This window comes from Streptomyces sp. NPDC044984 (assembly GCF_040646935.1).
Taxonomy (GTDB): Bacteria; Actinomycetota; Actinomycetes; order Streptomycetales; family Streptomycetaceae; genus Streptomyces.
The window spans coordinates 1-185222 of record NZ_JBEZBE010000017.1; the positions used below are offsets into that span (position 1 = coordinate 1).

Sequence of the window (185222 nt, forward strand, 5' to 3'; positions counted from 1 at the left end):
GCGATCCCCGCGGTCACACAGAAGTCGCTGACTGCCACCCTGCGCAGACTGGAGCGCAACGGCATCATCGAGCGCGAGGTCGTGAGCTCCAGGCCTGTCGCGGTGGAGTACCGGGTCGCTCCGCTGGGGAAGACCATGCGCCCTCCAGTCGATGTCCTCCTGGACTGGGTACGGACGTACATGCCCCAGATCGAAAAGGCACGGGAGTCCTTCGACGCCAGGTGAGATGCGGAGCGGGAAGGTCGCCCGCGCTTCGCGACGCGCTTCGGCCGTCACCGGCAGCGCGAGGCCCTTCGGACACCGGGCCCGTCATCAGCTCTTCGGACCTGTGACGGTCACGGCCTCACCGGCAGTCGAAGTCCCAGCCTGTTGCCGCTCCGGCTACCTGACCCGCGCCCGGAAGAGCCCTCCGGCCGTCGTCCTGGAGGAACCCTGAGGGCGCTGTCAGGCCGGCGACGGTTCGGAGGCGGGAGCCGGTTCGGCGCGTTTCGGCTGATGGCCCGGATCACTTGGTTACCGGGGGTCGAGAACCGCCGGCTTCAAGGAGACCGGTGAGCGGCAGGAGGCCCAGCCGACCTGCGTCGTCGCTGACAGGAAGGGCCCCGGTGCCGGGTTGCTCACGGCAGACGGCTTCTGGCAGGTCCGGGCTCGGGCTCCCGGACGTGGCGGAACGCGAGAGTGAGGCCGTATGCCACGTCCCCGGCGGCCGAAGCCAGGTTCACCGCGGTCGCCATACTGCCTTCATGCTCATGTTCCTCGCCGTGCTCGGCTCTGTCCTGTCGGTCGGCTCGGCCACTTGGGCCGTTGAGCGTTCCTTGCGCCGCACGCGCCGACAGACCGGATACGGGCGGTACGCACCGTGGATTCATCCGCGAGGTCGGCTCGCCGCACCGCTGAACTGGGTGGCCGACAGTCGACTGCTGCGGAGGGTTTGTGAGCGCATCCCATCAATGGTCTTCGTCAGCGACGTCACCGACGTCGTCTACGTCAACTACGTGGTCGACGCCCACCGCATCGCACCCCTGGTGCCGCCCGGCCTGGAACTGCAGCGCATCGGCGAGGGCGGTGACCAGGCGATGCTGACCTTCCTGAGTTACCGCCACGGACATCTGGGGCCGGCGCTGCTCGGCCGGTGGCGGCGGCTTCTGCCCTCGCCGCTGCAGAGCAACTGGCGGATCTACGTGCGCCACCGCCGCACAGGCTCCCTGGGCGTCTACTTCCTCAGTACCGCTGTCGACCGCACATTGCACGCCCTCGGCGCCCGCATGGTTGCCGAGGCACTACCCATGCACGTTTTTGAACGGGCTTCGATACTCGTGTCGGAGGACGATCACATCGAGCTCCTCCTGGCTCCAGGGCGCGGTACCGCCCCGGACGCCGAAGCCCACCTCGTTCCGCTGCCCGAGTGGCCGACGGACGGGCCCTGGCGCTGTGCTTTTCCCGACTACGGGCAGATGCTCGCCTACTGCGTGCCTCAAGACCGTGCGCTCTCGGTTCAACCATGGCGTGGACAGGTGACCCGGCAGGAGATCTCTCTCGGTATCCCACTCAAGTCCTGCACAGCTCTTTCCGGGACGGTTGTGTCCGCGGCAGCCAGTGCCGTGATCGGAAATGCCGAACCGTTCGCTTTCCTGGTACCGCGCGTGAGGTTTCGCTTCGAGAGCGAAGAACGCGACCCGATCTGAGGCGGAACACGATTTCGCCGTCCGCGAGCCGGTGTGCCGCTCGTGCCGGTCTTCCGACGGGGTGGAACCGGTGGAAACCGAGCGAGAAGCCGCAGCCGCGAAGGCTTGATCACAGCGTTGTCGGTGGGCGCCTCTATTGTCTCCTCCATGACGCGATCATCGCGGGCCGTCGCCTACGCGCGTTCCTCCGCACTCGAAGCCTCGGCGGACGGAAGCCTCTTGGGACTGGAGACCTCCCGAGGCGCGACACCCTCCGGCTTCCAGGACCATCCCCGGTTCTTCTCGGGTTTCCTCACCAGTCCGCGGGCAGCCGCCGCCGGCCTGCTCTCGGTGGCCGACGTCGCCGCCGCCCGCTACTACCGGCCTCAGCCGTCGGCTTGGCTGGACCCGGTGGTGACCGGCAACGGCGACCGGCTCCGCTTCGAGTCGTTCTCCGGCTGCTGCGGTGTCTACGCACGGCTCGACGTGCTGGCGGGCGGCCTCGACGGAGGAGAGATCGGACAGGGCACCACCAACATCGACGTCAACCACCCGTTGCGCGAGGCCCTCACGCGCGTCGGTCCGCGCGACCCGGTCCATCTGCGGGTAGGGCCGGACGAGTTGACGGTGACCACACTGGACGGTGCGGTGGTGGAGAAGAAGGTGCCCCTGCCCGACCGGTGGCTGCGCGGCTTCGCCGAGGCGCAGGCGATCGCTTCCGGGTTCGACCTGCGTGCCGAACTGCCCGCCGCCGAGGCAGTCCGGTTCCTGCGGTCTTTGCCCCGCGGCGATGGAAGGGGACCGCGCGGCCCGGCCTGGTTCGTGCCGGTCGGGCAAGGGCTTCGGCCCACGACGCGTCCGGTTCCCGGAGCGGTGTGCCTGCCCGGCCCGGAGCGGCTGACCGCGTTTCAGCGGGTGCTGCGGCACGCCACCGCGCTGCGCGTCTACGGTCCCGTGGGGGACGACCGGGCGGCCACCGCGAGTGCCTGGGAAGCGGTTCTGCCCGGGATGCGCCTGACGCTCACTCTCTCTCCGGACGTCTCACGTGGTTTCTCCGGCGAGGGCGGCGTACTGGAGGCGCTGGCCGATGACGAGACCGTCCAGGACGCGGAGCTGGTGGCCGTACTGCTGGCGTGGGAGCCGCGGATCGACGTGAGTGATCTGGCCGCGACCTGCGGACTGACCACCGCGCGGGTCCGGTCGGCGCTGGTGCGCCTGGCCACCTCCGGCCGGGTGGGCTACGACACGGCCGAAGCCGCCTATTTCCACCGGGAGTTGCCCTACGACTCAGGTCTCGTCGAGCGTCACAACCCGAGGCTGCGGCATGCCCGTGCCCTGCTGTCGGCCAGTGCTGTGACGCTGGACGGCGCACTGGGCACCGTCACCACCGAGGACGGCCATACCCACCGGGTGTGCGAGGACGCCGGCGTCCTGAGGTGCAGTTGCCTGTGGTGGGCGAAATACCGAGGCGGGCGCGGCCCCTGCAAGCACGCGCTGGCGGTACGGATGGCACGACGGGAGAGAAGCAGTTGAGCAAGCTGATCGAAGCGGTGCGCGGCGGGCGGGCCGACGATGTGGTGACGATCGTGAACGGCATGACAGCGGCCGAGCGGCGCGGGGAGCTGCCTGCGCTGAAGGCGTTGTGCAAGGAGTTCCGCGACGCCCGGATGACGGCGCAGCTCCGGGCCGCCTCCCCTGCGCTGCTGGTGGCGGGCGTCGCCTGCCAGAGCGGCGCTGCGGCCGTCGCGTCCTGGCTGACCGCTTCCGACTGGGAGTGCGTGTGGGTGGCGGAGAAGAGACTCGTCCCCATGCTGGAGGAACGCCCCGCCGAGTGGCTGGCGGAACTGGCGCACCGGATCACCGACCGCAGACCCTCCACGGACATCCGGTATCACCTCCTCGAAGCGATCGTGCAAGCGGCCCGATGCCGGATGCCGGTGACCGACGCCTCCGTGCACGCATGGATACGCGACATCTACGGCAACGGCTGGAACACCGACTCGATCGCCGAGCGGCTGAGACAGTCGCCGCACCTCACGTCCATGGTGGCCGGCCTCTTCACGGCGGGGGGTACCGGCCAGGCGCTGAACAGCGGCCACTCCAACAAGGACAATCCCTGGCTTCTCGCTCTCGCGCGGCTCACCGCAGAAGGCACGCTCGACCGCGCCACCGTGCTGGAGGGATGTCTGGGACGGCTGTTGCGCGGCGGAACAGCGGTGGACCAGCGTGTGTTCCACCGGCTGCTGCTCGACCTCGAGCTGACCGCCGAGGAACACGCCGGGCACACCGCCGACTGGCTGGCCCTGGCCGCCGACGCGCTCCAGCCCGTCGCCGTCCACGCCCAGTCCGTCCTCGCCGATCTCGCCCTGGCCGGTGTTCTGCCGACGCATGACCTGGCCGACATGACGCGGGCGGTGCTCGTCCGGCCGGAGAAGAACCTGGTCCGGGCCCAGCTGAAACTGCTGGACAAGGTGGTGGCCCGGGACACCGCCACGGCCGACGAGCTGCTTCCGGCCGCGGCCCACGCCTTCGCCCACGAGGACACCGAGGCCCAGGAACGGGCTCTGAAGCTGATCGAGCGGTACGGGACGAAGCTGACCGACGCCACCTCGCGTGAGGCTGTCCTCGCCTCTGCCGTGCCCATCGCCCCCGGCCTGAGCGCCCGAGTGATCAAAGCCGTGGGCGCCGGACCGGAAGAAACCCCGCAGGCGGCCTACGAGGACACGCTGCCGCCCGTTCCCTCCCCGGTCCGACTCGCGCCGCCGCCCACCTCAGTGGTCGAGACCGCCGAGGAGACCGGCGCGCTGCTGGCCTCCACCGGCTTCCTGCCGGTCGCCGACTTCGAGCGGACCCTGGACGGACTGGTGCGCTGGGCCCACGATGACCGAGCAGCACTGCTGGAGGCGCTGCAGCCGGTAGTGGCGACGCGATGGTGGTCCCGCACCTACCGCGCGCCTCTCCCCGACGACTCGGTCGTCACCGGCTTCGCCCACTCCCCACTCGACTTCACCGCGCAGCTCGCCCTCGACCTGGTCCTCACCAGCCTCCACCAGCGGGTCGCGCCGGCCACCACGCAGGCGCAGGTCGACAGCGGCGGCGCGAACGCCGGCTGCCTCCCGGACGGCCCCTGTCGGGCTCGCTTCTGGGAGATCGCCCACCGGTTGCTCAGCGATCCGCAACCCTTCCTGCTGTCGACGCCGACCTGGGACAACGGGCTGCTGGAGCCGGGAGAGCTGACCGACCGGCTGGAGACGTACCAGCGGCTCGGCGCCCGCGTCGGAGAGTGCGACTTCGCACAGGCCCTGCTTCGGGTGCGCACCACGGACCCGGTGGCCGCCGAGACCGCCGCCGCGCGGGCCGCAGCGCTGGGCACGCCCGAGGGGCAGCAGCTCGCCGACTGGCTGCGGACCGGTGGCCTCACCGTCACGGGCCTGCACCGCACGGTGCAGAACGAGACGACACCGATCGTCTGGTCCGGCGAGATCATCGCCTTCCAGGACCTCCCACACGCCTTCCGTGAGCTGGGCAGTCCGGCTGTCGGCGCCCACTACCGGTGCCACTGCGGCGCCGCCGCGGCCATCCAGCAGACCCACTGGCCCGCCCTGCTGCCCGAACACCCGGAGCTCATAGCCCTGCGGCTGATACAGCACGTCCTGCACTGCGCCCAGTACGAGGAGAAGGATCCGGACGTCTGCTCGGTCCTGCCACTGCTCGCGCTGTCACCCGGCGTGAGTGGACCCGCGATGTCCCTGGTGGTGGCCGGCGGGCTCGGCGTCCAGCGGCAGGAAGACAGACTGGCCGCCGTCGACGCGCTGCTGCTGCTGGCGGCACAGGAGAAGCTGGACTCCAGTGCGCTCGCCGCCGACCTCGGCGCACTGATGCTCATCGGAGTCGTCACTCCGAGCCGCCTGGCGGACTCCCTGGGGACGGCCGCGTCCACCGGCGCGTACCGCACCGTCTGGACCGTGCTGCGTGACGCGCTGCCCCCGCTCCTGTCCAAGAACCTGTCCCCCGCCGAGTCCCGAGGTCTCGGCGAACTGCTCACCGTGGCCGCCGAGTGCGCCGAACGCACCGGAGCCCGAGGCGAGATGTCCGGACTCGACCCGGTGGCCGACCGGCGGGGCACCTCCCGGCTGGTGAGCCAGGCCCGTCGGCTGCGCGCGGCGCTCGCCGGAACATAGCCCCGAAGAGGTGGACGTGACACCACCGCGTGTGGTGTCACGTCCACCTCCGACCGGAGCTGGCGAGATCCAGCCCCTGCGCAACTGGCTCCATGAGCCGAGCTTCTGCGGCGTACTCATCTCCCGCGCGGACACCGACCACATACTCGTGACGGCCTGCCTCCGTCGGGCGCGGCAGATCGCCCGCGACAGCCAGACCTTCTGAAGGCGCACGCTGCCCGGTCATGGGTTCGGACCTCCCGCACAAGTTCCGCTCTACCGGCACGTGGACGACGACGTCCCGGACGGCGAGCACCTTCCGCCGCGGCCGACTGCCCTCACCGACGCGGCACACGCGCGCAGGGAGCCACGCCCTCCAGTGCGCAACGCCCCGGTTCCGGCCCGGTCCGAGCAGGCCGGACGACGTGGGGGGGCAGGGCACGCGCGTGCCCTGCCCCCCCACGTCGTCGAACGTCAGGAAACGGGGACCCAGGCCGACAGGCACTTGGCCATAGCCGGTACATCGATGGTGTCCTGCACGGCTCCCTCGACGAACGGGCCGGCGATGGAGACGGGCGGCGGGACGGTACTGGCGCTGACGCCGTCGAGCCGCAGGAAGACGCGCATGGCGAGCCGGGCGGTGCGCTCGTTGCCGTCGGTCAGCGCGTGATTGCGGGCGACGGAGTGCAGCAGTGCCGCCGCCTTCTCGTGCGGCGTGGGGATACGGCTCGGCTCCGGACACGTTGGTCCGGGGCCGCTCGACCGCCACTGAAACCCGGCTGACTGTTCATCGGCATCGACGTCGCCGCTGTCGTCCTGAACCGGCCGCACCTGACAACCCGCGGCGCACCACTGCTGTGCGCGGGCACGCCCTACCCCCACCGCGCCGCTGAGTTCGCCGTTGTCATCGCGACAGGAAGGGTGGCTGCCCGACCCCGTAGAGAGTCGCCAGGTCGACCAGGAGCAGATCGTCGCGGCCGGCCGCGGACTCGATCAGGTCCGGGTGGAAGCCGTGCAGGGAGAACAGGGCCAGGGTGGTGCCCGCGGTGTCGTACCCCTGGCCGGCGAGCAGGGTGCGGATGCGCTCCAGGCGTTGCAGGTCGCCGGTGCCGCGGCGGGCGGCGGTGGCCTTGGCCTCGCCGAGGAGGGCGATCCGGGCGCGGGGGGCCTGCGGGCGTTCGCCCAGGGCCAGGGCGATGACGTCCACCTCGTGCTTGGTGCGGGCCACGGGGTCCGCCACTTCGGTGGTGCCGACCGGTCCTGGCAGGCCGCCGGGGAGGAGGGTGCGGGCGTAGCGGCGGGTGAAGGTGCGGGCGAGGTCCTCGAAGTGGGGGCCGAGGATCTTGGAGTTGAAGGTCGGCGCGGCGGCCTGCCACGCCTCCTCGGCGAAGCCCTGCTCGACGGTGGCCGCCTGCGGCAGGGTGATCAGCTGGTTGAAGCGGATGACGGGGTCGGCCAGGGTGATGACGGGGTGGCGGGGACGCAGGATGTCCTGCTCGCGCTGGATGTAGCCGGGGGACTCCAGGACGTCGAGCGGGTGGGTGACTGCGTTGCGCTGTCGTTCCAGTGCCGCGCCGATCCTGGTGGGGGTGGTGGCGCCCTGGGCGATCGCCGTGAGGATGTCGTAGTAGAGGGTGTGCTGGGTGATCCGCGGATCCTCACGCAGCAGATACTCCGTCTCCATGCGCGAGTACACCGCCCGCCCCGGGTCCAGGAGCGTCCGCGTCAGCCAGGAGACGAGGCCGTCGTTCGGGTGCGGGCGGGCCGCCACGGGGCGGTATCCGGGAGCGCCACCGAGGACGGCGTGCACCTGCAGGGCGGTCAGCGGGTCGTCGATCTGCCAGAACTCGCGTGCCGCCCGGTAGTCGAAGGCCCCCAGTCTCAGATCGATCACCGCACGGCCGCGCAACGGTTCCGTCCCCGACAGCAGTTCGTGCATGACGCTCATCGCGGACCCGCACAGGATCACCCGCGCTCCGGGGCCGGCCCCGGAGCCCCGCTGGCGCTCGTCGTAGAGCTGCTGCAGCAGGCCCGGAATTTCGGGAGAGTGCTGGAGGAGATACGGCGATTCGTCGATCACCAGCAGCGGAGTCCGCGAACGCGCGGTGACGTCGAGGGCGTTGGACAGGACCTCGCGCCAGTCGGTCAACCGCAGCGTGCCGGGCCGCAGACCCGCGTGGACCGCGATGGCGTCGCTGAACCTCTGGATCGCCGGCAGTCGCCCTTCCTCCCGCACCGCGGTGACGTACAGACCCCCGACCCGCTCCGACAGCGCCTGTAGAAGATACGACTTCCCGTGCCGCCTACGCCCCGACACGATCCCCAGACGCATCGCCGGATCCGGGTCCGTGACGAACTCGGTCAGCAGACCCCACTCACGATCACGGTCGACCACGTCCCCGGGCTTGGCGAGCACGCTCTCGTCCACCGGAACTCCCCACCAGCCCGGATCGACCACGACATGTCTAAGTCCCCTTAGACAGAATCCGTCCAGCTTGACTTTGCTGTGCCCGACAGCAGAGATCACTGGCGGTGATCGTCGCAGAGCTGTGTCAGCGGCTCCCGACAATGCGGCCACGGGGCATCGCACCACACTGTTCCCGCGGGTCTCGCTGACGGGAGTCGAGCGTCATATGAGCGTCAAGAATCCCGACGGCCGGGCGTCGCGCGGCCGCTCCTACCCGTCACTCCAGCACAAACCCACAGGTGAGAGGGGCCCGAAGGGCTCGACCTGCTGGATGTCGCGAAACAGGTCGAGGCCCACCGCCGCTCCTGCTGAACCGCAGGTCAGGCGCCCTTGTCAGCAGGCTCCAGAATCGCCACGCACTCCACGTGGTGCGTCATCGGGAACAGGTCGAACACCCGCAGCGTCCGCACCCGGTACCCCCCGTCCCGGAAGTACGCCAGGTCCCGTGCCAGCGCCGCCGGGTCGCAGGCCACGTACGCGATCCGGCGGGCGCCCAGGGACGACAGGTGTTCCACCGTCTTCCGGCCCGCGCCGGCGCGCGGCGGGTCGAGGACGACCAGGTCGACCTCCGTGATGCCCGTGCGGGGCAGGACCGACTCGACCTTGCCCTGTTCGATGCGCACCCGGGGGAAGTCCGCGAGGTTGTGGCGGGCGTCCTCCACCGCGCGCTTGCCGGACTCGATGCCGAGGACCGCGCCCGACTCGCCGACCCGGTCGGCCAGCGCGCCCGCGAACAGGCCGACGCCGCAGTACAGGTCGAGGGCCATGTCGCCCTTGCGGGGCAGCAGGCCCTGCATGACGGCGGTGACGAGGGTGTCGGCGGCCTTCGGGTGGACCTGCCAGAAGCCGCCGCCGGCGACGCGGTGGGTGCGGCCGTCGGCGCGTTCGCGGACGAAGGGGCGGCCGTGGACGCGGTGGAGCTGGCCGGAGCGCTCGTCGATGCGCATGACCGAGACCGGGCGGTCGAGTTCGACCAGGGGGAGGCGGGCGCCGGGCTTGGGGGTGAGGACGACCTGGCGGTCCTGGGAGCCCGTCGCGGCGATCGCCTCGACGGAGTCCATGCCCGTCCAGTCCCGCTTCTCGATGCCCAGCTCGCTGACGCCCTCGGCGGCGATCATGCAGTGGTCGATCGGCTCGACCTCGTGCGAGCGGTGCCGGCGCAGTCCCGCGCGGCCGTCGGCGGTGACGGCGTACTGCACGCGCGTGCGCCACGCCGGGACCTGGCCCGCGGGGACCTTGTCGCCCTCGGCCGGCATCACCGTGCCGTCCCAGCCGGCCTCCTCGGGGGTGAGCCCGGCGAGGCGCTGGAGCTGCTCGGCGACGACCTCGCCCTTCAGGCGCCGCTGGGCGCCCGGCTTGGCGTGCTGCCAGTCGCAGCCGCCGCAGCGGCCGGGACCGGCGAAGGGGCAGGGGGCGTCGATCCGGTCCTTGGAGGCGTCCAGCACCCGCACCGCGTCCGCGCGGAGGAAGCGGGCCCCCTCCTCGCCCTCCGTGACCTGCGCGACGACCCGCTCACCGGGCAGCGCGTGCCGGACGAAGAGGACCTGGCCCTCGGACGTACGGGCGATGCAGTGGCCGCCGTGGGCGACGGGGCCAACCTCGACCTCGTACTCCTCCCCCACCAGTGATTTCCTCGGTTCTGCCTGCATGGCGGGGTGACTCCACAACATCGAGAGCGGACGGGCCCGTCAGGGCCCGGGACGACAGCCCACCAGTCTACGTGTGCGTGGAGGAGTCCTTCGCCCGCTCCGCCGGACCGCGGCGCACCGAGCCGGGCGCGATCCAGTCCTGCCGCTTCCGGGCCCGCCTCTTGGCCGCCTCGGAGGATTCCAGCTGGTACGGCACCGAGGTCACCATCACGCCCGGTGTGAACAGCAGCCGGCCCTTGAGCCGCAGCGCGCTCTGGTTGTGCAGCAGGTGCTCGTACCAGTGACCGACCACGTACTCGGGGATGATCACGGAGACCACGTCGCGCGGGGACTCCTTGCGCAGGCTCTTGACGTAGTCGATGACCGGCCGCGTGACCTCCCGGTACGGCGAGTCGAGCACCTTCAGGGGTACGTCGATGCCGCGCCGTTCCCACTCCGCGCGCAGTGCCTTGGTGTCGTCCGGGTCCACGTTGACGCTGAGCGCCTCCAGGCTGTCGGAGCGCATCAGCTTGGCGTAGGCGAGTGCGCGCAGCGTGGGGCGGTGGATCTTGGAGATCAGGACGACCGAGTGGACGCGGGAGGGCCGCACCATGTCGTCGGCGGGGGTCTCCGGGGCGGCGATCTCCTCGGCGACGCGGTCGTAGTGCCGGCGGATCGCCGTCATCGTCGCGTAGAAGATGCACATGCCGAGCAGCGCGACCCAGGCGCCGTGGGTGAACTTGGTGACGAGGACGACGACCAGGACCAGGCCGGTGAAGAAGGCGCCGAAGGTGTTGATGGCCCGGGAGCGGATCATGCGGCGGCGCCTGGCCTGGTCCTTCTCGGTGGCCAGCAGCCGGTTCCAGTGGCGGACCATGCCGGTCTGGCTGAGCGTGAAGGACACGAACACGCCGACGATGTAGAGCTGGATCAGCCGCGTGGAGTCGGCGCCGTAGACCCACACCAGCAGGGCGGCCGCGCCCGCGAGCAGCACGATGCCGTTGGAGAAGGCGAGGCGGTCGCCGCGGGTGTGCAGCTGACGGGGGAGGTAGCGGTCCTGGGCGAGGATCGAGCCGAGCAGCGGGAAGCCGTTGTAGGCGGTGTTCGCGGCGAGGAACAGCACCAGCGCGGTGGCGGCGGCGAGGATCATGAACAGGATGCTGCCGTGGCCGAAGACGGCCTCGGCGACCTGGGAGATCACCGGGTCCTGGACGTAGTCCGCGCCGAGCGGGGCGCCGTCGTGGATCAGGTCCTTGGCGGGGTTCTCGGCCATGCGGACGTCGGTGGCGGCGGCCAGCGCGATGATGCCGCAGAACATGGTGACGGCGAGCAGGCCCATCATGGCGAGCGTGGTCGCGGCGTTGCGCGACTTGGGCTTGCGGAAGGCCGGTACGCCGTTGGAGATCGCCTCGACGCCGGTGAGCGCGGCGCAGCCGGAGGAGAAGGCGCGCAGGAGGAGGAAGACCAGGGCGAAGCCGGCGAGGCCGGGGTGTTCGGGTTTGATCTCGAAGTCCGCGGTCGGCGCCCGCATGTCATCGCCGAGCACGACCCCGCGGAACGCCCCCCAGGCGATCATGGTGAAGACGCCCGCGACGAAGACGTAGGTGGGGATCGCGAAGAGGGTGCCCGACTCCTTCACGCCGCGCAGGTTCATCAGCGTCAGCAGCACGATCACGCCGATCGCGCAGGCCACCTTGTGCTCGACGACGAACGGGACCGCCGAGCCCAGGTTCTCGATCCCGGAGGAGATCGACACGGCGACGGTGAGGACGTAGTCGACGAGCAGGGCGCTGGCGACGGTCAGCCCGGCCTTGGGGCCGAGGTTGGTGGTGGCCACCTCGTAGTCGCCGCCGCCGCTGGGGTAGGCGTGCACGTTCTGCCGGTAGGAGGCGACCACGGTGAACATCAGCACGACGACCGCGACGGCGATCCAGGGGCTGAAGTGGTACGCCGACAGGCCCGCGATCGACAGGACCAGCAGCACCTCGCCGGGGGCGTACGCCACGGAGGAGAGCGGGTCGGAGGCGAAGACGGGGAGTGCGACGCGCTTCGGCAGGAGCGTCTCGCCCAGCCGGTCACTGCGCAGTGCGCGCCCGATCAGAATCCGTTTGGGCACGTCGGTCAATTTGGACACAGCAGTGGATCGTAAGCCTTCGGACCAGGGGTGGCCCAACCACCACCCCACATCCATACGGCATCCATACGCCTCTGCCCTCCGGGTGAAATCACCGGGTGACCGGACCGCTGATTCGGCAGGTCGGGGCAGTTCTATGCCTATATGACCGAACGTCGTCGCCTCTGTGACCGAGCGTCGTCGCCTCTGTGACCGAGCGTCGTCCGCCGCCCCGGCCGCTTCCCGTCCGTTGCCGCTCCGTTGCCGCTCCGTGGAGGTTCCATGCACCCGATCCCAGAACTGATCGGCGCCGCGGCCGCCCTCGTCGGCCTCGGGATCCTCACGCTGGCGAGCGTGCGCAGCATCACGCGCCGCTGACCGTCCCGGGGACCGGCTCGGGGACCGTCCCGGAGGCCGGCTCGGCGGCTCCGGCGAGCAGGGCCTCCGGTCCGATGGCGGCCACCCGCGTCGACGGCACCGTGCAGGCGTACGCCCCCGCCACCGCCCCGAGCCGGGCGCAGCGGAGGGCGTCCTCGCCGCCGAGCCAGCCGTGCAGGAAGGCGGCCGCGAAGGCGTCGCCGGCCCCGTTGGAGTCGACGACCGGTGCCGGGGGCCCGGCCGCGGGAACACGGGTCAGTTCGTCGTCGGCCAGCAGGTGAGCGCCCTCGGCGCCCGCGGTGGCGACGACGATCCGGGCCCGGCCCCGCGCGGCGATCCGGCGCATGACGGGCTCCGGGTCGGTCAGGGCGGCGGCGGAGAGGAAGACGAGGTCCGCGGCGAGGGCGAAGGGCTCGTGGTAGGGGTTGACGCCGTCCCAGTCGTGCAGGTCGGTCGAGATCGTCACGCCCGACTCGCGCAGCAGCGGCAGGGCGCCGGCGCACGGCTGGGTGATGACGACGTGGGCGTGCCGGCTGACGGCGGCCAGCTCGCGCACCGTCTCCTCGGGCAGCCGGTCCGTCTCGGACCAGCGGGTCGCGTCGTACAGGGAGAGCCTCCGGCCGTCGGGGCCGACCAGGTTGACGGCGCGCTTGGTGCCGCACGACTGCGGTACGGCGGTGAGCCCGATGCCGTGGTCCCGGTGCAGGGCGCGGACGAGGTCGCCCTCGTGGTCGTCGCCGATCAGGTCGAGGTGGTGGGTGCGCAGGCCGAGGGCGCTGGTGCCGAGGGCGACGAAATCGCCGCTCTGCCCCGCGCGGGTGACGATGCCCGGCCGGATCATGTGGCTGTCGGCGAGCGGTACGGGCAGCTCGGGCACGTGCACGATCGTGTCCACACCCGCGCCGCCCAGGACGAGGACGTCGATCTCGGTGGTCATGGCCGGCTCTCTCCTTGCCCCGGGTCTCGGTCGTGCCCGGGCGGTGCGGATACGTTGGACCCGGCACACGAACGCGGCGGCCGGGCCCCGGAGGGCGTCGGGACCGCGATCCCCCGGCATGATGTTGCCTGGCGGCCCGCACGCAGGCCGCGATGTTTGCCTGGCGAGCCGAAAGAGAGACATGAGCACGAAGGTCATGAAGGTCGAACGGCCTGCAGGAAGCGCGGTGTGACGCGATGCATATTGTCATCATGGGCTGCGGAAGGGTGGGTTCCGCCCTGGCCCAGAACCTGGAGGAACAGGGGCACACGGTCGCCGTGATCGACCAGGACCCCACCGCCTTCCGCCGGCTGGGCTCCTCGTTCGGCGGCCGCCGGGTCACCGGCGTCGGTTTCGACCAGGACACGCTGCGCGAGGCGGGCATCGAGGACGCGGGCGCCTTCGCCGCCGTCTCCAGCGGTGACAACTCCAACATCATCGCCGCGCGGGTGGCCCGGGAGATGTTCGGCATCGAGAACGTCGCCGCCCGCATCTACGACCCGCGCCGCGCGGAGGTCTACCAGCGCCTGGGCATCCCCACCGTGGCGACCGTGCGCTGGACGGCCGACCAGATGCTGCGCCGGCTGCTCCCCTCGGGTGCCGAGCCGCTGTGGCGCGACCCCACCGGTGGGGTCCAGCTCGCCGAGGTGCACACCTCCACGGCCTGGGTGGGACACAGGATCAGCAGGCTGCAGGACGAGACCGGCGTGCGGGTGGCCTTCCTGACCCGGCTCGGCGAGGCGATGCTGCCCAGCTCGCAGACGGTGCTGCAGGAGGGGGACCTGGTGCACGTGATGATGCGCACCGATGAGATCGACCGGGTCGAGGCGGCGTTCGCCAAGGGTCCCGAACAGGAGGGCGGTCACTGATGAGGGTCGCCATCGCCGGAGCCGGCGCCGTCGGCCGCTCGATCGCGGGCGAGCTGCTGGAGAACGGCCACGAGGTCCTGCTGATCGACAAGGCGCCGACCGCCATCTCGGTCGAGCGCGTGCCGCAGGCGGAGTGGCTGCTCGCCGACGCCTGCGAAATCACCTCCCTGGACGAGGCGGCGCTCCAGCGCTGCAACGTCGTCATCGCCGCGACCGGCGACGACAAGGTCAACCTGGTCGTCTCGCTGCTCGCCAAGACCGAGTACGGCGTTCCGCGCGTCGTCGCCCGGGTGAACAACCCGAAGAACGAGTGGCTCTTCAACGAGTCCTGGGGCGTGGACGTCGCCGTCTCCACCCCGCGCCTGATGTCGGCCCTGGTGGAGGAGGCGGTGAGCGTGGGCGACCTGGTCCGGCTGCTGCGCTTCAGCCACGGCGACGCCAACCTGGTCGAGCTGACCCTGCCGGAGGAGTCGGCGCTGGCCGGCACGCAGGTCGGGGACGTCGCGTGGCCGCAGGACACCTCGCTGGTCACCATCATCCGCGGCACGCGCGTCCTGACGCCGACCCGGGAGGACTCCCTGGAGGCCGGCGACGAACTCCTCTTCGTGGCCGCCCAGGCGCGTGAGGAGCAGTTGGAGGACCTGCTCTCGGTCCGCAGGGAGCCGTAGAAGCCGTAGAAGCCGTAAAAGAGGGGGCGTCCGGAGTTCTCCGGGCGCCCCCTCTTCCGTACGGACTAGGACTCGCGGCGGTGACGGCCGGCCGTCGTCGTCCCGTCGTTCTCCTGCGCGGCGGCGGCCTTGCGCTCCTCTTCCGCGCGCTCCTCCGCCTCCATCTCGGCGAACACGTCGATGGGCGGCGGCGCCTTCGCCAGGAACACCCAGGTCAGGTACACGGCCAGCAGGAACGGCGGAATCTTCAGCGCGACCAGCACCCAGCCCAGCTGCGTGGTGTCCGCCCACCAGTACAGCGGGAAGAGAATCGCGCTCTTGCCGAGCAGGATCAGCCCCCAGGCCCAACTGGCCTTGGTGTACGCCTTCTTCCGGCCGGGGTTCCGGGTGCGCCAGGAGAGGTTCTCCTTGAAGACGGGGCCCAGCATCAGACCGATCAGCGGGACGCCCGCCATCGCCGTGACGATGTACGCCAGGGCCAGGCCCAGCGTGTACAGCATGCCCGGCAGGTAGAAGTCCTTGGCGTTGCCGGTCATCATCGCGAAGACCACGCCGAAGGCGACGCCGAAGACGCCGCTGAAGGCGTGCTTGACGGTGTCCTTCATCGCCAGCCGGACCACGACCATCACCAGCGCCACGGCGAGCGCCGCGATCGCCGACATGTGCAGGTCCTTGTTGACCGTGTAGATGCTGACGAAGAGCAGCCCGGGGAGCACCGTCTCGACCATGCCCCGCACCCCGCCGAACGCCTCGAAGAGGGCGGCTTCGGTCACCGCCCGGGCGTCGTCCGCGGATGTGTCTTCGGTCGTCGGCTTGTCGAGTGACGTCACCGGCTACTCCCGTCCGAGGGGTCTCAGTTCGTATTTCGGATTGAACAGCACCCGGCGGCCCCGGCTCATCGAGATCCGGCCCGATGCGATCAGCCTGCGCCCCGGTTCTATGCCCACGATGGAGCGCCTGCCGAGCCACACCACGTCGAGCGCGGCGGAGCCGTCGAACAGTTCGGCCTCCAGGGCCGGAACCCCGGCGCGCGGCCTCAGCGTGACCGTGCGCAAGGTACCAGTAACCGTGACGATCTGCCGGTCGCGGCAGTCGCCTATCCGCGTGCAGCCGGCCGTCTCGGCGTCCTCACGCAGCTCCTCGGACTCCAGGTCCTCCTGAGACGAGGAGAGCCGGTCGAGCATGCGCCGGAACCGGCCTGCCGGCTTCTCCGGTCGAGGAACAGCACTCATGCTTGAAGCGTACCGGGGTGCACTGACGGTTACGTACCCCCTGCCGCCCCGGGCCGAACGGCCCGCCCCGCGACACTCCGCGCGGGGGCGCCCCTGACCTTCACTTCTCGAAGCGGTAGCCCATGCCCGGCTCGGTGATGAGGTGCTTCGGATGTGACGGATCCGCCTCCAGCTTCCGCCGCAGCTGCGCCATGTACACGCGCAGGTAGTTCGTCTCCGTCCCGTACGACGGCCCCCACACCTCCCGCAGCAGCTGCTTCTGCGCCACCAGCCGGCCGCCGCCGCGCACCAGCACCTCCAGCAGGTGCCATTCGGTGGGGGTCAGCCGTATGTCCTTGCCGCCGCGGTTGACCTTCTTCGCGGCCAGGTCGACGGTGAAGGCGGCGGTCTCCACCACCGTGTCGCCCCCGTCGCCGGCGGGCTCCGCGCGGCGTACGGCGGCCCGCAGCCGGGCCAGCAGTTCGTCCATGCCGAAGGGCTTGGTGACGTAGTCGTCGGCCCCCGCGTCCAGTGCCTGGACCTTCTCGTCGGAGGCGTGCCGGGCGGACAGCACCAGGATCGGCACCCGGGTCCAGCCGCGCAGCCCCCTGATCACCTCGACGCCGTCCATGTCGGGCAGGCCGAGGTCGAGGACGACGACGTCGGGATGGCGGGCGGCGGCCGTACGGAGGGCGCCGGCGCCGTCGTGGGCGGAGTCGACCTCGTACGAGCGTGCCCTGAGGTTGATCACGAGGGCGCGCACGATCGCCGGGTCGTCGTCGACCACCAGCACACGGGTCATGAGGGCTGCCTTTCGGGTTCTGCGGCCGTCGCGGCCCGCGGGTTCTCCGGGTGCGCCGCGGCGGCGCACAGGGTGAGCGTCATGGTGAGGCCGCCGCCGGGGGTGTCCTCGGCGTTCAGGGTGCCGCCCATGGCCTCGGCGAAGCCCCGGGCGACCGCCAGTCCGAGGCCGACACCGGCTCCGCGCGGGGCGTCACCGTGCCGCTGGAAGGGCTCGAAGATGTGGCCCTTGGCCTCGTCGGGGACGCCGGGGCCGCGGTCCACCACCCGCACCTCGATCCGGTCGGCGAGGGCGCTGGCGGCGACCAGGACGGGCAGGCCGGGGGGACTGTACTTGACGGCGTTCTCGATCACGTTGGCCAGCGCCCGCTCCAGCAGCCCCGGGTCCACGGCGACCATGGGCAGGGCCTCGGGGACGTCCAGGGTCACGCTGCCCTCGGGCACCCCGCCGAGCGCCATCGGCACCACCTCGTCCAGGTCGATCCCGCGGATCAGGGGGGTGACCGTGCCGGTGTGCAGCCGGGACATGTCCAGCAGGTTGCCCACCAGGTGGTCCAGGCGGTCGGCGCCGTCCTCGATGCCCTCCAGCAGCTCGGCCCGGTCCTCGGGGGACCACTCGACGTCCTCGGAGCGCAGCGAGGAGACGGCGGCCTTGATCCCGGCCAGCGGGGTGCGCAGGTCGTGGCTGACGGCGGCCAGCAGCGCGGTGCGGATGCGGTTGCCCTCGGCGAGGGCGAGGGCCCGGTCGGCCTGCTCGCGCAGCCGGCGGCGGTCCAGGACGACGGCGGCCTGCGCGGCGAAGGCGGCCAGCACCCTGCGGTCCTCGGCGGGCGGCACCCGGCCGGTCAGCGCCAGCGCCATGTGGTCGCCGACCGGCACCTCCACGTCCGCGTCCTCGGGCCGTTCGACCGGGCGTCCGCGCCCCGCCCGCCCCGCGCAGGTCCACGGCTCGACGTCGCCCGCGCGTTCGAGGAGGGCGGCGGACTCCATGCCGAAGGTCTCCCGGACCCGCTCCAGCAGGTCCTCCAGGCCGGTCTCCCCGCGCAGCACGTTGCCGGCGAGGAACGAGAGGATCTCCGATTCGGCGCGCAGCCGGGCCGCCTGGTGGGTGCGCCGGGCCGCGAGGTCGACCACGGACGCCACCGCCGCGCCGACCGCGACGAAGATCACGATGGCGACGATGTTCTTCGGGTCGGAGACGGTCCAGGTGTGCAGGGGCGGGGTGTAGAAGTAGTTCAGCAGCAGCGAGCCGACCGCCGCGGAGGCCAGCGCCGGCCAGAGCCCGCCGAGCAGGGCCGCCGCCACCGTCAGGGCCAGGAACAATAGCATGTCGTTGGCGAGTCCCAGGTCGACCGCGCTGAGCAGCAGCGCCACCGCCGCCGGGCCGGCCACCCCGACCGCCCAGCCCCAGGCCAGCCGGGAGCGCCCGAGCCGGGCGCCCCGGGCTCCGGGCAGCCCGCGGCCCTTGGCGACCTCCTCGTGGGTGACGATGTGCACGTCCAGGTCGGGTCCCGAGTCCCGGGCGACGGTCGCGCCGACACCGGGTCCCAGGACGTACTGCCAGGCCGGGCGGCGCGAGGAGCCGAGCACGATCTGGGTGGCGTTGGCCCCGCGCGCGAAGGCGAGCAGGGCGGCCGGTATGTCGTCGCCGACGACGTGGTGGAAGGTGCCGCCGAGGTCCTCCACCAGGGTGCGCTGTTCGACCAGCTCCCCGGGGGAGGCCGCGGTGAGCCCGTCGCTGCGGGAGATGTAGACGGCGAGCAGCTCGCCGCCGGCGCCCTTCTCCGCCAGCCGCGCGGCCCGCCGGAGCAGGGTGCGGCCCTCGGGACCGCCGGTCAGGCCGACGACGATCCGTTCGCGGGAGCCCCATATCGCCGAGACCTCGTGCTCGCTGCGGTAGCGCTGGAGGTGGGCGTCGACCCGGTCGGCCACCCACAGCAGCGCCAGCTCCCTGAGCGCGGTGAGGTTGCCGGGGCGGAAGTAGTTGGACAGGGCGGCGTCGACCTTGTCCGGCTGGTAAATGTTGCCGTGCGCCATGCGGCGGCGCAGCGCCTCGGGCGTCATGTCGACCAGCTCGATCTGGTCCGCCCGCCGCACCACCTCGTCGGGTACCGTCTCCCGCTCCCGTACGCCGGTGATCGACTCCACGACGTCGCCCAGCGACTCCAGGTGCTGGATGTTCACCGTGGAGAGGACGTCGATCCCGGCGGCGAGCAGCTCCTCCACGTCCTGCCAGCGCTTGGCGTTGCGCGAGCCGGGGGCGTTGGTGTGGGCGAGTTCGTCGACGAGGGCCACCCGGGGGCGGCGGGCGAGGACCGCGTCGAGGTCCATCTCGGTCAGGACGGCCCCGCGGTGCTCGACGTCCCGGGGCGGGATCCGCTCCAGTCCGTGCAGCAGCTCCTCGGTGCGGGGCCTGCCGTACGGCTCGACGTGGGCCACCACGCAGTCGGTGCCGCGACCGGCACGGCGGTGGGCCTCGGAGAGCATCGCGTACGTCTTGCCGACGCCCGGTGCCGCACCGAGGTGGATCCGAAGGCTGCCACGTCCCATGACCTCATTGTCTTCCCCCGTGACGCCCGGCCGGACGCGGGGCCCCGGCGGGGGTCAGTGCTCGGTGATCCCGCCGTCGCTCAACTCCAGGACGCGGTCGGCGAGGCCGAGGAGGGTGGTGTCGTGGGTGGCGACGAGCGCGGTGACGTGCTCGCTGCGGACGACCGCGCGCAGCAGCTCCATCACGGCGTGCCCGGTCTCCGCGTCCAGCTGGCCGGTGGGCTCGTCGGCGATGAGGAGGGAGGGGCTGTTGGCGAGGGCGCGGGCGATGGCGACGCGCTGCTGCTGGCCGCCGGAGAGTTCGCCGGGCCGCTGGGCGGCGTGGTCGGCGAGGCCGACGAGGGACAGCAGCAGGTCGACGCGCTCCTCGCGCTCGCGCGGGTCGGCGCGGCGCAGCCGCAGCGGGACGCCGACGTTCTCGGCGGCGGTGAGGACGGGGATGAGTCCGAAGGACTGGAAGACGAAGCCGACGTGGTCCCGGCGCAGGGCGAGCAGCCCGTTCTCGTCGAGGCCGGCGAGGTCGCGGCCGCCGACGGCGACCCGTCCCCGGTCAGGGGTGTCGAGGCCGCCGACGATGTTCAGGAGCGTGGTCTTCCCGGACCCGGAGCGGCCCTTGAGGGCGACCAGTTCACCGCGCGGCACGTCGAAGGAGACACCGCGCAGCGCGTGGACGGCGGCGGCTCCGGTGCCGTACGACTTGTGCACGTCCTCGACGCGCACCATGGTCGCGGTGACCGCCTGACCCATCCGACCGCCCTCCCCCGTGGACCGGGCGCCAGTATCCCCGCTGGGCGCCCGGTCGATCAACAGCCGGACCGACTCGTCCCCCACGCCCACGAGCACGCAACCACCACGAGTACCGCCGCAACCGCGGACAGCCGCCGCGACCGCGGGCAGTCGTGCCTCCCCCGGTGCCTGAAGGGCCTGGGAGGTACCCCCAGGGCGATGGGGGCGCCTCCCCGGCCGTTCGGGCACTGGGGGAGGCACCCCGCAAGCGCCGGGCAACGCGGCCCGCCCCCGGTCGGCGTCAACGCCCGACGCCCCGGTCCGCCCCGCCCCGCACCGCACACCGGCTCGCGCACGTGAAAAGGGCCGCACCCCGCCCGGGATGCGGCCCTTCGACCCGTCGGAGACCCGGCTAGCGGACCTCGGTGATCTCCGGTCCGCGCTGGAGCTGGCCCATGCCGCCGGCGAAGCGGGAGCCCCCCTCCTCCTGCTGCACGTTCTCGGGGACCATCTGCGCGTCGTTCGGCAGCTTCAGGACGATCGGGTCGCGCGGGGCCATCGGGCCCTCGCCGCGCACCACGACCGTGTCCCGGAAGATCTGCTCGAGGAGCCCGGCGGCCCCCGGCTGCACCGCGCCCTGGCCCGAGATCACCCCGCGCAGGAACCAGCGGGGACCGTCCACACCGACGAACCGCACGACCTGGAAGCCACCGGTGCCGTCCGGCAGCTGCACCGGCACCTGGGCCCGCAGCTCCCAGCCCAGCGGGCCCTCGACCTCGTCGATGATGCCGCCCTGCTGGGTGATGCCGGCCGCAATCTCCTCGCGCACCTCGCCCCAGATGCCCTCCCGCTTGGGCGCGGCGAAGGCCTGCAGCTGGATGGCGCTGTCCCGCAGCACGACGGTGGCCGCGACGATCGCGTCGCCCGCGACCTCCACCCGCAGCTCCATGCCGTCGACACCGGGCACGAAAAGGCCGCCCAGATCGACCCGGCCCTCGCCGGGCGCGCTGATCTCGGTGCTGTCCCAGGGCCCGTCGGGCCGCGGCGCCGGCTCGAGCCTCAGCCGCTCGGCCTCCTCGCCCGCCTCAGCGTCGACACCGTCGACGACCTGCTCGGCCTCGCCGGCCGCACCGTCGGCGGCATCCTTCTTCTTGCGACGTCCGAACACGTCACTGTCCTTCCCGGTCGGATACGACCGAAGCGTATCGATTCCCACCCGCTGTGCCGCCGACGGCGGCCTGACCGCTTGTGCCGTTCTCGCCCTCCACCGAGGCGTGCCCGCCGGTGGACCCGAAGCCCCCCTCGGCCCGCGCCGAGCCGGGAAGCTCCGCCACCGGTACGAAGCGGACCCTCTCGACCTGCTGGACGACCAGTTGGGCAATCCGGTCGAAGCGCTCGAACCGCACGGTCTCGCGCGGGTCGAGATTCACCACGATCACCTTGATCTCCCCACGGTACCCGGCATCAACCGTCCCCGGGGCATTCACCAGGGCGACGCCGCAACGGGCGGCGAGACCGGATCGCGGGTGCACGAAGGCCGCGTACCCGTCGGGCAGCGCCACAGACACCCCCGTGGGCAGTACCGCCCGCTCGCCGGGAGCCAGTTCGCGGGCCTCGGTGGTCCGCAGATCGGCCCCCGCGTCCCCCGGGTGCTCGTACTCCGGAAGCGGTACGTCGGGGTCGACACGCCTGATCAGTACCTCGAGCGCGCCGGAGCGGGGCCCGCTCACGGGTTCACCTCGAAGGCGCGGACGCGGCGGACCTGGTCGGGGTCCTCCATCGCGGCCCGGATCTCCTCCTGACGGCCGTGGTCGACGAAGTGGTCGACCTTGACCTCGATGAACAGGGCGTCGGCGCGGACCGCGACCGGCCCGTCGGGGCCGCCGACGCGTCCGGTGGCGGTGCAGTAGATCTTCCGTCCGGCCACCGCCGTCACCTCGGCCCGGAGGTGCAGCACGGTGCCGACCGGCACGGGCCGGACGAAGTCGGTCTCCAGCCTGCCGGTCACCGCGATCGTGCGCAGCAGCCAGTTGAGCGAGCCGAGCGTCTCGTCCAGGGCGGTGGCGAGCACCCCGCCGTGCGCGAGTCCCGGGGCGCCCTGGTGGACGGGCCGCACGGTGAACTCGGCGGTGATCGACACGCCTTCGCCGGCGCGGGCCTCGAGGTGCAGCCCGTGGGGCTGTTCTCCGCCACAGCCGAAACACTGTCCGTAGTGCGCGCCCAGGAGCTCGCCGGGTGCGGGGGCGTCCGGATGGCGCACGGGGGGCACGGCGTCGGCCGGAGGCTGAAGAGCTGCGGAAGTACCACTCACAGCCGCAGACCTTACCCGCGCGCGGGTCCCGGCCCGACACCGTGCCAAGCTTGGATTCATGCAGCTCTCCGCCACCCCGTACGAAGAACGTCTCACCGCACCCCGCTCCTGGTGGCTGATCTCCTTCCTGGTGGGGGTCTCCCTGGCGCTGATCCTGCTGCCGTTCGGCACGCTGCCGATGCTCGGCGGCCTGGCCGGCGGCACCGCCGCGGCGGCCGTCGTGGCCAGTTCGTACGGCTCGGTGCGCATCCGGGTGGTGGGCGGCCACCTGATCGCGGGCGAGGCGAAGATCCCGGTGTCGGCGCTGGGCGAGGCGGAGGTCCTGGACGCCGACGAGGCCCGGGCCTGGCGCTCCCACAAGGCCGACCCGCGCTGTTTCATGCTGCTGCGGGCGTACATCCCGGGCGCGCTGCGCGTGGACGTCACGGACCCGGCGGACCCGACTCCCTACGTCTTCCTGTCGACACGCGAGCCGGAGCGGCTGGCGCGGGCGCTGCGGGCGGCGAAGGACGCGGCGGACGCCGCCTAGCGGCGGTACGGGCGGCACGCGGGTGGGATGCCGCCCGGAGGACTCACGGGGCCCGGTGCCCGTCGTCCTTCCCCCGGTGGCCGCCGAGCTCCTTGAGGGCGTCCTCGGGGAGGGCGTCCTCGGGACGCTCCAGTGCGGGGAGGGCCGGCAGCGCGTCCCAGGGCACCTGGATCCCGCGCAGGTCGTCCCGGATGCGTGCGGCGAGCTTCCTGGTGTCCCTGCGGTTCATGGCGGCGCCCACGGCGGCCCCCACCAGGAACGGCATCAGGTTCGGCAGGTTGCGGACCGTGCGCTTCATGATCCGCTGGCGCAGTTCGCGCTTCATGCGGCTGTTCAGCGCCGCGCTCACGGTCGAGGGCTTGGTCGCCTCGATCCCGCGCTCCTCCGACCAGGAGTTGAGGTACACGGTGCTGCGCTGGGCGAGGGTGCCGGCCGGCCGTACGCCGTAGACCTCGTGGAGTTCGGCGATCAGCTTGAGCTCGATCGCGGCGACGCCGGTGATCTCGGCGGCCAGCTCCGCCGGCATCGCGGGCGGTACGGGCATCATGGCCGCCGCGCCGACTCCGGCCCCGACCGTCGCCGTGGCCTTCGCGGCGCCCGCCACGAGCCTGTCCGCGAGCTCCTCGGGGCCGAGGCCGGGGAACTGCCGGCGCAGCGTCCCGAGGTCGCGCACGGGCACCCGCGGGGCGATCTCGATGATCCGGTCCGCGAGGTGCCCCAGTCCCGCGCGGGCGCGGGCACCGCCCTTGCGGGCGCCTTCCAGGGCCTTCTCGCGGATCACGGCGACCCGCCGGTGCGCCACGGGCGCGGTGACCTCCAGGGGTGCCGGGAGGTCACTCCGGCCGGCTGCCGCTTCGAGCGAGGCCGCCCCGGTACCGGTTGAGCCCCGCTCTTGGTCACGCGTGTCGTGCTGCGGGCCCTCCTGGGGCCCCGGGTCCGCTCCCCTGGCGAAGAAGCGGCGCTTCCGCGGAGGGGTCGAGCCAGTCACGGCCGACCCCGCCTCAGTCGCAGTCGCGGCAGATCGGCTGGCCGTTCTTCTCGCGGGCCAGCTGGCTGCGGTGGTGGACCAGGAAGCAGCTCATGCAGGTGAACTCGTCCTGCTGCTTGGGCAGGACCCGGACGGCCAGCTCCTCGTTCGAGAGGTCCGCTCCGGGCAGTTCCAGGCCCTCGGCGGCCTCGAACTCGTCGACGTCCACGGCCGAGGCCGACTTGTCGTTCCGCCGGGCCTTCAGCTCTTCGAGGCTGTCCGAGTCGACGTCGTCGTCGGTCTTGCGTGGAGTGTCGTAGTCGGTTGCCATAGTCGCTCTCCCCCTCTGGGTGTATGCGGTGTCTCCAGCGCACGTAACGCGTGAGAGGCCGGACTTGTGCCCGACCTGAGGCGGAGATTTTGCCTCACATCAAGGTCTGTTACTCAATCGACACCCAACCGGACCCCTCATGAGTGATCGGGTTGGATGGCGATGGGGACCGTACACGGTCCGAATACCGCACTTCAAAGGCGCCTCACCGTGTACTTCCCGTGATCAGGCCCCCTGAAAACCGGGACTTTCCCGACTTTCGCGGGGATACATGATCACGGAGAGTGGACATTCGAGGAATCGCTCCTGTGATCGATCACACACGGGATTACCGGAGAGGCGCCCCGAAAATTCCGCTCAAAGCGAACACCCCGTCGTGTCGGGGGCATCATCTCAGATCGGCAGGGTGACACGCATCACGAGCCCGCCCCCCTCACGCGGTTGTGCGTAGATGTGCCCACCGTGTGCCCGGGCCACCGACCGCACGATGGACAGACCGAGTCCGACGCCCTTGTCGCTGCCCGTGCGCTCGGTGCGCAGCCGCCGGAACGGCTCGAAGAGGTTGTCGATCTCGTACGCGGGTACCACCGGCCCCGTGTTCGACACCACCAGGACCGCCTGTCCGTGCTCCACCTCGGTGGTGACCTCGACCCAGCCCTCCTCGGGCACGTTGTACCGCACGGCGTTCTGCACCAGGTTCAGCGCGATCCGCTCCAGCAGCACACCGTTGCCCTGGACCACCGCGGGCCGGCGCGCGCCGCGGATCTCCACGCCCTTGGCCTCCGCCTCGCCGTGCACCTGGTCGATCGCCTGGGTGGCGACCTCGGCGAGGTCCACGGGTTTGCGCTCGACGATCTGGTTGTCGCTGCGGGCGAGCAGCAGCAGGCCCTCCACGAGCTGTTCACTGCGCTCGTTGGTGGACAGCAGCGTCCTGCCCAGCTGCTGGAGCTCCACCGGGGCGTGGGGATCGGAGAGGTGCACCTCCAGCAGGGTGCGGTTGATCGCCAGCGGGGTGCGCAGCTCGTGCGAGGCGTTGCCCACGAAGCGCTGCTGGGCGGTGAACGCCCGCTGGAGCCGCTCCAGCATGTCGTCGAAGGTGTCGGCCAGCTCCTTCAGCTCGTCGTCCGGGCCGTCCAGCTCGATCCGGCGGGACAGGTCCGAGCCGGCCACCGCGCGGGCGGTGCGGGTGATCCGGCCCAGCGGCGACAGGACCCGGCCGGCCATGGCGTAGCCGAAGGCGAAGGCGATGACGGCGAGGCCCAGCAGGGCCAGCAGGGAGCGGCTGAGCAGGTTGTCCAGGGCCACCTGGCGCTGGTGGTCGATGCACTCGCTGATCCGGGCGTTGAACTCGGACAGCTCCAGGTTGCCGTTGGTGATGCCCGGGCAGTCGTTGCTGGAGACCCTCAGGCCGTCGAAGTCGACGATCTTGAACAGGGGCTGGCTGCCGGTGCGCAGGGCCTGGGCGGCGAGCAGGTAGATGATCGACAGCAGCAGGATGCCGGCGATCAGGAACATGCCGCCGTACAGCAGCGTGAGCCGTATGCGGATGGTGGGACGCAGCCACGGCAGAGGAGTGGCCGAGCGGGGGTCCCAGGTGGGCTTGGGGGGCGCCGTGGGGGGCGCGGGTGTGGCGGCCATCGGTCATCAGATCCGGTATCCGGAGCCGGGCACGGTCACGATGACCGGCGGCTCCCCCAGTTTGCGGCGCAGGGTCATCACGGTCACCCGCACCACGTTGGTGAACGGGTCCGTGTTCTCGTCCCAGGCCTTCTCCAGCAGCTGCTCCGCGGAGACGACCGCGCCCTCGCTGCGCATGAGCACCTCCAGGACGGCGAACTCCTTCGGCGCGAGCTGCACCTCCTTGCCGTCGCGGAAGACCTCGCGGCGGTTGGGGTCGAGCTTGATCCCGGCACGCTCCAGAACGGGCGGCAGCGGCACGCTCGTACGCCGCCCGAGGGCGCGCACGCGCGCGATGAGCTCGCTGAACGCGAAGGGCTTGGGCAGGTAGTCGTCGGCGCCGATCTCCAGGCCCTCGACCCGGTCGCTGACGTCGCCGGACGCCGTGAGCATCAGCACGCGCGTGGGCATGCCGAGCTCGACGATCCTGCGGCAGACGTCGTCGCCGTGCACGAGCGGGAGGTCGCGGTCGAGGACGACCACGTCGTAGTCGTTGACGCCGATGCGCTCCAGGGCGGCCGCACCGTCGTACACGACGTCGACGGCCATGGCCTCCCGGCGCAGTCCGGTGGCCACCGCATCGGCGAGCAGCTGCTCGTCCTCGACGACGAGTACGCGCACGTCGCTTGTCCTTCCTGATGTCCCGCCCTTGGTCGGACAGCGCCTCAGGGCGCACTCGGGCAGGGGTACGGGTGGGTGTGTTGACCTCCATCCTGCCCTTTTCGGCCATAAGTCGGCTGTAAGGCGGGGAGGGGGCGGGGAAGGCGGGTGCGGGACCGGGGAACATCCGGGCGAACGGGGCGGGAATACGAGAATTTCTCGCGCGGTTAGGTTTCCTCGGAAGAGAGCTTGGGGAGGACGGGTCTTACATCCCACGATCACGCTCTGCACGTACCGCACCACCATGCGGTGCGCAGCAGTCCGCTTCCGCAGAGCGGGCGTGGATGTCCGGCACCGCCGCCGCCCGGCCGAGCGGCGCTGGGCATCCGCCTCGGACGTGATCGTCCCTTCCGAACGGCACACCCCCGTGCCACCGACCCACCGACCCAGGACGAGGGGGCGCAGCATGGACGCATTCACCGCAGGACTTCTGCAGCGCATAAAGGCGACCGAGTCCGATCTGTCGCGGGCCCGCGACGACGGCGACGACTTCCTCGTCGACGTGGAACAGGGCGAACTCGACGACCTGCGCCGCCTCGCCGCCGAACACGGCGTGGAGGTCGGCGCGTACAGCGTCTGACCGGCTCGCACCACACTCGCACCACGACGGGCCCCGGCGAATCCAGCGCCGGGGCCCGTTCGTGTCCGTGTGCCTCAGTCGTGCCAGGCGCCGTGGTCCTCCAGCAGCCGCTGGAGGGGCTCGAAGACGCCCGGGGTCGCGGCGACCGTGAGGTCCCAGGACGGGCGGTCTCCGGGGCGGCCACCGGTCCGCGCGCCCGCCTCGCGGGCGATCAGGTCACCGGCGGCCAGGTCCCAGGGGTGCAGCCCGCGCTCGTAGTAGCCGTCGAGGCGCCCCGCGGCGAGGTCGCACAGGTCGATCGCGGCCGAGCCGCCGCGCCGGATGTCCCGCAGCAGGGGGATCAGCCGCCGCGCCACGTCGGCCTGGTGGGTGCGGACCTCGGTGACGTAGTTGAAGCCGGTCGACACCAGGGCCTGGTCCAGGGGCGGCGAGGGACGGCAGGTCAGCCGCCGTTCGCCCGTCCAGGCGCCGGTGGCCCAGGCGCCGCCGCCGCGCACCGCGTGGTACGCCTCACCGCGCATGGGGGCCGCTACCGCCCCGGCCACGGTCTCGCCGTCCTGCTCGGCGGCGATGGAGACGGCCCAGGTGGGCAGGCCGTACAGGTAGTTGACCGTGCCGTCGAGCGGGTCGATCACCCAGCGGACGCCGCTGCTGCCCTCGGTGGAGGCGCCCTCCTCGCCGAGGAAGCCGTCCTCCGGGCGGCGCTCGGCGATCAGCGTGGTGATCAGCTTCTCGGCCGCGATGTCCATCTCGGTGACGACGTCGATCGGGCTGGACTTGGTCGCGGCGACCGCGAGGTCGGCCGGTCGGCCGTCCCGCAGCAGCTCGCCCGCGCGGCGGGCCGCCTCCCGGGCGAGCTGAAGCAGTTCCACGTGCAGGGGGTCGGTCACGGCGCTCCTCATGCGTAGGGGCTGTCGGCGCCCGCGGCGGCGGGGCGCGGGGCGCGGGCCGGGCAGCAGCCCACCGGGCAGAGGTCGTGGCTCGCGCCGAGCGCGCCCAGGGCGCACGGCGCGACGTCCTGCCCGCGTTCGGCGGCGGCGCGTTCCACGATCAGCTCACGGATCGCGGCGGCGAACCGCGGGTCGGCGCCGACGGTCGCCGAACGGCGCACCGGAAGGCCCAGCTCCCCCGCCTTGGCCGTGGCCTCGGTGTCGAGGTCGTAGAGGACCTCCATGTGGTCGGAGACGAAGCCGATGGGGGCCATGACCACGGCCGGGACCCCGGCCGCGTGCCGCTCCTCGAGGTGGTCGCAGATGTCGGGCTCCAGCCAGGGGATGTGCGGGGCGCCGGAGCGGGACTGGTAGACGAGCTGCCAGGGGTGGTCGACGCCGGTGCGCTCGCGGACGGCGTCGGCGATCAGCCGGGCCACGTCCAGGTGCTGCCGGACGTACGCGCCGCCGTCGCCGTGCTCCTCCACCGGGCCGGAGGTGTCGGCGGCGGAGGTGGGGATCGAGTGGGTGCAGAAGGCGATGTGCGCGCCGTCCCGGACCTCCTCGGGCAGGTCGGCGAGCGACCGCACGACCCCGTCGATCATGGGCTCGACGAAGCCGGGGTGGTTGAAGTAGTGCCGCAGCTTGTCGATCTTCGGCAGCTCCAGCCCCTCCTGCTCCAGGGTCGCGAGCGCGTCGGCGAGGTTCTCGCGGTACTGGCGGCAGCCCGAGTACGAGGCGTAGGCGCTGGTGGCCAGGACGAGGATGCGGCGGCGGCCGTCGCGGACCATCTCGCGCAGGGTGTCGGTGAGGTAGGGCGCCCAGTTGCGGTTGCCCCAGTAGACCGGCAGGTCCAGGCCGTGGTCGGCGAAGTCCCCCCGCAGCGCGTCCAGCAGGGCGCGGTTCTGGTCGTTGATGGGGCTGACCCCGCCGAAGAGGAAGTAGTGCTGCCCGACTTCCTTCAGGCGTTCCTTGGGGATGCCTCGCCCGCGCGTCACGTTCTCCAGGAACGGGACCACGTCGTCCGGGCCTTCGGGACCACCGAAAGAGAGCAGGAGCAGGGCGTCGTAAGGGCTGGGATCACGCACGTCAGGCATGTCTCGATCCTGCCACCCGGCGCTGACAGCCGGGACGGGGCGGGGGGTGTCACCGGCTGTGACGTGGGATTCCCGGGTGCATTAGGGTGACCTAACCCGTAAGCTGTATCAATTGCGGTCGCACCTTACTGAGACCTTCGGAGAACCCGTGCCCAGCCCGTACCGCGCCCTGTTCGCCGCACCCGGCAGCAGGGCCTTCTCCGCCGCGGGGTTCCTCGGCCGGATGCCGCTGTCCATGATGGGCATCGGCGTGGTGACGATGATCTCCCAGCTCACCGGGCGGTACGGACTGGCCGGCGCGCTGTCGGCGACCATCGCGCTGGCCGCCGCCGTGGCGGGCCCGCAGGTCTCGCGTCTGGTGGACCAGTACGGGCAGCGGCGGGTGCTGCGCCCCGCGACGCTGGTCTCGCTCACCGCGGCGGCGGTGCTGCTGTTCGCGGCGCACTACGGCTGGCCGGACTGGGTGCTGTTCGTCGCGTGCGTCGGCATCGGCTGCGTCCCGAGCGTCGGGTCGATGGTCCGGGCCCGCTGGGCCGCCCTGTACCGGGGCACGCCGAAACTGCACACCGCGTACTCGTTCGAGTCCGTGGTGGACGAGATGTGCTTCATCTTCGGGCCGATCATCTCCATCGGGCTGTCCACGGCCTGGTTCCCGGAGGCCGGCCCGCTGCTCGCGGCCTGCTTCCTGGCGGCCGGCGTCTTCTGGCTGACCGCGCAGCGCGCCACCGAGCCCGAGCCGCACCCGCGCGAGCACAAGGGCGGCGGCACGGCGCTGCGCGCCCCGGGTCTCCAGGTGCTGGTCGCGACGTTCGTGGCGACGGGGACGATCTTCGGTGCCGTGGACGTGGTCACCGTGGCGTTCGCCGAGGAGGAGGGGCACAAGGCCGCCGCGAGCGTGGTGCTCGCCGTGTACGCGCTGGGCTCCTGCGTGGCGGGCGTCGTGTTCGGGCTGCTGCACTTCGCGGGGGCGCCGGAACGCCGTTGGCTGCTGGGCGTGTGCGGCATGGCCGTGAGTATGATCCCACTCCTACTGGTCGGGAACCTGTCGTTTCTGGCCGTGGCGCTGTTCGTTGCGGGTCTGTCCATCGCTCCGACGATGATCACGACGATGTCCCTCATCGAAGAGCACGTACCACGCACGCAGCTCACCGAGGGCATGACCTGGGTGAGCACCGGGCTCGCGGTCGGGATCGCGCTCGGCTCCTCCGCGGCCGGCTGGGTGATCGACGCGGCCGGGGCGCGTGCCGGGTACGGGGTTCCGGCGGTGGCCGGCGCCGTCGCGGTCGCGGTCGGTTTCCTCGGGTACCGCCGGCTCAAGCGGCCGGCCCCGGGTCGGGGAGGCTCCGTTGGGCAGCACAGCGAGCACGAGGAACGGCACATGGCGTAACTGGGGCGGCAACGTCTCCGTCCGTCCCGCGCGGGAGGCCGCGCCCGCCTCCGTCGACGAGCTGGCCGCCGCCGTGCGCCGGGCCGCCGAGGACGGCATGCCGGTGAAGGCGGTCGGCACCGGCCACTCCTTCACCTCCATAGCCGCCACCGACGGCCTGCTGGTCCGCCCCCATCTGCTGACCGGCATACGTCACGTCGACCGCGCGGCCGGCACGGTCACGGTGGAGGCCGGCACCCCGCTCAGGAGGCTGAACGTGGCCCTCGCGCGGGAGGGGCTGTCGCTGGCCAACATGGGCGACATCATGGAGCAGACGGCCGCCGGGGCCACCAGTACGGGCACCCACGGCACGGGCCGCGACTCGGCCTCCCTCGCCGCCCAGATCCGGGGCCTGGAGCTGGTCACCGCCGACGGTTCGGTGCTCACCTGCTCCGAGGAGGAGAACCCGGACGTCTTCACCGCCGCCCGGATCGGGCTCGGCGCCCTCGGCGTCGTCACCGCGATCACCTTCGCGGTGGAGCCGGTCTTCCTGCTCACGGCCCGCGAGGAACCGATGCCGTTCGACCAGGTCTGCGCCGAGTTCGACCAGTTGCACGCCGAGAACGAGCACTTCGAGTTCTACTGGTTCCCGCACACCGGCAACACCAACATCAAGCGCAACAACCGCAGCGCGGGCCCGGAGCGGCCGGTGCCGCGGCTCAGGGGCTGGTTCGAGGACGAGTTCCTCTCCAACGGGGTGTTCCAGGCGGCCAACTGGGTCGGCCGCGCGGTGCCCGCGACCGTTCCGGCCATCGCGCGGATCTCCAGCAGGGCGCTCTCCGCGCGGACGTACACCGACATCCCGTACAAGGTGTTCACCTCGCCGCGCCGGGTGCGCTTCGTGGAGATGGAGTACGCCGTTCCGCGCGAGGCCCTGGTGGAGACGCTGCGGGAGCTGAAGGCGATGGTCGACCGCTCGCCGCTGCGGGTCAGCTTCCCCGTCGAGGTGCGCACCGCGCCGGCCGACGACATCACGCTGTCCACCGCGTCCGGCCGGGACAGCGCCTACATCGCCGTCCACATGTTCAAGGGCACCCCCCATCAGGGGTATTTCACCGCGGCCGAGCGCATCTTCACCGCCCACGAGGGGCGGCCCCACTGGGGGAAGATCCACACGCGGGACGCGGAACACCTCTCCCGGGTGTATCCGCGCTTCGGGGAGTTCACGGCGCTCCGGGACCGGCTCGACCCGGAACGCCGGTTCCGGAACGACTACTTGCGGAGGGTCCTGGGGTCGTAGAGGATTCGTTGCGCGGCGTGCCAATCCACGCACGTGGCCCAAATGGAGTACTGTTGCGAGCCCTGGGTCCGGTCTCCCGTCGGGGTGCCCGCGACCTTGAGGACCGCCGGGAGGGGGCTAGTTGCACAAGGTGACGCGGTTGGTCACTTAGCGTTGCGAATAGGTAACCGTGCCATAACGGCGATCCAGGGCCCGCGCCCGACACGCCGGGCAAATAGGCAAGGTTGTGGCAGGCTGCACCCGGGCAGGCCACACTCGACTAGCGGAAGCAGCGACGCACGTGACGTCGGCAGGCACCACCCGGGAGGTCCCCATGCCCGAACTGCGTGTCGTGGCCGTCTCGAATGACGGCACACGGCTTGTGCTGAAGGCTGCGGACAGCACGGAGTACACGCTTCCGATCGACGAACGGCTCCGCGCCGCCGTGCGCGGCGACCGTCCCCGCCTCGGCCAGATCGAGATCGAGGTGGAGAGCCATCTCCGCCCCCGTGACATCCAGGCGCGTATAAGGGCCGGCGCGACCGCGGAAGAGGTCGCCCAGATGGCCGGCATCCCCGTGGACCGCGTACGCCGCTTCGAGGGCCCCGTCCTCGCCGAGCGCGCGTTCATGGCCGAGCGCGCCCGCAAGACCCCGGTCCGCCGCCCCGGCGAGAACTCCGGTCCCCCGCTCGGTGAGGCGGTGCAGGAGCGGCTGCTGCTGCGCGGCGTGGAGAAGGACACCGTCCAGTGGGACTCCTGGCGCCGCGACGACGGCACCTGGGAGGTGCTGCTGGTCTACCGGGTCGCCGGCGAGCCGCACTCGGCGAGCTGGACCTACGACCCGCCCCGGCGGCTCGTCCAGGCCGTCGACGACGAGGCGCGCTCGCTGATCGGCGAGTCCGACGACCTCGCCGCGCCCGAGCCCAGCTTCCCGTTCGTGCCGCGCATCGCCCGGCTGCCGCGGGACCGCCCGCTCGACCGTCCCGGCGACCGCGAGCGGCCGAGCCTGCCCGCGCAGGCGTCCGAGCCCGACGAGGAGTCCCTGACCGCCACGGCGTCGGGTGAACGGGACTCGCTGACCAGCCTGCTGGAGGCGGTGCCGAGCTTCCGGGGCGACCTGGTGGTGCCGGAGCGCGCGCCCGAGACCGCTCCCGAGGAGCCGGACCCCGAGCCCGAGGCGGAGGAGCCGCCGGCCCCCGCGGCCTCGGCCGGGTCCGCCTACGCGGACGTCCTCATGCCGCGTTCCGTCGGCAGCCACCGGGACCGGCTCATCGGCTCGACCGATCGTCAGGCCGAGGCGGACGGTGTCCGTCCGGGCCGCCGCGCGGCGGTGCCGAGCTGGGACGAGATCGTGTTCGGGACCCGCCGGAAGAAACAGGAGTAGCCCGTTCGGGCGGTCCGCGCCTGCGGCCGGTTGACGTGAACGTGATGCGAGGGGCGCCCGCCGTACGGCGGGCGCCCCTTCGTGCACTTCTGACGCATTCATACGTTTCTGGGACGTGTTCACACATTTCCAGGACGTGTTCGTACGTTTCCGAACGGTCTACTGCGGGTCCGGACCCACCGCGACCGGCCGCTCGGGGTCGGACGACCACTCCGACCAGGAACCGACGTACAGCGCCGCCGGGATGCCCGCGACCGCCAGCGCCAGCACCTCGTGCGCGCCGGAGACGCCCGAGCCGCAGTACACGCCGACCGGTGACCCCCGCGACACGCCCAGTTCCTCGAAGCGGGCGCCCAGTTCGTCCGCGGGCAGGAAACGGCCGTCGGCGCCGACGTTCTCCGTCGTGGGCGCCGAGACCGCACCGGGGATGTGCCCGCCCACCCGGTCGATCGGCTCCACCTCACCGCGGTACCGCTCCCCCGCGCGGGCGTCCAGCAGCACCCCCGAACGCGCCAGCGCCGCCGCACCGTCGGCGTCGAGCAGCCCGGCCGCCCCCGGCACCGGTACGAAGTCCCCCTCGGCCGGCCGCGGCACCGACGTCTCCAACGGCCCCTCCCAGGACGGCAACCCGCCGTCGAGGACCCGCACGTCCGGGTGACCCGTCCAGCGCAGCAGCCACCACGCGCGGGCGGCACCCCAGCCCAGGCCCCCGTCGTACACGACCACCGGCGTCCCGGACGACACGCCCGCCCGCCGCATCGCGGCGCCGAACACCGCGAGGTCCGGCAGCGGATGGCGTCCGTGACCGCCCGGCGCGGACGCCAGCTCCTCGTCGAGGTCGACGAAGACGGCGCCGGGAAGGTGCCCGGCCTCGTACGCGGCCCGCCCGTCGAACGGCGGCTCACCGGCCGCCGTGGCCACGCTGAGCTGCCAGCGGACGTCGAGCAGCACCGGCGGGTTGGCGCCCGCCGACGCGCTCGCGAGTTCGGATGCGGAGATGATGGCGTTCATGGCCACCATCCTCGCGCACGGGGTGGCCGAGCCGCCCCCGTCCGGCTACTCTGCTCGGCCGGACGACCCCGATCACAAGGCGTACCGGATCGGGCACATGCTGTACAACCGATCGACTCCCGTCGGCAAGCGCGCCGAAGGGGACGAGGACCCGCGCATCGGGCATCCTCCGGGAACGGGGCCCGCGCGGGAGCGTGCACCGGAACGGACCGCGGCCGGTGCCCCGATCGGCACGAGGATCACCCGCAGGCAGACCGCACGCGATGCGACCCCGCCGGGTCGAGGAGAGCACGGCCACCGCGCGGCGGCCGAGAAGAGAGTGACGATGACCGACGCACGGGGGAACGCCCGCCCGAACGGCGGGGCGCCCGCCCGGCACACACCCGGCACACCCTGCTGGGTGAGCCTGATGGTGCACGGCCTGGAGGCGACCGAGGAGTTCTACGGGACGTTGTTCGGCTGGGAGTTCCGCCCCGGCCCCCGGCAACTCGGCCCGTACGTGCGTGCCCTGCTCGACGGGCGTGAGGTGGCCGGCATCGGCGTGCTGCCGCCGGACCGTGATCTGCCGGTCGCCTGGACGCCCTACTTCGCCTCGGACGACGTGGACCTGACGGCGGACGTGGTGCGGTCGTGCGGCGGCACCATCGGGGTGGGCCCGCTGGACGCCGCCGGCTCCGGCCGGCTGGTGATCGGCTCCGACCCCTGCGGTGCCGTCTTCGGCGTCTGGCAGGCGGCCGCGAGCCCGGGCACCGCCGTGACCGGTGTGCCCGGCACGCCCGCCTGGCACGAACTGACGACCTTCGAGTCGGCCCGTACCGCCAAGTTCTACGAGACCGTGTTCGGTTACGACGAGGAGCCGGGGATCCCCGCCGACCCCGGCCGCGTCACCCTGTGCCTGGACGGCCGCCCCGTGGCCGGCGTCCACGGCGTGGGCGGCGCCCTCCCCCGGGACCGGGGCCCGCACTGGACGACGTACTTCACGGTGGCCGACGCCGACGACGCGGCGGACCGGGTCCTCCGCCTGGGCGGCCAGGTCCTCGAACCGCCCCGCGACGGCGACCACGGCCGCGTCGCCGCGGTGGCGGACCCGGAGGGGGCGCGGTTCGCGCTGCTGCGGGGCCCGCGCTGACGCGCGGGCCCCTGTCCGCCGGCGGCTGCTTCCGCGCGGCCTACCTGACGACGCGCGCGGCTTACTTGACGACGTACAGCGTCTTCGGCCAGCCGTAGCGCTTGGCCTTGGCGAAGAGGTCCTTGATGTCGGCCGGCTTCAGCTTGATGCAGCCGTTGGAGTAGTAGTCGCGCGTGCCGTCCCAGCGCTCGGACTCGATGGTGCCCTGCTTGCCGTTGGGCTTCATCTCGCTGTGCACGAACAGTTCCGTGCGCTTGGTGCCCTTGCTGCACTTCTTGTCGGACAGCTTGATGACGTAGCCGTTGATGACGCCGTCGAAGTTCGTGCGGTGGAACTCGATCTTGTACTTGCCGTTCTTCGTGTTGGTCCCGGGCAGCCACCCCTTGTTGGTGGCGCACTCGTTCTGGCTGCCGTTGCCGGAGCCGGCGCGGTACTTGGCGACGACCTTGTCCTTGGCGTCGGCGACGCTCTTCATCAGGTAGAGCTTGGAGTTGATCGGGTTGGACGTGTTCTTCTTGAAGTACAGGTAGTAGCTGCTCCCCGCCGCGTGGGCGTCCGGGGCGGTCGCGGTCGTGGTGACGGCCAGACCGCCGACCAGGGCGGTGGTGAGGGCGAGCGGGGCGATCCGGGTGCGCAGACGGTGCGTGGACACGGGACGGCTTCTTCTGTCGTGAACGGGTTCGGTGGCGGCGCCGCGTCCGGTCCACCCCCGTGGGGTCGGAACGCGGCGGCAGTACCGGAGTCTTGGCGGGCGGATCTTGTCCGGCAAGGACTTGAGGTGTCCGGGACAGGGAGAAGACTGTCCGGCCTGGTCAACGGCCTGCCCTGACAGTGCAGTTGAGCTGTCCGATCCGCGCCGGACAAGAGTTGCCTACCGTGACGGGGGTGATGAGAATGACGGCATGGTGGTCTCGGAGGGCGTGGATCCCGCGGATGCGCGGACGGCACGCGAGTACGTCGCTCTGCTGCGGGAGCTCAAGGAGCGCAGCGGACTGACCTACCGTCAACTGGAGCAACGGGCCGCCGAGCGCGACGAGGTGCTGGCGCGCAGCACCCTGGCCGACGTCCTGCGGCGGGACGCGCTGCCGCGCGCGGAGGTGGTCGCGGCGCTGGTCCGGGCGTGCGGCGCCGAGCGGGACGTGGTGGAGTGGCTGGCGGCCAGGGAGCGGCTGGCGGCCGGGGAGGTCCCTGAGGCCGAGGGGACGGAACAGGGACCGGAATCCCCGGGCCGGCCGCCGGAGGCGGCGGGCACCGGTCGCGGCAGGACCGCCCTGACCGCCACGATCGCCTCCCTCGGCACGGTCGCGCTGCTCGCCGTCGGCGCGACGGTGCTGTTCGAGCAGGACGACGGGAAACCCGCCGGCGGTGCGGCGCACGGGGAGGCGACCACGAACCCGGCGGTCGCCCCCGGCCCGGCCGCCGGCTTCTCACGCGTCCGCCCGGCGCGCGCACCCGAGCTGTGCCTGACCGACGGGGACGTCCGCGGGGACGGCACCGACGAGTCCAAGCTGGTCGCGGTGGAGCGGCCCTGCGCGGAGGCCGTTCCGCCGCGCGTGTACCTCCAGCGGGCGGACGACGGCCTGTACCAGATCCAGTTCCACCACCCGGTGCACGGCCCCGGCTGCCTCACCGTCCTGGGCGACGGAGCGTTCAAGGGCACGCTCGAACCCTGGACCGACTGCCGGGCGGGTGGCGACTCCCAGTGGTTCCGCATCGAGCGGGCCGACGGCACGGACGGGTGGCGGCTGCGGTCGGCGCGGGACGGCGCGCTGTGCGTGGGCGTCCGCGGGGGTGCCGGGGAGGTGGGCGCGGCGACCGTGATGGAGCGCTGCGCGGAACGGGGCGGGGACGACCAGGTGTTCCTGATCGGGCGGGAGTGACGGGGACCCGGTTGCCCCCTCGGCCCGCCCCGGGGTGTCAGCGGTGGTCGGCGGTGGCGAAGTCGGGCAGTTCGGTGGAGAGCAGCTCGGCGGCGGCACCGTCGAGGAGCCGGGCCGTCTCCGTGGAGCGGGGAAGCATGGTCTCCTCGTAGGCGCGGACGGCTTCGCCGACGGTGTCGTGGCGGGCGAGGGCGAGGGCGAGTTCGCAGGCGTCCAGCAGGGCGAGGTTGACGCCGACGCCGAGCGGGGGCATCAGGTGGGCGGCGTCGCCGAGCAGGGTCACCGTGGGGTCGTGCTCCCAGGTGTGCGGGACGGGAAGGGCGTGGATCGGGCGGTCGACGTAGGGGCCGTCGTTGTCGGTGATCAGCCGACGCAGGCGGGGTGACCAGTCGCGGTAGCGCTCCAGGAGGTGGGCGCGGATGCCGTCGGTGTCCTGGAGGGAGAGGCCGCTTGCGGTGATCCAGTCGGCCGGGACGCGCTGGATGAGGTAGACGCGGATGTGGTCGCCGCCGTTGCGCTGGGCGAACAGGCCGCGGTCGCCGTCGGCCGCGGCGGCGCTGCCCTGGCCGACGAGTTCGGCGATGTCGGGGTGCCTGGTGGTGACGTCGTGGAACCAGGCCTCCAGGAAGCTCACGCCGCTGTACTGAGGGGTGGCCGGGGAGACGGCCCGGCGGACCTTGGACCAGGCACCGTCGGCGCCGATGACGAGGTCGGCCTCGACGGTGGTGCCGTCGGTGAAGTGCAGTTGCCGGGGGCCTTCGGCGGGGCCGCCGACGGAGCGCAGGGTGTGGTTCCAGCGCACGGTGCCGGGCCGGAGCGAGCCGAGCAGCAGGTCGCGCAGCCGGCCGCGGTCGATCTCCGGCTTGAACCGCTCGTCCGGCTCGGGGACGTGGTGGAAGAGGACCGTGCCGGCCGGGTCCAGCTGGCGCATCTCCTGCCCCTCGGGGCGGGCCAGCCGGAAGAACTCCTCCAGGAGACCGGCTTCGCGCAGGGCGATCTGTCCGTCGTCGGCGTGCAGGTCGAGGGTGCCGCCCTGGTCACGGGCGTCGGGGCCGGCGTCACGATCGTGGACGGTGACGGCGATGCCGTGCCGCTGGAGGATGCGGGCGCAGGTCAGGCCACCGGGACCGGCGCCGATGACGGCGATGCGGGGTGCGGGAGTGGTGTTCATGGTGTGTTCCGTTCGTTCGGTGCGGTCCCACAGAGGGAAGAGCGGCCGGGCAGTGCCTCGCCGCCGCCCCAGAAAAACACACCGACTCAATAAGTGCAACAACTCAACCTTTGAAGTGAGTCAACCGAAGAGATAGGGTGTCGGTATGCCCAGAACGACGACCGACACCGCGACAGGCCCCTCCCCCGCGCCGATGGGGCGCCGCGAACGCAAGAAGGCCGCCACCCGCCGGGCCATCGCCGACGCCGCACTGCGCTTGTTCCTGGAGCACGGGTACGACGCGGTCGGCATCCGCGAGATCGCGGACGCCGCCGACGTGTCCACCACCACCCTGTTCAAGCACTTCCCGGTCAAGGAGGCCCTCGTCTTCGACGAGGACGCCGACCAGGAGACCCACCTGCTCGCGGCCGTCCGCGAACGCCCCGAGGGCCGGTCGATCCCCGCCGCACTGCGGGAACACGCCCTGACCACCCGGCTGGTCTCCGCCGACGGCGACGCCCGCTTCACCGCCTTCGCCGACCTGGTGGCCGGCACCCCCGCACTGCGCGACTACGCCCAGAAGATGTGGCTGCGCCACACCACCGCGCTCGCCCGGGTCATCGCCGAGGAGAGCGGCCTCCCCGCGGACGACCCCGCCTGCACCGCCCTGGCCCACTTCGCCCTCGAAGCCCCTCGTGCGGCCTACTCCCATGACACCCCCCGCGAGGTCGTCGACCGGGCCTTCGACCTCCTGGAACAGGGCTGGGGCGCGCTCGCCCGGAGCGAGGCGTGAGCGAACGCGTCGCGGCGCGACGGCCCGCGATCCGGGCGACCGAGGCAGGCCACGTCCTCATCGACTGAGGCCGGGCATTGCCCTGCCGGCCGTTCGGACCGGTCGGCACTGTCACCCTCAGCCCGTCCCCAGGGCCGTACCGGCTTCGCCGCCCTCCCAGCCGTCAGTGGTGCGCCAGATGACCTCTACCGTGAAGACGTCACGGATGGAGCCGGCGGACCACGGCTCGGCAGGCGGTTCGGAGAGGACGAGATAGAGACGGTCGGCCTTGCTCGGCAGGGCGTGGTCGACTTCCAGAAGACGGGCCGCCCCCGCACGGAGGTCGGAGTGGGACGTCCGGCCGGCGCCGAGGACCTCGTAGAGGTTCAGGCCCGTGCCGGTGACGCAACTGACGTCGACGACCGCGGAGTTCTCGGGCTGTCGGTCCGCGCGCAGGAGCGCCGCCATCAGTTCGAACCGCACGGCTTCGTGCGTCTTGCAGGTGCGGTCGGCGGCGACGGCCGCTTCCAGGTGCTGGAGCAGAGCCGTGGCCGGATCCGCTGTCTGCGAGGTGGTGGTCATGGTGCCGGGCTCCTTCGGCGCGTCCTGCCGGGGCTGCTCGTACGGTTCGGAGGGTTCAGAGGTGTCAGTGGGGCTCTGAGGCTGAGGCTGAGGGTCCGCTTCCTCGGCCGAGGCGGCAAGCCGCTGCCCCAGGACCTCCCGCGCTGTGGACAGGGCCTCCGACCAGCCGCTCTCCGCCAACTCCGACCGGAACACCTCGGGCGTGAACGTGCCCGACTTCAGCGCGTGGTTGGTGCTCACGCTGAGGTTCAGCAGCCGGTTCAAACCCGGCTTGTCGGGGGAACCGAGGACACGCCACACGTCCAGCCAGTCAGGCTGGTTGAGTTTGAGGCAGCGGTTGGCCATGCCCTTGAGCTCCGAGAGGCGGGAGCGGACGTCAGCCGGGACCTCACCCGTCGTCAGTCCGTCGACGACCGCCACCGCGTCGAGGTAGCGCTCCAGCATGGTGGACGAGACGGGCCGACGGCCGAAGTCGTCCGCCGTAAGGAACGTGGCGTTCCCGGAGTGGCGCAGGACCCATGTGTCCAGTTCCGTTCCTACGGCGGGCGGCACAGCACCGTTTCGTACGGCCAGGAAGAGCGGGCGGTCCACGGTGGCATCGACGGGTTCGGCCCGGTACATGCCTCCGCTGAGGGAGACCACCCGTACGCGCAGGTCGGTTCCGACGCGCAGCGTCTCCTCCCCTTCCGTCTCTGTGCCGCGGCGGGGTCCGGTCTCGGCCGGCCGGTGGTCGTCGGCACCCGTCAGCGCCGACGGCAGAGGAGCGGAATGCATGATCGTCAGGCTCTGGGTGCTCCGGGTCAGGGCGATGTAGAGCAGGCGCAGACCGACCGGGTCCCGGCCGGCGACGGCGGACGGTTCGACGACGAGGACGTGGTCGAACTCCATGCCCTTGGCCTGCGAGGCGGGGAGTACGGAGACGGCTCCGCGTTCCTCGGCGGAGATGCCGTCCGTCTCGGCCAGCATGTGTTCGATCTCGGTGGCCCACGCGGAGTCGTCGGGGACGATGACCGCCACGGAACGCAGGCTGCGGCCGTCAGTGGTACCGGTCAGGCGGCGGACATGCGTCAGCGTCTCGGCGATGAGCGTGTCCGGACCGGTTTCCACCACACGGACGGCGTCGGCTCCGGCGTCGCGCACGGCTCGGGGGTAGGGCAGCGCGGGCGCGATCGCACGGGCGAGCGGGGCGGCGAAGTCCATGATCTCGGCCGGCACGCGGTAGCTCGTGTTCAACTCGGCCAGCGTGCAGTCCCCGTGGTCGGACAGGAGCGTGCCCAGACGGTCCCAGTCGTCGTAGGCGTGGGGGCCGGTGGCCTGGGCCAGGTCGCCGAGCACGGTCATGGAACCGTTGACCGCGAGGCGGCGGCGCAGCGAACGGGCCTGCATGGGTGTCAGGTCCTGGGCCTCGTCGATGATGACGTGCCCGTAGTGACGCGGGGTCTCACCGGTGATGAGGTGGCGGAGTTCCTCGAGGCAGACCCGGTCGTCCAGCGTCCACGGTTCCTCGTCGGCCCTGGCCGCGCGGGGGCGGTGCAGGGCCCCCTGCTCGGCCTCGTCGAAGACGCCCTCGGCACAGGTCCGGAGCAGTGGGGGCGAGTCGTAGAGGGTACGGAGGGCTTCCGCCGGGCCCGGGGAGGGCCAGACGCGTTCGACGAGGCGCTCGACCCGCCGGTTGCGCTCCAGGTCACGGCGGATCGTACGGTCGCGGCTGCGGCGGGGGGCGACGGCGACGAGTTCGCGCAGCAGGAGGTCGACGAGCAGGCCGCGGAACCGGTCGCGGCGCTCACGGTAGGACCCGCCGCCCCGCTGCACGGCCTCCAGGGCGGTGAGGATCTCCGAGCGGGCCACCCGCAGGGTCGTGCCGCCCACGGTGACGACGAACGCGGGTTCGTCCCCCTCGTAGGAGGGCGCTGTGACGAGGTCGTCCAGGGCCGCCGGACGGTACTCGCCCTCGACGCGCCTCCGCAGCACGGTGGCCATGCGCTCGTCCGACTTCACCAGCCGGGTACGGGTGCTGTCGGTGCCCCGGACGTCGCCGTCCCACAGGCGGGACAACTGCACGGCGTTGACGTCACGGGTGCCGAGGGTGGGCAGGACCTGGCCGACGTAGTCGAGGAACCGCTGGTGGGGGCCGATGACCAGGATGTCCCGCGCCTTGAAGTGGTCGTTGTTCACCAGCCAGGTCACACGGTGCAGGCCGACCGCGGACTTTCCGGTTCCCGGACCGCCCTGGACGACCAGGATCTCGGAGGGGGTCCCGGTGACGAGGGCCATCTGGTCGCGCCGGATGGTCTCGACGATGTCCCGCATGCGTCCGCTGCGCGAGCGCTGCAGGTCGCGCAGGAGGAAGTCGTCGGGCTGCTGGGGCTTGCGGCGCTGGATGCGGGCGATGTCGCCGGGGGTGGGGGCCGGGCGTCCCGGGGTGTCCCGTCCGGCTTCCTCGCCCCGGGCGGCCGGCCGTCGGGGGGCCGACGGCTGCTCTGCCGTCTCCGGTGCGGTGCGCGGCCGGGGAACGACACCGGTCGGAGCGGGCGCGACAGGGGCGGCGGCCGGGGCGATGTCGTCGGCGTAGTCCTCGACGACCCGCTGGGAGCAGATGAGGCGTCGTCGCAGCACCACCTCCCCCGGCGATTCCGGTGACGCGTCGAACCACTTCTTCGCGAGGCCGTTGGTCCAGTCCACCACCACCTGGTTGTGGTCGTCGTCCCAGACGACTCGGCGCCCGATGTACCAGGTGGTGGTGCCTTCGGCCGGGTCACTGGCGTCGACGCGGCCGATGACCAGGCTCTCGCCGCCGAGCCCTCCGTAGGCCTCGGCCTGTTTCTCGGCCTCCTGCCGGTTGGCGATGCCGTCCTTGCCGGTGGCCGACGCCCTGGCTACGGAATCGCCGCCCAGCCGGGCCAGCCGGGCTTCGTAGCAGTCGTAGGCGAAGTCCACCTTCGTCTGTTCGAAGGCGATGACGTCCGCGTGGACGTGCGCGTGCGCGGGCACGCTCATGGTTTCCTCCCTCACGGTCCCTGGACCGCCTCGGACGCATCGCGCCCGATCCCCTTCACAGGACTATCACGTCGTACGAAGTGCCAGCAGGTCAGGCCCGGTGGTCACCGTTCCCGTGGTACGCGCGTCCGTTCAGCACGTCGGCGCGTCCGCGGGGAGCGGTATCCCGCCGCCCTTCTGCTGCGGGAACTCCACGGCCGTTCCGGACGTGGTGAGTTCCGTGACGAGGGCTCCGACGGCTGCCCGCCAGGTGTGCACCTGGGCGTGGGTCGGGCCGAGTTCGTCGTGGTGGTACTTGCAGGCCGCGCTGAGCCGGTTCCAGAGGGCATGGGCGCGGCGGGCCTGGGCGGGACCGGCGTAGTGGTGGAGGCAGAGCAGTTTCGCGCGCATGCTGCGGAGTCCGCCGAGTCCGGTCTCCTCGGCCGCGAGGGCCGCGTCGACGGCTGCTTCCAGGGCGATGCGGAGGGCGTAGGCCGCGCCGCGGTCGCGGCCCGCCGGGGTCAGCGGGCCGTCGCCGTCCAGGTCCTCGGTGAGGAGGTCGTCGGCGGTCGCGAGGAGGGCGGTGACGGTGTCGGTGCCGGTGCGGGTGGCGGGCATCAGGCGTTCACCTCCGGGGTGCGGATGCGGGCGGCGAGGGCCTCGACCCTCCGGACGAAGGCGACCGGGTCCTGCGGGAGGAAGCCGCCGGGGTGGGCGCCCTGCTGGCACTGGTGGATGAGGGTCGTGCACTCGTTGCCGTAGAGGGCGCGGAGGCGGTCGCGGACCTCCTCGTCGGGGTGGACGAGGCCGTCGTCGAAGAGGGCGAGGGACGCGAGGGGGACGAGCCGTTCGGTCGCGTCGATGGCGTACTGGAGGCGGTCGGCGGGGAGGCCGGTGCGGTTCCGGCGGAGCCAGGCCGCCTCGACGATCGCCGTCGCCAGGGCCTCGCGACACAGGGACGGCAGGACGTGGCGCAGGGCCGTCTCGGAGCAGTTCTCGGTCCGGGCGAGGGCCATGGCGTTGTCGACGGCCTCCTTGACCGGGTCGGTGTCGCAGGTGACGTGCACCTTGGACTTCTCGCCGCGCTCCACCCTGAGCACGGTCACGGGCAGGCCCTGGCTGCGGAAGGCGTGCGGGAGGCGGGTGTCGTGGGTGAAGACGACGACCTGCCGGTCACGGCCGAGTTCGTCGAGCACCTGGGCCAGGCCGTCGACCTTCGCCGGGTCCATGGACTGCACGGGGTCGTCGATGACGACGAAGCCGAAGGGGCTGTCGGCCGTGGCGGTACGGGGCAGGAACAGGGAGAGGGCGAGCGAGTGCAGTTCACCCTGGCTCATGACGCCGAGGGCGGAGGCCTCGGTGTCGTCGACGGTGACGTCCATGACCAGCTTGCGGACGGTCGCCTTCTCGCTGCCGTGCAGGCCGACGTGGGTCAGGTCGACGCTGCTCTGTTGGCGCAGCTTCTCCCAGATCCGCTGAGTGTGGCCGGCGAAGGCGTCGACGCGCAGGTCGCGGATCTCGGTCGTGAGCTTCTTGATCCAGTTGAGGGCGGCACTGACCTCCGTCCGGCGGGGCTTGGCGGTCTCGGCTTCCCGGGAGAGGTTCATCCACTCGGCGAGGAGGCCGACGACGGCGTGCCAGCGTTCGTCCATGGCCGCCAGTTCCTCGCGCGCCGCCCCGGCCACGATCGCGCACGCGTCCGTCAGCGTCACCGCCGCCTTCAGCGCGCGCTCGGCGAGTTCGACGGGGTCGGTGATCCGCCGGCAGTCGCTCCAGGCCTGCCACGGTTCGGCGAGCGCGGCCGGGATCTCCCGGGGCGGGACGACCAGGTCGTGCAGGGCGCGGGTCGCGGTCCGCAGGCGGGCCTCGGCCTCGCGTACGGCCTCGGCCTCGCGCAGGAGGGCGGCGATCTGCGCCTCGGCGCGCGCGGCCCACTCCCGGTCCAGGGCCTGTTCCGTGCCGCAGACCGGGCAGGCCGTGTCGTCGGCGTGGCGGTCGCTGTGGCCGAGGGCCGCCCGGAGCAGTTCGGCCCTGCTGTGGGCGTCGGCGGCCGCGGTGCCCTTTAGGTCGTCGACGGCGGCGACGGCGTTCCGCAGCGCGTCAACGGCGGCGCCGACCCGGTGCAGGTCGGGGCTCTCGGTCTCGGCGGCGGCCTCCAGCCGTGCCTCCCGCAGCCGGCCCTCGTCGGCCGTGGGCGCGCCGGCGATCAGGGCGTCGAGCACGGCGTGGTCGGGTCCGCCCTTCTCCTCCATCGCCACCAGCGCCTTGAGCGCCCGGTCGTCGTGCCCGGCCTCCTCCAGGGCCGCGTGCAGGAGCGGCTTCCTGTCCTTCGCGGCGCTGACGACGGCGTCGAGTTCCTTCTTCGCGGCCGTCAGCCGCCGCGCGGCGGCGTTGAGGGCGTCGAGGCCGAGGATCGCGGCGATGTTGTCGTACATCTCGGACGGCTTGCCGTTGATCAGGTTGTCCAGGTCGGCGTAGGACAGGAAGGGGCGGTGGGCGCGGGTCGCCCGCTCCCAGCCGGTCTGCTCCAGCGGCACGGTGCCGTGTCCCGGCCGCCTGAGCACGGCCTCGGAGTCGGTGAAGGCGTCACCGGTCCAGGAGCGGGTGAGGGTGCTCGGCGACGGGTCGCCCTCGACGGTCAACTTGGCCTCGACGACGGTCCGTTCGCCCTGGTGCAGGTTGCGCCAGCGGACGGCGTGGCTGGGGTGCTGGCCTGCGCAGTGGGCGTTGGTGCCGGTGAACAGGGTCTCGATCGCCTCGGCGAGGCTCGACTTGCCGGAGCCGTTGCGTCCGACGACGAGGGTGACGCCGGGCTTGGGCTTCAGCTTGAGCAGTGCCTTGGAACCGACGCCGCGGAAGCCGGTGACCGCGATGTTCCCCAGGTAGACGGGGCCCGCGGAGGGCCGGGGGCTGCCTTCGGTGTTCTCTGAGTCGCCGAACGCCTCGCGGACGAGGGCCTTCGCCGGGGCGGACAGCTTGCGGTCGCCGGCCAGGCGGGCCTCGACGAGTTCGGGCAGGGGCAGGGCGTTGTCGGGGGTCCGGTCCGTCGCGTCGTCCATGGTGTCTCCCGTGATTTCCGTACTGAGGTGGAAAGGGGCGAGCACCGACAGGCACCGGGGGCGGCCGAACCGTTGGGGTACCTGTCGACGGACGGAACCGTAGGCACAGGCGGGAGCAGTGTGGCCTCTCCTTTCTGATAACGGTGGTTATCAAGGCAGTTGATGACCGCAGAGTGATCATTCGAGGCGGGGAGGGTGCCGGTTCGCCCGCCTCGATGATCAGTTGCTTCGCCCTCTCGCCTCACCAATCCGCCTGTCCAACCCGGCGTCCGGCGCGGCCTGCTCGCGCACACCGGGGTCACAGCCGTTCCACTCCCGCAGAGCGGCGCGTACCTGCTCGTACTCCGCCCAGACGGTCTTGCCCGGACCGTCCGGGCGCGGGTGCCAGTCCCAGCGGGTCGCGAGCTGCGAGACGAGGAGCAGTCCGCGGCCGGTCTCGTCGGTGCCGTCGGCCTCCTCCGGAGCGGTGGGGCGGTGGGGGTGGCGTTCGGTGCGGGTGTCGGTGACCTCGACGCGTACGGTGCGGCCGTCGGGGGTGGCGTGGAGGTGGAGGTGGAAGTCCCGGCCGGGGACGTGGCCGTGGCTCACGGCGTTCGCGGTGAGCTCGGCGACGATCAGCACGATCGCGTCGTGCGGGTCGGTGCCGTACGGGATGCCCCACGCGTCCAGCCGGACGGCCGCGAGACGACGGGCGAGACGGGCGCCGCGCGGTGTGGAGGTGAAGCGCATCTCGAAGGCGGGGCCCGGTGGCGAGGGTGCCTTCAAGGAGGTGTGGGGAGTGGCGGGTTGGGTGGTGTCGGTGGGATTGATGGGTTTCGTCGTCAAGCCCCTCACGCTCCCGTCGGTCGCGTAGCGTGACCAGTGGTGACGCAGCGACAGGGGACGGCTGTACCCGTGTTGTACGCGCGTGTCGGAGCTGCGCGCCGTGACGGCGTCCCTTGCGGGGGCGTTGAGCGAGAGAAGGCGGTGGTGGACATGGCGGAGCGCGCGGGTGCGGAGGCCGGGGCCGAGGCGGTTCCCGGGGAGCGTGAGAACGGCGACGGCGGCGGTGCGAGTGCGGCGGTCGTGAGTCTCGGGGACGGGTGGGAGAGCGACGACGGTGCCGGGCGGCGGCCGGAGGACGAGGCCGGGCGGGGTGTCGTGGTCGCGTTCGGGCAGACCATGAAGACGCTGCGGGTGCGGGAAGGGCTGGAGCGCGAGGAGTTCGGTCGGCGGCTCGGGTACTCGGCGTCCACCATCGCGTCGTTCGAGCAGGGGCGGAGGATTCCGACGCCGAGGACGATCGAGCGGGCGGACGAGGTGCTGGGGGCGGGCGGGTTGCTGTGCCTGTGGAAGGAGCAGGTGGAGCGGGCTCAGTATCCGGTCCGATTCCGGGGGATGGCAGGGCTGGAGAAGGAGTGCATCGAGCTGTTGATGTACGACGCGCTCATCGTCAACGGCCTTCTCCAGACCGAGGACTATATGCGGGCGCTGCTTGGCATGCGGCGTCCGCCCCTGACGCAGGAAACCATCGATCAACGGGTAACCGCTCGGCTGGCCAGGCAGGACATCTTCGACCGGCAACCCGCTCCGCTACTGGGCTTCGTCATGACTGAGGCAGTGCTGCGGCAGCGCTACGGCGGCGCAGGCGTACTACGCGGCCAGTTGGAGCACCTCCTTCTGCTGGGGCAGAAGCGAAACGTCGAGATCCAGGTCATGCCACTCAACTGCGAAGAGAACGCAGGCGTGAACGGGCCGTTCACAGTCGTGACTCGGAAGGACGGCAAGAAATTCGTCTACTCCGAGGCCCACGCCACCAGCACACTCGAAGCGGACACGGAACACACGGTTCTCGCCGCCGCACGCTATGGGATCATCCGATCACAGGCCCTCAGACCGCGAGAGTCTGCGCAGTTCATCGAGAGGTTGCTGGGAGAGCTATGAACACCGCCGAGTCCACACTCATCTGGTTCAAGAGCAGCTACAGCGACACCGAAGGCGGCCAGTGCGTAGAGGTCGCTCCCGCCTCGGCAGTTGTGCACGTCCGGGACTCGAAGGCTAAGGCCGGCCCCATGCTCACGGTCTCGCGGGAGGCGTGGGCGGGTTTCGTCGGGCTGGCCTCGTCGGAGCAGCGCGTCTGACGCTCGTACAGTCGTGAGGGCCCTGCCGACCTGGATCTCGGTCGGCAGGGCCCTCGACACCTACTGGGTACCAAGCCAGCTTTCGAACAACATGAGGTGCTCGCCTACGGCTCCCAGCGAAGAAGGACTCTTCTCGTACTGCTCCGAGAGCGCCACTTCATAGACCTTGTACGCCGGTTCCGCCTCCTTGCCGGCAGCGTCCATGGCCGCGAGCGCCTTGAGCGCTTCCTGGATGTTCCCGTTCTCGGTGCTGGTCACGAGCTCAGGGCAGAGTTCCTCGGCGATGTACTCGCACAGTTTCATGAGATGCCGCCCCGCGCGGGTCGCCCGGTCCTGGACGGCCTCCGTGCGCGCTTCGTGAAGGGCGTCCTCCAGGTCGGCCTCGTCACCTTCGTCGCACCAGATCTGCCGGAGTGACGCCTCTCGTTCCTCAAGTTCCTTCTGGGAGTCACGCAGCAGTTCTTCCCGGGTGAGGATGGGGTGCGCCGCCTCTTCGGCAGGCAACTCGGGCAACGACTCGATCGCCGCCGGATCCGGGGGCGTGTCGCCGTCTCGGAGTGCTCGGAGCAGGAGGACCTGGCGAAGTACGGGCAGTAGCCGGTCGGCGTCGGTGGCCCCGCGGATCTCGTACGCCACGCGCTCCACAGCCGAGTAGTCACAGTCCGCGATGTACCCGTCCAGCTCCCAGCTGAGCTCGGAGAGGGCGGAAGAGACGTGCCGGATCTCGTCGAGCTGCTCCTCGCAGGCGTCCCACACGCTGTTGGCGATGCGGTGCGCCTCCTCCGCCTCACGCACCTGCCGCTCCAGCTTGGCAACCAGCTCGGATAACTCACTCACAGTAACCCCCTGGGTTGAGACGGTTCGTTGGACCACGTCAGTCGTTCGGCACACCGTTCACGGACCACTCGTTGGCGAAGTGCTCCATCTGGCGGAGGACCAGGTCGATGGCGTCCTTCTGCTGGTCCGGCGGGTAGTTGTTGCGGGCCAGGAGGCGCTTGATGGTGCTGCGCAGGCGGGCGCGGACGGACTCGCGGGCGATCCAGTCGGGCTTGAGCTGGCGGCGGACCTCGGCGACCAGTTCGCGGGCGATGCCCGCCAGGACCTCGTCGCCCATGAGCGAGCGGGCCGTGCCGTGGTCGGCGACGGCGTCGTAGAAGGCGAGTTCGCGCCAGTTCAGGGGCGGGTCGAACTTCTCGCCCCGGTTGGCGTCGGCCATGACGTCCTTGGCCATCTCCACCAGCTTGGCGATGAGTTCGGCGCTGGTGTACTGCTGGCGCATGTAGCGCACCATCAGATCCTGGAGGCGTTCGGAGAACGTGGTCTGCCGGACGATGTTGTGCCGGGTGACCTCGCGCATCTTCCGCTCGACGAGCCGCCGCAGCGCCTCGGCCGCCAGGTGCGGGGTGTCGCTCTGCTGGAGCTGGGCGACGAGCGCGTCGGTGAGGTGGGTGAGGTCGGCGGTCTCCAGTCCGGCCTCGGCGAAGAGGTCCGTCACTCCGCCCGTCTCCACGACGGACGACGTGAGCTGGGAGAGGTACAGCTCGACGTCGCGGGCCACGGGGAGGCCGCGTGCCTCGCGCTCCATGGCGTCCAGCTTGGCCATGTAGGCGCGGACCTCGACGAAGAACTGGATGTGCCGCTTCCAGGCCGGCGTGTCCGCGAACCGCTCCCCCACCTCCTTCGAGCTGCCCGCCAGCGCCCAGAAGCGCTCCAGCCGGTAGGCGTGGTCGCGGAAGCGGCGGCCCAGGGTCTGGCGCGGGTCGTCGAGCAGGTCGGGGTCGTTGCCCTTGGTGCGGGGGTCGCGCAGGTGGTTGGCGGTCTTCAGGGCCGCGTCGACGAAGGCGCGAGGGCCGGGGCGGTCGAGCAGGGGTTCCCACGCGAAGCCGCGGAGGATGCCGGTGAGGATGTCGTACTCGTTGCGCAGCTCGTCCAGTGCGCGCTCGACGTCCTGGCCGAGGGTGCGGTCGCGCTGGTCGGCCTCGGTGTACTCGGCGATGGCCCGCTGGAGGTTCTCCGTCAGCGGGGCGTAGCCGACGAGGAGGCCGTCCTCCTTGCCGCGGAAGCGGCGGTTGACGCGGGCCAGGGCCTGCATCAGGTTGGCGCCCTTGAGCGGCCGGTCCAGGTACATGGTGTGGATCGGCGGGGCGTCGAAGCCGGTCAGCAGCATGTTGTTGACGATGAGCAGTTCCAGCTCGTCGTCGGGGTCCTTGGCCCGGTTGATGACCGTCTTGCGGCGGCTGTCGGTCAGGGCGTGGGCGAGCAGGGCGTCCGAGTCCTTGCGGGAGTTCGAGGAGAAGACGATCTTCATCGTGCCCTTCTCGAACTCGTCGCTGTGCCACTCGGGGCGCAGTTCGCGCAGTGCGTCGTAGACGCGGACGCAGATCTCGCGGGTCGCGCACACCACCATCGCCTTGCCGGGCGCCCCGCCCGACTCGGAGGCGCCGACGAACGGCTTCATCCGCTCCCGGCGGGCCTCCCAGTGCTCCACCAGGTCGGCCGCGAGGTCGCGTATGCGGGCCGGTGCGCCGTACATGGCGTTCATCGTCGCCACGGCCTGTTCGACGCGGCGGCGCTCGGTGTCGTCGAGGCCGTCGGTGATCCGGTCGGCCTCCTCGTCGATGGTGGTCGGGTCGACGTCGCGGTCCAGGACGAGCTGGATCACGCGGCTCTCGTGGTAGACCTTCACGGTCGCGCCGTCGTCGGCGGCCCGCTTGAGGTCGTAGACGTCGATGTAGTCGCCGAACACCTCGCGGGTGTTGCGGTCGGCCTCCGAGATCGGGGTGCCGGTGAAGGCGAGCAGCGTGGCGTGCGGGAGCGCGTCGCGCAGGTGGCGGGCGAGGCCGTTGAGGTCGTCGTAGTGGCTGCGGTGGGCCTCGTCGACGATCACGACGATGTTCCGGCGGTCGGAGAGCATCGGGTGGTCGGTGCCCGACTCCCGCTCCTCCTTGGTCTTGCCGAACTTCTGGAGCGTGGTGAAGAGGATCCCTCCCGTCCTCTTCGCCGCGAGCTCCTCCCGGAGTTCGGCGCGGGTGACGACCTGCTTCGGCGTCTCCGGGAGGATCTCGCTCTCCTGGAACGTCGAGTAGAGCTGGTCGTCGAGGTCCGTGCGGTCGGTGACGACCACGACGGTGGGGTTCAGCAGGGCCGGGTCCCGCATCACCATGGTCGTGGTGAGGACCATCTCCTCCGACTTGCCGGAGCCCTGGGTGTGCCAGACGACGCCGGCTTTGCCGTCGCTCGCCGAGGCCGTGCGGACGGCGTCGGCGGCGCGGGTGACCGCGTGGTATTGGTGCGGCTTCGCGATGCGCTTCATCCGCTTGGACGGGACGAAGTTGATGAAGGACTGGATCAGTTCGAGGAAGCGGGACTGGGTGAACAGGCCGTGCAGCGCCAGGTTCTGCCCCGACTCCGAGAACCCGTCGGCGGTCAGCGGGTCGACGCGGGCGCCGAACTCGTCCGTGTTCCAGGGGGCGAAGTGCTCGTACGGCGTGAACGGGGTGCCGTACTTCGCGGTGATGCCGTCGGAGAGCAGGACGACCGCGTTGTAGCGGAAGGCGGTCGGGAACTCCTGCACGTACCGCGCCACCTGGGCGTGGGCCGTCTGGAGCGTCGCGTCCTCGTCGCCGGCGCGCTTCAGCTCGATGGCGGCGAGGGGCAGGCCGTTGACGTAGAGGATGACGTCGAAGCGGCGGTTCCTGTCGCCGTCGATCACGGTGACCTGGTTGAGAGCGCGGTAGGTGTTGGCGTCCGGGTCGGCCAGGTCGAGGAGGCGGATGGTGGGGTTGTGCTCGGCGCCGTGGGAGTCGGTGTAGGTGACGGACCGGATGCCGGTGGTGAGGTGGCGGTGGGCGGCCCGGTTCTCCTCGTAGGTGTCCTGGGAGCCGGGGGTGGCGGCGGTCGCCACGGCCTCGCGGACGGCGTCCGGGGGGAGGTCCGGGTTCAGCCGCTCGATCGCCTCCTGGAGGTCCGGGTAGAGGATCAGGTCGTCCCAGGACTTCCGGTGGTCGGAACCGGGCGCGAACGCGTTACCGGAGGCCGGCTGCCAGGCCAACTCGGCCAGCTCGTCGAGGGCGAGCAGCTCCCAGTCGGCTTCGGTGGGGCGGCGGTGGGTTCTGTCGGCGGGCTCGTTTCCGCCGTGGGGCGCTGCTGTCATGTGGCGTCCTCGACAATCTTCTCGGCGTCCTTGACGCGGATGCGGCCGGACATGAGTTGGGGGAGGAGGGTGTCGCGGAGGGCGGCGAGGGCGTGATTTTCTTTGGCGGCGTGGGCAGCAGCAGCATGGAGTGGCCCGACCTTCTGGGAAAACGCCGCCACCTCCGTCGCGTGTGGCAATCGGATTCGCATGGCCTTGAAGTTCTTCCGGCTGAGCTCCAGGAAGGTGGAGCCGTTGGACAGACTGACCATCTCGTCCACGCGGGAACGCATCTCGTGCAAGAGCCACCAGCGCATCTCGTCGGTCGGAGGCAGCACCACAATGAACCCCTGGTTCACGGCAGCAGGTACCTGCGGCAGTGCGAAAGCGCCGATAGTAGCGCGCGAAGTCATAAAGATCGATTGCGCGGGGTAGAGCTGGGACGCACAATTTTCGAGACCAATCTCCGTGATCTTTCGGCTCGTCTCGAAGAGATACGGGGACGCAAGGGCCGTCACGTCAGAGGGTGTAGTCCAACAAACGTCCCCGCCCCAGTACTCGTCCACCTTCGTGCTCGGAGTTCCCCCGCCAACGACCGTAGCGACAGAGCCGAAGGTTTCCTCACCGAACTGAAGACCATTAACCGCCCGGAGGAACTGCGTATCAGCCAGGCCGATAGCAGTAGCCGCGATGCGCTCGTTGACGGCGATCTTGTCATCCAGCACACCGAGCACTGTGGCGATCCTAGCCTGTTCCCGAAGAGGCGGAATGCGGCATTCTACGTCTTCGATACGCCCCGGAGATGTGTGGAGAATCTTAGTTCCCGACGCTGTACTGAAGAGCTGGCGGTTGACCTCAGCAGTCAAGAATAGGTAGTAGGCAAATCTCTTGTGAAGGCGGTCTGCGACAACCTCGACGCGACCGATTCGCTGATTATGCAGATATGTCATCCCATCATTCGGGATGATTCCAGGAATGCCAAGAATTTCCCCTCCCGATGTCTGACAGGTCATGACAACCAAAAGATCACCCGGCGTGAGATTAAACTCTTTGGGGTACTCTCCGCGAAATTCACGCACACGCGTGGACTCAAAACGAAACCCACCCGTATAGTTGAAGTTTCCAATGCTGACGACAATGGGGCGACCACTCAGATCGTCGGTCATTCCATCACCAGAGAAGGCGAAGCCGTGGTGCACCTTCAAGACATCGCCGAGTTTGATGCTCACCCATTCACGCACTGAGGCTCCCAAGTTGCTCACGCACCGTCTTCTCCAGCTCCGCCGACTTGTCGAACAGCTCGTACAACTCCTCCGTCAGCTTGATGATCCGCTCGGCGACAGCCTCCGCGTCCTCCTCCTCCGCCTCGACCGCTCCCACATACCGCCCCGGCGTCAGCACGTACCCGTGCTCCCGGACCTTCTCCAGGTCCGCCGAATAGCAGAAGCCCGGTACGTCCTCGTAGGTCAGCCCTGACTCACGCGCTGACTTCGTACCGCGCCACGCGTGGTAGGTGTCGGCGATCTTCTTGAGGTCGACATCCGAGAAGACTCGCTCCGTGCGATCGACCATCTCACCCATCGCGCGGGCGTCGATGAAGAGGATCTCTCCCCGCCGGTCGTCCAACCGCCGTACACCCTGCGGGGACTTGTCCCTGGACAGGAACCACAGGCAGGCCGGGATCTGGGTCGTGCGGAAGAGCTGCGAGGGCAGCGCCACCATGCACGCCACCAGGTCGGCCTCGATCAGGGCCTGCCTGATCTCGCCCTCTCCGCTGGACTGCGAGCTCATCGAGCCGTTGGCCAGGACGATGCCAGCCGTGCCCTTCTCCCCCAGCTTGGAGATCATGTGCTGAAGCCACGCATAGTTGGCGTTGTTCTTCGGCGGAACCCCGTACTTCCACCTCGGGTCCGTCTCGTCCCTCGCCCAGTCCTTGATGTTGAAGGGCGGGTTGGCCATGACGAAGTCGGCTTTGAGGTCCGGGTGCTTGTCGTCGGCGAAGGTGTCGCCCCAGCGGGAGGCGAGGTTGCCGTCGATGCCGTGGATGGCGAGGTTCATCTTGGCCAGGCGCCAGGTGCGCTCGTTGAGCTCCTGGCCGTAGACGGAGATGTCGGTCTTGTGGCCGCGTCCCCGGTGCGCCTCGATGAACTTGGCGGCCTGCACGAACATGCCGCCCGAGCCGCACGCCGGGTCGTACACCCGCCCCTCGTACGGCTCCAGGATCTCCACGATCAGTCGGACGACGGAGCTCGGCGTGTAGAACTCGCCGCCCCGCTTACCCTCCGCCCGCGCGAAGTTGCCGAGGAAGTACTCGTACACCTCACCCAGCAGATCCTGCGCCGGCTTGTCCCCACTGCCACCGAAGCGGGCGTCGCTGATGAGGTCGACGAGTTCAGCAAGGCGCTTCTGATCGACGCGGTCCTGGTTGAAGATCTTGGGGAGGACACCGGTGAGGGAAGCGTTCTCCCGCATGATGGCGTCCATCGCCTCGTCCAGGAGCTTGCCGACGCCCTGGGCCTTGGCGTTCGCGGCGATCCAGGACCAGCGGGCGGTCTCCGGGACCCAGAAGACGTGCGCGCCGGTGTACTCGTCGCGGTCCTCCAGGAAGTCGCCGATCTGGTCTTCGGAGATGCCGTCCTCGGCGAGTTCCTTGGCCAGCTCGGTGCGGCGCTCCTCGAAGGCGTCCGACACGTACTTCAGGAAGATCAGGCCGAGCACGAACTCCTTGTACTGGGCGGCGTCGATGGAGCCGCGGAGCTTGTCGGCCGCCTTCCAGAGGATGTCCTGGATCTCCTTGGCGGTGGAGGCGCTGAACAGCTCCGCCTGATCGGCGGGCTTTCCTTTACTTGCAGCCATCGGGTGGGCCGTCTCCTTCAGTGGGCATCGGTTTGCGGGAGTGCCTGGATGGTGAGCGTGCCGTCGGTCATGCCGGCCGCCATCACGCGGGTCAGGTCGTCGAGCGCGGCCGTCTGCTCGCGCAGTAACGCCGCCCGGCTCTCGATCTCGGCGAGGACGGCCTCGTACAGGTCGGCCTCGGCGCTGCTCAGGTCGGGGACGACCAGGTCCTCGATGCGGCGGGAGGCGCGCACCGCGCCGCTGGTGCGGGCGTGCTCCCCCGCCGCCGCCCGTAGCAGCGCCGCCAGCACCCGGGGCCGTACCGGAGGATCAGCGTCGGGATGCACGCGCAGGATGCGGGCCGGCGCCGCGACCAGCGAGACGCCTTCCACGTCGACGTACACGCCGAAGTGCGGGTGGGCGGTGACGACCAGGTCCCCGGGTTCGGTGAACTGGGCGTGCTCGTACGCCGTGAGCAGGATGCCCCGGTCCATGCGACGGCCGCCGATGCGGGCGGTGCCGAGGATTTCCTCGGGGGTGAGGACCGTGTAGTGGCCCTCGGGGGTGAGGTGTTCGGGGGCGAAGCGGTGGCCGGGGCGGCGGCGCAGGCGACGGGCGCGCAGGAGGCGGCCGACGGACGTACGGCGTACCGGCTGGTTCTCGGGACGCAGTTCCGCCTGGGCGTGCAGCCGGAGTTCACCGGCACGCGAACGTTCGTGGAGCTCCCCCAGGCGACGCTCCAGGTCCGCGATGACCGCCGGGCGTTCCACCACCGTCCGCAGGTGTCGGGACGCGGGCGTGCGGTGCTGCGGGGTGAACGCGGCGCCGGGGCTGCCGTCCAGGTCGGTGCCGTGGACGATGGCGGCGTGGCGCGGTTCGTGGCGCGGGTCGGGGGTCCAGCCGGAAGCGCGCCAGATGGCGAGGTCCTCGGCGAGGGCCTCGAGGACCGGCTCGGTGAGCGGCCGGGCGGAGTAGTCGGCGAGGAGGACGCGGCCGGTGCGCTGCTCCTCGGGGACGCGGGCGAGGATCCAGACCGCCGTGCGGTAGCCGGGGCGGTAGGCGTAGGCGCCGTCGGGGAGGCTGATCGCCGCCTTGAGTAAACCGGGCTTCAGGAAGGAGCGGCGCAGGCGGTCGGCGTCGCCGTGCCGGGCGAGGGGGCCGGTGAGGACGTCGGCGGGACCGAGGACGACGGCGGTGGCTCCGGTGTCGAGGTAGTCGGTGAGGGCGGCCACCTGGTCCAGGACCGCCTTCGCGTCGCGGGTCTCGGCGGCCTCGTAGGGCAGGGCGCAGACGAGGAGGTGCGGGGAGCCCCACTCGTCCTCTTCGGCGGTCAGTTCCTCGCCCTCGACGACGTCGAGCCGGAACTCGTACACCCCGCGCACCAGCATCCGCCGGCGGACCAGGCGCACGCGGGCCGGGTCGGGGTCGGCGGCGAGGTAGACGTGGCCGGAGTCCTCGGCGGCGCGGTCGTGCAGGGCGGCCGGAAGGTCACCGGAGCAGGCGTGCGGGACGGCGATCACCGCGCCCTCGTCGAGGGTGTCGATCCCGGAGAACGCGGCGAGGGCGCGGACCACGGCCGGGGTGGGCCCGTCGGCGGCCGGGTCGTGGGAGCCGAGGCGGTGGCGGGCCTGGAGGATCCAGTCGAAGGCCTCGGCGGGGTTGTAGGCGGCGTCGATCAGTTCGTCGGCGAGGTGGGCGAGGGCCGGGCCGGTGCGGTCGGGGTCGGGCAGGGCCCGCAGTTCGGAGAGGAGGAAGCGGTCGTCGGGGTCGAGGTCGGCGGCCCGTTCCAGGAGCGTGTGCCAGGGGCGGCCGTCGGCGACGGGGGCGTCGAGCTGCTGGTGCAGGCAGACCAGGGAGGTCAGCGCGCCGAGCAGGACGGACGCGGGCAGGGCCGGGGTGCGCCAGGCGGCCAGGGTGTGCAGGGCGAGCTCGGCGCGGAGCCGGCGGGGTTCGGTGTTGCCGCGGCCGGTGGAGGCGAGCCAGTCGACGACGGCGCGGGCGTCGAACAGGGGGCGTCCGTCCTCGTGGGCGACGGGCGCGGGGAAGTCGGGGTGGCGGCGGGCCCAGGTGGTGGGGACCGGGCGCTTGACCTGGGCGAGGGCGGCGATCTCGGCGTAGGTGATCCGCCAGGCCGGGGTTTCGGGCAGTATGGCGGAGGGCGTCCGCGCGGTCGTGTGCGTCGTCATCGGACGTGTCCCCCCTCTCCCCCGGGTCACCGAGGCCGGCTTCCTCGCCTCGTGGTCCACCCCTCTTCGGTGGGCGGACGTCAGCAATCTACAGCGAGGCCGGAACTCGGAGGGAAATCCATCTGATAATACGGGTTATCAATGATCTTCTCACCGCACCACCGGAACGGCGGGCACCTTGTGATCAGCAAGCGCCACGACGCCGAACCGGAGGACCACCGCGATGAGCCACCCGCCCTCGACCCCGCCCAGCACCCCGGGGCCCGCCGACTCCGGGAACGCACCGAGCTGGGGCGCCGTACCGCCGATGCCGGTCCCGCCGGCCGGTGCCGGGCAGCCTCCGGCGGGCATGCCGACGGGGTCGAAGCCGTCGCGCCGCAAGGCCTGGCTGACCCACGGCGCGACCGCGCTCGTCGCCCTCGTGATCGGCGCCGGCATCGGCGGCGACGGGGAGTCCGGCGGCAAGGACGACTCCGCCGCTCCCGCCCCGGCCGTCACCGTCACCGAGACCGCGGCCGCGGCCGCGCCCGCCGAGGCCGCCGAACCGGAGCCGGCCGCCACGGTCACCGAGAAGGTCACCGTCACGCCGAAGCCCGCCAAGAAGCCCGGAGCGGCCACCACGGTCGAGGGCGACGGCCAGTACCTCGTCGGCGACGACATGCAGGCCGGCACCTACAAGACCGCCGGGCCCGAGAAGGGCAGCATCATCGAGAACTGCTACTGGGCGCGCACCAAGGACGCCTCCGGGGAGTTCGGGGCGATCATCGCCAACGACAACCTCCAGGGCCAGGGCCGGGTGACGGTCAACAAGGGCGAGTACTTCGAGACCAACGGCTGCCAGGAGTGGACCAAGGTCGGCTGACCGGCCGCCGCACACGCCGCCGCGCTCGTGGGGGGACGCGGCGGACGCGGGGCGGGCGGCCCGCCGAGAACGGACCGCCCGCCCCTCCCTCCCCCTCCGCCACCCGCCCGACGTGAACAGGAAGGGTCCGCCGATGGGCCGCCGTTCCCCGCTCGCCCACGCACCCCGTCCCACCTTCAAGGGCCGTCCGCACGTGCACTTCGACGGCACGGTCAAGGCCGTCGCCCGGACGCCGATCGTCCTCGCCACGGACGCCTCCGTCACCGGTGACAAGGTCGGCACCGGCTACCTCGCCACCACCGGCGAGACCGGACTGCGCGCCCACGCCTACCCGCAGTACCTCACCACACCCCGTTTCCGTGTCGTCGTCACCGAACTCCGAGCCGTGTACTGGGGACTGCGGCGGATCTTCGCCGCGCACCCCGGACGGCCGGTCGAGGTGCGCGTCGACAACCTCGACGCCCTGGACCTCCTGCACGAGTGGCAGCGCGGCGGCTACCGGATGCCGGACGGCTACGAGACCCGGCTGCGTTCGCAGGGCCGCACGCCCAGCCTCGTCAAGCTGCAGATGTACGCCGAGTACACGCCCAATCTGACCTTCGTCCACGAGAAGGCCCACGCCGGCAACCCGCTCAACGAGGCCGCCGACTCCCTGGCCAAGCTCGGCCTGCGCTCCGTGCGCGGCCGGGTCCCGGCGGCCGAGATACCCCGGCTGGTCCCGCTCTGGGCGAGCGGGGCGCTGGCCGAGTACCGGCGGGGCCGGGGCTGAGCCCCCGTATCCGCTCGCCGCGCCCTCCTCCCGTCACACCTTCCCTCACACCTCCGCGCCCTCGTGCCGAAAGGAAGTCCCGCGATGTCCTCCCCCGAGCAGCAGCCGCACACCCCTCCCCCGGCCGAGGCCCCCGAAACGGACCGGGCCGCAGCCGAGGAACCGGCCCCCGCGCCCACCGAGCCGCTCCCCGCCCCGCCCGACCACCCGCCGGCCGCGTCCGCCTCCCACTGGTCGCGGCTGTCCCGCGGCGCCGTCCTCGCGATCGGCGCCGGTCTGGGGGCCGCCGTGGTGGGCGCCTGCTGGGCGGGGATGTCACTGGCCGGTGGCAGCGAGACCGACGCGACCGCAGCCGGTGCGTCCGCTTCACCCTCCGCGAACGCTGAGCTGACCGAGGACGTGAAGGGGCCTTTCAGCACCGACGGGACGCTCACCGTCGCCGGGATCGGCGCGGGTCTGGACCCCGAGGAGCTGTGCTCCGGGACGGGTGGCTACTCCGACATCGACTTCGGCGCCCAGGTCAACGTCACCGACGCCGCCGGAACCCTCGTCGCCGTGGGGAGCCTCGGCTTCGGCGAGAAGACGGAGCTGGGCTGCGAGTTCCCCTTCACGGTCGACGACATCACGCCGGGCTCGAAGTTCTACACGGTCGAGGTCTCCCACCGCGGCGGTCTCACCCAGACCGAGGACGAACTGCGCACGGGCGGCCTCGCGTTCACCCTCGGCGACTGAACGGCCAACCGGCTCGGGACGACTGTTCCGCATCTTTCCCGCGCATCCCCACCTTTCAGAACTTGCCACTGAACGATGTACTTCACCCATGTGTCAGCTGGTAGGACACAGCGGGCCCAGCGATCACAGGCGAAAGGGAACCTCAATGAGCACGCACGCCGACCCACTCGTCGACGGCGCACCCCCGATGAGCGAGTACGAGAGGCAGGTGTGGGACGCGCTCAACGAGCACTGGCAGCGCCGCAACGACCGCCGTGGGCTGCCGAACTGGGCGAGCACCGCGCTCAGTCGCACCGGTGAGGTCGCGGGGAACGCCGCGAGACGGGCCAAGGACGCCGTGCCGGACGCGGTCGCGGAACCGATCCGTCGCGCGGGCGACGCGGTCGCCGACACGGCCCTGCGGCCGGCGCTCGCAGGCGCGGCGGCGTTGCTCGAGCTGGTCAACGACAAGGCCATGGATCTCAACGACCCGAAGAGCGTCGAGGAGCTCGCCCGCAAGCAGGGCCTCGACATCGACAGTTTCACCGAACTGCGGCAGCAGGACCTCAAGGTCTGCGACCGGCTGCTGACCCGCAACACCCTCAAGTGGCGGACCACCGGAGCGGTCGAAGGCGGCGCCATGGGTCTGCTGGCCATGGTCCCCGTCGCCGGTACCCTCACCGCGCTGACGGCGGACATCCTGGTCGTCCAGGTCCTGAGCACGTCGATAGCGGCGCGCATCGCGTACTCCTACGGCTACGACGCCAAGGACCCCAAGGAGCAGGAGTTCATCCAGCACCTGGTACAGCGGTCCTTCATGGCACAGGCGGCCAAAGCCAAGCCGCTGCGTGACACCGCACGGGCGGCGAGCGCGGTCAAGGGACGCGTGAACTGGTCGCAGAAGCTCCGCAACGACCACCGTCTCCTGGCAGCTCTCGAGAAGTTGATGAAGCAGCTGGGTCCGGCCGGCTCCAGGGTGCCCGTCAAGAACGTCGCCAAGGTCGTGCCGGTCGTGGGTGTCCTCATCGGTGCCGGCATGAACTCCGCGGTCCTCGGCAGAGTGGCCACCGAGGCCCAGCGGTACTGCCAGACCCGGTTCCTGTGCGACAAGTACGGACTACCGCTGCCGGCCGCGCTGGCGGCCGGCTGGGACGACGACCCTCAGGCCGACGCCACGTAAGTGAGCCGCGGTCGCCGTTACCCGGGGGAGCCGGCAGGGACCCGTACCGTCTCCACCCAGCCCGGGGGCTGCGGCGCGCCGTCGCCGATCAGGGCCGCGATCAGGCGGCAGGACGGGACCTCGTCCGGCCAGGGGGTGAGTCCGTCGGTGAGGACGATGACGATCGAGGGGCGGTCGCGGGCCGCGAGGGCGGCGTCGATGCCGACGCGCATGTCCGTGCCGCCCCCGCCGCCGAGGGTGACCTGCTCGGTGGCCGTCACCCGGGACACGGCGTGCACGTCGGCGTCGCAGGCGAGGACGGTGACGCGGTTGCCGCGCACGCCGACCTCGCGCAGCACGCCCGTGACCTCGCCCAGGGCGGCGGCGAGTTCCGCGTCGCCCATCGAGCCCGAGGTGTCGACGACGACGGCCACCCGGGGCAGCGGGCGGCGCAGGCTGGGCAGGACGACGCCGCGCAGCGCCGGGGTGCGGCGCGACGGGCGGCGGTAGGTGTAGTCGACGGCCCCGGCGGCCCACGCGGCGGCTTCCCGGACCGCGCCGGAGAGCGCCTGCCGCCAGTCCACCGTGGGTTCCAGGAGCTCCTCGGCCCAGCGCTGCCAGCCCTCGGGCAGGGTGCCGCGGGAACGGTGGTGGGCGCGCATCGCCTCGGCGGTGAGCCGGCGCAGCGCCTGGGCCTCGACGTCACCGAGCGCGGCGGGGCCGGCGGATCCGGGGAGGTCCCAGGGCGCGGGGCGGCCGTGGGCGCCCGATCCGCAGTCGTGTTCCCGTACGTGCTCGGGTAGTTGCGGCAGGTACGCCTCGAACAGCTGCCCCTCGGGCAGGCCGAAGAGGCGGGGCTCGACGCGTCCGGCCGGCAGGCGCAGGCCGTCGGTGAGGAGGTCGTCGTTGATCTCGCAGTCCTGGGCGACGTTGACGCGGTACCGGTCGCGCTGGTCGGCGGCGGGGAGCCGGCCGGCGCGGCCGTGGTGGTCGCGCAGCAGGTGCGCCACCTCGTGGATCCAGACGCCCGCGAGTTCCTCCACGGGGGTCGCGTCGACGAAGGCGGGTGACACGTAGCAGCGCCAGTGGCGGTCCACGCCCATCGTCGGCACGTCGGGGCTCGGCACGACGGTGAGGGCGTACAGGGCCGACGCCAGGTAGGGGCGGTCGTTCGCCGCGCGGTAGCGGGCGGCGAGCAGTTTGGTGGTGTCCAGGCGGCTGCGGGGGTCCGTCATGCCCGTGGGCCTCAACGGCTGCCGGGCAGGGCCCCGGACATCCGCAGCAGGTCCAGGAACCCGTCGATGCCGGGGGGTACGGGCCAGTCGAGCCGGCGCATCGACGCGAGGTCGGTGGCGGCCCGGGCGGCCACGTCCGGCACGCCCGCGTCCACGGCCTTGGCCAGGACCGCCCAGCCGGCCTCCCATCGGGGCCGGGTGAGGTCGCTCTGGATGGCGGCGACGACCGCGATGAGGAAGGCCAGTTGGCGGTCGCCGCGCTCGGGCAGGGCGAACGCGTCGGGGTCGGCGAGGACCCGCTCGGGGTCGGGCAGGTCGAGGTGTTCCAGGTACGACAGCAGTTCGATGCCCGCGCCGTCCCCGACGGCGCCGGTGAGCGCGGCGGCCGTCGCCTCGCGGCCGGCGCCGGTCGCGTACCCCGTGGCGAGCAGCCGCAGCGCCATCTCCCAGGTGCGCGGGGACGGCCAGGAGCGGCCCCGGCTCTCGGCGTCGGCGGGGATGTGGTGGACCAGGCCGGGGCGGGCCGTGAGGAAACCGGAGACGGCGCCGCGGGCCCGCGCGACGGCGCCGGGCACCTTGGCCGGATCGACCGCGGGAACGGCCACCTCCGGCCAGGTGCCGGCCATGCCGCGGGCGACCGTGGCCGGGTCGTGGGTCCAGTCGAGGTGGACGAAGCGGTTGGCGAGCGGCGGGCTGAGGTGCCAGCCGTCGGCGGCGCTGGAGGGCGGGTTGGCGGCGGCGACGATGCGCACCGCGTCGGGCAGGACGAGGCTGCCGACCCGGCGTTCGAGGACGACCCGCAGCAGCGCCGCCTGCACGGCCGGGGGCGCGGAGGACAGTTCGTCGAAGAAGAGTAGGCCCTGTCCGGCGCGGGTGAGCCGGACCGCCCAGTCGGGCGGGGCCATCGGCACGCCGGTGGCGGCCGGGTCGTCGCCGACGATCGGCAGTCCCGCGAAGTCCGACGGCTCGTGCACGCTGGCGATGACCGTCTCCAGCGGGAGGCCGAGTCCGGCGGCGAGCTGTTCCAGGCCGGCGGACTTGCCGATGCCCGGCTCGCCCCACAGCAGGACCGGCTGGTTGGCCGTCACGGCCAGGGCGAGCGCCTCCAGTTGCGGGTTGGCGGCGGGTTCGGTGCGGTGCGTGCGCAGCCTGGCGACGAGGTCGTCGGCGGCGGCCAGCGGGGCCGGTCCGGTGCGGGGGGCGGGGTCGGTGCTCAAAACGGCGGTTCCTTGCTGTACGCGTCGAGTCCGGGTCCGGGTCCGTCGGGCTCGGGCTCGACAGGCTCGTGGTCGTCCGCTTCCTCCTCCTCGTTGCGGTCCATGTACTCGTCCCACCAGTCGGCCCCGAGGCCCGGGTGTTCCTCCTGGACGCGCTTCCGGAGGAAGGCCAGGTCGGAACGCTTGTAGCGGCGGACGACCTGGGCCAGCGACAGCTCCATCTGGTCCTCCACGTCGATCCGGGCGCCGACGGCGAGGAGTGCCTCCACGAGGGCCCTGGAACCGCCGTCGTTGACCGCCACGAACAGCGGTGTGCGGTCCCGCTGGTCCCGGGCCTCCAGGTCGAGCCCCGCCGCGAGCAGCCGGGGCAGGAGCGGCTCGTGGTCGAGGAGGTGCAGTACGTGGAGCAGCGAGCGTCCGGAGGCGTCGCGGGCCCGGGGGTCCACGCCCGCGTCCAGGAGTTCGAGCACGCCGTGGGTGTCGCCGTGCTGGGCGCGCAGGAACAGGTCCTGGCGCTGGGCGCGCAGTGCCTTCGGCAGCCGGCCGTCGCCGGACGCCCAGGTCTGCTCGACGGCGAAACACCCGGCGACGGCGCCGCCGAACGCGCGCAGGGCCCGCTCGCGCTGCTGCTCCTCGTCGCTGTGCGGCATGCGGAGCAGACCGCCCGGACGGAAGCCCACCTCGTGCCATTCGCCCCGGCATCGCACCCGGACGGGTGCGGGGAGGTCCGGGCCCGGCGGGCCGCCGGTCCCGTCGGCGACCCGGAGGTCGGGGAACAGCGCCTCGCGGACCAGCGGATGCAGGTGTTCCGGCTCGACCCCGCCGACGCGCAGCAGGTCGAGGTCGGGGAGCCTGCGCCAGAGCGCTTCGGCCAGGAAAGGCACGTTCTTGGCGTCCTCGCGGCCGGCGGCCCTCGCATCGAGACCGGTGGCCGTCGGCTCCAGCAGGATGCGTGTGCGCCAGTCGCCGACGACGAGGAAGCGGTCACCGACGCCCTCGTCCTTCAGCCGGCGGACCTCCCGCTCCAGGCGGGTGTGGTCGAGCGCGAGCCTGCCGAGGAGCTCCTCCGGATCGGCCCGGTACCAGCCGGGGCCGACCGGGGGCGTCAGGTCGAGTTCGATCCCGGCGGCGGCGAAGGCCGCCTTGACCTCGCCCTTCTGGTGCAGCAAGGTGACCCACTCGGCCCGGGCCGCCGCGTCGGCGGGGCCGGGATCGGCCGTGGGCAGTTCGTCCGTACGGCGCGGTCGGCCGTCGGCGTGGAAGAAGGGGGGCCGGTCGGTGCCGCCGCACCGCTCGCGCAGTCCGGCGGTGTGCCGCGCGTCCCACAGGTACCGGGCGTACCGCCAGTCCTCGGTCGGACTCCCGAAGACGCCGGCGGTCTTCTCGTTCATGACCGTGCGGAACCGCAGGGTGACCCGCTGCGGGCCCTCCTGCATCGCGGGCGTGGTGAGGTGCAGGTACGGCGTGGAGCGGGGGCCTTCGTCCGCCCGCACCGGCCGGTAGCGGGCGAGGACGACGGTGCGGTCGGTGTCGAGGGTGGTCCGTCCGCCCAGCACCCGGGGCAGGTGCCAGCGCACCAGGTCCGGGACCAGGTGGCGCAGGTCGTCCGCCAGCGCCGCGGCGACGTCGTCGCCGCAGTGCTCGGCGACCTCCGGCAGGTCGATGTCGACGTCCACGCCGGCCGCCGCGCACGCCCCCCGCCAGTCACCGGCCGTACGGCGTTCGGTCGCACGCTCGATCATCCTCCGGGGCACGGCGTAGCGGCGGATGCGTCGCCAACTCGCCGCCTCCTCCGGTGGGAAGCACGGTGGTTCGGGGCGGCGGTTCACCGGTAGACACTTCCTATCGCGCGCAGGTCGGGGTGGGCCCCGGCCGTGGGCCGCAGGCGCTGGGTGAAGGACCGCTTCACCTTCCGGGGCAGTCCCGGCCCCAGACCGACGTACTCCAGCGGTGAGTCGTCCGGCACCGCCGCCAGCAGGGACTTCGCGCCGCGCCCGGTGAGTCCGGTGTGGCACAGCTCCAGCCTGCGCAGCGGGCTGCCCGCGAGCGCGTCGGCCAGGGCACGGGCGCCTTCGTCGCCGGTGGCGTTGGCGGGGGCGCCGAGGCTCCGCTCGGACATCGGCCGTCCCAGGTCGAGCGCCTCGATGGCGCCCAGGGCGTCGGCGAGGGCGCGCGCGCCGGCGGGGCCGATGCCGTTGCCGCCCAGGCCCAGGCGCACCGGTCCCCCGGAGTCGGCGGCGGCCGCCGCGAGGACGGCGGCGCCCTCGTCGCCGAGGTGGTTGGCGGGCAGGTACAGCCCGCGCACGCCCGCCTCCCGGATCAGCGCCGCCAGCAGGCCGGCGGCGTCGGCGGTCAGACCGTTCCCGCCGAGGAAGAGGCGTTCCACCGGGCGCGGGCGGCCGGTGAGGGCGTCGAGCAGCGCGCGCAGACTCCCGGTGGTGACACCGGTGTTGACCAGGTCGAGGGTGCGCAGCGTGGTGTTGCGGCGGAGCATCGCGGCGAGCGCCGCCACGCCGTCGTCGCCCACCGGGTTGCGCTTGAGCCACAGGGCGCGGACGGTGTCGTCCGCGGAGAGCGTGTCCGCGAGCGCGCCGGCGCCTTCCGGGCCGATGCGGTTGCAGCCGAGGTAGAGGGTGTGCAGGCCGTGGCCGGCGGCGAGCGCGCGGGCGACCGTCGACGCCCCTTCGTCGCCGATGGCGTTGGTGCCGAGCAGGACGTGCCGGGCGTGCGGCGAGGCGGCGGCGACGGGCATCAGCCGGGCGGCACCGGCCGCTCCGAGGCCCTGCTTGCACAGGTCGACGCGGCCGTCCGCGCGCACGGTGCCGAGCGGGAACGTCTCGTCGCTCTCCACCACCCGGGCCGACCTCAGCCGGGCCAGCAGCGGGTCCAGGCCGACAGGGTCACCGATCGGGATGTCCGGGTGCTCGATCGCCGGGCAGCGCACGGGTGTCGGCTGCGTCATCACCACTCCACCGGTCCATCGCCGGTGCCCGGCCCGCCGAGGGCGGCACCGCCCCCCGCCCGCCCAGGACGGACCGACGCCACTCGACGTTCCTCCACGACAAGGGCGGCAAGGCCGGTCGGATTCGAACCGACGTCCTCCAGCTTGATGCTAGGGCGCGACGACCTCTGCGCTACAGCCTTGCCGTGGAAGATCATAGCGGGATCGGCCACGTTGTCGATCATTTGTTTGAATGAAATCTCCTGCGCGCCGCCCGCGCACGGGGCGCCGCCGGTCCCTCAGCCGCCCACGAGGGCGACGAGCCTGATGAAGACGAGGTCCGGGTCGACCGTGAGATCCACGACCTCGTCGAGGTCCTCCGTCTGTCGGTCGCCGACCAGCACGAAGAACCCGTTGGTCAGGAAGGCGCGCTCGGCGATCTCGGCCTGGCGCTCCCAGTCGATGCGGCGCGGCTCGCGGAGCCGGTAGCCGTTCAGTTCGGTCTCGGCGTCGTCGGGGCGGACGAGGCCGTTGAAGTGGTCGCTCGGGCGGCTGTCGTACCGGGTGACCTCCTCGCGGACCCGGAGTCCGATCAGCTCCCGTACGGTCATCCGTTCCGGCAGCCCGGCGACCTCCCACTCGGTGACCGGTCTGCCCGTCGCGGTCTCGTCCCGGAATGTCACGGTGGCCATCAGGCACCTCTCCTCATCTGTACGAGGATGGACTCGTCGGTGATCTTGGTGTCGGCGGCGAGCAGGAGCGCCTTGCTGAGGATCAGGGAGAGCCGTTCGTCCTCGAACGGCAGGAAGACCTTCCCGCCGCCCTTGCCGCGTGATGGGACGATGCACAGATAGGCATCGTGCGGTTCCATCAGGATGTTGGCCGAGCCCAGGTGGATCTTGTACGTGCCCAGGTCCCCGCGGACGATCAGGAAACGGCCGTCGAGCGTGCACCGGCCGGCGATCCTCAGCCGCGGCACGATCCGCTCCAGCGCCTCCCGGCGGATCTCCGCGCTCGCCGTCAACGCACCGAACGTGGCCGTCCGCCGGTATCCGGTGTAGCGGTCCTCGCCCCGGTCGGTCCAGTCGGGATCGGCGGCGATCGAGGTCACGCCGACGAAGAGGTCGACGTCCCGCATCGCCTCGCTGAACACCAGCGGGGGCACCTCGGCCAGTGGAGCCTCCCGCCAGCGCCGGCCGTCCCGGCGTTCGAAGCGGACCTGGTCCGTGGCCGCGTGTTCGGGCGCGTAACCACCGTCGTCGGTGGCGGGCTCGTGGTGGAAGCAGGCCCGCCACGCGCCGTCGCCGAACTCGGCCCGTGCCTCACCGTCGTAGCCGCCTTCGTGCCGGCCGAGGAAGTTGGCCTGCCAGCCGCGTTCCTTGAACAGCGCGTAGAGCTGCCGGTAGTGGACGATGTGGGCGGCGAACCGGTTGGAGTAGCCGCCGGTCTCCTCCTCCGCCGGGGTGAGCAGGTAGATCTCCCGGAAGGCCTGTTTGAACGGCTGCCGCAGCCGCTCGGTGACGAGCCGCTCCCGCCACGCCCTGATGTCGTGCGTCGATGCCCGGATCGGATGCCACAGCCGCACGCGTTCGGGCTCGCCGGGCGGCTCGGCCGTCGGTGCCACCGCACGCCACTCGCCGTCCGCGTCCCGGAACTCCCAGATCAGGCCGCGGGCGAGAGTTCCGGTGACCGGATGGTCGCGGTAATAGCGGCACCACTCGTCGTACGGCCACTCGCGCCCGGCCGACATCAGCGCCTCGATTCGGGCCCGCTCACCCGACAGCGTCCCCCGCACCTCCCTGGCCAGGGCCTTCAACTCCTTGAGAGCGTCCGGGAAGCCGTCCTTCACGGCCGCCGGTGCCGTGCGGGACGTCCCCCCGTCGGGGCGTGTGAAGGTGAGCCGCACGGTCGTCGCGTCCTCGATCGCCACCCGTACCCGGTGTCCGCCCCACTCCCGTTCCAGCGAACCGTCCGGCGCCAGGCCGTGGTCCGGCACGCTGCGCTCGATGAGCTGTTCCGCCGTGATGCCCTGCTTCCCCGCCGCCGTCACCAGCGCGGTGTCGAGCTGCTTGCGCAGCGCCCGGTGCCTGATCCGGGACCGCAGCCGCCACAGGGTCTCCAGAGAGGCCGGATCGCCGGTCTCGGCCAGCGCGTTGATCGCCGCGCCCGCCAGCTTGAGGTCCGTCACCACGCCGGTCCCGGGACCGCCGGTCCGCAGCGCGAGCGCGCCGAGATGCCGCACCACGGCCGGGCCGCCCGTCAGCGCGGCCGCCCAGAGGACGCCGCGCGCCAGGTCCCCGTCGTTCTGGTGGACGACGTAGTGGTAGTGGTGATCGCCGTGGATCCAGCCGGCGTGCGCACCGTTTCCCCCGCTGCACAGCGGATCGTCCTCGGCCAGGGCCCGTAGGACGTCGGCCACGAGGTCCCGCGCCGACGCCGCGTCCGCGAGTCCGAGGCACGTCCGCCGCCACTTCTGCGTGGGACGCGGCCCCGACAGGTCGGCCAAGTGCCGTACGAAGCAGGCCAGTTCAGGCGTCGGTGCGGTCCTCGCCCGGTCGCCCAGCGGGGCTGCCCAGGGAGCGTCGGCGGGGATCAGCCCTTCGGGGATGTGCGCCTGGTCCACGCTCGCGAGCAGTGCTCGCAGGCGCTGGGCGAGCGACGCGCGCAGGCTCGCCTCGACCGTGGTGTCCACGAGCTCCCGGTGTGCGTGCCGCAGCCAGGGCATGACCGCGCGGCGGCCGTCGGCGTCGAGCCGGTCGGCGGCGTCCAGCGCCGACCCCAGCGAATCGGCGAACCAGAAGCCCATGTCGTGCTCGGTGGCGCGGAGCAGCATCACCGCGACCTCGTCGGACGTCCAGCCCCGCACCCGCGCGGTCAGGGACCCGATCTCGGCGTCGTACTGCCACAAGCTCGCGTCGTCGAAGCAGGCGGCCAGCATCAGGCACAGGACCGCGGCCCTGCCCTCCTCGTCCGCGCAGGCCGCGAGCCGCCCGTCGATCTCGGCCCGGGTCGCCGCGCCCGCCGCCTCGAATCGCTTGTACTCGCGTCCCATGGACAGCCGGAACTCGGTCCGCTGACGCTCCAGGAGGTCGACGAGCCAGCGGACGCGGCCGAGCGCGGCGGACCTCACGTCGTCGAGCGAGTCGTTCCTACGGGATTCGGCCACCAAGGCGTCGTACAGCATGTCGGGATGATGGCAGGGGGGACTGACAACGCGATCGACTCAAGGACCTCGCTCCCTGGAACGACGCCCTCCCGAACGCGCTCGTGATACTGGTCCCATGGCCGGCCATCAGCTGCTCGGCCTCGGTACTGCGCCGCGGGTCCTTCACGCCTCTGCCCGGTCAGCCCCGAGAAGCCGTCCGGCTCACAGACCGTGTTCGTCCAGCAGGCGCATCAGGTTCCGCTTGCGTCTCTGGGCGGTGCGCAAGGCGGTGACGTGAGCGGCGAACTCGTCTTCCGTGCCCAGGCGGCGGTGGCAGTCGCGGATGCCCAGCAGCAGGCCGACGAGCCGCTCGTAGACCGTGTTGCCGGTCTCCTTGGTCAGCGGCTCCGCCAGGCGCAGGTAGACGCCGAGTGCGTCGGCGGGACGGACGGCCCGCGCCTGGTCGGCGAGAGTGAGCCACTGCCGGTCGTGGGCGCCGGTCCGGTCAGCGGCCTGCCAGGCGGCGTCGACGTCCTTGTCGTCGAGCAGGGCGTCGACCAGGACGGGGCCGTCGTGCCGGCTCTGCCGAGGTCGCTCCGCGTCGGCGCGCAGCAGGGCGAGGGCTGCCTCGCGCTCGGCCGGCCAGCTGTCCGCGGCCCGCGCGGCGGCGCGCAGCTGCTGGTACGCGAGCAGTGAGCGGCGGGCGCCGAAGTGGTCGCGGCGCACGGCGACGGCGTCGGCGATCCGGCCCGCCTGCGCATAGCGGTCGCAGAGGTGATCGACGAGGGCGGTGTCCACGGCGGAGAGGTCCCGGGCGTCCCGGACACCGCGTTCCGCCCACTCCAGGGCCTCGTCGAAACGCCGGGCGGCCTCCAGCTCGCGGGCGATGACCAGGTGGGTGTGGCCGTTCGGTGCGAGATCGGCCGCGTGCACGGCGATCACCGCGTCGACGTTTCCCCCGGCCTTAGCCAGACGCTCCATCAGGTACTTCTCCGCCCAGCCGCGGCGGTTGCGCCGCCACGCCTCGACGGCCAGCTCTCGCAGGACGGCCATGCCCTCTTCCCCGAGGACATCGCCGTAATCGAGCGGATCGATGTCGGTCAGGCCGTCGTCGGCGTCGCCGAGCGCATGACCGACCAGCCAGCGCGCGAGCTCCTCGGGGTCGGGGCGTGCCGCGCGGCACGCGTCGAGGTGGGCGTCGGCGAGGTCCGCGCCGATCCGTCCGAGCCGGCCGTCGGAGTCGTCGACGCTCTCCACCGCCTCGGCCAGCAGCCGCATCGCCTCCCGCGCCAGGGCGACCGCGTCGGCGGCCCGGCCCGAGCCGGTCAGCGCGCCGATCGCGGACACCGCCTGCCCGGCCTGGTCGGCGTAGGCGCGGGCATCGGCGTACTCGACGTAGCCGTACTGCGCGAAGGGACCGATGTCGAGCAGATCGCGGATACGGGACCGGACCGTGGCGAGGTCCCCGCGGGCGCTCGCGGCCCGCAGTTCCAGGCGCCGCCGCAACTGCCGGTCCTCGTCGACCTGTTCCCGCAGCAGGGCGAGCAACTCGCCCTTGGACAGGGCGGACAGCCACCTGTCGAGGTCCTGCGCGCGCTCCCGGGCCGCCTTCCGCTGCCGCGGCAGGCTCTCCGGCCGGGCGAGCACGGTCAGACCGAGGGCGACCAGGTGCTTGCAGAAGTTGCCCTCGAGACCGTACGGGCAGTCGCACGCACCGGACAGCCCGCGGGGCCCGTCCAGGGTCAGCTCCGCCTCGTACCGCTCCGTCCCGTGGACACTCGCGGTGATCCAGCCGTCGCCCACCTCGACCCCGGACACCGCATCGAGATACCCGCGGGCGCGTTCGAAGGAACGGCCGCCGGCCAGCTTCTTGAGGTTCGCCTCGGTGAGGCCGCGCATGATCCTCTTCCGTCCTGCCGTGAGGGTGCTGCCGATGCCCCAGCCTAGGGAAGCCGAGGTCGCGAGCCGGCGGCTTCGCCGGATCCGGCCTCGCCTCGTCCGGCATCACGGGGTGTTCGGCCGGTCACGCGCTCCCTCCGGGTCCCGTGGCGTTCACCGTCCTGACGGCCGCCCCGAGGACGGTGGCCGCCCCGGGGCCCTGGCTGTCGCAGCCTCAGGGCCCGAACCTGCGGCCGGTGCGTCCGCCGCACCCGGTCACCGGCCGTGCCGGTGCACGGCGACCGGTCACACCCGTGTTCTCCCCGCCCCTCGAACCCGTCGGCGCCCCGTGACCGCCCGGTCAGCCCGGCGTGACGGGCAGCACGTCGGGCGACAGTGCCGCCGCGCGGGCCGTCGCGGCCGTCATGCGGCGGCGGTGGTGACGGCGGCACAGGACCTCGTAGCCGACCTCGTCCGGGGAGCCGGTGACGTCGCCGACGACCACCTGGGCGCCCTCGACGACCATGACCCCGCCGACCGTGCGGGCGTTGTGCGTGGCGCGGGCGCCGCACCAGCACAGGGCCTCCACCTGGAGCACCTCGACCCGGTCGGCCAGTTCCACCAGCCGCTGGGAGCCGGGGAACAGCTTGGAGCGGAAGTCCGTCGTGATGCCGAAGGCGTAGACGTCGAGTTCCAGGTCGTCCACGACCCGCGCGAGCTGGTCGATCTGCTCCGGGGCCAGGAACTGCGCCTCGTCCGCGATCACGTAGTCCGCGCGCCGGCCCTGCGAGAGGTGGTCGACGAGGTGCGCGTACAGGTCCGCGCCGTCGCCGACCTCGACCGCGTCCGTGACCAGGCCCAGGCGGGAGGAGAGCTTGCCCTCGCCGGCCCGGTCGTTGCGGGTGAAGATCATGCCGGTCAGGCCGCGTGCCGAACGGTTGTGCTCGATCTGGAGAGCCAGCGTCGACTTCCCGCAGTCCATCGTTCCGGAGAAGAACACCAGCTCGGGCATGGGAGGTCGGGCACCTTTCGGCAGGGGTTGCGGGTGGATCGTCAGGAGTTCAGGAGCGTACTTCGAGCAGGGGGACCAACTGCTCGGCAGGGGTCATCGAGCCGTGGTTGCCGACCATCGCCGACTCCCTGGGCTCCCGCTCGGAGGCGATCAGCAGGACGTCGTCCCGCGCGGCGGCGACCACGTCACCGATCCGGTGGTACACGCGTTCGTCGACCGCGGGCCCGAACCAGCCCGCCTCGATCGCCTCGTCGCGCGAGGCCACCCAGAACTGCTCGCCGAGCACCTCGCGCCAGCAGGTCAGCACGTCGTTCGCGGCGCCCGGTACGGCGTAGACGTGCCGGGCGCGGCCCTCGCCGCCGAGCAGGGCGACGCCCGCCTTCAGCTCCCAGTCCTCGTCGAAGTCGATGCGGTGGTCCTCGTCGAAGGGGACGTCGATCATGCCGTGGTCGGCGGTGACGTAGAGCGCGCTGCGCGGGGGGAGCTGTTCGGCCAGGCGCTGGACCAGGCGGTCGACGTACATGAGCTGGCCGCGCCAGGTGTCGGAGTCGACGCCGAAGCGGTGGCCCGCGCCGTCGACCTCGGCGTAGTACGTGTAGACCAGGGAACGGTCGGCGGCGGCCAGCTGCTCGGCCGCGACGTCCATGCGCTCCTCGCCGGACAGCCGCCCGTGGAAGCTGCCGCCGCTGAGCGCGATCTTGGTCAGCGGGGTGTTCGCGAAGGCCGGGGAGGTGACCTGCGCGGCGTGCACGCCCGCGCGGTGGGCCAGCTCGAAGACGGTGGGGTACGGCTGCCAGGGGCCGGGCGGGGTCCAGGGCTGCCAGCGCAGCTGGTTCATCAGCTCGCCGGTGTCCGGGTTGCGCACGGTGTAGCCGGGCAGGCCGTGCGCGCCCGGCGGCAGGCCGGTGCCGACGGAGGCCAGGGAGGTGGCGGTCGTGGCCGGGTACCCGGCGGTGATCGGGCGTCCGGTGCCGCCTCGCGAGGAGGCCAGCAGGGACGTCATGAAGGGGGCCTCGTCCGGGTGCGCCTTCAGCTGCTCCCAGCCCAGCCCGTCGATCAGGAACACGCAGTTCCGGTCGGCGGGGGTCAGCTCGGGGATCGCGGCGGTCGTACCGGGGACGGCCATGCCGGCGGCGAGCGTGGGCAGCAGGTCGGCGAGCGAACCGGTGCCGTACGCGGGCAGGGGTGCGGAGCCGGGGGCCAGGGGCCGCGGGTGCGCGTCGTCCCAGGTGGTGGGGTGCGGGGGCGGTGCGGGCCGGACGGGGGGTGCGGGCCGGACGGGGGGCGTCGGCCGCGCCGTGGAGCTGGACTGCGGAATGCGGGCGGGCGGCGCGGGGCGGGGGGCCCTCGGGCGGGGCGCGGGCTGGGCACCGGACGCGGGCTGCGCGTCGGATACGGGCCGCGCACCGGGGGCGGGCTGCGCGCCGGGCGCGGGCTGGGCGCCCGGCGCGCGTCGTGCGCCGGGTGTGGGCTGGGTCATCAGCGCGTCTGGTCCGCGGTCGCCTCGGACAGGGCCTGCGCGAAGGTGAGCGCCTGGCGCACCGTCTCCGGTCCGTCACCGGCCTCGCTGACGCGCAGGCTCAGGTCGTCGGCCGTGGAGCTGCCCGTGTAGCCGTGGTCGGCCTCGCAGTTGGGGTCGCCGCAGGCGGCCGGCTCCAGGTCGATGCGGGAGACGGCGCCCCAGCCGATGGTGAGCACGATCTCACGCGGCAGCGTGCCCGGCTTGTACGACTCCGGGTTGGCGACCACCCGGCTGACCACGATCGACGAGATCCGGCCGAGCTTGACCGACTCCGTGGACGTGGTGGCGTACGGCGTCGGGGAGGTGTCGTCCGCGGCCTGCTCGTCGGTGTGGCTGACGATGAAGCGGTTGCCGGTGAGGACGAGCACGGTGACGTGCCGCCGCACCTCGTTCGAGTCGAACGTCGTCTCCTGGTGGACCAGGTACGACCGGATGGGCTCGCCGCCCACGGCGGCCTCCACCGCCTCGGCCACGAGGGCCGGGTAGTAGCCGCTGCGCTCGATCGCCGCACGCAGCCCCTGGGTCGTCGTACTGGTCTTGGCCATGGGCCCCATCCTACGGGGGACCACTGACTGCGAGGCACCGCTCACCGCGCTCCGCTCACCGGCGTCGGTCAGTACGCGGGGAGGGTCCGCGGGCCGAGGTCGTCGCGGGCGGGCGGCGGGGCGAGGCGTACGGAGGCGCCGAGGACGCTCACGCCGTGCGGGGCGACGACGACCGGCTCCAGGGTGACCGCGACGACCTCCGGATGGTCGTGGACCAGCCGCGACACCCTCAGCATCAGCTCCTCCAGCGCCGGGGTGTCGACCGGTGCCGAGCCGCGCCAGCCGAACAGGAGCGGGGCGGTCCGGATCGATCGCACCAGTGAGGTCGCGTCCCGGTCGGTGACCGGGATCAGCCGGTGCGCCATGTCCCCGAGCAGCTGCGAGGGGGGCCCGGCCAGCCCGAAGGAGAGGACGGCTCCGGCGGCGGGGTCGATGACCGCGCGTACGACGGTGTCGACACCGCGCGGGGCCATCCGCTGCACCACGGGGCGCAGCTCCTCCGGGGCGCCGAACAGCTCCGTCAACTCGGTGTACGCCCGGCGCAGTTGTTCCTCGTCGGCCAGGTCCAGGCGGACGCCGCCCAGGTCGGCGCGGTGCCTCAGATGGGGGGCGGTCGCCTTGAGGGCCACCGGGTGGCCGAGGGTGCGCGCGGCCTCGGCGGCGGTGTCGGGGTCCGGGGCGGGGAGGGCGCGGTGGACGTGGATGCCGTAGGTGCCGAGCAGGTCGCAGGTCTCGGCGGTGCCGAGGGCGAGGCCCTGGCCGCGCGCGAGCAGCCCGTCGATGAGCGCGGCGGCGCCCCGCTCGTCGATGTCGTCGTACTCGGGCACCTTGCCGGGCTCGGCGGCGTCCCGCCGCCACTGCGCGTACGCGACGGCTTGGGCGAGCGCCCGGACGGCACGCTCGGAGGCGGGGTAGGCGGGGATGAGGTGGGCGCCCTCGGGGAGCGGCGGGGCCGTCGCGGAGGCGGTGTCCGCCCGGGACTGCGGCGCCGGGGCCTGCGGGGCCGTCGCGGAGGCGGTGTCCGCCCGGGACTGCGGCGCCGGGGCCTGCGGGGCCGTCGCGGAGGCGGTGTCCGCCCCGGGCCGTGGCGCCGGGGCCACCGGTGTCGGGGCCGCCGGTGTCGGGATCGTCGGCGTCGGGGCCGCCGGTGTCGGCGTCGGGGCCTGCGGGGCCGTGCTGGTGGCGGCCGACAGGGCCGCCGCGAGGCCGCCGAGTTCCACGTGGACCACCAGGACCGGCTTGGACGGGGTCGCGGCGGCGGCCGAGCGCAGGGCCTGGGCCAGGGCCGCGTCGCCGACCGAGCCCTCCCCCACCGCCGGGATCGCCGTCACGACGACCGCGTCGCTCGTGTCGTCGGCCAGCGCGCGGGAGAGCGCCGCGTGGAAGTCCGCCGCCGAGGCCGCGGTGGTGAGGTCCAGCGGGGGATGCGGACGCAGGCCCTCGGCGAGGCAGGCGTCGTAGGTGAGCAGGCCCAGGGACTCGGAGTTGCCGAGGATCGCCACCCGGGGCCCGGCCGGCAGGGGCTGGCGGGCGAGCAGCAGGCCCGCGTCGACCAGTTCGGTGATGGTGTCCACGCGGATCACCCCGGCCTGCCGCAGCAGTGCGGACACCGTCGCGTGGGGCAGCCGGGTCGCCCGTACGGCGTGTCCCCGGGGGCCCGCTCCGTGGCGTGCGCCCTGGACCACGACCAGCGGCTTCGCCGCCGCGGTCCGGCGGGCGAGGCGGGTGAACTTGCGGGGGTTGCCGATGGACTCCAGGTACATCAGGACGACGTCGGTGTCGGGGTCCTCGTACCAGTACTGCAGGACGTCGTTGCCGGAGACGTCGGCCCGGTTGCCGGACGAGACGAAGGTGGACACGCCGGTGACGCCGGTGACGCCGCCGCCGCGCCGGTGCAGGCGGGACAGCAGGGCGACGCCGATGGCGCCGGACTGGGCGAACAGTCCGATCCGGCCCGGGCGGGGCGTCTCCGGGGCGAGCGAGGCGTTCAGCCGGACGTCCGGGGAGGTGTTGATGACGCCGAAGGCGTTCGGGCCGATGATCCGCATGCCGTACGCGCGCGCGTGCCGTACGAGGGCGCGCTGGCGTTCGCGGCCGTCGGGGCCGGACTCGGCGTAGCCGGCGGAGACGACGACGAGCCCCTGCACGCCGTGCTCGCCGCACTCGGTGACGATCTCCGGGACCCGTTCGGCGGGCACCGCGACGACCGCGAGGTCGACGGGCCCGCCGATGTCCCGCACCGAGCGGAACGCGGCCACCCCGCCGATCTCCTTCTCCCCGTCCCCCAGGGCCTTGTTCACGGCGTACAGCCGGCCGGTGAACCCGGTGTCCCGGAGGTTGTCGAGGACGCTGCGGCCCACCCCGCCGGGGGTGCGGCCGGCGCCGACGACGGCCACCGAGCCGGGGGCGAGCAGCCGCTGCACCGAACGCGCCTCGGCGCGCTGTTCGCGCGCGTACTGCACGGCCATGGAGCGGTCGGTGGGTTCGAGGTCGAACTCCAGGCGGACGACACCGTCCTCGAAGCTGCGCTTCTGGGTGTACCCGGCGTCGGTGAACACCTTGATCATCTTGGTGTTGGCGGGCAGCACCTCGGCCGCGAACCGGCGGATGCCGCGCTCCCGCGCGACGGCGCCGATGTGTTCGAGGAGGGCGGAGGCGACGCCCCGGCCCTGGTGGGCGTCCTGGACGAGGAAGGCGACCTCGGCCTCGTCGGCCGGAGCCGAGGCGGGCGTGCCGTCGGCACCGATCCGGTCGTAGCGTACGGTGGCGATGAACTCGCCGCCGATGGTGGCCGCGAGTCCCACCCGGTCCACGAAGTCGTGGTGCGTGAAGCGGTGGACGTCCTTGGCGGACAGGCGAGGGTAGGGCGCGAAGAAGCGGTAGTACTTCGACTCGTCCGACACCTGCTCGTAGAAGCTGACCAGGCGCTCGGCGTCATCGACGGTGATGGGGCGGACGCGCGCGGTGCCGCCGTCGCGCAGCACCACGTCGGCCTCCCAGTGGGCGGGATACTCGTGCCGGTCCGACGCGATCTGCATGGGCCCCAGAGTACGGCTCGCGTACGACAACGGCGCGGGGCAGTCTGTGGTGGACGACAGCCGGGCCGAGGCCGCGGTCCGGCTGTCTCCGGGAGCGGGAGCGGAGGTCGCTCCGGGCCCGCTCCGGGCATGCTTCACGATGTGGGAAACTGGTCTAGACAACCCTGAACACCGAAGGGCAGCAACACATGGCTGAGCGCCGCGTCAACGTCGGCTGGGCCGAGGGCCTCCACGCCCGCCCCGCCTCCATCTTCGTCCGAGCCGCCACGGCCACAGGCGTCCCGGTGACGATCGCCAAGGCCGGGGGCGACCCCGTCAACGCGGCCTCCATGCTGGCTGTCCTGAGCCTGGGCGCCCAGGGCGGCGAGGAGATCGTCCTCGCGTCCGACGCCGAGGGCGCGGACGCCGCCCTGGACCGGCTGGCGAAGCTGGTCTCCGAGGGTCTCGAGGAACTCCCCGAGACCGTCTGAGCACGCAAGGGGTGCGGGAACGTCTCTTCACCGAAACGCACCGCACTTAAAAGGCCCGCCCGGACCACCGCGCGGGCCTTTTCCTTTCCCTTCCCCCTTTTCCCGGGCAGCAGAAATAACCCCCGGGAAATGCACCCTCTTTGTATACGGCACCCGTGTTAATGCCGGAGACTCGGCATGTTTACGGGATGTTGCGGGTTCCTCACACGGTCCGCGCGGCCGGCGCCGGAGCCGAAGCGCAGGCGGTGCCCGGCGCTCGCGCGCTCGGTGTGCAGCGCCGTGACGGACCGCGCGCGGTCGCCGTCGCCGCGCGCCACGGCGTCCACGATCGCGCCGTGCTCCGCCCAGCACTCGACCGGGTCGGACGGTCCCTCGGTGGCGTACATCCAGGCGATCTTGTGCCGCAGCTGGGTCAGCGTCGAGGTCAGTGCCGGGCTGCCGGTGGCCTGGGCGAGCGTCTCGTGGAACCAGTCGCTCAGGGAGCGCAGGTCGTCGCTGTTGCCCTGGCGGGCGCGTTCCTGCCCCAGCCGGACCAGGCCCCGCAGCACCTTCAGATGGGCCTCGGTGCGGCGCTGCGCCGCGCGGGAGGCGCCGAGCGGCTCGAGGAGCACACGCATCTCCAGCAGGTCGGCGGCCTCCTGCTCGGTGGGTTCCGCGACGCAGGCGCCCGCGTGCCGCCGGGTCACCACGAACCCCTCGGCCTCCAGCGTGCGCAGCGCCTCCCGGACGGGGACGCGGGAGACGCCGTAACGGCGGGCGAGGACTTCCTCGGTGAGCCGGCCGCCGCGCTCGTGGACACCCGCGACGATGTCGTCCCGGATCGCCGTGCACACCGAGTGCGCGGGAATACGCATGACGAACCTCCGGCTTAATCCCCGTGAAACGTCGACGATTGACGTGTGTTCCGTGACTCTATTGCAATCAGCGGGAATTCACGACGCCGGACCGGAATCCATGCTTATTTTTTGGACAGGCGCCGCCCGGAAACACCGGTGCCCCGGCTCGGGGAGCCGGGGCACCGGGAAGCGGTCGGGTCTAGAGGTTCACGCCGTGCGCGCGGAGGTAGGCGACGGGATCGAGGTCGGAGCCGTACTCGGCGGTCGTACGGGCCTCGAAGTGCAGGTGCGCGCCCGTGACGTTGCCGGTGGCGCCGGAGAGGCCGATCTGCTGCCCGGCGGCGACCTGCTGGCCCACCGAGACGCCGATGGACGACAGGTGCCCGTACTGGGTGTACGTGCCGTCGTGCATCTTGATGACGACCTGGTTGCCGTACGAGCCGCCCCAGCCGGCCTCGACGACGGTGCCGACGCCGACCGACTGGACGGGGGTGCCGCTCGCGGCGTGGAAGTCGACACCGGTGTGGCTGCCGGAGGACCACAGCGAGCTGCCGGCCTGGTAACTGGTCGAGACGTACGAGCCGGGGATCGGGGAGACGAAGGTGTTGAGGCGCTCGCGCTCGGCCTCCCGCGCGGCGCGCTCCTTCTCCGCCCGGGCCTCCTCGGCCTCCTTGGCGGCCTTCTCCCGCGCGGCCTCCTCGGCGGCCTTCCGCGCGGCGGCCTCGGCCGCCTCCCGGGCGGCCTCGTGCTGGGCGGCCGCCTGGGCGTCGATCCGGTCGGCGACCGTGTCGCCCAGGGTGACGACGGGCGTGAGGCCGGTCTGTGCGGCGGCGGGCTCGGCGGCGAGCGCGGGAGCCGCGAGGGAGCCGACGACGCCGGTGGTGGTGAGCGCCGCGACGCCCGCCGCGCGGGCGGTGCCGCGCTGGGTCCGGCTGGGACGACGGTGCTTGCCCGGGGCGCGGGTGAACGCCATGTACAGGCTGGTCCTTTCCTTCCCTCTCGCCTACCGGGTTAGCTGACGGGTTCGGAGCAGGAAGGTCTCCTACGGACCCCCTCGCGACACGCGCGGGCGCCCGATTCACCCCAGGGACTCATGCGGGTCCCCGGCTCCCCTGGCTCGCGCCGTACGGGGACTCGGCGATGGCTGTCCGGTGCCGCGGATGCGGCGCACTGCCCGACGAACAGCCCGGACGACGCTAAGGGGACCGTCTCCCCCTCCTCAAACGAATCCCGGGTTTTGTAGCGCATCCCACAGGGCAGACAGGCAACTTCCCCCCCGATTCGGGCACAAGCGGGCCCCGGTGACTTCCGTGTCACCGGGGCCCGGTGCGCGCATGCGCCTCCGCGGCTCGCTACTCGGCCGTCACGACGGTGACTTCACCGATCCCGAGGGCCTCGACGGGCGCCTTGATCTGCGCCGCGTCGCCGACGAGGACGGTCACCAGACGGTCCACCGGGAACGCGTTCACGACGGCCGCGGTGGCCTCCACGGTGCCGGTGGCCGCCAACTGCCGGTACAGGTCGGCCTGGTAGTGGTCGGGCAGGTGCTGCTCGACCTGGTCGGCCAGGGTGCTCGCGACGGCCGCGGCGGTCTCGTACTTGAGCGGCGCCACACCCACCAGGTTCTGCACGGCGACGTCGCGCTCGTCGTCGGTGAGCCCCTCCGCGGCGAGCGTGCGCAGCACGGTCCACAGGTCGTCGAGGGCGGGGCCGGTGTTCGGGGTGTCCACGGAGCCGCTGATGGCCAGCATCGCCGCACCCGTGCCGTCCGGGGCGGACCGCAGGACCTGTCCGAACGCCCGCACGCCGTAGGTGTAGCCCTTCTCCTCGCGCAGCACGCGGTCCAGGCGGGAGGTGAGGGTGCCGCCGAGGCAGTACGTGCCGAGCACCTGCGCGGGCCACACGCGGTCGTGCCGGTCGGGGCCGATGCGGCCGATCAGCAGCTGCGTCTGCACGGCGCCGGGGCGGTCCACGATCACGACCCGGCCGGTGTCGTCGGCGACCACCGCCGGAACGGGCCGCGGCTGCGCCGGGGAGCCGGTCCAGGAGCCGAGCGTGTCGCCGAGCAGCGCGTCCAGGTCGACGCCGGCGAGGTCGCCGACGACCACGGCGGTGGCCGTGGCGGGGCGGACGTGCTTCTCGTAGAAGGCGCGTACGGCCGCGGAGTCGATGCCCTCGACCGTCTCCTCGGTGCCCTGGCGCGGACGCGACATGCGCGAACTCGCCGGGAACAGCTCCTTGGAGAGCTCCTTGGCGGCACGGCGGGAGGGGTTGGCCAGCTCGTGCGGGATCTCGTCGAGGCGGTTGCGGACCAGCCGCTCGACCTCGCTGTCGGCGAACGCGGGCGCCCGGAGCGCGTCGGCGAGCAGCCCGAGTCCCTTGGTGAGCCGCGAGGCCGGGACCTCCAGGCTGAGGCGGACGCCGGGGTGGTCGGCGTGCGCGTCCAGGGTGGCGCCGCAGCGTTCCAGCTCGGCGGCGAACTCCTCGGCGGAGTGCTTGTCGGTGCCCTCGGAGAAGGCCCGCGCCATGATCGTGGCGACACCGTCGAGACCGGCCGGCTCGGCCTCCAGGGGTGCGTCGAGGAGCACCTCGACGGCGACGACCTGCTGGCCGGGGCGGTGGCAGCGCAGCACGGTCAGGCCGTTGTCGAGCGTGCCGCGCTCGGGGGCCGGGAAGGCCCAGGGCTTGGCCTCGCCGGCCTGCGGCTGCGGGTGGAAGTCCATCGTGGCGAGCTCGGTCACTTCGCCGCCTCCTCGTTCTCGTCGGTGCCGGCGGCTGCGGCGGCTTCCTCGGTGTCCTGGGCTCCCGGGGCGACGGGCTCGTAGACGAGCACCGCGCGGTTGTCGGGGCGCAGGCGGGCCTTGGCGACCTCCTGCACCTCCTCCGCCGTCACCTCCAGGACGCGCTGCACGGCGGTCAGGGCGAGCTGCGGGTCGCCGAACAGCACGGCGTACCGGCACAGTTCGTCGGCGCGGCCCGCGACCGTACCGAGCCGGTCGAGCCACTCGCGCTCCAGCTGGGCCTGCGCGCGTTCCATCTCCTCGGCCGTGGGGCCCTGCTCGGCGAACCGGGCGAGCTCCTCGTCGATGGCGGCCTCGATGACCGGCACCTCCACGTCGCCGGACGTCTTCACGTCCAGCCAGCCCAGGGAGGGGGCCCCGGCCAGCCGCAGCAGGCCGAAGCCGGCGGCCACGGCCGTGCGGTCGCGCCGTACCAGCCGGTTGTAGAGCCGCGAGGACTCGCCGCCGCCGAGGACGGTGAGCGCCAGGTCGGCGGCGTCGCACGCGCGCGTGCCGTCCTCGGGCAGCCGGTAGGCGGCCATCAGCGCACGCGCGGGGACCTCCTCCTCCACGACCTCGCGCAGCTGCCCGCCGATGACGTCGGGCAGCGAGCCGTCGCGGGGCGCGGGCTTGCCGTCGTGGCCCGGGATGGAGCCGAAGTACTTCTCGATCCAGGCGAGCGTCCGCTCCGGGTCGATGTCGCCGACGACGGAGAGCACGGCGTTGTTCGGCGCGTAGTACGTGCGGAAGAACTGGCGGGCGTCCTCCAGGGTGGCCGCGTCCAGGTCCGCCATCGAGCCGATGGGCGTGTGGTGGTACGGGTGGCCCTCCGGGTAGGCGAGGGCGGTCAGCTTCTCGAAGGCGGTGCCGTAGGGGACGTTGTCGTAGCGCTGGCGCCGCTCGTTCTTGACGACGTCCCGCTGGTTCTCCATGGACTCGTCGTCCAGGGCGGTCAGCAGGGAGCCCATGCGGTCGGCCTCCAGCCAGAGGGCGAGCTCCAGCTGGTGGGCGGGCATGGTCTCGAAGTAGTTGGTGCGCTCGAAGCTGGTGGTGCCGTTGAGGGAGCCGCCGGCGCCCTGGACCAGCTCGAAGTGACCGTTGCCCTTCACCTGGGCGGAGCCCTGGAACATGAGGTGCTCGAAGAGGTGAGCCAGACCCGTACGGCCCTTGACTTCGTGACGCGAGCCCACGTCGTACCAGAGGCACACCGCGGCGACCGGGGTCAGGTGGTCCTCGGAGAGCACCACGCGCAGGCCGTTGGCCAGGCGGTGCTCGGTCGCTGTCAGGCCGCCGGAGCCTGCCTGGGCTGTGGCCGTGTGACCCATGGGCATGTACGTCCCTTCGATCGCGGAGGCGGTCGTCGAAACCGCCGTTTCTGCCGGTCCTGCCACTGTATGCAAGCGCGCGGACCCCCGACGAAGTTCCCGCCCGGGGCGGGCTACGCCGAGAGCGAGAATGCGGGGGCCGTCGTGCCCCCGTACCCGCGGGCAGCCGCGGCCGCAGGACGGCACAGGTGGGCGCCGGGGGCACCCCCTCCGGGGAGGCACCGCGCAGGCGCCGGGCTGCGCAACCCGCCCCCGACCGGTTCACGCTGGGCCGCGTACCCTGCTCGCACCCCCCACACCTCACCCCCGCCAACCGCCCGGACCCGGGACCCTGGTCCCGTCTGTCAGTGCGACGGTCCACAATGGTCCGCGTCAGATCCCGTCCACAACGCTTCAGCAAGGAGCCGGCAGCGATGGCCCGCCGCAGCACGAAGACCCCGCCGCCCGACGAGTCGTACGAGGAGAAGATCCTCGACATCGACGTCGTCGACGAGATGCAGGGCTCCTTCCTCGAGTACGCGTACTCGGTCATCTACTCCCGCGCCCTGCCGGACGCGCGCGACGGTCTCAAGCCGGTGCACCGCCGCATCGTCTACCAGATGAACGAGATGGGCCTGCGGCCCGAGCGCGGCTACGTGAAGTGCGCCCGCGTCGTCGGCGAGGTCATGGGCAAGCTGCACCCCCACGGCGACGCGTCGATCTACGACGCCCTGGTCCGCATGGCCCAGCCGTTCTCGATGCGCGTCCCCCTGGTCGACGGCCACGGCAACTTCGGCTCGCTGGGCAACGACGACCCGCCCGCCGCCATGCGGTACACCGAGTGCCGGATGGCCGAGGCCACCAGTCTGATGACCGAGTCCATCGACGAGGACACGGTCGACTTCGCGCCCAACTACGACGGCCAGGAGCAGGAGCCGGTGGCGCTGCCCGCCGCGTTCCCGAACCTCCTGGTGAACGGCGCGTCGGGCATCGCCGTCGGCATGGCCACCAACATGCCGCCGCACAACCTGCGCGAGGTCGTCGCGGCCGCGCGGCACCTGATCAGGTATCCGAACGCCGATCTCGACGCCCTGATGAAGCACGTCCCGGGCCCCGACCTGCCCACCGGCGGCCGGATCGTCGGCCTGTCCGGCGTCCGGGACGCGTACGAGACGGGCCGCGGCACGTTCAAGATCCGCGCCACGGTCACCGTGGAGGACGTGACGGCCCGCCGCAAGGGCCTCGTCGTCACCGAGCTGCCCTTCACGGTCGGTCCGGAGAAGGTCATCGGCAAGATCAAGGACCTGGTCGGGTCGAAGAAGCTCCAGGGCATCGCCGACGTCAAGGACCTCACCGACCGCGAGCACGGTCTGCGGCTGGTCATCGAGATCAAGAACGGCTTCGTGCCGGAAGCGGTCCTGGAGCAGCTGTACAAGCTGACGCCGATGGAGGAGTCCTTCGGCATCAACAACGTGGCGCTGGTGGACGGCCAGCCGCTCACCCTGGGCCTCAAGGAACTCCTCGAGGTCTACCTCGACCACCGCTTCAACGTCGTGCGCCGGCGTTCGGAGTTCCGCCGGGGCAAGCGGCGCGACCGCCTCCACCTGGTCGAGGGCCTGCTCACGGCCCTGGTGGACATCGACGAGGTCATCCGCCTCATCCGCTCCAGCGAGAACTCCGCGCAGGCCAGGCAGCGCCTGATGGAGCGGTTCTCCCTCAGCGACATCCAGACCCAGTACATCCTGGACACGCCGCTGCGTCGCCTCACCAAGTACGACCGGATCGAGCTGGAGGCCGAGAAGGACCGGCTGAACGCGGAGATCGAGGAGCTGACCCGGATCCTGGACTCGGACGCGGAGCTGCGCAAGCTGGTCTCCACCGAACTGGCCGCGGTGGCGAAGAAGTTCGGCAACGACCGCCGTACGCTGCTGCTGGAGTCGGCCGGCACCCCGGCCGCCGCCGTACCGCTGCAGGTGGCGGACGACCCGTGCCGCGTGCTGCTGTCCTCCACGGGCCTGCTCGCCCGTACGGCGGACGACGCGCCGCTCGCCGACGACGGCAAGCGGGTCAAGCACGACGTGATCGTCTCGGCGGTGCCGGCGACGGCCCGCGGTGAGATCGGCGTCGTCACCTCGTCCGGCCGGCTGCTCCGGCTGAACGTCGTCGACCTGCCGCAGCTCCCGGGAACGATGCCGACGCCGAACCTCTCGGGCGGGGCGCCCCTGGCCGAGTTCGTGTCCCTGGAGGACGACGAGCAGGTGGTGTGCCTGACCACGCTCGACGAGTCGTCGCCGGGCCTGGCGCTCGGCACGGAACAGGGAGTCGTCAAGCGCGTGGTGCCCGACTACCCCTCCAGCAAGGAGGAGCTGGAGGTCATCACCCTCAAGGAGGGCGACCGGATCGTCGGCGCGATCGAGCTGCGCACGGGCGAGGAGGACCTGGTCTTCATCAGCGACGACGCGCAGCTGCTGCGCTACCCGGCCGCGCAGGTCCGGCCGCAGGGCCGTCCCGCGGGCGGCATGGCGGGCATCAAGCTCACCGAGGGGGCGAAGGTCATCTCCTTCACGGCGGTCGACCCGGCCGCGGACGCGGTGGTGTTCACGGTCGCGGGTTCGCGGGGCACGCTGGACGACTCGGTCCAGACGACGGCCAAGCTGACTCCGTTCGACCAGTACCCGCGCAAGGGCCGGGCCACCGGCGGTGTGCGCTGCCAGCGGTTCCTGAAGGGCGAGGACTGCCTGGCCCTGGCCTGGGCGGGCCCGCTCCCGGCCCGTGCCGCGCAGAAGAACGGCGCCACGGTGGCCCTCCCGGAGCCCGACCCGCGCCGTGACGGCTCGGGTGTGTCCCTGCCGAAGACGGTGTCGGTGGTGGCGGGCCCGGTCTAGGCGGCCGGGTCCTCGGCCGCTCCCTGCACATAGCGCAGAACGCCCCACATGCCCTGTTCGTCGGCGTGTGGGGCGTCGCCGCTCACGCACGCCGCCAGTTCCTCGTGGAGGGCTGCGGCGTCGATGCCGGTCCCGATGAGCACCAGCTGCGTGAGCCGTTCCTCGCCGGCGGGCCAGGGCTCGGGGTAGAAGCGCAGGAACCGTCCCACGGCATGTACGGCGTACCGGTTGCGGGTGTCGTACGACCCGAAGTCGACGTAGCCCTTGATCCGGTACAGCCCCTCGGGCCGGCTGTCCAGGAAGCGGATCAGCCGGCGCGGGTCCAGCGGGCGCTCGGCGGCGAAGGAGACGCTGTCGTAAGCGGCGTGCAGATGCCCGGCGTGGTCGTCGTGATGCAGATCGTCGAACGACAGCTGTCCGACGCGCTCCTCGCTCGGCCTGCAGTCGAAGAGGAACTCGGGGTCGACCCGGCCGTGCGTGGCGGGCACCACGGCCGCACGGTCGACGAGGGACCGGACCAGGGTCAGTACGCGCGAGGCGTCCGGGGCCCGGTCCACCTTGTTGACGACCACGAGATCCGCGAGGGCGAGGTGCCGGTCGATCTCCGGGTGCCTGGCCCGGGTGTCGTCGAACTCGGCGGCGTCCACGACCTCGACGAGTCCGCCGTACACGATGCCCGGATGCTCGCTGGCGAGCACCATCCGCACGAGTTCCTGCGGTTCGGCGAGGCCGCTGGCCTCGATGACGATGACGTCGATCCCGGCGGAGGGGCGGGCGAGCCGTTCGAGGTACACGTCGAGTTCGCTGCCGTCCACGGCACAGCACAGACACCCGTTGCCCAGCGACACGGTCGAGTCCCCGAGCGCCCCGGCGACGGCCATGGCGTCGATCTCGATGGCTCCGAAGTCGTTGACGACGGCACCGATGCGGCTGCCGCCGCTGCGGTGGAGGAGGTGGTTGAGCAGGGTGGTCTTCCCCGAGCCCAGAAATCCGGCCAGTACGACCACCGGAATCTGCCGCCCGCTGCTCCGCTCCGACACGCGACCCCTCTCCCACCTGTGCGCACACCGGCTCGCTCCCGGCGTGCGCTCCGAAACCGACTGACGCCCCAGGATACGAGTGGCGAGAACGACGGCGAAGCGAACGATCGTGAGCGGCGTCCGCGGGGCAGGCGTCGGGCAAGGCGCCGGTTCACGCGGCCCTCGTCTCCCTCCGCGCGCCGCCCGGCCGCAGGTGCCCTTGCCGCCATGACGGACGCGCAACGCGTGCGGCGTTCCTGTCACTCGAGGCGTGAGAGCACCTCCACTCCGGGGAATCCTCCGTAAGAGTGACAAGTAACCGAAGAAACGATGATCAGCACCGTTCAGGGCAATTGTCACCACCCAGCGCGCACTCCACGGCGCCAACGGGTCGACTCGGCACCACCGGGCAAGTCAGGTTAGGCTCACCTTTGTGAGTAGCACGTGCTCGAACGTCTCCCGCGAGCTCGACGAGCCGGTCGCGGGAACCGCCGCCACCGCGCGGACCTGGCTGCTGCTGGAGCAGCCCGGCCCCTGGGGTGCCGAGGCGCTCACCTCCAGCCACCTCGACCCCGCGCTGGGCCGCGCCCTGGAGGCCGCCGCGAAGGGCAGCGGAGTGCGGATCGCGCTCATCCGGCGGCCCGGGCGGCACGCGGACCGCCGGACGCCCGCCACGCGCCGGGTGTACGCGGCCCACACCGTTCCCGGAAACGTGTGGCTGCACGCCGCCACGACCGCGAACCTCGAGCGCCTGCTCGACCTCGACTTCGCCGCACTCGGCAGGGGTGAGCCGGAGTCCTTCGCGACCGCGCTCGGCGGGCGGCCCCACGAGGGCGGCCCCCTCTCCCTCGTCTGCACCAACGGCAGACGCGACCGCTGCTGCGCCCTCCTCGGACGGCCCCTGGCGGCCGAACTCGCCGCATCCGGGGTGGAGGGCGTCTGGGAGGTCACCCACCTGGGCGGTCACCGTTTCTCCCCCACGATCCTCTGTCTGCCGTACGGCTACGCGTACGGGCGGGCCGAGGCCCACACCGTCAAGGAGGTGCTGCACGGCATGGCGGAGGGCCGGATCGTCGTCGAGGGGTGCCGGGGCTGCTCCGCCTGGGAGCGGCCCGGTCAGGCGGCCGAGCTGGCCGTCCGGCGCGCGGTGGGCGAGTACGCCGCCGAGGCCCTGAGCGTCGTACGGACGGACGGTGCCGCGCCCCGCTGGGAGGTGACCGTCGCCCACGCGGACGGGCGCCGGTGGCTGGTGGAGGTCGCCCGGGGCGCGTCCCTGCCGCCCCGTCCGGAGAGCTGCGGGTCGGTGCTCGGCTCGCCCGCGCGGATGGACGTCGTGGGCGTCCGCGAGGTGGCCCTGGCAGCGCTGGCGAGCTGACCGCCCCCGCTCACGGGAACACGGGCCCGGGAGATCCCCGCCACACCCCTGCGGCACCCCGCGCCCACCCACGTACCGTCATGGGTATGAGCTCCACTCCCCCCGCACGCCGCCTGCGCCTCGGCCTGCCGCGGCGGGTGTTCTCGCAGGTCCTGCTGATGCAGCTGGCGATCGCCGCGGGAGTCGCGGTGCTGGCCACCGGGCTGTTCCTCGCGCCGCTCGGCGACCAGCTGGACGACCAGGCGATGCGCCGCGCGCTCGCGATCGCACAGACCACCGCCCAGCAGCCGCAGCTGGCGCGGGACCTGCGCGGGACGGAACCGTCCGCGGACGGGCCGGTGCAGCGGGAGACCGAACGGATCCGGAAGGCCACCGGGGCCGAGTACGTCGTGGTGCTGGACGTGCGGGGCGTGCGCTGGTCGCACACCGATCCGCAGCGGATCGGCGGCCTGGTGTCGACCGACCCCGGGGAGGCGCTGGCCGGACACGACGTCATGGAGATCGACGAGGGCACCCTGGGGCGCTCCGCGCGGGGCAAGGTGCCACTGCGGGACGACGACGGCGAGATCGTCGGGGCGGTCTCGGTCGGCATCGCCTACGACAGCGTCCGGGCCCGGCTGATCCACGCCATCCCGGGACTGTTCGCGTACGCCGGCGGCGCCCTGGCCGTGGGCGCGCTCGCGGCCTGGCTGATCTCCCGGCGGGTGCAGCGGCAGACCCGCGACCTGGCCTTCTCGGACATCGCGGCGCTGCTCGCGGAGCGTGAGGCGATGCTGCACGGCATCCGGGAGGGCGTCGTCGCCCTGGACCGCACCGGCCGTATCCGCCTGCTGAACGACGAGGCGCAGCGCCTGCTGGGGATCGGCGAGGAGGCCGTCGGCCACTCCCCCGACCTGGCGCTCGGCGAAGGACGCACCGCCGATGTGCTGGCCGGACGGGTGACCGGCACGGACCTGCTCACCGTCCGCGGCCGACGGGTCCTGGTCGCCAACCGGATGCCGACGGACGACGGCGGCGCCGTGGCCACCCTGCGCGACCGCACGGAGCTGGACCGGCTCGGCCGGGAGCTGGACTCCACGCGCGGGCTCATCGACGCGCTGCGCGCCCAGGACCACGAGCACGCCAACCGCATGCACACCCTGCTGGGGCTGCTGGAGCTGGAGATGTACGACGACGCGGTGGAGTTCGTCGGCGAGGTCGTCGGCGATCACCGGGCCACGTCGGAGCAGGTCACCGAGAAGATCCGGGACCCGCTGCTCGCGGCGCTGCTGGTGGGCAAGGCGACGGTCGCGGCCGAGCGCGGGGTGGCGCTGTGGGTGTCGGACGGGACCCGGCTGCCGGACCGGCTGATCGACCCCCGGGGGATCGTCACCGTCGTCGGCAATCTGGTGGACAACGCCCTGGACGCCGTCGCCGGTACGCCGCAGGCACGCGTGGAGGTCGAACTGCGCGCCGAGGGACGTACGGCGGTGCTGGTGGTGCGCGACACCGGGCCCGGAATTCCGCCGGAGCACCGCGAGTTGATCTTCACCGAGGGCTGGTCCACCAAGGAGCCGCCGGCCCACCGCGAGCGGGGCATCGGGCTGCCGCTGGTGCGCCGGCTCGCCGAGCGCCAGGGGGGCAGCGCGAACGTGGGCGAGGCGAGCGGCGGGGGCGCGGAGTTCACCGTCGTCCTGCCCGAGGCCCTGGCCGAGCCGGGCGCGGAACCCGCCCTCACCGGGGCGTCCGCCCCGGGGGCCGCCGAGGAGGAGTCACGATGATCGAGGTCCTGGTCGTGGACGACGACGTCCGGGTCGCGCGGGTCAACGCCGCGTACGTCGAGAAGGTGCCCGGTTTCCATGTCGCCGGTCAGGCGCACAGCGCGGCCGAGGCGCTCGGCCGGCTGGAGGCGCTGCCCCGGCTGGACCTCGTTCTCCTGGACCACTACCTGCCCGACGAGACGGGGCTCGAGGTGGTGCAGGAGATGCGCCGGCGCGGGCACCAGACCGACGTGATCATGGTGACGGCGGCCCGGGACGTGTCCACGGTGCAGGCGGCGATGCGCCAGGGCGCCCTGCAGTACCTGGTCAAGCCGTTCGCCTTCGCCGGGCTGCGCACCAAGCTGGAGGCGTACGCGGAACTGCGCCGCACCCTCGACGGCGGTGGTGAGGCGGAGCAGGCGGAGGTGGACCGCATCTTCGGCGCGCTGTCGGCGTCGTCCGAGCCACAGCTGCCCAAGGGGCACTCCCCCACCACCGCCGAACTCGTACGGCAGTCCCTGATGAACGCCGACGGCCCGCTGTCGGCCCAGGAGATCGCCGAGCGCACGGGGGTGAGCCGCCAGACCGCCCAGCGCTACCTGAAGCTCCTGGAGCGCACGGGACGGGCCGTGCTGACCCTGAAGTACGGCGACGCGGGCCGCCCGGAACACCGTTACGTGTGGGCAACCCGCGCCTGAGGACACGGCCCAGGGGGCGGGGGAACTCCTGCGCCCGGCGGCGCCGTCCGTCTCCGCCGGACGCCCTACACCGCCCCCGCGCCGGTCAGTGAGCGCACCTCGGTCTCCGCGTGCTTGGCCTCGTCGGGGAGCTCGCGCGAGGTGAGCGTGCCGAGCCAGCCCGCGAGGAAGCCCAGCGGGACGGAGACCAGACCGGGATTCTGCAGCGGGAAGAGCTGGAAGTCGGCGTCCGGGAAGAGGGACGCGGGGCCGCCCGACACCACGGGGGACAGCAGCACCAGCACCACGGCCGGGATCAGCCCCCCGTACACGGCCCACACGGCACCGCGTGTGGTGAAGCCGTGCCAGAACAGGGAGTAGAGCAGCACGGGCAGGTTCGCGGACGCGGCCACGGCGAAGGCGAGGCCCACCAGGAACGCGACGTTGAGGTCGCGGGCCAGCAGACCGAGGGCGATCGCGAGCAGACCGATGCCGACCGCGGCGAGGCGGGCCACCGCCACCTCGCCGCGCGGCTTCCCGCGCCGGCGTCGCAGGGAGGCGTACAGGTCGTGCGCGACGGACGCCGAGGAGGCGAGCGTGATCCCGGCGACCACGGCGAGGATCGTGGCGAAGGCGACCGCGGCGACGATCGCGAACAGGATCGTTCCGCCGGTGGAACCGGAGCCGCCGCCCAGGTCGAGCGCCAGCAGCGGCACCGCCGTGTTCCCGGACGCGCTCGAGGCGCGCACGACGTCCGGTCCGACGAGGGCGGCGGCACCGAAGCCGAGCACGATCGTCATCAGGTAGAAGCCGCCGATGAGCCCGATCGCCCAGACGACCGACCGCCGGGCCGCCCGCGCGGTGGGGACGGTGTGGAAGCGGGACAGGATGTGCGGCAGCCCCGCCGTGCCGAGCACCAGCGCGAGGCCCAGGCTGATGAAGTCGAACCGCGCGGTCCAGTCACCGCCGTAGGCGAGCCCGGGAGCCAGGAACGCCTCACCGTGACCGCTGCGTTCGGCCGCGGTGAGGAGCAGCCGGTTGACGTCGCCGTGGAACCGCAGCAGGACGAGGACGGTCAGCGTGACGGTGCCGCCGAGCAGCAGGACCGCTTTCACGATCTGGATCCACGTGGTGGCCCGCATCCCTCCCCACGACACATGCATCACCATGAGCACGCCGACGCCGACGACGGTCCAGGCCCGGACCGCCTCGCCCGTGCCGCCGAGCAGCAGCGCGACCAGGCTGCCCGCGCCCACCATCTGCGCCACCAGGTAGAGAACGGACACGGTGACCGACGAGGTTCCCGCCGCGATCCGCACCGGCCGCTCCCGCATGCGCGCGGCGACCACGTCGGCGAGCGTGAACCGGCCGCAGTTGCGCACCAGTTCCGCGACCAGGAGCAGGACCACCAGCCAGGCCACCAGGAAGCCGACCGAGTAGAGCATCCCGTCGTAGCCGACGAGCGCGATGAGTCCGGAGATGCCGAGGAAGGACGCGGCCGACAGGTAGTCGCCCGCGATGGCGAAACCGTTCTCCATCGGGGAGAAGAGCCGGCCGCCCGCGTAGAACTCCTCCGCCGATCCCTGCCGGCGGCGGCTCACCCAGGTCGTGATGACCAGGGTCACCGCGACGAACGCGCCGAACAGCAGCAGTGCCGGCATCCGGTGATCACCCGTCATGCCGCGCCGCCTCTCCCGCGCGCCAGTTCCTGGGCGTCCCAGCGCAGTTCCAGCGCCGCCCGGTCCCGGCGCAGCCGCGCATGACGGACGTAGGCCCAGGTGAGCAGGAAGGTGGTCAGGAACTGGCCGAGCCCGGCGAGCATGCCCAGGTTCACGGCGCCCGCGACGGGCCGTGCCATCAGCCCCGGCGCGGTCGTGGCGGTCACGACGTACGCCACGTACCAGACGAGGAAGGCGGCGACCGCCGGCACCACGAACCGCCGGTACCGGCTGCGCACCTCCTGGAAGGCCGCGCTGCGCTGTACTTCGAGGTAGACGTCGGTCCCGTCCGCACGGCGGGCCGGCGCCGCCGCCTCCGCCGGGCCGGCCGACTCGCCCCAGCCCGAGGCGAGGGCGTCGTACCAGGGGTCGTCGTACCTCACGTCCCCCGAGTTGCTTCGCTGCATGCCCAAGGATGGGCAGAACGGGAAGATCCCCGGCTCTTCTTCCCGTTCTGCTTCACCCCATCAGGTGACCGGGCCGGGCGCGCCCGGCGCGCCCGCTAGGCGTCGATGCGCGAGCGGTCCAGGGTCGCCGCGGAGCTGGAGATGAACTCCTTGCGCGGGGCGACGTCGTTGCCCATGAGGAGGTCGAAGACCTGCTCGGCGGCCTCCAGGTCGGTGAGGTTGATCCGGCGCAGGGTGCGGTGACGCGGGTCCATGGTGGTCTCGGCCAGCTGGTCGGCGTCCATCTCACCGAGGCCCTTGTAGCGCTGGATCGAGTCCTTGTAGCGGATGTTCTTGCTCTGGAACTCCATGAGCCTGTCGCGCAGCTCCCGGTCCGAGTACGTGTAGACGTACTTGTCCTGGCCCTTCTTGGGCTGGATCAGCTCGATGCGGTGCAGCGGCGGCACCGCGGCGAACACCCGGCCGGCCTCGACCATGGGCCGCATGTAGCGGTGGAACAGGGTCAGCAGCAGGGTGCGGATGTGGGAGCCGTCGACATCGGCGTCGGTCATCATGATGATCTTGCCGTAGCGGGCCGTGTCGATGTCGAAGGTCCGCCCCGACCCCGCCCCTATGACCTGGATGATCGCGCCGCACTCGGCGTTCTTGAGCATGTCCGTCACGGACGACTTCTGGACGTTGAGGATCTTGCCGCGGATCGGCAGCAGCGCCTGGAACTCGGAGTTCCGGGCGAGCTTGGCCGTGCCGAGCGCGGAGTCGCCCTCGACGATGAACAGCTCGCTGCGGTCGACGTCGTCGCTGCGGCAGTCGGCGAGCTTGGCGGGCAGCGAGGAGGACTCCAGGGCCGTCTTGCGGCGCTGCGCGTCCTTGTGCTGGCGGGCCGCGATGCGGGTCCGGGCCGCGGCGACGGCCTTCTCCATGACGACGCGGGCCTGCTGGGCGTCGTCGCGCTTGGTGGAGGTCAGGAACGCCTTGAGTTCCCTGGAGATCACGTTGTTCACGATGCGGCGGGCCGCCGAGGTGCCGAGGACCTCCTTGGTCTGGCCCTCGAACTGCGGCTCGGCCAGGCGGACCGTGACCACCGCGGTGAGGCCCTCGAGGGCGTCGTCCTTGACGATGTCGTCCTCGGCCACGCGCAGCATCTTCTTGGCGCGCAGCACCTCGTTCAGCGTCTTGGCGACGGCCTGCTCGAAGCCGGCGACATGGGTGCCGCCCTTGGGGGTGGCGATGATGTTGACGAACGACCTGAGCGTGGTGTCGTAGCCGGTGCCCCAGCGCATCGCGACGTCGACGCCGAGCTCGCGGGTGACCTCGGTGGGCGTCATCTGGCCGTGCTCGTCGAGGACCGGGACGGTCTCCTTGAAGGTGCCCTGTCCGGTGAAGCGGAGGGTGTCGCAGATGGGCCGGTCGGAGGCCAGGAACTCGCAGAACTCGCTGATGCCGCCGTCGAAGCGGAAGGACTCCTCACCCTTGCTGCCGCCCTCGCCGAGCCCGTACTCGTCGCGGACGACGATGGTCAGGCCGGGCACCAGGAACGCGGTCTGGCGGGCGCGCTGGTGCAGCGTCTCCAGGGCGAGCTTGGCGTCCTTGAGGAAGATCTGGCGGTCGGCCCAGTAGCGCACGCGCGTGCCGCTGCGGGTCTTCGGGATCTTCTTGGCCCTGCGCAGCCCGCTCCCGGCCTCGAACTTCGCGTCCGGCCCCAGGGCGGCGAAGGCACCGGGGACACCGCGCCGGAAGCTGATCGCATGGGTGTGCCCGCCCCGGTCCACCTCGACGTCCAGCCGCGCGGAGAGCGCGTTGACGACGGAGGCGCCGACGCCGTGCAGACCGCCGGAGGCGGCGTACGAGCCGCCGCCGAACTTGCCGCCGGCGTGCAGCTTGGTCATGACGACCTCGACGCCGGAGAGGCCGGTCTTGGGCTCGACGTCGACCGGGATGCCCCGGCCGTTGTCCCGGACCTCCACCGAGCCGTCGTCGTGGAGGACCACGTCGATGTGGTCGCAGTAGCCTCCGAGGGCCTCGTCGACGGAGTTGTCGATGATCTCCCAGAGGCAGTGCATCAGACCACGGCTGTCGGTGGATCCGATGTACATACCGGGGCGCTTCCGCACGGCCTCGAGCCCCTCGAGGACGAGCAGGTGCCGCGCGGTGTAGTTGGAACCGTCCCGGTCTGCTCCTGCCAGCAGCGCTGTGGACGGCACGGACGTCTCGGCGGTCACGCGGTTCGCTCCTCGCTGAATTTCAGATGCGGCCCTCATGGGTAAGGGCGCGGCTTCAGTCACCGCTGAGAGGGTACCGAGGCCTGGTAGAGCCGTTGTAACGCCACCCTCGCTTCAGCCCACCCTAGTCGAGAGTCGCATGCTTGTTCGATCCCTCGATGGAGTGAAGCACACATCACGTTCCCTTCGAGGCATGAACCATTTAGGCTCCGGGCACGTCCTCATGAACAACCGGCAAGCCAGCCGGGAGGGCCGACCACCGATACGAACGCGAATCCGTACGACACATCAGACACGCACTACGGCACATTCGCCGCCAACCGGCAACAGCCACCCACCTCGGAAAATTTTTCCGAGGAGAAGCCACGAGCGGGAACGTTTTGGGGCTGGTTGGATGTTGACCCTGGTACGACAGCTCGTCGAGCTAGAGAAGAGGCGACGTGACTACTGTTCTGACCCCCGCGAGCCCGCTGACGGCCGCCGATCGCTGCGACCGCTGCGGCGCCCAGGCATACCTGCGCGTCGTCCTGCTGAGCGGCGGAGAACTGCTCTTCTGCGCCCACCACGGCCGCAAGTTCGAGCCGGAACTCAAGAAGATCGCCGCTGAGATACAGGACGAGACGGAGCGGCTGACCGCCCCTCCGGCGACCGCTCCCGACGAAGAGCGCTGACACCTCGCATCCGACGACGAGCAGCCCGGCACAGGCCGGTGAGCGGGCGGCTGCCTCCACCCGGGAGACAGCCGCCCGACTCATGCCCGCACCCGCCAGGGACCGCCCAGCGGCCCGCCGGTGCCCTTCAGCCCGCTCTCAGTCCTGCGGCCACCCAAAGGTCCGCAGGATCTCGGAGACGCGTGTGTACACCCCGGGACTGCCCGCCCGACCGCACCCCGTTCCCCAGGACACGAGGCCTATCAGCCGCCCCCGGGCCACCAGCGGCCCTCCGCTGTCCCCCTGACAGGCGTCCTGGCCCCCGCTCACCTCTCCCGCGCACAGCATCGTCTCGGCCCGGTAGGTGCCCTCGGAGCCGCCCGGATACGCCCTCTCGCACAGCGCGTCGGGCTGCACCCGCACGCGTGCCGCGCGCAGGCTGCCGGCATAGGCCCCGGACCCCGTGGTGTCCCCCCACCCGTAGACGGTAGCCGGGGTGCCCGCCCGGTACGCGGGATCATCGGTCCCGGCCATGGCTATCACCGAGCCCGAAGGCAGCGGCTCGGCCAGTCTGAGCACGGCGTAGTCGCCGGAGTTGGTGACGCCGTCATAGCCCGGGTTCACCCAGGTGCCGCGTACGGCGATCTCCTGACCGCGGTCCGAGAGCAGTTCCGTACGCCCCGTGATCACCTTGAGGTCGCCCACGCGCTCCGGGGACGTCCCCAGCACCTCCTCGTCCATGCAGTGGGCCGCGGTGAGCACGGTGGTCCGGCCGACTGCCACACCCCCGCAGAACTGTCCCGCTCGTTCACCTCCGAACCGGTCACGGCTGGACAGCGCCACCGTCCACGGCCCCTCCGAGACGTCGACGGGAAAGCCACCGACGACGACGCTGTCGGCGACCGCCGGAACGGCCGAGGCCAGCGGTATGAGGGACGCGGCGGCCGCGAGGGCCAGCGGCCGGGCCAGGGTCCGGACAAGACGACGTCGCATGCACGCTCCTCACACTGGGGTGATCCTGGAACACCCACAGTGACGGACCCCGCCCGAGCCCGCACCCGCGCGGGGACGCGAAGGCCCGGCTCCCGAGGACGGGAACCGGGCCTGACACGGGCCGGCGCGCGGCGGTGCGCCGCGGCGGGCGAACTAGTCGAGGTAGTCGCGCAGCACCTGGGAGCGCGACGGGTGGCGCAGCTTCGACATGGTCTTGGACTCGATCTGGCGGATGCGCTCGCGCGTGACGCCGTACACCTTGCCGATCTCGTCGAGGGTCTTCGGCTGACCGTCGGTGAGACCGAAGCGCATGGAGACGACGCCCGCCTCGCGCTCGGACAGGGTGTCCAGGACGGAGTGCAGCTGCTCCTGCAGCAGCGTGAAGCTGACCGCGTCGGCCGGGACGACCGCCTCGGAGTCCTCGATGAGGTCACCGAACTCGCTGTCGCCGTCCTCGCCCAGCGGGGTGTGCAGGGAGATGGGCTCACGGCCGTACTTCTGGACCTCGATGACCTTCTCCGGGGTCATGTCGAGTTCCTTGGCCAACTCCTCCGGAGTGGGCTCGCGGCCCAGGTCCTGGAGCATCTGGCGCTGCACGCGCGCGAGCTTGTTGATGACCTCGACCATGTGCACCGGGATACGGATGGTGCGCGCCTGGTCGGCCATCGCGCGGGTGATCGCCTGGCGGATCCACCAGGTGGCGTACGTGGAGAACTTGTAGCCCTTGGTGTAGTCGAACTTCTCCACCGCGCGGATCAGACCGAGGTTGCCCTCCTGGATGAGGTCCAGGAAGAGCATGCCGCGGCCGGTGTAGCGCTTGGCCAGGGAGACCACCAGGCGGAGGTTGGCCTCCAGCAGGTGGTTCTTGGCGCGGCGGCCGTCCTCGGCGATGATCTCCAGCTCGCGTTTGAGCTTGGGGGCGAGCTTGTCGGCGTTGGCCAGCTTGTCCTCGGCGAACAGACCGGCCTCGATGCGCTTGGCGAGTTCGACCTCCTGCTCGGCGTTGAGCAGGGGGACCTTGCCGATCTGCTTGAGGTAGTCCTTGACCGGGTCGGCGGTGGCGCCGGCCGCGGCGACCTGCTGGGCCGGGGCGTCGTCCTCGTCCTCGTCGGAGAGGACGAAGCCGGCGTTCTCGGTACCCTCGGGCTCCTCCGCGACCTTGGTGTCCTCGAGGACCTCCTCGTCGCCCAGCTCGGCGTCGTCCTTCTTGGCCGTGGTCTTCTTGGCGGCCGTCTTCTTCACGGTCGCCTTCTTGACGGCCGTCTTCTTCGCGGTCGTCTTCTTGGCAGCCGCCTTCTTGGCGGGTGCCTCCTCCTCGGCGGCGGGGTCGGCGGCGGGCGCCGCCGGAGTCGCGGTGGCGGTGGCCTTCCGTGCGGTCACCGTCTTGGCGGCGACCGTCTTGGTGGCGGTGCGCTTGGCGGGACTCTTCGCTGCGACGCTCTTGCGGGTGCGCTTGGGCTCTGCGGCACTGACCATCAGCGTCACACCCTCTTCCTCGAGGATCTGATTGAGGCTGCGCAGTACGTTCTTCCACTGAGTGGCCGGAATCTGGTCAGCTTCGAAGGCCCGACGCACGTCATCGCCGGCGATCTGCCCCTCAGCCTTTCCCCGCTCGATGAGCGCCATGACAGAGACGGACTCGGCGATCTCCGGCGGGAGCGTACGGGATGTGCTGGCCGACACGAACAACCTCTCGGAACGTTGGAAAACGGCTTCCGGCCCCGTCCACAGTGGACAGGAGCCGACCGCCGGCTTGGGGATGGGCCGACGGTGCGGGCGAGGACCGGGGAGGATGCACAGCGCCATGAACGGCGTCCGTATTCCCTCCGCGGCTGTTACCTCTTAGGTCATCGCGTTCTTCCCAGGAGCGTTACGTCCAATCCGCGTGGCCCGAGTCACACCCCATAAGCGCACGGAATCGGTCAAACAATCACGAAAGCGTTCACTCGGGGGCGAGGAGGTCACCCCTCCGAGTGTGCCACGCCGTTCTGGGCATCGGACCCCGCGGGATCGTCGATGATCCCGCGGGGTCCGACGGGGGACGGCTCATCGGTGGGGCGCTGCCACAGGAGGGGGATGGCATGCCGGACCGCGCCGTCCGCGGAACGCGGTCAGTGCTCGCGGGGGGCGGGCACCACGCGTTCCACCTCTGGGTGGACCGTGAGCAGTTGGCGCATGGCCGCTTCGGCCGCCGCGCCGTCGCCGTCGGCGAGGGCGTCGACGATCCGGCCGTGCTGCGCCAGGGACGTCTCGTTCGGCCGCTCACAGCCCGTGACCGGGCCGCCCGAGACCTGCAACGCGGCGGAGACGATCCCGGAGAGGTGCTCCAGCATCCGGTTGCCGGCGATCTGGATGAGCAGGGAGTGGAACTCCGCGTCGGCGCGGGCGAACGTCAGGGCGTCGCCCTGCCCCATGGCGTGACCCATGATCTCGACCATGTCGGTCAGCCGCTGCTGGACGTCCTCCCGCCCGTGGCCGGCCGCCAGGCAGGCGGCGAGCGGCTCGATCGTCCAGCGGAGCTCACTGAGCTCACGGCGCTGGTCGTCGCGCTGCGGCCCGAAGGCCCGCCACTCGATGATGTCCGGGTCGAGGAGGTTCCAGTCGCTGACGGGACGTACGCGTGTGCCGACGTTCGGTCGGGCACTGACCAGGCCCTTGGCCTCCAGGACGCGGAGCGACTCGCGGACGACGGTGCGGGAGACCTCGAAGCGCTGGCCGATCTCCTCCGGAACCAGCGGGCGGTCGGCACCCAGGTCCCCGGAAACGATCATCTGACCCAACTGCTGGACGAGTTGGCCGTGCAGCCCGCGGCCGCGGCTGCCCGCGGCCCGCCGGCCCACACGACCCAGCTCCGGATCCGCGCCGTCCCAGGCGGGGCCCCCCACGCGGTCGACGGCGGGCGCCTCGGCGTAGGGGTAGCGGTCGAGTTCGCCCGGGCTCCCGAGGCCGGAGTCTGCGGAGCGGGCGGCGGTCATCATGGTGTGCGCAAGGGTACTCACGCATCCTTTGTCGGCTCCGCTTCCAACTCCCTTAAGGTCTTTGGTGAAAAGCACACGAAAGGGTGATCGCTCACCCCATCGCAATTGACGCCTTATCGGAAAGGAATGGGCTTTTTACGGTGAGTTGCGGGCAGGAGTGGTCCGATGTGCCCGTGGACGGTCGTTATCGGACTCTGCTCCGCAGGCCGGTGAACACGTACGCGCACAGCAGCGCCGCCAGCGACAACGTCAGCGCACCACCGACGGGTTGGGCGATCAGGTGCAGGACCGCGTCCAGATGACGTTCGCCCCCGAAGGGCCACCGGAGCGGCACACCGTCCCGCAGCCGTGCCGCGAGCGGGACCGGGGTGCGCACCGCCGGCCCCTCCGTCACCTTGTGCACGAGCGGCACGACGAGAAGGGGTACGGCGACGACGACGGCGAGACCGGCGGTGGTGGACCGGAACACACCGGCGGCCAGCACGCCGGCGCAGGCGCACCCGATCACGAGGCCGAGCCAGCCCGCACTCAGCGGCAGCCAGTCGGCGGGGACCTCGACGACCTCCCGTCCGTAGACGAGGTGGAGCAGCTCTGCATCGCACCCGACGGTCAGGACGGCCAGCACCGCCGCGGAGGCCGAGGCCACGAGGAGTTTGGCGGTCAGCAGCCCCAGCCGCCGGGGCACGGTGCCGCGGTCCGCCGCCAGCGCGGGGTGGCGGAACTCGTCGCCGAAGGCCAGCGCGCCGAGCAGGCCCGCGCCGAGCGCCGCGGGCGGCAGCGGCAGTTCTCTCGGCCACGCGGCCAGCAGGCGCGACTGCGGGGTGTGCCCGGCCCGCGCCAGCAGTACGGCGGTGAGCGCCGACACGACGAGCACGGCCGCCCCGACGAGGAACCCCGTGCCGACACCCGTGGCACGGCGGATCTCGTAGCGCAGGGGGCGAAGGGGCCGGGGGGCGGGACGGACGGAGACGGAAGGGGGAAGCCCGGCGCCGGTGTCTCGCGTGCGGGCGGTCCGGCGCGAGCGGACTCCGGGAGCCGGGTGGGCGCCCTCGGCCACGGATGCGTCCGGTGCCTTCTGCGGCGGGGACGCGGATGCGGGGGAGTCTTCGCCGGCCGGGGTGCCGGGGCGGTGGTCCGGATCGCGTGCCGTGTCGTCCGCGGGCGGGGGCGCGCCGGGTCCCGGCCGCGCGGGTTCCCCGGCGGCACCGGCCGGGGGCACCTGCTGGTCCGGTGCCGGTTCGCCCGCTCCGGCGCCGGGACCCATGTCTCCGACCTCGTCCGCCAGTTGGTGGACGACGATGCCGTGCCGGAACGCGATCTCACCGACGTCCGCGCAGGTACTGCCGTAGACGCAGAGGCGGTTGCCGCCCTCGTGCACGGCCTCCACGGACCGCCGGGTGGCGCGGGCCTCCTGTGCGAGCAGGGCGGAGAGGCGGGCGGCGTGCGGGCTGCGGACCGCGACGCGGGGGCGCAGCCGGGTCCGCGAGAAGTCCGCCGCCGTCTGGTCGGCGACGAGTCTTCCCCGTTCCAGGGTGACCACGTGGTCCGCGATCCGTGCGGCCTCCTTCGGGTCGGCCGTCGTGCACAGCACCGTGCCGCCCCGGGCCGCGTACGCCCGGAGTGTGCCGTACAGCCAGCGGTTCTCAGCGGCGGACAGCCCTCGCGCGGGCTCGTCGAGCACGAGTGTGTGCGGGTCCGGCAGCAGCGCGCAGGCCAGTCCCAGGCGGCGGTCCATGCCGCGCGACAGGGTGCCCAGGCGTTCGTCGCGCAGGCTCACCAGCCCTGTCGCCTCGAGGACTTCGTCGGCCCGGCGGGCCGGGACGCCCGTGGCGGCGCACAGCATGCGGAGGTGCCCGCGGACGGTGCGGGCGGGGTGGCCCGGCACATCGCCGAGCAGCACGCCGACTTCGCGGGAGGGATGGGGGATGCGGTGCAGCGGGCGACCTCTGAAGTAGGTGATGCCACGGCCGCGTTGGAGTTCGAGCATGAGCCGGAGCGCCGTCGTCTTGCCGGCGCCCGGCGCTCCGAGCAATGCGGTGACGCGGCCCGCGTGCGCCTCGAAGGAGACGTCGTCGACGGCGGGCGGAAGCTCTTTGCGAGGGCTGCTGGTCAGTCCGGTGGCCTGGATCACCCGATGCAAGATAGCGCGCCATATCGGGTTTTTCGGGCATCTCGCGGCCCGTCGGCAGGAGGGAGGGTAACCGCTCCGCCGGGCCCGCCGACCGGGTCCGGTCGTCCCGCATTAGACCTCGGGGCGCAGCATCGGGGGGTTGAGCAGGGTGGCGCCGCCGGCCCGGAAGAGCTGGGCGGGACGACCGCCCTGCCGGGTGGTCGTGCCACCGGTGGGGACCAGGAAGCCTGGTGTGCCCGTCACCTTGCGGTGGAAGTTGCGCGGGTCGAGCGCCACGCCCCAGACCGCCTCGTAGACCCGGCGCAGCTCACCGACGGTGAACTCGGGCGGGCAGAAGGCCGTCGCCAGCGACGAGTACTCGATCTTGGAGCGGGCGCGCTCCACCCCGTCCGACAGGATCTGGGCGTGGTCGAAGGCGAGCGGTGCCACCGGCTCGCCGTCCCGGCCGTAGCCACCCTGCTGCAGCAACTCCTCGACGGGCGCCCACCGCGCGTTGCTGGCGTCACCGCCGGCCCGGGGCGCGGGCAGGTCGGGAGCGAGGGCGAGGTGGGCGACGCTGACGACCCGCATCCGGGGGTCGCGCTTGGGGTCGCCGTACGTGGCGAGCTGTTCCAGGTGAGCGCCGTTGTCCTGGGCGGGGACGGCGGGGTCGTGCACCCGCAGCCCCGTCTCCTCGGCCAGTTCCCGGGCCGCCGCCTGCGCCAGGTCCTCGTCGGCCCGCACGAAGCCGCCGGGGAGCGCCCATCGCCCCTGGAACGGCGCCTCGCCCCGGCGTACCGCCAGCGCACACAGGGCATGTCGGCGCACGGTCAGCACGACCAGGTCCACGGTGACGGCGAAGGGCGGAAAGGCTGACGGGTCGTAGGGCATGCGGCGATCATAGTCGTCTGCCTGACGATAAACACTCCCTTCGCCGCCCCCGACGCCAACTGATCCGCTTCGGTCCGGCGGGTCCGTCCTCCTGCTCTCCCTGCCGCCCGGCGAAGACGCGTCCCGCCGGGTCAGACTCCCAGCCGGAGGCCGTCGGCCGCTTCCTCGACCATGGCGAGACCGAGCCGGCTGATCCGTACGGCGAAGGGGGCGCCCGCCACGCGCAGTCCCGTCAGCACCGTCTCGCCCAGTGGGGCGCCGCGCACCGGTCGCAGCGTGACCGTGCGGGCCGGGACGTCGGGGCGGACTCCCGCGAGCGTGGTCAGCAGCAAGACCCCGGCGGCCGCCGCCGTGGCCGCCGGGCGGCAGGCCGCCGGGTGCGGGAGCGGAACGCTCCCCTCGGTCCGCTGCTCCCCCGCGTACATCTCGGGCAGCCGGTGGCCGAACGCCTCCGCCGCCCCGAGGACGCCCCGCAGCAGGGACGTCGCCTCCTTCTCGTAGCCGGCGGCTGCGAGTCCCGCGACGGCGAGCGCCGTCTCGCGGACCCGCACGGCGCCGGAGCGGTGTCCGAACGGGTTGTGACCCGCTTCCTTCACGCCCATTCCGCGCAGGCCCCAGCCCGAGTCCAGGTCGGGACCGCCCAGCAGCCGCGCCAGCCGCTCGGTCCGCACCGTGTCGAGGAGGCCGGGCGCGAGTTCGCCCCCGCCCAGCAGCCCGGTGTCGAGGAGGTGCGCGACCGGTGCGCCCAGGTGCGGGACGAGACGGCCGTCCGGGGCACGGGCCGCCGCCGGCCGGTCGCCGCGCGGGCCGTCGATCCAGAAGTCGTCGTGGAAGGCCCCGCGCAAGGTCCGCGCCCACTGCCGCAGTCCGGTGCCACCCGGTCTGCCGTACGCGTCGAGCAGGTCGGCGCCGAGCAGGGCCGCCCGGTGGGCCTGGGCCTGTGTCTCGCAGCGGACGGGTCCGCCGGGCTGCGGGTCGGGCAGGTAGGCGCCGTCGCCCACCGTGTTCCGCAGCCAGGTCAGACAGCGTTCGGCGGCCGGAAGCAGTTCCTCGGTCTCGTGGTCGGGGAGTCCCCAGCGGCGGGCCTCGGCCAGGAGCACCGGGAAGAGCAGCGTGGCCTCCGTCCCCGTGCAGCCGGGAGGCAGATGGGGCCCGGCGTCGCGGCGCGGACCGGGGATCATGCCGGTCTTCGGCCCCGGTCCGGGGAGTTGGGTGCGGGCGAGGGTGCGCAGGGTGCCCGCGGTGAGCCCGGTGCCCAGCGGCAGGGCCATCCGGGCGGCGGCGAGGGCCTCGGCCGGGGCGAGCCCGCAGCGCCAGGGGGCGCCGGCCGCGAGGTGGAGGTCGGCGGGGTGCGCCGGGTCGCGCAGCAGGAGGGCCCGGAGGTCGTCGACGCTCGTCCGCAGCAGGGCGGGGACCCTCGGGTCGTCTCCCGTTGCACGCGCCGGGGCGAGAGGACTTGTGGCCGTGCGGCCCGCGGAGCGAAGAGGCGCCGCTCCGTCCTGCCGTACGCGCAACTCGATGCTCGCGCTGCCGCCCGGGGGCAGGTCGAACTCCCAGCGCAGCAGTCCGGCGGAGGCCAGCGCCTCGGCGGGCGGCGGTTCGGCCGTGACCGACGCGCTCGCCCCGGCACGGGACCAGCGCAGGCCACCGGCGTGGACATCGGCCGGCAGTTCGGGGCCCGCGCGGCCGGCGGCGATCGCCCCGAGGTCGGCGAGATCCGTGCCGAGGGCCACCTCGACGGGCAGGCGCAACGGACGCGGGGCCGCGCTGCGCAGCATGATCCGTTCCGTGCCGTCCGCGCAGCGTGTCCGCTCCACGACCACATCCGGGTCCGGGCCGCCGTCTCGCGGGGACACACGCAACGTCCCCACGAAACGGGCCCGGTCGGCGGCCACCATCCGCGCTTGGACCGCGAGCGGCTCCCGCCCGGCCACGCGGACCTGGCACCGGGAGAGGAGACGGCGTCCCGCACGGTAGAACCCTTCCAGTCCGCTGCCGGTCTGCTGCCCCTGTTCCGTCGAGACGGCAAGGCCGGGCAGGGCGACGCAGATCAGGGCGGTGTGCGCGGGCGGCAGCTCGGCGAGCCACCGACGGGCGGGGTGGTGGTCCCGCTGCCGTGGGAGGGGCGTCCGCGTGCCGGCCGGGGCTCCGGCACGGTCGGCGAAGGGGGCGGGCGGAGCCGGCTGGTGCATGGGAAGGCTTTCTCTGTGCTCGGTGTGCCTCGGGCGGGCCCGTCGCCGACAGGCTTCGGTCAGGCCGGTGGAACACGACGTCACGCCCCGCCCAGGCGCTCCGCCACTCAGGTGAACGGAACCGCCCCGCTCCGGGTCACGCCCACGGTGAGACCCCGACGGTGACGACCGTCCGGGGCGGGCGGGGCGGCACGGACAACACCCCTGCCACCTGCCCGCCACACCTCCGCGCAGGCCGACTCCGGCCCGACGGGCGCGGCTCCGCCGCTCACTCACTTCTCCCCTTCGCCGCCCTGGCGACCGGCCTGCGCGCCCGGCTGCGAGGTACCGCGGCGACGTCCCGCCCCGGGACCCGCCGCGCCGGGACGGGTCCCGCTCTCGTCCGCGCCGCCCGGACACGTCCCACCGTCCGCCGTGGGGCGCGCGCCCGCCGCCGACGTACGCGGACACGGAACCCGCTGTCCCGGGCGGCCGCCCTCCGTGCGGGCCCGGCGAGGGAGAGCGCCGCCGGTGCCGGACGCTCGGGTGCGACGTCGGCGGGGCAAGGGAGCCGCTTCGGGGCCCGGAGCCGCGGGTCCGGCAGCCGACGGCTCGCAGCCACCCTGCTGCCGCGGCTCCGTGGCCACGGCCGACGGCCGCGGCTCCGTGGCTACGGCCGACGGCCACGGCTCCGTGGCTACGGCCGACGGCCCGTCCGACGTCGCCCGCCCACGGCCCTCGCGTTCGGACCGCAGGCAGCGGCGGATCGACTCCGGGTCGAGCCCTTCGTTGCACGCCTGGTGCAGAAGCCGGGCGAAGAGGTAGTCGGGGTCGGCGCCCAGGGCCATGGCGAGTGCTTCCCGGGCTTCCAGTTCGTCACCGGTGGACCAGGCGACCCACCCGGCGAGGGTGAGGGGTGCCGCGGCGTGTTCGCCGTATGCTCCGACGCAGCGGCGGGCCAGGGCACGCCACAGGCGGAGGGCCGGGCCCGCCTCGTCGTCCTCCATCCACTCGGCCGCGCGGTCGCGGGTCGTGCGGTCCTGCAGGCCGAGGATCAGCGCCGCGGCCTCGTCGCACCCGAGCAGTTCGTCGTCCCGCAGGTCCGCCGGGAGCACGCCGGGCACGGGCGGGGCGTCGGCGAGGCGGCCCAGGATCCGCCCGGCCAGCTCCAGCGTCTCCTCGGCGACCTCGTGTCGGCCCTCCGCGTCGAGGATCCTGGGGATCAGCGCCAAGCCGGCGGCGTCCAGGGCGGCTTCCTGCTCCCGGGCGGCGGAATGCTCCCACGGCTGGAGCCTGGCGCGCAGTTCGCGCAGGGTGCCACGGACCTGGAGCCCGGCGTAGGTGGCGGCGGCGGCCAGCACCGAGGTGCCGGGCAGGCCCATCGGTGTCCCCTCGGACGGGCAGCAGCCCTCGTCGTCGCAGCAGTACGACCAGAAGCGGCCGTCCGAGACGCACAGGGCCTCCACCACCGGGATGTCCAGGGCACCGCACTCCAGGCGCAGGGTGTGGGCGAGCGGCCCCAGCCGCTCCTTGACCTGCCGGCCCGATTCGCCCCGCCCCGGTTCGTGGCAGAGGAAGACGACCATCTGCTCGGGCCGGGCACCCCGGCGCTCGCTGCCCGTCACCAGGCCGTGGACCAGCTGCCGTGCCGCGGAGGGCCAGTCGTCGGGGTTGGCGGGGACGCCGAGCCGGGCACGGCCGCCGAACCGGCCCCGTCCGTCCTTGTCGTGCAGGGCGACCAGCACGATGCTGTCCTCAGGGCGGTAACCGAGCAGGTAGGGCAGGGCGTCGGCGAGCTCGGCCGGGGAGCGCAGGGTGACCTGCTGTCCGTCGCCATGACTGTCGTACGCGGTGCAGGTGATGTCCTGCGGACGCGGTGCGCAGGCTTCGTCTCCTCCGGATGTCCGGGGACCGGTGTCGCGCCCGCGGATGTCGCCGTTTTCGGGGGATCCAGTGGTTTCGCCGTGGTTCGTCATGCGAGGACGATCTCGCGGATTGCAGACTTCCGGTTTTCCCTGTGGATAAGTCCGGCCAGGGACATGCCACCGGCTTCGGGGCCGCGGGGACCGCTCCCGCGCACCCGCCCGCATGTCAGTGGCGTCCTGTTGGATGGACCCATGGAGCACACGAGCAACGCGGATCTCCGCACGGCCGCCGACGCGGTTCTCGCCCGCCTCGTCGGGGACACCTCGGGCGAGGCCCGGCTGCGCGAGGACCAGTGGCGGGCGATCGAGGCGCTGGTCGCCGACAAGCGCCGGGCCCTGGTCGTGCAGCGCACGGGGTGGGGCAAGTCCGCGGTCTACTTCGTGGCCACCTCGCTGCTGCGGGCCCGGGGCAGCGGCCCCACCGTGATCGTCTCCCCGCTGCTGGCGCTCATGCGCAACCAGGTGGAGGCCGCGGCCAGAGCCGGAATCCGCGCCCGGACCATCAACTCCTCCAACAGCGAGGAATGGGAATCCGTGCAGACGGAGATCGCCGCGGGCGACGTCGACGTGTTGCTGGTGAGTCCGGAGCGGCTGAACAACCCGGACTTCCGCGACCAGGTGCTGCCCAGGCTCTCCGCGGCGACCGGGCTCCTGGTGGTCGACGAGGCGCACTGCATCTCCGACTGGGGGCACGACTTCCGCCCGGACTACCGCCGGCTGCGCACCATGCTCGCCGACCTCCCGGACGGCGTGCCCGTCCTCGCCACCACCGCCACCGCCAACGCCCGTGTCACCGCCGACGTCGCGGAACAGCTGGGGACGGGAGGTTCGTCGGACGCGCTGGTGCTGCGGGGCCCGCTGGACCGGGAGAGCCTGAGCCTGGGCGTGCTGCGCCTGCCGGACGCCGCGCACCGGATGGCCTGGCTCGCCGACCACCTGGACGAACTCCCGGGCTCGGGGATCGTCTACACGCTCACCGTGGCCGCCGCCGAGGAGGTCACCGCCTTCCTGCGGCAGCGCGGGCACACCGTCGCCCCGTACACCGGCAGGACGGAGAACGCCGACCGGCAGCAGGCCGAGGAGGACCTGCTCGCCAACAAGGTGAAGGCCCTGGTCGCCACCTCCGCGCTCGGCATGGGCTTCGACAAGCCCGATCTGGGCTTCGTGGTGCATCTCGGCTCGCCGTCCTCCCCCATTTCCTACTACCAGCAGGTCGGCCGCGCCGGGCGCGGTGTCCGGCATGCCGAGGTGCTGCTGCTGCCGGGGAAGGAGGACGAGGCGATCTGGGAGTACTTCGCGTCGCTCGCCTTCCCCTCCGAGGACCTGGTGCGCCGTACGCTCGACGTCCTCGCGCGCTCCGACCGGCCCGTGTCGCTGCCGGCCCTCGAGCCGCTGGTGGAACTGCGCCGCTCCCGGCTGGAGACCATGCTCAAGGTGCTCGACGTGGACGGGGCGGTGCGGCGGGTCAAGGGCGGCTGGATCGCGACCGGGCGGCCGTGGACGTACGACGCCGAGCGGTACGCGTGGGTGGCGCGCCAGCGCAAGGCCGAACAACAGGCGATGCGCGCGTACGCGGCGAGCACGGACTGCCGGATGGAGTTCCTGCAGCGCCAGCTGGACGACGAGGGCGCCAAGCCCTGCGGACGCTGCGACAACTGCGCGGGCGCGCGGTACACCCCCGAGGCCTCCTCGACCGCCCTCGAGGCGGCCCGCGTGGATCTCGGCCGGGCGGGTGTCGAGGTGGAGCCCCGGCGGATGTGGCCCACCGGGCTTCCGGCGATCGGCATGGACCTCAAGGGGCGTATTCCGGCAGGGGAACAGGCCGATCGGGGCATGGCGCTGGGGCGTCTGTCGGACATCGGCTGGGGCAACCGGCTGCGTCCGATGTTCGCGCCGCAGGCGCCGGACGGGCCGGTGCCGGACGATGTCGCCCGGGCCGTGGTGGGCGTGCTGGCCGACTGGGCCAAGGGGCCCGGCGGTTGGGCTCCGGGGGCGGCGGACCCCCGGCCCCGGCCGGTGGGGGTGGTCACCCTCGCCTCCCGCAGCCGGCCCCGGCTGATCCACTCGCTCGGGGCGCGCATCGCGGAGATCGGACGGCTGCCGCTGCTGGGATCGGTGGCCTACACGGGCGAGGCCCGCTCCGTCTCCCGGAGCAACAGCGCCCAGCGCCTCAAGGCCCTCGACGGGGCGCTGACCGTACCCGCCGACCTCGCCGCCGCGCTGGCCGAGGCGAGGGGCCCGGTCCTTCTCGTGGACGACTACACGGAGACGGGCTGGACCCTCGCGGTCACGGCGCGCCTGCTCCGGCGGGCCGGTGCACAGGGCGTGCTGCCGCTGGTGCTGGCCGTACAGGGCTGATGGTTCGGCCCGCCCAACAGGTGGGGATATAAGCCGTGGAACACCCGATACCGGTCCGCTGCCTCAATTGCTCGTTGCCGCATCCAAGTTCGACAGGAAGAATTGAAGGACGCACCCGCACGGCTCGCCCGCCGATCAGGTAGGGCTCCGTTGCGTGCGCGCTCCCCCGAATCCGACCCTGCCCGCAGTCCGGGCGTAGCCGAAGGGAGGACCGTGACCTTCGGATTCGCTCCGTCCTCGGCGGCATCGCTGTCGACGTCCGCCGCTTCCGCCAACCGTGTGCTCGAGCCCGCGGAGTGGGCCGCCGCGGGAATCCCGCTGCTGGGCAGCCCGCGGGAGGTCGTCAGCGGGCTGCACGCCCGGCACCGCCCCGGTCCGGCGACCGCGGTCGTCGCCGTGCTCGATCCGGACGAACGTGTGCGGGCGAGCGCGTCGTTCACCCGGCGCACCGCCTCCGCGGACGGCTGGCTGCTCCGCAATGTACTGCTGGACCAGTTGCGCCGGGTGATCCCTCACGACCTGCGCCGCCGCACCCCGGTGCGCACCGCCGTGCTGCTCTACTGCCGTGACGGCGACGCGCGCTGGACGGAGGAGGACGGTGCGTGGATGTGGGGACTGCGCGACGCCTGCACCCTGCACGGGCTGCGCTGCGGGGCGTACATCACGCTGACCCGTGACGGGTGGCAGGTCCTCGGCGAGGGGCGTGGCGGCCGCCACCCCAGCGCCGGCTCGGCGCCGGAACCGTTCGCCACGACCACGGCACCTCCCCGCATACCGCGCACGGGTGGTGCCGCGTCGGAGATTCTGCGCCGCGCGGCGGCACGCTGACGTCGTGGAGACGCCGCCGGGCATCCGGGCGACGCACGGCGGCGCGGGGCGGGCCGCACGACGCCTGCCCCGGCCCGGTGGCGAGGCGGCTGAGACGCAGGAGCATCGCCCCCTCCGGTCCCGGGCAGGCCGAATCCCCGATCGTGCGGACGCCGAGGTCGCGGCGTCCGCGTCCGGCCGGACGCCGAGGTGTCGGCTCAGACGCCCGCGCCCAGCACCGAGTTGATGCGCTGCGGGTCGCCGCAGACGATCAGCAGGGCGCCGGCCCGGGCATGCGCCACCGACAGAGCGGAGGTGGCCGCGGATTCCGGACCTCCGTTGACGGCGACCACGACGACGGGCCGCGCACCGGCGCGCTCGGCGACCTTGGCGTCCGTGTAGAAGACGTCGTCACCGGCGTCGTGCTGGGCCCAGTAGGAGGCTTCGCCGAAGGACAGTTCGTGGGTGGCCCACGGGTGCGGGTCGCCGGTGGTGATCACCAGCACGTCGCCGGGGGCGCGGCCCGAGTCCAGCAGCAGGTCCACGGCCTCTTCGGCGGCGTCGAGCGCCCCCTGGGCCGAGGCCGGGATCAACTGGAGCTGTGGGGTGGCCGCCGTGGACGCGGGCGGGCCCGGAGGAACGGGCTTGGCCGCGTCGCGCGACGCGCGCTGCACCGGCGGCGCGGGCCGCGGCGGGCCGGGACGACCGGGACGCGACGGAGCCGCGGGGCGGGGGCCGGGTACGGGGCGGGGGGTCGGCGCGGTGCGGGGACCCTGGGCACTCTCGTGAATCTGAGGCTCCTCGGGAATGAGAGGCATGGGTTGATTTTTATCAAACATTGGCACGGCTCGCGCCGCCGGGTGGCACATCAGTGCGAGCGGTCCGTCAGAAATCGAAGCCGAGTTGACCCTCGATCTCCGGAACGCGCCCTTCCGTCCAGCTGCGGGCCTTCTTGAGGTGCCGCCACTGGGGCAGCGCATCAAGATACGCCCACGACAACCGGTGGTACGGAGTGGGTCCCCGGACCTCCAGTGCGGCCTTGTGCACGGGCGACGGATACCCGGCGTTGTCCGCAAAACCGAAGTCTGCATGGTCGACGCCCAGTTCGGCCATCATTTTGTCGCGCTGAACCTTGGCGATCACCGAGGCCGCCGCGACGGCCACGCACGACTGGTCGCCCTTGATGACCGTACGGACCTTCCAGGGCGTGCCGAGATAGTCGTGCTTGCCGTCGAGGATCACCGCGTCCGGCCGGACCGGCAGCTCCCCCAGCGCACGCTCCGCCGCCAGCCGCAGCGCGGCCGTCATCCCCAGGGCGTCGATCTCCTCGGGGGAGGCGTGCCCCAGGGCATAGGAGGTCACCCAGCTCCGCAGCGTCTCGGCGAGCTCGGTGCGCCGCCTGACGGCGAGGAGCTTGGAGTCGGTGAGACCCTCCGGGGGCCTGCGCAGTCCGGTGACCGCCGCGCAGACGGTGACGGGGCCGGCCCACGCGCCGCGCCCCACCTCGTCGACACCTGCAACGATCTTCGCCCCGGTCGTGGCGCGCAGGGAGCGCTCGACGGTGTGAGTAGGTGGTTCGTACGGCATGGCGCCCTTAGCGTACGCCGCCCGCGCCGGCCCGCGACACCCCGGTCCCCGAGTGGCGCCGGCCGCTCACGGAAACCGCGGTCAGGAGCCCTCCGGCCGCAGCAGCGGAACCATCAACTGGTCGATCATCTCCTCCAGATCGGCGTTCGACCATTCGCTGCCGCACATCTTCGAGCGATACATCATCATCGCCGGGATGGCGTCGAAGACATACCCGTTCGCCGCGTCGGCACGCACCTCCCCCCGCTCGATCCCGCGCTCGATCACGGCACGCAGCATCTTGATGGTGGGTTCCACGACCCCGTCGAAGATGACGGCGTGGAAGCGCTCGGCCTGAAGCGTGTCACATTCGTGAATGACCGAACGCAGAGCGCATCCCGGCTGGGAGAACATCGCGTCGCGCGCCCGCAGGCACAGGTCCAGCAGGTCCTCGCGCACACCGCCCAGGTCCGGCGCCTCGTCGAACTGCGGCAGCCCGGCCCGCAGCGCGTCGGCGACCAGATCCTCCTTGGACGGCCAGCGCCGGTAGACGGCGGCCTTTCCGGTCTGGGCGCCCGCGGCGACGCCCTCCATCGTCAGGCCGTTCCAGCCGACCGTACTGAGCTGCTCCAGGGCGGCATCGAGGATCGCGCGTTCCAGTACGGCACCGCGGCGGCGGGATGCGGCCGTCCGGTCCTGGGCGGCCACCCAGCTCGAAGAAACCATCTGACTCTCCAGCGAGCAGAAGAAGCGGGCATTCAGGGATGAAGCACGCACCGCGCGGCGACCGAGGGGGACGCACCGAGCGGCAACGCATTAAGTGAACGCTTGCGTTCACTGTCGGGGACTCATACCGTGGGCGCAACAGTGAACGCGAGCGTTCACTGACGCACTCGTGGGGGACCCATAGTGACAACCTCTCCTTTGATCCAGGACCAGAAGCCAGGTGCGGCCCGCCGGGACGGACATCCCGGCATCGCGCTCACCGTCATCGCGGCCTGCCAACTCATGGTGGTCCTCGACTCGACGATCGTGAACATCGCGCTGCCGCACATCCAGAACGCTCTCGAGTTCAGCACCACCGACCTCACCTGGGTGATCAGCGCCTACACCCTGACCTTCGGCGGCCTGCTGCTTCTCGGCGGCCGGGCCGGCGACATCCTCGGCCGGCGCCGTGTCTTCATGACCGGCATCCTGCTGTTCACCCTCGCCTCCCTGCTCGGCGGATTCGCCCAGGAACCGTGGCAGCTACTGGCCGCGCGCGTCCTGCAGGGCGTGGGCGGCGCCATCGCCTCGCCCACCTCGCTGGCGCTCATCACCACCACATTCCCGGAAGGCCCCGAGCGCAATCGCGCCTTCGGCATCTTCGCCGCGGTCTCCGCGGGCGGCGGCGCCATCGGTCTCCTCGCGGGCGGCATGCTCACCGAGTGGCTCGACTGGCGGTGGGTGCTCTTCGTCAATGTGCCGATCGGTCTGCTGATCGTCGTCCTCACACCGATGTACATCAACGAGTCCGAGCGGCACACCGGCCGTTTCGACATCGCGGGTGCGGTGACCTCGACGGCCGGTATGGCCTCTCTCGTCTATGGCTTCATCCGCGCGGCGGAGGAAGGCTGGCGGGACGAGCTGACCATCGGCTCCTTCGCGGCCGCCGTGGTCCTGCTGGTGGCCTTCGCGCTGATCGAGTCCCGGGCCAAGGAGCCCATCACCCCGCTGCGGATGTTCACCGACCGCAACCGCGCGGGCACCTATGTGATCATGCTCAGCCTGGCCGCGGCGATGTTCGGCATGTTCTTCTACATCGTCCTCTTCGTGCAGAACGTCCTCGGATACAGCCCGATCGAGGCCGGCCTCGCCTTCCTTCCGGTGACAGTCGTGATCGCGCTCGGGGCCGGTCTGTCGCAGCGGTTCCTTCCCGTGTTCGGCCCCAAGCCGTTCATGCTCGTGGGGTCGGCGCTCGCTGCGATCGGACTGGCCTGGCAGACGCTGATCAGCTCCGACAGCTCGTACGTCAGCGGCATCCTCGGCCCCATGCTGGTCTTCGGCTTCGGCATGGGACTGAACTTCGTGACGCTGACGCTCACCGCGGTCTCCGGGGTGGCCCAGCACGAGGCCGGCGCCGCGTCCGGACTGCTCAACGCGACCCAGCAGGTGGGCGGGTCGGTGGGACTGGCCCTCCTGACGACGGTGTTCGGCACCGCCAGCAAGGACGAGGCGGAGAAGCAGATGCCGGGCTTCCTCGCCGAAGGGACGGCGGAGCAGAAGGCGGAGTTCGCCCAGACGCACCAACTGCCCGCTCCCTGGGGTCACGAGGTGCTCACCGAGGGCATCTCCACTGCCTTCATCCCGGCTGCCGCGATGGCCGTACTCGCCCTGGCCACCGCATGGTTCGTCATCCGGGTCCGCAAGAGCGACCTGGAAGCGCTGTCCGGCTCGGCCGGACCGGGCATGGGCTGAAAAGGGAAGACCACGGAGCCGGCCCGGCAGCTCACCGGCCGACGTCTTCGGACTCGGCCGGCGAACGCCGGGCCGGCCCGTACCCATCAGGGCGAGCAGGGCCCCGAGCAGCGCTTTCACGATCACCACCACGGTCCCTCCCCCGCACCGCTCCCGCGACGACAGACGCATCTACACGTGTCAGGCCTCATGCCTCACACAGCGGACACTTCGACAACGGGCAGACGGTCACGGAGAGTTCCCGGCACGCACAGAGAGTTCCGAACTCCGTCCTCGGGCGGGGCGGTGTCCAGTCCCCGCCCTCAGACCGCGGTCCGCAACCAGTCCGGCAGGGGCTCGACCCGGTCGGCCCACTCTGCGGGCGGTGCCCCCGCCTTCCCGGCGGCGACCACACCGCCCACGATCGCACAGGTCGTGTCGACGTCGCCGCCCACCTGCGCGGTCGTCCAGAACGCCCGCTCGTAGTCCCCCAGGGCCCGGGCCGCCGACCAGAGCGCGAAGGGCACGGTGTCGTGCGCCGTCGTACGCCGCCCGCAGCCGAGCACGGCCGCGACGGTGGCCGCGTCGCCGTAGTCGAGCATGTCCCGGGCCCTGCGCAGCCCCGCACCGACCGCGCTCCTCGCGGGCACCAGCGCGATGACCCCGTCGAGGAGGGCTTCCGAGCCGGGCGGCCCGCCGGGCGCGGCGACCAGCGCGGCCGCCGCCGCGACGGCCATGGCACCGACCACGGCCTCACGATGCTGATGCGTGGGGTAGGCGGAGATCTCGGCCTGGTGGGTGGCCTGTTCCGGATCGTCCGCGTACCAGGCGCCCAACGGGGCGATCCGCATCGCGGCGCCGTTGCCCCACGACCCCCGCCCGTCGAAGAGCGCGGCGGCGAGTTCCCGCCAGTCGCCGCCCTCGCGGACCAGCCGCAGCAGCCGGTTGACCGCGGGCCCGTAACCCCGGTCGAAGTCGTGGTGCGTGGCGAAGGACAGCGCGAGGGCGTCCTGGTCGATCCGGTGGTGCGTGGCCAGGACGGAGACGACGGAGCACGCCATCTCCGTGTCGTCCGTCCACTGCCAAGGTGCCGGGGGCAGTTCGCGGCGCTTGAGCAGCGGGTAGTTCACCGGCACGAAGAACTGGGAGCCGAGCGCGTCCCCCACGGACACGCCGCGCAGGCTGGCCAGGGCGCGGTCCAGGCGCCCGGCGGGAGAGGAATCAGCGGTCATCGCCCTGCCACTCTATCCGGTGACCCTCTGTCTATCCGGTGATCCCGTAGGGTTCCGGATCCCGCCAGCGCCCGAAGGGCCGGTCGAGGGTGTACTTGCCGTTCTCCCCCAGAACGAGCATCCGCATCTCGGCGTTCCCCGGGTTCGACAGCGACTCGAACTCCGCCACGGTCCAGTGGAACCACCGCATGCAGAACAGCCGCATGGCCAGACCGTGGGTGACGATCAGGACGTTCGGGGGGTGGTCGGGGGCCTCGAAACTGCGGAACAGGCTCTCCAGGAAGCCGCCGACCCGGTCGTAGACGTCGGCTCCGGACTCCCCCTGGGCGAACCGGTAGAAGAAGTGCCCGTAGGCGTCCCGGTAGGCCTTCTGCAGACGCACGTCCTCACGGTCCTGCCAGTTGCCCCAGTCCTGCTCGCGCAGCCTCGGTTCCTCGCGTACGCGTATCCGCCCCGGGTCGAGCCGGAAGGCGCTCAGCGTCTGGTGCGTGCGGCGGTAGGGGGAGACGTAGACGCTGACGCGCTCACGGCCGAAGAGTTCCCGCAACCGCTCACCCGTCTCCTCCGCCTGCCGTCTGCCCCGCCCGGTCAGGGCCAGGGCGTGATCGGGTTCGCGCTCGTAGACGGAGTCATCAACATTGCCCGTTGATTCGCCGTGTCGGACAAGGACGATGCGCCGTGGTCGTGCCATGCCAAGACCCTAGATCGGGTGACGGCCGGACGAGCACTCGCGCGGGCCCCATACGGCGTAGGTCACACACATTCCGCACCCCGCGTCACGCCGGCGTGCACCGTCGCGTGCCCGGACATCACACCGTCCAGGCCGATTCCATCTCCACAATGTCCCCCGCCAGGGCCGCGACGTCGGCCTCCGTCTGCGCCCTCAGCGCGAGGCGCTCCACCCGCTCGGTGCGGTACTTGCCGTGCTCGGCGGCCGACCGCCACATCGACAGCACCAGGAACTCGTGCCCGGGCGCCTCTCCGAACAGCCCCCGGACCATGCCGGGCGATCCGGCCATGGCCGGGTTCCAGACCTTCTCCTGCATCAGCACGAAGTGTTCCGACCGCTCCTCGTGCACGCGGCACAGCGCCACCCTGAGCAGGTCGGCGTCCGTGAAGCGCGGTTCGAAGCCGGTCTTCACGTCGAAGCGGTGGTCGAAGAGCCTGACCTGGGCGTCCTTGAACGTGCCCGACTGGGCCGAGGCGAGCCGGTCGTGGGAGCGGGCCATGAACGAGTCGTAGAAGGCGCGGCTCTCCCAGAAGGAGAAGATGTGCGCCACGTCCGGGCGCCCCCGGCTCCAGCCTCCGCCCTGCCCGCGAAACCCCGGCTCCCCCAGAAGCCCCGCCCACTTCCGCTGCCCCCGCTCGAACCCGCGGCGGTCCACCACGGTGCAGCGAATCCACTTGACCAGCACCGCGCCATCGTAAGGCCAGGGAGCGGGGCGTCGGTCACCCTCGGGGTGACTGCTTACCGGCGTCCGCCACCACGCGCGTGGCAGGATGGACAACCTGTCGGGAGTACCCGGCAGTTGGGGTGAGCGGGCAGGACGGTCGCGGGGAAGGGGAAGACTGGTGAACGGCCTCAACAAGGGGATCCGCAAGGTCGAGATCGCGCTGAGGTGGGACCCGAGTCCGTCGGGGCAGCCCTCCACCGACCTGGATCTCGTCGCCGCGCCCTATCAGGCGGGCGAACCGCACGGTGCTCCCGCCTACGTGGTGCACTTCGACAGTCGGTCCCCCGACGGCACCATCACGCTCAACCGGGACAGCAAGGACGGGAAGGGCTTCGGCTACGACGAGGTCATGACGCTGGAACTGGACCGGCTCGACCAGCGGTACGCGCGCGTGGTGGTCGGCGTCGTCATACAGCAGCACCAGGGACGGCGGACGTTCTCCGGGGTGGGCAACCCCGGTCTGCGCATCCGCGAGGGGTACACCGTGCTGGCCGAGGACGACTTCGGCGGTGTCCTCGGGGCCACGGCGGCGACGGTCGCGGAGTTCGTCCGGGACGGATCGGGGGCCTGGGAGTTCCGCCCCGGTGTCCAGGGGTTCGAGGGCGATCCGGCGGCCTTCACCCGTGTGATGGGGACGTCGCGCCGGGCGTGACGGCGCGGGACCCGGGCGTCACTCGACGGCCCCCGGGCACGGCACAGCGGAACACCGAGGGCGGTGGTGCCGGAACTCCCGCACCACCGCCTGGCTTGTCCACTCGCGTCCGGGCGGCACCCGGACGCGTACGGGTGCGGAGCGCTTGTTCCTGAGGGGCGCTATTCCTCGTCGGCCGGTGCGGGATCACCGAACGCCCGCAGCGCCAAGTCGGATGCCGCCCCGGCGAGCCGGACCATCCCATGGTCGTCAGCTGCCAGGGCGTTCCTTGCCGTCTCGCACCAGTCCTCCTGGTCCAGGAGTGCCAGATAGCCGTCCCGATGGGTCTGCCAACGACGGACGGGTGCGATCGAGGCCTCGTCGCCCTGCTCGCCGAGGTTCCTCGCGAGGAGTGCGGCGATGCAGTACCGGCTGGGGGAAGGCCCCAGCCGCTTCAGGTGACGCAGGTGTGCGGCCAGTACCTCCTCGGCGTGCGGATAGCGTGCCAGGGTCATGCCCATGCCCTGGCAGTAGGTGAGAACGTCGAGGAGCCTGCCTGCGTGGTCCACGATCCCGGCATCCACGGCCGATCCGGCCAGAGCCTGGTGAAGGCCCGCGGCTCGGGCGACCTTGCCGGCGAAGTATCCGTTGAGGAAGTCCCCGTCAACGGCTCTCCGAAGCATCCACTGTCGGACGTCCGCATGACCGTCGACCAGTCGGCAGAGCGCCTCGACCACGTAGACCCGTCCCCAGCCGGTTACTCGATCCGCCAGCCAGAGGAGTGGCCCCGCGCCTTCCGGCAGCCGCTCCAGCGCGTGCGCCGCCAGTGGACCGAAGGTGCAGGAGAGGAGCCCGATGGTCTGGACGTACGGAACATCGTCGACCGTGCCCGCCGCGGCCAACAGGGCCAGACCTACGACGACGTCGTCGGTTTCGGTTCCGTGCCTGACGAGCCGGCGTCCGGCCTCCCTGGCCCGCGCTCCTGCTCGCAGGGCAGCCTCGGTGATGCGTGTGTTGGGATGAATGGGCACGTGGACGTCGCGGAAGCGGCCGACCAGTTGACCGGGCACGGACCGTGGGTCGGTGAAGTACTCATCAAGGATGGCCGCGACCTCGGCCCCGAGCTGATCAGGGTCACGCGGACCGTCCGGTCGCGGCCCACGGCCGTAACGCTCTTCGTCGGGATACGGCTCGCCGTCACGCGGCAGTGGGGTGTCGGGTGTCAGCTCATGCAGCCGGAGGGCGTGCTCGAACAGTGTGGTCCTGGATCCGGGAAGCCCGGTCCCGGGCGTCTCGCTCACCGGCGGACGGAGGACTCGATTCTCTTGATCACGCCTCGAGTCTGCCAGCGCAGCACCTGCGGCGGCAACCGCGATACACGGCGAAGGGGACCGGCCGACGGCCGGTCCCCTTCTTGAGCTGCTGGTCAGCTATGTGCGCGGGTTACGTGGGATGTCGCGTCCCCCGCGATTCCGCCCAGTCTCAGCTGCAGCCGCTCGTCGAGCCGCAGCCCTCGCAGATGTAGCAGGAACCGGCGCGCTGCATCTTCGTACCGCAGGAGAAGCACAGCGGGGCGTCGGCCTGGATGCCCAGCTGCATCTCGACCAGCTCGGCGCTGGTGTGGGCCTGCTTCGGGGCCGGCTTGACCGCCTCGGCCTCGGCCTTCGGCGTGGACACCGCCTTCAGCTCCTGGGCCCGCGGTGCCGACTGGGCCAGGCCCTCGACGTCGACCTCGTCGTCGGACGGCTCGTACGAACCGGTCTCCAGGTGGCGCTGGCGCTCCTCGGCGGAGTGGATGCCGAGCGCGGAGCGCGTCTCGAAGGGCAGGAAGTCCAGCGCCAGGCGGCGGAAGATGTAGTCGACGATCGACTGCGCCATCCGCACGTCCGGGTCGTCCGTCATGCCGGCCGGCTCGAAGCGCATGTTGGTGAACTTCGAGACGTACGTCTCCAGCGGCACGCCGTACTGGAGGCCCACCGAGACGGCGATGGAGAAGGCGTCCATCATGCCCGCGAGCGTCGAACCCTGCTTCGACATCTTCAGGAAGACCTCGCCGAGACCGTCGTCCGGGTAGGAGTTGGCGGTCATGTAGCCCTCGGCGCCGCCGACCGTGAAGGAGGTGGTGATGCCCGGGCGGCCCTTCGGGAGGCGCTTGCGGACCGGGCGGTACTCGACCACCTTCTCGACCGCGGCCCGGATCGTGTCCTCGGCCTTCTCGGTGACCTCGGCCTTCTCCTTCTCCTTGGTCTTCGCGGAGAGCGGCTGGCCGACCTTGCAGTTGTCGCGGTAGATGGCGAGCGCCTTGACGCCCAGCTTCCAGGCCTCGAAGTAGATCTCCTCGACCTCCTCGACGGTCGCCGTCTCCGGCATGTTGACCGTCTTGGAGATGGCGCCGGAGATCCAGGGCTGGATCGCTGCCATCATGCGGACGTGGCCCATCGGGGAGATGGCGCGCTCGCCCATGGCGCAGTCGAACACCTCGTAGTGCTCGTGCTTGAGGCCGGGGGCGTCGATCACATTGCCGTTCTCGGCGATGTGGGCGACGATCGCCTCGATCTGCTCCTCCTGGTAGCCCAGGCGGCGCAGGGCCTGCGGGACGGTGCCGTTGACGATCTGCATCGAGCCGCCGCCGACCAGCTTCTTGAACTTCACCAGCGCCAGGTCGGGCTCGACACCGGTGGTGTCGCAGGACATCGCCAGACCGATGGTGCCGGTCGGGGCGAGCACGGACGCCTGGGCGTTGCGGAAGCCGTTCTTCTCGCCGAGGCGGACCACGTCCTGCCAGGCCTCGGTGGCGGCGGCCCACACCGGGGTGTCCAGGTCGTCCATGCGCACGGCGGTGCCGTTGGCGTCGGCGTGCTGCTTCATGACGCGCTTGTGGGCGTCGGCGTTGCGGGCGTAGCCGTCGTACGGGCCGACGATCGCGGCGAGTTCGGCGGAGCGCCGGTACGCCGTGCCCGTCATCAGGGAGGTGATGGCGCCGGCGAGGGCGCGGCCGCCGTCGGAGTCGTAGGCGTGGCCGGTCGCCATCAGCAGGGCGCCGAGGTTGGCGTAGCCGATGCCGAGCTGGCGGAAGGCGCGGGTGTTCTCGCCGATCTTCTGGGTCGGGAAGTCCGCGAAGCAGATCGAGATGTCCATCGCGGTGATGACCAGCTCGACGACCTTCTGGAAGCGCTCGGTCTCGAAGGACTGGTTGCCCTGGCTGTCGTCCTTGAGGAACTTCATCAGGTTCAGCGAGGCCAGGTTGCAGGACGTGTTGTCCAGGTGCATGTACTCGCTGCACGGGTTCGACGCGGTGATCCGGCCGGACTCGGGGCAGGTGTGCCAGTTGTTGATGACGCCGTCGTACTGGATGCCCGGGTCGGCGCAGGCCCAGGCGGCCTCGGCGAGCTTGCGGAAGAGCGCCTTGGCGTCGACCTCCTCGATGACCTCGCCGGTCATCCGGGCGCGCAGGCCGAACTTGCCGCCCTGCTCGACCGCCTGCATGAACTCGTCGTTGACGCGGACCGAGTTGTTGGCGTTCTGGTACTGGACGGAGGCGATGTCGTCGCCGCCCAGGTCCATGTCGAAGCCCGCGTCGCGCAGGACGCGGATCTTCTCCTCTTCCTTGACCTTGGTCTCGATGAAGTCCTCGATGTCCGGGTGGTCCACGTCGAGGACGACCATCTTGGCCGCGCGGCGGGTGGCGCCGCCGGACTTGATCGTTCCGGCGGAGGCGTCGGCTCCGCGCATGAAGGAGACCGGGCCGGAGGCGTTGCCGCCCGAGGACAGCAGTTCCTTGGAGGAGCGGATCCGGGAGAGGTTCAGGCCGGCGCCGGAACCGCCCTTGAAGATCATGCCCTCTTCCTTGTACCAGTCGAGGATCGACTCCATGGAGTCGTCGACGGACAGGATGAAGCAGGCGGAGACCTGCTGCGGCTGGGGCGTGCCCACGTTGAACCACACGGGGCTGTTGAAGCTGAAGATCTGGTGCAGGAGGGCGTACGCCAGCTCGTGCTCGAAGATCTCGGCGTCGGCGGACGAGGCGAAGTACCCGTGGTCCTCGCCGGCCTTCCGGTACGTCTTCACGATGCGGTCGATCAGCTGCTTGAGGCCGGTCTCGCGCTGCGGGGTGCCCACGGCGCCCCGGAAGTACTTGCTGGTGACGATGTTGACCGCGTTCACCGACCAGAAGTCGGGGAACTCGACGCCGCGCTGCTCGAAGTTGACCGAGCCGTCGCGCCAGTTGGTCATGACGACGTCACGGCGCTCCCAGGCCACCTCGTCGTACGGGTGGACTCCGGGAGTGGTGTGGATGCGCTCGACACGCAGTCCCTTGCCGGCCTTGTTGCCCTTGGCCCGGGAACTCCGTGCCGGACCGCTCGCCGTCTCTGTCATGCCGCCTCCCTGTACGGGCGAAAACGCCCTGAAGTGCCCCGATTGTTCCCGTGGCACGGTGTTCTGTCTGGTGCTGCGGGCACCCACTCGTCTGCCCGCAGCAGGTCTTCTCATCGCCGCCGCCCGGCCGGTCCCCGCATCTGGCGTGCCGGGCCGGCCCGCCGGTCAGCCGGCGGCGGGAGCGGGCGCGGGGACCTGGACGGCCCCGCCGGGCCCGCTGTCGTCTTCCCGGCCCCCCGGGGCGGCTCCCTCGCCGTCCCCGTCGTGCCCGTCGTCCCCGGCGGGCCGCTCCGCCCGCCTGAGTTCCGTGATCGCGGCCTCGAAGTCCTCCAGCGAGTCGAACGCCCGGTAGACGGACGCGAACCGCAGATAGGCGACGAGGTCGAGTTCCTGCAGCGGGCCGAGGATGGCCAGCCCCACGTCGTGGGTGGTCAGCTCGGCGCTTCCGGTGGCCCGCACCGCCTCCTCGACGCGCTGCCCGAGCTGGGCGAGGGCGTCCTCGGTGACGGGCCGCCCCTGGCACGCCTTGCGCACACCGTTGATGACCTTGGTGCGGCTGAAGGGCTCGGTGACTCCGGACCGCTTGACCACCATGAGCGAACACGTCTCCACGGTCGTGAAACGACGGGAGCAGTCCGGACACTGGCGGCGCCTGCGGATCGACGTGCCGTCGTCGGTCGTACGGCTGTCGACGACACGGCTGTCGGGGTGCCTGCAGAAGGGGCAGTGCATGAACTCCCAACCCTCCTCACAGCAGACTCAATGGCCTCGCGGGGCCTCTCGGGCCTCACGAAGCAGCACCAGCATAGGCGATCTCGAAAGGCCCGAAGACCCGGGGGACCACAACTTCTGGGCTGCTGCCGTAATCCAACCACTAGATGTGGTGATTGACTCATACATCCACGACTGCACGCGTGTCGCGCACGTCGGGGCGGGCAGGACACGCCGGACGACGAGGGGGCGCCGCGCCGGAGGCGTGGAGGGGGTGTGCGACTCCCGAAGAGAGCGGGACCGCTTCACGCGCCGCGGAGCACCCGGTGGCAGACTGAGGCCCGCAGCCGCGAGGTCGTCGCCTCAGCGGTGAAGAGTACAACCATCGGCCCGTTCGCCCGACGGGAAGCACGGCGACCGATACACCTTGACGAGAGATGGCGTACGGCGATTCGCGATTTTTCACTCGAACGTGTGTTTGGCGCAACCTTTCGAAAGCAACTACCGTTGTGCTGCAGGGAGACCATCGAGAGGGGCCGACGTGACCACCACCGCAGACAGTGCCGCCATCACTGCCCAGGACCGCCCCCAGGGCCGGATCGAGCCGGTGCACGCGATGAACGAAGCCACGAATCCCGAGGGGCACAAGCGCTCCCTGCCGGGCCGACCTCCCGGCATCCGGGCGGACAGCTCCGGACTCACCGACCGCCAGCGCCGGGTGATCGAGGTCATCAGGGACTCGGTGCAGCGTCGCGGCTACCCGCCGTCGATGCGTGAGATCGGCCAGGCGGTCGGTCTCTCCAGCACGTCCTCCGTGGCCCACCAGCTGATGGCCCTGGAGCGCAAGGGCTTCCTGCGCCGCGACCCGCACCGCCCGCGCGCCTACGAGGTGCGCGGCTCCGACCAGGCCGCCTCCGTGCAGCCCACGGACACCGCCGGCAAGCCGGCCGCGTCCTACGTGCCCCTGGTCGGCCGTATCGCCGCCGGTGGCCCGATCCTCGCCGAGGAGTCCGTCGAGGACGTATTCCCCCTCCCCCGGCAGCTCGTCGGTGACGGTGAGCTGTTCGTGCTGAAGGTCGTGGGCGACTCCATGATCGAGGCCGCGATCTGTGACGGCGACTGGGTGACGGTCCGCCGCCAGCCGGTCGCCGAGAACGGGGACATCGTCGCGGCCATGCTCGACGGCGAGGCGACCGTCAAGCGCTTCAAGCGGGAGGACGGCCATGTCTGGCTGCTCCCGCACAACGCGGCCTACGAGCCGATCCCGGGCGACGACGCGACCATTCTGGGCAAGGTGGTGGCCGTTCTACGGCGCGTCTGAGCACGGCGCGGGGCCGGCCCGGACGGCCGCCCCGCCCCTGACCGGGCCCCGGGACCCCTGCGCCGGTTCCGGGGTCCTGTGCTGTCCGGACGGGCCGACTGCGGCCGCCGGTCCCGGTGGGTGGCGTGGGCTTCCGGTGGGTGGCGTGCCGCGGCACGCCACCTCACTCACTGCGCCGTCGTCCCGGCCTCCGCCCGTTGCGCCGCCGCGTCGATCGCGGCCAGCGACTTCCTGGCCTGGTTGCGGTCCGTGGTGTACCAGAAGTCGGGCAGTGAAGCCTTCAGATAGCTGCCGTACCGGGCAGTGGCCAGCCGCTGGTCCAGTACGGCCACCACGCCCCGGTCGCCCGAGGCACGCACCAGACGGCCGGCGCCCTGTGCCATCAGCAGCGCCGCATGGGTCGCGGCGACCGCCATGAAGCCGTTGCCGCCGGCTTCCTCCACGGCCTTCTGGCGGGCGCTCATCAAGGGGTCGTCCGGGCGCGGGAAGGGGATCTTGTCCATGACCACCAGCTGACAGCTCGGACCCGGTACGTCGACACCCTGCCAGAGCGACAGCGTGCCGAAGAGGCAGGTCTTGGGGTCGGCCGCGAAGTTCTTGATCAGTTCGCCGAGCGTCTCCTCCCCCTGGAGGAGGATCGGGAACTCCGGGATGCGGGAGCGCAGCTCCTCGGCGGCGAGCTGGGCGGCCCGCATCGAGGAGAACAACCCCAGGGTGCGGCCGCCCGCCGCCTGGATCAGCTCGGTGAGCTCGTCCAGCATGTCCCCGCGGTCACCGTCACGGGCCGGGCGCGCCAGATGCTTCGCGACGTAGAGGATGCCCTGCCTGGGGTAGTCGAACGGCGAGCCGACGTCGACGCCCTTCCACCGGGGAAGGTCATCGCCTTCGGCGCCCTCGGGACCGAGCCCCAGGGACGCTCCCACGCCGTTGAAGTCGCCGCCCAGCTTCAGTGTCGCGGAGGTCAGGATCACGGAGCGGTCGGTGAAGAGCTTCTCCCGCAGCAGGCCCGAGACGGACATCGGGGCGACACGCAGGGACGCTCCGAAGCGGTCGTGCCGCTCGTACCAGACGACGTCCCACTCGGAGCCGTGCGTGATCCGCTCCGCCACGTCGTGCACGCTCTCCACGGAGGCCAGCGCCTGTTTGCGGACCGCGTCCTCGTCCTGGACGGACTTGTCGCGGGTGTTGCCGAGGGCGGAGATGACGGTGCGGCAGGCGTCGCGCAGCGCCATGAGCGCGTATCCGAGGTCCTCCGGGATCTCCTCCAGCCGGCCCGGAAGGGCCAGCTCCATCAGCCGTTCGAATCCTTCGGCGGCGGTCTGGAGCTGGTCGGCGGCCTTCTCGTCGACGAGCTTCGCGGCGCGCCGCACCGCGCGGTTGACCTGCCCGGGGGTGAGCTCCCCGGTGGCGACTCCGGTGACCCGGGAGACCAGCTCGTGGGCCTCGTCGACGATCAGCACCTCGTGCGGCGGAAGCACCGGGGCGCCCTCGATGGCGTCGATCGCTAGCAGGGCGTGGTTGGTGACGACCACCTCGGCCAGCTTGGCGCGCTCACGGGCCATCTCGGCGAAGCACTCGGCGCCGTAGGCGCACTTGGTGGCGCCCAGGCATTCCCGTGACGACACCGACACCTGGGACCAGGCCCGGTCGGACACGCCCGGCGTGAGGTCGTCCCGGTCGCCGGTCTCCGTCTCGTCGGACCAGTCGCGCAGGCGCAGCAGGTCCTGGCCCAGTCTGCTGGTGGGCGCGGCCGCCTCGAACTGGTCGAAGAGCCCTTCCTCCTCGTCCTGCGGCACGCCCTCGTGCAGCCGGTGCAGGCACAGGTAGTTGGAGCGGCCCTTGAGCATCGCGAACTCCGGGCGGCGGCGCAGCAGCGGATGCAGTGACTCCACCGTGCGCGGCAGGTCCCGCTCCACCAGCTGGCGCTGCAGGGCCAGGGTGGCCGTCGCCACCACCACCCGCTCCCCCTGCGCGAGCGCGGGCACCAGATAGCCCAGCGACTTTCCGGTGCCGGTGCCGGCCTGGACCAGCAGATGGGCTCCGTCGTCGATCGCCTCGGCGACGGCTTCGGCCATGGCCACCTGGCCGGGGCGCTCCGTGCCGCCGACGGCGGTGACGGCGGCGTGCAGGAGTTCGGGGAGTGAGGGCTTCGTCATAGCGCGACCACCCTACGGCCCGGCACTGACATTCGTGCGATCACTGCGTGGGCTGGGGATGTGATCAAGACGGGGGCTCCTCTGTCGGGTGGGGTGAGGACTGAAGAGTTGCTGGGGCGTGGCACGGACAGCCGTGCCGGGGCAGGTGGCCGGGAAACTGCCGCGGCGCGAGTGGGAACCGCGGCAGCGTGAGCGGTGTACCCATTGCGAGAGCACGGTGACGGATCGCTACATCAGATGACGCAGGGAGCGATCCCGGACCATGAGGGCGGCCCGCTTGGTGGGCAGATCGACCTCGGCCGAGAAACGGAAGCCGGCGTTGAGGAAGGCGGTGACGGAGGGAATGTTGCGCAGGTCGGGTTCCGCGACGACACGCGGCGAGGCGGGCCTCCTGGTGAGGGCGAGGTCGGCGACCGCTCTGAGCAGGACGCTGCCGAGGCCCCGCCCCCGGTCGCCGGCGGCGCCGATGAGGACGTGGAGTCCGGTGTCGTGGGGCCGGGCCGGGTAGTGGCGGGCCAAGGGGTCGAGGTCCGCGCGGTAGATCTCCCAGTAGCTCATCGGCGTACCGTCCAGGACGCCGAGGCATGGAACGCTGCGTCCGTCACCGGCGAGTTGGGCCCGCAGGTGGCCGGCCGTCACGGCCGACGGTCCGGAGAGTTCCCAGTACACGGCGACGGCCGGGTCGTTCATCCACCGCGACAGGAGAGGCAGATCCCGCTCGACCCGGACGGGGACGAGCCGGAACAGGCCCGCGGGAGTGCGGGTCGGGCCCCAGTCGCCGATGTGGTCGGACATCACGGGTGCAGGGGGTTGGCGATGGTGACGTAGACGGACTGGGTGTCGACCGGGCCGACGAGTTCGTCGAGACCGTGCAGCCGGGTCAGCAGGTTCGCTTTGCAGCGCAGGACGGGTGAGTCCAGCAGGTGGGCTGGCAGCGTGCTGCGCGTCCGGGCCGGTCCGGCGGACACGGCGGTGAGGAACCGGCGGAGGGCGGCGAGCAGCAGCCGTTCGTCGGCCAGGCGCTGGGAGCCGAAGGCGCCGATGAGCCCGAGGACGTTGTTGACGCCCAGGTAGTAGGCGAAGCGTTCGTCGGTGACCTCGTCGGAGACGAAGGTGTCGCTGTGCTCACCGATGCCGGGCAGCCGGGCGTCGAGTTCCGCGCGTCGCGACGCGCGGAAGTAGTAACCCTGGTTGTCCCGGTAGCGTCCGCCCGCGGGCCAGCCGTCGGCGTCCAGCAGCAGCAGGGTGTTCTGCTGATGCGCCTCGAGGGCGATGCCGGCCTCTCCGTCCAGCCACAGCACGGGCCGCACCACGTGTTCCAGGTACCGCAGGAACCACTCGGCGGCGACAGCCGCGGACGGCCGCCCCGTGCGACCGGTGAGGCGGGTGACGATCTCGGCCAGCCGGGATCCCGTACGGCCACCGGGGCGGGGCCGCGGCGAGAGCAGTCCGGCGACGCAGGCGACGTCGTCGTGCGGCTGGAACGGGTTGTGCCGGATCACCGCGTCGAGTCCGGGCACGGGGCCACCGGCCGGTGTGTCCACGGCGATCCAGGCCGGGTCCCGGACGATGTCGAAGCCGGGGTGCGCGGCCCGCCACCGCCGGGACAGTCCGGTGCGCAGCAGGCGGTGGACCTCGACCCCCCGGTGGAGTTCCTTGCGGAGGTTCTCGCGGCGGGAGTTGGTGATGCGCAGGCCCAGGGACAGCTTGAGCATGGCCGGGGCGCCGGTCCGGTGGACGGTGCGTACGGAGGAGGTGGGGTGCCACGGGGCGCCGTGGCCACCGAGGTCGCGGAGCAGTCCGGCGTCCAGCAGTGCGGCGGCCTCGGGGCGGTGGCGGACCTGGCTCAGTTGCCAGGGGTGCACGGGGAGAACCGCGTAGCCGTCGGGCAGCGGCAGTCCGGGGCCTGCGAGACGTGCGGTGAGGCGGGCCGCGGGGACGGGGCGTCCGCGCTCGGTCCAGGCGGAGTCGGTGGCGAGCAGGGACGGGGCGACAGCCATCCAGTGCAGCGGGAAGGAGCCCCGTGACTCGGGAGAGTACCGCTGTGCCTCGGCGTCGGAGAGGCCCTCGCGGCTCTTCGGGTCCGGGTGCAGCGGGTGCCCGAGGACGAGTGACTGTTCGGCGGCGAGGAAGAGGTCGGGATGGTCGGTCGTGTTCGCCCGCCGGTCGCTGACGAAGGCGGTGACACGCCGTACGGAGTCGGCGACGCGCGCGACCAGATCAGTGCCGTCGCCCACCGGGGGACGTACCGGTTCCGGGATGCCGGCGTTCTCCCTGCTGAGGAGGGCGGCGAGCAGGACGGCGTCGACCGGTGGGGCGAGGGCCGGGGCATCGGCCAGGCGGGGAGGGCCGAAGCGGTGCCAGCCGGTCGGGGACCAGTGGAGCACGGGGACCAGCAAGGACGTGCCGCTGGCCGGCAGGAGGAGGTGCAGGGTGTCGCCGTCCGGGGCGGAGAGGCCGGTTTCGCGTACCCAGCAGCGCAGGAGGTTCTCCAGGGCCGCCATGTGGGCCGCCCGGCGCGGGTCGGGATGGTCCAGGAGGCCGGTGCCGGTGCTCCCGGGCCGCTCGGTGCCGGGCGGCGTTGTCTCCTGGTGGGGAACCACGGGGTTCGTGCGGTCGGCCGGTGCGGGGGTCGTGTGCAAGGCGGGTCCTCGGAGAGTGGTGCGGTGACGGGAGCGGGGATTCGTGCCGTCAGCCCGTCCGTGCGTGACGGCGGCCGGAGACGCGAGGCGCCCCGTGCGGGTGGTCACGGGCCGCCGCGTGGAGGGCGTCGGCAAGTCGGTCCAGCACCGCGGCCGCCTGTTCCTCCGTGACCGTCAAGGGCGGGAGCAGTCGTACGACGCTCGCGAGGGGGCCGCCGAGGCCGATGATCAGACCGCGTCGCAGGCACTCCCGTCGTACGGCGGCGGCGAGTCCGGGCGCGGCGCGGTCCCGGGGTGTGCCGTCGGGCGGCGCCTCCGGGGCCACCACTTCGACCCCGATCAGCAGCCCCCGCCCTCGTACGTCCCCCACACAGGCGAGCTCACCGGCGAGCGTCCGGAGCCGGCTCAGCATGCGGACGCCCAGGGCGGCCGCGTGTCCGGCGAGACCGTTCTCGCGGACGTGGGCGAGGGTCGCCGTGCCCGCCGCCAGGGCGAGTTGGTTGCCGGTGTGGACGCGGGAGACGGGCAGGGCGAGGTCGTCGCGGTGGACCACGACGGCCAGAGGCAGGCCGCCCCCGATCGCCGTGGACAGCACCATCGCGTCCGGCGTGATGCCGCTGTGCTCCACGGCCCAGAAGGTGCCGGTCCGTCCGACCCCCGTGAGCGTCTCGTCGACGATCAACGGGACGGACCGGTCGGCCGTGAGCCGCCGCAACCAGGCGTCCGGCGCCGGGAGCACCCCGTCGTCGTCCCGCACGGGCTCGACGATCACCCCGGCAGGACGGCGCACACCCGACGCGGTGTCGTCGAGCGCGGGCTCCGGCCGGTGGTCGGCGAGTTCGGCACCGGCCCGTCCGGTCGCCGCCCGTACGAGCCGGAGGGCGGTGGCCACCGCGTCGTCACGGCCCGTTCCGCAGAAGCGCACGCGGGCGCGTTCGGCGAGCCCGGGGGGCAGGGTGCGCGACAGTTCGGTGACGAAGGCGTCCTTCACCGGGGTCGCCAGGCCGGGGGCGTGGAGGGGCGCGCCCGAGTCGATGATGCCGCGGATCGCCTCCAGCACGACGGGGTGGTTGTGCCCGAGCGCGAGGGTCCCCGCACCGGAGAGGCAGTCCAGATAGCGCCGGCCGTCCGCGCCCTCGATGGTCATCTCGCGCGCCCGCACGGGGACGACCGGCAGGACACCGGTCCCTCGCCCCTCGTCCGTGGATTGCGCCACCGTCCTCGGTCCTCCCCTTTTGTTCCCGCCGAACCACGACGTTCCCGCCGAACCACGACACGGGGAATCCGGATGCGGGCAGCGGATCCCCCACCGCTACCAACCGCGGACCACCCACCGGGTTACGGGTCGCTCCGGGATCCCGGCCCCATGGGCCGGCAACTCGGGGGCCACCGGCCTCAAATCAGCGCATCTCCGGAAGATCGGCCAGGTCAGGCGGCTTGTAGCCGAACCGTTGCCGTTCCGTCCGACGTCCCCCACAGCGAGCGCATAGTGTGTGGTGCCGTTCCCGAAGGCCGTGGGAGCGACCCCGAACTCCGTTCGGACCAGGGGCGGGACCACGGCCGAAGCACCAAGTCCGTTCGTTCCAGGGGGAGTCAGATCATGCGATCCATACGGCCGTCGTCCACCACTCGCCGAGGAGGGCGGGCGCGCCGGACCTCCCCCGTTCTGGCGGCTGTCGCACTCGCCTCGGCGCTCGCCCTCACCGCCACCGCCTGCGAGTCGGGGGACACCGACGCGAGCGCCGGGGCCTCCGCGACCGCCGCCGACGACGGCAAGCTCAAGATCCCGGACGACATCAAGGACCGGCTCAAGGAGCACGGGATCGACCTCGACAAGTGGAGGGACGGCGCCTGGAAGGACTGGAGCAAGGACGACTGGCTGCGCGAGGCGCAGGACTACGTCAACCCGATCATCGAGGACCTGTGGGACCCGGACCGCATGCGGGACGCCGAGGAGCCGGACCAGGGGGTCGACGAGAGCGACATCTCCGGTGACCAGGGCGTGACGGACCCAACTCCGGAGCCGGTGCAGGCGGAGGCCGTCGCGCCATCGTACCACGCCAACGCCCCCACGGCGGGCAAGGTGTTCTTCGACTCGCCCGAGGGCACGATGGTCTGCTCGGCCACGGTGGTGCAGGACCCGGCCAACCCGGGCAAGTCCAACATGGTGTGGACGGCGGGCCACTGCGTGCACGCGGGCAAGAAGGGCGGCTGGTACCGCAACATCGCCTTCGTGCCGTCGTACAACGACTCGGGCAGGTCGGCGAAGGAGTTGGAGACCGCCACGAAGGAGGAGGTCGCCCCGTACGGCGTCTGGTGGGGTGACTGGGCGCAGACCTCGGACCAGTGGATCGAGCAGGGCGGCTCCACGGGCGGTGACGGCGCCTCGTACGACTACGCGGTCATCCATGTGACGCCGGAGAAGGGCAGCGACGGCAAGTCGCTGGAGGAGACGGTCGGTTCTGCGCTGCCGGTGGACTTCGGCGCTCCCGCGGTGCCGGAGGTGGAGGAGATCACGGCGATCGGCTACCCGGCCGCCCCGCCGTACGACGGCCAGACGCTGTACCGCTGCCAGGACGAGCCCGGACGGCTGTCGCTCGGCGCGTCGGACCCGACGATGTACCGCATCGGGTGCAGCATGACCGCCGGTTCGTCCGGTGGCGGCTGGGTCGCGACGGGTTCGGACGGGAAGCCGGCGCTGGTGTCCAACACCTCCATCGGCCCGGTGACGTCGGGCTGGCTGGCCGGCCCGCGACTGGGTGACGAGGCCAAGGGCCTGTACGACGCGGTCAGCGAGAAGTTCGCCGGTCAGTGACCGGCGCGACCGGTCCCGCGTGTCGCCGCGCGCGGGACCGGTCGGGGCGACGGCACCCGGTGCCGTGGCCCGAGGGATCCACGCACGCGCGGCAGGACGTTCATTCACTTCAACGGGGGTGGTCATCGCACCATGCGTTCCACACGTACGTCCGCGCCACTCGGGCGTGGCCGTCGTACCGTCCTCAACGCCGCCGGGCTCGTCGCCGCCCTGGCGCTCACCGCGACCGCCTGCGGCGGTTCCGGGGAGGGTGAGGCGAACGACAAGCCCGACGCCGCCGCCTCCCAGGCCGCCGACAGTGACGGCGGCGAGGTGCGGATCCCGTCCGACATCGCGGACCGGCTCAAGGAGCACGGGATCGACGTCGACAAGTGGAAGGACGGCGCCTGGCAGGACTGGGACAAGGACAAGTGGCTCAGTGAGGCCGAGGACTTCGTCAATCCGGTGATCGAGGGCCTGTGGAAGCCCGACCGGATGCGGTCCGCGAAGGAGGCGGACAAGACCGTCTCGGTCAAGGACGCGTCGGCGGCCCAGGGCGTCAGTGACCCGGAGCCGACCCAGGTCCGGGCGGAGGCCGAGAAGACGCCGTACCACGAGAACGCGGCGCCGGTCGGCAAGGTGTTCTTCGACTCCCCGGAGGGCCCCGCCGTCTGTTCCGGCACGGTCATCAAGGACGTGAACCACCCGGGCAAGTCCAACCTCGTCTGGACGGCCGGGCACTGCGTCCACGCCGGCGGCGACGGTGGCTGGTACCGCAACCTCGTCTTCGTGCCGGCCTACAACGACCTCGGCAAGTCGGAGGCGGACCTGGGCAGCGCGAGCGCCTCCGAGATCGCTCCCTACGGCAACTGGTGGGCGGACTGGGCCTCGACCTCCAACGGCTGGATCCAGGGCGGCTCGGAGTCCGGCGGCGACGGGGCCGCGTACGACTACGCCGTGCTGCACGTGAAGCCGGAGCAGGGGTCGAAGTCCCTGGAGGAGACGGTCGGCGCCGCGCTGGACGTGGACTTCTCCGCGCCGTCCGCGGCGGAGGCGGGTGAGATGGGCGCCTGGGGCTACCCGGCCGCCCCGCCCTACAACGGGCTGCAGATGTTCAAGTGCCTCGACGCCCCGGGACGGTTCTCGCTCAGCGCGGACCTGCCGACGATGTACCGCATCGGCTGCTCCATGACCGGCGGTTCGTCCGGCGGCGGCTGGTTCCGGGTGCTGAACGGCAAGACGGTGCTGGTCTCCAACACCTCGATCGGCCCGATGGACAACACCTGGCTGGCGGGCCCGCAGCTCGGCGAGGACGCCGAGGCGCTGTACCAGAACATGAGCGAGACCTACGGCGGTCGGTGATCCGCACGCAGCGAAGGCCCGCCCCCTGCCGTGAGCGGGGGGCGGGCCTTCGTCCTGCCGTGCGTGGTTCAGCCGGCCGGGGTGGGAACGTACGGCGTGAGTTCCGCCGCCAGCTCCTCGTGCACCCGGACCTTGAGCAGGGTGCCCTCCGGGGTGTGCTCCTCGGAGATCACCTCGCCCTCGTCATGGGCGCGGGCGACCAGCTTGCCGTGGGTGTAGGGCACGAGTGCCTCGATCTCCACGGACGGGCGGGGCAGCTCGTTGTCGATCAGCGCCAGCAGCTCCGCGATGCCCCGGCCGGTGCGGGCCGAGACCGCGATGGAACGCTTCTCCACCCGCAGCAGCCGCTGGAGCGTCAGCGGGTCGGCCGCGTCGGCCTTGTTGATCACGACGATCTCGGGTACGTCGGTGGCGCCGACGTCCCTGATCACCTCGCGCACGGCCGCCAGCTGCTCCTCCGGGACCGGGTGGGAACCGTCCACCACGTGCAGGATCAGGTCGGCGTCGCCGACCTCCTCCATGGTGGAGCGGAACGCCTCGACCAGGTGGTGCGGCAGGTGCCGGACGAAGCCGACCGTGTCGGCCAGCGTGTACAGCCGGCCGCTCGGGGTCTCGGCCCGGCGCACGGTCGGGTCGAGGGTCGCGAACAGGGCGTTCTCGACCAGGACGCCCGCCCCCGTGAGGCGGTTGAGCAGCGAGGACTTGCCCGCGTTGGTGTAGCCCGCGATGGCCACGGACGGCACCTTGTGGCGCTTGCGTTCCTGGCGCTTGATCTCGCGGCCGGTCTTCATCTCCGCGATCTCCCGGCGCATCTTCGCCATCTTCTCGCGGATCCGGCGCCGGTCCGTCTCGATCTTGGTCTCACCGGGACCGCGGGTGGCGAGGCCGCCGCCCTTGCCGCCGCCCATCTGCCGGGACAGCGACTGGCCCCAGCCGCGCAGCCGCGGCAGCATGTACTGCATCTGCGCGAGCGCGACCTGCGCCTTGCCCTCTCGGGACTTGGCGTGCTGGGCGAAGATGTCCAGGATCAGGGCCGTACGGTCGATGACCTTGACCTTGACGACGTCCTCGAGGTGGATCAGCTGGCCGGGGCTGAGCTCACCGTCGCAGATGACGGTGTCCGCGCCCGTGTCGAGCACGATGTCGCGCAGCTCCTCGGCCTTGCCGGAGCCGATGTAGGTGGCGGCGTCGGGCTTGTCGCGGCGCTGGATCACGCCGTCGAGGACGAGGGCGCCGGCCGTCTCCGCGAGGGCGGCGAGCTCGGCCAGGGAGTTCTCCGCGTCCTGCACGGTTCCCGAGGTCCACACCCCGACGAGCACGACCCGCTCCAGGCGGAGCTGCCGGTACTCGACCTCGGTGACGTCCTCGAGCTCGGTGGAGAGGCCCGCGACACGGCGCAGGGCCGCGCGCTCGGAGCGGTCGAACTGGTCGCCGTCCCGCTCTCCGTCGATGTCGAGGCTCCAGGCGACGTCCTCTTCCATCAGGGCATCGGCCCGAAGACCCTCGGGATAGGTGTGCGCGAGGCGCTTGGTGTCCTGGGAAGGGGAAGAAGAGGAGGTCATTGGGTCCTTACGTCGTCGGTAAACCTTCTGCGGCGACGGAGCCGGTCCGTGGGACCCTCCGTCACTGTCCACAACGTCCGGGGCGCCCGGGAGATTCCCGGTCCCGGAGGGGCGCGGACCTGACGATGGTCGCACGGTACGGCCCGTCTCGTCACCGTGTTATTCCCGGTTCCCGCCCGGTCGATGCGCGGGCGGGAGCGGCCGTCGGGCGGGCGTCGCGGCCCGGGTCGCGGACTTCCACTCGGGACGGCCGGGCATCGGCGGGGTCGTGGCCCCGTACAGCCAGGGGTGCAGGAAGCCGGTCAGGTCGCGTCCGGCGACGCGGGACGCGAGCCGGACGAAGTCGGAGGTGGTGGCGGTGCCGTTCCGGTGGCGGGTGACCCAGTCGCGCTCCAGGCGCTCGAAGGCGGCGCGGCCGATCTCCTCGCGCAGGGCGTACAGCACGAGCGCGGCGCCGGAGTAGACGTTCGGCCGGAAGATGCCGGTCTTCCGGCCGGGCTCCGGGGGCTTCGGCGCGGCGGGCGGCCCGCCGGCCGCGCGCCAGCCGTCGGACGCCTCGTAGGCGGCCTTCATGCGTTCGTCCAGGGACCCGCCGCCCCGCTCCTGGGCGTACAGCGCCTCGTACCAGGTGGCGTGGCCCTCGTTGAGCCACAGGTCGGACCAGGTGCGGGGGCTGACGCTGTTACCGAACCACTGGTGGGCCAGCTCGTGCACCATGATCGACTCGACGTACCAGGCGGGGAGGGCGGGATCGGTGAACAGGTCGCGTTCGAAGAGGGAGAGGGTCTGGGTCTCCAGCGCGAAGCCGGTGGACGCCTCGGCGAGGAGCAGGCCGTAGGTCTCGAACGGGTAGCGGCCGACCCGTTCCTCCATCCAGGAGATCTGGGCGGGGGTCTTCGCCAGCCACGGTTCGAGCTCCGCGCGGTGCGCGGTGGGCACGACGTCCCGCAGGGGCAGCCCGTGCGGGCCGGTGCGGTGCGCGACGGTGGAACGGCCGATGGAGACCTGCGCGAGTTCGGTCGCCATGGGGTGCAGGGTCTTGTACGTCCAGGTGGTGGACCCGCGCGTGCGGTCGGCGCCGGCCGACAGGCCGTTCGCGACGACCGTGTGGCCGTCGGGTGCGGTGATCCGGAAGGTGAACACCGCCTTGTCCGAGGGGTGGTCGTTGCACGGGAACACCAGGTGGGCGGCGTCGGCCTGGTTGGCCATGACGAGGCCGTCCGCGGTGCGCACCCAGCCGCCCTCGCGGTCCTCGGCGGCCACGGGGACGCTGGTGTGCCGGACGGTGATCCGGGCCCGCCCGCCCTCGTCCAGGTCGTCCGTGGGTGTGATCACCAGGTCCTCTCCGACACTGGTGAAACCGGCCGGACCGCCGTCGACCTCGACGGAGTGGACCGTGCCGTGGGCGAAGTCGAGGTTGATCCGGTCCAGGTCGGCGGTGAGGCGGGCGTCGATCGTGGTGACGGCCCGGAGCGGCCGGTCGTTGCGGCCGGGGTAGTCGAGGGCGATGTCGTACGACAGCACGTCGTAGCCGGGGTTGCCCAGGTACGGGAAGAGCCGGTCACCGATACCGAGCGGGACGGCGGGGGCGCTCGCGGCGATCAGGCAGACGGAGACGGCGGGGGCGAGCAGCGCCGTGGCCGTCCGGCGGTGCCGTGCGCGACCGGTTCCGGTGCGGAGGGTTCGTCTGTGGGGGGTGCGCAGCATTCCCCACGGCTATCAGGGCGCGTGTGCGTCGCGGTGACGGCGCGCTCCCGACCCACCCGATCGGGTAATCACACCGCCGCTCGGACGCTCCGCGCTCCGGTCAGGCGCCCGGAGCCTGCGGCTGAGCCCGGCTCACGTCGTACACGCCGGCCACATTGCGCATCGCGCGCATGAGAACGGGCAGGTGGGCGGCGTCCGGCAGCTGCACGGTGTAGGTGTGCCGCACCTGCTGCCGGTCCGGGGGTTCGACGGTCGCGGAGACGATCTCGGCGCCTTCGAGGGCCATGGCCTCGGTGAGGTCCGCCAGCAGATGCGGACGGACGAAGGACTCCGCGACCAGCGTGACCCGGCACTCGGCGCCCTCCCCCCAGCGCACGCCGACCTCCGCGCGCCCCGCACTCTTCATGCGCGCCACCGCGGCGCACCCGGTCCGGTGCACGGTGACCGTCCCCCCGCGCACGGCGAAGCCGGTCACCTCGTCGGGCGGTACGGGCGTACAGCAGCCGGCGAGCCGTACGGTCGCGCCGGCCCGGTCGGCCAGGATCTGGGCGGGGGTGGGACGGCCGGGGGCCGGAGCATCCGGAGCCGGTGACGGGGCGGGGTCGTCGGCGAGCGGCCGGGCGGCCTCCTCCGACTCGGTCCCGGGCGCCTCGTCCGGTGCGGGATGGGCGGTCAGCCACCGCTGGATGGCGATCCGCGCGGCGGGGGTGTGGGCGTGCTCCAGCCACTCCCTGGAGGGCTCGGAGGCCGCGTCCTGGCCCATCAGCAACTGAACGGTGTCGCCGTCCTTGAGGACGGTGCTCAGTGTCGCCAGCCGGCCGTTGACCCTGGCCCCGATGCACGCGTGGGCGTCCTCACCGTACTGCGCGTAGGCGGCGTCCACGCAGGTCGCCCCCTCGGGCAGGCCCAGTGAGCCACCGTCGGGGCGGAAGACGGTGATCTCGCGGTCCTGGGCGAGGTCCTCGCGCAGGGTGGACCAGAAGGTGTCGGGGTCGGGCGCGGCCCGCTGCCATTCCAGCAATCGGGAGAGCCAGCCGGGCCGGGTGGGGTCGACACGTTCGCCGTCGCTCGCGGACTGCTCCTCCGGCGGTGCGGCGTAGGGGTTGCCGAGGGCGACGACTCCGGCCTCGGCGACCTTGTGCATCTGGTGGGTGCGGATGAGGACCTCGACGACCTGGCCGTCCGCACCGGCCACCGCGGTGTGCAGCGACTGGTACAGGTTGAACTTCGGTACGGCGATGAAGTCCTTGAACTCCGAGACCACGGGCGTCATGCAGGTGTGCAGCTCGCCCAGGACGCCGTAGCAGTCGGCGTCCTCGTTCACCAGCACCAGCAGACGGCCGAAGTCGGCGCCGCGCAGCGCGCCGCGTCTGCGGGACACGCGGTGCACGGAGACGAAGTGGCGCGGGCGGATGAGGACTTCGGCGGTGATGCCGGCCTCGCGGAGCACCTTGCGCACGTCGTCGGCGACGTCGGCGAGCGGGTCGTCCGCGCGGGCGGCGTTGCGGACGATCAACTCGCGTGTGTGCTCGTACTCCTCGGGGTGGAGGATCGCGAAGACCAGGTCTTCCAGCTCCGTCTTGAGCGCCTGGACGCCGAGCCGTTCGGCGAGGGGGATCAGGACGTCACGTGTCACCTTGGCGATGCGTTCCTGCTTCTCGGGACGCATCACGCCGAGGGTGCGCATGTTGTGCAGCCGGTCGGCGAGTTTGATCGACATCACGCGGACGTCGTTGCCGGTGGAAACGAGCATCTTGCGGAAGGTCTCGGGCTCGGCGGCGGCACCGTAGTCGACCTTCTCCAGCTTGGTGACGCCGTCGACGAGATAGCGGACCTCCTCGCCGAACTGCTCGCCCACCTGGTCCAGCGTCACCTCCGTGTCCTCGACGGTGTCGTGGAGTAGGGAGGCGGTCAAGGTCGTTGTCTCGGCGCCGAGTTCGGCGAGGATCAGGGTCACCGCGAGCGGGTGCGTGATGTACGGCTCACCGCTCTTGCGCATCTGGCCGCGGTGGGAGGACTCGGCCAGGAGGTAGGCGCGGCGCAGGGGTTCGAGGTCGGCGTCGGGGTGGTGGGCGCGGTGGGCGTCGACCACGTGTCCGATGGCGTCGGGGAGCCGGTCGCGGGCGGTGGGGCCGAGCAGCGCGGCGCGGCCCAGTCGGCGCAGGTCGAGCCGGGAACGGGCCTTCCTGCGCGACCCCGTGGGTGTGACGTGACCAGATGTCACAGGGCCTGGGGTCGCAGGGTTCACGGCCTCCGCGTTCATGGGCACCTCCGGCTGCGTGGACCGGCGGACGGCGTGCCCCAGGACGGACTCGGGCTCGGGGGGCGGCGTTCGCCCCCCGTCCGGGCCGGTGCTTGATGCTACCGAGCCGGACCCCCTCGGGCTGACCGCCTCCGGCCGAGCGTGAAACGGATCACCCCTTCGAGCGAAGGCCGGCCGGTAGCCTCTTTCACGCCATCGAGCCCGAAACCCTCCATGATCCTGAAGGCGGTAACCCTTCCGCACCTACGGATGCTCGCATCACTCAGGCCGGAAACTGCGATACCCAGCCGACGCCCCGGTCAGCGCAGGGCGCTCTCCAGCCACTCGGGCTCGATCACGCCCTCGGCGACGATCACCGCCGGGCCGGTCATCTCGATCTCTCCGTCGGGCCGTTCGGTGATCACGAGGGTGCCGCCGGGCACGTCCACGGTGTACGTCGCCGGGGTGCCGGTGACCCCCGGGTCTGCGCCGTCGCGGCGGGCGGTGGCCACGGCGACCGCGCACGCGCCCGTGCCGCAGGAGCGGGTCTCGCCGGATCCGCGCTCGTGCACCCGCAGCGCCACGTGCCGCGGGCCGCGGTCGACGACGAACTCCACGTTCACGCCGTCCGGGTAGGCGGCGGCCGGGCTGAACGGGGGCGGGGTGAGGAGATCGCCCGCGTGGGCGAGGTCGTCCACGAAGGCCACGGCGTGCGGGTTGCCCATGTTCACGTTCCGCGCCGGCCAGCTGCGCCCGCCGACGCTCACGGTGACGTCGCCCTCGGGGAGCAGCGCCCGGCCCATGCCGACGGTGATGTCACCCTCCTTGGCGATGTGCACGGTCTTCACGCCCCCGCGCGTGGCGACCGCGATGTCCCCCTCGGACACGTGTCCGGCGCGCTGGAGGTAGCGCGCGAACACCCGCACTCCGTTGCCGCACATCTCCGCGATCGAGCCGTCGCCGTTGCGGTAGTCCATGAACCACTCGGCCTCCGCCGCCATGGCCCGCGCCTCGGGGTGTGCCGCGGACCGCACCACGTGCAGCAGTCCGTCGCCGCCGATGCCCGCGCGGCGGTCGCACAGGGCGGCGACGGCGGCCGGGGACAGGTCGACGGCGTTCTCGGGGTCCGGGACGATCACGAAGTCGTTCTCCGTGCCGTGTCCCTTGAGGAAGGCGATCCGCGTGCTCATCCCTCGATCGTAAGGGGTGCCGGTGACAGCGCGTCGCCGCCGGTGGACCACCGCACGCGGGGAGACGTCAGCGGAGCCTCGCCACCCGCCAGACCGCCAGGGCCACCACCGCGGCGACCATCACGGCGTAGGCGGCCACGACCCGCCAGTCGGGTCTGCCTCCGGAACCCCGGGGCGGCAGGCCCGGCCAGGTGGAGCCCACCCTGCGGGCGGCCATCATGCCCCAGCCGGCCGCGCAGGAGCAGATCAGCAGCCCCAGCATGGCGATCACGGCGCCGCTGTCGCCGAAGTCGAAGGCGAGCGGGAAGGCGAACATCAGGGAGCCGACAGCGGCCAGCCCGACGATGGGCGCGAGCTGCCAGATGCGCAGCCGGCGCTGCGGGCGCAGCTCGACCTCGACCTCGTCGCCGCCCGCGAACATCTCGTCCGGCTCGGGGCCGTCGTCGGTCACGCCGCCCTGCGTCTCGTCCGGTCCGTCCGGACTGAGGCGGTCGGTCGCCTCCTGCTCCGGTGCACCCCGCCCGGTGGTGAGGTGTTCGGTGCCGTGTGCGGTGTCGCGAGGGCCGGCCTCCATCGCCACGCGCCCTCCCAACTAGGACTCCACTTGGTCGATCGAAGCTCGATGATGGCACGGCGCCACAGGCCCGGATGACGGCCTGGGCGTCCCGATGCCATGACGTGATCAGGCTGTAACCGGTCGTTCGACCAACGACAACGCGAGCTGCGGAAGTTCCGTCAGGTCCGCCGCGGCCCCACTCAACCAGTGCACCCGGGGGTCGCGCCTGAACCACGAATCCTGACGGCGCGCGAAGCGCTTGGTGGCACGAACGGTCTCGGACCGCGCCTCTTCGAGGGTGCACTCCCCGGCGAGCGCCGCGAGCACCTGCTGGTAGCCGAGCGCGCGCGACGCCGTGCGCCCCTGGCGCAACCCCTGCGCCTGAAGTGCGCGCACTTCCTCCACCAGGCCGGCCTCCCACATCCGGTCGACCCGGCGGGCGATCCGCTCGTCCAGCTCGGGGCGGGCCACGTCGACGCCGATCTGGAGGGTGTCGTAGACCGAGTCGTGGCCCGGGAGGTTGGCCGTGAACGGTCTTCCCGTGATCTCGATGACCTCGAGCGCGCGGACGATGCGGCGGCCGTTGCCCGGCAGGATCGCCCGTGCGGCCTCGGGGTCCGCCACGGCGAGGCGGGCGTGCAGCGCCCCCGGGCCGCGCAGCGTGAGCTCCTCCTCCAGGCGGGCCCTGACCTCGGGGTCGGTGCCCGGGAACTCCAGGTTGTCGACGGCACCGCGGACGTAGAGGCCGGAACCGCCGACGAGGACGGGCCAGCGCCCCTCGGCGAGCAGCGCGTCGATCCGCTCCCGGGCCAGCCGCTGGTACTCGGCGACGGACGCGGCGACGGTGACGTCCCAGATGTCGAGCAGGTGGTGCGGGACGCCGCCGCGCTCCCCGGGCGTCAGCTTGGCAGTGCCGATGTCCATCCCCCGGTAGAGCTGCATGGAGTCGGCGTTGACGACTTCGCCGCCGAGTCGCTGGGCCAGGAATACGCCCAGATCGGACTTTCCGGCCGCAGTGGGTCCGACGACGGCGATGACGCGGGGGGCGGGGGGTGCGCTGCTCACCGATCCAGTCTCGCAAACCTCCCGGCCGACTCTCGAACGGGTTACGTGACGCGACAGCCACCGGGTCGTTGCCCGTTGCGAGGTTCCTGCCGCCGGATCGCAGGGGCGGCGGCCCGGGTCACACGAACGGACGCACCGGGCAACGCGGAATTTCGCCCGCACGAGTAACGTATGGAGTGGATATGGGCGTTTTTGCACGGCTTTTTCGGAGGTCGAAGGCCACGGAGGAGACGCGGACCGCGGAGGTCCCGGCCGGCGAAGCCGGGGCCGGCACGGAGAGCGCGGCCGGGGCCGCGCAGCCGGAGGGGTCGGCCGAGGCGCCGGAGACCACCGGGCCGGCGGAGAAGGAGGCCGACGAGGTCACCGGCACCGACACCGTCGAGATCCCCAAGCAGCAGTCCGCCGAGGCGGCCGGCAGCGAGAGCGGTGAGGGCGCCCGCACGTAGACGGCCGTGAGGGAAGGTATGTCATGGGTCTCCTGGACAATCTGAAGGCCAGGCTCGGCCCGGCCAGGGACAAGGTCTCCGACCTCGCGCACCAGCACGAGGACAGGATCCAGCACGGCCTGGACAGGGCCGCGCGGACCGTCGACGAGCGGACCAAGGGCAAGTACAGCGACCGGATCCAGACGGGTACGGGCAAGGCCAAGGATGCCGTGGACCGGCTCGCTCACAAGAAGGACCCCGGCTCGGGCGCGGGCGGCACCACCACGCCGCCGGCCGGGCCGCCGCCCGCTTCCTGAGCGGCACACCGACGGACGACCGCGGAGCACACCGAGCGCTCCCGGCCGTCCGCCGCGTTCTCCCGGCGGACCGCCTACGTCCAGGTGGCCACGAGGTAGCCGACCCCGTAGGGGGCGTCCTCGTAGAGCAGCGCGCCTTCCAGGTCCGGGTTCCCGGCCGCCGCGCCGGCGAGTACCTGCCAGGGGGCCCGGCCGGACACCTTCAGCTCGCGCGCCAGCCCGGTGTCCAGCGCGCGCAGGGCCCCGATGTCGGCCGCGCCCAACGCGCGCGCGAGTTCCGCGTCGAAGGGGGCCGCGCGCTCGTCGAGGTAACCGGGTGCCTTGAGCGTGCGGCAGGCGCTGGCGTCGCCCATCACCAGCAGCACGACCCGTTCCGCCCGGCCGGCAACGGCCTCCCCCGCCTCGGCGCACCGCTCGGCCGTGAGGGACTCCCCCACGGCCAGTCCCTCCACGGGGGCGTCCGCCCATCCGGTGCGGCCCAGCAGCCAGGCGCCCACGGCCAGCCCGTACGGGAGTTCCCGCCGGGCCGGCACTCCCCTGGCCGGCCCCAGCCGTACGTCCAGGCCGACGCCGAAGCCCCGGAAGGATCCCGGGGTGCCCTCCGGGTAGGACTCGGGCCCGGCACCGTCCCCCGGCCCGACGACCACGAGCAGATCGGGCCGGGCGGCGGCGAGCACGCCCAGCGCGTCCGTGCACGCGGTCCGCGCGGTGTCCAGCTCGGGGGCGGCCCCGGTGGCGACCTCCGGCACGAGCAGCGGCGGGCACGGGCAGACTGCGGCGGCGACAAGCATGATCAGCAGCCTACTGCGGCGGCCCGGAACGGTGCCGCCGCCTCACGGGGTCAGTCGACGGCGCAGCCCCCGGTGGCCACCGGCAGCGGTGCGGGCACGCCCACCTTGGGCAGGCCGAGCAGCACGCCCGCGGGCCGCGCCGCCTTCTCGGTGTTCCGCTTCTCCCAGGCGTCCCCCGCGCGGGTGCGGCGCACGCCGAGCACCGCGCCCTCGGCGAGGAGGTGGTGCGGGGCGGCGTACGTGATCTCGACGGTGACCACGTCGCCGGGGCGCACCTCCTGCTCCGGCTTGGTGAAGTGCACCAGGCGGCTGTCGGGGGCGCGGCCGGAGAGGCGGTGGGTGGTGCCGTCCTTGCGGCCCTCGCCCTCGGCGACCATCAGCTCCAGGGTGCGGCCGACCTGCTTCTTGTTCTCCTCCCAGGAGATCTCCTCCTGGAGGGCGACGAGACGCTCGTAGCGCTCCTGGACGACCTTCTTGGGGATCTGGCCGTCCATCTCGGCGGCCGGGGTGCCGGGACGCTTGGAGTACTGGAAGGTGAACGCCTGCGCGAAGCGGGCCTCGCGGACGACGTGCAGGGTCTGCTCGAAGTCCTCCTCGGTCTCGCCGGGGAAGCCCACGATGATGTCGGTGCTGATCGCCGCGTGCGGGATGGCGGCACGGACCTTCTCGATGATCCCGAGGTAGCGCTCCTGCCGGTAGGAGCGGCGCATCGCCTTCAGCACCGGGTCGGAGCCGGACTGCAGGGGCATGTGCAGCTGCGGCATGACGTTCGGCGTCTCGGCCATGGCGGCGATGACGTCGTCGGTGAAGTCGCGCGGGTGCGGCGAGGTGAAGCGGACGCGCTCCAGGCCGTCGATCTTCCCGCAGGCCCGCAGCAGCTTGCTGAACGCCTCGCGGTCGCCGATGTCGGACCCGTACGCGTTGACGTTCTGGCCGAGCAGGGTGATCTCGGAGACGCCCTCGGCGACCAGGGCCTCGATCTCGGCGAGGATGTCGCCGGGGCGGCGGTCCTTCTCCTTGCCCCGCAGCGCGGGGACGATGCAGAAGGTGCAGGTGTTGTTACAGCCGACGGAGATGGACACCCAGGCCGCGTACGCGCTCTCGCGCCGGGTGGGCAGCGTGGAGGGGAACGCCTCCAGCGACTCCGCGATCTCGACCTGCGCCTCCTCCTGCACGCGGGCGCGCTCCAGGAGGACGGGCAGCTTGCCGATGTTGTGCGTGCCGAAGACGACGTCGACCCAGGGCGCCCGCTTCACGATGGTGTCGCGGTCCTTCTGCGCGAGGCAGCCGCCGACCGCGATCTGCATGCCGGGGCGGCTCGCCTTCTTCGGGGCGAGGTGACCGAGATTGCCGTACAGCTTGTTGTCGGCGTTCTCACGGACGGCGCAGGTGTTGAAGACGACGACGTCCGCGTCGCCGTCGGAACCCTCGGGGGCGCGGACGTAGCCCGCGTCCTCCAGCAGCCCGGACAATCGCTCGGAGTCGTGGACGTTCATCTGGCACCCGTAGGTGCGTACTTCATAGGTGCGCGTGCCGCCCGCTGACTGGCTCCGGTCGATGCTGCTCATGCCCCTAAGGGTAGGCGGTGCCGCGGACCGCCTACCGCCGCGGCGGCCCGTCGGCCCCGCACGGCCGGGTGGCGTGCCCGGACCCGTGGCACCACCGCGTACCCCGGACCCACCACGAGCCGCGCGCTCTCCCCCCTCGGACCCACCACGAGCCGCACGCCCTCGCCCCCGGACCGGCCGCAGCCGGTCCGAGACCGACGACCGCCGCACCGGTCGGCGGCGCGGCCGGGCGCATCCGCTCAGGACTCCCCGCGCGGCACCCACCCCTGCCGCCGCAGCACCGCCGACACGTCCGGGGCCGCGTAGTGGTCGCCCTTGAGGACCTTGCCGTCGGGGCGGCGGCTGACCTGGCCGTCGGGGCCCAGCTTGCTCATGTTGGAGCGGTGGATCTCGGCGATCACCGCGTCGAGGTCGATGCCGTGGACCAGCGCGGTGCCGTACGCGACGTAGACGACGTCGGCCAGCTCGTGCGCGAGCCGGTCGAGCGGGCCCGTCACCGACACCTCGGCGACCTCCTGGGCCTCCTCGGCGAGCAGCTCGCCGCGGTGCGCGGCGAGTTCCGGCGAGACCTCGGACGGTACGTCGCGGGCGTCCAGCCCGAAGGCACGGTGGAAGTCGCGGACCAGGTCGGCGGGCGAAGAACTCATGCCGCGACTGTAGCGGCCGCCCGTGACAGCCCCCTGCTGTGAGCTCCGCCCTGGTCAGCGGGCACCCGGGCTGGCAGGATCGCGCGCATGTCCCACACGCTGTCCCGGATCGGCAGGCGACGGGCCCTACGGGGCGCGGCCGCCGGTTTCGTGGCGCTCGGACTGCTGCTGTGGTGGCTGGCGCCTTGGAGCGAGGAGCCGCCCGGCGGGACGATCACGCTGAGCACGGGCACCCGCGCGGGGGTCTACCAGAAGTACGGCGTGCTCCTGCGCAGTTCGCTCGGCAAGCACATGCCCGACCTCGACGTACGCCTGAAGACGAGCGACGGCTCGCAGGAGAACGTGCGCCGCGTGGCGACCGGGGAGGCCGACTTCGCGATCGCCGCGGCCGACGCGGTGGAGACGTACCGGCTCAGCGGCCGGCCGGGCGCCGACCGGCTGCGCGGGGTGGCGCGCCTGTACGACGACTACGTGCAGCTCGCCGTCGCGCCCGACTCGGGCATCAAGACCGTCGACGACCTGCGGGGCAAGCGGGTCGCCATAGGTCCGCCCAAGTCGGGCGTCCGGCTCATCGCCAACCGCCTGCTCCGGGCGGCCGGCATCGACCCGGAGACGGACATCAGGCCCTCCCCCGACGGCATCGACACCGGCCCGGAGCGGCTCGGACACGGTCTGGACGCCTTCTTCTGGTCGGGCGGACTGCCCACGGACGGCCTGAAGACGCTCGCCGAGCAGTCCGCGCTCCGGTTCGTGCCGATCGGCGCCGACCTCGTCTCCGCGCTGCACGAACAGGGCGGCGCCACGCGCTACTACCGCGCCACCAACATGCCGGAATCGGCCTATCCGGGCAGTCAGCTCGGCTCGGCCGTCCCGACGATGGCGGTGTCCAACCTCCTGATCACCCGGGCGGACGCCGACCCCCGCCTCACGGAGTGGCTCACCCGCATCGTGCTCAAGAGCAGGGACGGCATCGGCGCGCACGTCCACTCCGCGCAGCTGGTCGACGTACGCACGGCGATCTACACCGACCCGCTCCGGCTGCACGAGGGCGCCCGCCGGTACTACCGGTCCGTCAAGCCCTGATCCGTCACCTCGCCCGTGGGGGCGTTCCTCGGCACCGTCACGGTCACCCGCAGTCCGTGCGGTTCGTGACGCTCGTACGCGATCGAGCCGCCGCCCGCGGCGAGCAGTGCCCGGGAGATGGACAGGCCCAGGCCCGAGCCCTTGATGTTCTGGTGCCGGCCGCTGCGCCAGAAGCGGTCGCCAACGCGGGTCAGTTCCTCCTCGGTCAGGCCCGGACCGTTGTCGGTGACCACGACGGTGGAGGCGTCGCCGTTGGAGGTGACGGCGACCTCGACGGTCTCGCCCCCGGGCGTGAACTTCACCGCGTTGTCGATCACCGCGTCCAGGGCGCTGGACAGCGCCACCGGGTCGGCCCACGCGGTCGTCGCCGGGCAGGCTCCGGTCAGCCGGACGCCCTTGGCCTCGGCGGTGGGCGACCAGGCCGCCACCCGTTCGGCGGTCAGGGCGCCGATGTCGGTGACCTGGAGGTCGGCCTCGCTGTGCTCGGCGAGCGCCAGGTCCAGCAGGTCGTCCAGGACCTGCGCAAGGCGCTTGCCCTCGGCCCGCACGGAGGCGATCTCCTCGTTGCCCTCGGGCAGCTCCAGGGCGAGCAGCTCGATGCGCAGCAGCAGCGCCGAGAGCGGGTTGCGCAGCTGGTGCGAGGCGTCGGCGACGAAGGCGCGCTGCTGCTCCAGCACGCTCTCGACGTTGTCCGCCATCTCGTTGAACGACCGGGCGAGCCGTCTGAGTTCCGGCGGTCCCCCGGCCGCCGCGACCCGGGACTTCAGCCGTCCGGTGGCGATGTCGTGGGTGGTGGCGTCCAGGATCCGTACGGGCCTGAGCACCCAGCCGGTCAGCCGCAGGGCCGCGCCGACCGCCAGCAGCATCGCGGCCGCCTCCCCCGCGAAGATGACCAGCCAGCCCTGGAGGATGCGGGAGCGCATCTGTCCGGTGGGTGAGTCGGTGACCACGACCGCGACGACGTCACCGTCCCGGATGACCGGCGAGGCCACCACCAGGCTGCGCCGCTGCCACGGCCACACCTGCTCGGGGTCGTGGCTGCGGCGGCTGAGCAGCGCCTCCTCGAAGGCGTCGCGCACCTCGCCCGTGCGGGGCAGGAACCAGTCGTCCGGCGCGTGCGCCATGGGCGAGTCGTTGCGGTAGAAGACGCCCGCGCGGATGCCGTAGACCTCGTGGTAGCTGTGGAGCTCGCTGCTGAGCGTCTCGCGGCGCTCGTTGATGTCGCCGCCGGCCGGGTCGACGGGCTCGGTGACGAACTGGGCGAGGGCCGCGAACCGTGCCGTGTCGTCGATCCGGTCGACGACGACCTCCTGCTGCTCCGCGCCGGCCAGGCTGACGGCCAGCGGGACACCGAGGGCGAGCAGGACGGCCGCCATCAGGACGATGAGCAGCGGAAGCAGCCGCGTGTGCACCCGGCCCCGCTACGCCGCGGGCGCGACGAGCCGGTAGCCGACGCCGCGCACGGTCTCGATGAGGGCGGGCATGCGGAGCTTGGCCCGCAGGGAGGCGACGTGCACCTCCAGGGTGCGCCCGGTTCCCTCCCAGCTGGTGCGCCACACCTCGCTGATGATCTGTTCCCGGCGGAAGACGACCCCCGGCCGCTGGGCGAGCAGGGCGAGCAGGTCGAACTCCTTGCGGGTCAGCTGGACGACCGAACCGTTCACGCTGACTTGGCGGGTCGGCAGCTCGATGCGGACCGGGCCGAGCCGCAGCTCGGTCTCCGTACTGCCCGTGGCCTCCTCGTGGACGGTGCGCCGGCTGACGGCGTGGATCCGCGCGAGGAGCTCCCCCGTGTCGTACGGCTTGACCACGTAGTCGTCGGCGCCGAGATTGAGGCCGTGGATGCGCGAGCGCACGTCGGACCGCGCGGTGACCATGATCACCGGCGTGCTGGTGCGCTTGCGGATTTTGCCGCAGACCTCGTAGCCGTCCTGGTCGGGCAGCCCCAGGTCGAGCAGGACGACACCGAAGCCGTTGCCCTCGGGGACGAGCGCCTGGAGCGCCTCCTCGCCGCTGCGCGCGTGGGTGACGTCGAATCCGTGCCGCGCCAGTACCGCCGACAGGGCGGCGGCGACGTGGTTGTCGTCCTCGACGAGAAGCAGTCTCACCAGGGCCCCCTTCGGTTCATCGGCCGTACGCTCTCCATGTGTACAAAAACGCGCGCACGTGCGCGTGCACCTTGCAGTGACGCTGATGGACGAGGACGGCGTCAAGAGGGTTCCGGTTGCTCTTCCGTACCGTTACCCGGCCGAAATCACCCCTGCTCACAAGTGCTACGACAGGTGTCCGATTGCTATCGGATCGTGATGCTCAGATTCCCCTCAGATGTAATGACGCAGGTCCAGTGGGTTACTACTGTCCTCCGAAACCGAGGAGGACGGAGCCTGAGAGCGATGACCGAAGTATCGGTGGCCAAGGAAGATGTGGCCGCGACCGGCGATCTGGTCGTCCTGAAGAGCGTCAACAAGCACTTCGGCGCGTTGCACGTACTCCAGGACATCGACCTGACGATCGCCCGTGGCGAAGTCGTCGTGGTCATCGGACCCTCCGGGTCCGGGAAGTCCACCCTGTGCCGCACCATCAACCGTCTGGAGACGATCGACTCCGGGGCGATCTCGATCGACGGCAAGCCCCTGCCCCACGAGGGCAAGGAGCTCGCCCGGCTGCGGGCCGACGTGGGCATGGTCTTCCAGTCCTTCAACCTCTTCGCGCACAAGACCGTGCTCGAGAACGTGACGCTGGGCCAGGTCAAGGTCCGCAAGAAGGACAAGAAGGCGGCCGAGGAGCGGGCCCGTGCCCTGCTCGACCGGGTCGGCGTGGGCGCGCAGGCCGAGAAGTACCCCGCACAGCTCTCCGGTGGTCAGCAGCAGCGTGTCGCCATCGCGCGGGCCCTGGCGATGGAACCCAAGGTCATGCTCTTCGACGAGCCGACGTCGGCTCTCGACCCGGAGATGATCAACGAGGTGCTGGAGGTCATGCAGCAGCTCGCCCGGGACGGCATGACCATGATCGTCGTCACCCACGAGATGGGATTCGCCCGTTCGGCGGCGAATCGCGTGGTTTTCATGGCGGACGGTCGCATCGTCGAACAGGCTTCGCCGGACCAGTTCTTCAGCAATCCGCGCAGCGACCGCGCCAAGGACTTCCTGTCGAAGATCCTTCACCACTGAGGCGCGCCTCGCGCCCTGACGACCTGCGCCACCGGACACCGCCCGGGCCGCATCACTTCACCAGTCAAAGGATGTGCACCATGAAGCTCCGCAAGGTCACCGCCGCCTCGGCCGCCGTGTTCGCTCTCGCCCTGACCGCTACCGCCTGCGGTGGCGACGACAGCGGCGACAAGGGCGACTCCGGATCCGGGGGCGGCGACAAGATCACCATCGGTATCAAGTTCGACCAGCCGGGTCTCGGCCAGAAGACCCCGCAGGGCTACGCGGGCTTCGACGTGGACGTCGCCACGTACGTCGCCAAGAAGCTCGGCTACGACGAGGACCAGATCGAGTGGAAGGAGTCGAAGAGCGCCGACCGCGAGACCATGCTGCAGCGCGGTGACGTCGACTTCATCGCCGCCACCTACTCGATCACCCCGGAGCGCCAGGAGAAGGTCGACTTCGCCGGCCCGTACCTGCTCGCCCACCAGGACGTGCTGATTCGTGCCGATGACGACAAGATCAAGTCGCCGGAGGACCTGAACGACGCCAAGCTCTGCTCGGTCACCGGCTCGACCTCGGCGCAGAACGTCAAGGACAAGCTGGCCCCCAAGGCGCAACTGCAGCCGTACCCGACGTACTCCGCCTGCCTGCCCGGTCTGCAGAACGGTGCCGTCGACGCGCTGACCACCGACGACTCCATCCTCGCCGGTTACGCCGCCCAGTCGCAGTTCAAGGGCAAGTTCAAGCTCGGCGGCTTCAAGCTGACCAACGAGAACTACGGCATCGGCGTCAAGAAGGGCAGCGACCTCAAGGACAAGATCAACAAGGCCCTCGAGGAGATGGTCGCCGACAAGTCCTGGGACAAGGCCGTCAAGGACAACTTCGGCCCGGCCAACTACAAGAACGAGCCCGCGCCGAAGATCGGCGACATCAAGAGCTGAGGCAACGCCTGACAGGGTGCGCCGTCCCGGATGCGGGGCGGCGCACCGGGGCGGGCATCCCTACACGCGGAAGCGCGGGAGATCGTGTTCGACTTTCTTGAAGATTACGACCTGCTGGGGGCCTTCTGGACGACGGTGCAGCTCGCTGTGCTCTCCGCCGTCGGCTCCCTGATCTGGGGCACTCTGCTGGCCGCCATGCGCGTCGGCCCGGTGCCGTTGATGCGCGGTTTCGGGACCGCGTACGTGAACATCGTGCGGAACATCCCGCTGACCGTCATCATCCTGTTCACGTCGCTGGGTCTGAACCAGACGCTGGGCGTCAGTCTCGGCGCGGACGACTTCGAGACGATCAACTTCCGGCTCGCCGTCCTCGGTCTGATCCTCTACACCGCGGCCTTCGTGTGCGAGGCGCTGCGCTCCGGCATCAACACGGTGCCGGTCGGCCAGGCGGAGGCCGCCCGCGCGCTCGGTCTCAGCTTCAACCAGGTGCTGGGCCTGGTGGTGCTGCCCCAGGCGTTCCGCTCGTCCGTCGGGCCGCTGGCGAACGTGCTCATCGCGCTCATCAAGAACACCACGGTGGCCGCCGCCATCGGTGTCGCGGAGACCGCCCTGCTGATGAAGGAGATGATCGAGAACGAGGCGCAACTGCTGCTGATCTCCGCGGTCATCGCATTCGGTTTCGTGGTTCTGACGCTGCCGACCGGCCTGATCCTCGGCTGGGTGGGCAAGAAGGTGGCGGTGAAGCGATGAGCTCCGTTCTCTACGACGCCCAGGGGCCTCGCGCCAAGCGGCGGAACATCATCTTCACGGTGGTCTTCCTGGCCGCCCTCGCCGCCCTGCTGTGGTGGGTGTTCAGCACTCTCGACGACAAGGGCCAGCTGGAATGGTCCCTGTGGGAACCGTTCTTCACCGGCACCGAAGCCTGGTCCACGTATATCTGGCCGGGTCTGCAGAACACGCTGAAGGCGGCCGTGCTCGCGGTCCTCATCGCGATGCCGCTCGGCGCGGCCCTCGGCATCGCCCGGCTGTCCGACCACGCATGGATCCGCGTACCGGCCGGAATCGTGGTCGAGTTCTTCCGGGCCATCCCCGTCCTGGTCCTGATGATCTTCGGCCTCGCCCTGTTCGCCGAGTACACCGACGTCAGCTCCGACGACCGCCCGCTGTACGCGGTCGTCACGGGTCTGGTGCTCTACAACGCCTCCGTCCTCGCGGAGATCGTGCGCGCCGGCATCCTGTCCCTGCCCAAGGGCCAGTCCGAGGCGGCCATGGCGATCGGGCTGCGCAAGGGCCAGCTGATGCGCGGGATCCTGCTGCCGCAGGCGGTCACCGCCATGCTTCCGGCCATCGTCAGCCAGCTCGTCGTGATCGTGAAGGACACCGCCCTCGGCGGCGCCGTCCTCACCTTCCCCGAACTGCTCGCCTCGGCCAACACGATGAGCGGCTACTACGGCGCCAACGTCATCGCCAGCTTCACGGTCGTGGCCGTCATCTTCATCGCGCTCAACTTCGCCCTGACGACCTTCGCCGGCTGGCTGGAGGCGAGGCTCAGGCGCAGCAAGAAGAGCACGGGCGCGGTCGTCGGCGCGCAGGAAGTGGACGACCTCAACGCGGCCGAGGTCGGGAACGTGTACAAGACCGGCGCGGAGAAGTGACGCACGCCTGACACACGGCATGACTGTGGCCCGCCGCTTCCCGGCGGGCCACAGTCATGTCGCGTTGCCGGCCGACCTCAGCGGTACGGAGGAGCGGTGCACCCCGGGCTCGTGTGATGAACAGTCAAGTAATGTGACGAGCCCCGCCCCACTTCATGATCGCCACTGTCCTTCGGTCACTTGACGCAAGCACCGGCAATAGGTTGCATACGTTCTGTGATCGTGCACCCTGCTCCATCTTCCTGTTCCTCCACGTCCCTTCGGGCGTCACTTCGAGCAGGGGGCGCCGCGCCGTGGATCCGGTGATCATCGTCGGAGCGGGGCCCGTCGGGCTCACCCTCGCGCTGGCGCTGGCACGCCAGGACGTGCCGTGCGTGGTCCTCGACGAAGGACCGGGCAAGGACGAACCCCGTCCGGCGCGCACGGTCGTCCTGCGCGAGGAGACCGCCGCGTTCATGGAGCGACTGACCGGAATGCCGCTCGCACACGCCGGTGTCCGGTGGGCCGGATGGCGGTCGATGCGGCGCAAGCAGGTGACAGCCGAGGTCGCCTTCGGCGACACCGATCCCGCGCCCCTGCACCTCGCCCAGCACGTCCTGACGGATGCCCTGCGTGCGGCCCTCGCCGGCGAGCGGCTCGTCAAGGTCGTCGTGGACAGCCGGCTGGACGCCATGGAGCAGGAGCCCTCGGGTGTCACCGCCCACACCCGCGGCACCACCGGCACCTGGTGGCGGGGCAGTTACCTGGTCGGCTGCGACGGCCCGCGCTCGACCGTGCGCAAGCTCCAGGACATCCGCTTCCCCGGCCGCACCGCGGTGGAACGTCACGCCGTGGCCGCCCTGCGCACCGAACTTCCCTGGTACGACGAGGTGCTGCTGCACCGCACACCACCGTGGCGCACGTCCGGCCCCTCTGCCGGGGAGATCACCGCGCGCCCGCTGCCGGACGGGGTGTGGCGCCTGGACTGGCTGCTGCCGCCGGGCAAGGACCTGGTCACGCCCGAACTGCTGCTGGGCCGGGTCCGGGAGACCCTGGCCGGCTGGACCGACGGTCCGACCCCGCCGTACGACCTGCTGGACACCGGGGTGCACACCGTCCACCACCGGCTGGCCCGACGCTGGCGGGCCGACCGGGTGTTCCTCGCCGGGGATGCGGCCCACCTGCTCGGCGCGCTGGGCACGCACGGGCTGGAGGAAGGGCTCCGCGACGCCGACAACCTCGCCTGGAAGCTGGCGCTGGCCTGGCACCACGGTCCGCACGAGGCGCTGCTCGACAGCTACCAGACCGAGCGCCGGGCCATCGTCGCCGCCCGGCTGCGCGCCGCCGACCAGGCGCTGCCGCTGGTGCGCGGCGGCGGAGGGCTGCGCTCCTACGTTCCCGGGTCCGCGCGGGGGCACGACACCCTGCTGATGGACGGTCATCTGGGGCGGGGCGCGCTGGGTGCGCCGGGGACGTACGCCGACTCGCCGCTCGCTCCCGGCCGCCTCGAGGGCGAGGTGCCCATCGGAACGGCTCCCGGTTCGGCGGTGACGGACGTACGGGTCACGGCGGAGGACGGCACCTTCGTCCGGCTGCGGGACCGGCTCGGCCGGGGTGCGCTGCTGGTGGTGCTGATCGCGCCCGGTACGGGGGTGTGGGAGCGCCGGCACTGGGTGTCCGCCGGGATCATGCCCCGGCTGGCGGCGGCCGTCTCGGCGCTGCCGCACCGGGCCGAACTGCTGGTCGCCGAGAGCTACCCGGGGGCGGCGGCCCACACCGTGCTCCTGGTACGCCCCGACGGTCATCTGGTGACGGCGCTGAGCGGGGTCCGGCCGGCGGATCTGTACGCGGCGGCGGAAGCGGCGGTCGGCGGGCCCGCCGCCGCGGAGGCCGAGGCCAGGGCCGACGCGGGGGCCGGGTCGCGCTGAGGGTCCCGGCCGAGTCGTCGTCATCCTGCGGTCCGCAGGGTGACGACGAGTTGAATCGGTGTGCGGCCCCGTGGTGTACTCCGCTCGTGACCGACACCTGTGTGCACCTGTGGCGGAGGGTCCATATGGACCTCGTCCGCTATGCGGGCTGCGTGTGTCGTCCGTCCTGTTGATTCGCGTCTCTCCCTTCCTCCCCGCGCGCCGTTCGTCGTCCCGTACGCCGCTGCCGCGCGCCTCCGCGAACCTTCTTCCAGGACGGTGCACGTGTCTGTCTCCTCCCCCGTTCCGGCTCCCGTCTCCGCGCCCACGCAGGCGGACCTCCTCGACTTCGTACGGCGTACCGCCGCCGACGCCGGACTGATCGCCTCCCTTCCGCTCGATCCCGAGGGACGCACCTGGGTGCGGCTCGACGGGCCCGGTGGCAGCGAGGCCTGGCTGATCGGCTGGCCGCCCGGCACCGGCACCGGCTGGCACGACCACGCCGACTCCGTCGGTGCCTTCATGACCGCGTCGGGCGAGCTGAAGGAGAACGCGCTCGCCGTACGGCTGCCCACTGACGGCTGGACGACCCTGGAACTCACGGACGGCGTGGACCGGGAACGGCGGCTGGGATCCGGGCAGGGGCGTGCCTTCGGGCGGCATCACGTCCATGAGGTGCTCAACGAGTCCCCGGACCGGCACGCGGTCTCCGTGCACGCCTACTATCCGCCGTTGCCGCGGATCCGCCGCTACAGCCGCAGCGGCCGGATCCTCCGTCTGGAGCAGGTCGAGCGCCCGGAGGACTGGCAGTGAGCGGGACGAACGAACCGGCCGGCGGCGCCGTGGGCATCGACGAGCTGCTGGAGCGGGTGCGCGCCGGTTACGAGCGCGTCGGCCCCCGGGACGCGTACGAGGCCGCACGGACCGGTGAGGCGCTGCTGGTGGACATCCGCTACGCCGCGCTGCGGGACCGGGACGGGCTCGTTCCCGGGGCTCTCGTGGTCGAACGCAACGAACTGGAGTGGCGTCTGGACCCGCGGGGCAGCCACCGCCTCCCGGAGGCCACGAGCCACGACCTGCGTGTCGTGGTGATCTGCAACGAGGGCTACGCCTCCAGCCTCGCCGCGGAGTCACTGCACCGCCTGGGCCTGCACCGGGCCACAGACCTGAGCGGCGGCTTCCAGGCCTGGCGGGCAGCGGGCCTGCCGGTGGTGCCCGCACCGCCCGCGTAGGCGTCGCACGGAAAGCGGCCGGTGCCGTGTCACCGGGCTCCGCGCCGTCTCAGACCCCCTCGTCGCCGAGGAACTCCGTGTCCTCGCCCTCCTCCTCCAGCGCCTGCCGGACGACGCGCAGGGCGAGGCCCTCGGGGTAGCCCTTGCGGGCGAGCATGCCGGCGAGGCGGCGGAGCCGCTTGTCGCGGTCGAGTCCGCGGGTGGCGCGCAGCTTGCGGGCGACCAGCTCCCGGGCGGTCGCCTCCTCCTGCTCGGAGTCGAGCTGGGAGACGGCCGCGTCGATCAGCGTGGGGTCGACCCCTTTGGTACGCAGCTCCTGGGCGAGCGCGCGCCGGGCGAGCCCCCGGCCGTGGTGCCGGGACTCCACCCAGGCGTCCGCGAAGGCGCTGTCGTTGATCAGTCCGACCTCCTCGAACCGGGACAGCACCTCTTCGGCGGCCTCGTCCGGGATCTCCCGCTTGCGCAGGGCGTCGGCGAGCTGTTTCCGGGTGCGCGGGGTCCCGGTGAGCAGGCGCAGGCAGATCGCCCGCGCCCGCTCGACCGGATCCGCCGGAGGCTCCTCCCGTTCGGCCCTCGACGAGGAGGAGGCGCCCCCGTCCTCCGCGGCCGCCTCGCCGGAGGTCCGGCGTCTGCGTCCGCGTCCACCGCGCGGCCCGCCGTCACGCGGGCCGCCCGCCCGTGCGCCACCCCCGCCGCGGGGGCCGCCCCCGCCGGTGGTGTCGCCGTACGCCGCGTCACCGTCCACGGCTGAGCCGTCGCCGCCCTCGGTGCCCCTCCCCCGTGGGGCACCGGAGGCGGCGAGCTCGTACTCGGCCCAGTCGGTTCGTCGCGTCACGGGTCAGCTCTTGGCCGCCGCGGCCTTGGTCTTGGTGGCCTTGGCCGCCGGGGCCGGTACCGCGGCCGGCTCGGCCGGAGCGGTGCCCGGGGCGTCCGCGCCCGGCTCGGCGGCGGGCTCCTCGGGCCGTACGCCGACGCCCAGCTTCGTCAGGATCTTCTTCTCGATCTCGTTGGCGAGGTCGGGGTTGTCCTTCAGGAAGTTGCGGGCGTTCTCCTTGCCCTGGCCGAGCTGGTCGCCCTCGTACGTGTACCAGGCGCCGGCCTTGCGGACGAAGCCGTGCTCCACGCCCATGTCGATCAGGCCGCCCTCGCGGCTGATGCCCTGGCCGTAGAGGATGTCGAACTCGGCCTGCTTGAAGGGCGGCGCTACCTTGTTCTTGACGACCTTGCAGCGGGTGCGGTTGCCGACCGCCTCGGTGCCGTCCTTCAGGGTCTCGATGCGACGGATGTCGATACGCACCGAGGCGTAGAACTTCAGCGCGCGGCCACCGGTCGTGGTCTCCGGGGAGCCGAACATCACGCCGATCTTCTCGCGGAGCTGGTTGATGAAGATCGCGGTGGTCTTGGACTGGTTGAGGGCGCTGGTGATCTTCCGCAGGGCCTGGCTCATCAGGCGGGCCTGCAGACCCACGTGGCTGTCGCCCATCTCGCCCTCGATCTCCGCGCGCGGGACGAGCGCGGCGACGGAGTCGATGACGATGAGGTCGAGGGCGCCGGAGCGGACCAGCATGTCCACGATCTCCAGGGCCTGCTCGCCGTTGTCCGGCTGGGACAGGATCAGGTTGTCGATGTCGACGCCGAGCTTCTTCGCGTACTCGGGGTCGAGGGCGTGCTCCGCGTCCACGAAGGCGACCTGGCCGCCGGCCTTCTGCGCGTTCGCCACCGCGTGCAGGGTCAGGGTCGTCTTGCCGGAGGACTCCGGTCCGTAGATCTCCACCACACGGCCGCGCGGCAGGCCGCCGACGCCGAGGGCCACGTCGAGCGCGGTCGACCCGGTCGGGATGACCTCGATGGGCTCGTTCGTCCGGTCACCCATGCGCATGACCGCGCCCTTGCCGAATTGCCGTTCAATCTGTGCGAGCGCGGCGTCGAGCGCCTTCTCGCGGTCGGTTCCTGCCATGGGTTCCACCCGATTTGCTTGATTCGATCGCTTCACGTCAAAGACGCTAACGCCTGCCACTGACAACGCGCCCCGACGCACGTCCGGCCTGTGGATAACGGGGGTGCATTCTCGCTCGAATCAGGACACAACACCCGCCGTTGAGCCTCACCGGCGCTTCCATGAGAATGGATGTTCGATTTTTGTGTCAAGCGCGTCACACGGCACCACAGTCCTGTGTGTCGCGCGGACGGCCGCCCTCAGGAGGCCGCCCCGGTGTCTTCGCCGCGGGCCCGCGCCGCGTCCGGCCGGCGGACCCGCAGACGACGGAGGCGGGTGAGTGCGCCCGGCCCGCCGGGGCCGCGGTGGCCGAGCACACGGGGGTCGTCCGTGACGTCGTACCGCCGCACGTACGCACCCAGGAACGCCTGGAGGGTGGCAATGGCGGGGATGGCGATCAGTGCGCCAACGGCACCGAGCAGGGCGGTGCCCGCGACGACCGAGCCGAAGGCGACCGCCGGGTGGATGTCGACGGTCTTGGAGGTCAGCTTGGGCTGCAGCACGTAGTTCTCGAACTGCTGGTAGATCACCACGAAGATCAGCACCCACAGCGCGTACCAGGGATCGACCGTGAAGGCGATCAGCATGGGCAGGGCGCCCGCGAGATAGGTGCCGATGGTGGGGATGAACTGCGACACCAGGCCCACCCACACGGCGAGGACGGGCGCGTAGGGCACCTCGAGGAACTCCAGCAGGACGTAGTGCGCCAGGCCGGAAGCCAGTGCCATCAGTCCGCGCGAGTAGAGGTAGCCGCCCGTCTTGTTCACGGCGATCTCCCACGCGCGCAACACCTCGGCCTGCCGGGCGGGCGGCAGCAGGGAGCAGACGGTGCGCCGCAGTCGCGGGCCGTCGGCGGCGAAGTAGAACGAGAACAGACCGACGGTCAGCAGCTGGAAGAGACCGCCGAGGACCTGCGCGGAGACGTCCAGGACACCGGTGGCGCTGTTCTGGACGTAGTTGCGCAGCCAGTCGGAGCGCAGCAGTCCCTCCTGGATGTCCACGCGCCGCAGCTCGGTGTGGAAGTGCGTGTTGATCCAGTTGATCACGGAGTCGAGGTAGTCCGGGAAGTCCTCGACGATCTTGATAATCTGTCCCGCCAGCATGGACCCGAGCAGCGTGACGAAGCCCGCCGCCGCGACCAGCACGCCCAGGAAGACGAGGAAGGTGCCCAGGCCCCGGCGCACCCCCCGCGCGGCCATCCAGCTCACTGCGGGCTCGACGGCGAGCGCCAGGAAGAACGCGATGAGGATGTTGATCAGCAGGCCGATGAGCTGGTGGAAGGCCCAGCTGCCCAGCTGGAACACGGCGAACAGGGCGAGGGCGAGCACCATGGCGCGCGGCAGCCAGCGCGGCATGCGGGCGCCCGGCCCGGATATGGGGGCCACCGGAGGCCCGGCGGGCGGCTGCGCGCCGGGCGTGGTGGGCTGCCGGGCCGCCTGCCCGGTCTCGTCAGTGGATGCCACGGACCAAGTCTCGCCCACGCCGGCGGCAGCCATGCGCCACCGGCGGTCTCTGTGACGATCAGCGCTTCTCCGCGGGGACGTTCATGACCGTGCAGACCACCTGCCAGACGTCCTTGGCGCTCCAGCCGGCCGCCAGCGCCTCGTGCACGGTGCGCCCGCCGAGCTCGGACATGACATGGTCGCGCGCGAAGGTGTCGGCATAGCCCGCACCGAAGTGCTCCGCCATCCGCTCCCAGAAAACCGTCAACCGCATGCGCCCAGTATCCCGCCTGCGAAGGTGCCCCCGGGCCGGGCCGCCCGCCGGTGCCGCTTTCCGCCCGCGGTCGGCCCCACCGTCGGCACCGGAGCCGCCCCGGAGGCCCGCCCCACTGATGACGATCGAAGCCCTCCACACCCTGACGGCGTACGGCCGCACTGCCGCCGCAGCCACGGGCAGCCGTGCCGCTGGGGCGGCACGGGCGGGCGCGGCGGCACCCCGCGAACGCGGGTGAGTGAAACCCGCCTCCGGCCAGCGGTCGCACCGCCCGGGTAACCCGGTGCCGACAGATCAGGCGGCACCACCAGGCGCCGTACGCGGCACCGCCGGGCACCGTGCCCACCGCCTCACCCGCCCAGCGCCCGCACCCCCGCCGTCACCACGACCGCGGCTCCGACGACGACCAGGAACGGAGCGCGCAGAACCAGCGCCACGGCGGCGGCCGCCACGCCCGCCGCCCGTGCGTCGAAGGCCAGGGCCCGGCCGTCGGAGAAGGTCTGCTGGGCGGTCAGTGCGGCGAGCAGGGCGACCGGAAGGAGCGCGGCGAGACGCCTGACGAGGGGCCGTTCGAGGACCCCGGCGGGCACCAGCAACCCCGCGAGCTTGACGGCGTAGCATCCGACGGCGGTCACACCGATCGCGATCCAGATGTTCAACGGTCCCCCTCCGCCGTGTCACCGCGCGAGGCGCTCTTCCGGCCCCGCGCCCACAGGACGGCCGGTGCCGCGAGCGCGGCCACCAGGACCGGCACACCGGCCGGCAGCACGGGCAGCAGGCCCAGCCCCAGGAGAACGGCGAGCCCGGCGACGGTCCGCTCGGTGCCGGTGCGCAGCATCGGCGCGAGGAGCGCCAGGAAGACCGCGGGGCCGGCCGCGTCCAGCCCCCACGCGTCGGTGTCCCCGATGGCCTCGGCGCCCAGTGCGCCGAGCAGTGTGGTGAGGTTCCACAGGAGGTACAGGCTGAGCCCGGTCACCAGGAACCCGATGCGCGCGCTGCGCCGGCCGGGCTGGGCGAGCGAGACGGCGGTCGTCTCGTCGATCACCCACTGGGCGGCGAACGGCCGCACCGCGCGGGGCAACGCGAGCAGCTGCGACAGCCGCAGCCCGTAGAACGCGTTGCGCACCCCCAGGAAGAACGCCCCCGCGGCGGCCGTGAACGGCCCTCCGCCCGCCGCCAACGCCCCCACCAGAGCGAACTGGGAGGCGCCGGTGAACACCAGGAGGCTGAGCGCACAGGTCTGGAGCAGGGTGAGCCCGCTGCCCGCCGAGGTCACGCCGAAGGCGAACCCGGAGAGTCCGACGGCGATCCCGACGCCGAGGGCGTCCCGTACGACGGCACCGTCCGGCTTTCCTCCTCCGTCGTCCCGTATGTCTGCGAGCGCTTCTGTCCGTTCCACTGCCACGCCCCGGACCGTACGGGCGTGCCGCCCCGCGCGTCTTGTACGTTCTTGCGCTCGCGCTGGTACGCCCCCGGGGGCACGCCGACGATCCGGCCGAAGTGCCGGTTCAGATGCGGCTGGTCGGTGAAGCCGACCGCGACGGCCGCCTCCGACGGTGCCGTCCCCGCGTCCAGCAGCCGCCGTGCCCGCCGCACGCGCGCGTCGGTGAGCCAGGTGTGCGGCGGCATCCCGTAGGTGTCCCGGAAGGCGCGCAGCAGCGCGAACGGGCCGGTGCCCAGCTCACCGGCCAGCCGCTCCAGCGTCGGCGGGTCGGCCATCCGCTCCTCCAGCACGGCACGCGCGCGTGCCGCGATCCGGGCGCCCGCCGTGCGCACCTCGCGTCGCGGCAGCGTCCCGCCGTTCAGCCGCAGCAGCCGGGTCACCGCGACCCGGAGCAGGGTGTCGGCGGCGAGCGCGTTGCCCTCGTCGGTGGCCCGCAGCACCTGGTGCACGAGGTGGACGGTGTACGGGTCGTCGAGCACCGGCGTCACGAATCCCGGTGTGCCGCGCAGCGTGGTGGTCTCGGCGGCGATGGCGGCCACCACCTCGGGCGACGGGTACACCGCCCCGTACCGCCAGCCCTCGGGAACGCCCGCCCGGCCGGTGTGCGGGGTGTCCGGGTTCACCAGGGCCAGGGACCCGGCGCCCGCGTACACGTCACCGCCGCCGTGGTGGAAGACCTCCGCCCCGTCGGCGATGGCGGCGATCACGAAGTGCTCGTGGGTGTGCCGGACGAACGTCTTCCGTATGTACCGGGCACGCAGCAGATCGACACCGGGCAGTTCGTCGTACCGCCAGTGCCGCGCCCGCTCCCCGCGCGATTCCGCCATACGGCCATTGTCACGCGGTCACCGAACGCCCCCGTCCGTCCCCGGCTCGGCCCGATTGTCAGTGGCCGGGTGCACGATGGACGCATGGTCAGCGATCCGCACCGAGCCCTGGACGGCTTCTCCCCCGCGACCCGCGGCTGGTTCACGGGGGCTTTCTCCGCACCCACCGCCGCCCAGGCCGGGGCGTGGCGGGCCATCGGGGAGGGTTCGGACGTGCTGGTGGTCGCCCCCACCGGTTCCGGGAAGACCCTGGCCGCCTTCCTCGCCGCCCTGGACCAGCTGGCCTCCACGCCGCCGCCCGCCGACCCCAGGAAGCGCTGCCGGGTCCTGTACGTCTCGCCGCTGAAGGCCCTGGCCGTGGACGTCGAGCGCAACCTCCGCAGCCCGCTGACCGGCATCCGCCAGGAGTCCGTGCGCCTGGGGCTGCCCGAGCCCGAGGTGAGGGTCGGCATCCGCTCCGGCGACACCCCGCCCGCCGAGCGGCGCGCCCTGGCCACCCGCCCGCCGGACATCCTGATCACCACGCCCGAGTCCCTGTTCCTGATGCTGACGTCCGCCACGCGCGACGCGCTGACGGGCGTGGAGACCGTGATCCTGGACGAGGTGCACGCGGTCGCCGGCACCAAGCGCGGCGCGCACCTCGCGCTCTCCCTGGAGCGGCTGGACGAGCTGCTGCCCCGTCCGGCCCGCCGCATCGGCCTCTCGGCGACGGTGCGCCCGGTCGACGAGGTCGCCCGGTTCCTCTCCCCCCGCCGCAAGGTGGAGATCGTCCAGCCGGAGTCGGGCAAGGAGTTCGACCTGTCCGTGGTGGTGCCGGTCGAGGACCTGGGCGAGCTGGGCGGCTCCCCGGTCGCCGACGGCTCGGAGGGCGCCGAGCGCCCGTCGATCTGGCCGCACGTCGAGGAACGGATCGCCGACCTGGTGCAGGCGCACCGCTCGACGATCGTGTTCGCGAACTCCCGCCGCCTCGCGGAGCGGCTGTGCAACCGGCTCAACGAGATCGCCTACGAGCGGGCCACCGGCGAACCCCTGGACGAGCACCACTCCCCCGCCGAGCTGATGGGCGGCTCCGGGTCCGCCCAGGGCGCGCCCGCGGTCATCGCGCGCGCCCATCACGGCTCGGTGTCCAAGGAGCAGCGCTCCCTGGTCGAGGAGGACCTCAAGGCGGGCCGGCTGCCCGCGGTGGTCGCCACCTCCAGCCTGGAGCTGGGCATCGACATGGGCGCCGTCGACCTGGTGGTCCAGGTCGAGTCGCCGCCGTCCGTCGCCTCCGGGCTCCAGCGCGTCGGCCGCGCGGGGCACCAGGTGGGCGCGGTCTCCACGGGCGTGGTGTTCCCGAAGTACCGGGGCGACCTGGTGCAGGCCGCCGTGGTCACCGAGCGGATGCGCACGGGCGCCATCGAGTCCCTGCGCGTCCCCGCGAACCCCCTGGACGTGCTGGCCCAGCAGCTCGTCGCCATGACGGCCATGGACACCTGGCAGCTCGACGACCTGCTCGCCGTGGTCCGCCGCGCGGCGCCCTTCGCCTCCCTGCCCGAGTCCGCCTTCACGGCCGTCCTGGACATGCTCGCCGGCCGCTACCCGTCCGACGCCTTCGCGGAGCTGCGCCCGCGCGTGGTGTGGGACCGGGTCACGGGCGAGATCACCGGCCGCCCCGGCGCCCAGCGCCTGGCCGTCACCTCCGGGGGCACGATCCCCGACCGCGGCCTCTTCGGGGTGTTCCTGGCGGGCGCCGACCCCAAGAAGGGCGGCGGCCGGGTCGGCGAGCTGGACGAGGAGATGGTCTACGAGTCCCGGGTGGGCGACGTCTTCACGCTCGGCACCAGTTCGTGGCGCATCGAGGACATCACGCGCGACCGGGTGCTGGTCTCCCCGGCGCCGGGCGTGCCGGGCCGGCTGCCGTTCTGGAAGGGCGACCAGCTGGGCCGGCCGCTGGAGCTCGGCCGCGCGGTGGGCGCGTTCCTGCGCGAGGTGGGCTCGCTGTCCGGGGACGACGCCCGGCTGCGGCTCCTGGCGGCGGGACTGGACGCCTGGGCCGCGGACAACGTCCTGTCCTACCTCGACGAACAGCGCGAGGCCTGCGGCCACGTCCCCGACGACCGCACCATCGTCGTGGAGCGCTTCCGCGACGAACTGGGCGACTGGCGGGTCGTCGTGCACTCCCCGTTCGGCGCCCAGGTGCACGCCCCGTGGGCGCTCGCGCTCGGCGCCCGCCTCTCCGAGCGGTACGGCATGGACGCCCAGGTGATGCACGCCGACGACGGCATCGTGCTGCGCCTGCCGGACGCCGACCTGCTGGGCCTCGACCTGCTCGACCAGGAGCCGGTGAGGGCCGGCACCGAGTACGACGCGGACCAGGCCCCCGTGGGCGCGGCCGACGTCGTCTTCGACAAGGGCGAGGTCGACCAGGTCGTCACCGACCAGGTGGGCGGCTCGGCGCTGTTCGCGTCCCGGTTCCGCGAGTGCGCCGCCCGCGCGCTGCTGCTGCCGCGCCGCAACCCCGGCCGGCGCACGCCGCTGTGGCAGCAGCGCCAGCGTGCCTCACAGCTGCTCCAGGTGGCCGGCGAGTTCGGCTCGTTCCCGATCGTCCTCGAAGCCGTCCGCGAGTGCCTCCAGGACGTCTTCGACGTGCCCGGGCTCGTCGAGCTGATGGGTGACCTGGAGGCGCGCAAGGTGCGGCTGGTCGAGGTCACCACCCCCGAGCCGTCCCCGTTCGCCCGCTCCCTCCTCTTCGGCTACGTCGCCCAGTTCCTGTACGAGGGCGACTCCCCGCTCGCCGAGCGCCGCGCCGCCGCCCTTTCGCTGGACTCGCGGCTGCTGGCCGAGCTGCTCGGCCAGGCGGAGCTGCGCGAGCTGCTCGACGCCGAGGTGCTGACCGAGCTGGAGCGCGAGCTGCAGTGGCTCACCGAGGACCGGCGCGTCAAGGACGCGGAGGGCGTGGCCGACCTGCTGCGGCTGCTGGGCCCGCTCACCGACGCCGAACTCGCCGAGCGGGGCGCCGAACCGCAGTGGGCGCGGGACCTCGCCTCCGCGCGGCGCGCCATCCGGGTGCGGGTGGCCGGCGCCGACCACTGGGCGGCGGTCGAGGACGCCGGCCGGCTGCGCGACGCGCTGGGCACGGCGCTGCCGGTCGGCGTGCCGGAGGCGTTCACCGAGCCGGTCAAGGACCCCCTCGGCGACCTCCTCGCACGGTACGCGCGCACCCACGGCCCGTTCACGTCGGCGACGGCGGCGGCCCGTTTCGGTCTGGGTGTGGCGGTCACCGAGGGCGCCCTGCAGCGGCTCTCGGCGGCGGGCCGGGTCGTCCAGGGCGAGTTCCATCCGGCCGGCATCGGGCAGGAGTGGTGCGACGCGGCCGTACTGCGCCGGCTGCGCCGCCGCTCCCTGGCCGCGCTGCGGCACGAACTGGAGCCGGTGCCGCCACCCGCGCTCGCCCAGTTCCTCCCCCAGTGGCAGCACATCGGCAGGGGGCACTCCCTGCGCGGCGTCGACGGCCTGCTGCGCGCCGTCGAGCAGTTGCAGGGCTCCTCGGTGCCCGCGTCCGCCCTGGAGGAGCTGGTCCTGCCGTCCCGGGTGACGGACTACTCCCCGGCGATGCTGGACGAGCTGACGGCCGCCGGGGAGGTGGTGTGGGCGGGTGCCGGTTCGCTGCCCGGGAAGGACGGCTGGGTCTCCCTCTACCTCGCGGACGCGGCCCCGCTGCTCCTGCCGCCCCCGCACCCCCTGGAGCCGACCGCCCTCCACCGGTCCGTCCTGGACGCCCTCTCCGGCGGCTACGGCCTGTTCTTCCGTCAGATCGCCGACCAGGTCCGCGCCACCACGCACCCCGACGCCACCGATCCCCAGCTGGCCGACGCCCTGTGGGACCTCGCCTGGTCCGGGCGGCTGACCAACGACACGCTCACGCCCCTGCGCTCCCTGCTGGGATCGGGCCGCACCGCGGGCTCCACCGCCCACCGCGCGAAGCGCTCCGTCCCGCGCGGACGCTACGGCTCGCTCACGGCGGCCGCCCGCAGCGCCTCCCGCACCGGCCCGCCGACCGTCGCGGGCCGCTGGTCCCTGCTCCCGGACCGGGACACCGACGCCACGGTCCGCGCCCACGCCCTGGCCCGCACCCTGCTCGACCGGCACGGTGTGGTGACCCGGGGCGCCGTCTCCGCGGAGGGCGTCGAGGGCGGCTTCTCGGCGGTGTACCGCGTGCTGTCCGCCTTCGAGGAGACGGGGCAGGCACGTCGCGGCTATGTGGTGGAGGGGCTGGGCGCCGCCCAGTTCGCGATGGACGGAGCCGTGGACCGCCTCCGCGCGGCGGCCGGCGCCCGCGAGCGGGGCGACGCCCTCCCTGCCCCGGGCACGCCCGGCCCCTTCGACGCCGGTCCCGACCCCTTCGGGACCGCCTTGGACCACGGCGGCTTCCCCGGCCGGGACGACCCGCCGTACCCCCGCCTCTCACCGGGCGACTACGTCTCCCCGCGCGACCTGGCCCCGCAGCAGTCCCCTCCGCCCCGGCAAAACGGCGGGCGTCCCGCGTACGACCCCTTCGCCGGCCGCCGTACCGGTGCGGACCGCGCCGCACGCGCCGTGGTCCTGGCCGCCTCCGACCCGGCGAACGCCTACGGTGCCGCCTTGGGTTGGCCCGAGCCGCCGACCGGCGCCGGGCACAAACCCGGCCGCAAGGCGGGCTCCCTGGTGGTGCTGGTGGACGGCGAGCTGACGCTCTACATGGAGCGCGGCGGCAAGACGCTGCTGGCCTGGCCCGCCGACGCCGACGCCGAACCCTCCGACGATCCGCGTCTCCCGGCCGCCGCCGAGGCCCTCGCTGCGGCCGCCCGCGCGGGCTCCCTCGGCACGGTCACCGTGGAGCGCGTCAACGGGGCCTCGGCACTGACGTCTCCGCTGGGCGCCCTCCTGGAGACCGCCGGCTTCGTCGCCACGCCCAGAGGCCTGCGCCTGCGCGCCTGACCCTCAGCCGGCACCCCCGGTCCGGGCGCCCGACGTGCCACCCTTGACGCATGCCCGAAGGAGACACGGTCTGGCAGGCCGCGCGGCGGCTGCACGACGCATTGGCCGGCGAGGTGCTGACCCGCAGCGACCTCCGGGTGCCGAGGTTCGCCACGGCCGACCTCACCGGCCGCGCCGTGCTGGACGTCACCCCACGCGGCAAGCATCTGTTGGCCCGCGTCGAAGGCGGCCTGACGCTGCACTCGCACCTGAGGATGGACGGCTCCTGGCGGGTGTACACGCCCGGGCAGCGCTGGAACGGCGGCCCCGCCCACCAGATCCGCGCCGTCCTCGGCAACGCCGGCCGCACGGCCGTCGGCTACCGGCTCCCCGTCCTGGAACTGATGCGCACCACCGACGAGGACCGCGCGGTCGGTCATCTCGGCCCCGACCTCCTCGGCCCGGACTGGGACCCCGGCCTCGCGCTGGCCAACCTCCTGAAGGACCCGGCCCGCCCCCTCGGTGAGGCCCTGCTGGACCAGCGGAACCTCGCCGGAATCGGCAATGTCTTCAAGAGCGAGCTGTGCTTCCTCCTCGGTGTCACCCCCTGGCTCCCCGTGGGCGAGCTGCCCGCCGACCGGTCCGCGAAGCTGCCGGAACTCGCCAGGAGACTGCTGGAGTTCAACCGCGAGCGCCCGGTCCGCAACACCACGGGCCGCCGCGGCCAGGACCTGTTCGTGTACGGCCGCGCCCGCCGCCCCTGCCTGCGCTGCCGCACCCTCGTCCGCCTCGCCGACCAGGGCGACGGCTCCCGCGAGCGCCCCACCTACTGGTGCCCCGCCTGCCAGCCGGGCCCTGCTCCGTTCACTCCCCGTCGGTGAACCGACGCACGGTGCTCACCCGCCACGCCCGCCGCCACCGCCCCGCCGCGAGCGCTCCCTCCGCCCGCGCCTTGGGCATGCAGTGCACCGGCAGCAGACTGAGTCCCCACCCGCCGGCCGCGACCGCCCCTTCCACCACCCCGGGGTCGGGTACCAGCAGCAGTCGCGCCACCGCCCACCACCACAGCACCCCGAACCCCAGAACGGCCCCCCGGCGCAGCACCCGCCCCGTCGTCACGGCCCCCACCCCCGCGCCGACGCTATGAGACCGCTCGCCCCCGCGCACAGGGCGCACCAAGGGCACACGGGCGCATCCCGATCCCCGGTTCTCCCCTCGAGGGCCCCGCGGCCCTCCGAGACCACGTCACCCGTTCTCGGCCTGGAACATCCAGTGCTGCTTCTCCAGGTCCGCGGTGATCGCGATCAGGATGTCCTGGCTCACCGGGTCCGGTTCGGCGGTCACCGTGACCCGCTCCCGCATACGGGCGATCACCGCGCCCAGTGCCTCCACGAGCGCACCCACGGCGGCCGTGTCGTCGACCCAGCCCTCGGGCGTCACCCCGATGCCGCTGCCGACGGCCACCGTCGCGGCACGCCCGTCGGGCGAGACCCCCAGTGCCGCGGCGCGCTCCGCCACGGTGTCGGAGTGCGTACGCGCCAGGGCCACGACCTCATCGAGCTGGAGATGCACGGAGCGGAAGCGTTGCCCGACCACGTTCCAGTGGATCTGTTTGGCCACCAGGGCGAGATCCACCAGGTCGACCAGGGCGCCCTGCAGTGCCTCGGACACGGTCTTCAGGTTCGCGTCGGACAACGGGCTCTTCACGACGTACATCCGCACCTCCGTGGCTGGCCCCCCGCCTCGTCCCTCCACGATGACCGCCAGGCACCGCACCGGCAAACGCACCGGAGAAGGCCCGCGCATGCGAAAACCCCGGCAGCGCCCCTCCGGATCCTCCGGAAGGGCCCCTACCGGGGCATCTCACACCTTCACACCACGCGTGCGCGGAACACCGCGCTCACGCGGCGACGACGTCCACCGCCTCGGCGGGCGCCTTGATGGTCACCCGTTCCGGTGGCACACCGGTCACCGAGACGGAACCCAGCATCGGACGAACCGGCGTGGGTACGGGCTCGCTGGGGGTCGCTGCAGCAGACTGGGCCAGTTCGGCGAGAGCGAGCTCGTCGCTCACTTCCCGCATGAGCTCGGACATCCGTACGTCCAGCGCGTCGCAGATGGCGGAGAGCAGCTCGGAGGAAGCCTCCTTCTGCCCCCGCTCCACCTCGGAGAGATAGCCGAGTGAGACTCGGGCGGACGAGGAGACTTCGCGCAGAGTACGGCCCTGGCGTTGGCGCTGCCGACGCAGCACGTCACCCAGCAGGCGACGGAGCAGAATCATCGGTGGCTCCCTCCTCGGACCGCGTAGCCGCATCCTTCTCGCCCCACCGTACCGCCTTGCGCCGCGGCCGTGCGGGGAGCGATGTCGTGTTCACTCAGGGCTGCAAACATCAAAACCCCCCGTTCCGTTCCGTATCCTGTGCCCGCTCATTCCCGGTCTGTTCGCCCGCAAGCTCCCTCAGAAGCAGTGCGAGTACGCTCCGTACACTCTCCATACGAATTTCCGCGCGGTCGCCGTTCAACCGCAGATGCCCCACTTTTCCGCCGCGGGCAGAACCCGTTCCCGTCCCCGCGGGGCCGTCCACGGCCACGAAAACCGTGCCGACAGCTTGGCCGTCCTGGGGATCGGGACCGGCGACGCCGGTGGTGGCGATGCCCCAGTCGGCACCCAGCGCCTCGCGGACACCGGCCGCCATCTGGGCCGCCACCTGCGGGTCCACCGCTCCGCGCTGCGCCAGCAGGGCGGCGTCCACACCGAGCAGTCGCTGCTTGAGTTCGGTGGCGTACGCCGTCACCGAACCCCGGAAGACCTTGGACGCCCCGGGCACCGAAGTGATCTCGGCCGCCACCAGACCACCGGTCAGCGACTCGGCGACGGCGAGCGTTCCACCGTTCACAGTGAGTAGTCGCACCACCTCGGTGGCCTCGGAACTCACGCTTCCGTCTCCTCCAACGCCGCCTTGCGCTCGGCGATTCCCTGCCTGCGCAGCACAATGGCCTGTTTCACATAGTCGAGTCCGGTCGCCACGGTCAGCACGACCGCCGCGGCCATCACCCACCACCGCAGTGTGGCCAGCCACCCCGTCAGCGCCAGTACGTACATACCGACGGCAATGCCCTGGGTGAGGGTCTTGAGCTTGCCCCCTCGGCTGGCCGGGATCACGCCGTAGCGAATGACCAGGAAACGCAGCAGGGTGATCCCGAGTTCCCGGCCGAGGATGACTCCGGTGACCCACCACGGGAGATCGCCCAGCGAGGAGAGACAGATCAGCGCCGCTCCCATGATCGCCTTGTCGGCGATGGGGTCGGCGATCTTCCCGAAATCGGTGACGAGGTTGTACGTGCGCGCCAGATGGCCGTCGAACAGGTCGGTGATCATGGCGATGGCGAAGGCCGCCCAGGCGAACGACCGCCACGCCGGGTCGTATCCGCCCTCGGCGAGCATCAGCATGACGAACGCCGGCACCAGGAGCAGCCGGAGCATGGTCAGCAGGTTGGCGATGTTCCAGACGCTGGCCTGGTTGACGGCCGCCGCCGCGATCTTCGCGCCGCGCGCGGGCCTGGCCCCGTCCCCGGCTTCGACACCGTCACGGGACGCGGTGGCCGCCACCGCCTCGTCGCCGTGCGTCCGGGCCACGGCCGGGCCACGGCCGGACGCACCGCGCCGGGCCGGTCCGCCGCCGGGCGACCCCGGAGCCGTGCCCCGTGCCTCCCGCGCGACCGCGCGGCCGGACACCGGCAGGCCTCCGGGTGCGGTGCCCGCCGCCCTCCTCGCGCCGGAGGGGCCTCCTGCCGCCGATGCCGGGACACCCGTCATCTGCCCGCCTCCTCACTACACGCGGGCGAACCCTGGAACAGCGGCTCGGCCACCAGGTCGACACCTTCCGTGCCGACCACCTTCGCCTCGACCATACGGCCGACGCTCAGCCCCTCGCCGCTCGTGAGCAGCACCTGGCCGTCCGTCTCGGGCGCCTGGTGCGCTCCCCGGCCGTACACGCCCTCCGTCTCGTCGACGGACTCCACCAGCACGTGCACGGTCTCACCGACCCGCTCCTCGGCGCGCTGCGAGACCAGTTCCTCGGCCAGCCGGGAGACCCGGGCCAGCCGCTCGGCGACGACCTCCTCGTCCAGCTTGCGGTCGTACGTCGCCGCCTCGGTGCCCTCCTCGTCGGAGTAGCCGAAGACACCGATGGCGTCCAGCCGCGCGTGGTTCAGGAACCGCTCCAGTTCGGCGAGGTCGGCCGCGGACTCGCCGGGGAAGCCGACGATGAAGTTGGAGCGCACACCGGCCTGGGGCGCCTTGCTCCGGATCGTGTCGAGCAGTTCCAGGAACCGGTCGGTGTCGCCGAAGCGGCGCATCGCGCGCAGCACGTCGGGCGCGGAGTGCTGGAAGGACAGGTCGAAGTAGGGGGCGACCTTCGGGGTGGAGGTCAGCACGTCGATCAGGCCGGGCCGCATCTCGGCCGGCTGGAGGTAGCTGACGCGCACCCGCTCGAGGCCGTCGACCTCGGCCAGCTCGGGCAGCAGGGAGTCGAGGAGGCGGATGTCGCCGAGGTCCTTGCCGTAGGAGGTGTTGTTCTCGGAGACCAGCATGATCTCCTTCACGCCCTGTTCGGCCAGCCAGCGCGTCTCGTTCAGCACGTCGCTGGGGCGGCGCGAGATGAAGGAGCCGCGGAAGGACGGGATGGCGCAGAAGGAGCAGCGCCGGTCGCAGCCGGAGGCGAGCTTCACCGAGGCGACCGGGGAGCCGTCCAGCCGGCGGCGCAGCGGCGCGCGGGGGCCCGAGGCCGGGGCGAGGCCGTCGGGCAGGTCCACCGGGCCGTGTCCCGGAAGGGCGACGGCGGCGGCGGAGTCCTGCCGCTCGGCCGGGCTGATCGGCAGCAGCTTGCGCCGGTCGCGCGGGGTGTGGGAGGCGTGGATGCCGCCGTTCAGGATGGTCTGGAGGCGGTCGGAGATGTCGGCGTAGTCGTCGAAGCCGAGCACGCCGTCGGCCTCGGGAAGGGCCTCGGCGAGTTCCTTGCCGTACCGCTCGGCCATGCAGCCCACCGCCACGACGGCCTGGGTTCTCCCGTGTCCCTTGAGGTCATTGGCCTCCAGGAGGGCGTCGACGGAGTCCTTCTTGGCGGCCTCGACGAAGCCACAGGTGTTGACGACGGCGACGTCCGCTTCCTCGGCGTCCTCCACGAGCTGCCAGCCGTCCGCCTCCAAACGGCCTGCGAGCTCCTCCGAGTCCACCTCGTTACGGGCGCAGCCAAGGGTGACGAGTGCGACGGTACGGCGTTCAGGCATGGGCTCAAGACTACTTCGTCCCGCTGACGCCCCACGTCGACGGGGTTGGCCGATCATGGCCAACCCCGTCGACGAAGCACCCTTTGCGCCGGCTCATCCGGCTTGCGGGTCGCCCTTGGTGTAGGTCAGGCGCTCGACGGCGCCCGGCTGCCAGTCGTCCTCGATCTTCTTGCCGTTCACGAACAGGTCGATCGCGCCGGCGTCACCGAGGACCAGGTTGATCTTGGTGCTGTCCTGGAAGGTCTTGGACTCGCCCTGCTTGAGCAGTCCGTCGAACAACTGCCGGCCGTTGTGGTCCTTGACGAAGATCCAGCTGCGTCCGTCGACGGCGCTGACCTGGACCGTCACCTTGTCCTGCGGGGCGGCGGCGATGGCGCTGTCCGACGGTTCCGGCTCGGGCTTGACGGGCTTCTCGGGCTTGGGGGTGGATGAGGGCGACTTGGTGGGCTCGGCGTCCTCGGCGACGTTCGCCTTGCCGCCGTCGTCGTCGCCCTTGACCATCGTGAACCCGACGAAGCCGATCACGACGACGATCGCGGCGACCATGGCCGCGGTCCAGTTGGGGCCGCGCCGCTCCGGACGGATGCGTTCCGCCTCGAACAGCGGGGCGGCGGGGGTCGGGGCCGGACGGCCGCCGCCGTGCTCGGCCTCGTACTGGGCGATCAGCGGGGCCGCATCGAGGTCCACGGCCTTGGCCAGGGTCCGGATGTGCCCGCGCGCGTAGACGTCGCCACCGCAGGGAGCGAAGTCGTCCGCCTCGATGGCGTGCACGATCGCGATACGGACGCGGGTGGCGGTACTGACGTCGTCGACGGTGAGCCCGGCGGCTGTGCGCGCCTGCTGCAGCGCTCGGCCGACGGAGACGGAAGGGCGGGCTTCCTCGGAAACGTCTTCGAACGGACGCTCGTCTTCAGGGGAGTTGCCGATGGACACGGGGGCGCCTTTCGAGCGTGTAGCCGCCTGTGCTGGAGGTTCAGTCTAGGAGGGGTACAAGAGGATGGGGCAACCGGGCGGTAGGACTTTGTACGCCATCGGAATGGCCCGACATTCCGATGATGGGCACGCAGTTTGTCGTTTCCCTCAACTTGACGTACGCCGACGGGAAACGGTTGCTCAATGATCGCTCACGGGTGGGTCACGATCGGCCGTCCGGGTGCCCGGAGACGACGACCACCTCCCGCTCGCCTACCCTTCAGACTCCCCCCGGATCAGCGCGAGCACGCCATCCAGTTCATCAGGCTTCACAAGAACGTCACGGGCCTTCGAACCCTCGCTCGGTCCGACGATGTTCCTCGACTCCATGAGGTCCATCAGCCGGCCCGCCTTGGCGAAGCCGACGCGCAGCTTGCGCTGGAGCATGGACGTCGACCCGAACTGGGTGGAGACGACCAGCTCGGCCGCCTGGCACAGCAGGTCCAGGTCGTCGCCGATGTCCTCGTCGATCTCCTTCTTCTGCTTGCTCCCGACGGTGACGTCGTCCCGGAAGACGGGCGCCATCTGCTCCTTGCAGTGCCGGACGACGGCCGCGACCTCCTCCTCGGTCACGAACGCGCCTTGCAGACGCGTCGGCTTGTTCGCCCCCATCGGCAGGAACAGCCCGTCGCCCTTGCCGATCAGCTTCTCGGCGCCGGGCTGGTCGAGGATGACCCGCGAGTCCGCGAGCGAGGACGTGGCGAACGCCAGCCGGGACGGCACGTTCGCCTTGATCAGACCGGTGACCACGTCGACGGACGGCCGCTGCGTGGCGAGCACCAGGTGGATACCGGCCGCCCGCGCCAGCTGCGTGATGCGCACGATGGCGTCCTCGACGTCGCGCGGGGCGACCATCATCAGGTCGGCCAGCTCGTCGACGATCACCAGCAGGTACGGGTACGGCTGCAGCTCCCGCTCGCTGCCCTCGGGCGGCTTGGCCTTGCCCTCGCGCACCGCGCGGTTGAAGTCGTCGATGTGCCGGTAGCCGTAGGCCGCGAGGTCGTCGTAGCGCAGGTCCATCTCGCGCACGACCCACTGGAGCGCCTCGGCGGCCCGCTTGGGGTTGGTGATGATCGGCGTGATCAGGTGCGGGATGCCCTCGTACGCCGTCAGCTCCACGCGCTTGGGGTCGACCAGGATCATCCGGACGTCCTCCGGGGTCGCCCGCATCATGATCGAGGTGATCAGGCAGTTGATGCAGGACGACTTTCCGGAGCCGGTGGCGCCGGCGACCAGCATGTGCGGCATCTTCGCCAGGGAGTCCATGACGTAGCCGCCCTCGACGTCCTTGCCGAAGGCGACCAGCATGGGGTCGTCGTCCTCGGCGGACTCCGCGAGCCGCAGGACGTCACCGAGGTTGACCATCTCCCGGTCGGTGTTCGGGATCTCGATGCCCACCGCGGACTTGCCGGGGATCGGGCTGATGATCCGCACGTCCGGGCTGGCGACGGCGTACGCGATGTTCTTGGTCAGCGCGGTCACCCGCTCGACCTTCACGGCCGGGCCGAGTTCCACCACGTAGCGGGTGACCGTCGGGCCGCGGGTGAAGCCGGTGACGGCGGCGTCCACCTTGAACTCCGTGAAGACCTTCCGCAGCGCGTCGACGATGACGTCGTTGGCGGCGCTGCGCGCCTTGCCGGGGCCGCCGCGCTCGAGCAGGTCGAGGGCGGGCAGCGAGTAGGTGATGTCGCCGGAGAGCTGGAGCTGCTCCGCGCGGGCGGGCAGGTCGCGGGGCTCGCGGGGCGGCTCCTTGGTCATGTCCAGGACGCCGGCCGGTGGTCCGTCCTGCTTCGGCCCGTCCTGCGGCCTGTCCCCCTTCGGCTTCCCCTGCCGCGCGCGGGCGGCCGGAACCGGCGTCGGTGCGGTCGGCTCACGGTCGCCGGTGCTCACGCCCTGGGTCAGGTCGGCGACGATCGGCGAGGGCGGCATCCCGTGCAGCACGGCGCCGTCCAGCGCGGCGGCCGCGGCGGCGGCCACGTCCACGGCGTCCATGGGCCGGTCCATGGAGGACTGCGACACCGCGGGCCTGCGGGGCCGGCCCCGGCGCCGGGACAGCGCCTCCTGCTCCGCACCGTCCGGGTCGTACTCCTCGGGCGCCGGCCGCCGTCCGCGACGGCTCGCGGGCAGCGACTCGCGCCACTGCTGCTCGTAGCGCACGTCGTCCTCGCCGAACTCCTCCGGCTCGGGTTCGCGGACGAGGCCGAGCCGCACACCGAGCTGCCGCAGGCGCTGCGGAATGGCGTTCACCGGGGTGGCGGTGACGACCAGCAGACCGAAGACGGTGAGCAGCACCAGCAGCGGCACGGCGAGGACGTCGGTCATGGTCGACGACAACGGTGTGGCCGCGCCCCAGCCGATGAGACCGCCGGCGTCCCTTATCGCCTGCATGCCGTCGCTGCGCGCGGGCGAGCCGCAGCCGATGTGGATCTGTCCGAGCACACCGATGACGAGCGCGGACAGGCCGATCACGATCCGTCCGTTGGCCTCCGGCTTCTCCGGGTGCCGGATGAACCGCACGGCGATGACCGCGACCAGGATCGGCACCAGCAGGTCGAGTCGGCCGAAGGCACCGGTGACCAGGATCTCCACGAGGTCGCCGACGGGGCCCTTCAGGTCGGCCCAGGTGCCGGCCGCGACGATCAGGGCGACGGCGAGCAGCAGCAGCGCCAGGCCGTCCTTGCGGTGCGCGGGGTCGAGGTTCTTGGCGCCCTGCCCCAAGCCGCGGAAGACGGCGCCGACGGCGTGCGCGAGGCCCAGCCACAGGGCGCGTACGAGCCGGTAGACGCCGCTGGTCGGATTCGGGGCGGCCGGTGCGGGCGCGGCCTTCTTCGCCACGGCCTTCTTGGCAGGGGCCTTCCTGGCGGGAGCCCTCTTCGCCGGGGCCTTCTTGGCGGCAGCCTTCTTCACCGGAGCCTTCGCGGAAGCGGGCGCCTTCTTCGCGGGCGGCTTCTTGGCTGCGGAGGGACGTGAGGCCATGGGTGTGAGGTTACCGGTGGAGACGGTCGGGGACACGCGTGACGGACGCTTCACCCGTTCGTGTCGCTCTTGTCGAGGCGTGACATTGACGCACAGTTGACGCGGGCTCACGCCCACGGCGCGTCGGGTGCCCGGCCAACGCCCTCGCCCTCGGCGTCAGTTCTGCGACGGCACCGACGACGCGCTGCCGGTTCCGGGCTCCAGGGCGTCCAGCGCCCGCCGCAACCCCGTGAGCTTGCGCTCCAGATGGGCGGCCGTGGCCACCGCGGCCGCGTCGGTCGACTCGTCGTTGAGCTGCTTGGTGAGGGCCTCGGCCTGCTCCTCGACGGCCGCGAGCCGCGCCGATAGCTCGGCGAGCAGCCCCGCCGGCTCCTTGGACTCGGCCGTGTCCTTCTCGCCGCCCTCCAGCTGGAGCCGCAGCAGCGCCGCCTGCTCCCGCAGCTGGCAGTTCTTCATGTACAGCTCGACGAAGACCGAGACCTTCGCGCGCAGCACCCACGGGTCGAACGGCTTGGAGATGTAGTCGACCGCACCCGCCGCGTACCCCCGGAAGGTGTGGTGCGGACCGTGGTTGATCGCGGTGAGGAAGATGATCGGGATGTCCCGGGTCCGCTCCCGCCGCTTGATGTGCGCGGCGGTCTCGAAACCGTCCATGCCCGGCATCTGGACGTCCAGCAGAATGACCGCGAAATCGTCCGTGAGCAGTGCTTTGAGCGCTTCCTCCCCGGACGATGCCCGCACCAGCGTCTGATCGAGCGCCGAGAGGATCGCCTCCAGCGCCAGCAGATTCTCCGGCCGGTCATCGACCAGGAGGATCTTGGCCTTCTGCACCATGGCCCGCCCTCCTCGCCCCGGCTTGGGGCCTCCCCTGTCCGCAGGTCCTGGGGACGCACCCGTGGGTACCGCCCCAGGGGACGACTCCCTTGCGCCGCCCGTCCTTGTGCCGGTCATCGTAGCCGCACCCCGCCCGTCGCCACACCCTGTCACCGCGATGTCACTGTGTACGTAGCAGAAACGCGGCGGGAGACCAGAAGGTTCCCCGATTCCCGTACCTCTACACGACTTCGCGCGCACCGCGTCAGCAACAGCTCATGAACACCGAAGCTTCCCGTCACATGCGCGCCCCCTGCGGACGCCGGTCTCACTCCCCCCGCATCCACTGCTCCATCACCGACAGCAGGTGATCGGGGTCGACCGGCTTGGTCACGTAGTCGGAGGCGCCCGACTCGATCGCCTTCTCACGGTCGCCCTTCATCGCCTTCGCGGTGAGCGCGATGATCGGGAGCCCGGCGAACTGCGGCATCCGGCGGATCGCCGTGGTCGTGGCGTACCCGTCCATCTCGGGCATCATGATGTCCATCAGGACGACCGCCACGTCGTCGTGCTGCTCCAGCACCTCGATGCCCTCGCGGCCGTTCTCCGCGTACAGCACGGACAGGCCGTGCTGCTCCAGGACGCTGGTGAGCGCGAAGACGTTGCGGATGTCGTCGTCGACGATCAGCACCTTCTGCCCGCCGAAGCGGATGCCGCGGCTCGACGGCCGGGGAGCCGGCTCCTGCCGCTCCACGCCCGGCCACGGCTCGGGCTCCGGAGCGGGCCGCTGCTCGAGCGTGATCCTGCGGCGGCGCCGGAACAGCGCGGCCGGACCGTTCTGGGTGTCCCGGTACGACTTCACCTCCGCCGGCGTCTCGATCTCCGCCGGGGCCGGCTCGGCCGACTCCACCAGGTCGCCGGCCTCCAACGCGGGCATGGGCTGCTGGTAGCCGTGCGGCGGCAGCTCGCTCGGTTGCAGCGGCAGGTACAGCGTGAACGTCGAGCCGCGGCCCGGCTCGCTCTGCGCGTGGATCTCGCCGCCGAGCAGCTGCGCGATCTCCCGCGAGATGGACAGCCCCAGCCCCGTGCCGCCGTACTTGCGGCTGGTGGTGCCGTCGGCCTGCTTGAACGCCTCGAAGATCACCCGCATCTTGCCGGCCGCGATGCCGATGCCCGTGTCGCTCACCGAGAACGCGATCAGATCCGCGTCCGGGTCGGTCAGCGAACCGGCCTCCAGCAACTGCTCCCGGATGGCCTGCGGGACGTCGTCACGGGCGGGCCGGATGACCAGCTCCACCGACCCGGAATCGGTGAACTTCACCGCGTTGGACAGCAGGTTGCGCAGCACCTGGAGCAGCCGCTGCTCGTCGGTGTGCAGCGTGGCCGGCAGCTCCGGCGACACCCGCACCGACAGGTCCAGGCCCTTCTCCGCGGTCAGCGGCCGGAAGGTGGCCTCCACGTAGTCCACGAGCTGGACCAGCGCGATGCGCGTCGGGGAGACGTCCATCTTGCCCGCCTCGACCTTGGACAGGTCGAGGATGTCGTTGATGAGCTGCAGCAGGTCGGATCCGGCGCCGTGGATGGTCTCGGCGAACTCGACCTGCTTCGGGGAGAGGTTCCCCTCCGCGTTGTCGGCGAGCAACTTGGCCAGGATCAGCAGCGAGTTGAGCGGCGTGCGCAGCTCGTGCGACATGTTGGCGAGGAACTCGCTCTTGTAGCGCATGGAGACCGCGAGCTGCTCGGCGCGCTCCTCCAGGACCTGCCGCGCCTCCTCGATCTCGGTGTTCTTCACCTCGATGTCGCGGTTCTGCCGGGCCAGCAGCTCGGCCTTCTCCTCCAGTTCGGCGTTGGACGCCTGGAGCGCCTTCTGCCGCTGCTCCAACTCCGCCGACCGCTCACGCAGTTGCTCGGTCAGTTCCTGGGACTGCGAGAGCAGCCGCTCGGTCTTGGTGTTGACCGAGATGGTGTTGACGCTCGTCGCGATCATCTCGGCGATCTGGTTGAGGAAGTCCTTCTGGATGTGCGTGAACGGCGTGAACGAGGCCAGCTCGATGACGCCGAGCACCTTCCCCTCGAACAGCACCGGCAGCACGATCACCTGCGCCGGCGGTGCCTCCCCCAGCCCCGAGGAGATCTTCAGGTAGCCGCTGGGCGCGTCCTGCACGAGGATCGTGCGCTTCTCCACGGCGGCCGTCCCGATGAGCCCCTCACCGGGCCGGAACGAGGTCGGCATGGACCCCATGGAGTAGCCGTACGAGCCGAGCATGCGCAGCTCGAACTGGTCGTCGTCCGCGGCGTTCAGGTCCTCGCCGTCGACCAGCGGCATCGCGAGGAAGAACGCGCCGTGCTGCGCGGACACCACCGGCGTCAGCTCGCTCATGATCAGCGAGGCCACGTCCTCCAGGTCACGGCGCCCCTGCATCAGCGCCGAGATGCGGGCGAGATTGCCCTTGAGCCAGTCCTGCTCCTTGTTGGCGATCGTGGTGTCGCGCAGGTTGGCGATCATCTTGTTGATGTAGTCCTGGAGTTCCTGGATCTCCCCGGACGCGTCCACGTCGATCTTCAGGTTCAGGTCGCCGCGGGTCACCGCGGTCGCCACCCGCGCGATGGCACGCACCTGCCGGGTCAGGTTCCCGGCCATCTCGTTCACGGACTCGGTCAGGTCCCGCCAGGTGCCGTCGACGTCCCGCACGCGCGCCTGGCCGCCCAGCTGGCCCTCGGTGCCCACCTCGCGGGCCACCCGCGTGACCTCCTCGGCGAAGGAGGACAGCTGGTCGACCATCGTGTTGATGGTCGTCTTCAGCTCCAGGATCTCCCCGCGCGCGTCGATGTCGATCTTCTTCGTCAGGTCGCCCTTGGCGATGGCCGTCGTCACCATGGCGATGTTGCGCACCTGACCGGTCAGGTTGGACGCCATCTGGTTCACCGACTCGGTGAGGTCCTTCCACGTACCGGCCACACCCGGCACGTGCGCCTGCCCGCCGAGGATGCCGTCCGTGCCCACCTCGCGGGCCACCTTGGTGACCTGCTCGGCGAACGCGCTCAGCGTCTTCACCATGATGTTGATGGTGTCGGCGAGCTGCGCCACCTCGCCGCGCGCCTCGATGCTGACCTGCCGCGTCAGGTCGCCGTTGGCGACGGCGGCGGACACCTGGGAGATGTTGCGCACCTGGGTGGTCAGGTTCTTCGCCATCAGGTTGACGTTGTCGCTCAGGTCCTTCCAGATGCCCGTGACCCCGGGCACGTGCGCCTGGCCGCCCAGGATGCCCTCGGTGCCCACCTCACGGGCCACCCGGGTCACCTGCTCGGCGAACGACGACAGCTGGTCCACCATCGTGTTGACGGTGGTGACCAGCTCGAGGATCTCGCCCTTGGCGTCGACGGTGATCTTCTTCGACAGGTCGCCCTTGGCGACCGCCGTGGTGACCTCGGCGATGTTGCGCACCTGGAGGGTCAGGTTGTTCGCCATGCCGTTCACCGACTGCGTGAGGTCCTTCCAGGTGCCGGAGACACCCTGCACCTCGGCCTGACCGCCGAGGATGCCCTCCGTACCCACCTCACGGGCCACCCGCGTGACCTCCTGGGCGAACGACGACAGCTGGTCCACCATCGTGTTCAGCGTGTTCTTCAGCTCCAGGATCTCCCCGCGCGCGTCCACGGTGATCTTCTGCGACAGGTCACCGCGCGCCACCGCCGTCGCCACCTGGGCGATGTTGCGGACCTGCGCGGTGAGATTGCCCGCCATGCCGTTCACGGAGTCCGTCAGGTCCCGCCACACACCGGCGACCCCGGGCACCTGCGCCTGACCGCCCAGCCGACCCTCCGTACCCACCTCGCGGGCCACCCGCGTCACCTGGTCGGCGAACGACGACAGCTGGTCCACCATCGTGTTGATGGTGTTCTTCAGTTCGAGGATCTCCCCCCGCGCGTCGACGTCGATCTTCTGCGACAGGTCACCCCGCGCGACGGCCGTCGTCACCTGCGCGATGTTGCGCACCTGCCCCGTCAGGTTGGACGCCATCGAGTTGACGGAGTCGGTGAGCTCCTTCCAGGTGCCCGACACGCCGTCCACGCGCGCCTGACCGCCCAGCCGGCCCTCCGTGCCCACGTCCCGGGCCATCCGCGTCACCTGGTCGGCGAAGCTCGACAGCTGGTCCACCATCGTGTTGACGGTGTTCTTCAGCTGGAGCATCTCGCCGGAGACGTCCACCGTCACCTTCTGCGACAGATCGCCGTTGGCGACCGCCGTCGTCACCTGGGCGATGTTCCTCACCTGTCCGGTGAGGTTGCGGAACGCCGTGTTGACGGAGTCCGTCAGGTCCTTCCACGTCCCCGCCGCGCCCGGCACCTGCGCCTGACCGCCCAGCTCACCCTCGACGCCGATCTCGCGCGCCACGCGCGTGACCTCGGCGCCGAAGGACGACAGCTGGTCCACCATCGTGTTGACGGTGTTCTTCAGCTCCAGCATCTCGCCGGCCACGTCCACGGTGACCTTCTGCGACAGGTCACCGTTGGCGACCGCCGTCGTCACCGCCGCGATGTCCCGCACCTGAGTGGTCAGGTTCCGGAACACCGTGTTGACGGAGTCCGTCAGGTCCTTCCACGTCCCCGCGGCACCCGGCACGTTCGCCTGGCCGCCCAGCCGTCCCTCGCCGCCGACCTCGTTGGCGACCCGCGTGACCTCGTCCGCGAAGATCCGCAGCGTCTCGGTCATCTGGTTGATCGTCTCGGCGAGCTGCGCGACCTCGCCGCGCGCCGGCACCGTCACCTTCCGCGACAGATCGCCGTTGGCGACCGCCGTCGTCACCTCGGCGATCCCGCGCACCTGCGCGGTGAGGTTCCCGGCCATGGTGTTGACGGAGTCGGTGAGCTCCTTCCACACGCCGTCCACCCCGGGCACCTGCGCCTGCCCGCCCAGGGCGCCCTCGGTGCCCACCTCGCGCGCGACGCGGGTCACCTCCGAGGAGAACGCGGAGAGCTGGTCCACCATCGTGTTGACGGTGTTCTTCAGCTCGAGCATCTCGCCCTCGACGTGGACGGTGACCTTGCGCGACAGGTCACCGCGGGCGACGGCCGTCGTCACCAGCGCGATGTCACGCACCTGCGCCGTCAGCCGCTCCGCCATCGTGTTGACGGAGTCCGTGAGGTCCTTCCACGAACCGGACATGCCACGTACCTGGGCCTGACCGCCCAGCTTGCCCTCGGTCCCCACCTCGCTGGCCACTCGCGTGACCTCGTCGGTGAACGTCGACAACTGGTCGACCAGGTTGTTCACGGTCCGCGCGACCTTCAGGAACTCGCCCCGCAGCGGATGCCCGGCCCCTTCCGGCGCCGCCTGCGTGCGCAGCTCCATACGCGGCGACAGATCACCCTCGGCCACCGCCGACAGCACCCGGCTGACCTCGGAGACGGGCCGCACCAGGTCGTCCACCAGCGCGTTCGAGTTGTCGATCGCGGTCGCCCAGGAGCCCTCGGAGGCCCCCGTCTCCAGCCGCTCCGTGAGTTTTCCCTCACGCCCGACCATGCGGCGCACCCGCGCCAGCTCACCCGTCAGGTGCAGATTGCGGTCGGCCACCTCGTTGAAGACCGCCGCGATCTCCGCCATCACGCCGTCGCCGGACACCGTGAGCCGCTTGCGGAAGTTCCCGTCCCGCATCGCCACCAGCGCCACCATCAGCCGGTTCAGGGCCGCCGTGTCCACGGTCGTGGTCCCGCCCCGCGCCCTTCCCGGCTTGCCCAGGGACTGTCCGCCTTTCGCGCGCGTCGTCTTCGTGCCCCGCGTCGCTGCGCCAGACTCCACTGTGTCCCTCCCGCAGGGGTCGACCGTTACCGCTGTGCTCCGGGCACACCGCCAAGGGCGCTCCCGTTGCTCCTGTGCTTTTCTCGTACTACCGCGATGCCCTGCCCGACGTTCCAAGGCGCCACCAGAGGGCTGCTGCCCACCCGGCGCGGAAGGCACACGGCCTGCCCGGACCTTCGCTGCAAGCCTGCCCAGTGTTTCACCCCCGCCGAACCAGGCCATAACAGTTCGGCAGCTTCGCACATCGTCCGCACACCCGCCGTACGGAGAACACCTCCGGACGGAAACACAGCAGACCGGCATCCGCTCGGACCGCGAAGGTAAGTAACCTTGCATCCGGCTGTCCAGCCACGCCGGTCCGCCCGGCCTGGGCGGTGGCACGGGAACGAGCGGGCATCGGAGGGCGGCCGCACACATGACCACCGGACTGATCCCGGGGGAGCAGCCCCCGGACCCGCGGCCGACTGACGGCCTGCCGCTCCAGCGGCACGAGCCGGTCGGCCAGGGAACCATGCCCGTCGAGAACCGGTCGAGGAGTTCTGTGATCACCGCGCGCGCGGCCGCCAGCTTCGAGCCCGTGGGGCGATCGGTCGCGAGCGCCCGCTCCTTCGTCCGCGACACCCTGCAGGGCTGGGGCTTCGGTGACATCGTCGACGACGCCGTGGTCCTCACCAGCGAACTGGTGACCAACGCCGTGGTCCACGCCGGAACCTCCGCCGAGCTCCTCTGTCTGCGCAGCGACGAAGGCGTACGGATCGAGGTGGCCGACCGGTATCCGGAGCGGGAGATCCCGCTTCAGGGCTCCGCCATCACCATGGGCAGCCCCGACCGCGAGGGAGGCCGCGGGCTCCAGCTGTGCGCGGCCCTGGCCGGCCACTGGGGCGTGGACTACACCCCCACCCACAAGACCGTCTGGTTCCGGCTCGACCTTCCCGAGCGCCCGGTCGGCACCCGCACCGCCGGCCCCGCCCTGCCGGCCCACCTCCTCCCGCTCGCCGACACCCGGGTCCGCGTCGCCGTGGTCCAGATCGACCAGGTCGGTTCCATCACCGCCTGGAACGAGGACGCCGAGGAGCTCTTCGGCTACTCCGCCGAGCAGGTCACCGGCAAGCCGCTGACCGACTTCGCGGCCTGGCCGCACACCCCGGGCACCGGCACCGGCATCGCCGACGCGCTCCGGCTCTCCCGCTGGGAGGGCAGCTACGGCATCAGGGGCGCCCACGGCCGAGTGATCCCCGTGTACGCCTCCCACCTGCGGGTCCGGGACACCGACGGCGAGCCGTCAACGGTCTGCCTCCTGGTGCGGGACCACGAACGGGCGGTTCTGCAGACCCCGCTGCGCGGCCCCGCACCCGACACGTCCGGCACCTCCGAGGGCCAGAGCACCGACCCCTTCGAGGTCTTCATCGGCTCCCCGGCCCCCGACGACCTCGACGGGCTGCTCCAGCGCACGGTGGAACGCGCCCGCGACATGCTCGACGGCGATTCCGCCTTCCTGCTCCTCGCGACCGACGACGAGACGGAACTGGAAGTCCGCGCCTCCACCGGCCTCCCCTCGGCCCGCCAGCGCTTCGCCCGCGTCCCCGTCGAGGCGGGCCCCGGCCGCTACGGCTCCGCCCGCATGCCGGCCGTCCACGAGGACCTGACCGCCGTCCCCGGCGCCGTCCCCCTCCTCAACAGCACCGGCATGCGTTCGGTCATCACCGTCCCGCTGAAGGTCGAGGGCCGCCTCACCGGTTCCCTCGGCGTCGCCGCCGAGGCACCCGGCAGATACTCCAACGAGGAGGCGCTGCGCCTGCAGTTCGCGGCGGACCGCATCGCGCTCGCCGTCGAGTCGGCCCGCCTGGGCGAACTGGAGCGCCTGCGCCGCGGCTCGCTCAGCTTCCTCGTCGAGGCCTCCGACCTGCTGGCCGGCACCCTGGACCGGGACCAGACCCTGGCCCTGATGGCCCAGATGACGGTGCCGACCCTCGCCACCTGGTGCGCCGTCTACACGATCGCCGACCAGGCCTCCGAGCCGTACCTCTCCTACGTGCTGCACGAGGACGAGGAGCTGATCGACGGCATCAAGTCCCTGCTGTCGAAGATCGCCCCGCCCGACCCGGTCCCCACCCCCGGTGCCCGCGTCTGGTCCGCCCCGGCGGAGGTCGCCCACCAGGCTGCCCTGCGCACCTCCATGCGCAGCCTCGGCCTCAGCGGCGGCCCGACCCGCCAGGTCACCACGGGCATCGGCCCGACCCTCGCCACGGCCTCCGCGGTCGGCGGCGAGACGGTGGTCCTCCCCCTGGTCGCCCGCAACCGGGTCATCGGCATGCTGACGCTCGGCAAGCCGACCGACGAGCACTTCCGCCAGGAGATCCTGGAGCTCGCCGAGGACCTCTCCCGACGGGCCGCCCTGGCCCTGGACAACGCCCGCCTCTACTCGGAGCGCACGGCGATCAGCCAGTCCCTCCAGCGCAGCCTCCTGCCGCCGGAGCTGCCGACCATCGACGGCGTCGAGGTCGAGGTCATCTACCGCGCGGCGGGCGAGGGCAACGAGGTCGGCGGCGACTTCTACGACCTCTTCCCGATCAGCGACGGCGCGTACGGCTTCGCCATCGGCGACGTCTGCGGTACCGGCCCCAACGCGGCGGCCGTGACCGGTCTCGCCCGGCACGCGCTCCGGCTGCTGGCCCGCGAGGGCCTCAGCGGTCCGGCGGTCCTGGAGCGCCTCAACTCCGCGATCCTCGACGAGGGCGCCCGCAGCCGCTTCCTCACCCTCCTCTACGGCGAGATGCGTCCGCAGGACGACGGCAGCGCGGAACTGAAGGTGGTCTGCGCCGGTCATCCCCTCCCGCTCCGCCTGCGCCAGGACGGCACGGTCGAACCGGCGGCGGAGCCGCAGCCCCTCCTCGGCGTCATCGAGGACCTGGAGCTGTACGAGCAGACGGTCACCCTCGATCCCGGCGACGTGCTCCTCTGCGTCACCGACGGCGTCACCGAACGCCGCGAGGGCCCCCGCATGCTGGGTGACGACGGCCTCGCCGACGTCCTGACGACCTGTACCGGTCTGACGGCCGGCGCGGTCGCGGCCCGCATCATGCGCGCGGTGGAACGCTTCGCCTCCGAGCCCCCGTCCGACGACATGGCGATCCTCGCCATGCGCGTACCGGGCCTGCCCACGGATTAGCGGGCGCCCTCCCGCAGGGCATGAGAAAGACCCCGCCCGAATGGGCGGGGCCTTTCTGTCCGAGCCCCCAAACGGAATCGAACCGTTGACCTTCTCCTTACCATGGAGACGCTCTGCCGACTGAGCTATAGGGGCCTGTCGCCGTGTGCGGGGTTTCCCCCTCGGCAACGGAATAGATCATACCCCGAATGAACCCGTGCTCCCAACCACCGCTCAGCCGACCGGCTGGAGCAGTCCGCCCAGCGCGTTGCACGCCGCCGCGATCCGCTGCATGTCCCGTTTGGTCAGTGACGCGTCCACGGGAAGCGCGAGCGTCTCGTCGGCGGCCCGCTCGGTCTCGGGCAGCGACACACACCGCCGGAACTCGGGCATCCGGTGCACGGGGGTCTTCACCGGCACGCGGCACTCAACGCCCTTGCTCCGTATGGCACGTGCGAAGGCGTCCCGGTCGGGCCGACCGTTCCCCGGCACCCGCACGACGTACTGCTGATAGGTGTGCCCGACTCCGCTCTCGGGCGTCCGCACACCCCTCAACTTGGCGTCGAGGAACGCCGCCCGCTCCCGCCGCTGAGCCATCTCGTCGTACGACGCCTCGGATTCACCGTGCTCCAGCACCAGCAGCCCGTGCCGGCGGCCGAGCGCATGCAACCGCCCCACGTCGGCGGGCCTCCCGAAGCGATGCACGACAACGACGGCTGCTGTCCTGGGGGTTACGACCGCCTCCACCGCGGCCGGCTCCAGACAGTATGTCGCCGGATCTATGTCGGCGAACACCGGCAACGCGCCTGCCATCGTCACGGCTTCGGCGACTTCCACGTTCCCGAAGGCCGGTACGACGACCTCGTCACCCACTCCGACACCGGCGGCCCTGAGCAGTGCAGCAGTACTCATGGAGTGGATGCTCGTTGCGCAACGTGAACGTCAAGTGACACAGAACAAAAAAGGGTTGGACCCGGAACCGAAGTTCAGGGTCCAACCCTTTTGAAAAATTGTTCGGCGGCGTCCTACTCTCCCACAGGGTCCCCCCTGCAGTACCATCGGCGCTGTAAGGCTTAGCTTCCGGGTTCGGAATGTAACCGGGC

General features: G+C 72.0%; 146 protein-coding genes, 1 tRNA gene, 1 rRNA gene, 1 pseudogene and 1 riboswitch. Of the genes and pseudogenes, 47 read left to right on the forward strand and 102 right to left on the reverse strand.

Annotated elements, in window-relative coordinates:
• From AB0A94_RS19640 to AB0A94_RS19655, 4 genes are all read left to right on the forward strand, one after another.
• A partial coding sequence (locus AB0A94_RS19640) for a helix-turn-helix domain-containing protein (RefSeq protein ID WP_361745892.1) occupies window positions 1–225 on the forward strand: 225 nt, incomplete at its 5' end.
• 518 nt (window positions 226–743) lie between these two features.
• A complete protein-coding gene (locus AB0A94_RS19645; protein ID WP_361745894.1) occupies window positions 744–1685 on the forward strand; it encodes a DUF2071 domain-containing protein in 942 nt (313 codons plus the stop codon).
• Between the two features lie 147 nt (window positions 1686–1832).
• Complete coding sequence (locus AB0A94_RS19650; RefSeq protein ID WP_361745896.1) at window positions 1833–3197, forward strand: SWIM zinc finger family protein; 1365 nt, start codon at window positions 1833–1835, stop codon at window positions 3195–3197.
• A complete protein-coding gene (locus AB0A94_RS19655; protein ID WP_361745898.1) occupies window positions 3194–5845 on the forward strand; it encodes a DUF6493 family protein in 2652 nt (883 codons plus the stop codon). The genes AB0A94_RS19650 and AB0A94_RS19655 overlap by 4 nt, the downstream gene beginning before the upstream one ends.
• A gap of 453 nt (window positions 5846–6298) precedes the next feature.
• On the opposite strand, the pseudogene AB0A94_RS19660 reads toward AB0A94_RS19655, so the two are convergent.
• From AB0A94_RS19660 to AB0A94_RS19680, 5 genes and pseudogenes are all read right to left on the reverse strand, one after another.
• A pseudogene (locus tag AB0A94_RS19660) lies at window positions 6299–6590 on the reverse strand (Fic family protein); the annotation flags it as partial.
• A gap of 138 nt (window positions 6591–6728) precedes the next feature.
• Complete coding sequence (locus AB0A94_RS19665; RefSeq protein WP_361745900.1) at window positions 6729–8252, reverse strand: ATP-binding protein; 1524 nt, start codon at window positions 8250–8252, stop codon at window positions 6729–6731.
• Between the two features lie 359 nt (window positions 8253–8611).
• On the reverse strand, window positions 8612–9940 hold the full coding sequence (locus AB0A94_RS19670; RefSeq protein ID WP_361745902.1) for a class I SAM-dependent RNA methyltransferase: 1329 nt from the start codon (window positions 9938–9940) through the stop codon (window positions 8612–8614).
• Window positions 9941–10007: 67 nt separating this feature from the next.
• On the reverse strand, window positions 10008–12053 hold the full coding sequence (locus tag AB0A94_RS19675; protein WP_361745904.1) for an APC family permease: 2046 nt from the start codon (window positions 12051–12053) through the stop codon (window positions 10008–10010).
• A gap of 343 nt (window positions 12054–12396) precedes the next feature.
• The gene (locus tag AB0A94_RS19680; protein ID WP_361745906.1) at window positions 12397–13347 is read right to left on the reverse strand and encodes a PfkB family carbohydrate kinase; all 951 of its coding nucleotides are present in this window, start codon (window positions 13345–13347) and stop codon (window positions 12397–12399) included.
• Window positions 13348–13583: 236 nt separating this feature from the next.
• On the opposite strand from AB0A94_RS19680, the gene AB0A94_RS19685 reads away from it, so the two are divergent.
• Both AB0A94_RS19685 and AB0A94_RS19690 read left to right on the forward strand, forming a co-directional pair.
• Window positions 13584–14255 (forward strand): TrkA family potassium uptake protein, encoded by a 672-nt coding sequence (locus tag AB0A94_RS19685; RefSeq protein ID WP_361745908.1) that lies wholly within the window; start codon window positions 13584–13586, stop codon window positions 14253–14255.
• Window positions 14255–14923, forward strand: coding sequence for a TrkA family potassium uptake protein (locus AB0A94_RS19690; RefSeq protein WP_361745910.1), 669 nt, complete (start codon window positions 14255–14257; stop codon window positions 14921–14923). The genes AB0A94_RS19685 and AB0A94_RS19690 overlap by 1 nt, the downstream gene beginning before the upstream one ends.
• Window positions 14924–14988: 65 nt before the next feature.
• Here AB0A94_RS19690 and AB0A94_RS19695 read toward each other — a convergent pair whose 3' ends face one another.
• From AB0A94_RS19695 to AB0A94_RS19730, 8 genes are all read right to left on the reverse strand, one after another.
• Window positions 14989–15753 (reverse strand): DUF3159 domain-containing protein, encoded by a 765-nt coding sequence (locus tag AB0A94_RS19695; RefSeq protein WP_361745912.1) that lies wholly within the window; start codon window positions 15751–15753, stop codon window positions 14989–14991.
• A 3-nt stretch (window positions 15754–15756) separates the two neighbouring features.
• Window positions 15757–16155, reverse strand: coding sequence for an OB-fold nucleic acid binding domain-containing protein (locus tag AB0A94_RS19700; protein ID WP_078661935.1), 399 nt, complete (start codon window positions 16153–16155; stop codon window positions 15757–15759).
• Between the two features lie 100 nt (window positions 16156–16255).
• Complete coding sequence (locus AB0A94_RS19705) at window positions 16256–16936, reverse strand: response regulator (protein WP_361745914.1); 681 nt, start codon at window positions 16934–16936, stop codon at window positions 16256–16258.
• Window positions 16933–19485: a DUF4118 domain-containing protein gene (locus tag AB0A94_RS19710; RefSeq protein ID WP_361745916.1), complete on the reverse strand. Its 2553-nt coding sequence runs from the start codon at window positions 19483–19485 to the stop codon at window positions 16933–16935. Before AB0A94_RS19710 ends, AB0A94_RS19705 begins: the two co-directional genes overlap by 4 nt.
• A 54-nt stretch (window positions 19486–19539) precedes the next feature.
• A complete protein-coding gene (locus tag AB0A94_RS19715) occupies window positions 19540–20232 on the reverse strand; it encodes an ABC transporter ATP-binding protein (protein ID WP_361745918.1) in 693 nt (230 codons plus the stop codon).
• Between the two features lie 391 nt (window positions 20233–20623).
• Window positions 20624–21379, reverse strand: a complete 756-nt coding sequence (locus AB0A94_RS19720; protein ID WP_361745920.1) for a DUF3710 domain-containing protein — start codon at window positions 21377–21379, stop codon at window positions 20624–20626.
• Window position 21380: 1 nt separating this feature from the next.
• The gene (dut, locus tag AB0A94_RS19725) at window positions 21381–21941 is read right to left on the reverse strand and encodes a dUTP diphosphatase (protein ID WP_217129024.1); all 561 of its coding nucleotides are present in this window, start codon (window positions 21939–21941) and stop codon (window positions 21381–21383) included.
• The gene (locus tag AB0A94_RS19730; RefSeq protein ID WP_361745922.1) at window positions 21938–22522 is read right to left on the reverse strand and encodes a PaaI family thioesterase; all 585 of its coding nucleotides are present in this window, start codon (window positions 22520–22522) and stop codon (window positions 21938–21940) included. The genes dut and AB0A94_RS19730 overlap by 4 nt, the downstream gene beginning before the upstream one ends.
• 58 nt (window positions 22523–22580) lie before the next feature.
• On the opposite strand from AB0A94_RS19730, the gene AB0A94_RS19735 reads away from it, so the two are divergent.
• Window positions 22581–23051 (forward strand): DUF3093 domain-containing protein, encoded by a 471-nt coding sequence (locus AB0A94_RS19735; RefSeq protein WP_361745924.1) that lies wholly within the window; start codon window positions 22581–22583, stop codon window positions 23049–23051.
• 43 nt (window positions 23052–23094) lie between these two features.
• Here AB0A94_RS19735 and AB0A94_RS19740 read toward each other — a convergent pair whose 3' ends face one another.
• From AB0A94_RS19740 to AB0A94_RS19755, 4 genes are all read right to left on the reverse strand, one after another.
• Window positions 23095–24039, reverse strand: a complete 945-nt coding sequence (locus AB0A94_RS19740) for a hypothetical protein (protein WP_361745926.1) — start codon at window positions 24037–24039, stop codon at window positions 23095–23097.
• A gap of 13 nt (window positions 24040–24052) precedes the next feature.
• Window positions 24053–24349, reverse strand: coding sequence for a DUF4193 domain-containing protein (locus tag AB0A94_RS19745; protein WP_003993510.1), 297 nt, complete (start codon window positions 24347–24349; stop codon window positions 24053–24055).
• 393 nt (window positions 24350–24742) lie between these two features.
• Window positions 24743–25987 (reverse strand): HAMP domain-containing sensor histidine kinase, encoded by a 1245-nt coding sequence (locus AB0A94_RS19750; protein ID WP_361745928.1) that lies wholly within the window; start codon window positions 25985–25987, stop codon window positions 24743–24745.
• Window positions 25988–25993: 6 nt separating this feature from the next.
• Entirely contained in the window at window positions 25994–26647 is a 654-nt protein-coding gene (locus AB0A94_RS19755) for a response regulator transcription factor (RefSeq protein WP_007387794.1), read from the reverse strand.
• Between the two features lie 445 nt (window positions 26648–27092).
• On the opposite strand from AB0A94_RS19755, the gene AB0A94_RS19760 reads away from it, so the two are divergent.
• Window positions 27093–27266 (forward strand): hypothetical protein, encoded by a 174-nt coding sequence (locus AB0A94_RS19760; protein WP_167748545.1) that lies wholly within the window; start codon window positions 27093–27095, stop codon window positions 27264–27266.
• A gap of 74 nt (window positions 27267–27340) precedes the next feature.
• On the opposite strand, the gene AB0A94_RS19765 is transcribed toward AB0A94_RS19760, so the two are convergent.
• Entirely contained in the window at window positions 27341–28156 is an 816-nt protein-coding gene (locus AB0A94_RS19765) for an inositol monophosphatase family protein (protein ID WP_361745930.1), read from the reverse strand.
• Window positions 28157–28164: 8 nt separating this feature from the next.
• Window positions 28165–29292 carry a ferrochelatase gene (locus tag AB0A94_RS19770; RefSeq protein WP_361745931.1) on the reverse strand — a complete coding sequence of 376 codons (1128 nt, stop codon included), beginning with the start codon at window positions 29290–29292 and terminating at the stop codon, window positions 28165–28167.
• A gap of 148 nt (window positions 29293–29440) precedes the next feature.
• Between AB0A94_RS19770 and AB0A94_RS19775 the strand changes: the two genes are divergently transcribed.
• From AB0A94_RS19775 to sepH, 3 genes are all read left to right on the forward strand, one after another.
• Window positions 29441–30679 carry an MFS transporter gene (locus AB0A94_RS19775; protein WP_361745933.1) on the forward strand — a complete coding sequence of 413 codons (1239 nt, stop codon included), beginning with the start codon at window positions 29441–29443 and terminating at the stop codon, window positions 30677–30679.
• Window positions 30639–31958 carry a D-arabinono-1,4-lactone oxidase gene (locus AB0A94_RS19780; protein ID WP_361745935.1) on the forward strand — a complete coding sequence of 440 codons (1320 nt, stop codon included), beginning with the start codon at window positions 30639–30641 and terminating at the stop codon, window positions 31956–31958. Before AB0A94_RS19775 ends, AB0A94_RS19780 begins: the two co-directional genes overlap by 41 nt.
• A gap of 313 nt (window positions 31959–32271) precedes the next feature.
• Window positions 32272–33321 carry a septation protein SepH gene (gene sepH / locus AB0A94_RS19785; RefSeq protein ID WP_361745937.1) on the forward strand — a complete coding sequence of 350 codons (1050 nt, stop codon included), beginning with the start codon at window positions 32272–32274 and terminating at the stop codon, window positions 33319–33321.
• A 159-nt stretch (window positions 33322–33480) separates the two neighbouring features.
• Here the strand turns inward: sepH and AB0A94_RS19790 are convergent, their stop codons facing one another.
• A complete protein-coding gene (locus AB0A94_RS19790) occupies window positions 33481–34332 on the reverse strand; it encodes a sulfurtransferase (protein WP_361745939.1) in 852 nt (283 codons plus the stop codon).
• Between the two features lie 325 nt (window positions 34333–34657).
• Between AB0A94_RS19790 and AB0A94_RS19795 the strand changes: the two genes are divergently transcribed.
• Complete coding sequence (locus AB0A94_RS19795) at window positions 34658–35461, forward strand: VOC family protein (protein WP_361746135.1); 804 nt, start codon at window positions 34658–34660, stop codon at window positions 35459–35461.
• 61 nt (window positions 35462–35522) lie between these two features.
• Here the strand turns inward: AB0A94_RS19795 and AB0A94_RS19800 are convergent, their stop codons facing one another.
• Complete coding sequence (locus tag AB0A94_RS19800; protein ID WP_361745941.1) at window positions 35523–36113, reverse strand: L,D-transpeptidase family protein; 591 nt, start codon at window positions 36111–36113, stop codon at window positions 35523–35525.
• Window positions 36114–36363: 250 nt separating this feature from the next.
• On the opposite strand from AB0A94_RS19800, the gene AB0A94_RS19805 reads away from it, so the two are divergent.
• Window positions 36364–37341, forward strand: a complete 978-nt coding sequence (locus tag AB0A94_RS19805; RefSeq protein ID WP_361745943.1) for an XRE family transcriptional regulator — start codon at window positions 36364–36366, stop codon at window positions 37339–37341.
• A 37-nt stretch (window positions 37342–37378) separates the two neighbouring features.
• Here AB0A94_RS19805 and AB0A94_RS19810 read toward each other — a convergent pair whose 3' ends face one another.
• Window positions 37379–38512 carry an NAD(P)/FAD-dependent oxidoreductase gene (locus AB0A94_RS19810; protein ID WP_361745945.1) on the reverse strand — a complete coding sequence of 378 codons (1134 nt, stop codon included), beginning with the start codon at window positions 38510–38512 and terminating at the stop codon, window positions 37379–37381.
• A gap of 145 nt (window positions 38513–38657) precedes the next feature.
• On the opposite strand from AB0A94_RS19810, the gene AB0A94_RS19815 reads away from it, so the two are divergent.
• The gene (locus AB0A94_RS19815) at window positions 38658–39284 is read left to right on the forward strand and encodes a TetR family transcriptional regulator (protein WP_361745947.1); all 627 of its coding nucleotides are present in this window, start codon (window positions 38658–38660) and stop codon (window positions 39282–39284) included.
• A 117-nt stretch (window positions 39285–39401) separates the two neighbouring features.
• Here AB0A94_RS19815 and AB0A94_RS19820 read toward each other — a convergent pair whose 3' ends face one another.
• The 4 genes from AB0A94_RS19820 to AB0A94_RS19835 form a co-directional block, all read right to left on the reverse strand.
• A complete protein-coding gene (locus AB0A94_RS19820; protein ID WP_361745949.1) occupies window positions 39402–42842 on the reverse strand; it encodes an ATP-binding domain-containing protein in 3441 nt (1146 codons plus the stop codon).
• 132 nt (window positions 42843–42974) lie between these two features.
• Entirely contained in the window at window positions 42975–43439 is a 465-nt protein-coding gene (locus tag AB0A94_RS19825) for a hypothetical protein (protein WP_361745951.1), read from the reverse strand.
• Complete coding sequence (locus tag AB0A94_RS19830; RefSeq protein WP_361745953.1) at window positions 43439–45880, reverse strand: AAA family ATPase; 2442 nt, start codon at window positions 45878–45880, stop codon at window positions 43439–43441. Before AB0A94_RS19830 ends, AB0A94_RS19825 begins: the two co-directional genes overlap by 1 nt.
• Before the next feature lie 219 nt (window positions 45881–46099).
• Window positions 46100–46705 (reverse strand): ATP-binding protein, encoded by a 606-nt coding sequence (locus tag AB0A94_RS19835; RefSeq protein ID WP_361745955.1) that lies wholly within the window; start codon window positions 46703–46705, stop codon window positions 46100–46102.
• Window positions 46706–46855: 150 nt separating this feature from the next.
• Here AB0A94_RS19835 and AB0A94_RS19840 point away from each other — a divergent pair, with 150 nt between their 5' ends.
• Entirely contained in the window at window positions 46856–47803 is a 948-nt protein-coding gene (locus AB0A94_RS19840; protein ID WP_361746137.1) for a helix-turn-helix transcriptional regulator, read from the forward strand.
• Complete coding sequence (locus AB0A94_RS19845; protein ID WP_361745957.1) at window positions 47800–48000, forward strand: DUF397 domain-containing protein; 201 nt, start codon at window positions 47800–47802, stop codon at window positions 47998–48000. The genes AB0A94_RS19840 and AB0A94_RS19845 overlap by 4 nt, the downstream gene beginning before the upstream one ends.
• Window positions 48001–48060: 60 nt before the next feature.
• Here the strand turns inward: AB0A94_RS19845 and AB0A94_RS19850 are convergent, their stop codons facing one another.
• The 6 genes from AB0A94_RS19850 to AB0A94_RS19875 all read right to left on the reverse strand — a co-directional run bounded on the left by AB0A94_RS19850 (window position 48061) and on the right by AB0A94_RS19875 (window position 57504).
• Window positions 48061–48795 carry a hypothetical protein gene (locus tag AB0A94_RS19850; RefSeq protein WP_361745959.1) on the reverse strand — a complete coding sequence of 245 codons (735 nt, stop codon included), beginning with the start codon at window positions 48793–48795 and terminating at the stop codon, window positions 48061–48063.
• A gap of 79 nt (window positions 48796–48874) precedes the next feature.
• Entirely contained in the window at window positions 48875–52153 is a 3279-nt protein-coding gene (locus AB0A94_RS19855; RefSeq protein ID WP_361745960.1) for a type I restriction endonuclease subunit R, read from the reverse strand.
• Window positions 52150–53361, reverse strand: coding sequence for a restriction endonuclease subunit S (locus AB0A94_RS19860; RefSeq protein ID WP_361745962.1), 1212 nt, complete (start codon window positions 53359–53361; stop codon window positions 52150–52152). The genes AB0A94_RS19855 and AB0A94_RS19860 overlap by 4 nt, the downstream gene beginning before the upstream one ends.
• Before the next feature lie 4 nt (window positions 53362–53365).
• A complete protein-coding gene (locus tag AB0A94_RS19865) occupies window positions 53366–54988 on the reverse strand; it encodes a class I SAM-dependent DNA methyltransferase (RefSeq protein ID WP_361745964.1) in 1623 nt (540 codons plus the stop codon).
• 17 nt (window positions 54989–55005) lie between these two features.
• A complete protein-coding gene (locus tag AB0A94_RS19870; protein ID WP_361745965.1) occupies window positions 55006–57153 on the reverse strand; it encodes a hypothetical protein in 2148 nt (715 codons plus the stop codon).
• 150 nt (window positions 57154–57303) lie between these two features.
• On the reverse strand, window positions 57304–57504 hold the full coding sequence (locus AB0A94_RS19875) for a hypothetical protein (protein WP_361745967.1): 201 nt from the start codon (window positions 57502–57504) through the stop codon (window positions 57304–57306).
• Between AB0A94_RS19875 and AB0A94_RS19880 the strand changes: the two genes are divergently transcribed.
• The 4 genes from AB0A94_RS19880 (at window position 57503) to AB0A94_RS19895 (ending at window position 60675) form a co-directional block, all read left to right on the forward strand.
• Complete coding sequence (locus AB0A94_RS19880; RefSeq protein ID WP_361745969.1) at window positions 57503–58015, forward strand: hypothetical protein; 513 nt, start codon at window positions 57503–57505, stop codon at window positions 58013–58015. The two genes, AB0A94_RS19875 and AB0A94_RS19880, sit on opposite strands and share 2 nt — an antisense overlap.
• Before the next feature lie 133 nt (window positions 58016–58148).
• Window positions 58149–58784: a hypothetical protein gene (locus AB0A94_RS19885; protein WP_361745971.1), complete on the forward strand. Its 636-nt coding sequence runs from the start codon at window positions 58149–58151 to the stop codon at window positions 58782–58784.
• 84 nt (window positions 58785–58868) lie between these two features.
• Entirely contained in the window at window positions 58869–59516 is a 648-nt protein-coding gene (locus AB0A94_RS19890; RefSeq protein WP_361745973.1) for a hypothetical protein, read from the forward strand.
• A gap of 145 nt (window positions 59517–59661) precedes the next feature.
• Window positions 59662–60675 (forward strand): EcsC family protein, encoded by a 1014-nt coding sequence (locus AB0A94_RS19895; protein WP_361745975.1) that lies wholly within the window; start codon window positions 59662–59664, stop codon window positions 60673–60675.
• Between the two features lie 17 nt (window positions 60676–60692).
• Here AB0A94_RS19895 and AB0A94_RS19900 read toward each other — a convergent pair whose 3' ends face one another.
• The 11 genes from AB0A94_RS19900 to AB0A94_RS19950 form a co-directional block, all read right to left on the reverse strand.
• Window positions 60693–61889 (reverse strand): VWA-like domain-containing protein, encoded by a 1197-nt coding sequence (locus tag AB0A94_RS19900; protein WP_361745977.1) that lies wholly within the window; start codon window positions 61887–61889, stop codon window positions 60693–60695.
• Between the two features lie 11 nt (window positions 61890–61900).
• Complete coding sequence (locus tag AB0A94_RS19905) at window positions 61901–63106, reverse strand: AAA family ATPase (RefSeq protein WP_361745978.1); 1206 nt, start codon at window positions 63104–63106, stop codon at window positions 61901–61903.
• The gene (locus AB0A94_RS19910) at window positions 63103–64848 is read right to left on the reverse strand and encodes an ankyrin repeat domain-containing protein (RefSeq protein ID WP_361745980.1); all 1746 of its coding nucleotides are present in this window, start codon (window positions 64846–64848) and stop codon (window positions 63103–63105) included. The genes AB0A94_RS19905 and AB0A94_RS19910 overlap by 4 nt, the downstream gene beginning before the upstream one ends.
• 83 nt (window positions 64849–64931) lie before the next feature.
• On the reverse strand, window positions 64932–66068 hold the full coding sequence (locus tag AB0A94_RS19915; protein ID WP_361745982.1) for a gala protein: 1137 nt from the start codon (window positions 66066–66068) through the stop codon (window positions 64932–64934).
• A 278-nt stretch (window positions 66069–66346) separates the two neighbouring features.
• Window positions 66347–66739: a hypothetical protein gene (locus AB0A94_RS19920; protein WP_361745984.1), complete on the reverse strand. Its 393-nt coding sequence runs from the start codon at window positions 66737–66739 to the stop codon at window positions 66347–66349.
• Window positions 66739–69231, reverse strand: a complete 2493-nt coding sequence (locus AB0A94_RS19925; protein ID WP_361745986.1) for a DUF4132 domain-containing protein — start codon at window positions 69229–69231, stop codon at window positions 66739–66741. Before AB0A94_RS19925 ends, AB0A94_RS19920 begins: the two co-directional genes overlap by 1 nt.
• A gap of 183 nt (window positions 69232–69414) precedes the next feature.
• Complete coding sequence (locus AB0A94_RS19930) at window positions 69415–71091, reverse strand: hypothetical protein (protein WP_361745987.1); 1677 nt, start codon at window positions 71089–71091, stop codon at window positions 69415–69417.
• Between the two features lie 340 nt (window positions 71092–71431).
• Window positions 71432–72082: a thymidine kinase gene (locus tag AB0A94_RS19935; protein WP_361745989.1), complete on the reverse strand. Its 651-nt coding sequence runs from the start codon at window positions 72080–72082 to the stop codon at window positions 71432–71434.
• Between the two features lie 49 nt (window positions 72083–72131).
• Window positions 72132–73562, reverse strand: a complete 1431-nt coding sequence (locus tag AB0A94_RS19940) for a nucleotide pyrophosphatase/phosphodiesterase family protein (RefSeq protein ID WP_361745991.1) — start codon at window positions 73560–73562, stop codon at window positions 72132–72134.
• Entirely contained in the window at window positions 73562–74158 is a 597-nt protein-coding gene (locus AB0A94_RS19945) for a DUF5998 family protein (protein ID WP_361745993.1), read from the reverse strand. The genes AB0A94_RS19940 and AB0A94_RS19945 overlap by 1 nt, the downstream gene beginning before the upstream one ends.
• 59 nt (window positions 74159–74217) lie before the next feature.
• On the reverse strand, window positions 74218–77187 hold the full coding sequence (locus AB0A94_RS19950) for a GNAT family N-acetyltransferase (RefSeq protein WP_361745995.1): 2970 nt from the start codon (window positions 77185–77187) through the stop codon (window positions 74218–74220).
• 188 nt (window positions 77188–77375) lie between these two features.
• Between AB0A94_RS19950 and AB0A94_RS19955 the strand changes: the two genes are divergently transcribed.
• Entirely contained in the window at window positions 77376–77657 is a 282-nt protein-coding gene (locus AB0A94_RS19955) for an HPr family phosphocarrier protein (protein WP_217128300.1), read from the forward strand.
• Between the two features lie 158 nt (window positions 77658–77815).
• Here AB0A94_RS19955 and AB0A94_RS19960 read toward each other — a convergent pair whose 3' ends face one another.
• The 4 genes from AB0A94_RS19960 to AB0A94_RS19975 form a co-directional block, all read right to left on the reverse strand.
• Window positions 77816–78511: a GntR family transcriptional regulator gene (locus AB0A94_RS19960; protein ID WP_361745997.1), complete on the reverse strand. Its 696-nt coding sequence runs from the start codon at window positions 78509–78511 to the stop codon at window positions 77816–77818.
• A 181-nt stretch (window positions 78512–78692) separates the two neighbouring features.
• Window positions 78693–79466 carry a M23 family metallopeptidase gene (locus AB0A94_RS19965; protein ID WP_361745999.1) on the reverse strand — a complete coding sequence of 258 codons (774 nt, stop codon included), beginning with the start codon at window positions 79464–79466 and terminating at the stop codon, window positions 78693–78695.
• A 12-nt stretch (window positions 79467–79478) separates the two neighbouring features.
• A riboswitch (cyclic di-AMP (ydaO/yuaA leader) is annotated at window positions 79479–79643 on the reverse strand.
• A 202-nt stretch (window positions 79644–79845) separates the two neighbouring features.
• Entirely contained in the window at window positions 79846–81234 is a 1389-nt protein-coding gene (locus AB0A94_RS19970) for a pitrilysin family protein (RefSeq protein WP_361746001.1), read from the reverse strand.
• Entirely contained in the window at window positions 81231–82604 is a 1374-nt protein-coding gene (locus AB0A94_RS19975; RefSeq protein ID WP_361746003.1) for a pitrilysin family protein, read from the reverse strand. Before AB0A94_RS19975 ends, AB0A94_RS19970 begins: the two co-directional genes overlap by 4 nt.
• 407 nt (window positions 82605–83011) lie before the next feature.
• Here AB0A94_RS19975 and AB0A94_RS19980 point away from each other — a divergent pair, with 407 nt between their 5' ends.
• On the forward strand, window positions 83012–85462 hold the full coding sequence (locus AB0A94_RS19980; RefSeq protein ID WP_361746005.1) for a DNA topoisomerase IV subunit A: 2451 nt from the start codon (window positions 83012–83014) through the stop codon (window positions 85460–85462).
• Here the strand turns inward: AB0A94_RS19980 and AB0A94_RS19985 are convergent.
• Window positions 85459–86502, reverse strand: a complete 1044-nt coding sequence (locus tag AB0A94_RS19985; protein WP_361746007.1) for a GTP-binding protein — start codon at window positions 86500–86502, stop codon at window positions 85459–85461. The genes AB0A94_RS19980 and AB0A94_RS19985 overlap by 4 nt on opposite strands.
• Window positions 86503–86914: 412 nt before the next feature.
• On the opposite strand from AB0A94_RS19985, the gene AB0A94_RS19990 reads away from it, so the two are divergent.
• From AB0A94_RS19990 to AB0A94_RS20000, 3 genes are all read left to right on the forward strand, one after another.
• Window positions 86915–87856 (forward strand): sucrase ferredoxin, encoded by a 942-nt coding sequence (locus AB0A94_RS19990; RefSeq protein ID WP_361746009.1) that lies wholly within the window; start codon window positions 86915–86917, stop codon window positions 87854–87856.
• A gap of 86 nt (window positions 87857–87942) precedes the next feature.
• Complete coding sequence (locus AB0A94_RS19995) at window positions 87943–89616, forward strand: sensor histidine kinase (protein WP_361746011.1); 1674 nt, start codon at window positions 87943–87945, stop codon at window positions 89614–89616.
• Window positions 89613–90293 carry a response regulator gene (locus AB0A94_RS20000; RefSeq protein ID WP_361746013.1) on the forward strand — a complete coding sequence of 227 codons (681 nt, stop codon included), beginning with the start codon at window positions 89613–89615 and terminating at the stop codon, window positions 90291–90293. The genes AB0A94_RS19995 and AB0A94_RS20000 overlap by 4 nt, the downstream gene beginning before the upstream one ends.
• A gap of 65 nt (window positions 90294–90358) precedes the next feature.
• Here AB0A94_RS20000 and AB0A94_RS20005 read toward each other — a convergent pair whose 3' ends face one another.
• The 3 genes from AB0A94_RS20005 to AB0A94_RS20015 all read right to left on the reverse strand — a co-directional run bounded on the left by AB0A94_RS20005 (window position 90359) and on the right by AB0A94_RS20015 (window position 94616).
• The gene (locus AB0A94_RS20005) at window positions 90359–91951 is read right to left on the reverse strand and encodes a cation acetate symporter (RefSeq protein WP_361746015.1); all 1593 of its coding nucleotides are present in this window, start codon (window positions 91949–91951) and stop codon (window positions 90359–90361) included.
• A complete protein-coding gene (locus AB0A94_RS20010; RefSeq protein ID WP_361746017.1) occupies window positions 91948–92397 on the reverse strand; it encodes a DUF485 domain-containing protein in 450 nt (149 codons plus the stop codon). Before AB0A94_RS20010 ends, AB0A94_RS20005 begins: the two co-directional genes overlap by 4 nt.
• A gap of 95 nt (window positions 92398–92492) precedes the next feature.
• Window positions 92493–94616, reverse strand: a complete 2124-nt coding sequence (locus AB0A94_RS20015) for a DNA topoisomerase IV subunit B (RefSeq protein WP_361746019.1) — start codon at window positions 94614–94616, stop codon at window positions 92493–92495.
• A gap of 440 nt (window positions 94617–95056) precedes the next feature.
• Here AB0A94_RS20015 and AB0A94_RS20020 point away from each other — a divergent pair, with 440 nt between their 5' ends.
• On the forward strand, window positions 95057–95287 hold the full coding sequence (locus tag AB0A94_RS20020) for a hypothetical protein (protein ID WP_159536152.1): 231 nt from the start codon (window positions 95057–95059) through the stop codon (window positions 95285–95287).
• A 138-nt stretch (window positions 95288–95425) separates the two neighbouring features.
• Here AB0A94_RS20020 and AB0A94_RS20025 read toward each other — a convergent pair whose 3' ends face one another.
• The 7 genes from AB0A94_RS20025 to AB0A94_RS20055 form a co-directional block, all read right to left on the reverse strand.
• Entirely contained in the window at window positions 95426–96259 is an 834-nt protein-coding gene (locus AB0A94_RS20025; RefSeq protein ID WP_361746021.1) for a serine protease, read from the reverse strand.
• Window positions 96260–96412: 153 nt separating this feature from the next.
• The gene (locus AB0A94_RS20030; protein ID WP_361746023.1) at window positions 96413–97942 is read right to left on the reverse strand and encodes an RNA polymerase sigma factor; all 1530 of its coding nucleotides are present in this window, start codon (window positions 97940–97942) and stop codon (window positions 96413–96415) included.
• Between the two features lie 428 nt (window positions 97943–98370).
• Window positions 98371–99258, reverse strand: coding sequence for an FCD domain-containing protein (locus tag AB0A94_RS20035; RefSeq protein ID WP_361746025.1), 888 nt, complete (start codon window positions 99256–99258; stop codon window positions 98371–98373).
• Window positions 99259–99421: 163 nt separating this feature from the next.
• Window positions 99422–101368 carry an ATP-binding cassette domain-containing protein gene (locus AB0A94_RS20040; RefSeq protein WP_361746027.1) on the reverse strand — a complete coding sequence of 649 codons (1947 nt, stop codon included), beginning with the start codon at window positions 101366–101368 and terminating at the stop codon, window positions 99422–99424.
• Between the two features lie 111 nt (window positions 101369–101479).
• Entirely contained in the window at window positions 101480–102238 is a 759-nt protein-coding gene (locus AB0A94_RS20045; RefSeq protein WP_217128320.1) for an NUDIX hydrolase, read from the reverse strand.
• Window positions 102239–102369: 131 nt separating this feature from the next.
• Window positions 102370–104430, reverse strand: coding sequence for a glycogen debranching N-terminal domain-containing protein (locus AB0A94_RS20050; protein WP_361746029.1), 2061 nt, complete (start codon window positions 104428–104430; stop codon window positions 102370–102372).
• 272 nt (window positions 104431–104702) lie between these two features.
• Window positions 104703–106385, reverse strand: a complete 1683-nt coding sequence (locus tag AB0A94_RS20055; RefSeq protein ID WP_361746031.1) for a DUF4192 family protein — start codon at window positions 106383–106385, stop codon at window positions 104703–104705.
• 141 nt (window positions 106386–106526) lie between these two features.
• Between AB0A94_RS20055 and AB0A94_RS20060 the strand changes: the two genes are divergently transcribed.
• Together AB0A94_RS20060 and AB0A94_RS20065 are read left to right on the forward strand one after the other, a co-directional pair.
• Complete coding sequence (locus tag AB0A94_RS20060) at window positions 106527–108692, forward strand: RecQ family ATP-dependent DNA helicase (protein WP_361746033.1); 2166 nt, start codon at window positions 106527–106529, stop codon at window positions 108690–108692.
• Between the two features lie 213 nt (window positions 108693–108905).
• Window positions 108906–109520, forward strand: a complete 615-nt coding sequence (locus AB0A94_RS20065) for a hypothetical protein (RefSeq protein WP_361746035.1) — start codon at window positions 108906–108908, stop codon at window positions 109518–109520.
• 197 nt (window positions 109521–109717) lie between these two features.
• On the opposite strand, the gene AB0A94_RS20070 is transcribed toward AB0A94_RS20065, so the two are convergent.
• The 3 genes from AB0A94_RS20070 to AB0A94_RS20080 all read right to left on the reverse strand — a co-directional run bounded on the left by AB0A94_RS20070 (window position 109718) and on the right by AB0A94_RS20080 (window position 111791).
• Window positions 109718–110317 carry a hypothetical protein gene (locus AB0A94_RS20070; protein ID WP_361746037.1) on the reverse strand — a complete coding sequence of 200 codons (600 nt, stop codon included), beginning with the start codon at window positions 110315–110317 and terminating at the stop codon, window positions 109718–109720.
• Window positions 110318–110384: 67 nt separating this feature from the next.
• Window positions 110385–111086 carry a ribonuclease HII gene (locus tag AB0A94_RS20075; RefSeq protein WP_361746039.1) on the reverse strand — a complete coding sequence of 234 codons (702 nt, stop codon included), beginning with the start codon at window positions 111084–111086 and terminating at the stop codon, window positions 110385–110387.
• A gap of 81 nt (window positions 111087–111167) precedes the next feature.
• Entirely contained in the window at window positions 111168–111791 is a 624-nt protein-coding gene (locus AB0A94_RS20080) for a TetR/AcrR family transcriptional regulator (protein ID WP_361746041.1), read from the reverse strand.
• A 183-nt stretch (window positions 111792–111974) separates the two neighbouring features.
• Between AB0A94_RS20080 and AB0A94_RS20085 the strand changes: the two genes are divergently transcribed.
• Entirely contained in the window at window positions 111975–113522 is a 1548-nt protein-coding gene (locus AB0A94_RS20085) for an MFS transporter (RefSeq protein WP_361746043.1), read from the forward strand.
• Window positions 113523–113824: 302 nt separating this feature from the next.
• Here AB0A94_RS20085 and AB0A94_RS20090 read toward each other — a convergent pair whose 3' ends face one another.
• The 3 genes from AB0A94_RS20090 to AB0A94_RS20100 all read right to left on the reverse strand — a co-directional run bounded on the left by AB0A94_RS20090 (window position 113825) and on the right by AB0A94_RS20100 (window position 116148).
• Window positions 113825–114733 carry an ADP-ribosylglycohydrolase family protein gene (locus AB0A94_RS20090; protein ID WP_361746045.1) on the reverse strand — a complete coding sequence of 303 codons (909 nt, stop codon included), beginning with the start codon at window positions 114731–114733 and terminating at the stop codon, window positions 113825–113827.
• Between the two features lie 31 nt (window positions 114734–114764).
• Window positions 114765–115424 carry a histidine phosphatase family protein gene (locus AB0A94_RS20095; RefSeq protein WP_361746047.1) on the reverse strand — a complete coding sequence of 220 codons (660 nt, stop codon included), beginning with the start codon at window positions 115422–115424 and terminating at the stop codon, window positions 114765–114767.
• A 118-nt stretch (window positions 115425–115542) separates the two neighbouring features.
• A complete protein-coding gene (locus AB0A94_RS20100; RefSeq protein ID WP_073930647.1) occupies window positions 115543–116148 on the reverse strand; it encodes a YdbC family protein in 606 nt (201 codons plus the stop codon).
• Window positions 116149–116305: 157 nt separating this feature from the next.
• Between AB0A94_RS20100 and AB0A94_RS20105 the strand changes: the two genes are divergently transcribed.
• Window positions 116306–116839: a TerD family protein gene (locus AB0A94_RS20105; protein ID WP_361746049.1), complete on the forward strand. Its 534-nt coding sequence runs from the start codon at window positions 116306–116308 to the stop codon at window positions 116837–116839.
• A gap of 161 nt (window positions 116840–117000) precedes the next feature.
• On the opposite strand, the gene AB0A94_RS20110 is transcribed toward AB0A94_RS20105, so the two are convergent.
• From AB0A94_RS20110 to nrdR, 3 genes are all read right to left on the reverse strand, one after another.
• A complete protein-coding gene (locus AB0A94_RS20110) occupies window positions 117001–118119 on the reverse strand; it encodes a hypothetical protein (protein ID WP_361746051.1) in 1119 nt (372 codons plus the stop codon).
• 181 nt (window positions 118120–118300) lie between these two features.
• On the reverse strand, window positions 118301–121195 hold the full coding sequence (locus AB0A94_RS20115) for a vitamin B12-dependent ribonucleotide reductase (protein ID WP_361746053.1): 2895 nt from the start codon (window positions 121193–121195) through the stop codon (window positions 118301–118303).
• A 165-nt stretch (window positions 121196–121360) separates the two neighbouring features.
• Complete coding sequence (gene nrdR, locus AB0A94_RS20120; protein ID WP_361746055.1) at window positions 121361–121927, reverse strand: transcriptional regulator NrdR; 567 nt, start codon at window positions 121925–121927, stop codon at window positions 121361–121363.
• Window positions 121928–122447: 520 nt separating this feature from the next.
• On the opposite strand from nrdR, the gene lexA reads away from it, so the two are divergent.
• Complete coding sequence (gene lexA, locus AB0A94_RS20125) at window positions 122448–123227, forward strand: transcriptional repressor LexA (RefSeq protein ID WP_030227721.1); 780 nt, start codon at window positions 122448–122450, stop codon at window positions 123225–123227.
• A gap of 167 nt (window positions 123228–123394) precedes the next feature.
• On the opposite strand, the gene AB0A94_RS20130 is transcribed toward lexA, so the two are convergent.
• From AB0A94_RS20130 to AB0A94_RS20145, 4 genes are all read right to left on the reverse strand, one after another.
• Window positions 123395–125383, reverse strand: coding sequence for an ATP-dependent DNA helicase (locus tag AB0A94_RS20130; RefSeq protein ID WP_361746057.1), 1989 nt, complete (start codon window positions 125381–125383; stop codon window positions 123395–123397).
• 228 nt (window positions 125384–125611) lie between these two features.
• Window positions 125612–126283 carry a GNAT family N-acetyltransferase gene (locus AB0A94_RS20135; RefSeq protein ID WP_361746139.1) on the reverse strand — a complete coding sequence of 224 codons (672 nt, stop codon included), beginning with the start codon at window positions 126281–126283 and terminating at the stop codon, window positions 125612–125614.
• Window positions 126178–127920, reverse strand: coding sequence for an IucA/IucC family protein (locus tag AB0A94_RS20140; protein ID WP_361746141.1), 1743 nt, complete (start codon window positions 127918–127920; stop codon window positions 126178–126180). The genes AB0A94_RS20135 and AB0A94_RS20140 overlap by 106 nt, the downstream gene beginning before the upstream one ends.
• A gap of 154 nt (window positions 127921–128074) precedes the next feature.
• On the reverse strand, window positions 128075–129241 hold the full coding sequence (locus tag AB0A94_RS20145; protein ID WP_361746059.1) for an aminotransferase class III-fold pyridoxal phosphate-dependent enzyme: 1167 nt from the start codon (window positions 129239–129241) through the stop codon (window positions 128075–128077).
• Between the two features lie 384 nt (window positions 129242–129625).
• On the opposite strand from AB0A94_RS20145, the gene AB0A94_RS20150 reads away from it, so the two are divergent.
• Window positions 129626–130840, forward strand: a complete 1215-nt coding sequence (locus AB0A94_RS20150) for a hypothetical protein (RefSeq protein WP_361746061.1) — start codon at window positions 129626–129628, stop codon at window positions 130838–130840.
• Window positions 130841–130972: 132 nt separating this feature from the next.
• A complete protein-coding gene (locus tag AB0A94_RS20155; protein WP_361746063.1) occupies window positions 130973–132181 on the forward strand; it encodes a hypothetical protein in 1209 nt (402 codons plus the stop codon).
• Between the two features lie 68 nt (window positions 132182–132249).
• Here AB0A94_RS20155 and hflX read toward each other — a convergent pair whose 3' ends face one another.
• The 6 genes from hflX to miaA all read right to left on the reverse strand — a co-directional run bounded on the left by hflX (window position 132250) and on the right by miaA (window position 140503).
• Complete coding sequence (hflX, locus tag AB0A94_RS20160) at window positions 132250–133743, reverse strand: GTPase HflX (RefSeq protein WP_217128343.1); 1494 nt, start codon at window positions 133741–133743, stop codon at window positions 132250–132252.
• A gap of 159 nt (window positions 133744–133902) precedes the next feature.
• The gene (locus AB0A94_RS20165; RefSeq protein ID WP_361746065.1) at window positions 133903–135450 is read right to left on the reverse strand and encodes a M1 family metallopeptidase; all 1548 of its coding nucleotides are present in this window, start codon (window positions 135448–135450) and stop codon (window positions 133903–133905) included.
• 100 nt (window positions 135451–135550) lie between these two features.
• On the reverse strand, window positions 135551–137713 hold the full coding sequence (locus AB0A94_RS20170; protein ID WP_361746067.1) for an HD domain-containing protein: 2163 nt from the start codon (window positions 137711–137713) through the stop codon (window positions 135551–135553).
• Window positions 137714–138012: 299 nt separating this feature from the next.
• Window positions 138013–138882 carry a diaminopimelate epimerase gene (gene dapF / locus AB0A94_RS20175; RefSeq protein WP_361746069.1) on the reverse strand — a complete coding sequence of 290 codons (870 nt, stop codon included), beginning with the start codon at window positions 138880–138882 and terminating at the stop codon, window positions 138013–138015.
• A gap of 67 nt (window positions 138883–138949) precedes the next feature.
• The gene (locus tag AB0A94_RS20180) at window positions 138950–139456 is read right to left on the reverse strand and encodes a hypothetical protein (protein WP_361746142.1); all 507 of its coding nucleotides are present in this window, start codon (window positions 139454–139456) and stop codon (window positions 138950–138952) included.
• 108 nt (window positions 139457–139564) lie between these two features.
• The gene (gene miaA / locus AB0A94_RS20185) at window positions 139565–140503 is read right to left on the reverse strand and encodes a tRNA (adenosine(37)-N6)-dimethylallyltransferase MiaA (protein WP_361746071.1); all 939 of its coding nucleotides are present in this window, start codon (window positions 140501–140503) and stop codon (window positions 139565–139567) included.
• A 182-nt stretch (window positions 140504–140685) separates the two neighbouring features.
• Here miaA and AB0A94_RS20190 point away from each other — a divergent pair, with 182 nt between their 5' ends.
• Both AB0A94_RS20190 and AB0A94_RS20195 read left to right on the forward strand, forming a co-directional pair.
• On the forward strand, window positions 140686–140949 hold the full coding sequence (locus AB0A94_RS20190; protein WP_361746073.1) for a hypothetical protein: 264 nt from the start codon (window positions 140686–140688) through the stop codon (window positions 140947–140949).
• Between the two features lie 23 nt (window positions 140950–140972).
• Window positions 140973–141245, forward strand: a complete 273-nt coding sequence (locus AB0A94_RS20195; protein ID WP_361746075.1) for an antitoxin — start codon at window positions 140973–140975, stop codon at window positions 141243–141245.
• Between the two features lie 74 nt (window positions 141246–141319).
• On the opposite strand, the gene AB0A94_RS20200 is transcribed toward AB0A94_RS20195, so the two are convergent.
• From AB0A94_RS20200 to AB0A94_RS20210, 3 genes are all read right to left on the reverse strand, one after another.
• A complete protein-coding gene (locus AB0A94_RS20200) occupies window positions 141320–142036 on the reverse strand; it encodes a class III extradiol dioxygenase subunit B-like domain-containing protein (protein WP_361746077.1) in 717 nt (238 codons plus the stop codon).
• 50 nt (window positions 142037–142086) lie between these two features.
• A complete protein-coding gene (gene miaB, locus AB0A94_RS20205) occupies window positions 142087–143604 on the reverse strand; it encodes a tRNA (N6-isopentenyl adenosine(37)-C2)-methylthiotransferase MiaB (protein ID WP_361746079.1) in 1518 nt (505 codons plus the stop codon).
• 239 nt (window positions 143605–143843) lie between these two features.
• Complete coding sequence (locus AB0A94_RS20210) at window positions 143844–144251, reverse strand: MazG nucleotide pyrophosphohydrolase domain-containing protein (RefSeq protein WP_361746081.1); 408 nt, start codon at window positions 144249–144251, stop codon at window positions 143844–143846.
• 87 nt (window positions 144252–144338) lie between these two features.
• Between AB0A94_RS20210 and AB0A94_RS20215 the strand changes: the two genes are divergently transcribed.
• Window positions 144339–145334 carry a TAXI family TRAP transporter solute-binding subunit gene (locus AB0A94_RS20215; protein ID WP_361746083.1) on the forward strand — a complete coding sequence of 332 codons (996 nt, stop codon included), beginning with the start codon at window positions 144339–144341 and terminating at the stop codon, window positions 145332–145334.
• Here AB0A94_RS20215 and AB0A94_RS20220 read toward each other — a convergent pair.
• Window positions 145313–146746 (reverse strand): HAMP domain-containing sensor histidine kinase, encoded by a 1434-nt coding sequence (locus tag AB0A94_RS20220; protein WP_361746085.1) that lies wholly within the window; start codon window positions 146744–146746, stop codon window positions 145313–145315. The two genes, AB0A94_RS20215 and AB0A94_RS20220, sit on opposite strands and share 22 nt — an antisense overlap.
• A gap of 9 nt (window positions 146747–146755) precedes the next feature.
• The gene (locus tag AB0A94_RS20225; protein WP_361746087.1) at window positions 146756–147442 is read right to left on the reverse strand and encodes a response regulator transcription factor; all 687 of its coding nucleotides are present in this window, start codon (window positions 147440–147442) and stop codon (window positions 146756–146758) included.
• 285 nt (window positions 147443–147727) lie between these two features.
• Between AB0A94_RS20225 and AB0A94_RS20230 the strand changes: the two genes are divergently transcribed.
• From AB0A94_RS20230 to AB0A94_RS20265, 8 genes are all read left to right on the forward strand, one after another.
• Window positions 147728–148504, forward strand: coding sequence for an amino acid ABC transporter ATP-binding protein (locus tag AB0A94_RS20230; protein WP_361746089.1), 777 nt, complete (start codon window positions 147728–147730; stop codon window positions 148502–148504).
• 80 nt (window positions 148505–148584) lie between these two features.
• Window positions 148585–149427 (forward strand): glutamate ABC transporter substrate-binding protein, encoded by an 843-nt coding sequence (locus tag AB0A94_RS20235; protein WP_361746091.1) that lies wholly within the window; start codon window positions 148585–148587, stop codon window positions 149425–149427.
• Between the two features lie 84 nt (window positions 149428–149511).
• Window positions 149512–150177, forward strand: a complete 666-nt coding sequence (locus AB0A94_RS20240) for an amino acid ABC transporter permease (protein ID WP_217128384.1) — start codon at window positions 149512–149514, stop codon at window positions 150175–150177.
• The gene (locus AB0A94_RS20245) at window positions 150174–151082 is read left to right on the forward strand and encodes an amino acid ABC transporter permease (protein ID WP_217128358.1); all 909 of its coding nucleotides are present in this window, start codon (window positions 150174–150176) and stop codon (window positions 151080–151082) included. Before AB0A94_RS20240 ends, AB0A94_RS20245 begins: the two co-directional genes overlap by 4 nt.
• Before the next feature lie 293 nt (window positions 151083–151375).
• Window positions 151376–152989: an FAD-dependent monooxygenase gene (locus AB0A94_RS20250; RefSeq protein WP_361746094.1), complete on the forward strand. Its 1614-nt coding sequence runs from the start codon at window positions 151376–151378 to the stop codon at window positions 152987–152989.
• A 101-nt stretch (window positions 152990–153090) separates the two neighbouring features.
• On the forward strand, window positions 153091–153162 hold the full coding sequence (locus tag AB0A94_RS20255) for a putative leader peptide (protein WP_311710492.1): 72 nt from the start codon (window positions 153091–153093) through the stop codon (window positions 153160–153162).
• 85 nt (window positions 153163–153247) lie between these two features.
• The gene (locus tag AB0A94_RS20260) at window positions 153248–153781 is read left to right on the forward strand and encodes a cysteine dioxygenase (RefSeq protein WP_361746096.1); all 534 of its coding nucleotides are present in this window, start codon (window positions 153248–153250) and stop codon (window positions 153779–153781) included.
• On the forward strand, window positions 153778–154200 hold the full coding sequence (locus AB0A94_RS20265; RefSeq protein WP_361746098.1) for a rhodanese-like domain-containing protein: 423 nt from the start codon (window positions 153778–153780) through the stop codon (window positions 154198–154200). The genes AB0A94_RS20260 and AB0A94_RS20265 overlap by 4 nt, the downstream gene beginning before the upstream one ends.
• 49 nt (window positions 154201–154249) lie before the next feature.
• Here AB0A94_RS20265 and recX read toward each other — a convergent pair whose 3' ends face one another.
• From recX to AB0A94_RS20300, 7 genes are all read right to left on the reverse strand, one after another.
• A complete protein-coding gene (gene recX / locus AB0A94_RS20270) occupies window positions 154250–155035 on the reverse strand; it encodes a recombination regulator RecX (protein WP_361746100.1) in 786 nt (261 codons plus the stop codon).
• Window positions 155036–155038: 3 nt separating this feature from the next.
• Complete coding sequence (recA, locus tag AB0A94_RS20275) at window positions 155039–156157, reverse strand: recombinase RecA (protein ID WP_361746102.1); 1119 nt, start codon at window positions 156155–156157, stop codon at window positions 155039–155041.
• Window positions 156158–156396: 239 nt separating this feature from the next.
• Complete coding sequence (locus tag AB0A94_RS20280; RefSeq protein ID WP_361746104.1) at window positions 156397–157659, reverse strand: AI-2E family transporter; 1263 nt, start codon at window positions 157657–157659, stop codon at window positions 156397–156399.
• A 58-nt stretch (window positions 157660–157717) separates the two neighbouring features.
• Window positions 157718–157912, reverse strand: a complete 195-nt coding sequence (locus tag AB0A94_RS20285) for a DUF3046 domain-containing protein (protein ID WP_361746106.1) — start codon at window positions 157910–157912, stop codon at window positions 157718–157720.
• Window positions 157913–158262: 350 nt separating this feature from the next.
• Window positions 158263–158571 carry an AzlD domain-containing protein gene (locus tag AB0A94_RS20290; protein WP_361746108.1) on the reverse strand — a complete coding sequence of 103 codons (309 nt, stop codon included), beginning with the start codon at window positions 158569–158571 and terminating at the stop codon, window positions 158263–158265.
• Entirely contained in the window at window positions 158568–159284 is a 717-nt protein-coding gene (locus AB0A94_RS20295) for an AzlC family ABC transporter permease (RefSeq protein WP_361746145.1), read from the reverse strand. Before AB0A94_RS20295 ends, AB0A94_RS20290 begins: the two co-directional genes overlap by 4 nt.
• Window positions 159185–160183, reverse strand: a complete 999-nt coding sequence (locus tag AB0A94_RS20300; protein ID WP_361746110.1) for an AraC family transcriptional regulator — start codon at window positions 160181–160183, stop codon at window positions 159185–159187. The genes AB0A94_RS20295 and AB0A94_RS20300 overlap by 100 nt, the downstream gene beginning before the upstream one ends.
• An 84-nt stretch (window positions 160184–160267) precedes the next feature.
• On the opposite strand from AB0A94_RS20300, the gene AB0A94_RS20305 reads away from it, so the two are divergent.
• On the forward strand, window positions 160268–165142 hold the full coding sequence (locus AB0A94_RS20305) for an ATP-dependent helicase (protein WP_361746112.1): 4875 nt from the start codon (window positions 160268–160270) through the stop codon (window positions 165140–165142).
• Window positions 165143–165192: 50 nt separating this feature from the next.
• Window positions 165193–166002, forward strand: a complete 810-nt coding sequence (locus AB0A94_RS20310) for a DNA-formamidopyrimidine glycosylase family protein (RefSeq protein ID WP_361746114.1) — start codon at window positions 165193–165195, stop codon at window positions 166000–166002.
• Here the strand turns inward: AB0A94_RS20310 and AB0A94_RS20315 are convergent.
• The 10 genes from AB0A94_RS20315 to AB0A94_RS20360 form a co-directional block, all read right to left on the reverse strand.
• The gene (locus tag AB0A94_RS20315; RefSeq protein ID WP_361746116.1) at window positions 165986–166240 is read right to left on the reverse strand and encodes a hypothetical protein; all 255 of its coding nucleotides are present in this window, start codon (window positions 166238–166240) and stop codon (window positions 165986–165988) included. The two genes, AB0A94_RS20310 and AB0A94_RS20315, sit on opposite strands and share 17 nt — an antisense overlap.
• Window positions 166241–166366: 126 nt before the next feature.
• Window positions 166367–166837, reverse strand: coding sequence for a DNA starvation/stationary phase protection protein (locus AB0A94_RS20320; protein WP_361746118.1), 471 nt, complete (start codon window positions 166835–166837; stop codon window positions 166367–166369).
• A gap of 184 nt (window positions 166838–167021) precedes the next feature.
• A complete protein-coding gene (locus AB0A94_RS20325) occupies window positions 167022–167402 on the reverse strand; it encodes a helix-turn-helix transcriptional regulator (RefSeq protein WP_003993396.1) in 381 nt (126 codons plus the stop codon).
• A gap of 109 nt (window positions 167403–167511) precedes the next feature.
• Window positions 167512–168057, reverse strand: coding sequence for a CinA family protein (locus tag AB0A94_RS20330; RefSeq protein WP_361746120.1), 546 nt, complete (start codon window positions 168055–168057; stop codon window positions 167512–167514).
• Window positions 168054–168938 (reverse strand): CDP-diacylglycerol--glycerol-3-phosphate 3-phosphatidyltransferase, encoded by an 885-nt coding sequence (gene pgsA / locus AB0A94_RS20335; protein WP_361746122.1) that lies wholly within the window; start codon window positions 168936–168938, stop codon window positions 168054–168056. The genes AB0A94_RS20330 and pgsA overlap by 4 nt, the downstream gene beginning before the upstream one ends.
• The gene (gene rimO, locus AB0A94_RS20340; RefSeq protein WP_361746124.1) at window positions 168935–170410 is read right to left on the reverse strand and encodes a 30S ribosomal protein S12 methylthiotransferase RimO; all 1476 of its coding nucleotides are present in this window, start codon (window positions 170408–170410) and stop codon (window positions 168935–168937) included. Before rimO ends, pgsA begins: the two co-directional genes overlap by 4 nt.
• A 93-nt stretch (window positions 170411–170503) precedes the next feature.
• Complete coding sequence (locus AB0A94_RS20345; RefSeq protein ID WP_361746126.1) at window positions 170504–171343, reverse strand: helix-turn-helix domain-containing protein; 840 nt, start codon at window positions 171341–171343, stop codon at window positions 170504–170506.
• A 252-nt stretch (window positions 171344–171595) separates the two neighbouring features.
• Window positions 171596–174358 (reverse strand): DNA translocase FtsK, encoded by a 2763-nt coding sequence (locus tag AB0A94_RS20350; RefSeq protein ID WP_361746128.1) that lies wholly within the window; start codon window positions 174356–174358, stop codon window positions 171596–171598.
• A gap of 156 nt (window positions 174359–174514) precedes the next feature.
• Window positions 174515–175192: a response regulator gene (locus AB0A94_RS20355; protein WP_217128377.1), complete on the reverse strand. Its 678-nt coding sequence runs from the start codon at window positions 175190–175192 to the stop codon at window positions 174515–174517.
• A gap of 307 nt (window positions 175193–175499) precedes the next feature.
• The gene (locus AB0A94_RS20360; protein WP_361746131.1) at window positions 175500–180971 is read right to left on the reverse strand and encodes a HAMP domain-containing protein; all 5472 of its coding nucleotides are present in this window, start codon (window positions 180969–180971) and stop codon (window positions 175500–175502) included.
• Between the two features lie 415 nt (window positions 180972–181386).
• On the opposite strand from AB0A94_RS20360, the gene AB0A94_RS20365 reads away from it, so the two are divergent.
• On the forward strand, window positions 181387–184140 hold the full coding sequence (locus AB0A94_RS20365) for a SpoIIE family protein phosphatase (RefSeq protein WP_361746133.1): 2754 nt from the start codon (window positions 181387–181389) through the stop codon (window positions 184138–184140).
• 62 nt (window positions 184141–184202) lie between these two features.
• Here the strand turns inward: AB0A94_RS20365 and AB0A94_RS20370 are convergent.
• The 3 genes from AB0A94_RS20370 to rrf all read right to left on the reverse strand — a co-directional run.
• A tRNA-Thr gene (locus AB0A94_RS20370) sits at window positions 184203–184275 on the reverse strand.
• 78 nt (window positions 184276–184353) lie between these two features.
• Entirely contained in the window at window positions 184354–185016 is a 663-nt protein-coding gene (locus AB0A94_RS20375; RefSeq protein ID WP_361746146.1) for a DegT/DnrJ/EryC1/StrS family aminotransferase, read from the reverse strand.
• 115 nt (window positions 185017–185131) lie between these two features.
• A 5S ribosomal RNA gene (rrf, locus tag AB0A94_RS20380) occupies window positions 185132–185222 on the reverse strand; the annotation flags it as partial.

What these genes read in the sequence shown, in the direction of transcription:
- AB0A94_RS20150 (WP_361746061.1), top strand. Translation starts at nt 129,626, where the DNA reads ATGCGATCCATACGGCCGTCGTCCACCACTCGCCGAGGAGGGCGGGCG.
- AB0A94_RS19670 (WP_361745902.1), bottom strand. Translation starts at nt 9,940, where the DNA reads ATGCAGGCAGAACCGAGGAAATCACTGGTGGGGGAGGAGTACGAGGTC.
- AB0A94_RS19935 (WP_361745989.1), bottom strand. Translation starts at nt 72,082, where the DNA reads ATGCCCGAGCTGGTGTTCTTCTCCGGAACGATGGACTGCGGGAAGTCG.
- hflX (WP_217128343.1), bottom strand. Translation starts at nt 133,743, where the DNA reads ATGACCTCCTCTTCTTCCCCTTCCCAGGACACCAAGCGCCTCGCGCAC.
- AB0A94_RS19650 (WP_361745896.1), top strand. Translation starts at nt 1,833, where the DNA reads ATGACGCGATCATCGCGGGCCGTCGCCTACGCGCGTTCCTCCGCACTC.
- AB0A94_RS19950 (WP_361745995.1), bottom strand. Translation starts at nt 77,187, where the DNA reads ATGCAGATCGCGTCGGACCGGCACGAGTATCCCGCCCACTGGGAGGCC.
- AB0A94_RS19915 (WP_361745982.1), bottom strand. Translation starts at nt 66,068, where the DNA reads ATGACGCAGCCGACACCCGTGCGCTGCCCGGCGATCGAGCACCCGGAC.
- AB0A94_RS19920 (WP_361745984.1), bottom strand. Translation starts at nt 66,739, where the DNA reads ATGGCCACCGTGACATTCCGGGACGAGACCGCGACGGGCAGACCGGTC.
- AB0A94_RS20050 (WP_361746029.1), bottom strand. Translation starts at nt 104,430, where the DNA reads ATGCACCAGCCGGCTCCGCCCGCCCCCTTCGCCGACCGTGCCGGAGCC.
- AB0A94_RS19955 (WP_217128300.1), top strand. Translation starts at nt 77,376, where the DNA reads ATGGCTGAGCGCCGCGTCAACGTCGGCTGGGCCGAGGGCCTCCACGCC.
- AB0A94_RS20115 (WP_361746053.1), bottom strand. Translation starts at nt 121,195, where the DNA reads ATGACAGAGACGGCGAGCGGTCCGGCACGGAGTTCCCGGGCCAAGGGC.
- AB0A94_RS20210 (WP_361746081.1), bottom strand. Translation starts at nt 144,251, where the DNA reads ATGAGTTCTTCGCCCGCCGACCTGGTCCGCGACTTCCACCGTGCCTTC.
- AB0A94_RS20300 (WP_361746110.1), bottom strand. Translation starts at nt 160,183, where the DNA reads ATGGCGGAATCGCGCGGGGAGCGGGCGCGGCACTGGCGGTACGACGAA.
- AB0A94_RS20155 (WP_361746063.1), top strand. Translation starts at nt 130,973, where the DNA reads ATGCGTTCCACACGTACGTCCGCGCCACTCGGGCGTGGCCGTCGTACC.
- AB0A94_RS20180 (WP_361746142.1), bottom strand. Translation starts at nt 139,456, where the DNA reads ATGGAGGCCGGCCCTCGCGACACCGCACACGGCACCGAACACCTCACC.
- AB0A94_RS20355 (WP_217128377.1), bottom strand. Translation starts at nt 175,192, where the DNA reads ATGGTGCAGAAGGCCAAGATCCTCCTGGTCGATGACCGGCCGGAGAAT.
- AB0A94_RS19715 (WP_361745918.1), bottom strand. Translation starts at nt 20,232, where the DNA reads ATGGGTCAGGCGGTCACCGCGACCATGGTGCGCGTCGAGGACGTGCAC.
- AB0A94_RS19960 (WP_361745997.1), bottom strand. Translation starts at nt 78,511, where the DNA reads ATGCGTATTCCCGCGCACTCGGTGTGCACGGCGATCCGGGACGACATC.
- AB0A94_RS20235 (WP_361746091.1), top strand. Translation starts at nt 148,585, where the DNA reads ATGAAGCTCCGCAAGGTCACCGCCGCCTCGGCCGCCGTGTTCGCTCTC.
- AB0A94_RS20365 (WP_361746133.1), top strand. Translation starts at nt 181,387, where the DNA reads ATGACCACCGGACTGATCCCGGGGGAGCAGCCCCCGGACCCGCGGCCG.
- AB0A94_RS20200 (WP_361746077.1), bottom strand. Translation starts at nt 142,036, where the DNA reads ATGCTTGTCGCCGCCGCAGTCTGCCCGTGCCCGCCGCTGCTCGTGCCG.
- AB0A94_RS19880 (WP_361745969.1), top strand. Translation starts at nt 57,503, where the DNA reads ATGCCGACGGGGTCGAAGCCGTCGCGCCGCAAGGCCTGGCTGACCCAC.
- AB0A94_RS19900 (WP_361745977.1), bottom strand. Translation starts at nt 61,889, where the DNA reads ATGACGGACCCCCGCAGCCGCCTGGACACCACCAAACTGCTCGCCGCC.
- AB0A94_RS20165 (WP_361746065.1), bottom strand. Translation starts at nt 135,450, where the DNA reads ATGCTGCGCACCCCCCACAGACGAACCCTCCGCACCGGAACCGGTCGC.
- AB0A94_RS19750 (WP_361745928.1), bottom strand. Translation starts at nt 25,987, where the DNA reads ATGGCCGCCACACCCGCGCCCCCCACGGCGCCCCCCAAGCCCACCTGG.
- AB0A94_RS19820 (WP_361745949.1), bottom strand. Translation starts at nt 42,842, where the DNA reads ATGAGCGTGCCCGCGCACGCGCACGTCCACGCGGACGTCATCGCCTTC.
- AB0A94_RS20190 (WP_361746073.1), top strand. Translation starts at nt 140,686, where the DNA reads ATGGGCGTTTTTGCACGGCTTTTTCGGAGGTCGAAGGCCACGGAGGAG.
- AB0A94_RS20230 (WP_361746089.1), top strand. Translation starts at nt 147,728, where the DNA reads ATGACCGAAGTATCGGTGGCCAAGGAAGATGTGGCCGCGACCGGCGAT.
- AB0A94_RS19735 (WP_361745924.1), top strand. Translation starts at nt 22,581, where the DNA reads ATGCAGCTCTCCGCCACCCCGTACGAAGAACGTCTCACCGCACCCCGC.
- AB0A94_RS20060 (WP_361746033.1), top strand. Translation starts at nt 106,527, where the DNA reads ATGGAGCACACGAGCAACGCGGATCTCCGCACGGCCGCCGACGCGGTT.
- rimO (WP_361746124.1), bottom strand. Translation starts at nt 170,410, where the DNA reads ATGCCTGAACGCCGTACCGTCGCACTCGTCACCCTTGGCTGCGCCCGT.
- AB0A94_RS19805 (WP_361745943.1), top strand. Translation starts at nt 36,364, where the DNA reads ATGGTGGTCTCGGAGGGCGTGGATCCCGCGGATGCGCGGACGGCACGC.
- AB0A94_RS19875 (WP_361745967.1), bottom strand. Translation starts at nt 57,504, where the DNA reads ATGCCCGCCGGAGGCTGCCCGGCACCGGCCGGCGGGACCGGCATCGGC.
- AB0A94_RS20215 (WP_361746083.1), top strand. Translation starts at nt 144,339, where the DNA reads ATGTCCCACACGCTGTCCCGGATCGGCAGGCGACGGGCCCTACGGGGC.
- AB0A94_RS20285 (WP_361746106.1), bottom strand. Translation starts at nt 157,912, where the DNA reads ATGCGGTTGACGGTTTTCTGGGAGCGGATGGCGGAGCACTTCGGTGCG.
- AB0A94_RS19965 (WP_361745999.1), bottom strand. Translation starts at nt 79,466, where the DNA reads ATGGCGTTCACCCGCGCCCCGGGCAAGCACCGTCGTCCCAGCCGGACC.
- AB0A94_RS20195 (WP_361746075.1), top strand. Translation starts at nt 140,973, where the DNA reads ATGGGTCTCCTGGACAATCTGAAGGCCAGGCTCGGCCCGGCCAGGGAC.
- AB0A94_RS20130 (WP_361746057.1), bottom strand. Translation starts at nt 125,383, where the DNA reads ATGACGAAGCCCTCACTCCCCGAACTCCTGCACGCCGCCGTCACCGCC.
- AB0A94_RS19825 (WP_361745951.1), bottom strand. Translation starts at nt 43,439, where the DNA reads ATGCCCGCCACCCGCACCGGCACCGACACCGTCACCGCCCTCCTCGCG.
- AB0A94_RS20305 (WP_361746112.1), top strand. Translation starts at nt 160,268, where the DNA reads ATGGTCAGCGATCCGCACCGAGCCCTGGACGGCTTCTCCCCCGCGACC.
- AB0A94_RS20075 (WP_361746039.1), bottom strand. Translation starts at nt 111,086, where the DNA reads ATGCCGTACGAACCACCTACTCACACCGTCGAGCGCTCCCTGCGCGCC.
- AB0A94_RS20310 (WP_361746114.1), top strand. Translation starts at nt 165,193, where the DNA reads ATGCCCGAAGGAGACACGGTCTGGCAGGCCGCGCGGCGGCTGCACGAC.
- AB0A94_RS19700 (WP_078661935.1), bottom strand. Translation starts at nt 16,155, where the DNA reads ATGAGTGCTGTTCCTCGACCGGAGAAGCCGGCAGGCCGGTTCCGGCGC.
- AB0A94_RS19745 (WP_003993510.1), bottom strand. Translation starts at nt 24,349, where the DNA reads ATGGCAACCGACTACGACACTCCACGCAAGACCGACGACGACGTCGAC.
- AB0A94_RS20080 (WP_361746041.1), bottom strand. Translation starts at nt 111,791, where the DNA reads ATGGTTTCTTCGAGCTGGGTGGCCGCCCAGGACCGGACGGCCGCATCC.
- AB0A94_RS19705 (WP_361745914.1), bottom strand. Translation starts at nt 16,936, where the DNA reads ATGACCCGTGTGCTGGTGGTCGACGACGACCCGGCGATCGTGCGCGCC.
- AB0A94_RS19980 (WP_361746005.1), top strand. Translation starts at nt 83,012, where the DNA reads ATGGCCCGCCGCAGCACGAAGACCCCGCCGCCCGACGAGTCGTACGAG.
- AB0A94_RS19975 (WP_361746003.1), bottom strand. Translation starts at nt 82,604, where the DNA reads ATGCCCATGGGTCACACGGCCACAGCCCAGGCAGGCTCCGGCGGCCTG.
- AB0A94_RS19940 (WP_361745991.1), bottom strand. Translation starts at nt 73,562, where the DNA reads ATGACCCAGCCCACACCCGGCGCACGACGCGCGCCGGGCGCCCAGCCC.
- sepH (WP_361745937.1), top strand. Translation starts at nt 32,272, where the DNA reads ATGCCCGAACTGCGTGTCGTGGCCGTCTCGAATGACGGCACACGGCTT.
- AB0A94_RS19680 (WP_361745906.1), bottom strand. Translation starts at nt 13,347, where the DNA reads ATGACCACCGAGATCGACGTCCTCGTCCTGGGCGGCGCGGGTGTGGAC.
- AB0A94_RS20045 (WP_217128320.1), bottom strand. Translation starts at nt 102,238, where the DNA reads ATGCCCTACGACCCGTCAGCCTTTCCGCCCTTCGCCGTCACCGTGGAC.
- AB0A94_RS19945 (WP_361745993.1), bottom strand. Translation starts at nt 74,158, where the DNA reads ATGGGGCCCATGGCCAAGACCAGTACGACGACCCAGGGGCTGCGTGCG.
- AB0A94_RS20055 (WP_361746031.1), bottom strand. Translation starts at nt 106,385, where the DNA reads ATGACGAACCACGGCGAAACCACTGGATCCCCCGAAAACGGCGACATC.
- AB0A94_RS19930 (WP_361745987.1), bottom strand. Translation starts at nt 71,091, where the DNA reads ATGCGCGGCCTCACCGAGGCGAACCTCAAGAAGCTGGCCGGCGGCCGT.
- AB0A94_RS19830 (WP_361745953.1), bottom strand. Translation starts at nt 45,880, where the DNA reads ATGGACGACGCGACGGACCGGACCCCCGACAACGCCCTGCCCCTGCCC.
- AB0A94_RS20000 (WP_361746013.1), top strand. Translation starts at nt 89,613, where the DNA reads ATGATCGAGGTCCTGGTCGTGGACGACGACGTCCGGGTCGCGCGGGTC.
- AB0A94_RS20025 (WP_361746021.1), bottom strand. Translation starts at nt 96,259, where the DNA reads ATGCGACGTCGTCTTGTCCGGACCCTGGCCCGGCCGCTGGCCCTCGCG.
- AB0A94_RS20350 (WP_361746128.1), bottom strand. Translation starts at nt 174,358, where the DNA reads ATGGCCTCACGTCCCTCCGCAGCCAAGAAGCCGCCCGCGAAGAAGGCG.
- AB0A94_RS19890 (WP_361745973.1), top strand. Translation starts at nt 58,869, where the DNA reads ATGTCCTCCCCCGAGCAGCAGCCGCACACCCCTCCCCCGGCCGAGGCC.
- nrdR (WP_361746055.1), bottom strand. Translation starts at nt 121,927, where the DNA reads ATGCACTGCCCCTTCTGCAGGCACCCCGACAGCCGTGTCGTCGACAGC.
- AB0A94_RS19685 (WP_361745908.1), top strand. Translation starts at nt 13,584, where the DNA reads ATGCATATTGTCATCATGGGCTGCGGAAGGGTGGGTTCCGCCCTGGCC.
- AB0A94_RS19790 (WP_361745939.1), bottom strand. Translation starts at nt 34,332, where the DNA reads ATGAACGCCATCATCTCCGCATCCGAACTCGCGAGCGCGTCGGCGGGC.
- AB0A94_RS19845 (WP_361745957.1), top strand. Translation starts at nt 47,800, where the DNA reads ATGAACACCGCCGAGTCCACACTCATCTGGTTCAAGAGCAGCTACAGC.
- AB0A94_RS19710 (WP_361745916.1), bottom strand. Translation starts at nt 19,485, where the DNA reads ATGGGACGTGGCAGCCTTCGGATCCACCTCGGTGCGGCACCGGGCGTC.
- AB0A94_RS19885 (WP_361745971.1), top strand. Translation starts at nt 58,149, where the DNA reads ATGGGCCGCCGTTCCCCGCTCGCCCACGCACCCCGTCCCACCTTCAAG.
- AB0A94_RS19645 (WP_361745894.1), top strand. Translation starts at nt 744, where the DNA reads ATGCTCATGTTCCTCGCCGTGCTCGGCTCTGTCCTGTCGGTCGGCTCG.
- AB0A94_RS20095 (WP_361746047.1), bottom strand. Translation starts at nt 115,424, where the DNA reads ATGGCACGACCACGGCGCATCGTCCTTGTCCGACACGGCGAATCAACG.
- miaB (WP_361746079.1), bottom strand. Translation starts at nt 143,604, where the DNA reads ATGAGCAGCATCGACCGGAGCCAGTCAGCGGGCGGCACGCGCACCTAT.
- AB0A94_RS20245 (WP_217128358.1), top strand. Translation starts at nt 150,174, where the DNA reads ATGAGCTCCGTTCTCTACGACGCCCAGGGGCCTCGCGCCAAGCGGCGG.
- AB0A94_RS19815 (WP_361745947.1), top strand. Translation starts at nt 38,658, where the DNA reads ATGCCCAGAACGACGACCGACACCGCGACAGGCCCCTCCCCCGCGCCG.
- AB0A94_RS19795 (WP_361746135.1), top strand. Translation starts at nt 34,658, where the DNA reads ATGACCGACGCACGGGGGAACGCCCGCCCGAACGGCGGGGCGCCCGCC.
- AB0A94_RS20010 (WP_361746017.1), bottom strand. Translation starts at nt 92,397, where the DNA reads ATGCAGCGAAGCAACTCGGGGGACGTGAGGTACGACGACCCCTGGTAC.
- AB0A94_RS20325 (WP_003993396.1), bottom strand. Translation starts at nt 167,402, where the DNA reads ATGATTCTGCTCCGTCGCCTGCTGGGTGACGTGCTGCGTCGGCAGCGC.
- AB0A94_RS19690 (WP_361745910.1), top strand. Translation starts at nt 14,255, where the DNA reads ATGAGGGTCGCCATCGCCGGAGCCGGCGCCGTCGGCCGCTCGATCGCG.
- pgsA (WP_361746122.1), bottom strand. Translation starts at nt 168,938, where the DNA reads ATGACGGGTGTCCCGGCATCGGCGGCAGGAGGCCCCTCCGGCGCGAGG.
- AB0A94_RS20090 (WP_361746045.1), bottom strand. Translation starts at nt 114,733, where the DNA reads ATGACCGCTGATTCCTCTCCCGCCGGGCGCCTGGACCGCGCCCTGGCC.
- AB0A94_RS19810 (WP_361745945.1), bottom strand. Translation starts at nt 38,512, where the DNA reads ATGAACACCACTCCCGCACCCCGCATCGCCGTCATCGGCGCCGGTCCC.
- AB0A94_RS19995 (WP_361746011.1), top strand. Translation starts at nt 87,943, where the DNA reads ATGAGCTCCACTCCCCCCGCACGCCGCCTGCGCCTCGGCCTGCCGCGG.
- AB0A94_RS20005 (WP_361746015.1), bottom strand. Translation starts at nt 91,951, where the DNA reads ATGACGGGTGATCACCGGATGCCGGCACTGCTGCTGTTCGGCGCGTTC.
- AB0A94_RS19910 (WP_361745980.1), bottom strand. Translation starts at nt 64,848, where the DNA reads ATGATCGAGCGTGCGACCGAACGCCGTACGGCCGGTGACTGGCGGGGG.
- AB0A94_RS19855 (WP_361745960.1), bottom strand. Translation starts at nt 52,153, where the DNA reads ATGACAGCAGCGCCCCACGGCGGAAACGAGCCCGCCGACAGAACCCAC.
- AB0A94_RS19895 (WP_361745975.1), top strand. Translation starts at nt 59,662, where the DNA reads ATGAGCACGCACGCCGACCCACTCGTCGACGGCGCACCCCCGATGAGC.
- AB0A94_RS20170 (WP_361746067.1), bottom strand. Translation starts at nt 137,713, where the DNA reads ATGAACGCGGAGGCCGTGAACCCTGCGACCCCAGGCCCTGTGACATCT.
- AB0A94_RS19865 (WP_361745964.1), bottom strand. Translation starts at nt 54,988, where the DNA reads ATGGCTGCAAGTAAAGGAAAGCCCGCCGATCAGGCGGAGCTGTTCAGC.
- AB0A94_RS20320 (WP_361746118.1), bottom strand. Translation starts at nt 166,837, where the DNA reads ATGTACGTCGTGAAGAGCCCGTTGTCCGACGCGAACCTGAAGACCGTG.
- AB0A94_RS19770 (WP_361745931.1), bottom strand. Translation starts at nt 29,292, where the DNA reads ATGCCTGACGTGCGTGATCCCAGCCCTTACGACGCCCTGCTCCTGCTC.
- recA (WP_361746102.1), bottom strand. Translation starts at nt 156,157, where the DNA reads ATGGCAGGAACCGACCGCGAGAAGGCGCTCGACGCCGCGCTCGCACAG.
- AB0A94_RS19870 (WP_361745965.1), bottom strand. Translation starts at nt 57,153, where the DNA reads ATGACGACGCACACGACCGCGCGGACGCCCTCCGCCATACTGCCCGAA.
- AB0A94_RS19840 (WP_361746137.1), top strand. Translation starts at nt 46,856, where the DNA reads ATGGCGGAGCGCGCGGGTGCGGAGGCCGGGGCCGAGGCGGTTCCCGGG.
- AB0A94_RS20070 (WP_361746037.1), bottom strand. Translation starts at nt 110,317, where the DNA reads ATGCCTCTCATTCCCGAGGAGCCTCAGATTCACGAGAGTGCCCAGGGT.
- AB0A94_RS19925 (WP_361745986.1), bottom strand. Translation starts at nt 69,231, where the DNA reads ATGCTGTACGACGCCTTGGTGGCCGAATCCCGTAGGAACGACTCGCTC.
- AB0A94_RS19760 (WP_167748545.1), top strand. Translation starts at nt 27,093, where the DNA reads ATGGACGCATTCACCGCAGGACTTCTGCAGCGCATAAAGGCGACCGAG.
- dapF (WP_361746069.1), bottom strand. Translation starts at nt 138,882, where the DNA reads ATGAGCACGCGGATCGCCTTCCTCAAGGGACACGGCACGGAGAACGAC.